This window comes from Achromobacter sp. UBA2119, from assembly GCF_002331005.1.
Taxonomy (GTDB): Bacteria; Pseudomonadota; Gammaproteobacteria; order Burkholderiales; family Burkholderiaceae_B; genus Achromobacter; species Achromobacter animicus.
In genome coordinates this window covers 1-225,141 of record NZ_DCYD01000008.1, presented here as the reverse complement: position 1 = coordinate 225,141, position 225,141 = coordinate 1, and the positions used below count along the sequence as shown (strand labels likewise).

Annotated in this window: 208 protein-coding genes and 1 riboswitch (1 of these 209 only partly in view); of the genes, 101 read left to right on the top strand and 107 right to left on the bottom strand. The window is 64.6% G+C overall.

Annotation, left to right across the window (positions count from 1 at the left end; all coding sequences use genetic code 11):
• The 3 genes from dprA to B3098_RS04770 form a co-directional block, all read left to right on the top strand.
• Positions 1–980, top strand: the 3' portion of a protein-coding gene (gene dprA / locus B3098_RS04780; protein WP_286892190.1) for a DNA-processing protein DprA. Its footprint begins 133 nt before the window's first position; only the last 980 of its 1,113 coding nucleotides appear in the window; the start codon falls outside the window, past its left edge; its stop codon occupies positions 978–980.
• Between the two features lie 93 nt (positions 981–1,073).
• On the top strand, positions 1,074–1,982 hold the full coding sequence (locus B3098_RS04775) for a hydroxymethylglutaryl-CoA lyase (RefSeq protein WP_286892087.1): 909 nt from the start codon (positions 1,074–1,076) through the stop codon (positions 1,980–1,982).
• A gap of 24 nt (positions 1,983–2,006) precedes the next feature.
• Positions 2,007–2,480, top strand: coding sequence for a hypothetical protein (locus B3098_RS04770; RefSeq protein ID WP_175122057.1), 474 nt, complete (start codon positions 2,007–2,009; stop codon positions 2,478–2,480).
• A 102-nt stretch (positions 2,481–2,582) separates the two neighbouring features.
• Here B3098_RS04770 and B3098_RS04765 read toward each other — a convergent pair whose 3' ends face one another.
• Positions 2,583–3,599, bottom strand: a complete 1,017-nt coding sequence (locus tag B3098_RS04765; protein WP_279973809.1) for an amino acid ABC transporter substrate-binding protein — start codon at positions 3,597–3,599, stop codon at positions 2,583–2,585.
• Positions 3,600–3,770: 171 nt separating this feature from the next.
• Positions 3,771–5,012 carry a PLP-dependent aminotransferase family protein gene (locus B3098_RS04760; protein ID WP_175122055.1) on the bottom strand — a complete coding sequence of 414 codons (1,242 nt, stop codon included), beginning with the start codon at positions 5,010–5,012 and terminating at the stop codon, positions 3,771–3,773.
• A gap of 211 nt (positions 5,013–5,223) precedes the next feature.
• Between B3098_RS04760 and B3098_RS04755 the strand changes: the two genes are divergently transcribed.
• Complete coding sequence (locus B3098_RS04755) at positions 5,224–5,943, top strand: YggS family pyridoxal phosphate-dependent enzyme (RefSeq protein WP_286892084.1); 720 nt, start codon at positions 5,224–5,226, stop codon at positions 5,941–5,943.
• Between the two features lie 188 nt (positions 5,944–6,131).
• Complete coding sequence (locus B3098_RS04750) at positions 6,132–7,100, top strand: Bug family tripartite tricarboxylate transporter substrate binding protein (RefSeq protein WP_286892082.1); 969 nt, start codon at positions 6,132–6,134, stop codon at positions 7,098–7,100.
• Between the two features lie 82 nt (positions 7,101–7,182).
• Here B3098_RS04750 and B3098_RS04745 read toward each other — a convergent pair whose 3' ends face one another.
• From B3098_RS04745 to B3098_RS04705, 9 genes are all read right to left on the bottom strand, one after another.
• Positions 7,183–9,087 carry a phospholipase effector Tle1 domain-containing protein gene (locus B3098_RS04745; RefSeq protein WP_286892081.1) on the bottom strand — a complete coding sequence of 635 codons (1,905 nt, stop codon included), beginning with the start codon at positions 9,085–9,087 and terminating at the stop codon, positions 7,183–7,185.
• A gap of 41 nt (positions 9,088–9,128) precedes the next feature.
• Positions 9,129–9,575, bottom strand: a complete 447-nt coding sequence (locus tag B3098_RS04740) for a DUF3304 domain-containing protein (protein ID WP_255595289.1) — start codon at positions 9,573–9,575, stop codon at positions 9,129–9,131.
• An 85-nt stretch (positions 9,576–9,660) separates the two neighbouring features.
• Positions 9,661–10,188 (bottom strand): DUF3304 domain-containing protein, encoded by a 528-nt coding sequence (locus B3098_RS04735; protein ID WP_286892079.1) that lies wholly within the window; start codon positions 10,186–10,188, stop codon positions 9,661–9,663.
• A gap of 1 nt (position 10,189) precedes the next feature.
• The gene (locus B3098_RS04730) at positions 10,190–11,014 is read right to left on the bottom strand and encodes a DUF4123 domain-containing protein (protein ID WP_286892077.1); all 825 of its coding nucleotides are present in this window, start codon (positions 11,012–11,014) and stop codon (positions 10,190–10,192) included.
• Entirely contained in the window at positions 11,011–13,134 is a 2,124-nt protein-coding gene (locus tag B3098_RS04725; protein WP_286892076.1) for a type VI secretion system Vgr family protein, read from the bottom strand. The genes B3098_RS04730 and B3098_RS04725 overlap by 4 nt, the downstream gene beginning before the upstream one ends.
• 586 nt (positions 13,135–13,720) lie before the next feature.
• Positions 13,721–14,116 carry an Hsp20/alpha crystallin family protein gene (locus B3098_RS04720; RefSeq protein ID WP_175186343.1) on the bottom strand — a complete coding sequence of 132 codons (396 nt, stop codon included), beginning with the start codon at positions 14,114–14,116 and terminating at the stop codon, positions 13,721–13,723.
• Positions 14,117–14,148: 32 nt separating this feature from the next.
• The gene (locus tag B3098_RS04715; RefSeq protein WP_175122051.1) at positions 14,149–14,592 is read right to left on the bottom strand and encodes an Hsp20/alpha crystallin family protein; all 444 of its coding nucleotides are present in this window, start codon (positions 14,590–14,592) and stop codon (positions 14,149–14,151) included.
• A 219-nt stretch (positions 14,593–14,811) separates the two neighbouring features.
• Positions 14,812–18,771, bottom strand: coding sequence for an FAD/FMN-binding oxidoreductase (locus B3098_RS04710; protein ID WP_286892074.1), 3,960 nt, complete (start codon positions 18,769–18,771; stop codon positions 14,812–14,814).
• 132 nt (positions 18,772–18,903) lie between these two features.
• Positions 18,904–19,440 carry a YqaA family protein gene (locus B3098_RS04705; RefSeq protein ID WP_175122049.1) on the bottom strand — a complete coding sequence of 179 codons (537 nt, stop codon included), beginning with the start codon at positions 19,438–19,440 and terminating at the stop codon, positions 18,904–18,906.
• Between the two features lie 95 nt (positions 19,441–19,535).
• Between B3098_RS04705 and ilvA the strand changes: the two genes are divergently transcribed.
• Positions 19,536–21,044: a threonine ammonia-lyase, biosynthetic gene (gene ilvA / locus B3098_RS04700; protein ID WP_175122048.1), complete on the top strand. Its 1,509-nt coding sequence runs from the start codon at positions 19,536–19,538 to the stop codon at positions 21,042–21,044.
• Positions 21,045–21,215: 171 nt separating this feature from the next.
• On the opposite strand, the gene B3098_RS04695 is transcribed toward ilvA, so the two are convergent.
• Positions 21,216–22,328, bottom strand: a complete 1,113-nt coding sequence (locus B3098_RS04695) for a porin (protein ID WP_175122047.1) — start codon at positions 22,326–22,328, stop codon at positions 21,216–21,218.
• A gap of 449 nt (positions 22,329–22,777) precedes the next feature.
• Positions 22,778–23,158, bottom strand: coding sequence for a DUF4148 domain-containing protein (locus tag B3098_RS04690; protein ID WP_105241081.1), 381 nt, complete (start codon positions 23,156–23,158; stop codon positions 22,778–22,780).
• 386 nt (positions 23,159–23,544) lie between these two features.
• On the opposite strand from B3098_RS04690, the gene B3098_RS04685 reads away from it, so the two are divergent.
• Positions 23,545–24,435, top strand: a complete 891-nt coding sequence (locus tag B3098_RS04685) for a LysR family transcriptional regulator (RefSeq protein ID WP_175138999.1) — start codon at positions 23,545–23,547, stop codon at positions 24,433–24,435.
• Positions 24,436–24,544: 109 nt separating this feature from the next.
• Here B3098_RS04685 and B3098_RS04680 read toward each other — a convergent pair whose 3' ends face one another.
• From B3098_RS04680 to purT, 8 genes are all read right to left on the bottom strand, one after another.
• The gene (locus B3098_RS04680; protein WP_056319625.1) at positions 24,545–25,099 is read right to left on the bottom strand and encodes an adenine phosphoribosyltransferase; all 555 of its coding nucleotides are present in this window, start codon (positions 25,097–25,099) and stop codon (positions 24,545–24,547) included.
• 53 nt (positions 25,100–25,152) lie between these two features.
• Positions 25,153–26,850 carry a thiol reductant ABC exporter subunit CydC gene (cydC, locus tag B3098_RS04675; protein ID WP_286892067.1) on the bottom strand — a complete coding sequence of 566 codons (1,698 nt, stop codon included), beginning with the start codon at positions 26,848–26,850 and terminating at the stop codon, positions 25,153–25,155.
• Complete coding sequence (gene cydD, locus B3098_RS04670) at positions 26,847–28,595, bottom strand: thiol reductant ABC exporter subunit CydD (RefSeq protein WP_376784615.1); 1,749 nt, start codon at positions 28,593–28,595, stop codon at positions 26,847–26,849. Before cydD ends, cydC begins: the two co-directional genes overlap by 4 nt.
• Complete coding sequence (cydX, locus tag B3098_RS04665; protein WP_175122043.1) at positions 28,592–28,717, bottom strand: cytochrome bd-I oxidase subunit CydX; 126 nt, start codon at positions 28,715–28,717, stop codon at positions 28,592–28,594. The genes cydD and cydX overlap by 4 nt, the downstream gene beginning before the upstream one ends.
• 16 nt (positions 28,718–28,733) lie before the next feature.
• A complete protein-coding gene (cydB, locus tag B3098_RS04660; protein ID WP_279973785.1) occupies positions 28,734–29,888 on the bottom strand; it encodes a cytochrome d ubiquinol oxidase subunit II in 1,155 nt (384 codons plus the stop codon).
• A gap of 13 nt (positions 29,889–29,901) precedes the next feature.
• A complete protein-coding gene (locus B3098_RS04655) occupies positions 29,902–31,476 on the bottom strand; it encodes a cytochrome ubiquinol oxidase subunit I (protein WP_279973783.1) in 1,575 nt (524 codons plus the stop codon).
• A 126-nt stretch (positions 31,477–31,602) separates the two neighbouring features.
• Entirely contained in the window at positions 31,603–32,148 is a 546-nt protein-coding gene (locus B3098_RS04650; RefSeq protein ID WP_175122040.1) for a GbsR/MarR family transcriptional regulator, read from the bottom strand.
• A 312-nt stretch (positions 32,149–32,460) separates the two neighbouring features.
• Positions 32,461–33,678: a formate-dependent phosphoribosylglycinamide formyltransferase gene (gene purT, locus B3098_RS04645; RefSeq protein ID WP_286892064.1), complete on the bottom strand. Its 1,218-nt coding sequence runs from the start codon at positions 33,676–33,678 to the stop codon at positions 32,461–32,463.
• Positions 33,679–33,781: 103 nt separating this feature from the next.
• On the opposite strand from purT, the gene B3098_RS04640 reads away from it, so the two are divergent.
• From B3098_RS04640 to B3098_RS04600, 9 genes are all read left to right on the top strand, one after another.
• Positions 33,782–34,771, top strand: a complete 990-nt coding sequence (locus B3098_RS04640) for a KpsF/GutQ family sugar-phosphate isomerase (protein WP_279973779.1) — start codon at positions 33,782–33,784, stop codon at positions 34,769–34,771.
• A complete protein-coding gene (locus B3098_RS04635) occupies positions 34,768–35,376 on the top strand; it encodes a KdsC family phosphatase (protein WP_191578447.1) in 609 nt (202 codons plus the stop codon). Before B3098_RS04640 ends, B3098_RS04635 begins: the two co-directional genes overlap by 4 nt.
• Before the next feature lie 37 nt (positions 35,377–35,413).
• A complete protein-coding gene (gene lptC / locus B3098_RS04630) occupies positions 35,414–36,046 on the top strand; it encodes an LPS export ABC transporter periplasmic protein LptC (protein ID WP_175138994.1) in 633 nt (210 codons plus the stop codon).
• Entirely contained in the window at positions 36,043–36,666 is a 624-nt protein-coding gene (gene lptA, locus B3098_RS04625) for a lipopolysaccharide transport periplasmic protein LptA (protein ID WP_175122035.1), read from the top strand. The genes lptC and lptA overlap by 4 nt, the downstream gene beginning before the upstream one ends.
• A 33-nt stretch (positions 36,667–36,699) precedes the next feature.
• Positions 36,700–37,494 carry an LPS export ABC transporter ATP-binding protein gene (gene lptB / locus B3098_RS04620; protein ID WP_169271627.1) on the top strand — a complete coding sequence of 265 codons (795 nt, stop codon included), beginning with the start codon at positions 36,700–36,702 and terminating at the stop codon, positions 37,492–37,494.
• A gap of 216 nt (positions 37,495–37,710) precedes the next feature.
• Positions 37,711–38,049, top strand: coding sequence for a ribosome hibernation-promoting factor, HPF/YfiA family (hpf, locus tag B3098_RS04615; RefSeq protein WP_056319592.1), 339 nt, complete (start codon positions 37,711–37,713; stop codon positions 38,047–38,049).
• 348 nt (positions 38,050–38,397) lie between these two features.
• Positions 38,398–38,853 (top strand): PTS sugar transporter subunit IIA, encoded by a 456-nt coding sequence (locus tag B3098_RS04610; RefSeq protein WP_175122034.1) that lies wholly within the window; start codon positions 38,398–38,400, stop codon positions 38,851–38,853.
• Between the two features lie 20 nt (positions 38,854–38,873).
• Positions 38,874–39,800 (top strand): HPr(Ser) kinase/phosphatase, encoded by a 927-nt coding sequence (gene hprK, locus B3098_RS04605; RefSeq protein ID WP_006216298.1) that lies wholly within the window; start codon positions 38,874–38,876, stop codon positions 39,798–39,800.
• A 25-nt stretch (positions 39,801–39,825) separates the two neighbouring features.
• Complete coding sequence (locus B3098_RS04600; protein WP_286892048.1) at positions 39,826–41,259, top strand: PLP-dependent aminotransferase family protein; 1,434 nt, start codon at positions 39,826–39,828, stop codon at positions 41,257–41,259.
• Between the two features lie 57 nt (positions 41,260–41,316).
• Here B3098_RS04600 and B3098_RS04595 read toward each other — a convergent pair whose 3' ends face one another.
• Positions 41,317–42,600 carry a c-type cytochrome gene (locus B3098_RS04595; RefSeq protein WP_286892046.1) on the bottom strand — a complete coding sequence of 428 codons (1,284 nt, stop codon included), beginning with the start codon at positions 42,598–42,600 and terminating at the stop codon, positions 41,317–41,319.
• 12 nt (positions 42,601–42,612) lie between these two features.
• A complete protein-coding gene (locus B3098_RS04590) occupies positions 42,613–43,371 on the bottom strand; it encodes a c-type cytochrome (RefSeq protein WP_286892044.1) in 759 nt (252 codons plus the stop codon).
• 195 nt (positions 43,372–43,566) lie between these two features.
• Between B3098_RS04590 and rapZ the strand changes: the two genes are divergently transcribed.
• Together rapZ and B3098_RS04580 are read left to right on the top strand one after the other, a co-directional pair.
• Positions 43,567–44,439, top strand: a complete 873-nt coding sequence (rapZ, locus tag B3098_RS04585) for an RNase adapter RapZ (RefSeq protein WP_056566400.1) — start codon at positions 43,567–43,569, stop codon at positions 44,437–44,439.
• The gene (locus B3098_RS04580; protein ID WP_286892043.1) at positions 44,436–45,395 is read left to right on the top strand and encodes a septal ring lytic transglycosylase RlpA family protein; all 960 of its coding nucleotides are present in this window, start codon (positions 44,436–44,438) and stop codon (positions 45,393–45,395) included. The genes rapZ and B3098_RS04580 overlap by 4 nt, the downstream gene beginning before the upstream one ends.
• Positions 45,396–45,407: 12 nt before the next feature.
• Here the strand turns inward: B3098_RS04580 and B3098_RS04575 are convergent, their stop codons facing one another.
• The gene (locus tag B3098_RS04575) at positions 45,408–45,992 is read right to left on the bottom strand and encodes a methylated-DNA--[protein]-cysteine S-methyltransferase (protein WP_286892041.1); all 585 of its coding nucleotides are present in this window, start codon (positions 45,990–45,992) and stop codon (positions 45,408–45,410) included.
• Positions 45,993–45,995: 3 nt separating this feature from the next.
• Positions 45,996–46,931: a 16S rRNA (cytidine(1402)-2'-O)-methyltransferase gene (rsmI, locus tag B3098_RS04570; protein WP_175122028.1), complete on the bottom strand. Its 936-nt coding sequence runs from the start codon at positions 46,929–46,931 to the stop codon at positions 45,996–45,998.
• Positions 46,932–46,996: 65 nt separating this feature from the next.
• On the opposite strand from rsmI, the gene B3098_RS04565 reads away from it, so the two are divergent.
• The 4 genes from B3098_RS04565 to B3098_RS04550 all read left to right on the top strand — a co-directional run bounded on the left by B3098_RS04565 (position 46,997) and on the right by B3098_RS04550 (position 49,389).
• Positions 46,997–47,476: a YraN family protein gene (locus B3098_RS04565; RefSeq protein WP_286892039.1), complete on the top strand. Its 480-nt coding sequence runs from the start codon at positions 46,997–46,999 to the stop codon at positions 47,474–47,476.
• 85 nt (positions 47,477–47,561) lie between these two features.
• Positions 47,562–48,155, top strand: a complete 594-nt coding sequence (locus B3098_RS04560; protein WP_175122026.1) for a phosphoheptose isomerase — start codon at positions 47,562–47,564, stop codon at positions 48,153–48,155.
• Positions 48,152–48,898 carry a BON domain-containing protein gene (locus B3098_RS04555; protein WP_191578456.1) on the top strand — a complete coding sequence of 249 codons (747 nt, stop codon included), beginning with the start codon at positions 48,152–48,154 and terminating at the stop codon, positions 48,896–48,898. The genes B3098_RS04560 and B3098_RS04555 overlap by 4 nt, the downstream gene beginning before the upstream one ends.
• Positions 48,895–49,389 (top strand): peroxiredoxin family protein, encoded by a 495-nt coding sequence (locus B3098_RS04550; RefSeq protein ID WP_056560300.1) that lies wholly within the window; start codon positions 48,895–48,897, stop codon positions 49,387–49,389. The genes B3098_RS04555 and B3098_RS04550 overlap by 4 nt, the downstream gene beginning before the upstream one ends.
• A gap of 242 nt (positions 49,390–49,631) precedes the next feature.
• Here the strand turns inward: B3098_RS04550 and B3098_RS04545 are convergent, their stop codons facing one another.
• Positions 49,632–50,420, bottom strand: coding sequence for a MetQ/NlpA family ABC transporter substrate-binding protein (locus B3098_RS04545; RefSeq protein ID WP_056560303.1), 789 nt, complete (start codon positions 50,418–50,420; stop codon positions 49,632–49,634).
• Between the two features lie 272 nt (positions 50,421–50,692).
• On the opposite strand from B3098_RS04545, the gene argB reads away from it, so the two are divergent.
• From argB to B3098_RS04520, 5 genes are all read left to right on the top strand, one after another.
• On the top strand, positions 50,693–51,595 hold the full coding sequence (gene argB, locus B3098_RS04540) for an acetylglutamate kinase (RefSeq protein ID WP_013396740.1): 903 nt from the start codon (positions 50,693–50,695) through the stop codon (positions 51,593–51,595).
• Positions 51,596–51,638: 43 nt separating this feature from the next.
• Positions 51,639–52,385: a pyrimidine 5'-nucleotidase gene (locus B3098_RS04535; RefSeq protein ID WP_286892183.1), complete on the top strand. Its 747-nt coding sequence runs from the start codon at positions 51,639–51,641 to the stop codon at positions 52,383–52,385.
• Positions 52,386–52,436: 51 nt separating this feature from the next.
• A complete protein-coding gene (gene slmA / locus B3098_RS04530) occupies positions 52,437–53,012 on the top strand; it encodes a nucleoid occlusion factor SlmA (protein ID WP_056560305.1) in 576 nt (191 codons plus the stop codon).
• Positions 53,013–53,314: 302 nt separating this feature from the next.
• On the top strand, positions 53,315–54,808 hold the full coding sequence (locus B3098_RS04525) for a DASS family sodium-coupled anion symporter (RefSeq protein WP_175122023.1): 1,494 nt from the start codon (positions 53,315–53,317) through the stop codon (positions 54,806–54,808).
• 9 nt (positions 54,809–54,817) lie between these two features.
• Positions 54,818–55,867 (top strand): Ldh family oxidoreductase, encoded by a 1,050-nt coding sequence (locus tag B3098_RS04520; protein ID WP_175138984.1) that lies wholly within the window; start codon positions 54,818–54,820, stop codon positions 55,865–55,867.
• 1,135 nt (positions 55,868–57,002) lie between these two features.
• On the opposite strand, the gene rodA is transcribed toward B3098_RS04520, so the two are convergent.
• The 5 genes from rodA to B3098_RS04495 form a co-directional block, all read right to left on the bottom strand.
• Entirely contained in the window at positions 57,003–58,139 is a 1,137-nt protein-coding gene (rodA, locus tag B3098_RS04515) for a rod shape-determining protein RodA (protein WP_056560313.1), read from the bottom strand.
• Positions 58,136–60,064: a penicillin-binding protein 2 gene (mrdA, locus tag B3098_RS04510; protein ID WP_279973754.1), complete on the bottom strand. Its 1,929-nt coding sequence runs from the start codon at positions 60,062–60,064 to the stop codon at positions 58,136–58,138. The genes rodA and mrdA overlap by 4 nt, the downstream gene beginning before the upstream one ends.
• A gap of 15 nt (positions 60,065–60,079) precedes the next feature.
• Positions 60,080–60,586: a rod shape-determining protein MreD gene (gene mreD, locus B3098_RS04505; protein WP_175125001.1), complete on the bottom strand. Its 507-nt coding sequence runs from the start codon at positions 60,584–60,586 to the stop codon at positions 60,080–60,082.
• Positions 60,587–60,635: 49 nt separating this feature from the next.
• A complete protein-coding gene (mreC, locus tag B3098_RS04500) occupies positions 60,636–61,520 on the bottom strand; it encodes a rod shape-determining protein MreC (RefSeq protein WP_056560320.1) in 885 nt (294 codons plus the stop codon).
• Between the two features lie 84 nt (positions 61,521–61,604).
• Positions 61,605–62,648, bottom strand: coding sequence for a rod shape-determining protein (locus tag B3098_RS04495; RefSeq protein WP_006216320.1), 1,044 nt, complete (start codon positions 62,646–62,648; stop codon positions 61,605–61,607).
• A 229-nt stretch (positions 62,649–62,877) separates the two neighbouring features.
• Here B3098_RS04495 and gatC point away from each other — a divergent pair, with 229 nt between their 5' ends.
• The 5 genes from gatC to B3098_RS04470 all read left to right on the top strand — a co-directional run bounded on the left by gatC (position 62,878) and on the right by B3098_RS04470 (position 67,027).
• Positions 62,878–63,186, top strand: a complete 309-nt coding sequence (gene gatC / locus B3098_RS04490) for an Asp-tRNA(Asn)/Glu-tRNA(Gln) amidotransferase subunit GatC (protein ID WP_175124992.1) — start codon at positions 62,878–62,880, stop codon at positions 63,184–63,186.
• Between the two features lie 3 nt (positions 63,187–63,189).
• A complete protein-coding gene (gene gatA, locus B3098_RS04485; protein WP_279973750.1) occupies positions 63,190–64,725 on the top strand; it encodes an Asp-tRNA(Asn)/Glu-tRNA(Gln) amidotransferase subunit GatA in 1,536 nt (511 codons plus the stop codon).
• 4 nt (positions 64,726–64,729) lie between these two features.
• Positions 64,730–66,187, top strand: a complete 1,458-nt coding sequence (gene gatB / locus B3098_RS04480) for an Asp-tRNA(Asn)/Glu-tRNA(Gln) amidotransferase subunit GatB (RefSeq protein ID WP_175124990.1) — start codon at positions 64,730–64,732, stop codon at positions 66,185–66,187.
• Positions 66,188–66,311: 124 nt separating this feature from the next.
• Positions 66,312–66,557 (top strand): hypothetical protein, encoded by a 246-nt coding sequence (locus B3098_RS04475; protein ID WP_191578461.1) that lies wholly within the window; start codon positions 66,312–66,314, stop codon positions 66,555–66,557.
• A complete protein-coding gene (locus B3098_RS04470) occupies positions 66,554–67,027 on the top strand; it encodes a type II toxin-antitoxin system VapC family toxin (RefSeq protein WP_175139639.1) in 474 nt (157 codons plus the stop codon). The genes B3098_RS04475 and B3098_RS04470 overlap by 4 nt, the downstream gene beginning before the upstream one ends.
• A gap of 79 nt (positions 67,028–67,106) precedes the next feature.
• On the opposite strand, the gene pyrE is transcribed toward B3098_RS04470, so the two are convergent.
• Positions 67,107–67,793, bottom strand: coding sequence for an orotate phosphoribosyltransferase (pyrE, locus tag B3098_RS04465; RefSeq protein WP_286892007.1), 687 nt, complete (start codon positions 67,791–67,793; stop codon positions 67,107–67,109).
• 131 nt (positions 67,794–67,924) lie between these two features.
• Here pyrE and B3098_RS04460 point away from each other — a divergent pair, with 131 nt between their 5' ends.
• Positions 67,925–68,719 (top strand): exodeoxyribonuclease III, encoded by a 795-nt coding sequence (locus tag B3098_RS04460; protein ID WP_218343266.1) that lies wholly within the window; start codon positions 67,925–67,927, stop codon positions 68,717–68,719.
• A 412-nt stretch (positions 68,720–69,131) separates the two neighbouring features.
• Complete coding sequence (gdhA, locus tag B3098_RS04455; protein WP_239213470.1) at positions 69,132–70,478, top strand: NADP-specific glutamate dehydrogenase; 1,347 nt, start codon at positions 69,132–69,134, stop codon at positions 70,476–70,478.
• A gap of 169 nt (positions 70,479–70,647) precedes the next feature.
• Here gdhA and B3098_RS04450 read toward each other — a convergent pair whose 3' ends face one another.
• Together B3098_RS04450 and B3098_RS04445 are read right to left on the bottom strand one after the other, a co-directional pair.
• The gene (locus B3098_RS04450) at positions 70,648–71,139 is read right to left on the bottom strand and encodes a copper chaperone PCu(A)C (RefSeq protein ID WP_175124985.1); all 492 of its coding nucleotides are present in this window, start codon (positions 71,137–71,139) and stop codon (positions 70,648–70,650) included.
• 18 nt (positions 71,140–71,157) lie between these two features.
• On the bottom strand, positions 71,158–72,057 hold the full coding sequence (locus tag B3098_RS04445) for a LysR family transcriptional regulator ArgP (RefSeq protein ID WP_056560345.1): 900 nt from the start codon (positions 72,055–72,057) through the stop codon (positions 71,158–71,160).
• Positions 72,058–72,205: 148 nt separating this feature from the next.
• Between B3098_RS04445 and B3098_RS04440 the strand changes: the two genes are divergently transcribed.
• From B3098_RS04440 to B3098_RS04415, 6 genes are all read left to right on the top strand, one after another.
• Positions 72,206–72,838 (top strand): LysE/ArgO family amino acid transporter, encoded by a 633-nt coding sequence (locus tag B3098_RS04440; RefSeq protein ID WP_218342585.1) that lies wholly within the window; start codon positions 72,206–72,208, stop codon positions 72,836–72,838.
• 92 nt (positions 72,839–72,930) lie between these two features.
• Positions 72,931–73,872: a LysR substrate-binding domain-containing protein gene (locus tag B3098_RS04435; protein ID WP_286892002.1), complete on the top strand. Its 942-nt coding sequence runs from the start codon at positions 72,931–72,933 to the stop codon at positions 73,870–73,872.
• Positions 73,873–74,242: 370 nt separating this feature from the next.
• Positions 74,243–75,406 (top strand): ABC transporter substrate-binding protein, encoded by a 1,164-nt coding sequence (locus B3098_RS04430; protein WP_175124981.1) that lies wholly within the window; start codon positions 74,243–74,245, stop codon positions 75,404–75,406.
• A gap of 141 nt (positions 75,407–75,547) precedes the next feature.
• Positions 75,548–76,420: a branched-chain amino acid ABC transporter permease gene (locus tag B3098_RS04425; RefSeq protein WP_006216335.1), complete on the top strand. Its 873-nt coding sequence runs from the start codon at positions 75,548–75,550 to the stop codon at positions 76,418–76,420.
• Positions 76,421–76,423: 3 nt separating this feature from the next.
• Positions 76,424–78,346 carry a branched-chain amino acid ABC transporter ATP-binding protein/permease gene (locus B3098_RS04420; RefSeq protein ID WP_286891993.1) on the top strand — a complete coding sequence of 641 codons (1,923 nt, stop codon included), beginning with the start codon at positions 76,424–76,426 and terminating at the stop codon, positions 78,344–78,346.
• Between the two features lie 18 nt (positions 78,347–78,364).
• Positions 78,365–79,087 (top strand): ABC transporter ATP-binding protein, encoded by a 723-nt coding sequence (locus B3098_RS04415; RefSeq protein ID WP_056560356.1) that lies wholly within the window; start codon positions 78,365–78,367, stop codon positions 79,085–79,087.
• Positions 79,088–79,971: 884 nt separating this feature from the next.
• Here B3098_RS04415 and B3098_RS04410 read toward each other — a convergent pair.
• The 3 genes from B3098_RS04410 to B3098_RS04400 form a co-directional block, all read right to left on the bottom strand.
• Positions 79,972–80,397: an organic hydroperoxide resistance protein gene (locus B3098_RS04410; protein WP_056560358.1), complete on the bottom strand. Its 426-nt coding sequence runs from the start codon at positions 80,395–80,397 to the stop codon at positions 79,972–79,974.
• 163 nt (positions 80,398–80,560) lie between these two features.
• A complete protein-coding gene (locus B3098_RS04405; protein WP_286891989.1) occupies positions 80,561–81,022 on the bottom strand; it encodes a MarR family winged helix-turn-helix transcriptional regulator in 462 nt (153 codons plus the stop codon).
• 59 nt (positions 81,023–81,081) lie between these two features.
• A complete protein-coding gene (locus B3098_RS04400; RefSeq protein WP_286891987.1) occupies positions 81,082–81,789 on the bottom strand; it encodes a Crp/Fnr family transcriptional regulator in 708 nt (235 codons plus the stop codon).
• A gap of 172 nt (positions 81,790–81,961) precedes the next feature.
• On the opposite strand from B3098_RS04400, the gene B3098_RS04395 reads away from it, so the two are divergent.
• From B3098_RS04395 to B3098_RS04365, 7 genes are all read left to right on the top strand, one after another.
• A complete protein-coding gene (locus B3098_RS04395) occupies positions 81,962–83,938 on the top strand; it encodes an AMP-dependent synthetase/ligase (RefSeq protein ID WP_175124977.1) in 1,977 nt (658 codons plus the stop codon).
• 5 nt (positions 83,939–83,943) lie between these two features.
• On the top strand, positions 83,944–84,741 hold the full coding sequence (locus tag B3098_RS04390; protein WP_175124976.1) for an ABC transporter ATP-binding protein: 798 nt from the start codon (positions 83,944–83,946) through the stop codon (positions 84,739–84,741).
• Positions 84,742–84,765: 24 nt separating this feature from the next.
• Entirely contained in the window at positions 84,766–85,695 is a 930-nt protein-coding gene (locus B3098_RS04385) for a branched-chain amino acid ABC transporter permease (RefSeq protein ID WP_063955103.1), read from the top strand.
• Between the two features lie 23 nt (positions 85,696–85,718).
• Positions 85,719–86,783, top strand: coding sequence for a branched-chain amino acid ABC transporter permease (locus tag B3098_RS04380; protein ID WP_218342582.1), 1,065 nt, complete (start codon positions 85,719–85,721; stop codon positions 86,781–86,783).
• Positions 86,784–86,917: 134 nt separating this feature from the next.
• Positions 86,918–88,255, top strand: coding sequence for an ABC transporter substrate-binding protein (locus B3098_RS04375; RefSeq protein WP_239213472.1), 1,338 nt, complete (start codon positions 86,918–86,920; stop codon positions 88,253–88,255).
• A 105-nt stretch (positions 88,256–88,360) separates the two neighbouring features.
• Positions 88,361–89,197: an ABC transporter ATP-binding protein gene (locus tag B3098_RS04370; RefSeq protein WP_175124974.1), complete on the top strand. Its 837-nt coding sequence runs from the start codon at positions 88,361–88,363 to the stop codon at positions 89,195–89,197.
• Between the two features lie 81 nt (positions 89,198–89,278).
• Complete coding sequence (locus tag B3098_RS04365; RefSeq protein ID WP_175136810.1) at positions 89,279–90,547, top strand: phenylacetate--CoA ligase family protein; 1,269 nt, start codon at positions 89,279–89,281, stop codon at positions 90,545–90,547.
• 51 nt (positions 90,548–90,598) lie between these two features.
• On the opposite strand, the gene B3098_RS04360 is transcribed toward B3098_RS04365, so the two are convergent.
• Genes B3098_RS04360 through B3098_RS04350 form a run of 3 tightly spaced genes read right to left on the bottom strand, consistent with a single transcriptional unit; the run spans position 90,599 to position 91,811 of the window.
• On the bottom strand, positions 90,599–91,045 hold the full coding sequence (locus B3098_RS04360; RefSeq protein WP_286891982.1) for a DUF6691 family protein: 447 nt from the start codon (positions 91,043–91,045) through the stop codon (positions 90,599–90,601).
• Positions 91,046–91,047: 2 nt separating this feature from the next.
• A complete protein-coding gene (locus tag B3098_RS04355) occupies positions 91,048–91,479 on the bottom strand; it encodes a YeeE/YedE family protein (protein ID WP_286891981.1) in 432 nt (143 codons plus the stop codon).
• Positions 91,476–91,811 (bottom strand): ArsR/SmtB family transcription factor, encoded by a 336-nt coding sequence (locus tag B3098_RS04350; RefSeq protein WP_175124970.1) that lies wholly within the window; start codon positions 91,809–91,811, stop codon positions 91,476–91,478. The genes B3098_RS04355 and B3098_RS04350 overlap by 4 nt, the downstream gene beginning before the upstream one ends.
• 126 nt (positions 91,812–91,937) lie before the next feature.
• Between B3098_RS04350 and B3098_RS04345 the strand changes: the two genes are divergently transcribed.
• From B3098_RS04345 to B3098_RS04330, 4 genes are all read left to right on the top strand, one after another.
• On the top strand, positions 91,938–92,801 hold the full coding sequence (locus B3098_RS04345; protein WP_286891979.1) for an MBL fold metallo-hydrolase: 864 nt from the start codon (positions 91,938–91,940) through the stop codon (positions 92,799–92,801).
• Positions 92,802–92,883: 82 nt separating this feature from the next.
• Complete coding sequence (gene pap / locus B3098_RS04340; RefSeq protein ID WP_286891977.1) at positions 92,884–94,350, top strand: polyphosphate:AMP phosphotransferase; 1,467 nt, start codon at positions 92,884–92,886, stop codon at positions 94,348–94,350.
• Between the two features lie 22 nt (positions 94,351–94,372).
• A complete protein-coding gene (locus B3098_RS04335; RefSeq protein WP_105241129.1) occupies positions 94,373–94,822 on the top strand; it encodes a GNAT family N-acetyltransferase in 450 nt (149 codons plus the stop codon).
• The gene (locus B3098_RS04330; protein ID WP_286891975.1) at positions 94,819–95,283 is read left to right on the top strand and encodes an HIT family protein; all 465 of its coding nucleotides are present in this window, start codon (positions 94,819–94,821) and stop codon (positions 95,281–95,283) included. The genes B3098_RS04335 and B3098_RS04330 overlap by 4 nt, the downstream gene beginning before the upstream one ends.
• A gap of 22 nt (positions 95,284–95,305) precedes the next feature.
• Here the strand turns inward: B3098_RS04330 and B3098_RS04325 are convergent, their stop codons facing one another.
• Positions 95,306–96,484, bottom strand: a complete 1,179-nt coding sequence (locus tag B3098_RS04325) for a glycosyltransferase (RefSeq protein ID WP_286892182.1) — start codon at positions 96,482–96,484, stop codon at positions 95,306–95,308.
• A 259-nt stretch (positions 96,485–96,743) separates the two neighbouring features.
• On the opposite strand from B3098_RS04325, the gene B3098_RS04320 reads away from it, so the two are divergent.
• The 5 genes from B3098_RS04320 (at position 96,744) to B3098_RS04300 (ending at position 102,089) form a co-directional block, all read left to right on the top strand.
• Positions 96,744–97,133: a DUF488 domain-containing protein gene (locus B3098_RS04320; RefSeq protein ID WP_175136814.1), complete on the top strand. Its 390-nt coding sequence runs from the start codon at positions 96,744–96,746 to the stop codon at positions 97,131–97,133.
• Between the two features lie 113 nt (positions 97,134–97,246).
• The gene (tenA, locus tag B3098_RS04315; protein WP_286891974.1) at positions 97,247–97,909 is read left to right on the top strand and encodes a thiaminase II; all 663 of its coding nucleotides are present in this window, start codon (positions 97,247–97,249) and stop codon (positions 97,907–97,909) included.
• A gap of 67 nt (positions 97,910–97,976) precedes the next feature.
• Complete coding sequence (locus B3098_RS04310) at positions 97,977–98,741, top strand: uracil-DNA glycosylase (protein ID WP_175136816.1); 765 nt, start codon at positions 97,977–97,979, stop codon at positions 98,739–98,741.
• Between the two features lie 276 nt (positions 98,742–99,017).
• Positions 99,018–100,814 (top strand): DEAD/DEAH box helicase, encoded by a 1,797-nt coding sequence (locus B3098_RS04305; RefSeq protein WP_286891972.1) that lies wholly within the window; start codon positions 99,018–99,020, stop codon positions 100,812–100,814.
• An 87-nt stretch (positions 100,815–100,901) separates the two neighbouring features.
• On the top strand, positions 100,902–102,089 hold the full coding sequence (locus tag B3098_RS04300; protein WP_286891970.1) for a class I SAM-dependent methyltransferase: 1,188 nt from the start codon (positions 100,902–100,904) through the stop codon (positions 102,087–102,089).
• 125 nt (positions 102,090–102,214) lie between these two features.
• Here the strand turns inward: B3098_RS04300 and B3098_RS04295 are convergent, their stop codons facing one another.
• The gene (locus tag B3098_RS04295) at positions 102,215–103,324 is read right to left on the bottom strand and encodes a CCA tRNA nucleotidyltransferase (protein WP_286891968.1); all 1,110 of its coding nucleotides are present in this window, start codon (positions 103,322–103,324) and stop codon (positions 102,215–102,217) included.
• On the bottom strand, positions 103,321–105,459 hold the full coding sequence (locus B3098_RS04290; protein ID WP_414631261.1) for a lytic transglycosylase domain-containing protein: 2,139 nt from the start codon (positions 105,457–105,459) through the stop codon (positions 103,321–103,323). The genes B3098_RS04295 and B3098_RS04290 overlap by 4 nt, the downstream gene beginning before the upstream one ends.
• Positions 105,460–105,528: 69 nt before the next feature.
• Here B3098_RS04290 and B3098_RS04285 point away from each other — a divergent pair, with 69 nt between their 5' ends.
• The 5 genes from B3098_RS04285 to B3098_RS04265 all read left to right on the top strand — a co-directional run bounded on the left by B3098_RS04285 (position 105,529) and on the right by B3098_RS04265 (position 110,680).
• Positions 105,529–106,203: a 5-formyltetrahydrofolate cyclo-ligase gene (locus B3098_RS04285; protein WP_286891967.1), complete on the top strand. Its 675-nt coding sequence runs from the start codon at positions 105,529–105,531 to the stop codon at positions 106,201–106,203.
• Positions 106,204–106,502: 299 nt separating this feature from the next.
• Positions 106,503–107,933: a circularly permuted type 2 ATP-grasp protein gene (locus tag B3098_RS04280; protein ID WP_286891965.1), complete on the top strand. Its 1,431-nt coding sequence runs from the start codon at positions 106,503–106,505 to the stop codon at positions 107,931–107,933.
• A 2-nt stretch (positions 107,934–107,935) separates the two neighbouring features.
• A complete protein-coding gene (locus B3098_RS04275; RefSeq protein ID WP_218342571.1) occupies positions 107,936–108,910 on the top strand; it encodes an alpha-E domain-containing protein in 975 nt (324 codons plus the stop codon).
• Between the two features lie 13 nt (positions 108,911–108,923).
• Entirely contained in the window at positions 108,924–109,727 is an 804-nt protein-coding gene (locus tag B3098_RS04270) for a transglutaminase family protein (protein ID WP_286891962.1), read from the top strand.
• 89 nt (positions 109,728–109,816) lie between these two features.
• Positions 109,817–110,680 (top strand): proteasome-type protease, encoded by an 864-nt coding sequence (locus tag B3098_RS04265; RefSeq protein ID WP_175136824.1) that lies wholly within the window; start codon positions 109,817–109,819, stop codon positions 110,678–110,680.
• A gap of 71 nt (positions 110,681–110,751) precedes the next feature.
• On the opposite strand, the gene B3098_RS04260 is transcribed toward B3098_RS04265, so the two are convergent.
• The 7 genes from B3098_RS04260 to B3098_RS04230 all read right to left on the bottom strand — a co-directional run bounded on the left by B3098_RS04260 (position 110,752) and on the right by B3098_RS04230 (position 117,999).
• Positions 110,752–111,522 (bottom strand): enoyl-CoA hydratase/isomerase family protein, encoded by a 771-nt coding sequence (locus B3098_RS04260; protein WP_286891960.1) that lies wholly within the window; start codon positions 111,520–111,522, stop codon positions 110,752–110,754.
• Positions 111,523–111,532: 10 nt separating this feature from the next.
• A complete protein-coding gene (locus B3098_RS04255) occupies positions 111,533–112,672 on the bottom strand; it encodes an extracellular solute-binding protein (RefSeq protein ID WP_286891959.1) in 1,140 nt (379 codons plus the stop codon).
• Complete coding sequence (locus B3098_RS04250; protein WP_175186179.1) at positions 112,669–113,862, bottom strand: CaiB/BaiF CoA transferase family protein; 1,194 nt, start codon at positions 113,860–113,862, stop codon at positions 112,669–112,671. Before B3098_RS04250 ends, B3098_RS04255 begins: the two co-directional genes overlap by 4 nt.
• A gap of 32 nt (positions 113,863–113,894) precedes the next feature.
• On the bottom strand, positions 113,895–114,656 hold the full coding sequence (locus B3098_RS04245; protein WP_286891957.1) for an SDR family NAD(P)-dependent oxidoreductase: 762 nt from the start codon (positions 114,654–114,656) through the stop codon (positions 113,895–113,897).
• Positions 114,653–115,831, bottom strand: coding sequence for an aldose 1-epimerase family protein (locus B3098_RS04240; RefSeq protein ID WP_286891956.1), 1,179 nt, complete (start codon positions 115,829–115,831; stop codon positions 114,653–114,655). The genes B3098_RS04245 and B3098_RS04240 overlap by 4 nt, the downstream gene beginning before the upstream one ends.
• A 130-nt stretch (positions 115,832–115,961) precedes the next feature.
• The gene (locus B3098_RS04235; RefSeq protein ID WP_175124945.1) at positions 115,962–116,876 is read right to left on the bottom strand and encodes a sugar phosphate isomerase/epimerase family protein; all 915 of its coding nucleotides are present in this window, start codon (positions 116,874–116,876) and stop codon (positions 115,962–115,964) included.
• A 31-nt stretch (positions 116,877–116,907) separates the two neighbouring features.
• Entirely contained in the window at positions 116,908–117,999 is a 1,092-nt protein-coding gene (locus B3098_RS04230) for a Gfo/Idh/MocA family protein (RefSeq protein WP_286891955.1), read from the bottom strand.
• Positions 118,000–118,224: 225 nt separating this feature from the next.
• Between B3098_RS04230 and B3098_RS04225 the strand changes: the two genes are divergently transcribed.
• The gene (locus B3098_RS04225) at positions 118,225–119,322 is read left to right on the top strand and encodes a LacI family DNA-binding transcriptional regulator (protein ID WP_286891953.1); all 1,098 of its coding nucleotides are present in this window, start codon (positions 118,225–118,227) and stop codon (positions 119,320–119,322) included.
• Positions 119,323–119,583: 261 nt separating this feature from the next.
• Complete coding sequence (locus B3098_RS04220; RefSeq protein WP_175136834.1) at positions 119,584–120,582, top strand: tripartite tricarboxylate transporter substrate-binding protein; 999 nt, start codon at positions 119,584–119,586, stop codon at positions 120,580–120,582.
• A 194-nt stretch (positions 120,583–120,776) separates the two neighbouring features.
• On the opposite strand, the gene B3098_RS04215 is transcribed toward B3098_RS04220, so the two are convergent.
• The 13 genes from B3098_RS04215 to B3098_RS04155 form a co-directional block, all read right to left on the bottom strand.
• Positions 120,777–121,505, bottom strand: coding sequence for a DUF6708 domain-containing protein (locus B3098_RS04215; RefSeq protein WP_286891950.1), 729 nt, complete (start codon positions 121,503–121,505; stop codon positions 120,777–120,779).
• Positions 121,506–121,898: 393 nt separating this feature from the next.
• Positions 121,899–122,822, bottom strand: coding sequence for a DUF6708 domain-containing protein (locus B3098_RS04210; protein WP_286891948.1), 924 nt, complete (start codon positions 122,820–122,822; stop codon positions 121,899–121,901).
• Positions 122,823–123,078: 256 nt separating this feature from the next.
• Complete coding sequence (locus B3098_RS04205) at positions 123,079–125,949, bottom strand: toxin VasX (protein WP_286891946.1); 2,871 nt, start codon at positions 125,947–125,949, stop codon at positions 123,079–123,081.
• Positions 125,950–125,966: 17 nt separating this feature from the next.
• Entirely contained in the window at positions 125,967–126,881 is a 915-nt protein-coding gene (locus B3098_RS04200; RefSeq protein ID WP_286891944.1) for a DUF4123 domain-containing protein, read from the bottom strand.
• A 324-nt stretch (positions 126,882–127,205) separates the two neighbouring features.
• Positions 127,206–128,048, bottom strand: coding sequence for a methylenetetrahydrofolate reductase [NAD(P)H] (metF, locus tag B3098_RS04195; protein WP_056571275.1), 843 nt, complete (start codon positions 128,046–128,048; stop codon positions 127,206–127,208).
• A 129-nt stretch (positions 128,049–128,177) separates the two neighbouring features.
• On the bottom strand, positions 128,178–128,513 hold the full coding sequence (locus B3098_RS04190; RefSeq protein ID WP_056327402.1) for a phage holin family protein: 336 nt from the start codon (positions 128,511–128,513) through the stop codon (positions 128,178–128,180).
• A 123-nt stretch (positions 128,514–128,636) separates the two neighbouring features.
• Positions 128,637–130,055 (bottom strand): adenosylhomocysteinase, encoded by a 1,419-nt coding sequence (gene ahcY / locus B3098_RS04185; RefSeq protein ID WP_175124937.1) that lies wholly within the window; start codon positions 130,053–130,055, stop codon positions 128,637–128,639.
• Between the two features lie 100 nt (positions 130,056–130,155).
• A riboswitch (S-adenosyl-L-homocysteine riboswitch) is annotated at positions 130,156–130,290 on the bottom strand.
• 61 nt (positions 130,291–130,351) lie between these two features.
• Positions 130,352–131,398, bottom strand: coding sequence for a glycosyltransferase family 4 protein (locus B3098_RS04180; RefSeq protein ID WP_175124936.1), 1,047 nt, complete (start codon positions 131,396–131,398; stop codon positions 130,352–130,354).
• 158 nt (positions 131,399–131,556) lie between these two features.
• On the bottom strand, positions 131,557–131,793 hold the full coding sequence (locus B3098_RS04175) for a DUF1289 domain-containing protein (protein ID WP_175124935.1): 237 nt from the start codon (positions 131,791–131,793) through the stop codon (positions 131,557–131,559).
• Between the two features lie 91 nt (positions 131,794–131,884).
• Positions 131,885–132,772: an alpha/beta fold hydrolase gene (locus tag B3098_RS04170; protein ID WP_286891943.1), complete on the bottom strand. Its 888-nt coding sequence runs from the start codon at positions 132,770–132,772 to the stop codon at positions 131,885–131,887.
• A 37-nt stretch (positions 132,773–132,809) separates the two neighbouring features.
• Positions 132,810–133,460: a 3-isopropylmalate dehydratase small subunit gene (gene leuD, locus B3098_RS04165; protein WP_286891942.1), complete on the bottom strand. Its 651-nt coding sequence runs from the start codon at positions 133,458–133,460 to the stop codon at positions 132,810–132,812.
• Positions 133,457–134,878, bottom strand: a complete 1,422-nt coding sequence (gene leuC, locus B3098_RS04160) for a 3-isopropylmalate dehydratase large subunit (protein WP_279975688.1) — start codon at positions 134,876–134,878, stop codon at positions 133,457–133,459. The genes leuD and leuC overlap by 4 nt, the downstream gene beginning before the upstream one ends.
• 100 nt (positions 134,879–134,978) lie before the next feature.
• On the bottom strand, positions 134,979–135,959 hold the full coding sequence (locus tag B3098_RS04155) for a tripartite tricarboxylate transporter substrate binding protein (RefSeq protein WP_286891939.1): 981 nt from the start codon (positions 135,957–135,959) through the stop codon (positions 134,979–134,981).
• Positions 135,960–136,083: 124 nt separating this feature from the next.
• Between B3098_RS04155 and B3098_RS04150 the strand changes: the two genes are divergently transcribed.
• On the top strand, positions 136,084–137,007 hold the full coding sequence (locus B3098_RS04150; RefSeq protein WP_286891938.1) for a LysR family transcriptional regulator: 924 nt from the start codon (positions 136,084–136,086) through the stop codon (positions 137,005–137,007).
• A gap of 4 nt (positions 137,008–137,011) precedes the next feature.
• On the opposite strand, the gene B3098_RS04145 is transcribed toward B3098_RS04150, so the two are convergent.
• From B3098_RS04145 to B3098_RS04135, 3 genes are read right to left on the bottom strand one after another with little or no spacing between them, the layout of a single operon-like run.
• Positions 137,012–137,644 carry a flavin reductase family protein gene (locus B3098_RS04145; protein WP_175124929.1) on the bottom strand — a complete coding sequence of 211 codons (633 nt, stop codon included), beginning with the start codon at positions 137,642–137,644 and terminating at the stop codon, positions 137,012–137,014.
• 1 nt (position 137,645) lies between these two features.
• Positions 137,646–138,398, bottom strand: a complete 753-nt coding sequence (locus tag B3098_RS04140) for a GntR family transcriptional regulator (protein WP_175136845.1) — start codon at positions 138,396–138,398, stop codon at positions 137,646–137,648.
• A gap of 8 nt (positions 138,399–138,406) precedes the next feature.
• The gene (locus tag B3098_RS04135; protein ID WP_286891932.1) at positions 138,407–139,363 is read right to left on the bottom strand and encodes a polysaccharide deacetylase family protein; all 957 of its coding nucleotides are present in this window, start codon (positions 139,361–139,363) and stop codon (positions 138,407–138,409) included.
• 230 nt (positions 139,364–139,593) lie between these two features.
• Here B3098_RS04135 and B3098_RS04130 point away from each other — a divergent pair, with 230 nt between their 5' ends.
• Genes B3098_RS04130 through B3098_RS04120 form a run of 3 tightly spaced genes read left to right on the top strand, consistent with a single transcriptional unit; the run spans position 139,594 to position 144,179 of the window.
• The gene (locus B3098_RS04130; RefSeq protein WP_286891930.1) at positions 139,594–140,784 is read left to right on the top strand and encodes an ABC transporter substrate-binding protein; all 1,191 of its coding nucleotides are present in this window, start codon (positions 139,594–139,596) and stop codon (positions 140,782–140,784) included.
• Between the two features lie 27 nt (positions 140,785–140,811).
• Positions 140,812–141,690, top strand: coding sequence for a branched-chain amino acid ABC transporter permease (locus tag B3098_RS04125; protein ID WP_175124925.1), 879 nt, complete (start codon positions 140,812–140,814; stop codon positions 141,688–141,690).
• The gene (locus B3098_RS04120; protein ID WP_286891926.1) at positions 141,690–144,179 is read left to right on the top strand and encodes a branched-chain amino acid ABC transporter ATP-binding protein/permease; all 2,490 of its coding nucleotides are present in this window, start codon (positions 141,690–141,692) and stop codon (positions 144,177–144,179) included. The genes B3098_RS04125 and B3098_RS04120 overlap by 1 nt, the downstream gene beginning before the upstream one ends.
• 100 nt (positions 144,180–144,279) lie before the next feature.
• On the opposite strand, the gene B3098_RS04115 is transcribed toward B3098_RS04120, so the two are convergent.
• Positions 144,280–145,284 carry an Lrp/AsnC family transcriptional regulator gene (locus B3098_RS04115; RefSeq protein WP_286891925.1) on the bottom strand — a complete coding sequence of 335 codons (1,005 nt, stop codon included), beginning with the start codon at positions 145,282–145,284 and terminating at the stop codon, positions 144,280–144,282.
• An 82-nt stretch (positions 145,285–145,366) separates the two neighbouring features.
• Here B3098_RS04115 and B3098_RS04110 point away from each other — a divergent pair, with 82 nt between their 5' ends.
• Both B3098_RS04110 and B3098_RS04105 read left to right on the top strand, forming a co-directional pair.
• The gene (locus tag B3098_RS04110) at positions 145,367–146,671 is read left to right on the top strand and encodes an MFS transporter (RefSeq protein ID WP_286891923.1); all 1,305 of its coding nucleotides are present in this window, start codon (positions 145,367–145,369) and stop codon (positions 146,669–146,671) included.
• Between the two features lie 96 nt (positions 146,672–146,767).
• Positions 146,768–148,195, top strand: coding sequence for an amidase (locus tag B3098_RS04105; protein ID WP_286891921.1), 1,428 nt, complete (start codon positions 146,768–146,770; stop codon positions 148,193–148,195).
• 164 nt (positions 148,196–148,359) lie between these two features.
• Here the strand turns inward: B3098_RS04105 and metK are convergent, their stop codons facing one another.
• Positions 148,360–149,523 carry a methionine adenosyltransferase gene (metK, locus tag B3098_RS04100; protein WP_286891919.1) on the bottom strand — a complete coding sequence of 388 codons (1,164 nt, stop codon included), beginning with the start codon at positions 149,521–149,523 and terminating at the stop codon, positions 148,360–148,362.
• Between the two features lie 276 nt (positions 149,524–149,799).
• Here metK and B3098_RS04095 point away from each other — a divergent pair, with 276 nt between their 5' ends.
• From B3098_RS04095 to xerC, 5 genes are read left to right on the top strand one after another with little or no spacing between them, the layout of a single operon-like run.
• Positions 149,800–150,666: a lysophospholipid acyltransferase family protein gene (locus tag B3098_RS04095; protein ID WP_175124920.1), complete on the top strand. Its 867-nt coding sequence runs from the start codon at positions 149,800–149,802 to the stop codon at positions 150,664–150,666.
• Positions 150,667–150,705: 39 nt separating this feature from the next.
• Complete coding sequence (locus B3098_RS04090) at positions 150,706–151,596, top strand: lysophospholipid acyltransferase family protein (RefSeq protein WP_286891917.1); 891 nt, start codon at positions 150,706–150,708, stop codon at positions 151,594–151,596.
• A gap of 30 nt (positions 151,597–151,626) precedes the next feature.
• Complete coding sequence (dapF, locus tag B3098_RS04085; protein WP_286891915.1) at positions 151,627–152,538, top strand: diaminopimelate epimerase; 912 nt, start codon at positions 151,627–151,629, stop codon at positions 152,536–152,538.
• Between the two features lie 4 nt (positions 152,539–152,542).
• Positions 152,543–153,220 carry a DUF484 family protein gene (locus B3098_RS04080; protein ID WP_175136852.1) on the top strand — a complete coding sequence of 226 codons (678 nt, stop codon included), beginning with the start codon at positions 152,543–152,545 and terminating at the stop codon, positions 153,218–153,220.
• 28 nt (positions 153,221–153,248) lie between these two features.
• Positions 153,249–154,256, top strand: a complete 1,008-nt coding sequence (xerC, locus tag B3098_RS04075) for a tyrosine recombinase XerC (protein WP_286891912.1) — start codon at positions 153,249–153,251, stop codon at positions 154,254–154,256.
• Positions 154,257–154,317: 61 nt separating this feature from the next.
• Here xerC and B3098_RS04070 read toward each other — a convergent pair whose 3' ends face one another.
• The 6 genes from B3098_RS04070 to B3098_RS04045 are packed head-to-tail and all read right to left on the bottom strand — an operon-like array spanning position 154,318 to position 158,906.
• Positions 154,318–155,418, bottom strand: a complete 1,101-nt coding sequence (locus B3098_RS04070) for a nickel/cobalt transporter (protein ID WP_286892172.1) — start codon at positions 155,416–155,418, stop codon at positions 154,318–154,320.
• A gap of 35 nt (positions 155,419–155,453) precedes the next feature.
• Positions 155,454–156,137 (bottom strand): DUF1007 family protein, encoded by a 684-nt coding sequence (locus B3098_RS04065; protein ID WP_286891910.1) that lies wholly within the window; start codon positions 156,135–156,137, stop codon positions 155,454–155,456.
• Entirely contained in the window at positions 156,098–157,132 is a 1,035-nt protein-coding gene (locus B3098_RS04060; RefSeq protein ID WP_286891908.1) for a metal ABC transporter substrate-binding protein, read from the bottom strand. The genes B3098_RS04065 and B3098_RS04060 overlap by 40 nt, the downstream gene beginning before the upstream one ends.
• A 21-nt stretch (positions 157,133–157,153) precedes the next feature.
• Positions 157,154–158,020: a metal ABC transporter permease gene (locus B3098_RS04055; protein ID WP_286891906.1), complete on the bottom strand. Its 867-nt coding sequence runs from the start codon at positions 158,018–158,020 to the stop codon at positions 157,154–157,156.
• Entirely contained in the window at positions 158,017–158,739 is a 723-nt protein-coding gene (locus B3098_RS04050; protein ID WP_286891904.1) for a metal ABC transporter ATP-binding protein, read from the bottom strand. The genes B3098_RS04055 and B3098_RS04050 overlap by 4 nt, the downstream gene beginning before the upstream one ends.
• Positions 158,736–158,906, bottom strand: a complete 171-nt coding sequence (locus tag B3098_RS04045) for a hypothetical protein (protein ID WP_175124911.1) — start codon at positions 158,904–158,906, stop codon at positions 158,736–158,738. The genes B3098_RS04050 and B3098_RS04045 overlap by 4 nt, the downstream gene beginning before the upstream one ends.
• 201 nt (positions 158,907–159,107) lie before the next feature.
• Here B3098_RS04045 and B3098_RS04040 point away from each other — a divergent pair, with 201 nt between their 5' ends.
• The 5 genes from B3098_RS04040 (at position 159,108) to hslU (ending at position 163,813) form a co-directional block, all read left to right on the top strand.
• A complete protein-coding gene (locus B3098_RS04040; RefSeq protein ID WP_056327248.1) occupies positions 159,108–159,611 on the top strand; it encodes a Fur family transcriptional regulator in 504 nt (167 codons plus the stop codon).
• 426 nt (positions 159,612–160,037) lie between these two features.
• Complete coding sequence (locus B3098_RS04035; RefSeq protein ID WP_279975711.1) at positions 160,038–161,165, top strand: CobW family GTP-binding protein; 1,128 nt, start codon at positions 160,038–160,040, stop codon at positions 161,163–161,165.
• A gap of 124 nt (positions 161,166–161,289) precedes the next feature.
• Complete coding sequence (dksA, locus tag B3098_RS04030; protein ID WP_056327244.1) at positions 161,290–161,754, top strand: RNA polymerase-binding protein DksA; 465 nt, start codon at positions 161,290–161,292, stop codon at positions 161,752–161,754.
• Between the two features lie 114 nt (positions 161,755–161,868).
• Positions 161,869–162,408 carry an ATP-dependent protease subunit HslV gene (gene hslV, locus B3098_RS04025; RefSeq protein WP_054430777.1) on the top strand — a complete coding sequence of 180 codons (540 nt, stop codon included), beginning with the start codon at positions 161,869–161,871 and terminating at the stop codon, positions 162,406–162,408.
• 70 nt (positions 162,409–162,478) lie between these two features.
• A complete protein-coding gene (gene hslU, locus B3098_RS04020; protein ID WP_175124909.1) occupies positions 162,479–163,813 on the top strand; it encodes an ATP-dependent protease ATPase subunit HslU in 1,335 nt (444 codons plus the stop codon).
• A gap of 97 nt (positions 163,814–163,910) precedes the next feature.
• Here the strand turns inward: hslU and B3098_RS04015 are convergent, their stop codons facing one another.
• Positions 163,911–164,216, bottom strand: a complete 306-nt coding sequence (locus tag B3098_RS04015) for a copper-binding protein (protein WP_175124908.1) — start codon at positions 164,214–164,216, stop codon at positions 163,911–163,913.
• 204 nt (positions 164,217–164,420) lie between these two features.
• Here B3098_RS04015 and B3098_RS04010 point away from each other — a divergent pair, with 204 nt between their 5' ends.
• The 11 genes from B3098_RS04010 to B3098_RS03960 all read left to right on the top strand — a co-directional run bounded on the left by B3098_RS04010 (position 164,421) and on the right by B3098_RS03960 (position 178,238).
• Positions 164,421–164,978 (top strand): cob(I)yrinic acid a,c-diamide adenosyltransferase, encoded by a 558-nt coding sequence (locus tag B3098_RS04010; protein WP_286891892.1) that lies wholly within the window; start codon positions 164,421–164,423, stop codon positions 164,976–164,978.
• Positions 164,979–165,169: 191 nt separating this feature from the next.
• Complete coding sequence (gene rfbB / locus B3098_RS04005; RefSeq protein WP_286891890.1) at positions 165,170–166,231, top strand: dTDP-glucose 4,6-dehydratase; 1,062 nt, start codon at positions 165,170–165,172, stop codon at positions 166,229–166,231.
• A 106-nt stretch (positions 166,232–166,337) separates the two neighbouring features.
• Positions 166,338–167,261, top strand: a complete 924-nt coding sequence (locus B3098_RS04000; RefSeq protein ID WP_286891889.1) for a glycosyltransferase family 2 protein — start codon at positions 166,338–166,340, stop codon at positions 167,259–167,261.
• A 7-nt stretch (positions 167,262–167,268) separates the two neighbouring features.
• The gene (gene rfbD / locus B3098_RS03995) at positions 167,269–168,165 is read left to right on the top strand and encodes a dTDP-4-dehydrorhamnose reductase (protein ID WP_286891888.1); all 897 of its coding nucleotides are present in this window, start codon (positions 167,269–167,271) and stop codon (positions 168,163–168,165) included.
• Positions 168,162–169,043: a glucose-1-phosphate thymidylyltransferase RfbA gene (gene rfbA / locus B3098_RS03990; RefSeq protein WP_286891887.1), complete on the top strand. Its 882-nt coding sequence runs from the start codon at positions 168,162–168,164 to the stop codon at positions 169,041–169,043. Before rfbD ends, rfbA begins: the two co-directional genes overlap by 4 nt.
• On the top strand, positions 169,043–169,591 hold the full coding sequence (gene rfbC, locus B3098_RS03985; RefSeq protein ID WP_286891886.1) for a dTDP-4-dehydrorhamnose 3,5-epimerase: 549 nt from the start codon (positions 169,043–169,045) through the stop codon (positions 169,589–169,591). The genes rfbA and rfbC overlap by 1 nt, the downstream gene beginning before the upstream one ends.
• Before the next feature lie 107 nt (positions 169,592–169,698).
• On the top strand, positions 169,699–170,448 hold the full coding sequence (locus tag B3098_RS03980) for an ABC transporter permease (protein ID WP_286891885.1): 750 nt from the start codon (positions 169,699–169,701) through the stop codon (positions 170,446–170,448).
• Complete coding sequence (locus tag B3098_RS03975) at positions 170,438–171,817, top strand: ABC transporter ATP-binding protein (protein WP_286891883.1); 1,380 nt, start codon at positions 170,438–170,440, stop codon at positions 171,815–171,817. Before B3098_RS03980 ends, B3098_RS03975 begins: the two co-directional genes overlap by 11 nt.
• Positions 171,818–171,836: 19 nt before the next feature.
• Positions 171,837–176,342, top strand: coding sequence for a glycoside hydrolase family 99-like domain-containing protein (locus tag B3098_RS03970; protein WP_286891882.1), 4,506 nt, complete (start codon positions 171,837–171,839; stop codon positions 176,340–176,342).
• Between the two features lie 257 nt (positions 176,343–176,599).
• Complete coding sequence (locus B3098_RS03965) at positions 176,600–177,451, top strand: GNAT family N-acetyltransferase (RefSeq protein WP_286891880.1); 852 nt, start codon at positions 176,600–176,602, stop codon at positions 177,449–177,451.
• Positions 177,441–178,238 (top strand): PIG-L deacetylase family protein, encoded by a 798-nt coding sequence (locus tag B3098_RS03960; RefSeq protein WP_286891879.1) that lies wholly within the window; start codon positions 177,441–177,443, stop codon positions 178,236–178,238. Before B3098_RS03965 ends, B3098_RS03960 begins: the two co-directional genes overlap by 11 nt.
• Positions 178,239–178,292: 54 nt before the next feature.
• On the opposite strand, the gene B3098_RS03955 is transcribed toward B3098_RS03960, so the two are convergent.
• The 6 genes from B3098_RS03955 to cysD all read right to left on the bottom strand — a co-directional run bounded on the left by B3098_RS03955 (position 178,293) and on the right by cysD (position 186,658).
• On the bottom strand, positions 178,293–180,116 hold the full coding sequence (locus B3098_RS03955) for an ArnT family glycosyltransferase (RefSeq protein ID WP_286891877.1): 1,824 nt from the start codon (positions 180,114–180,116) through the stop codon (positions 178,293–178,295).
• Positions 180,117–180,220: 104 nt separating this feature from the next.
• Positions 180,221–182,302: a DUF7657 domain-containing protein gene (locus B3098_RS03950; protein WP_286891875.1), complete on the bottom strand. Its 2,082-nt coding sequence runs from the start codon at positions 182,300–182,302 to the stop codon at positions 180,221–180,223.
• 54 nt (positions 182,303–182,356) lie between these two features.
• Positions 182,357–182,698, bottom strand: a complete 342-nt coding sequence (locus tag B3098_RS03945; protein ID WP_286891873.1) for an EamA family transporter — start codon at positions 182,696–182,698, stop codon at positions 182,357–182,359.
• Positions 182,699–182,711: 13 nt separating this feature from the next.
• A complete protein-coding gene (locus tag B3098_RS03940) occupies positions 182,712–183,686 on the bottom strand; it encodes a glycosyltransferase family 2 protein (RefSeq protein WP_286891872.1) in 975 nt (324 codons plus the stop codon).
• 111 nt (positions 183,687–183,797) lie between these two features.
• On the bottom strand, positions 183,798–185,720 hold the full coding sequence (cysN, locus tag B3098_RS03935) for a sulfate adenylyltransferase subunit CysN (RefSeq protein ID WP_286891871.1): 1,923 nt from the start codon (positions 185,718–185,720) through the stop codon (positions 183,798–183,800).
• Positions 185,720–186,658 carry a sulfate adenylyltransferase subunit CysD gene (gene cysD / locus B3098_RS03930; RefSeq protein ID WP_414631260.1) on the bottom strand — a complete coding sequence of 313 codons (939 nt, stop codon included), beginning with the start codon at positions 186,656–186,658 and terminating at the stop codon, positions 185,720–185,722. Before cysD ends, cysN begins: the two co-directional genes overlap by 1 nt.
• Before the next feature lie 591 nt (positions 186,659–187,249).
• Between cysD and cysQ the strand changes: the two genes are divergently transcribed.
• Together cysQ and B3098_RS03920 are read left to right on the top strand one after the other, a co-directional pair.
• Positions 187,250–188,095 carry a 3'(2'),5'-bisphosphate nucleotidase CysQ gene (gene cysQ, locus B3098_RS03925; protein WP_286891869.1) on the top strand — a complete coding sequence of 282 codons (846 nt, stop codon included), beginning with the start codon at positions 187,250–187,252 and terminating at the stop codon, positions 188,093–188,095.
• A complete protein-coding gene (locus B3098_RS03920; protein ID WP_286891867.1) occupies positions 188,092–189,498 on the top strand; it encodes an FAD/NAD(P)-binding protein in 1,407 nt (468 codons plus the stop codon). Before cysQ ends, B3098_RS03920 begins: the two co-directional genes overlap by 4 nt.
• Positions 189,499–189,582: 84 nt before the next feature.
• On the opposite strand, the gene lipA is transcribed toward B3098_RS03920, so the two are convergent.
• On the bottom strand, positions 189,583–190,587 hold the full coding sequence (gene lipA, locus B3098_RS03915) for a lipoyl synthase (RefSeq protein WP_175136877.1): 1,005 nt from the start codon (positions 190,585–190,587) through the stop codon (positions 189,583–189,585).
• 178 nt (positions 190,588–190,765) lie between these two features.
• Between lipA and B3098_RS03910 the strand changes: the two genes are divergently transcribed.
• Positions 190,766–191,578: a substrate-binding domain-containing protein gene (locus B3098_RS03910; protein WP_175185900.1), complete on the top strand. Its 813-nt coding sequence runs from the start codon at positions 190,766–190,768 to the stop codon at positions 191,576–191,578.
• Positions 191,579–191,594: 16 nt separating this feature from the next.
• Here the strand turns inward: B3098_RS03910 and B3098_RS03905 are convergent, their stop codons facing one another.
• The 10 genes from B3098_RS03905 to B3098_RS03860 all read right to left on the bottom strand — a co-directional run bounded on the left by B3098_RS03905 (position 191,595) and on the right by B3098_RS03860 (position 200,059).
• Positions 191,595–192,317 carry a tetratricopeptide repeat protein gene (locus B3098_RS03905; protein WP_286891865.1) on the bottom strand — a complete coding sequence of 241 codons (723 nt, stop codon included), beginning with the start codon at positions 192,315–192,317 and terminating at the stop codon, positions 191,595–191,597.
• A complete protein-coding gene (lipB, locus tag B3098_RS03900) occupies positions 192,314–192,952 on the bottom strand; it encodes a lipoyl(octanoyl) transferase LipB (RefSeq protein WP_279971587.1) in 639 nt (212 codons plus the stop codon). Before lipB ends, B3098_RS03905 begins: the two co-directional genes overlap by 4 nt.
• Before the next feature lie 12 nt (positions 192,953–192,964).
• Positions 192,965–193,240, bottom strand: coding sequence for a YbeD family protein (locus tag B3098_RS03895; protein WP_286892168.1), 276 nt, complete (start codon positions 193,238–193,240; stop codon positions 192,965–192,967).
• A gap of 129 nt (positions 193,241–193,369) precedes the next feature.
• A complete protein-coding gene (locus B3098_RS03890) occupies positions 193,370–194,236 on the bottom strand; it encodes a D-amino acid aminotransferase (RefSeq protein WP_286891861.1) in 867 nt (288 codons plus the stop codon).
• A gap of 133 nt (positions 194,237–194,369) precedes the next feature.
• Positions 194,370–195,632, bottom strand: coding sequence for a D-alanyl-D-alanine carboxypeptidase family protein (locus B3098_RS03885; RefSeq protein WP_175124881.1), 1,263 nt, complete (start codon positions 195,630–195,632; stop codon positions 194,370–194,372).
• A gap of 152 nt (positions 195,633–195,784) precedes the next feature.
• Entirely contained in the window at positions 195,785–196,438 is a 654-nt protein-coding gene (locus tag B3098_RS03880) for an alpha/beta hydrolase (RefSeq protein WP_286891859.1), read from the bottom strand.
• Positions 196,439–196,541: 103 nt separating this feature from the next.
• On the bottom strand, positions 196,542–197,150 hold the full coding sequence (locus B3098_RS03875; protein WP_286891857.1) for an ABC-type transport auxiliary lipoprotein family protein: 609 nt from the start codon (positions 197,148–197,150) through the stop codon (positions 196,542–196,544).
• Between the two features lie 5 nt (positions 197,151–197,155).
• Positions 197,156–198,103, bottom strand: a complete 948-nt coding sequence (locus B3098_RS03870) for an MlaD family protein (RefSeq protein WP_175124878.1) — start codon at positions 198,101–198,103, stop codon at positions 197,156–197,158.
• Complete coding sequence (locus tag B3098_RS03865; RefSeq protein WP_175124877.1) at positions 198,090–198,929, bottom strand: ABC transporter ATP-binding protein; 840 nt, start codon at positions 198,927–198,929, stop codon at positions 198,090–198,092. The genes B3098_RS03870 and B3098_RS03865 overlap by 14 nt, the downstream gene beginning before the upstream one ends.
• Positions 198,929–200,059, bottom strand: coding sequence for an MlaE family ABC transporter permease (locus tag B3098_RS03860; protein ID WP_175185921.1), 1,131 nt, complete (start codon positions 200,057–200,059; stop codon positions 198,929–198,931). The genes B3098_RS03865 and B3098_RS03860 overlap by 1 nt, the downstream gene beginning before the upstream one ends.
• A gap of 94 nt (positions 200,060–200,153) precedes the next feature.
• On the opposite strand from B3098_RS03860, the gene B3098_RS03855 reads away from it, so the two are divergent.
• From B3098_RS03855 to B3098_RS03845, 3 genes are read left to right on the top strand one after another with little or no spacing between them, the layout of a single operon-like run.
• Positions 200,154–201,005, top strand: a complete 852-nt coding sequence (locus B3098_RS03855; RefSeq protein WP_286891855.1) for a biotin--[acetyl-CoA-carboxylase] ligase — start codon at positions 200,154–200,156, stop codon at positions 201,003–201,005.
• Positions 201,002–201,808: a type III pantothenate kinase gene (locus B3098_RS03850; protein WP_286891854.1), complete on the top strand. Its 807-nt coding sequence runs from the start codon at positions 201,002–201,004 to the stop codon at positions 201,806–201,808. The genes B3098_RS03855 and B3098_RS03850 overlap by 4 nt, the downstream gene beginning before the upstream one ends.
• Positions 201,809–201,820: 12 nt before the next feature.
• Positions 201,821–201,985, top strand: a complete 165-nt coding sequence (locus B3098_RS03845; protein ID WP_175124874.1) for a hypothetical protein — start codon at positions 201,821–201,823, stop codon at positions 201,983–201,985.
• On the opposite strand, the gene B3098_RS03840 is transcribed toward B3098_RS03845, so the two are convergent.
• The 3 genes from B3098_RS03840 to B3098_RS03830 form a co-directional block, all read right to left on the bottom strand.
• Entirely contained in the window at positions 201,982–203,271 is a 1,290-nt protein-coding gene (locus B3098_RS03840) for a 3-deoxy-D-manno-octulosonic acid transferase (protein WP_286891852.1), read from the bottom strand. The two genes, B3098_RS03845 and B3098_RS03840, sit on opposite strands and share 4 nt — an antisense overlap.
• A 1-nt stretch (position 203,272) precedes the next feature.
• Positions 203,273–204,310, bottom strand: coding sequence for a lipopolysaccharide heptosyltransferase I (gene waaC, locus B3098_RS03835; protein WP_286891851.1), 1,038 nt, complete (start codon positions 204,308–204,310; stop codon positions 203,273–203,275).
• A 159-nt stretch (positions 204,311–204,469) separates the two neighbouring features.
• Positions 204,470–205,573: an MraY family glycosyltransferase gene (locus B3098_RS03830; RefSeq protein ID WP_286891849.1), complete on the bottom strand. Its 1,104-nt coding sequence runs from the start codon at positions 205,571–205,573 to the stop codon at positions 204,470–204,472.
• 236 nt (positions 205,574–205,809) lie between these two features.
• Between B3098_RS03830 and pgi the strand changes: the two genes are divergently transcribed.
• From pgi to B3098_RS03810, 4 genes are all read left to right on the top strand, one after another.
• A complete protein-coding gene (pgi, locus tag B3098_RS03825; RefSeq protein ID WP_286891848.1) occupies positions 205,810–207,402 on the top strand; it encodes a glucose-6-phosphate isomerase in 1,593 nt (530 codons plus the stop codon).
• A gap of 92 nt (positions 207,403–207,494) precedes the next feature.
• A complete protein-coding gene (locus B3098_RS03820; RefSeq protein WP_175124869.1) occupies positions 207,495–208,064 on the top strand; it encodes an SRPBCC family protein in 570 nt (189 codons plus the stop codon).
• 99 nt (positions 208,065–208,163) lie between these two features.
• On the top strand, positions 208,164–209,516 hold the full coding sequence (locus B3098_RS03815) for an MFS transporter (protein ID WP_279971572.1): 1,353 nt from the start codon (positions 208,164–208,166) through the stop codon (positions 209,514–209,516).
• Between the two features lie 21 nt (positions 209,517–209,537).
• Positions 209,538–210,407, top strand: a complete 870-nt coding sequence (locus B3098_RS03810; protein ID WP_218342522.1) for a DMT family transporter — start codon at positions 209,538–209,540, stop codon at positions 210,405–210,407.
• A 10-nt stretch (positions 210,408–210,417) separates the two neighbouring features.
• Here the strand turns inward: B3098_RS03810 and clsB are convergent, their stop codons facing one another.
• The 12 genes from clsB to B3098_RS03750 all read right to left on the bottom strand — a co-directional run bounded on the left by clsB (position 210,418) and on the right by B3098_RS03750 (position 223,708).
• Positions 210,418–211,629, bottom strand: a complete 1,212-nt coding sequence (gene clsB / locus B3098_RS03805; RefSeq protein ID WP_286891847.1) for a cardiolipin synthase ClsB — start codon at positions 211,627–211,629, stop codon at positions 210,418–210,420.
• Positions 211,626–212,492 (bottom strand): endonuclease/exonuclease/phosphatase family protein, encoded by an 867-nt coding sequence (locus B3098_RS03800; protein ID WP_175124739.1) that lies wholly within the window; start codon positions 212,490–212,492, stop codon positions 211,626–211,628. Before B3098_RS03800 ends, clsB begins: the two co-directional genes overlap by 4 nt.
• 306 nt (positions 212,493–212,798) lie before the next feature.
• Positions 212,799–214,586, bottom strand: a complete 1,788-nt coding sequence (gene aspS / locus B3098_RS03795) for an aspartate--tRNA ligase (RefSeq protein ID WP_175124740.1) — start codon at positions 214,584–214,586, stop codon at positions 212,799–212,801.
• A 36-nt stretch (positions 214,587–214,622) separates the two neighbouring features.
• Entirely contained in the window at positions 214,623–215,288 is a 666-nt protein-coding gene (locus B3098_RS03790; RefSeq protein ID WP_370632979.1) for a DUF502 domain-containing protein, read from the bottom strand.
• A 17-nt stretch (positions 215,289–215,305) separates the two neighbouring features.
• A complete protein-coding gene (locus B3098_RS03785; RefSeq protein WP_218342520.1) occupies positions 215,306–215,641 on the bottom strand; it encodes an FmdB family zinc ribbon protein in 336 nt (111 codons plus the stop codon).
• Positions 215,642–215,846: 205 nt separating this feature from the next.
• On the bottom strand, positions 215,847–217,130 hold the full coding sequence (locus B3098_RS03780) for a putative Na+/H+ antiporter (RefSeq protein WP_286891842.1): 1,284 nt from the start codon (positions 217,128–217,130) through the stop codon (positions 215,847–215,849).
• 124 nt (positions 217,131–217,254) lie between these two features.
• Positions 217,255–218,151, bottom strand: a complete 897-nt coding sequence (locus tag B3098_RS03775) for a DUF6999 family protein (protein WP_286891841.1) — start codon at positions 218,149–218,151, stop codon at positions 217,255–217,257.
• Positions 218,148–220,118 (bottom strand): iron-containing redox enzyme family protein, encoded by a 1,971-nt coding sequence (locus B3098_RS03770; protein WP_286891839.1) that lies wholly within the window; start codon positions 220,116–220,118, stop codon positions 218,148–218,150. Before B3098_RS03770 ends, B3098_RS03775 begins: the two co-directional genes overlap by 4 nt.
• Before the next feature lie 35 nt (positions 220,119–220,153).
• Positions 220,154–221,080 carry a fatty acid desaturase family protein gene (locus B3098_RS03765; protein ID WP_286891837.1) on the bottom strand — a complete coding sequence of 309 codons (927 nt, stop codon included), beginning with the start codon at positions 221,078–221,080 and terminating at the stop codon, positions 220,154–220,156.
• A complete protein-coding gene (locus B3098_RS03760) occupies positions 221,080–221,865 on the bottom strand; it encodes a sterol desaturase family protein (protein ID WP_175136899.1) in 786 nt (261 codons plus the stop codon). Before B3098_RS03760 ends, B3098_RS03765 begins: the two co-directional genes overlap by 1 nt.
• A gap of 101 nt (positions 221,866–221,966) precedes the next feature.
• Positions 221,967–222,881 carry a 4-hydroxy-tetrahydrodipicolinate synthase gene (gene dapA, locus B3098_RS03755; RefSeq protein WP_286891835.1) on the bottom strand — a complete coding sequence of 305 codons (915 nt, stop codon included), beginning with the start codon at positions 222,879–222,881 and terminating at the stop codon, positions 221,967–221,969.
• Between the two features lie 341 nt (positions 222,882–223,222).
• Positions 223,223–223,708 carry a GAF domain-containing protein gene (locus B3098_RS03750; RefSeq protein WP_279971555.1) on the bottom strand — a complete coding sequence of 162 codons (486 nt, stop codon included), beginning with the start codon at positions 223,706–223,708 and terminating at the stop codon, positions 223,223–223,225.
• A 144-nt stretch (positions 223,709–223,852) separates the two neighbouring features.
• Between B3098_RS03750 and B3098_RS03745 the strand changes: the two genes are divergently transcribed.
• Positions 223,853–225,049: a PLP-dependent aminotransferase family protein gene (locus B3098_RS03745; RefSeq protein ID WP_175124749.1), complete on the top strand. Its 1,197-nt coding sequence runs from the start codon at positions 223,853–223,855 to the stop codon at positions 225,047–225,049.
• Positions 225,050–225,141: the final 92 nt, after the last annotated feature.

Genomic DNA, 225,141 nt, shown 5'->3' with positions numbered 1-225,141 from the left:
CCACTGCGCTGTCGCGGCACGTGCCCGAAGCGCTGGCGCGCCAGCTGGCCGCGCCCATGCCGGCCGACATGGCGGAACAGGTCGAGCGCGCGCTGGAATGGGTGCAGGCGCCCGGCCGCCACATCCTCACGCTGGCCGATCCCACCTATCCGCAAAGCCTGCTGACCATCGCCGATCCGCCGATCCTGCTCTACGTCGCGGGCGACCCGGCCTATCTGCAGGGACCATCGCTGGCGGTCGTTGGCGCGCGCAACGCCACGCCCGGCGGCCAGGAAAACGCGCGTGCTTTTGCGCGGCACCTTGCCGGCGCGGGCTGGCGCGTCGTCAGCGGCCTGGCGCTGGGCATCGATGCCGCGGCGCATGAAGGCGCGCTGGACGCGGGTCCCAAGGGCGCAGGCACCGTGGCGGTCATGGGAACGGGTATCGACCGCATCTATCCGGCCAGCCACCGCGATCTGGCGCATCGCATTGCGGCGCACGGCGCGCTGGTGTCCGAGCTGCCGCTGGGCACGGGCGCGCGGCCGCAACACTTTCCCAAGCGCAATCGCATCGTGGCGGGCCTGGCGCGCGGCGTGCTGGTGGTAGAGGCCGCCAAGCAGAGCGGATCGCTGATCACAGCGCGGCTTGCCGGGGAATGCGGACGCGAGGTCTTCGCCATTCCGGGCTCCATCCATTCGCCGCTGTCGCGCGGCTGCCATGCCCTGATCCGCCAGGGCGCCAAGCTGGTCGAGACGGCCATGGACATCACGGATGAATTGGGCGGCGGACCCACGCCGCCGCAGCCCGCCCGCAAGGACGCGCCCGCCGCGCTCCCAGCGCATCCCGTGCTGGACGCATTGGGCTTTGACCCGCTGCACCTGGATGCCATCCAGGCGCGCTGCGGGCTGGAAACCGCCGCCCTGCAGACGCAACTGGTTGAACTGGAATTGCAGGGCCGCATCGCCCGCCTGGATGACGGCCGCTACCAGCGTTTGCACTAGCACCGCAACGGGGCCGGATGCGATGGCGCTAATATGTTCGGCAGCGCCGCAGCCTTGTAGCGCCGGTCACCCAATACCGATACAGGAAGAGACATGGCATTGCCCTCCCGCGTGAAGATCGTCGAGGTATCGCCCCGCGACGGTCTGCAGAACGAAAAGGAATTCGTCGCCACCGACATCAAGGTGGAACTGGTCAACCGCCTGACTGCCGCAGGCTTCCCCAATGTGGAAGCCGCGTCGTTCGTGTCGCCCAAATGGGTGCCGCAGATGGCCGACGGCGCCGACGTGATGGCGCGCATCGAACGCCGGCCCGGCACCATCTACTCCGTGCTGACGCCGAACATGAAGGGCTTTGAAGGGGCGCTGGCCGCCCGCGCGGACGAGATCGTGATCTTCGGCGCCGCCAGCGAGGCCTTTTCCCAGAAGAACATCAATTGCTCGATCGCCGAATCCATCGCGCGCTTCGAACCCGTGGTGCAGGCGGCGCGCGAAGCCGGCATTCGCGTGCGCGGCAGCATCAGCTGCGCGCTGGGCTGTCCCTACCAGGGCGAAGTCCCCGTCGAAGCGGTGGTCGACGTCGCGCAACGCTACCTGGCGATGCAGGTCGACGAGATCGACGTGGCCGACACCATCGGCGTGGGCACGCCCAAACGCGTGCGCGAAGTCATGGCCGCCGTCACGCGCGTCGTGGACCCGGCGCGCATCTCCGGCCATTTCCACGACACCTATGGTCAGGCGCTGGCCAACATCCTGGCGGCGCTGGAAACCGGCATCTCCATCTTCCACACCTCGGTGGCCGGCCTGGGGGGCTGCCCTTATGCCAAGGGCGCCACCGGCAATGTCGCGACAGAAGACGTGCTGTACATGCTGCGGGGTCTGGACATCGATACCGGCGTGGACTTCGACGCCGTGGTCGACATCGGTCAATGGATGTCGGCGCATCTGAACCGCAAGGGCTCCAGCCGCGCCGGCAACGCCATCGCCGCCAAGCGCGCGGCTTGATCTGCGCCGCGTGACCCGCACCGCATGACCACGCAGAATGCCCCCTCCGCGCCCGAAGACCTCGCGGCGCTGCTCCGCGCCATCGGCCCGTTGCCCCTGGCGGGCCAGGCCTGGCCGGACTGGGTGCGCATTCTGACGTGGGTGTTGCTTGCCGTGCTGGGCGTGCAGGTCGTCACCACCGCGATCCGCGCGCCCTCGCAGCCTTTCGACACGCTCTTGGCGGTGGCCGTGGTGCTGTGCTTCGTGGCGCTGCTGTTCGTGTCGTGGCACATGCAGACGTCCATCACCACGATCGACGACCGCGGCATCCGCCAGACCTGGTTCACCCGGCGCGAAGTCGCCTGGGAAGACGTGCGCTTTGCGCGGTTTGTCCCCATGGTGTTTTCAAAGCGGCTCGTCGTGTTCACGCACCGTGGAAAGCCGGTGATTTTTCAGGGCGGCACGCGGGAACTGCGCGTGGCGTTCGTGAAGATCGCCCAGGTGTATCGGCGCGGTTAACCAACGCGGTCAAGCAGAAAAAACGCCCCGAGTCCGGGGCGTTAGGTCATACAGGGCGATCAGGCTACGCGCCGCACTGGGCGGGTAGCCGATGCCGCCAAATCATCGAATCGGCAACGCGTACATCAACCCGCCCTGCGTCCACTGCGCATTCAGGCCACGCTTAATCTTCAGCGGGCTGCCCTCGCCCACATTCCGCTCAAAACTCTCGCCGTAGTTGCCCACCTGCTTGACGATGTTGTACGCCCACTTCTCGTCCAACCCCAGGTTGGCGCCGCCACCCGGCGTCACCCCCAGGATGCGCTTGATGTTGGGGTTGGCGCTCTTGGCCTGTTCGTCCACGTTCTTGGACGTCACGCCGTATTCCTCGGCTTCGATCATGGCTGACAGCGACCAGCGCACGATGTTCAGCCACGCGTCGTCGCCCTGGCGAACGAACGGGCCCAGCGGCTCTTTGGAGATGATCTCAGGCAGCACGACGTAGTCGTCGGGATTCTGCAGCTTGGAGATGCGGATCGACGCCAGACCCGACGCATCGGTCGAGAACACGTCGCAGCGGCCAGACGCGAACGCGTTGACGACCTCGTTGAAGGTCTCGATGACGACCGGCTTGTACGTCACGTTGTTGGCGCGCGCCCAGTCGGCCAGCGTGTTTTCGTTGGACGTGCCGGTCTGCAGGCAGATGGTAGCGCCGTTGATTTCCTTGGCGCTTTTCACGCCCAGCGACTTGTGCACCAGGAAGCCCTGGCCGTCGTAGAAGTTGATGCCGGCGTGGATGATGCCCAGCGCCGTGTCGCGCTGCTGCGTCACGGTGGTGTTGCGCGTCAGCACGTCGACTTCGCCGGATTGCAGCGCGGTGAAGCGTTGCTGCGAATTGAGCGGCACCACCTTGATCTTGTTCGCGTCGCCGAACACCGCAGCGGCGATGGCGCGGCACAGGTCCACGTCCAGGCCCTGCCATTTGCCTTGCGCGTCAGGGGCGGAAAAGCCTGCAAAGCCCGTGGTCGTGCCGCACGCCACGGCGCCGCGCTGTTTCACGACGTCCAGCGTCGCCGCCTGCGCGCCCTGCGCGGCCGCCATCAAGAGCGCCGCGCCCACCAACCCTTTTGCAATGTTCATGACCTGGATTCCTTTCTGCTACCGGGCGCGAAAGCGCGCCAAGGCAAGAAGCTTATAGACATGAAGCGCCCCCGCCAAATAACGAGCGCTTATTTAGGTATGCCGCCGGCGGATGCCGGCGGCCTGCGCAGAAAGGATAGCAATGCGGGGCGGGCGTGGCGCTGCGCGCCGTCAAGCCGCCAGCGAGATCGACACCGGTTCGTTGGCCTGGCACGCGTCCAGCGCGCGGCCGAGGCGGACCATGCCCTGCGCGATCTGGCTTTCGTTCATGGTGGCAAACGACATGCGCATGGCGAAAAGATCGGCCTTCGCCGGGTCGGCGTAAAACGCCTTGCCCGGCACGTAGACCACCTCGTGCTCGATCGCGTAGGGCAACAGGCGCGTGGCATCCACGTCGCCCGTCAGCCGCGCCCAGAAGAACATGCCGCCCTCGGGCTTGCTGAAGGTGATGCGCCCGTCCAGTTCCCGTGCCAGCGAGTCAGCCATGGCCGCGCAGCGCAGGCCATAGGCAGCGCGGATGCGCGGCACGTGTTCGTCGTAGCGGCCGTTTGCCAGGTACTGCGCAACGATTTCCTGGATCCAGGCCGAGGACGCCATGTCGTCGGCCGCCTTGGCGCCGACGCAGCGGCGGCGGATCTCAGGCGGCGCGACCAGCCAGCCGATACGCAGCGCGGGCGCCATCGTCTTGGACATGCTGGCCATGTACACCGCCCAGTGGCGGGCCTCGCCCTCTGCCAATGCCGCGATGGGCGGCACGGCTTCGCCGGCGAAGCGCAGTTCGCTGTAGGGATCGTCCTCGACGATCAGGAACCGGTGCTTGACCGCCAGTTCAAGCAAGCGCAGCCGGCGCTCACGCGTCAGGGTGGCGCCGCAGGGATTCGAGAACGAGGCGACGACGCAGACCATCTTCGGTTTCACGCGCGCGGCCAGTTCGTCCAGTGCGTCCACGTCGATGCCATCAGGGCCCGACGGCACGGTGTGCACCGTGGCGCCCGTGTAGCGCAGGGCCTGCACGGAATTCGGAAAGGCCGGCGACTCGATGATGGCGTGATCGCCCGGCTGCAGCATCACGCGGGTCAGAAGCGCCAGCGCCTGCTGCGAGCCGCCCGTCACGACAAGTTCGGTGTCGGCATTGCAGTGCAGGCCGCGCGCCGCGGACAGGCGCGCCAGCTCATGCCGCAGGCTGGCCTGGCCGTCGATGTTGGAATACTGCAGGCAGGCGCCCAGCCGGGCCGTGACCTGCGACGACGCGATCGACAGGCCGTCGACGTCGAACAATTCCTGGGCCGGATAGCCGCCGGCCAGCGAAATGGTTCCCGGACGCATGGCGTAGGGCATGAGCGATCGGATGGGCGAGGCGGGGGGATTCAGGAAAGGCGTGGCGAAGACGTATTCGGGCGCTGCACTGGACATGGCGTGGGGGCTGATTAAGAGGGAAACGTGTCGCCCGAATGGGCGGCGCCGGACGGCATAGAACTTTGAAATATAAACAAATCTCCGCAAATTCTAAGCCTGCCGATCAGACAGGGTCAACGGCGGGATTCGGGGCGGCGGATACCCGCGCGGCGGCGGGCCCGAAACCCGTCCTACACTATGGGACTTCCTGTTTTTGCCAGAGAGCTGCATGACCGCCGAAGACACCATGGCCGGGCGCCTCGCCCAGATCCAGCAACGCATCCACGAGGCCTGCGAGCGCGCGGGCCGCGCACCGGGCAGCGTGACTTTGCTGCCCGTCAGCAAGACGTTCGGCGAGGACGCCATCCGCGAGGCGATGGCGCTGGGCCTGACGCGCTTTGGCGAAAACAAGACGCAGGAGATCCGCCAGAAGGCCGCCGCGTTCGAAGGCGACGGGCTGCAATGGGTGCTGATCGGCCACCTGCAGACCAACAAGGCCAAGGATGCCGCGCGCGACGCCGCGGAAGTGCAATCCCTGGACCGCGTGGAGCTGGCCGATGCCCTGCACCGCCGTCTGCAAAATGAGGGCCGCACGCTGGACGTGCTGGTGCAGGTCAAGACCTCGTCCGAGCCCAGCAAGTTCGGCATGGAGCCCGAGGAGGTCGGCCCCTTCCTGCGCCGCATTGCCTCGGAATACCCGACGCTGCGTGTGCAGGGCCTCATGACCCTGGCGGTCCACTCGCCCGATGCCGACGAAGTCCGCGCGTGCTTTCGCGCGCTGCGCGAGCTGCGTGATGGTCTGGTGCAGGAGAACATTCCCGGCGTGGCGCTGGACCGTCTGTCGATGGGCATGAGCGGCGACTTCGAACTGGCCATCGAGGAAGGCTCGACGGAGGTGCGCATCGGTTCGGCCATCTTTGGCACGCGGCACTATCCGGATCCGCAATAACGCGGACCCACGCGCACTTGTCGCAGCGGCAATAGGCTGGCGCGCGACGATTTGAGGGGGCCCAGATCACGGGCCCCTTTTTGCGTAGGCGCAAGGCATAATAGCCACGCAAAAAATATGCGGCGCAAGTTGACGTCGATCAACACGCGGACGCCGCGCTCACGATACCCCGCACGAGGAGACACTCCATGCACAAGCACGCAAAGCGCCTGCTGGCGCTTGCCGCCCTATCGCTGGCCGCCACCGCGGCCGCCGCCCAGTCCTGGCCCACGCAACCGGTCCGCTGGATCGTTCCCTACCCCGCCGGCGGCGGCACCGACGTGGTCGCACGCACGGTGGCCAGCAGCCTGGAAAAGACGCTGGGCCAGACCATCGTGGTCGAGAACCGTCCGGGCGCCGGCACCATCATTGGCGCCACGGCCATCGCCCAGGCGGAACCGAACGGCTACCTGGTGGGCACCGCCGACTCGGGCACGCTGGCCTTCAATTCGTCGCTGTACGCCAAGCTCTCGTACGACCCCGCCAAGTTCACCTACATCGGCGGCATCGCCAAGTTCCCGCTGCTGCTGGCCGTGAACGTCAACTCGCCGTACAAGACGGTCGAAGACGTGCTCGCCGCGGCCAGGAAGGAACCCGGCAAGCTGACGTCGGCCTCCGCCGGCGCTGGCTCGCCGCATCACCTGGCGCTGGAACTGTTCAAGCAGCGCACCGGCGCCAACGTGCTGCACGTTCCGTACAAGGGCGCCGCGCCCGCCATCCAGGATCTGCTGGGCGGCCAGGTGGACATGATGTTCATCGATCTGGGTTCGGGCCTGCCCAACGTCAAGGCCGGCAAGCTGCGCGTGCTCGCCGCCGCCACGCCCGAACGCGTGACGGTGCTGCCGGATGTCCCGACGATGGCCGAACAGGGCGTGGCCGATTTCACGGCCTACGCTTGGCAAGGCCTGGTCGGCCCGGCCGGTCTGCCTGACGCGGTGGTGAAGAAGCTGTCCGCGGATCTGGACGCCACGCTCAAGTCGCCCGCAGTGTCGCAGAAGATGCTGGACATGGGCGTCATCCCCATGCCGATGTCGGCGCAGGACTTCAAGACGTATGCCGATCAGGAGCGCAGCGCCTGGGCGGACGTCATCAAGAAGGCGAACATCAAGCTGGAGTGATCGCCCTCGGCATCATCCGTCAAGGCAAAAAGCCGCGGTCGACTGACCGCGGCTTTTTTTCATGGCGTAGACGGGGTCCTTACTAGAATCCGTTGAACAGCTTGTTCATATCGACACTGTTTTGCATGCTGCGCAACTGGGCCTCCCGCTCGCGTTGAGCGGCTTCGTGTCGCTGCGCTTCAGTGGGCGGGGCCAGGGTCACCGGCTTGCCCGTGCCTCGATAGACACGACGATAGCGCAGGTATCCCTGCGGCTCCCAACTGCCGGGCACCGGATCCACGCAGCCAGCCCAGCCTTGGGGATGGTCAAAGGGCCGAAAGCCCGCATAGGAATCGTGCGTATAGTTGGCAAACAGGTACGCTTGCGGCGTCAGATGCTCAGGGTTTTCAGGCGTGCCCAACACCGGGTGTGCCTTCAGGTGCGCCAATACGTTTTTGGCTTCGCTGGCCAGGGTGGAGCGACGCAAGAGATTGCCAAGCGCCACGCTGGCGTATAGCGAAGGACTGATCATGGCAGCCCTTTCGTAGCGTTGGACTTGCTCTTCGGTCTGGCCATCCAGCGCGGCGATGTCGCCCAGCAGTGTCTGGTTGGCGCCTTCCAAGTCCTGGAAGTCCTTGGGAAAGTTCGCTTGGGTACGCGATACCCAGGATAGTGCGGACGCATAGACGTCGCGTACCTGATAGCGCCAAGCCAGGTAGGGCAACAGCGATTGGGCAGTCGTCGCTGCGGCTGGGGTTGCCTTCATAAAGGCGGTGTAAGCGTTGAGGACATTGGGGTGGATGGCGAAAGGGTCGTAGTCCGCACGCCGGGCTAGAGCCTTGTCCAGCGGGACTTGCGCCTGCCTCGCCGCTTCGTACATCAGCGCCAAGGGTATTTGCGACAACATATCGTCATGCTGCCCACTGGGACCACGCCCCTGGCTACCCGGCAGGTAGCCCCCTCCCACATCGGAATGCATGCCAGGCAACGCGTATTGCTTGTGCTTTTCCGCAAGAATGCCATCGGAGCCGCGCACGCTTTCCAATGGGAACGAAGCGCGATTCTCGTGCATTGCGGTGTAGTGCACACATTGCACATGGCTTGGTACGCGCAATGCCGTGGCGCTGGCCCAGGCAAAGTGTCCATCGCCGCCGGCGCTATTAGGCAGGCCCACGGAAGCGACTGTGTCGAACAGCCCTAGAAAGCGAATGCGCGTGGGCACGCCACATAAGCGGTCGCCGTCCATCATCGCCAGCAACCAGTTGCAGAACACGCGGGCTTGCGCGGCGCCACGCGAAAAGCCGAATACATCCAACGTGATGTCCACCAGCTTCGGTTTGCTGGTGTTGGCTATCTTGTCCGCCAACGCCTGAGTCTCGCGCTGAAAAAAAGCTTCCGCATGAGCACGGGCGCCATTGCTGTCGCACAGCAAGCCGCCTTCGGTGCGCATGCCTACTGCATCCAGCGCCTGAACGTCCTGTACGCCTCCTTTCAGCGGCGCGTACATGCTGTGTCGTCGGTGGTATCCGCGTTTGCCGTTGCGACACAGGGCGAGGATGACTCCGTCGACATATCGATTGCGGCCGCTGCTGATCGACGCATGGATCACGTTCAGCACGCCAAGCAGCGCATAGTTCATGCGCCCATCGCCGCCCCGCCCCATCGCTGGGCCGAAAGAGGCGTAGACGTCCTCACCAATGTCTGGAAAGGGCGTGCCCACACCCGGAACATAGAGCCGGTACTTACCCTCGTATTCACGTTCCGGGTAAGCCCGGAACAGCCTGGCCACGTTACTGTCCTTGCGCGCCATGCGTTGAGTCACTCCTGGCCCGAGTCCCGGCTCGCATCCATCCGCTTCATTCCAATCCTGATTGTTGCCTGTGCCGTCGAAAAAGATGCCAATTTGCAGGTCTATCTCGCAGTTCTCCGAAGCCGGAATGCATTGCGGAAACATCGGCTCGATCCTCGGGGTTTGCCAGATTGGATGTGTTCCAAAAACCTCGTTCATAAATCATTCCCGTTATTACTCGTGATTTTTCGAGGGCACTCTCACTCGTCCAAGGATTCGATCAATATGGGTTCCGCGCCCACAGGACAGCGCGGCGACCACGCTCCGTAGATCCTGGATGGTCTTATTCTGGATATAGGGTCATGAGGGCCGGGGTAATCTACATTCCCATAGCCCGGACTGATATTCGAAGAGATGGCACGAACGCTTCCATCGGACAGGAAGTGGATATACAGACGTCCCGCCTGCTCGTAACGCTCCACGGGCACGCGACGTTCACGGCTTTCCCAGGTGCAGTCGCGCCAGTTGGTCACACCCCAGCTCACTCGCACGGTCAGGTCAGGCCGCCATTTCCGGGGCAGCTTCGCGCAGCAAACGATGCTGCCTCCTGTACCAGCCTGGTGCCCACTGACACCATTGACCCAAAAGTCCTGAACGCTCAGGTGATCGGCCAAGTGGTCGATGCCCGATAGGGATGCGGGCACCATGGCTTCCTTAGGTTGAACAACGTCGCAACCGGCCAAACCCAGTAGCAACACCAATCTCATCGTCAACCGCGTGGCGCAGTTCATATCAATTTGCCTCCTCCATCACAACGGGACCGCCGCGGGAAGGACATCGTTCGCCATAGTCGCCGTAGGCATGCCAGGGATTCTTGTCGGGGATGGGGTCTTGCGGGCCAAGGTATTCCTCGTTCCCGTACCCGGGACTGATGTTCGAGGAAATGGCGCGGACGCTTCCGTCGGACAGGAAGTGGATATACAAACGTCCCACCTGCTCATACCGCTCCACCGGCACCCGGCGCTCACGGCGCTCGCCACCACAGTCCCTCCAATTGAGGACATCCCACCCCACCAGCACCGTCAAATCAGCGCGCCATCGTCGAGGCAGCTTCGCACAGCACACGATGCTGCCTCCGGAGCCCGCCTGATGGCCGCTGGCGCCATCGACCCAGAAATCGGGAACGCTCAGATGGTCGGGCAGATGGTCGATTCCCGTCAGAGATGCTGGCACCACGTCTTCCTTGGGTCGAACGCCGTCGCATCCAGTCAATCCAAGCAGAACAAGCAATGCCATCGTCAGTCGTGCAGCGGCGTTCATATCAACTGGCCCCTTGAGTCGAAGACGCAGGGCCAAATGCCAGGATGCCGCGGACATCTCCGCTTCGGCTTGCCTGCCTTAACGCCGCCTCGAATCGGTCATCGTGCAACACTTGCGCCGCCGTCTGCCATACCACCAATACCGCTGACATCTTTACGGCCACGTCGTGCACCTGCAGTCGCCGGAGCCGTTCATGGACTTGTGCAGCCCAGTCAAGGCGTTGTCCGCTCGTGCCTTGCGCGGCTATGCGGTGGTTGGCGCGCGATGCGGCTAGAAAAAGCTCGCCGACTCGAGTGGCCTTTAGCATCCGGTGCCATTGTTCGGGCTGCAGATGCAGCGGCAGCGAATCGCCAGAATGCGCTGCCCGTACTGGATCTTGTCGCGCGCAACATTCCCTGCCTGCCATATCGTGGTGATGCCACGCCTGCACCGGACCCAGTACGGCCCGGCGTTGTTCGGAAGATAGCGTCTGCCAGACATTGGAAAACGCGCGGCCGTCGGCGAAGCGGAAGTAGTAGCGCTTGCCGCTACTGGCATGGATGAACCGCAGTTGTCGCAAGTGCTGCAAGACTTGCTCCATCGGGACCGAGCCGCGCAACACGCCATAGCCAAACATCACTTCCGGATTGCCGGCCGAAAGCTGATTCATCATCTGAACCACGGACTGACACGCGGGCAATAGCAGCGGACCAACACGGGCAGCCTGGGGGCCTTCGTCCTCGTAAAGCAGACGGATATCCGGTGCTTCCAGGATGCGATCGCGAAGCGCAATGTCATGCAGCAACGCGCCATCGAAGAGCAAATAGCTGTGCGTGGAGATGCTCATACGGGCACCACCGGGCCACCCGTTCGCGCGGCGCGCAGGAAGCAATCCAGGCAGAAGTCACTTTCCTCGCCGGCATTCGGTTTCCCTTCGATGGCAAAGGGATTGCCGTGGCCTGTTGCCACGCATTGCAGCGGTCCTTTCATCTGGACTTGCACCCCATTCAGCGTGATGCCGTCGGCATGCAAAGTGATGGCTCCGCCGGGGCCCTTTAGGCTGAACACCTCGCCGGCTTGCAACTCGATCACACACGAACGCCGGCGGATCGCCTGGCCCGCTTGCAGGTCCGCGTGGCCCTCGACAGTGTGTTCCTGGTGTCCGCCGATGCGCACCCAATGATTCGCCGCGGTCTTATCGCGGCGGTTATTGCCCACTTCCTCGGTACGGTCCTTGGTGGTGTAGATCGTGCGATTGCGCCCCACGGTCAAAAAGTCATCCCGCCCGATATCGTGCCGCCGGTCCTGGCCGACGGTGACCTGTTCGTCGTTGCCCACCGTCTCCTTGCGGTCGTGGCCGATCGTGATGGTTTCATCGTTCTCGACCTGCTCGCTGCGGTCGTGACCCACAAACGTCGACTCGTCGTTGTTGACATGGATGTTCTGGTCCTTCTGCGCGTGGACGTAGATTTCTTCCTGGTCCTTCTCATCCTCAAAACGCAGTTCGTTGAACCCCTCGCCCTTGTGGGTCTTGCTCTTGATCGTCATCCTGGTCTTGTGGCGCGGCAGTTCGTAGGGCGGCAATTGCAGGCGGTTGTAGACGCGGCCGGTGATCACGGGCTGGTCGGGGTCGCCGTCGAAGTAAGAGACGATGACTTCCTGACCGATGCGCGGGATGGCCATGTGGCCCCAGGTGGCGCCGGCGATGTTCTGCGAGACGCGAATCCAGCAGGAGCTGTATTCGTCCTCCGTGCCTAGCCGGTCCCAGGGGAACTGGACCTTCACCCGGCCGTATTCGTCGGTATAGATCTCTTCATTGGGCGGGCCGACCACCACAGCGTTCTGTGGACCGTCGATGCTCGGCCTGGGTAGCGGTTCCGCGCGCCATTCGGCGTCGTCCGGGACCAGCTCCGCCTCGTAGCTGTAGTGCGTTCCCAACTGGGCTTGTGCACTTTCCTCGGCCTGACTTGTATGTTGGATGCCACGGTGGACGATGCGCACCGGGCGCCAGCCGCGGTTCAGGTCTTCGCGCGGATGCCCAGCAAGGGTGAACGAAATGCCCGGCTGCAGCCGCGGGTCATCGCCTTCAACAAAAGCGACGCGCGAATCGCGGCGATGGCCGCGCAGGCGGTTCTCGGCGAACGGTCTGCCGGCTTCGTCGAATTTTGCGCGGGCCGGGTAGTCATAGCGTTCGTAGCGGCGGCCCTGATGGTCCAGATCTCGTCCGTCACGGCTGTGCTGGTGGGTGTAGCGCGGATGGTGGAAGGTGTAGTCGCGCTGGGTCTGGCGCGCGGTGCGCACGTTCTCGGTGTAGGAGAATCGCCGCAGCGCTGGCTGCGGCTGGTCGCCGCCGGGTGTGGGGTTGTACTGCACCAGCTCGTCGCCGACGCGGCCTTGAATGAACAGGCGGTCACTGTGGATAAGTTGATGGCCTTCGGCACCATGACGGAAGGAATAGAAAAATCCTTCCTCGCGCATGATGCGTTCGACGAAGTGATAGTCAGTGTCGCCCGCTTGCACGCAGTATTCGCGCGCCTGATGTTCGGTGGTGCCGCGCAGCTCGTAATCCTGGGTAAGACCATGCGCCTTGAGCACCTCCTCGGTGATTTGCGGCACGCTCTGGCGTTGGAAGATGCGCCAGTCGGAACTGAGCTTTAGCCGCGCCAGGCGCGGCTCGACAATCGCCGAGTAGCGCGTACGCCGAAAACCCGTGTCGCCCTGAACAAAGGAGGACACCACACCGTGAACATGGCGCACGGGGGTGCCGCCCTGCCAGATCGTCAGACACGCGGGACGGTCAAGCACTTGGCCAAAATCCACGGCGGGGTTGGCGCTGGACAGATCGACCGTAAGCAGAAACGTCTCGGAAAGCGCTTCGTGCAGATCGAACCGAACCACCTCGAACGCATCTGTCGCCGTACTGCCGATGAGATCGAAGGTGAATCGCAAATCAGATTGGACGGGCATGGCAAGCTCGGGGATGACCAGGGCCGTTGCCCGGTGTCAAGGTTGAGGAAACTGACCGGCGATTCGGGGCCTGCAATAGCCTGGTGCAGCGGCAAGCGCTTTTGTGCCGTGACCCGCGTCTGAACATGCCGCTGCGTCATCGGTGAACACAGGGCAACTATGCAAACTTCATGCCAGAATTTTCCGATCCTCCCTTAGCTTTAATAATCAGTGGGTTACGCAAGGGACGCGCAGAATCGGGCTTGTCCGAAGTTGCAGAAGCCGCGAGAACTGTTTTTCTGAAAGGATTTTCGAGCCAAGCTAGACCCGATTTTTTTTAAGTCTTTGAGATTCAACGAAAAAATAACGGGCCAGGATTGGCCCGCCCGGGCCAATCCTGGCCCGGTCAATTGCGCGTTTGCCCAACCGTCCCCAGGGCGACCCTGCGTCAAGCATCAACGCAAGGCCGCAGTCGCAGGATCGCGGCTTTCCTGATCGGCATGCTCGGGCACGGTGTCAGACACCCGGCAGAAAGGGTCGTCAGCTTACGGCGGCACCTCAACAGGTGTCCGACACCTTGGTCGCGAATCGCGCCCGGAGGCGCAAATCACCCCGCCACGACAGGAATCTGCCGCGGCTGCGCCTCGCGCACGCGCGGAATGCGCAGCGTCAGAAGGCCCTGCTTCAGGCTCGCGCTGATCTGCGCGCGGTCGAACTCCTGTCCCAACCGGAACGACCGGCGAAAGAGCGGCGCGCGCATTTCGCCCAGCACCAGCCGCAGGTCGCTGGGGGTCTCGACGGCAGCTTCGCCTTCGATCTGCAGCACGTCGGCCTCGACGTTGATGCGCAAACGTTCCTTGGACACGCCCGGCAGATCCGCAAGCAGCGTGATGCCTTCCTTGTCCTCGTAGATGTCCACGGCCGGCACGGTCACGCCGCGCCCGTCGCGCTTGTCAGACACGGCCGCTTCGGCGGGCACGGTCAGGTCTTTGCGTTCATTCATGATCGATACTCCTATGCGGTTGCGTTGGCGGGTCACTGCACGGTCACGGTGCGCGGCTTGGCCGATTCCTTACGCTTGATGGAAATGGCGAGGCAGCCGTCCGTATATCGCGCCTGCACGTTATCGGGATCCGCGTCTGCAGGCAGCTCGATGATGCGCGTGTAGCGGCCCTGCGTGCGTTCGCGCGCGTAATAGCGGGCGCCTTCGGGAAGTTCTTGCGGCTTGCGTTCACCGCTGATGGTCAGCAGGCTCTTCTCGATCGACACGTTCAGGCCTTCGGGGTCCATGCCGGGCACGAAGGCGACGACTTCGATGGAATCGCCTGACACGCCGACGTTGACGGGTGGGAAGTACGCCTGCGGCGTCGCCCGCAAGGCCGCAGGTACGCCGGCATTGCGCAGCACGCGGCCCATGTGTTCCTGGATCGCGTCGAACGCGCTGGCAAAGCCGTTATCGTTGAAAGGAAAGTTGCTCATGAAGGTCTCCTCGAACGAAAAAAGGGACCGATGCAGACGCATCACAGCCGCGACTTGCGCGACCGCAGGTCTGATCGCTTCAGTCCGAGTATGGGATCGGTTTTTGGAGTTTCAAGAGGGCTTTTCAGTCCGGCAAAACACGCGCGGCCCCCAGTCCGGCAGCGCAAAAAAAACCGCAGCCATCGCTGGCCGCGGTTTCCGTTTGGCGCGTGCTGAGGCCTACACCAGGACGCGTTCGATCCCGCCTGCGTTCGCCCGGCGCACGTAGTCTTCCATCCAGCCTTCGCCCAGGATGTGGCGGGCCATCTCGACCACGATGTAGTCGGCTTCCATCTTGGTGTCGCCCTCGTAACGCGACAAGCCCTGCAGGCACGACGGGCACGAGGTCAGGACCTTCACGTCGCCCGTGAAGCCGTCGCTGCGCATCGCGGCATCGCCCTTGAGCAGTTCTTCCTGCTTGCGGAAGCGCACCTGCGTCGAGATGTCCGGACGGCTGACCGCCAACGTGCCCGACTCGCCACAGCAGCGGTCGCTCTTGACCGCGCCATCGCCCACCAGCGCCCGCACCGTCTTCATGGGTTCCTGCAGTTTCATCGGCGTGTGGCAGGGGTCGTGATACATGTAGCGCACGCCCTTGGCGCCTTCCAGCTTGATGCCTTTTTCCAGCAGGTATTCGTGGATGTCGATCAGCCGGCAGCCCGGGAAGATCTTTTCGAATTCATACCCGGCAAGCTGGTCGTAGCAGGTGCCGCAGCTGACCACCACGGTCTTGATGTCCAGGTAGTTCAGCGTGTTGGCCACGCGGTGGAACAGCACCCGGTTGTCGGTGATGATCTGCTCGGCCTTGTCCGTCATGCCGTTGCCGCGCTGGGGATAGCCGCAGCACAGGTAACCCGGCGGCAGCACGGTCTGCACGCCCGCATGCCACAGCATCGCCTGCGTGGCCAGGCCCACTTGCGAGAACAGGCGCTCGGAACCGCAGCCCGGGAAGTAGAACACCGCTTCCGTGTCGGCCGTGGTGGCCTTGGGATCGCGGATGATCGGCACGTAGTTGGCGTCTTCGATGTCGAGCAGCTTGCGCGCGGCCTGCTTGGGCAGTCCGCCGGGCATCTTCTTGTTCACGAAGTGCACCACCTGCTCGCGCAGCGGCGGCTTGCCCACCGTGGCCGGCGGCTTGGCGGTCTGCTTCTTGACCAGGCCCGAGAACAGGTCGTGCGCGGCGCGCTGGACCTTGTAGCCCACGCCCACCATCGCCTTGCGGGTGGCGTTGATGGTGGCCGGATCCTTGGCGTTCAGGAAGAACATGGCGCTGGCCGTGCCCGGATTGAACGACTTGCGGCCCATGCGGCGCAGCACGGCGCGCATGTTCATCGACACGTCGCCGAAGTCGATATCGACCGGACAGGGGTTGTAGCACTTGTGGCAGACGGTGCAGTGGTCGGCCACGTCCTCGAATTCTTCCCAGTGCTTGAGACTCACGCCGCGACGGGTCTGTTCTTCGTACAGGAAGGCCTCGACCAGCAGCGACGTCGCCAGGATCTTGTTGCGGGGCGAATACAACAGGTTCGCGCGCGGCACGTGCGTGGCGCACACCGGCTTGCACTTGCCGCAGCGCAGGCAGTCCTTGATGGATTCCGAGATGGCGCCGATGTCGCTCTGCTGCATGATCAGCGACTCGTGGCCCATCAGGTTGAAGCTGGGCGTCCAGGCGTGGCGCAGGTCCGCGCCGGGCATGAGCTTGCCGGCATTGAAGTGGCCGTTGGGGTCCACGCGCCGCTTGTAGTCCTGGAACGGGGCCAGTTCGGCTTCGGTCAGGAACTCGTACTTGGTCAGGCCGATGCCGTGCTCGCCCGAAATCACGCCATCCAGGTCGCGCGCGATCTGCATGATGCGCTCGACGGCCGCGTGGGCCTCGCGCAGCATTTCGTAGTCGTCCGAGTTGACCGGGATGTTGGTGTGCACGTTACCGTCGCCGGCGTGCATATGCAGCGCGACGAACACGCGGCTCTTGAGCACGCGGGCATGGATGGCAACGAGCTCGTCGACGATTTTCTTGTACGCGGCGCCCGAGAAGGCGCGCTGCAGGCCGGCCAGCACTTCGGTCTTCCAGGAGACGCGGATGGTGCGGTCCTGCACCACGTCGAAGACGCGGGCGCCGGGCTGAGCCGCAAGGCGGGCGGTCAGCGTGGCGTGAAGCTCGCCCAGGCCCAGGCCTTGGAGTTGCGGCAGCGCGTCGCCCAGCGGCAGGTCCAGGTTGTCCAGCAGCCACTGCCAGCGCTGGCGCGTGGCGGCGATCAGTTCGATGGCCTGTCGGGTACGTTCGGCCAGCACCTCGGCGCGCGTGGTCTCGATGTCGGCGTCGTCGATCTTGCCGACCGGCAGCGGCGTGCACAGGTACGCGTCAAGCTCGCCCAGCAGCTTGAGCTTGTTGCTGGTCGACAATTCGATGTTGATGCGCTCGATGTGATCCGTGTATTCGCCCATGCGGGGCAGCGGGATCACGACGTCTTCGTTGATCTTGAAGGCGTTGGTGTGACGTGCGATCGCGGCGGTGCGCGAGCGGTCCAGCCAGAATTTCTTGCGCGCCTCGGCGCTGACGGCGACAAAGCCCTCGCCGTGACGCGTGTTGGCCAGGCGTACGACTTCGCTGGCGGCCGCGGCCACTGCGTCGTCATCGTCGCCGACGATGTCGCCGATCAGGACCATCTTGGGCAGCACGCCGCGCTTGCTCTTGGTGGCGTAGCCGACCGCGCGCAGGTAGCGCTCGTCCAGATGCTCCAGGCCGGCCAGGATGGCGCCGCGCGCCTTGCCTTCGCCGTCCAGGTAGCCCTTGACCTCGACGATCGACGGGATGGCGTCGCGCGCCTGCCCGAAGAACTCCATACAGACGGTGCGCGTATGGCGCGGCATGCGGTGCAGCACCCAGCGCGCCGACGTGATGAGACCGTCGCAGCCTTCCTTCTGGATGCCGGGCAGCCCCGCCAGGAACTTGTCCGTCACGTCCTTGCCCAGGCCTTCCTTGCGGAACACGCGGCCCTGGATCTCGAGCGTTTCGGTTTTGAGCAGGCGCTCGCCGGGCTTGCCCTTGCCGTCGAACCACTTGAGCTCGAAGCGGGCCACTTCCACGTCATGGATCTTGCCCATGTTGTGGTCCAGGCGCGTGACTTCCAGCCAGTTACCGTCCGGATCGACCATGCGCCACCACGCCAGGTTATCCAGCGCGGTGCCCCACAGCACGGCCTTCTTGCCGCCGGCGTTCATGGCGATGTTGCCACCCACGCAGGAGGCTTCGGCGGACGTCGGGTCCACGGCGAACACGAAGCCGGCGGCCTCGGCCGCTTCGGAAACGCGCTTGGTGACCACGCCGGCGCCGGCATGGATGACCGCGACGGGCTCGGTGAGGCCGGGCAGGATACAGGACTCGACCTTGCCCAGCTTGTCGAATTTTTCGGTGTTGATGACCGCCGACTTCCAGGTCAGCGGAATGGCGCCGCCGGTGTAGCCGGTGCCGCCGCCGCGCGGCACGATGGTCAGGCCCAGTTCAATACAGGCGGTGACCAGCGCGGCGATCTCGTCCTCGGTGTCCGGCGTCAGCACCACGAAGGGGTACTCCACGCGCCAGTCGGTCGCGTCCGTGACGTGCGACACGCGCGACAGGCCGTCGAACTTGATGTTGTCGCGCGCCGTGATGCGGCCCAGCACCTTCTGCGCCTGCTTGCGCATCATGGCGGTCTGGTCGAATTCGCCCTCAAACGCCGCAATGGCGGAACGCGCCCGGGCCAGCAGACCGACGACCTTTTCGTCGCGATGCGGATCGTGGCCGGCTTCAGCGGGCGCGCTCGGGTCGCGGCGCTTGTCGATTTCGCCCAGGCGGTGATGCAGCGCTTCGATGAGCTGCTTGCGGCGCTTGGGATTGTCGAGCAGGTCGTCCTGCAGATAGGGATTGCGGCGCACGACCCAGATGTCGCCCAGCACTTCGTAGAGCATCCGGGCGGAACGGCCGGTGCGGCGCTCGCCGCGCAGGTCGCTCAGCAGGCTCCAGGCGTCTTCACCCAATAACCGGCCCACGATTTCGCGGTCGGAAAACGACGTGTAGTTATAGGGGATTTCGCGCAATCGCGCGGGTGCGGCGGGCGGCATCGCCCCGTTCAAGATGTGGCTGGCGAGTGGGGCGTTCATGGCGGCAAGAGGGGGCCCTTAAAAAAGTATTTTATGCCATTGTCCCGACTTGACCCCTAATAAGTCTGGCAAGGCGTCCAAAAGCGCGCCGGGGACGGCATGTACCGTCCCCGTTTAAGTCCGGCGTCAGGGCTAGATTTTCCCAGGAAAGAACCAGAGCAGCCCGGCGGTCATGAACAGATAGCGCATGAATTTGCCGATGGCCATGTAGAACACGCAGGGCCAGAACGACAGGCGCAGCCAGCCGGCAACCGCGCACAGGGGATCGCCCACCGCCGGCAACCAGGACAACAGCAGCGCGGGCGGTCCCATCCGGTGCAGCCAGTCATGGGCACGCTCGTTCCAGCGGCCACGCATGCGGCCACCCTCGGTCGCCTTGGGATGCGGATGCGGGTGCTTTTCCTTCCAGCGCTCGACCGCCTTTTCGGCGCCCAGGCCCATCGCGTAGCTGATGGCCCCACCCACGGTGTTGCCTGCGGTGGCCACCAGGATGGCGGGCCAGAACATGTCCGGCGAAAGCTTGATGTAGCCGAACACCGCCGGCTCGGAGCCCAGGGGCAGCAGGGTCGCGGACACGAGCGAAACGGTGAAGATGGCCGACAGGCCGACTGAGGGCAATGCCAGCACGCCCAGGAGCCAATGAACTGCGGATAAGAGACTTTCTTCCATGGTTGCGGCAGTGTAGCCGCGGGAATCCCGGAAGGCGACACGCATTTCCCTGCAATAATCTTGGCCAGTCCTCACTCTTGCCTGTTGCGCGGTCCATGTCCACTGATTATCTGAAACGCATCCTGACTTCCAAGGTTTACGACGTCGCGGTCGAATCCCCGCTCGAGGCGGCGCCGCTGCTGTCGCAGCGGATGTCGAACACGATGTTGCTCAAGCGCGAAGATACCCAGGCGGTGTTCAGCTTCAAGCTGCGCGGCGCGTACAACAAGATGGCTAATCTCACGCCGGCGGCGCGCAATCGCGGCGTGATCGCGGCCTCGGCCGGCAACCACGCCCAGGGCGTTGCGTTGGCGGCAAGCCGGCTTGGCTGCCGCGCCGTCATCGTCATGCCCACGACCAGTCCGCAGGTCAAGATCGACGCCGTGCGCCGCCTGGGCGGCGAGGTCGTGTTGGCCGGGGAGAGCTTTTCGGACGCCTACGCGCATGCGCAGGTGCTGGAAAAGAAAGAGAAGCTGACCTTTGTCCATCCGTTCGACGATCCCGACGTGATCGCCGGCCAGGGCACCGTGGGCATGGAAATCCTGCGCCAGCATCCCGGCCACATCGACGCGATCTTCGTGGCGATCGGCGGCGGCGGCCTCATCGCCGGGGTGGCGGCCTATATCAAGCAGCTGCGCCCCGAAATCAAGATCATCGGCGTGCAGACCGAGGACTCAGACGCCATGCTGCGCAGCGTGCGCGCGGGCCGGCGCGTTCAGTTGAACGACGTGGGCCTGTTCTCGGACGGCACGGCGGTCAAGATGGTGGGCGCCGAGACCTTCAAGCTGGCGCGCAAATATGTGGACGACTACGTGGTGGTCAACACCGATGCGATCTGCGCCGCCATCAAGGATGTCTTCCAGGACACGCGCAGCGTGCTGGAGCCGGCCGGCGCGATGGCCGTGGCCGGCGCCAAGCAGTACGCGGCCGAACACAATCTGAAAAACAAGACGCTGGTGGCGATTGCCTGCGGCGCCAACATGAACTTCGACCGGCTGCGCTTCGTGTCCGAACGCGCCGAGGTCGGCGAAATGCGCGAGGCCGTCTTCGCGGTCACCATGCCCGAGCAGCGCGGAAGCTTTCGCCGCTTCTGCGAACTGGTGGGCGAACGCAGCGTCACCGAATTCAACTACCGCATCTCGGACGCGGACCGCGCCCACGTGTTCGTCGGCATCCAGGTGTCTTCGGCCGCAGAACCCGACAAGATCGCGGCGAATTTCCGCCGCCACGGCTTCGACACGCTGGACCTGACCCACGACGAAATGGCCAAGACCCACTTGCGCCACATGGTGGGCGGCCGTTCGGCGCTGGCGCGCAACGAACTCTTGTACCGCTTTGAATTCCCCGAGCGGCCGGGCGCGCTGATGCGCTTTTTGAATGCGATGAATCCCGACTGGAACATCAGCCTGTTCCATTACCGCAACCAGGGTGCCGACTATGGCCGCATCCTGATCGGCATCCAGGTGCCGCCGGCGGACAAGAAGCAGTTCCGCAACTTCGTGGCGGAACTGGGCTATCCGCATTGGAACGAAACCGACAACCCGGCGTACAAGCTCTTCCTGTAGCCGCTGCGATTCAGGTGTCCTGAATGCGAGAGGGCCTCCTTGCGGAGGCCCTTCCCTTCTGTGCGCAAGGCGCGCCCGGCTGAACCCGATCTAGGGGGGGTTCGCTGTCACTCAGCGGTCCACGGAGAATGGCCCGCACATTCAGCAAGGTCCAGCCGGACGTGCTGACGCTTAGAAACGGTGGCGCAGGCCGACGGCGACAGCCGTGTCGGTCGCGTCGTGCTGGAACGCGTAGTTGTCGCCATACGAGGCATACGCGTACAGGTTCGTGCGCTTGGTGAAGTCGTACGTGTAGCCAAGGCTGTACACGTTGAACGTTGCGTCGTCGCCCGTCAGCTTGTCGTTGCTGGCGGTGGCGCGCTGCCACGAGCCGAACACGGCGTGGCGGCCCATCGGCACGGTGGCGCCGATCATGTACGAATTGGCGCGGAAGCCATCAGCCAGCTTGAACGAACCCAGCTTGTTCATGCCGTCGGGCGTCGTGCCCATGTTCTGGCCGACGAACCAGCCGTCACGCGTCTGGCCGAAAGCCGCCGCGATCTTCACGACTTCAAAGTCGTACGAACCGCCAACGATGTATTCCTGGATGCGCGCTGCGTCCTTGCCGCCGACGCGGTCGTTGGACGGATTGAAGCGGTCATAGGCGGCCGCCAGATTCAGCGGGCCGTTGACGTATTGCACACCGGCGGTGATCACACGGTTGTTGTTGCCCGTGGCGAAGCCCTTCTGCGTCGTGTCCGTGACGGTGTCGTCCGCGCTGAACGCGTAGCCGAGGCCGACCTTCAAACCGCCCAGGCTGGGGGTTTGATACAGGACCATGTTGTCCAGGCGCATCGTGTTGGCGCTGCCGAACGTCGTACCCATGTTGGCGTTGTTGTAGCTGATCGAGAACGGGTCGATCGAACCGAAGTACTTCGACGCCAGGTTCGTCTGACGGCCGAATTCCAGACGGCCCCACGAATCGCTGTCCAGGCCAACCGTCGCTTGGCGGCCGAACAAACGGTCGTTCTGCAGCGACTTGCCGTTCAGGGGACCGAAGCCGCCTTCCAACGTGAACACGGCGCGCAGGCCGTCGCCCAGGTCTTCCGTGCCGCGCAGGCCAAAGCGCGAACCACTGCTCACGCCCTGAACTGCACCGATGCGGCTTTGCGAGTTGCCCTTGAACTTCACTTTTTCGTAACCGAGGCCAGCATCGATCAAGCCGTACAGCGTCACGGAATCGGCGGCCTGCGCGGCGCCGGCAAAGCCGGTCAGCAACGCGACGGCCAGAAACGTCTTCTTCATTTGAATCCCCAAAATGGCGAGATGAAAGGCGCATTGCGGGGCGCCGCCGAACACCGCGGGCCCTCGCATGCCGCAACGTTGAATCGAGCGGCGATGCACTGGGCGTAGTGTCCGGCTTGTAGCAGTTCGTAGTAACCCGGATTTCGACGAACTACTTTCCATGGCTGGGATAATGACGCGAAACTGAAGGCTCGCCTTGTTCCAAAAAGCTCGGTAAGGCCTTGATCTCAAATATGAATCATTGCTCGCATCAGAATATCGCGAGATCAGATGCGGCTTTCCTTGCCCTTCCGGCCGGCAACATATGTAGTGCAGGCGGAATAGTTGTGCGGCGTAAACGCCACACTGTTTCCGCACAGATAAAAACGCGAGGCGCAAAAAAACCCCTCGGCGTCACAAGGGGTTCTTTCGGTGACCTGCGGGGCGGCGCGGCGCGCCAGCGCTGGAAATCAGCGGCCCTTGGGCGGGTAGTCCAGTTCGCCAAACGTGTATTCGCCGCGCGCCTTGGCGTCGGCCAATTCCTGGCGGACTTCTGCACGGCTCTTGCCGGCGGTCTGCGCCACTGTCTTGGGCGGGTAATCCAGTTCAGCGCTCGTCACCTGGCCTGCTGCCTTGGCGCTTTGCAATTCCTGCTGAACCTGTTCGCGCGACAGGCTGGTGGTCTGTGCGACGGCGGGCGGATAGTCCAGTTCACCAAAGGTGACGGTGCCTGCGGCCTTGGCGGCTTGCAGTTCCTGTTGAACCTGTTCACGCGTCTTGCCATCGGCGTGAGCGGCGGACATGCCGACCAGGGTAGCGGTAACCATGAGTGCGGTTGCTAGGGCTTTCATTGAGATGACTCCATCCTAAACGTTGCACATCGTCTTGCGCCGGGTTGGCGGCATTCGATATGACAATTTGATTGCTGGGACGAAGTATCTGGTTATTAAGCCCTAGTAAAAACCCTTAATTTGGTGAACATATTTGCACGGATGGGACAATTGCAAGTCGTATCCGTGCGGAGCACGGCATGTGAACCTGCTCGCCAGACTGATGCACCATGCGCGCAGGCGTTGAGTTCATTCAGTTTCGCGCAAGCTAGGTAACGCAATTTGAACGCGGCGCGCGATGGAACTGTTGTGCAATCCGGAGAAATAGACATTTCTACTGGCGGGACAATAATTCCATTTATCATACGAATCTGCCAGAAATGGAAATTTGAGTCTCGAGGGCATTCATGGACATTCAGCTTAACGACATCGCGCTATTCGTCGAGGTCGCCAAGCGCAAGAACTTCAGCCACGCCGCCGAAGCCCTGAATATCCCGACCTCCACGCTGTCGCGCCGGGTCAGCGAACTGGAACGCAGCGTCGGCATGCGGCTGCTCAATCGCAGCACCCGCAAGATCGACCTGACCGAAGCGGGCGCAATCTATTTCGAACGCTGCCGTCACATCGTCGAAGAGGCGCGCATCGCGCACGATCAGTTGCTGGACATGGCGGTGCAGCCCAAGGGCCGCCTGCGGATCTCGCTGCCCACCAGTCTTGCGCAGTTGTTCCTGCCCGCCGTGATCCGCGAGTTCCGCGAACAGCATCCGGATATCGAGTGCGACTTCGACTTGAGCATGCGCCCGATCGATCCCATCAGCAATCCGTTCGACCTGATCCTGCGCTTTGGGCAGCAGCCCGATTCCAGCCTCATCTCGCGCAAGATCGTGCTGATGGCGCACCAGCTCTATGCGTCGCCCGAATACCTGGCGCGCCATGGAGAACCACGCGTACCGGCGGACCTGACGCACCACGAATGCCTGCGCCCGACCATGCGCGAGGAGTCGTCCTTCTGGATGCTCCATTCGGGCGACAAGGTGGAACGCGTTCAGGTGTCTGGCCGCCTGTCGGCCAATAACGTGGGGATGTTGGGGCGATTGGCCGGCCAGGGGTTGGGCATCACGCCGCTGCTGGTGTTTGATGCGATGGAGCGCGCCATCAAGCAGACGGGCCTGGTGCGCGTGTTGCCGGAATGGAGCCTGACTCCCCTGCCCTTGTTTGCGCTGCTGCCTTCGCGCATGCTGCCCGCCAAGACGAAGGCGTTCCTGGACTTCATCCAGCCGCGCTTGTCGGAGGCGTGACAAGCAAATGGTGCTGAAGGATGGTGCTGAAGGATGGTGCTGAAGGACGGTGCCGAAGGAAAGCACCGAAGGGCGGCGCCGAGCTGCGGCGCCACCACGACAACACGGACTACGGCGTCGTGTCCGCGCCGTACTGACAGACCGTGTAAAGCGGCGTGCCGGTCGCGGCCACCTTGGCCGAGCCGCCGAGATCCGGCAGGTCGATGATGGCGGCGGCTTCCACCACGTTGGCGCCCAGGCGCTGCAGCAGCTTGATGGCCGCGAGCATGGTGCCCCCGGTGGCGATCAGATCGTCCACCAGCAGGACGCGCTGGCCCGTGCGGACCGAATCGGTATGCATCTCGACGGCGGCATTGCCGTATTCCAGCGAGTATTCCTCGGCCACCGTGCGATAGGGCAGCTTGCCCTTCTTGCGCACGGGCACGAACCCCAGATTCAGTTCATAAGCCAGCACGCTGCCCACGATGAAGCCGCGCGCGTCCACACCCGCCACCAGATCCAGGCGCTGGCGCATGTAGCGATAGACGAAGAGATCGATCAGGACACGGAACGCACGAGGGTCCTGCAGCACCGGCGTGATGTCGCGGAACGTGACACCGGGTTGGGGCCAGTCCGGAACGCTGCGGATGGTGCGCCGGATGAACTCGGCGTTGTCGGTCTGCATGGAATCGGCCCTGAAGAATTGAAGCAAGGCGAACTATAACCGCGCCGCTGCGCTTAAGCCAGGATTGCCGCGCGCGATGACATGTCATGCAGTTGCCCATCGCGCAACACATGGCAACGATGCACCGCCCCCTCGGGCAATGCCGCATGCGTGGCCAGCACCACGGTGCGCCCGCGTACCGCCTGCGCCAGATCCGCGAAGAACGCGGTTTCGGCCGCGGCGTCCAGTCCCGCGGTCGGTTCGTCCAGCACGATGACGGCGGCAGGCGCCAGCAAGGCTCTGGCCAGACACAGGCGCCGTGCCTGCCCGGCCGACAACTGCGAGCCCGTCTCGCCGGCCCACGTGTCCAGGCCATCGGGCAGGCCGCGCACGAAATCGCCAAGCCGTGCCGCATCCAGGGCGCGCCACAACGCGGCATCGTCGGCATCGGGATCGCCGATCAACAGATTGGTGCGAAGCGTACCCAGAAACACCGGCGCGTCCTGCGACAGCAGGACGATCCGCCGATGCCAGTCCGCCTGTGCACATTCGCGCGCATCGCGACCGCCGAACCGGACCTGCCCGCCCTGCGGATCCTCGAGCCTGAGGATCAGATGCAGCAGCGTGGACTTGCCCGCGCCGCTTGCGCCCACGATCGCCACGCGTTCGCCCGGCTCGATCCGCAGGTTGACGCCCTGCAGCACCGGCGCACTGTCGCCTGCTGCGCGGGCCGGGTACGCAAAGCGCACACCCGCCAGCTCCAACGCGCCGTGAGTGGGCAGCGGGCGCGGCATCGCCGGATCCTGCATGTCGGGTTCGCTTTGCGTGATCTCGCGGATGCGCGCCGCCGCCGACATCGCGGAACCCATCCGGGATGCGCCCCGCATGATCGGGCCGGCAACCTCGAAGATGCCGATGACGGCCAGCAGCAGACCGGCCAGGAGAGGGCCTTCGATCCGTCCCGACTCAAGCCCGGCCAGACCGAACCACAGCAGCGCCAACACCGCCACACCTGCGGCCACCTGCAGGAACCATTGTCCGCGCACCGCCACCCGTGCCTGGCTGCGTCGCGCCAGAGCGCTTGCCTCGCACAGACGCTCGAAGTGCGCCAGCGTCTGCTCCTGCGCATGCAGGGCAACCATGTCCGCGTGCCCCTCCACGGCGTCCAGCGTGGCCGCGCGCAATCCTGCCGCACTTTCCTGCGCCGACACGCCCGGTTTGCGCGCCGCGCGCAATAGCCACAATGGCACCACCACGCACGCGGTCAACAGGGCCAATGCAAAAATCAGCGCCGCGGCCGGCACCCATTGCCCCAGCACGGCGGTGAGCACCGCCCCGGCAAGTATTGCGGTGGCCAGTGGCGCCAGCACAAACAGAAATACCGTATCCAGCGCATCGACGTCGTTCGTCATGCGGGCGACCAGGTCGCCGCTGCGATAACGCGAAAGCTGGCGCGGCGTCAGCCGGGTCAGCGCCGCAAACACCATGGCGCGCAGATCCGCCAGCAGACGCAAGGTGGCGGCATGCCCGACCACGCGGTCGGCGTAGCGCGACACGATGCGCAGGAACGACAGCCCGCGCACCAGCGCGGAGGGCGCGAACAGGTTGAATACGCTGCCGGCGCCGGCCAGGAACGCGCCGGTCAGAAACCACCCCGATACGCCCAGCAACCCGACGCCGGCCGCGACGGTCGCCAGCGCGCAGAACAATGCGAGTAAAAGCCCGCCTTTGCGGCGCGCGTACAAGGGCAGGAGCAACAACAGATTCTTCATGCGTCTTTCACCGTGCCGTTGGCGACATGCGCCACCCGGCCAAATCGCGCGGCCACCGCCGGCGAATGCGTCGCCAGCACCAGGGTGCGGCCAGCGGAGAATTGCAGGATCTCGTCCAGCACCCGAGCCTGCGTCGCTTCATCCAGATGCGCGGTAGGTTCGTCCAGCAGGATCAGGCCAGGGTCCCGCAGAAACAGACGGGCCAGCGCCACGCGCTGCGCCTGTCCGCCGGACAAGCCATGGCCGCGGCTGCCCAGCGCGGTGTCCAGGCCGTGCGGCAGGTCTTGCGTAAATTCCAGCACGCAGGCGCGGCGCGCGGCGTCCTGCACCTGTGCATCCGTGGCGCCGGGCTGGCCCAGCCGGATGTTGTCGGCGATCGATCCGGCCAGCAACTGCGGCCGCTGGCCGATCAGCGCCACGCGCTGACGCAAGGCGGCTTCATCCCATTGCGCCAGCGGCAAGCCATCGATGCGGATTTCGCCGCTGGCCGGCCGCAGACGGGCGATGGCCTCGATGAGCGTGGATTTGCCGACGCCGCTCGGTCCCATCAGCGCCACGTGCTCACCCGGCGCCAAGACCAGGGCAGCATTTGCGAGCACCGGCTGGCCACGGCCCGGCGCCTCGGCGCGCAGACCTTCCACGGTGACCACCGCGCCCTTGCCCGCATGCGCGGGTTGACCGCGCAGTGCGGACGTGTCTTCGGCATCGGCTTGCGGCAGGCCATCGAACAGGACGGCGATCTGCGTCACGGCAGCCAGCGCCGTCGCGCGGTCGTGATAGTGGGCGGCAAACTGGCGCAGCGGCGCATAGACCTCGGGCGCCATCAACAGGCAGAACAGTCCGGCCTGCAGCGTCAGCGGGGACCAGCGCACGTCCAGAAATCCCAGGTACGTCAGGCCGATGTACACCGCCACACCCGCCACGCCCAGCGCGGCGAAGAATTCCAGTACGGCCGACGACAGGAACGCGATGCGCAGCACCGACATCGTCCGCTGGCGCAGCGCATCGCTAGCCGCCACGACGGACTGCGCCTCGGCCTGCGCGCGCCCATACAGTTTCAGGGTCGACAGCCCTCGCAGGCGGTCCGCGAAAAAGCCCGACAGGCGGGCGAAGGCACGCAGGTGACGGCGGCTGGCGCCTTGCGCCCCCCAACCCACCAGCGCCATGAACAGCGGAATCAGCGGCGCGGTAATCAATAGCACCAAACCGGCGATCACATCCACCGGCAACAGCACAACCGAGAAGGCCACCGGCAGCATTGCCGCCGCGGCCATCGCGGGCAGGTACTTGGCAAAGAAGCCATCCAGCGCCTCTACCTGGTCTACCACGGCGCTCGCCAGTTCACCCGACGCCTTGCCGCGGCTCCAGTAAGGGCCCTTCTGCACCACGCGTTGGAACAGGGACTGGCGCACGTGGCGCTTGATGCGTTCGGACGCATCCGCGCCGGCGCGCTCGCCCGCCCACGTGATGCATGCGCGCACCAGCATCAGCCCTGCGATGGCGGCGATGCCGCCAATCAGTTCATGCCGGGGCACATGTCCCACGATGGCCGAATCGAGCACCCTGGCCAGCAGCCAGGCCTGCACGACCAGCAAAGCGCCGCTCACCAGCGGCGCGGCGGCCGCCAGCATCAGCGGAAACCGTGCCGACCGGGCCAGCCCCATCAGCCACCGCGACTGCTCGCGCGGCGGCTTCTGCAAGGACGCCGACGGGTCGTGCTCGAGGCTGCTTGCGCCGTTACTCACTCGACGTCGCGGCTGGCTTTCGGGTCATGCGTCTGACCTTCGCGCAGCTCGAACCACATCGCATTGAGAATGGCGAATGCGCACGCCAGGCCGAGGCCGAGGATCCACGAGAAATACCACATGGTGGAGGCTCCTTTATCAGTACGAGTTGGGCGTGTCGCCCACCGATTCATGGGTGACCTTGCCGCGCATGACGCGATACACCCAGCCGGTGTAGAGGGTCACGATGGGCAGGAAGATAGCCACGGCGATCACCATGATCCACAGCGTCAGGTGGCTGGACGAACCGTCCCAGACCGTCAGCCCGGCCTTCGGATTCGACGACGACGGCATGATGAACGGGAAGAGCGAGAAGCCCACCGTCAGGATCACGCCGGCGATGGAGGTCGAGGACGCCAGGAACGCCAGCATGTTGGCGCGCACGGTAAGCAGCAGCGCCGCGAGCACGGCGCCGGCCACGCCCAGCGCGGGCGCGATCCACATCCACGGCCACTTCGCGTAGTTGGCCATCCAGGCCCCGGTCTGCACCGAGACAGACTTGAGCATCGGATCAGACGGCGCAGCCATGTCGACCGCGCTGGTGATCGTGTGCCCCGCCACGCCGCCCGCGACCCAGAAGCCACCGGCCACGAACAGCGCCGCCGTCAGCACCGCGCACAGGCGGCCCCAGTTGCGCGCCCGCGAGGACACGGGATCGTCCGTACGCCAGGCCAGCAGCACCGCGCCGTGCATGGCAAGCATCACCACGCTCAGCACGCCCGCCAGCAAGGCAAAAGGCATGAACAGCTGAAAGAAGTGCCCTTCGTACATCGGACGCAGCGTCATCGCGTCATACGTGAACGGAACGCCCAGGATGATGTTGCCCATGGCCACACCGAACACCAGCGACGCCAGCACACCGGAGAAGCACAGCACGGCGTCCCAACGGTTGCGCCAGCGCGTGCCTTCCATCTTGCTGCGGTACTTGAAGCCGACCGGCCGCAGGATCAGCGCCAGCAGCACCAGCATCATCGCCAGGTAAAAGCCCGAGAACGAGGCGGCATACAGCAACGGCCATGCGGCAAAGATGGCGCCGCCCGCCGTGATGAGCCAGACCTGGTTGCCTTCCCAGACCGGCCCCACCACGTTGATCACGATGCGGCGCTCAGTGTCGGTCTTGGCGACCACCGGCAACAGCGCGGCCACGCCCAGGTCGAAGCCGTCCATGACGGCAAAGCCGATGAGCAATGCGCCCAGCAGCACCCACCACACCACGCGCAGCGTGCCGTAGTCGAAAGGAATAAGGGTATCCATTTGCGTTCTCCCCTTAGGCGCGCACGGCGGCGTGGACGGGATCGGCGGCGGCATCACCCGGCGCCGGCCCATCGGATTTCGGTCCGGCCTTGATGGCATGCAGCATGACCTTCACGCCGATGATGAGCAGGATCGTGTACAGCACCAGGAAGATCGTCAAACTGATGACCAGGTCGGTGATCGTGAGGCCCGATGCCGCGTAGTACGTGGGCAGCACGCCTTCGATCACCCAGGGCTGGCGGCCGTACTCGGCGACGAACCAGCCGCTTTCGATGGCGATCCACGGCAGCGGCAGGCTCCACAGCGCCACCTTGAGCAGACGGGGACTGCTGTCCAGGCGGCCGCGAGACGCAAGCCAGAACGCCACGCCGAAGAACACGATCAGGTACATGCCCACCGCGACCATGATGCGGAACGCCCAGAACAGCGGCGCCACCGTCGGCACGGTATCGATGGCGGCCTGCTTGATGTCCGCCTCGGTGACCTTGCTGACGTCTGGTTGATAGCGCTTGACCAGCAGCGCATAGCCCAGGTCCGGCCAGGTCTTGTCGAACACCATGCGGGCATCGACGTCCTTGGGATTGGCGCGGATCTTCTGCAAGGCCTCATACGCCACGAGGCCGTCGCGGATGCGGTTCTCGGCGCGCAGGATCAGGTCGTTGATGCCCAGCAGCGGCGTGGTCAGCGACCGCGTGCCGATGATGCCCATGACATAGGGAATCTCGATCGCGAAATCGTTGCGGCGCTCGGCCTGATTCGGGATGGCGAACAGATTGAACGAAGCAGGCGCGGGCTCGGTGTGCCACATGGACTCCATGGCCGCGATCTTCATCTTCTGGTGTTCGGTGGTGAGGTAGCCGCTTTCGTCGCCCAGCACGACCACCGACAGGGCGCCGGCCAGACCGAAGCTTGCCGCCACCGCCATCGAGCGCTTGGCCAGATCGATATGGCGGCCGCGCAGCAGATACCAGGCGCTGATCGACATAACGAACATGGCGCCCGCCACATAACCGGCGCTAACGGTGTGCACGAACTTGGCTTGCGCGACCGGGTTGAAGATGACCGCGGCGAAGTCGGTCATTTCCATGCGCATCGTGTCGGGGTTGAAGATCGCGCCGACCGGATTCTGCATCCAGCCGTTGGCGATCAGGATCCACAACGCAGAGAAGTTGGTGCCGAAGGCCACCAGCCAGGTCACGGCCAGGTGGCTGACCTTGGACATGCGGTTCCAGCCGAAGAAGAACAGGCCGACGAAGGTGGCTTCCAGGAAGAACGCCATCAGCCCTTCGAGCGCCAGCGGCGCGCCGAAGATGTCACCTACGTAGTGACTGTAGTAGGACCAGTTCATGCCGAACTGGAACTCCATCACCACGCCGGTCGCCACGCCCAGCGCAAAGTTGATGCCGAACAGCGTGCCCCAGAACATCGTCATCTTTTTCCAGATGGGGCGGCCGGTCATGACGTACACGCTTTCCATGATGGCCAGGATGAACGACAGGCCAAGCGTGAGCGGAACAAAGATGAAATGGTAGAGCACGGTCGCGGCGAACTGGAACCGCGAGAGATTCACGACATCGAGATCAATCATGAGGCTGCTCCCAAGGCGTCGACGCGCTGCGGCAACCAGCATGGTTCCCAGGCCGTCTACCGCGCCATGTTAGGGGCGATGCATACAACTTCATAGAGGTTTCCTGAAAAATCGAGGCATGAAGGATCAGCCCTTGCCCCGCAATTTGCCGGCGAATCCCAGCACCTTCTGCACCTTGGAACCAAGTTTCATGAGGCTTTGGAGGGTTTCGGGCGGCAGCCGTTGAACCTCATCGAACCACCCCGTGGATAGTTCGATGAGCTCCAGCATTTCGGTCATTCGTTGTTGCGCGTAAGCCTCGTCCGCGCCGGACGGCGACTCCAGCAGCGTGTCGCGCAGGAGCGTGAGGGTGGGATCGACTTCGCGCTTGCGCTTTTCTTCCATGAGGATGCGGAAGATTTCCCAGACGTCCTTGGGAGTCTCGAAGTAGTCGCGGCGGTCGCCCACCTGATGGATCAGCTTGACCAGGCGCCAGGACTGCAGCTCTTTCAGGCCCAGGCTGACGTTCGAGCGCGAAAAGCCCAGGGCTTCGGCGATGTCGTCGGCATTGAGCGGCTGCGGCGCGAGAAAAAGCAGGGCGTAGATCTGGCCGACCGTGCGATTCACGCCCCAGCGGCTGCCCATTTCACCGAAGTGCAGGACAAAACGTTCAATCTGGGGGGAAAGCGCCATGAGGATCAGCCGGTAACACAACGACGCGCTGCACGACATATGCAGTTACGTTGATTTCAGAAATTTCTGAAATTATCGAACAAACGATGAGAAAGCGCAAACCACACTTGCCGCAGGGGCAAGGGCGCAAACCCACGTCATTCAGAGGACGCGCAGGGCAAATTAGCCGCCGAACGTGACAGCCATACAACACCTGGCGGGCGGCGGCGGACAACAAAAAAGCCACCGGCCGGGTGGCGGGTGGCTTTCTTCGGGGGAAAAAGCGGCGGGAACGGCGGGCGCTATTCCGTCAGCGACGCAGGTTCGGGGCGGTCAGCCGGCCTTGACGGTCACGGCGGCCGACACGCGCTTGGCCTTGGCGCGGGCGGCGGCAACGTCCTCGGCCACGGCCAACCCCACGCCCATGCGGCGCTTGACGAAGGATTCGGGCTTGCCGAAGAGACGGATGTCCGTGCCGGGCTCGGCCAACGCCTCGGCCACGCCGTGGAAAGTCACGGCCTTGGCTTCCACGCCGCCATAGATGACGCTGCTGGCGCCCGGCTGGCGCAGGCTGGGGTCGACGGGCAGCCCCAGAAGCGCGCGGGCGTGCAGTTCGAATTCGTTCTGCACCTGCGTAATCATGGTGACCATGCCGGTGTCGTGCGGACGCGGACTGACTTCCGAGAACCAAACCTGATCGCCCGCCACGAAGAGCTCAACGCCAAAGATACCCAGGCCGCCCAGTTCGGACGTAACGGCCAGTGCGATGTCGCGAGCGCGCTGCAGCGCTGCGGGCGACATGGGGTGCGGCTGCCAGCTTTCGACGTAGTCGCCGTCGACCTGCTTGTGGCCGATGGGCTCGCAGTACCGGGTCTCGACCTGGCCGTCGGCGCCGCGGGCGCGCACGGTCAGGAGCGTGATTTCGTAGTCGAAGCGGATGAACCCCTCGACGATGGCGCGGCCGCCCCCGACCCGGCCCCCTTCCTGGGCGTAGCGCCAGGCGGTAGCGACGTCGTCGGCGCTCTTGATGACCGACTGGCCCTTGCCCGAGGACGACATGACCGGCTTGATGACGCACGGATAGCCGATGCCGCCGTCGATGGCCTGGCGCAGTTCTTCCTCGGTGTCGACGAAGCTGTACGGCGAGGTCGGCAAACCCAGGGTCTCGGCCGCCAGGCGGCGGATACCCTCGCGATTCATGGTGAGCTGGGCCGCGCGGGCCGTTGGGGTGACCCGCGCCACGCCGGCCGCTTCCAGTTCCACCAGCAGGCTGGTGGCAATGGCCTCGATTTCGGGGACAATAACGTGCGGCAGCTCCTGCTCGATGATCTGCCGCAGGGCTTGCGGGTCTGTCATCGAGACCACATGCGCCCGGTGCGCCACCTGATGGCCCGGGGCGTCGGCATACCGATCCACCGCAATGACTTCGACGCCCAGGCGCTGCAGGGCGATGATGACCTCTTTGCCCAGCTCACCGGAACCCAGCAGCATGACGCGGGTGGCCAAGGGGGACAGTGGCGTGCCAAGGACGGGACTGGAAATGCTGGACATGGAGCGGGCCTGGAAGGAAAGTTTGAAAGCCGTTGAAAGACTCGCCAGCATGCCATACGCCCCTGCGCGGGGCAAACTAGCATACTGCGATTAAAATCCGCCCATGACCGACCATCCCACCTCATCGTCCGGCACCGCGCTGGCATCCGCGCGCAGAACGCTACAGATCGAAAGCCAGGGCCTGCTGGACCTGTCCGCCCGGCTGGATGACAGCTTCACGCGGGTCGTCGACCTGCTGCTCGCCTGCCGCGGCCGAGTGGTCGTCAGCGGCATCGGAAAAACGGGACACATTGCCCGCAAGATCGCCGCAACGCTGGCCTCGACCGGCACGCCTGCCTTCTTCGTGCATGCCGCCGAGGCCGTCCATGGCGACTTGGGCATGATCACCCGCGACGACGTCCTCATCGCCATCTCCTATTCGGGCTCGGGCGAGGAACTGCTGACCATCCTCCCCGTGGTGCGCCGCATGGGCGCCGGCCTGGTGGCGATCACCGGCAACCCGCAATCCGAACTGGCCCGCCAGGCCGACATCCACCTGGATGCCAGCGTGGCGCAAGAGGCCTGCCCGCTGAACCTGGCGCCCACCGCCAGCACCACGGCCGCGCTGGCACTGGGCGATGCCCTGGCCGTCGCCTGCCTGGAAGCGCGCGGATTCGGGCCGCAGGATTTTGCCCGCTCGCATCCGGGCGGCGCGCTGGGCCGCCGGCTGCTCACCCATGTGCGCGACGTCATGCGCGAGGGAACGGCCCTGCCCATCGTCACGGCGGGCACCTCGGTGTCGCAGGCCCTGGAGGTCATGTCGGCCAAGGGCATGGGCATGACGGTCGTGACCGACACGCAGCACCGCCCGCTGGGCATCTTTACCGACGGCGACTTGCGCCGTCTCATCGCGCGGCACGGCGACATCCGCAGCCTGACCGTCGAGGCCGGGATGACGCGATCGCCGCGCAGCATCAACCCCGAGGCGCTGGCCGTCGAGGCCGCCCGGCAGATGGACGAACTACGGCTCAATCACATGCTGGTGATGGACAATGACGGCGCGCTGGTCGGCGCATTGCACATGCACGATCTGATGGCCGCTAAAGTGGTATGACTATGAACCTCTCTGCTTCCCTGAATCACCCGGCCGAAGCGCTGGTGCTTGCCCGTATCCCCGCCATCGTGCGCGAACGCGCCGCGGCTGTGCGCCTGATGGTCTTTGACGTGGACGGCGTGCTGACCGACGGCAGCCTCTATTACGGCGAAGGCGGCGAACTGCAAAAGCGCTTCCACGCGCTGGACGGCCACGGGCTGCGGCTGCTGATGGAAGGCGGACTGAAAGTCGCGCTGATCACGGGCCGTTCCGGCCCCATCGTCGCGCGCCGCGCGGCCGAACTCGGTATCGCCGAAGTCATCCAGGGCGTACGCGACAAGGGCGCCGCCCTGACCGAACTTGCGCAGCGCTGCGGTGTCCAACTGAATCAAACCGGCTACATGGGCGATGACATCATCGACCTGCCGGCCTTGCAGCGCGCGGGCTTTGCCGCCAGCGTGCCCAACGCCCCCGGCTACGTCAGCCAGGCCGCGCATTGGGTTTCGACCCTGCCCGGCGGAAGCGGGGCCGTGCGCGAATGCTGCGATCTCCTGTTGGCCTCGCAAGGCCGCCTGGGCGCCTTCCTGGCTGCGCCGGGCCTGCTTGGCCCCGGGGCGATCCAGTGATTCCGCCCGTAACGAATACGCCTTCGCGGCGCACCCGATGAAAGAACGCTTTCCCTCACTGATCGCGCTGTTCCTGCTGCTGGTGCTGGTCACCAGTTCTTGGTGGGCGGCCGATTACGCGCAACGCGCCATCCAGGTGGACCCGCCGCGCCGCGTCACCCATGAAATGGATGCGTGGTCGCGCAATTTCGTGATGTTGCGCACAGATCCCACGGGCAAGCCCATCAACCGCCTGGAAGGCGAGTACATGGAACACTTCCCCGACGACGACTCGTATCACGTCACGGCGCCCCGCGCCGTGGGCCAGCGCGAATCCAATCCGATCACGGTGGCGGTGTCCAAGACGGCCGTGATGGAACAGGGCGGCAAGCGCATCGTCATGCAGGGCGATGCCCATGTGCTGCGGCAGCCGGACCCCGAGAACGACATGCTGGACGTGCGCAGCCAGCAGCTCATCATCCTGCCCGATGAAGACGTGGTCTTCACCGACCTGCCTGCCACCGTCCTCAAGGGCCGCTCGCGCATGCAGGGCACGGGCATGCACTACAACAACAAGACTCGCCAATTGCAGGTTTCGGCATCGACCGACGTGGAAATTGCCGGTTCGGAAGGCAGACAGCAACGCCGCACCGAAATTCCAGCCAACAACACTGACCAGAAAAAACCATGACCGACCTTCGGACCCTCCTCGCCCCGACGACCCGCCTGATGGGCGCCGTGCTGTTGACGGCCTGCGCGCTTGCGCCGGCCCACGCGGCGGAACCGAAAGCGGCCGCGCCGGCCGAAGAGCCCAGCACGCTGATCCTGTCGGACACGCTGCACTACGACGACGTGAAGAAACAAAGCGTGTTCACCGGCAACGTCAACATGACGCGCGGCTTGATGACGCTGACCTCCGACACCCTGCAGATGAACGAGGATGCCAAGGGCAACCAGTACGGCACGGCCACGGCCAATAAGGGCAAGGTCGTCACCATCCGCCAGGAGCGCCCCGAAAACTTCGAACTCATTGAAGGCAAGGGCCTGCGCGCCGAATACGACGGTACCAATAGCACGTTCGACCTGATCGGCCAGGCCATCGTGACCCGCTACGTCTGTGGGAAACCGTTCGATACCATTCGCGGCGAACGGGTACGCTACAACGAGAAGTCCGGCACTTACGAAGCGCAAGGCGGCCCGAACTCCGCCGCGGCCGGTGGACGCGTGCGTTCCTTGGCCGAACCGCGCGCCAAGCTGGACGCCGCCGTCGCCGAATGCCGCAAGCAGCAGGCAGCCAAGAAAGGGCGCTGAAGCGCTTCTCCCGCAACACCAATCGCAGCCACGATGAATCAACCTTCAGTGCCGACCCCCGTGACCTCCGCCCCTTCGGGCGTCAAGCAGGGCAGCCTGCGCGCAACCGGACTGCGCAAGACCTACAACGGCCGCACCGTCGTGCAGGACGTGTCCCTGTCCGTGGTCAGCGGCGAAGTCGTCGGCCTGCTGGGCCCCAACGGCGCAGGCAAGACCACCAGCTTCTACATGATCGTCGGCCTGGTGCCGGCGGACGCGGGCCGCATTGAAATCGACGGCTCCGTCATCACCGCGATGCCCATCCACAAGCGCGCGCGCATGGGCCTGTCGTACCTGCCGCAGGACGCCTCCGTGTTTCGCCGCCTGACGGTGGAGCAGAACATCCGCGCGGTGCTTGAACTGCAAGTGGGTGCGGATGGCCGTCCGCTGTCGACCCCCAAGATCAACGAACAGATGGAATCGCTGCTCGAAGAACTGCAGATCGGGCACATCCGCAGCAACGCCGCCATCTCGCTGTCGGGCGGTGAACGCCGCCGCGTGGAAATCGCGCGCGCGCTGGCCACCAGTCCGCGTTTCATCCTGCTGGACGAACCGTTCGCCGGCGTGGATCCCATTGCGGTCATCGAAATCCAGCGCATCGTGCGCTTCCTGAAGGGCCGGGGGATCGGGGTGCTGATCACCGACCACAACGTGCGCGAAACCCTGGGCATCTGCGACCGCGCCTACATCATCAGCGAAGGCAAGGTGCTGACCGACGGCCACCCCGACGAAATCGTGGGCGACCCCGCCGTTCGCCGGGTGTACCTGGGCGAACACTTCCGTATGTAACCACTGCCTGAAAGACCCCGTAACGCATAAAAATAGACCGCCATACGCCCTCGGGCTCAGCCATAAAAATGCCATGAAGTTGCGGTAGGTCAGCTTGTTTTATCGGCCCGAGTCTATACACTAGAGCTAAACGAACCCTGCTTATTGAAGGAGAACGCCTACGACCCCACCGCGCCTTTTGCGCAATTTTTTCCTCTTTTAGAAGGAGAGCACACTATGAACCTGAGCATCTGCGGTCGTCACCTCGACGTCACCCCGGCCATCCGGGAATATGTCATGAACAAACTGGCGCGAGTGCTGCGGCATTTCGATCACGTCATCGATACCCAGGTCATGCTCTCAGTAGAGCCCCTGCGGCATAGAGCCGAAATCACCATGCGTCTGAGCGGCAAGGACATTCATTGTGAAGCAACCGATGAAAACCTCTATGCAGCCATAGACCTTCTTGCTGACAAAGTCGACCGTCAGGTCATCAAGCACAAGGACAAGGTAAGGAGTCATTCAGCAGAGTCCGTGAAGCGGCAAGCGGCGACACTCTCGCCACCCCAGCAGTAACGCGCTTCATGACCGCTCACCTGAGCGACTAGCAGTACAGCGATCCCTGGATCCTGCCTAAGTCCCGGTGTCCCGCTAGACCTTGCGTCCAGCCGGGGCATCGGCAAACTCCCCTCCTGCACTACCCACTCCCGTTTGTTTCATCCGCTGCCGCCTGACGGCCTCTTCGCGTTTTCCCTGGCTTTGTCCGATACGTGCCTCTGCGGGAACCCTCGGAGGCCCAGGAATGTCCACAAGGTATCGCGATCAGACTATGCTGTCGCTCTTGTGGTCCCGCTGGCATCTCGGTCTTCCGAGGCCCGGGTCGGTTGATTGTTGCAGTGCGTCATATAACCCTATAATGCCCTGATGAATCATTTGTCGCGCATCCTCCCCGCCGGCAACGTCGTGCTCGATATGCTCGCCACGAGCAAGAAACGTGCGTTCGAACAGGCCGGTCTGCTTTTTGAAAACAACAACGGCTTGGCACGCGCCCTCGTGTTCGACAGCCTTTTTGCCCGCGAGCGCCTGGGGTCCACCGCCCTGGGTCAGGGCGTGGCCGTACCGCATGGCCGTGTGAAGGGTCTGGAGCAGGCACTGGCGGCGTTCATCCGCCTTGCCCAGCCCATCACCTTCGACGCGCCCGACGGACAGCCTGTGTCGATGCTGCTGTGCCTGCTGGTGCCTGAAAACGCCACGCAGCAGCACCTGGACATCCTGGCCGAACTTGCCCAGCTGATGTCCAACAAGGCATTGCGCGAGGCCCTGGCCACCGAGCCCGATCCGGCCATCGTCCACAAAATGCTCACGACCGGCCAACTCTGATCCCACGCGGAATCGCTGCCATGCTCACGGTGCAGGAACTCGTCGACGACAACGCCGACAAAATCCCCTTTAACTGGATCTCGGGCCAGGGCGCCGCAGACCGCGCGATTCCCGACGACGGCATGGCAGCCGCCGACCTCGTCGGCCACTTGAACCTGATCCACCCGTCGCGCATCCAGGTGTTCGGCCAGGAAGAGCTGGCGTACTACACGCGCTTCGACCTGCGCCGCCGCATGCACCACATGGACGAGCTGCTGATCGGCGGCGTGCCGGCGATTCTGCTGGCCGATGGCCTGACGCCGCCGCAAGATCTGGTCGACCAGTGCGACCAGCACCAGGTGCCGCTGCTGTCCACGCCGGTGGCCGCCGCGCAGCTCATCGACCTGTTGCGCATCTATCTCGGCAAGAAGCTCGCGCCCACCACCACGGTGCACGGCGTGTTCCTCGACGTGCTGGGACTGGGCGTGCTGATCACCGGCGAATCGGGTCTGGGCAAGAGCGAACTGGCCCTTGAACTGATTTCGCGCGGCCACGGGCTGGTGGCCGATGACGCGGTCGAGTTCTCGCGCACCGCACCCAACATGATCGAAGGCCACTGTCCGCAACTGCTGCAGAACCTGCTCGAAGTCCGCGGCCTGGGTCTGCTCGACATCCGCACGATCTTTGGCGAAACGTCGGTGCGCCGCAAGATGCGGCTCAAGCTCATCGTGCACCTGGTGCGCGCCACGGCGCAGGACAAGTTCGAACGCCTGCCGCTGCAGGACATCACGCAGGACATGCTGGGACTGCCCGTGCGCAAGGTGATGCTGCAGGTGGCCGCGGGTCGCAACCTGGCCGTGCTGGTCGAGGCTGCAGTGCGCAACACGATCCTCAAACTGCGCGGCATCGACACGCTGGGCGAGTTCATGGAGCGCCAGGCCATGGCGATCCTCCAAAGCAGCAAATGAGCCCGCAACGTCGCCCTGCGGCATCGTGAGCCTTTACGAAACCCTGGCCGACGAGATCGCCGCGTCGATCGCAAGCGGCGTCCTGCGGGCCGGCGACAAGCTGCCTTCGGTGCGCGACGCGTGCGCCGCGCGCGGCGTCAGCCCTTCCACCGTCTTTCAGGCGTATTACCTGCTAGAAGCGCGCGGCCTGATTCGTGCGCAGCCGCGCTCGGGTTACTACGTCAACGCCCCCGCCGAATCGCTGCCGCCCGAACCGGGCGCCTCGTGTCCCGACGGCGAATCCACCGAACTGGCGATCAGCGAGCGGATCTTCGACATCCTCGGCTCGGTGCGCAACCGTGACGTCACGCCGCTCGGTTCGGCCTTCCCCTCTCCGCTTCTGTTTCCGTTGCCGCGATTGGCGCAGGCCATGGCCGCGCATCTGAAGCGCCAGGATCCGCGCGACACCGTCGAAGACCTGGCGCCCGGCAATCCGCGCCTGCGCCGGCAGATCGCGCTGCGCTACCTGATCGGCGGCATCAACCTGCCCGCCACCGATATCGTCGTCACCAACGGCGCCCTGGAGGCGCTGAACCTCTGTCTGCAAGCGGTTACGCAGCCGGGCGACACCGTCATGGTCGAGGCGCCCACCTTCTACGGTGCGCTGCAGGCGCTGGAACGACTTGGCCTGAAAGCGCTGGAAGTCCCTACCCATCCGCGCACGGGCATCGACCTGGACGCGATGCAGGCTGCCATCCTGCGTCACGCACCGCGCGCCTGCTGGCTGATGACGCAATTCCAGAATCCGCTGGGCTGCCTGATGCCCGACGACCGAAAGCGGCAACTGGTCGAACTGCTTGCGCGGCACGACATTCCGCTGATCGAAGACGACGTCTATGGCGAGCTGTACTTCGGCACGACACGGCCCGTACCCGCAAAGGCGTACGACACGCGCGGACTGGTGCTGCATTGCTCGTCGTTTTCGAAATGCCTGGCGCCCGGCTATCGCATCGGATGGGCCAGCGCCGGACGCTACGCCCAACAGGTGCAACGCCTGAAATTGTCATCGACGCTGTCAGCGTCGAGCCCCGCGCAAGGCGCGATTGCCGAATACCTGGAACAGGGTGGTTACGACCGCCACCTGCGTCGCCTGCGCCAGACCTTGCAGGCGCAGCAGGAGCGCATGGCCGACGCCATCGCACAGGCCTTTCCCGCCGGCACGCGCGTGACGCGCCCACAGGGCGGATTCTTCCTGTGGCTGGAATTGCCCGCCGCCGTGGATGCATTGTCGCTGCACCGCCAGGCGCTTGCGCGCGGCATCAGCGTGGCGCCCGGCCCGATCTTCTCGGCCAGTGGCCAGTTTGGCAGCGCGCTGCGCCTGAACTACGGACATCCTTGGGAAGCCGGCATCGAGGCCGCGATCCGCACGCTGGGCGATCTGGCGCACGAAGCCTGCCGTGCGGCGACCGCAGCGCGCTAGCGCGCCTGCCCGGTTACCGGCCGCGCGCGGGGCATGCGCGCGCGGCCTTCATCAGCGCTAATTCAACGTCGACGACGCCCGCGCACGCTTGACCTCCAGCGCGCTGACCCCGCCCGCCTCGTTGCCCCAGCTATTGCGGATGTATGTCACGAGCATCGCAATGTCGTTGTCGTTCAGCACCTGGCCGAACGGCGGCATGCCGTGAGGACGCGGGTTTGCAGCCGTGGCGGGCGCGTACCCGCCGTCCAGCACCATGCGGATGGCGTTGACTGGCGACGGCGCAGCCACCGTCGGATTGCCGGCCAGCGCGGGCCACGCGGTGCCGCTGCCCTTGCCGTCGGCCTGGTGGCATTGCGCGCATTGCTGGCTGTACAGCTTGCCGCCCAACTCCATGGCCGCAGGCGCGGGCGCGGCGGCACGCGCATCGGTTGCGGGCGGCGTGGCGGGCAACGACTTCAGATACACGCCGATGGCCAGCGCGTCATCCTCTGTCAGGTGCTGCGTGCTGCCCAGGACGACTTCCGCCATCGGCCCGCTGACCGTCGAATGCGCCGCAATGCCGGTCTTGAGCAGCGTGGCGATGTCCTGCGCCGTCCAGCGCCCCATGCCGGTTTGCATGTCGTTCGTGAGCGGCGGCGCGTACCAGTCCAGCACGGGAATCACGCCACCGGCCAGCGCGTTGCCGCTGCGCGTGGCGCCAAGGCTGTTGCGCGGTGTGTGGCAGGCCGCGCAATGGCCCAGCCCTTCGACCAGATAGCGGCCGCGATTCCATTGGACCGATTGACCGGGATCGGCTTCTTGCACTCCCGGCTTGAAATACAGCGCGCGCCATGCCGCCAGCAGCATCCGCTGGTCGTACGGAAAGGCCATCTCGGGCGGTCGGTTGGCCTGCCTGATGGGCGAAATGCTGCGCAGATAGGCATACAGCGCATCCGAATCGCTGCGCGTAACGCGTGTGTATTCGGTGTAGGGGAACGCCGGATACAGCAGCGTGCCGTCCTTCGATTTGCCGTTGTGCAGCGCCTGCCAGAAGTCGTCGGCCGTCCACGCGCCGATGCCGGTCTCCGCGTCGGGCGTGATGTTCGGGCCGTACACCGTGCCGAACGGCGTGGGTACAGGCGTGCCGCCGGCAAACGCCTTGCCCCCTCGGCTGGTGTGGCAGGCCATGCAGTTGCCAGCCAGCGCCAGGTAGCGGCCACGCTCGATCTGCGCCGCGCCGTCGGCCGCCGCCACGGCGGGGCCGGTGCTGGCATCGTCACGCGTGCCGAGCCAATACAACGTGCCTGCGGCCACTACGACCACCAGCAGCAGAACAACCAGGATTCTTTTCATCAGCGTCATTCGCGGCCCCGTTCAGCGTTGCGCCTGGCTGCCGCATTCCGCGGGGAGCCGGACCGAATTCGCGGCGACGGGCACGTAGGGCTCGACGACGGGCTGCGACGACAGCCACGCCGCCAGGGCGCCGATGTCGTTAGGGGTGAGCTTGTTGGAGATGTCGGCCATGCAATCCGGCGCGGCGGCGCGGCGCAGGCCGTTCTTCCAGCCGCCGATCTGCGCGCCGATGTAGTCGCGCGGCAGACCCAGCAGGCCTGGGATCGCGGGCAACATGCCGGACAGGGCCGCGCCGTGACAGGACGCACAGGCCGGCAGGCCGCGCGCCGCATCGCCCTCCTTGGCAAGCCGGCGACCGGCCTCCAGCGTGGCGGCGGACACGTCCGCGCGAACAGGAGCCGGATACGGCACATGCTGCTCGGAAAAGTACGCGGCCATCTCGCGCAGGTAGTCGTCGGGCAAGCCGGCCAGCAGGTGCGTCATGGGCCGGTACTGCCGCCGCCCGTCGCGAAAGTTCAGAAGCTGGTGATAGAGGTAGTCCTGCGGCTTGCCGGCCAGCCGCGGATAGTAGCCGTCGGCGCCCGCCCTGCCCTGTGCGCCGTGACAGGCGGTACAGGCCGCGACCCGGGCCGCCATGGTGTCGGGCTGCAGCGTAGGCGGCGCCGTCTGCTGCGCCAGGGTCGGCGCGGACATAAACACAACAGCCGCAGCCGCCAAAGCGCTGCGGAAGGCCCAAAACCGCGGCAGTGAAACACTACAAGAGGAAATGAGGGCTAACATCTAGGTCAAATTCCAACCCCCCGAATCGTGATGGCGGGGCGCGTAAAAGTGGAACTGCGATGGAACTGCGGCGTCTGCGGCCCCTAGCTTACGTCAGGGCACGCAGCGGGGAACAGGCGCAGATCCTGAGTTTATGGCCATATCAGATGCTATCCCGCCGGCATCGTCCTGGAAAAGCGTGCCACAATCATGTCCATGTTGAAAGTCGTCCTCGTCACCGGCATTTCCGGTTCCGGCAAATCCGTCGCGCTGCGCATGCTCGAGGACGCGAGCTACACCTGTGTCGACAATCTTCCCGTCCGTTTCCTGACCGAGTTCATTGCGCAGGCGCGCGACGACGGCATGGAACGCGTCGCCGTCGCAATCGACGTGCGCTCACCGGGTGAACTGGCCGAACTGCCCGACGTGGTCACCGCGCTGCGCGCCATGGGCACCAGCCTGCGCGTGGTCTTCCTGGATGCCAACACGGCCACCCTGGTGCAGCGCTATTCCGAATCGCGCCGCCGCCATCCGCTGACCGACCGCCTGCAACGCGGCGGCACGGCGCCGTCGCTGACCGAATGCATCGCGCTGGAAAGAGAGCTGCTGGCGCCGCTGCGCGAGCAGGAGCACGTCATCGACACGTCAGAACTGACGCCCGGCCAGCTTCGTGCCTGGATTCGCGACCTGATCAAGGCGGACCGCGCGCCGCTGGTGCTGACGTTCGAATCCTTCGCCTACAAGCGCGGCGTACCGGGCGACGCGGACCTGGTGTTCGACGTGCGCTGCTTGCCCAATCCCCATTACGACCGCAACCTGCGTCCGCTGACCGGCCGCGACGAACCCGTGGCCACGTGGCTCGCGGGGTACGAGCAGGTGGGCCTGATGATCGACGACATCGCGGGCTTCCTGAAACGCTGGCTGCCGCTGTACACCCAGGACACCCGCAACTATCTGACCGTGGCCATCGGCTGCACCGGCGGCCAGCACCGCTCGGTGTATGTCGTGGAGCAACTGGCGCTGCGCTTTGCCGACCACGACCCGCTGCTGGTGCGCCATCGCACGCAACTGCCTGACGAAACCGCATGACGCTTTCCCGCCCGCTACATTTCCTTTTCATGCTGCTGCTGGCGATCGCCGTGGCAGGCTGCTCCACCAGCGGCGGACGCAAGAAGGGCGGCTACTACAAGGACGACGGGCCGGACGCCAATCCGCCGTCGAACCTGGACCAGATCCCCGACGCGGTGCCCAAGCTGGAACCTTACGCCAGCGGCGCGAACCGGCCTTACGTCGTATTCGGCCAGCGCTACGTACCCGACACCAGCGGCCAGGCCTACAAGAAGCGCGGCATCGCCTCGTGGTACGGCAAGAAATTCCATGGCAACTCCACGTCGATCGGCGAGACCTACGACATGTATGCCATGACCGCCGCGCACACGACGCTGCCGATCCCCAGCTACGCGCGGGTGACCAGCATGGTCAACGGCAAGACGATCATCGTGCGGGTGAACGACCGCGGCCCCTTCCATAGCGACCGCATCATGGACTTGTCCTACGTCGCGGCCTACAAGCTGGGCATCATCGGCCCGGGCAGCGGACAAGTGGTCGTGGAAGCCATCCAGGCCGAGGAGATCCGTCGTCTGGCCTCGCAAGGCGCGCCTGCAGCCCCCGCGCCGGAACCGGAATCGGCCACGGGCTCCACGCCGGTCATGGCGCCGGTGACGTCCACCCCCGTGGCGCTCGCGCCCGAGCCCCTGGCGCCTGCCGCGCCCAGCCCCGCCCCGATGCGTCCGGCTGTCGGCGCCGCCACGGGCAGCGTCTACCTGCAGGTGGGCGCGTTCAGCCAGCCCGGCAACGCGCAGTCGCTGGTCAGCCGCATCAATACGCAGCTCGGCGCCGAAGGCGCGCCGCCGGCGTCGGTGGAACAGGCCAATAATCTGTACCGCGTGCGGATCGGTCCGTATCCCGATCGCCAAAGCGCGCTCAATGCCGTGCCGCTGGTGTCCGACCGGATCGGCATCCTGCCGACGATCGCGTCGCAGTAAGCGGAACGACGGCTACCAGGGCAGCTCTGCCTGCCCGTCGCACACCCGGCGCGCGTGCGCGCTGCGGCTCACATAGCGGTTGCCTTCATGCGCCAGCAGCGCCTGCTTGCGCGGCAATCCACCGCCAAAGCCCGTCAGCGAGGTGTCCGCGCCGATCACGCGGTGACACGGAATGATGATGCTGATGGGATTGCGGCCGACCGCGCCGCCGACTGCCTGCGCGCCCTCGGGCCGGTTCACCGTGCGGGCCAGTTCGCCATAGCTGGTGAGCGTGCCGAATTCCAGCGCGCACAACGCATGCCAGACCTGGTGCTGAAAGGTCGTCCCCACCGGGTCGAGCGTCACGTCGAACAGGCGGCGCTCGCCGGCAAACCATTCGTCAAGCTCGCGCCGCGCCTGCTCCAGGAACGGATCGCTATCGGTCAGCGTCCATCCATCCGGCGGCGGCAGCAGCGCCTGATCGGTGAACCACGCGCCGCGCAATCCCTTCGGGCTGGCCACCAGGCGCAGATCACCGAGCGGCGTGGGCATGTCGCGATAGGTCAGCCGCTCTTGCGGGTCGGCAGGCTTGTTGGACACGATGGTCGAATACACCATGGCTTACTCCTGCCCCTTCTTGCGGGTCAGGGCCCGGTTGTAGAGCACGTCGCGCGGCTGGCCAGTGACCTTGGCCGCGACCCGCGCGGCGTCGCGCACGGACAGCGACTCCAGCAAGGCGTCCAGCAGAACGTCGTGGGCGGGATCGACGTCGTCGGATTCAGGCGCGTCCGCCTCGGCATGGACGATCAGCACGAACTCGCCCTGTTCGCGATGCGCATCGGCGGCCAGCCATGCCGCGGCCTCGCCCAGCTTGACGGTGCCGATCTCTTCGAAGCGTTTGGTCAGTTCGCGCGCGACGGTCAGTTCACGTTCCGGACCGCAGACCTCGAGCAGGTCCGCAACGGTGGCCGCCAGCCGATGCGGCGATTCGAACATCACGACGGGCGCGGGCAACGCGCACCATTGGCGCAGCCAGCGCTGCCGGGCCACCGCCTTGGACGGCGCAAAGCCCGCGAAGGCGTAGGCAGGGTTCTCGTCCGTGGTGACGCCGCTGCCCATCAGGGCGGCGATCACGGCGCTAGGGCCGGGTACAGGCACCACCGCATAGCCGGCGGCACGCACGGCGCGGACCACGCGGGCGCCGGGGTCGCTGACCGCGGGCGCGCCGGCATCGGACACCAAGGCCACGCGCTGGCCTTGCGCCAGTCGCTCGCAAATGGCTTGCGCCGCGGCGGCCTCGTTGTGGCGATGCGCCGCCATGAGCGGCGTGCTGACGCCCCAGGCGTCCAGCAGCGTGCGGCTGGCGCGCGTGTCCTCGGCAGCGATCACGTCAGCCCGTTGCAGGGCGTGCCAGGCGCGCAGGCCCAGATCGCCGAGATTGCCGATGGGCGTGGCCACGACATACAGCGTCGAGGCGGGCCAATGCTGGCCCGCCACGCGTTCCGACACGCGGGACCAGGCATCGCCGGCAATGGGAGGTGAGACGTTTTGATTCATTGCTGCCTGCTGACACGAAAAACCATGTCAGTGTAGCCGCCTATGCCCGCTGCTTTCGGAATCCCATGACGGACGACACCCTCCGCCTGGCCTGCGAACTTGCCCTGGCGGCACGCCGCCGCGCCGCAAAACGCCGGCGGTGCACCAGGCGCACGCCTGCCGACCGCCCGCCCCCGCGCCGCTCGCCCACCCAGCGGCGCGGCGACCATCATGAAGCGGCGGCGTTGCGCCTGCTGGCGGCCCAGGGTCTGACGCTGCTGGCGCGCAACCTGGCCTGCCGCGCCGGGGAAATCGACCTCGTCATGCGCGAGGGCGACACGCTGGTCTTCGTCGAGGTCCGGGCGCGCGCCGCCAGCCGCTTCGGCGGCGCCGCCGCCAGCATCGGCCCCGAAAAACAAACGCGCCTTGCCCGCGCGGCGGCGTATTGGCTGCCCGAACTGGCCCGCCGGCACTGGGGCGGCCTGGTCCCGCCCGCCCGCTTCGACGCCGTGGTTTTCGACAGCGGCGACCCCGCCTGGCTGCGCGGCGCATTCTGGCTGCCATGACCTGGCTGGTCTGGCGTGACATCCCCCCTCGCCCACGTTGCGCATGGACGGAACCGCGGCCCTGCCCCGTGAGATAATCGCGCCCATGGATATGACCTCTCGTATGACGTCGCACTTTCGCGACGCCATGGCCGCTCACGAACAAAGCATGAACGTCCTGGCCGAACCGCTGGCAGTGGCCGTGGACGTGCTGTTCGGCGCCCTGGCGAACAACGGCAAGATTCTGGCTTGCGGCAATGGCGGCTCGGCTGCCGACGCGCAGCATTTCATCGCGGAACTGGTGGGCCGCTTCGAACGCGAACGCCTGCCGCTCGCGGGCATTGCGCTCAACACCGACACCTCGATTCTCACGGCAGTCGGCAACGACTACGGCTTTGACGAAATCTACGAACGGCAGGTCAACGCCTTCGGACAGGCCGGCGACGTGCTCGTGGCCATCTCGACCAGCGGCAATTCGCCCAACGTGGTCCGCGCCATGGAAGCCGCCAGCGCGCGCGAGATGCACGTCCTGGCCCTGACCGGCAAGGGCGGCGGCGTCATGGGGGAACTCATTACCCCGATGGACGTCCATCTATGTGTTCCCAGCGATCGCACCATGCGCATCCAGGAAGTCCATATTCTGCTGCTGCACGCGCTGTGCGACGGCATCGACGCTCTTCTGCTTGGAGACACCGAATGATTCTTGACGTCAGACCCGCAGTCCGCCCGCTGATGCTTGCCGCCGCGCTATCGACCGCGGCGCTTTCGCTGACGGCCTGCGCGCCCTTGATCGTGGGCGGCGCCGCCGCCACCACGGCGGTCGTGGTCACCGACCGCCGCACGTCCGGCGTCCAGCTCGAAGACCAGAACATGGCGTTCAAGGCCCAGAGCCAGATCGCCCAGAAGCTGGGCGACACGGCCCGCGTCAACGCCATGGCCTACGGCGGCCACCTGCTGCTGACCGGCGACGTGCCCTCCGAAGAAGCCAAGAACCAGGCCACGGCCATCGCGCAAAGCGTGGAAAACGTGAAGCAGGTCATCAACCAGCTCAACGTCGGCCCCATCGCCTCGTTCGGCCAGCGCTCCAACGACACCTGGCTGACCTCCAAGGTCAAGACCGCGCTGCTCAACACCAAGTACGTGCCCTCGGGCACCATCGCGGTCACCACCGATCGCGGCGTCGTCTACCTGATGGGCAAAGTCACCCAGGCAGAAGGCGAATACGCCGCCAATGCCACCGCCGACGTCGGCGGCGTGACCAAAGTCGTCAAGCTCTTTGAAATCATCAGCCGCGAAGAAGCCATCCGTCTGTCTGGCAGCGGCTCCAAACCCGCCACCACCGAAAGCAAGGCGCCCATCGAAACCGGAACCGGTCCGGCCACCGACAACGCGGCTGGCACGGGCGGCACGAGCAGCGGCGTTGAAGCAATGCCCATCAAATGAAAAAAGCCATCGTAGCCCTCGCAGTTCTCGTGGCCGTCGGCATTGGCGCCTGGTTCGCCATGCGCCCGGCCCAGACCGCGCCCGACGTCACCTTCACCACGCTGGAAGGCAAGACCTTCTCCATGCAGGACCTGCGCGGCAAGGTCGTGCTGGTCAAATTCTGGGCAACCAGCTGTGTGACTTGCGTGAAGCAGATGCCCGACACCATCTCCGCCTACAACGAGTATGCGGACAAGGGATATGAAGCCATCGCGGTCGCCATGAACTACGACCCGCCCAACTTCGTGCTCAACTTCGCCGAAACCCGCAAGCTGCCGTTCCCGGTCGCGCTGGACACCAAGGGCGAGATCGCGCGCGCCTTCGGCGACATCCGCCTGACGCCCACGGCGTTCCTCATCGACAAAGAGGGACATATCATCAAGCGGTACCTGGGCGAATACGACAAGGCCGAGTTCCACGCCACCGTCGAAAAGGCCCTGGCCGCCGGCTGATCCGCCGCATCAGCGCAGCCCCAAGGAATCGCCCGCTGCAAGCGGGCGATTTTTTTTGGGCTTGAAGATGGCTGAAGGTGTCTGACACCCATCGGGCAAGATCGCCGAATGGATGAGCCGCCACAAGGGTGTCTGGCACCTTCCAATAAAAAGCCGCCCGTTGTTGAACGGGCGGCCAGTTTCTTACATGAAGCGCACGGATCGCAGGGTGCGGGCGGTTGCAGCCGCCCGCGCGCCGCGCATCAGAAGGCGGGAACCACTGCGCCCTTGTACTTTTCCTGGATGAAGGTCTTGACCTCCGGCGAGTGCAGCGCGTCGACCAGCTTCTTGATGCCGGGCGCGTCCTTGTTGTCGCTGCGGGTGACCAGCACGTTGGCGTACGGCGAATCGGCGCCTTCGATGAACAGGGCATCCTTGGTCGGCACCAGGCCGGCTTCCAGCGCGTAGTTGGTGTTGATCAGCGCCAGATCAACGTCGTCCAGCGCGCGCGGCAGCATGGCGGCTTCGAGTTCGCGGAACTTCAGCTTCTTGGGGTTCTCGACGACATCGGCGGCGGTCGCCAGGATGTTGGCCGGATCCTTGAGTTTGATGACGCCCTGCTTCTGCAGCAGCACCAGGGCGCGGCCGCCGTTGGACGGGTCATTGGGGATGGCGACCGTGGCGCCGTCCTTCAGGTCGGACAGGCTCTTGATCTTCTTGGAATAGCCGCCGAAGGGCTCGACGTGGACCAGCGCCACCGGCACGAGCGTCGCCTTGCGATCCTTGTTGAAGCTCTCCAGGTACGGCTTGTGCTGGAAGAAGTTGGCGTCCAGTTGCTTGTCCGCCAGTTGCAGGTTGGGCTGCACGTAGTCGCTGAACACCTTGATGTCGAGCTCCACGCCTTCCTTGGCCAGCTTGGGCTTGACCACTTCCAGGATCTCGGCGTGCGGCACCTGCGTGGCGCCCACGACCACCTTTTCGGCGTGAGCCGCGTTGGCGGCAACCAGGAGGACCGACGCCGCCAGGGCGGAACGGACAAAGTTCAAACGCATGTGTTGCCTCTTTTATGGTGAAAACCGGGATCGATGTCCCGCAGGTTCGGGCAGGCCCCCTTTTGCGGGGCGTGCCGTTGTGAAAACGCCCCCAATTTACCTGAATGCCGGTTATTTGTCGGGCATATGGACATGGGTTTGCAGCATAAGAAACCTGTGGGGACTACAATCCGTCGTATGCTTGCGCTAGGCGCGTTCCAACCGCGTTCTTGTGCAGGCATTTTTTTAACGCCCATCAACTTTTTTGTTATTTATCTGCCGACTTAGCTGCCATGACCGACACCCCCGACCCTGCTGCCGTTTCGTCTCCCGCCGTCAAAGCCGCCGTGCTGTCCGAGGCTCTGCCGTATATCCGACGATTTCACGGCAAGACCATCGTGGTCAAGTACGGCGGCAACGCCATGACGGAAGAGCGATTGCAGCGCAGCTTCGCGCACGATGTCGTGCTGCTCAAGCTGGTGGGTCTGAACCCGGTGGTGGTCCACGGTGGTGGTCCGCAGATCGATGACGCCCTGCGCCGCATCGGCAAGCAAGGCACCTTCATCCAGGGCATGCGCGTCACCGACGCCGAGACCATGGAAGTCGTGGAATGGGTGCTGGGCGGCCAGGTCCAGCAGGACATCGTCATGATGATCAACGAGGTCGGCGGCAAGGCCGTCGGCCTGACCGGCAAGGACGGTGGTCTGATCCAGGCCCAGAAGAAGCTGATGGCCAACAAGGACAACCCGTCCGAGCCCATCGACATCGGTTTCGTCGGCGACATCACGATGGTCGAGCCGGCCGTCGTGAAGGCCCTGCAGGACGACCAGTTCATTCCCGTCATCTCGCCCATCGGCTATGGCGAAGACGGCACTGCGTACAACATCAACGCGGACGTGGTCGCCGGCAAGATGGCCGAAGTGCTGGGCGCCGAAAAGCTCCTCATGCTGACCAATACCCCGGGCGTACTGGACAAGGGCGGCAAGCTGCTGCGCAGCCTGTCGGCCCAGACTATCGACGAGCTCTTTGCCGATGGCACGATCTCCGGCGGCATGCTGCCCAAGATCTCGTCCGCGCTGGACGCCGCCAAGAACGGCGTCAATTCGGTGCACATCGTCGACGGCCGCGTGCCGCACTGCCTGCTGCTCGAAATCCTGACCGACCAGGGCGTCGGCACGATGATCAGCTCGCACTGATGACGCACACCCCCGCAGCACGGCGCGCCGCGCGATCGTCATGATGCAAGTGCGACGCCAGTTGCTGCGGCCCGCGGTGCGGATGCGCCGCTCCCGCGGGATTGCCACAGGCGCGCCCGAGCGCCTGTGGCTGTTCGATCTGGACAATACGCTCCACGACACCTCGCACGCCATCTTCTCCAAGATCGACCACGGCATGACGATGGCGGTGGCCGAGGCGCTGAACGTGGACGTGGATGCCGCCAACCTCGTGCGCAAGCAGTACTGGAAACGCTACGGCGCGACCATGATCGGCATGGTGCGCCACCACGGCGTGGATGCCCACGAATTCCTGCATCGCAGCCACGACTTCGACGTCGCGCCGTTGATGCGCTCGGAAAAGGCGCTTGCCTACAAGCTGCGCCGCCTGCCCGGCCGCAAGGTCCTGCTGACCAACGCGCCGCTGCACTATGCGCGGTCCGTCCTGTCGCATCTGGGCATCCTGCGCCACTTCGACAGCCTGTGGGCCATCGAGCACATGCGGTTGCATGGCGAGTTCCGGCCCAAGCCCTCCGCGGCGCTGTTGCGCTACGTGCTGGCGCGCGAAGGCGTTCCCGCCCACCGCGCCGTGCTGGTCGAAGATACGTTGGCCAACCTGCGGGGCGCCCGTCTGGCTGGCCTGAAGACGGTCCACGTGTATCACCCCGGCACGCCCTTCGGCCGCGGACGCTCGCACCGCCCGGCCTACGTCGACTTGCGGGTAAACTGCGTCAGTGATTTATTGTTACGCCGACGCCCCCTGCGGGGCTGACGGCTCGCAGCATCCCCTCCACCCGTCATCCTGCGCGAAGCAGTCCCTCCCATGGCGAGCAAACCCGGCGAGCGCAAGACCCAGATTCTGCAGACTCTGGCCGAAATGCTGGAACAGCCGCACGCGTCCCGCATCACCACGGCCGCTCTGGCCGCGCGTCTGGAGGTCTCCGAAGCCGCCCTCTACCGGCACTTCGCAAGCAAGGCGCAGATGTTCGAAGGACTGATCGAGTTCATCGAAACCAGCATCTTCACGCTGGTGAACCAGATCGCCACCGCCGAGCCCTACGGATTGCCTCAAGCCCACAAGACGGTCTCCATGCTGCTGACGTTCTCGGAGCGCAACAAGGGCATGACCCGCGTGCTGACCGGCGATGCACTGGTCACGGAAGACAATCGGCTGCAGGAACGTATCAACCACATCAACGACCGCATCGAGGCGTCGTTGAAGCAATCGCTGCGCATCGCCATCACCGACGGCGGCCTGCCGCAGGAAGCCAACGTTGCCGCGCATGCCAGCCTGCTGACGCATCTGGTGCTGGGCCGCTGGCTGCGCTACGCGCAAAGTGGATGGCGCGTCACGCCCACGCTGCATCTGGACGAACAGCTGCGTCTGGCCTTGGGCTGATGCGCCCGAATTAGCGCCATTTCAGGTACCAATCCCGGTTCTTTTCGCGGGTCGGCCGCACGCATCGTGATCCGATTGGTTCGCGCCGATGCAACACTCGCATGCTTGCCCCGCGCGGGGGGCGACGAGCATAATGCCCAGGACGAGTTTTCCACAAGCGCTGTTCTCCACCTTCTTGACGTTCATCAATACGGGTTTTCCACAATGCCGTCACGATCATCCTGTAGCGTCGACACACCGATTTGATTGACCCCGTGCTCGCGGGCGGTGTTTCGTCAGTTTGACCTCAACCGGAGAAGGATATGGCCGCGGAAACCGCAGTCCCCGCCTCGCAAGCCCCCAAGAAAACCAAAATTCCAATCGGGCTCATCGCCGGCATCCTCGTGATGATCGGCGTTTTAATGATGCCCCTGCCCGCAGACCTGCCCGTTGCAGGCCACCGCATGCTGGCAATCCTGGCGTTCGCCGTGGTCGTGTGGATCACCGAAGCCGTGTCGTACGAAGCCAGCGCCATCATGATCACGACGCTGATGGCTTTCCTTCTGGGCACCGCGCCCACCATCAAAGACCCCAACGTTCTCTACGGCACATCCGCCGCCATCAGCATGGCGTTGACCGGCTTTGCGAACTCGGCGCTGGCGCTCGTCACCGGCGCCTTGTTCATTGCCGCCGCCATGACATTCACCGGACTGGACCGGCGCATCGCGCTGGTAACACTGTCCAAGGTGGGCACCAGCACGCGCCGCATCCTCATCGGATGTATCGCCGTGACGATCGTGCTAAGCCTGGTCGTGCCCAGCGCCACCGCGCGCAGCGCCGCCGTGGTGCCGATCATGATGGGCGTCATCGCGGCCTTTGGCGTGGACAAGCGCTCGAACATCGCGGCCGGCATCATGATCATCGTGGCCCAGGCCACCAGCATCTGGAACGTCGGCATCCAGACCGCCGCCGCGCAGAACCTGCTGACGGTCGGCTTCATGGAAAAGATGCTGGGCGAACGCGTGGCGTGGTCGGACTGGCTGATCGCCGGCGCCCCCTGGTCGTTGATCATGTCGGCCGTGCTGATCGTCATCGTGCTCAAGCTGCTGCCGCCTGAAAGCAACAGCATCGCCGGCGGCAAGGAAGCCGTCGAGAAATCGCTGCTCGACCTGGGTCCCATGACCGGTGCGCAAAAGCGCCTGATGGCCGTGTCGGTCATGCTGCTGCTGTTCTGGTCCACCGAAGGCAAGCTGCACAAGTTCGACACCACCTCGACCACCTACTTCGGCCTCGTGCTGCTGATGCTGCCGCGCTTTGGCGTGATGACGTGGAAAGACGTGCAATCGCGTATCCCATGGGGCACGGTGATCGTGTTCGGCGTCGGCATCAGCCTGGGCACGGCGCTGCTCACGACGCAGGCTGGCCAGTGGCTGGGCAACCAGGTGGTGCTGCACACCGGCCTGGACCATCTTGGCCCCCTCGCCATCTTCGCCATCCTGGCAGCCTTCCTGATCGTCATCCACCTGGGCTTTGCCAGCGCCACCGCGCTGACCTCGGCCATGCTGCCCATCCTGATCTCGGTGCTGGCAACGCTGCCGGGCGACTTCAGCCGCCTGGGCATGACGATGCTGCTGGGCTTCGTGGTCAGCTACGGCTTCATCCTGCCCATCAACGCACCGCAGAACATGGTGTGCCTGGGCACCGAGACCTTCAACGCCAAGCAGTTCGCCAAGGTCGGCATCATTGTGACCATCGTCGGCTACCTCTTGATGCTGCTGATGGGCATGACGTACTGGCGCTGGCTGGGCTGGCTGTAAGGAGTCGTCATGAAAATCACGCTAGCCCAAGCCAACGAATACGGCCGCCGGGTGCTGATGGCACAAGGCGTGCCGGAAGACATCGCCCGCGACGTGGCCGAACATCTGGTGGAGTCCGACCGTGTCGGCTACACGAGCCACGGCCTGTCGATCCTGACGAACTACCGCCGCGTGCTGTCCGAGGGCCTGGCTCAGCCCGACGGCCGCCCCGAACTCCTCAACGACCGCGGCGCCATGCTGGCCTACGATGGCCACCACGGACTGGGTCAATACGTGGGCAAGGTGGTCATCGAAAAGGCGATAGAGCGCACGCAGGAACACGGCCAGTGCATTCTGACCCTGCGCCACAGCCATCACCTTGGCCGCATGGGCCATTTCGGTGAAATGGTGGCGGCCAAGGGGCTGATCCTGCTGGCCTTCACCAACGTAATCAACCGCTCGCCCACCGTCGCCCCGTTCGGCGGTGCGCAAGCGTGCCTGACCACGAATCCGCTGTGCTTCGCGGGCCCGTTGCCTGGCGGCCGCCCGCCGTTCATTGTGGACATGGCGACCAGCTCGATCGCGGTGAACAAGGCGCGCGTGCTGGCTGCCAAGGGTGAACAGGCGCCGCCAGGGTCGCTGATCGATGCAGAGGGCAATCCGACGACTGACCCGGGTGCACTCTTTACCGATCCGCCTGGCGCCCTGCTGCCCTTCGGCGGCCACAAGGGCTATGCGCTGGGACTGGTGGCGGAACTGCTCGCGGGTGTGCTGTCCGGCGGCGGCACGATCCAGCCTGAACATCCGCGCATCGGCGTGGCGACCAACAACATGTTCGCGCTGCTGCTGGATCCGCAGGTGGACTTCAATACTGACTGGCGGTCGATGGAGGTCGGCGCGTTCATCGACTACCTGCATGCGTGCAAGCCGCAGCCGGGGGTTGAGTCGGTGCAGTATCCGGGTGAATACGAAGCTCGGAATCGGGCGGTCAATGCGGATTCGGTGGAATTTGATAGCCGGATCTGGGATGGGTTGACGAAGTTGGCTGTGGAGCTTGGGGTGCCTGAGGCGTTGCCGTGAGGGAGGGTTTGGGCTGGCATTGTGCGGGGTTCTTTAGACGCCCGCCGTAGCGGGGGCTTGGTCATAATCGCGCGCAAACTCCTGCGGATCGCGTACGGGGTATGGCGAACAGGTCAACCCTTTGATCCAGAGAAATTGCGACCTACGACTGCTTGACCGAGACCATAGAATCTCGTCCGCCTTCGGCTCCCTTCGGTTTCCGTCGGGCGCATCTACACGCCCCGCGCTCCCCAGCCCCCGCTACGACGTGCTCCGGTTGCTTCAGCTTTGCTGGCCGCGGGGCGAGTTGGGTTCTTTAGGTTCTTGCCCACGGTGGGGGGAGAGAGAAAGATCTTGCGGGGCCCGCCCCCGGCCGGCCGCGCGGGCGGCCTTTGGGGGCTTACGCGGCGTCTTGCGTCGTGGCGATGACGCTTCGCGTGTGGCTGCGATTGCTCCAGGTGTCTGACACCGGCAGAAGATCGAAACCCGTCGCTCATTCCGGTGCCTAGAACCAGCTGCAAATCGCGCTAGCCTGGCCATTGATCGTCACTTGAACTCAAGTATCCGATGGGCGGCGCGCGTACGGGTCGGGAAGCTGTGGCAGGCGGCCGACGCGCGCCGCCCATCACCGCCCCTCCCTCCTGATCGTGATGCCATCAGCACACCGATCTCCACCAGCGCGAAGCGAACATCGCGACGACGTCCCACCACCCCGATGCCGATTGCCGCCGCCCGGGCGGCAGCAATTCGGCGGCCCCGCAGATCTCCTACCCTGACCACAGGTCTTGCAGCGCCCCATACCAAAGACCCTGGCAGCACGGCGTCGCGGTCACCGTGGGTGCGAGCGCCGTCGATGCGCCCGACGGAATCCGTAGGAGTCGCCGCAGGCGAGGACGAGGATGAGGATGGGGCAGTCCGGAGCGAAGGCTCCGGACCGCAATCGTGGGCGATCGCACCCACGGTGACCGCGGCGTCGGGCGACCTACGAAGAACTTCGCGGCGCCAAGATCACCGACCCACGAAGAACTTCGTGGCGCCAAATTCACCGACCTTCGAAGCCCCCAGGCAACAAGAGTCAACGAATGTAGGAGATAAGAACTAAGCCACGTCCAGACAGCAAAAGCCGCGACAAACCATCAAGACCAGCAAACCGCCATCAAGTCTTCACAGACCGATGCCGACTAATACTCATCATGATCCCAAACGCAATCCCCATCGTGAACAACGCCGTCCCCCCATAACTCATGAACGGCAACGGCACCCCCACCACGGGCAAGATCCCCGTCACCATGCCTACGTTCACGAATACGTAGATGAACAGCATCATCGTCAGCGCGCCCGCCAGCAGCCGGCCGAATTGCGACGCGGCCCGCGACGCGATCGTCAGGCCGCGCGCCATCATCAGGCCGTACAACACCAGGATTGCAATGCCGCCGTACAAGCCGAATTCCTCGGCGTACACGGCAAAGATGAAGTCAGTCGTGCGTTCCGGGATGAAGTCCAGGTGCGTCTGCGTTCCCTTCATGTAGCCCTTGCCGTACACGCCGCCCGAGCCCACCGCGATCATTGACTGGATCGTGTGAAAGCCCTTGCCCAGCGGATCGGAGCTGGGATTGAGCAGTGTGCAAACCCGGTGCTTCTGGTATTCATGCAGCACCACCCAGTCCACGTCCGGCTCGCAGAGCTGATCTTCGTAATAGACCAGTGTGCCGATGGCAATGACGCCGGCCAGCATGACCGGCACCAGCAGTTTGAACGACAGTCCCGCGAAATAGATCACGAAAAAGCCCGCGCCGAAGACCAGCAGCGCGGTGCCCAGGTCGGGCTGCAGCACGATCAGGCCAAATGGTGCGGCCAGCATCGCGGCGGCGGCAAGGAAGTCGCGCACGCGGACCGCGCCTTCGTGGCGCTGGAAATACCAGGCCAGCATCATCGGCACCGCGATCTTCATCATCTCGGACGGCTGGATGCGGGTCACGCCCAGGTTCAGCCAGCGGGTTGCGCCCTTGCTGGTTTCGCCGAAGAACTCGACGCCCAGCAGCAGCACCACGCCCACTACATAGAACGGCAACGCCAGCTTCATCAGCAGCTTTGGCGGAATCAGCGCCATTGTCCACATCGCAAAGAACGCGATGATGAAGTTGCGCGACTGTTCCGCGAAGCGCCAATCCGTGCCACCGACGGCCGAGTGCATCACCGTCAGGCCCAGCGCCGCGAACATCATCAGGATCGCGAGCAGCGGCCAGTCGAAGGCCGTGAACACGCGCAGCAGAATCAGGCCAAGACGTTTCATTGTTGGCGCACCAGGTCGGAGGCGATGTCATCGACGGTCGCCATGGTGTCGGCGGGTTGGGGACGCGCGATCTTGTCCTGGCGCTCCTTGGCCAGCCAGTAATCGAAGACCTTGCGCGCGACCGGAGCCGCCACGCTGGCGCCCCAGCCGGCGTTTTCGACGATCAGCGCCACGGCGATGCGCGGTTGCTCGAGCGGCGCGAAGCCCATGAACAGCGCGTGATCGCGCAGGCGTTCGTCGATCGCGCTGGCCCGGTAGTGGCCGCCACGCAGACTGAACACCTGCGCCGTGCCAGTCTTGCCGGCCGCCTGGTACGGTGTGTTGGCGAACGCGCGCCGCGCCGTGCCGGCGCGCACCACGTCGGCCATGGCGTTCTTGATGACGTCCACGTTGGCCTGCTTGAGGGGTATGCGGTAGTCCGGCGGCGCCTCGGTGGGCTTGGCCACGCCCGAGCGCGAATCGCGTACCGCGTGCACCAGGTGCGGGCGGCGGTACAGGCCGTTGTTGGCCAGCGTGGACGTGCCCTGCGCCAATTGCAGCAGCGTAAAGGCGTTGTAGCCCTGACCCACCGCCACGGAAATCGTTTCGCCCGCGTACCAGCGCTGGCGCTCCTTGTCCTTGTAGGCCGAGCGCTTCCAGTCGGTGGACGGCAGCACGCCGCGCTTCTCGCCTTCCAGGTCGATGCCGGTGATCTGGCCGAACCCGAACTGCTTGGTGAAATCGTGCAGGGCGTTCACGCCGATTTCAGGGCCGAGCGAATAGAAATAAGTGTCGGACGACACGACGATGGCCTTGTGCATGTCCGTCATGCCGTAGGCCGCGCCGCCCGCGTTGCGGAACTTCTGCCCGCCGAATTCGTAATAGCCCGGGTCCGAAACCCGGTCGGTCGCGCGGCGTTTGCCCAGTTCCAGCGCGGCCAGGGCCACGAAAGGCTTGTAAGTGGAGCCGATGGGATACGTGCCGTACAGGGGACGGTTGATCAGCGGATGGTCCGGCGATTCGTTCAGCATGCGCCAGTTGTCGACGTCGATGCCATCCACGAACAGGTTCGGGTCGAACGACGGCTGCGACACGAACGCCAGGACCTCGCCCGTATCCGGGTCGATGGCGACGAGGGCGCCGCGCTGGCCCTCGAAGGCCTCTTCGGCCACCTTCTGCAGGCCCATGTCGATGGACAGCATGATGTCCGAGCCCGGCACCGGATCGATGCGGCGCAGCGTGCGCATGGGCCGGCCGCCGGCGGTGACCTCGACTTCTTCGAGGCCCGTGCGGCCGTGCAGCTGCTCTTCCCAGGTCTTTTCGATGCCCTTCTTGCCGATGACCTCGGTGCCGCGGTAGTTGCCGAGCTGCCCGGCCCGGTCCAGCTCTTCGATGTCGTTGTCGGCGATGCGGCCGATGTAGCCGACCACGTGCGCAGCCGACACGCCCTGCGGGTACTCGCGCACCCAACGGGCGCGCAGTTCGACACCGGGGAACTGGAAGGCGTGCGCGGCAAACCACGCGGCTTCGGTTTCGTTCAGGTTGTTGCGCAGTTGCAGGCTGGCGTAGCGGCTGGATTCGGCCGCGCGGCGCTTGAAGCGGCGCTGGTCGGACGGGCTGATGTAGACGACTTCGGTCAGGCGCTCGAAGAGTTCGTTCATGTTGCCCGCGTGGGCCGGTACGACTTCGAGCGTGTAGGTGCGGTAATTGCGGGCCAGGACTTCGCCGTTGCGGTCCAGGATCTCGCCGCGGCGCGGCGGAATCGGCACGACCGCGATGCGGTTGCGGTCGGCGCGTTCGGACAGGCCCTCGTAGCGGTCGACCTGCAGATACCAGAAACGGCCGACCAGCACGCCGAAGCAGACCAGGGCAAAGGCGCCGCCCACCCAGGCGCGCAGGCGAAAGCGCTGCTTCTGCTGCTGGCCGGTTTTCTTGAATTCAAACATGACGCAACGCCGCCGTCAGGCGGATGAGGATTCGGCGTCGTCGACACCGCGTTGCGGCAGGTGCAGCACCCAACCCGCCAGCGGCCACAACGCAGCCGTCAGCAGCACGCTGATGCCCCAGTCCCAGCCCGGCCATTTTCCGGCCAGCCACGCGTGGATGATCTGGGTGACGAAGCGCGCAATGAAGAACACAGGCAGCATGTGCATCGCCTGGCTCCAGAGGTCGAACCGTTGCAGCCGGCGATGCAGGACCACCGCGCCGTAGGCGACGAGCGTGTACGACAGCGCGTGCTCACCCAAGAGGCCGGCGTCGTGCACGTCCATCAGCACGCCGAAGAAGAAGGCCGTGAACAGACCCACGCGGCGCGGCTCGTGCACGCACCAGAAAGCGATGATGAGCAGTAGCACGTCGGGCGCGCCCTGCCACAGACGCCACGGCAGCAGCGACACCAGCCAGGCGAGCAGGACGGTGCCCCACACGAAAAAGGCATGCGCGGGACCCGACAGCCGGTCGGGATGCACGTTGCTGGGCGTGCCAAGGCGGCGCGGGGACTGCCCCGCAGCGTGTTGGTTAGTCCGATCCACCGGAATCGACCTCCTGACGGTTGGACTCGGCGCGATCCACATCCACCTGCAGAACCAGGAAATGGCGATAGCGTTCGGGATGGGCCAGCGGTTCACATACGGCGCGCGCGAAACCGGAGGCGGTATCGCGTTCCACCGAGGTCACCTTGGCCACGGGCAGGCCGGCGGGAAAGAGGCCGCCGACGCCGCTGGTGACAATAGTATCGCCTTCCTTGATGTCGGCATTGGCCGCCAGGTAACGCACTTCCATCTTGCCGGGCGAGTTGCCGCCGAACGCAATCAGACGAAGTCCGTTGCGCAGGAGTTGCACGGGGATGGAAACCTGCTCGTCGGTGACGAGCGCCGCTTCAGCGGTCATGGGCGTCACGCGAACGATCTGGCCAACCACACCGCCTTCGTCGATGACCGGCATGCCGGGCGCCAAGCCAGCCTTGCTGCCCTTGTTGAAGACCAGGCGCTGCGTGAACGCGTTGGTGGGTTCGTACATGACTTCAACGACCACGGCGGACTGCGCCACGGTGTCGGTCACGCCAAGCAGGCGGCGAAGCTGGGAGTTTTCGGCGGCAAGCTGCGCCGCGTGGGATGCGACCTGGGCGAGTTCGATGCGCTGACGCTGCAAGGCTTCGTTTTCGCTGCGGATGAGGTTGGCCGCGTTAACCCATTCGTTGACTTGCTGGACGAGATCGCGCGGCGCCATGACGGCACGCTGGAACGGATAAAGCCCTACGGCAATCGCGCGGCGCGCCGGTTCCAGCATGCGCCATTGGGAATCCATGACGATCAGGGCCAGGGCAAGGACGACCAGAACGACCAGCCGCACCTCTGCCGGTGGGCCGCGCCTGAATAGGGGGGGAGTCCCTTGTCGTTGCATGAATCTCAGCCCGGGCGCCCGCGTCCGAGGCCCCCGCAGCGGCCGGAGCCAGAAAAAAGCGGGGCTCCGGGCTGGCGGGCAATATTAGTCGTTGATGAAGATGGCGCCCAGTTTCTCAAGGTGTTCCAGCGCCTCGCCGCAACCGCGCACGACGCAGGTCAGGGGATCGTCGGCCACCACGACCGGCAGGCCGGTTTCTTCTTGCAGCAGGCGGTCCAGGTCACGCAGGAGCGCGCCGCCACCAGTCAGGGCGATGCCCTTGTCGGTGATGTCGGCGCCCAGTTCGGGCGGCGTCTGTTCGAGCGCGATCTTGACGGCGGAAACGATCTGGTTGAGCGGATCGGTCAGCGATTCGAGGATCTCGTTGGACGAGACCGTGAAGCTGCGCGGCACGCCTTCGGCCAGATTGCGGCCCTTGACTTCGATTTCGCGGACTTCGGAACCCGGGAACGCCGAGCCGATTTCCTTCTTGATCAGTTCGGCCGTGGGTTCGCCGATCAGCATGCCGTAGTTGCGGCGGATGTAGTTGACGATGGCTTCGTCGAACTTGTCGCCGCCGACGCGCACGGAACCCTTGTAGACCATGCCGCCCAGCGAGATGACGGCCACTTCAGTGGTGCCGCCGCCGATGTCGACGACCATCGAGCCGCTGGCGTCGGACACGGCCAGGCCGGCGCCGATGGCGGCGGCCATGGGTTCTTCGATCAGGAAGACGTGGGAAGCGCCGGCGCCGAGCGCCGATTCACGGATGGCGCGGCGTTCAACCTGGGTGGAGCCGCAGGGCACGCAGACGATGATCCGCGGGCTGGGCGCCAGCATGTTGCGAGGGTGCACCATGCGGATGAACTGCTTGAGCATCTGTTCGGTGACCGTGAAGTCGGCAATCACGCCGTCTTTCATGGGCCGAATGGCCTCGATGTTGCCGGGAACGCGACCGAGCATTTGCTTGGCTTCGTGCCCGACGGCCTGAATGATCTTCTTGCCGTGGGGGCCGCCTTCATGACGGATTGCGACCACGGAAGGCTCATCGAGAACGATGCCCTTGCCGCGGACGTAAATCAGCGTATTGGCGGTACCTAGGTCAATCGCCATATCGCTGGAAAAATAACTGCGCAGGAATCCGAACATGGGAGCTCAGCTAAATTCTGGGGGGAATTGGGGTCAAGCCGCGGGGCGTTTGGCCCGTGAAACAACGGGTCCGCCTGTCATCACGGCGATTAAACCGTGAATCATAACTTATAATTTCCCCGGAAATAGCGCATAAATGCAGGCTATTCAAGCTTTGTAACGGGTTTGGCGTATGCATACTGCCCACTCCCGCCCCGCGGCCTTCGCTTACCGATTTTTGCAATCCCCCATGGCGCTCAACGACAAAGATGTGGCCCGCATTGCCCGGCTGGCCAGAATCGAACTGACCCCCGACCAGCGCACTGTCGCGCAGGCCGAACTCAACGGCATCCTCCACCTGATCGAACGGCTTCAGTCCGTCGATACCCAAGGCGTCGAACCCCTGGCTCATCCCCTGTCCGCGCACGAGGACATCGTATTGCGCCTGCGTGAAGACGCCGTGACCGAAGCCGGATCGGAAGCCCGCCGCCAGGAACTGCTGGCCAACGCGCCCGATGCCCAGGACGGCCTGTTCCTGGTTCCCAAGGTCCTGGATTAAGTCATGACGAAACCTGCCCTGCATACCCAATTCGAGGGGATCGCCGCGTTGCGCGCGGCCCTCGCGCAACGCGAAGTCAGCGCGGTAGACCTGGCGCAAAGCGCCCTGTCGGCCGCCGAAGCGGCCAGCGGCCTGAATTCCTTTTTACATATTGACGCCGAATTGACGCTGGCCCAGGCCCGCGCGGCCGACGCTGCACTGGCAGCCGGCACCGCGGGTCCGCTGGCCGGCATCCCGATCGCCCACAAGGACGCGTTCGTGACGCGCGGCTGGCGCACTACCGCGGGCAGCAAGATGCTCGACGGTTACGTCAGCCCGTTCGACGCGACCGTCGTGGAACGCCTGGGCGCGGCCGGCGCGGTGTCGCTGGGCAAGCTGAACTGCGACGAATTCGCCATGGGCTCGGGCAACGAGAACTCGGCATACGGCGCCGTGAAGAACCCCTGGGATCACGCCGCCGTACCCGGCGGTTCGTCGGGCGGTTCGGCCGCCGCCGTGGCCGCCCGCCTGGTCGCCGCCGCCACCGGCACCGACACCGGCGGCTCGGTCCGCCAACCCGCCGCGCTGTGCGGTGTCAGCGGCATCAAGCCCACTTACGGCACCGTGTCGCGTTACGGCATGGTGGCCTTCGGCTCCAGCCTGGACCAGGCCGGCCCGCTGGCCCCCAGCAGCCGCGACCTGCTTGAAATCCTGGATGTCATCAGCGGCTTCGATCCGCGCGACGCCACCAGCCTCGAAAAATGCGATGGCGCGGTCAACGAACCCGGCCGCGTGCGCCGCGACTTCGACGCCGCGCAGGCCCGTTTCGACGCCGCCGGCAGCCAGCCGCTCAAAGGCCTGCGCATCGGTGTGCCCGAAGAGTATTTCGGCGCCGGTCTGGCCCCCGATGTGGCCGCCGCCGTGCAGGCCGCGCTTGAGCAGTTCGAAGCGCTGGGCGCCGTGCGCGTGCCGGTGTCGCTGCCGCGCACCGAGCTGGCCATTCCGGCTTACTACGTAATCGCCCCCGCCGAAGCGTCCAGCAACCTGGCCCGCTACGACGGCGTGCGCTACGGCCACCGCGCCAAGCAGTATGGCGACCTGAACGAGATGATCAGCCGCTCGCGCGCCGAAGGCTTCGGCGACGAGGTCAAGCGCCGCATCCTGATCGGCACCTACGTGCTGTCGCACGGCTATTACGATGCTTACTACTTGCAGGCGCAGCGCCTGCGCCGCCTGATCGCGCAGGACTTCCAGCGCGCCTATGCCGACCAGTGCGACGTCATCATGGGACCGGTGACGCCGTCGGTCGCCAAGAACATCGGCGACAACCGCGACGACCCGACCGCCGACTGGCTGGCCGACGTCTACACGCTGGGCGTCAGCCTGGCGGGCCTGCCCGCCATGTCGATCCCCTGCGGCTTCGGTGGCGAAAAACAGAATCGCCCCATCGGCCTGCAGATCATCGGCAACTACTTCGACGAAGGCCGCCTGCTGGCCATCGCCGACCGCTACCAACACGTGACGGACTGGCATCAGCGTGCCCCTGTCCAGCAAGGCTGAGAACATGAACTGGGAAATCGTCATCGGCCTGGAAACGCACACGCAGCTTTCCACGGACTCCAAGATCTTTTCGGGCAGCAGCACGCAATTCGGCGCCGCACCCAACACGCAGGCGAACGAGGTTGACCTGGCCCTGCCGGGCAGCCTGCCGGTCATGAACCGCGGCGCGGCCGAACGCGCCATCCGCTTCGGCCTGGCCGTGGGCGCCAAGATCGCCCCGCGCTCGGTTTTTGCGCGCAAGAACTACTTCTACCCTGACCTGCCCAAGGGCTACCAGATCAGCCAGTACGAGCTGCCGGTGGTGGTGGGCGGCTCGCTGTCGTTCTTCGTCGGCGAAGAAGAAAAGACCGTCAACCTGACGCGCGCCCACCTTGAAGAAGACGCCGGCAAGTCCCTGCACGACGACTTCAACCTGGGCAATGGCAGCCCGGCCAGCGGCATCGACCTGAACCGCGCCGGCACCCCGCTGCTGGAAATCGTGACCGAGCCCGAAATGCGCTCGGCTGCGGAGGCCGTGGCCTACGCGCGCGCGCTGCACAGCCTGGTCGTGTGGCTCGGCATTTGCGATGGCAACATGCAGGAAGGCTCCTTCCGCTGCGATGCCAACGTGTCGGTCCGCCCCGTGGGCCAGAAAGAATTCGGCACCCGCACCGAGATCAAGAACGTCAACTCGTTCCGCTTCCTGGAACGCGCCATCACCTATGAAGCGCGCCGCCAGATCGAGCTGATCGAGGACGGCGGCACCGTCGTCCAGGAAACGCGTCTGTACGACGCCGACCGCGACGAAACGCGCAGCATGCGCAGCAAGGAAGACGCGCACGACTACCGCTACTTCCCCGATCCCGATCTGCCCACGCTGGTGATCTCCAGCGCGTGGGTGGACGAGGTCCGCGCCGCCATGCCCGAACTGCCGGCCGCCCAGCGCGCCCGCTTCGAAACGGAATACGGCCTGCCCGCGTACGACGCCGCGCAACTGACCATCAGCCGCGATCTGGCCGCGTACTTCCAGGCGGTCGCCAACGCGCTGCCGGCCGGCCAGGCCAAGCTCGCGTCCAACTGGGTCATGGGCGAAGTCGCCGCCGTGCTCAACAAGGAAGAAAAGACCATCGCCGAATCGCCCGTCGCGGCGCCGGCGCTGGCGGCCCTGATCGGCCGCATCATCGACGGCACCATCTCCAACAAGATCGCCCGTGAAGTCTTCGGCGCCATGTGGGCTGGCGAAAACGGCGGCGATGCCGACGCCATCATCGAATCGCGCGGCCTGAAGCAGATCAGCGACACGGGCGCCATCGGCGCGATGATCGACGAAGTGCTGGCCGCCAACCCGGCCATCGTCGAGGAGTACCGCGCCGGCAAGCAGAAGGCGTTCAACTCCCTGGTCGGCCAGATCATGAAGGCCGCCCGCGGCAAGGCCAATCCGCAGCAGGTGAATGATCTGCTGAAGCAGAAGCTGGATAGTTGATGGACCGCCGGTTCTCCCCACGGAGAACCGGCGCAATATCAGACTGAATCAGGGGCCGCGGCATATTGCCGCGGCCTTTTGTTTGGCCAAGAATGATCTGGTCGATTTCGCCGGAGGCTTGGCCATGAACTACACCGAGGTCAGCAGCAACGACTTGCTGCACCGATTCACCGATTACCTGCAGGCCCTCAGCCAGGGGCAGCACTTCATCATCTCTGTCGACGGCGTGCGCCGTGCAAGGCTGACGCCCGTCCTGCCCGATACCTCACTGAACGCGCACGATGCCCTGGAGGCCATGAAGCGCCTGCATACCGCGGCTCCGGTCTCCCACGACATCATCCGCGCCTGGATCGAAGAAGGCCGGGAATGAACACCATCCGTCTGGTGCCGGACGCGTCGGTCGCCCTTGCCTGGCTGCTGTACCGCGTGGATGTCCACGAATCGCTGCTTGCCCAGCATCTGCTCGACGTCGCGCACGGCTCGCAAAACACCGTGCCTCACATCTGGCGCGTGGAAGTTGCCAATGGCGTTTTGCGTGCAGAGCGCAGCCAGCGCATTTCGCGGGCCCAGGTCGCTGCGTTCAATCAACTTCTCGACAACCTGCCCATCGCCGCCGACAACGACGATGCGGCTTCCAGCATCGCGCGCACCTGCCAGCTTGCCCGCGCCCATGGGTTGACTGCCTACGACGCCAGTTATCTCGAACTCTCGCTGCGGCAGCGCGCGTGCCTGGCCACCTTTGACCGCAAGCTGGCGGACGCGGCGCGGGCCAGCGGCGTCACCGTGTTCGGGCAACCGCACGGCGTCGCCGAACCCGTTGCGCCCTATCTATGGCAATGACGTTTTGGCAATTGCATCTTTGCAATGACAAAGGGCGGCCCATGGCCGCCCTTTGTCATTGCTTTCAGCAACGAGACGCTTACTTCACCCCGTACTTCGTCCGATACGCCAGCACGGCATCCCGGTTCTCCGCAAACGACGCATCATCCTGCAGCAGGGCCAGGATGTCGGTCAGCGAGGCAATCGCCACCACGGGGATGCCGTAGGTCTTGGCCACGTCCTGCACGGCCGAATGCGGCGACAGGTCGTCGTCCGGGCCGGCGCGCTCCATGCGGTCCATCGCGATCAGCACGGCGGCCGGTTCGGCGCCGGCGGCGCGGATGATTTCCACGGACTCGCGCACCGACGTGCCGGCCGTGATGACGTCGTCAATGATGACGACCTTGCCTTTGAGCGGAGCGCCAACCAGCGTGCCGCCTTCGCCGTGATCCTTGGCTTCCTTGCGGTTGTAGGCGAACGGCACGTCGCTGCGGCCCTGCATGTCCGGGTGGCCGGCCAGCGCCACGGCGGTGGCGGTGGACAGCGGGATGCCCTTGTACGCGGGGCCGAACAGCATGTCGAACTCGACGCCGGAATCCAGCAGCGCCTGTGCGTAGAACTGCGCCAGCTTGCCGACCGAGCGGCCATTGTTGAACAGGCCTGCGTTGAAGAAATAGGGGCTGATGCGGCCCGACTTGACCTTGAAGCTGCCAAAGCGCAGAACGCCCTCGTTCAAGGCGAAACGGACGAAATCCAGGGCGGTGACGGAGGACGGGGCGGCGGGCATGCAGGGTGATCCGGAAGGTGGCAGACCCCGCATTTTATCCGCTGTCGGGGCTGTTCCAGGTGGCCGCGGCGGAGTCGGTTAAATTCCTGGCATTGTCCGCCCCCCTGCGGCCGCATCACAGGAGTTTCGCTTTGCTGCGCATCACGTCGATCAACCTCAATGGCATCCGGTCCGCCTTCAAAAAGGGCCTGCAACCGTGGATGGAAAAGCACGCCGCCGACGTGCTGTGCCTGCAGGAAATCAAGGTATCCCACGAGGACCTGACCGACGAACTGCGCCATCCGCCCGGCTACACCGGCCACTTCCACCACGCCGTGAAGAAGGGCTACAGCGGCGTGGGCATCTACCTGCGAGATGCCGCGGAGCGCGTGAACAACGGCTTTGATTGTGAAGAGTTCGATAGCGAAGGCCGCATCATCCGCGCCGACTGGAAGGATCTGTCGGTCATCAGCGCCTACCTGCCATCTGGCTCCAGTGGCGACGAACGCCAGCAGGCGAAGTACCGCTTCCTGGACAGTTTCGGCCCGTGGATCGATGCCTTGATGCACGAGCACAAGACGACCGGCCGTGAATTCGTCATTTGCGGCGACTGGAACATCGCGCACAAGGAAATCGACCTGAAGAACTGGAAGGGCAACATGAAGAATTCGGGCTTTCTGCCCGAAGAGCGCGCGTGGCTGACGGACGTCTTCGACAAGCGCGGCTTTGTGGACGTGTTCCGCACCATCGACGACCGCCCCGACCAGTACACCTGGTGGAGCAATCGCGGCCAAGCCTGGGCCAAGAACGTCGGGTGGCGCATCGACTACCAGATCGCGACCCCCGGCATCGCGGCCAAGGCGCGCAGCGTCGCCATATACAAGGACGAACGCTTCTCGGATCACGCGCCGTTGACGATCGATTACGACTTCACTTTGCGCGCGTGATTTTTCTCAAAATAAATATAGGGACGCATTAAGGGCGCCGGGCGGGCGGCGGCGTCTTTGCGACGCTGCCGGATGCCCCGCAGCGGCGTATCAGAAGGCGCCCTGCCCTATGCCGCATCGGCGAAATTAAACGGGGGCACTTCAAAAATCCCTGAATTTTCAAGCGCCCCCGTTTGATCAGCCCGGTTTCCATCCACAGCCGATCAACACTCCGCTTTTATACGTCCCCGTTTATCGTCTGGAAAAATCTGTTTGTTATCAAGGTGATGGCGCGGTTTTTCGCTTTGCGCAGGGCAACATTTTGCCCCTACAATCCCCGCACCATACAGGTGCAGCCATGCACCAAAACAAACTGATCGCGCCCCAATTTGGCGCAATTTCCGCACCTATTCGAAGCACCCCCGAGGAGATCATGGTGAAAGTGCAGAGTCTGGACGACTTCCTGCGTGGCGTCGCCGCGCGCGACCCGCAGCAACCCGAATTCATGCAAGCCGTCCAGGAGGTGATGCTCAGCTTGTGGCCCTTCGTCGAGAAGCATCCCCACTACGCCGAGCACGCTCTGCTGGAACGCCTGGTCGAACCGGAACGCGTCATCCAGTTCCGCATCTGCTGGACCGACGATCAGGGCCGCGCCCAGGTCAACCGCGGCTTCCGCATCCAGCACAGCTCCGCAATCGGCCCCTTCAAGGGCGGCATGCGCTTTCACCCGTCGGTGAACCTGTCGATCCTGAAGTTCCTTGCCTTCGAACAGACCCTGAAGAACTCGCTGACCACGCTGCCCATGGGCGGCGGCAAGGGCGGTTCCGACTTCGATCCCAAGGGCAAGTCCGACGCCGAAGTCATGCGCTTCTGCCAGGCGCTGATGATCGAGTTGTATCGCCACCTGGGTCCGGACACCGACGTGCCCGCCGGCGATATCGGCGTGGGCGCGCGTGAAGTCGGCTTCATGGCCGGCATGATGAAAAAGCTGTCCAACTCCACCGCCAGCGTCTTCACCGGCAAGGGCCTGACCTTCGGCGGCAGCCTGATCCGCCCCGAAGCCACCGGCTACGGCACCGTCTACTTCGCCGAAGAAATGCTCAAGCGCGTCGGCAAGTCCTTCGACGGCATGCGCGTGTCCGTGTCGGGCTCGGGCAACGTGGCGCAGTACGCCATCGAGAAGGCCATGGCGCTGGGCGCGCGCGTCATCACCGTGTCGGATTCGAACGGCACCGTGGTCGACGAAGCCGGCTTCAACCACGAGAAGCTTGTGGCGCTGATGCACATCAAGAACGACCTGCGCGGCCGCCTGGACTCCTACGCCCGCCAGTTCGGCCTGCAGTACGAAGCCGGCAAGCGCCCGTGGCACGTGCCCGTCGACGTCGCCCTGCCCTGCGCCACGCAGAATGAGTTGGAGCTGTCGGACGCCCAGACGCTGATCAAGAACGGCGTGCTGGCGGTTGCCGAAGGCGCCAACATGCCCGCCACGCTGGACGCCGCCAAGGCCTTCATCGCCGCGCGCGTGCTGTACGCGCCGGGCAAGGCCAGCAACGCCGGCGGCGTCGCCGTGTCGGGCCTGGAAATGGCCCAGAACTCGGCCCGCCTGTCGTGGACCCGCGAGGAAGTGGACACCCGCCTGCATGCCATCATGCGCGACATCCACGAAAACTGCGTGCGCCACGGCCATTCGGAGCGCGAGTACGTGAACTACCTGGACGGCGCCAACATTGCCGGCTTCGTCAAGGTCGCGGACGCCATGCGTCAGCAAGGGCTGTATTGATCGCCGCCCGCTGAAGCGCGCGCGACAACGCGCGGGCCCGGCATGCAAAAGGCCGACTCGGATGAGTCGGCCTTTTGCATTGCGGCGATGGCGGGCCGCCGATGGGGCCGCGGATTGGCCCGCGCCTGCACCGCTAAAAAGCGCGCAGCCTGGCGGGGTGGCGCAAAGATCAGTGCTTCATCGCGCCGTGATCGTGGCTCATGCCGGGATTATGCGAAGCCGGCTTGACCTTGAATTCCACCGCCACTTCGCCTGCCTTTTCAAACTTGAGCGTGGCGGGCACGGTGGCGCCATCCTTGAACGGCGCCTTCAGCTTGATGAACATGACGTGATAGCCGCCCGGGCTGAGCTTGACCTCGGTGTCGGCGGGCAGCGCGATGCCGCCTTCGACCTGACGCATCTTGGAGACGCCGTTTTCGGTCTGCACGGTGTGCAGTTCGACGCGTTCGGCGGCATCCGACGAGACCGACAGCAGACGGTCCGGCGCCTTGGCGTCATTGTCGATATCCATGTACCCCGCACCGTTGGCCTGTCCGGGCGCCGAGGCGCGGACCCAGAGATCGTCGACTTCGACCTGGCCGACCTTGTAGTCCTTGGCCCACGCCGAACCGGCGGTGCACAGGCCGATCGCGGCAACAACGGCAAACTTGCGGATGTTCATGGGTGTCCTCCTGAGACGTTAGCGGCGCCTGACCAGGCTGCGGGCGGCTGAAAGCACCGAGTCGGTCAAGGCTTCCATGGCCTCGGAGTTTACCCGCCAATGCTGCCAGTAGAGCGGCACGTCCTCCCACGCCCGGCCGCGCAGCAGAACGAGTTGACCGGCATCAAGATGTTCCTGCACGAGCGGCAGCGGGTTCATGGTCCAGCCCAATCCGCCCAGCGTGGCCTGCACGAAGGCGCGCGTGGACGGCACCCACCAGACCGGCGGCTCCCACGGCGCGGGGTCGGCGATCTTGTGCGCAAAGCGCGCCTGCAGCGCGTCCTTGCGGTTGAAGACCAGAACGGGCGCCTGAGCCAGCGTCTGCGCGTTGACGCCCGAGGCGAAGTAGCGCTTGTGGAAGTCCGGCGTGCAGGTGGCCACGTAGCGCATGCTGCCCAACGCGTGGATGCGGCAGCCCTGCACCGGATCGGCCAGCGTGGTCACGGCGCCCAGCACGGAGCCGTTGCGCAGCAGCGCGGCCGTGTGATCCTGGTCTTCGGACAGCATATCCAGCGTGGCGCGGGTGCGCGCCGCGAATTGCAGGGCGGCGTCGACGAACCAGGTTTCCAGGCTGTCGTGGTTGACCGCGATGGGGATGCTGGCGTGGGGCACGTCGTCGTCGGCCACGCCCAGCCGGTTCAGCGCGTCGTGTTCCAGCAAGGCGGTCTGCTCGGCCAGTTGCACCAGCACCTGGCCGTCTGCCGTGGCGGCGGCCGGCACCGTGCGTTGGACCAGCAGCCGGCCCATCCGGTCTTCCAACGCCTTGATCCGTTGCGACACCGCCGACGGCGTAACGCTGAGCGACAGCGCCGCGCGCTCGAAACTCCCTTCGCGCACCACTGCGGCCAGGGCGCGCAGGTTACCGTGATCGATTTTCATGAGATTAGAAATACTTAATATAGTGAAGGAAAATTAGCTGTATTTCATATACATGGCAAGGGAAAATGGCGCATTGCCGATCGCTCTCAGCAATTCGGCCACCCATCAAAGCGCCGCTACAGGCGTTGCAGTCACAGGTACTTTTTCCATGTTTGCCACCTTGTCATCCCCCACCTTTCTTACCGCCTGGGCCAGCGGCACGGCCACGGGCCTGGGCCTCTTTGCCGTCGTGGGCGCGCAAAGCGCGTTCATCCTGCGCCAGGGCCTCATGCGCGCGCATCTCTTGAGCGTCGTCGCCATCTGCGCGCTGATCGACGCGGTCTTCATCTTTGCCAGCGTGTCCGGCCTGCAGGCGCTGACCGCGTGGTTCCCCTGGCTGACGACCGCCGTGCTGTGGTTCGGCGTGGCGTTCCTGACCTGGTACGCCGCGCAATCCGCGCGCCGCGCCTGGACCGCCACGGGGGGTCTGGCCGCCGCCCGCGACGTGGTGCCGTCGCGCCGCGCCGCCATGCTGGGCGCGCTGGGTTTCTCGCTGCTGAACCCGCACTTCTGGCTGGACATGGTGGTGGTCGGCTCACTGGCGCACGGCTTCGAAGACGCCCGCATGGCCTTCGCCGCCGGCGCTTTCACCGCCAGCCTGCTGTGGCTGGCGGTACTGGGCATCGGATCGCGGCTCTTCGCTCCCTTCTTTGCCAGCGCGTCGGCCTGGCGCGCGCTGGACGGCATCATCGCCGTGGTCATGGCTGGTTTGGCGATCAGCCTGGCGCTGAAGGGCGTCTGACACCGTTGCTGCACGGCGTGCCCGCGCCGGCACTTTTATAATCGGCGCCTCACCACTTTCTGTCGGGCGCCGGGCCGGCCCGCCAACGCGCCATGCGTGGACCTTCGCCTTCCAAAGACGTGCGCCTGCCGCCGCTTGCCGCCATCCAGGCGTTCGAAGCGGCCGCGCGGCTGGGTTCCTTCGAGCGTGCGAGCGAAGAGCTCTTCGTCACCGCCAGCGCCATCGGCAAGCGCATCGCCTCGCTGGAAACCTTGCTGGATGTCACGCTGTTCATTCGAAGCAGCCGCGGTGCGACGCTGAGCGCGGCCGGACGCGAGTACCTGGAACAGGTGCGCACGGCGCTCGATCTGCTGTCCGACGCCTCGCTGCACAAGCGCAACGAACCCAAGCTGGAAACGCTGCGCGTCGTGTCCACGCCGACATTCGCCCGGCAGGTGCTGATTCCGGCCCTGCCCGGTTTCACCGCGGCAAACCCCGGCGTCGAACTTGAAATCATGCTGTCCATTCCCTACCTGGACATCATGCCCCCCAACGCCGACGTCTGGATCCGCTTTGGCAGCGGCAAATATCCCGGCCTTCATGCGCATCCGCTCACGCAAGATCCGGTGTTCGCGGTGTGCGCACCGAGTTATCAAGCGGCGCGCGGCCCGTTCAAGCGGCCCGCCGATCTGGCGCGCGCCGACCTGTTGCGTTGCCCCATGGAACCCTGGCGTCCGTGGCTGGCAGCGGCTGGCCTGGACTGGCCCGAGCCGTCGCGCGGCGTGTGGCTGGTAGACCTGGGCATGATGCTCGCCGCGGCGCGCGCCGGCCAGGGCGTGGCGCTGACTCGCCGATCGCTGGCCGCCGAGTGGCTGGACGAAGGCAAGCTTGTTCGCGTGCTGGATGTGGAGATCCCCGGCGAGTCGCAGTACTACCTGTGTACCGAAGCCACACGCATACCGGGCGGCGCGGCCCAGGCGTTTTCCCTATGGCTCGCCGAGGTCTGCAAACGCGCAGCCCAATGGCCATGCGGGCCGCAGGCCGGTCAGGAATAAATTTCCAGTTATCTGCGGAATGAATTTCCGCACGACGCCGCACCCTGATCGCTAGGATGCGGCCAGCGTGACTGCGCCCGTCCCGGAGACACGCTGTGTGGACAAGCGGAAGCGGACGCATTGCGAACGCAACACCGACGCACGCCCATCTCACCGCCCATTCCACTCACAGCATTCAGCAAGCTGAAAGGAACCTTGCATCCGCACTAGGTATTTACGCGGAAAAGCACCGCCGGGTCAGATTCGCGTAAGCGATTAAGCAGACAGTCACGACACGCAACAAAGGAGCGCGCCAACAAAACACCATCCCGCCGATTGGCGCCGGCACACGGCTTTCCACGCAGTTCACCCAATTACAACGGAGACATCCATGGATTTTCGTTTGAAGCTGCTTGCAGGAACCCTTGCATTTGCCGTATCGGCCGCGTCCCACGCCGCCGACCCCATCAAGATCGGCGTGGCCGGCCCCTACACGGGCGGATCGTCCTCGATGGGCGTCAGCATGCGCGACGGCGTTCGCCTTGCCATTGAAGAGATCAACAAGAACGGCGGCGTGATGGGCCGCCAGCTCGTCGCGGTCGAACGCGATGACGAAGCCAAGAACGAGCGCGGCGTACAGATCGCGCAGGAACTGATCAACAAGGAACAGGTGACCGCCACCGTCGGCTACATCAACACCGGCGTCGCATTGGCCTCCCAACGTTTCTACCAGGACGCCAAGATCCCGGTTTTCAACAACGTGGCCACCGGCAGCGTGATCACGCATCAGTTCAAGGCGCCTGAATACCCCGACAACTACGTGTTCCGCAATGCGGCCCACGACAGCATCCAGGCCCCGATGATCGTGGAAGAAGCGATCACGCGCCGCGGCTTCAAGAAGGTCGCGATCCTGGCCGACTCCACCAACTACGGCCAGCTCGGCCGCGAGGACCTGGAAAAGGCCCTGGACGCCAAGGGCATCAAGCCGGTCGCCGTCGAGAAGTTCAACATCAAGGACGTCGACATGACGGCCCAGCTGCTCAAGGCCAAGGCCGCGGGCGCCGAAGCCGTGCTGACCTACGGTATCGGCCCGGAGCTGGCCCAGGTCGCCAACGGCATGACCAAGCTGGGCTGGAAGGTGCCGATCATCGGCAGCTGGACGCTGTCCATGGCCAACTACATCGACAACTCCGGCGCCAACGGTGAAGGCGCGCGCATGCCGCAGACCTTCATCCAGGACCCGGACACGCCCAAGCGCAAGGCGTTCATCGACGCCTACCTGGCCAAGTTCAAGCCCAAGAACAACCGCATCGATTCGCCGGTGTCGGCGGCGCAGGGCTATGACTCCATCTTCCTCTTGGCCGCGGCCATCAAGCAGGCGAACTCGACCGACGGTCCCAAGGTGCGCGAAGCACTGGAGAACCTGCAGACCCCGGTCGAGGGCGTGGTGATGACCTACAACAAGCCCTTCTCGCACGACAACCACGACGCGATCACCGCGAAGGAAGTGGTCATCGGCGAGGTCAAGGGCGGCCGGGTCATCAAGGCCAACTAAATCCCGACAAGCAGGAAGGCGGCGGCTGCCCGGCCGCCGCCGCCCGCGCCCCAAGCTTCGGGCGCGGGGCATGCAGCCGCCTGAAAACAGCGTTCTGCCCAAGGGGGTTGGGACGGAACACAGCGCCTCAAGACACACACCATGATTCTTCTACAGCTCATCTATAGCGGTATCGCGCTAGGCATGATCTATGCGGTCATTGCGTTCGGCTACCAGCTCACCTTCGCCACATCGGGCACCTTGAACTTCGGCCAGGGCGAAGCCCTGATGCTGGGTGCGCTCGTCGGCCTCACGCTCGTCGGACTGGGCGTGAACTACTGGGTCATGATTCCCATCGTCTGCATCTTCGGCTTCGCGCAGGGCGCGCTGGTCGAACGCGTGGGCGTGCGGCCCGCCATCAAGACGCGATCGGAATTCGGCTGGATCATGGCCACCATTGCGCTGGGCATCATCTTCAAGAACGTGGCCGAAAACATCTGGGGCCGCGACGACCTGCGCTTTCCCTCGCCGCTGCCCGAGGCGCCGATTCAGGTGCTGGGCGCCAACGTGCTGCCGATGGAGCTGCTGGTGGTGTTCGGCGCGCTGGGCATGATGATTCTGGTGGAAATCTTCAACCGCAAGTCCATTTACGGCAAAGCCTTCGTCGCCACGTCCAACGACCGCGACGCGGCCGGCCTGATGGGCATCAACACCGGCATGGTCATCACGTTCTCGTACGCACTGTCGTCGCTGACCGCGGCGTTTGCCGGCGTGCTGGTCGCGCCGCTGACGCTGACCGGCGCCACGATGGGCGCCGTGCTGGGCCTGAAGGCATTTGCCGTCGCGATCATTGGCGGCCTGTCCAGCGGGATGGGTGTCGTGGTGGGCGGGCTGATCCTGGGGATCGCCGAAACGACCACCGGTTTCTATCTATCAACGGGATACAAAGACGTGCCGGGATTGGTATTGCTGCTGCTCGTTCTGACCTTCAAGCCCGCCGGCCTGTTCGGCAAGACCGCGATCAAGAAGGTGTAAGCGATGAAACCCCTGCATCTTCTCCTATCCATCGTGGCCGTGGCCTGCCTGGCCGCCGTGCCGCTGGGCGTGACCAACACGTATTACCTGCACCTGATTGAAACCATCATGATCTATTCGATCCTGCTGTTCGGGCTCGATATCGTGGTGGGCTACACCGGCCAGGTGTCGCTGGGCCACGCCGGCTTGTTCGGCATCGGCTCGTACGTGGCCGGCGTGTTGGTCTTTCACCTGCAGATTCCCATCTGGCTGACACTGCCCGCCGCCATCGTCATCGCCGCCGCCTTTGGCGCAGTGCTGGCGCTGCCGGCGCTGCGCGTCACCGGCCCCTATCTGGCGATGGTGACGCTGGCCTTCGGCACGATCATCCAGATCCTGATCAACGAGATGACCTTCCTGACCGAAGGCCCGCTGGGCATCAAGGTCACCAAGCCGTCCATCGCCGGCCACGTGCTGACCAAGGCCGAGTACTTCTGGCTGGTCGCCGCGCTGCTGGTGATCTCACTGATCGTGGTGCACCGGATCTTGAAGTCGCACCTGGGCCGCTCGTTCGAAGCCTTGCGCGACAGCCCGATCGCATCCGATTGCATGGGCGTGTCGGTGTACCGGCACAAGGTGATCGCCTTCGTCATCAGCGCCGGCTTTGCCGGCCTGGCGGGCGCGCTGTACTCGTATTCGGAACAGTACATTTCGCCGAACACGTACAACTTCGAACTGACGATCCTGTTCCTGCTGGCCATCATCATGGGCGGCCGCAAGAGCCGCACCGGCGCGCTGCTGGGCGCCTCGATCATCGTGCTGCTGCCCAAGATGCTGGACGACATCGACACCTTCCGCCTGATCGCGCTGGCGGTGGCGATCCTGGTGACGGTGGGCAGCGTCGTGGCCATCTCCAAGGGCCGCACCGAGCCGCGCAAGGTCGCGGTGCCGGTGATCGGCACGATCGTGCTGGCCATCTTCTCGTACTGGCTGGACGCCGTCACCGACTGGCGCCTGACCATCTTCGGCGCGATGATCCTGTTCGTCGTGTACTACCTGCCAGACGGCATCGTGGGCTTCGTTCGCAACCTGTTCTTCTCCACGCGCCGCGCGGCGCTGGCCGTCAAGAAAGACCTGGTGAAGGAACAGGACGCCGTGCCGGACGCGGTGGCGGGCAAGGGCGAGACCCTGCTCGCAGCCAAGAACGTGCTGATGCAGTTCGGCGGCCTGAAAGCCCTGAACGAGGTGGACCTGACCGTCAAGCGCGGCACCATCCACGGGCTCATCGGACCCAACGGTTCCGGCAAGAGCACGATGATGAACGTGCTGACCGGCATCTACGTGCCCACGGCCGGCGCGGTGGAGTTCGGGGGCAAGTCGCTCGTCGGCCTTCCGCCCGCGGACATCGCCGAAGCCGGCATCGCGCGCACGTTCCAGAACGTGCAACTCTTCGGCGAAATGACCGCGCTGGAGAACGTGCTGGTGGGCCTGCATCACACCTTCACGACGGGTCTGGCCGGCATCGCGCTGCGCACACCCAAGTGGAAGACCGAGGAACAGGGCGCACGGGCACGGGCCATGGCGCTGTTGGAATTCGTCGGCCTGGAATCGCTGGCCAGCGAAGAGGCGCGCAACCTGCCCTACGGCAAGCAGCGCCTCCTGGAGATCGCCCGCGCACTGGCGCTGGATCCGCAACTGCTGCTGCTGGACGAACCGGCGGCAGGCCTGACGGCGCCTGACATCGTGGAACTGCTGGCGATCATCCGCAAGGTGCGCGACCACGGCATCACGCTGATCCTCATCGAGCACCACATGGACGTGGTGATGGGGGTGTGCGACACGGTGTCGGTGCTGGACTTCGGCCAGAAGATCGCCGAGGGCCTGCCTAATGAAGTGCAAAGCAACGCCAAGGTGATCGAGGCGTATCTGGGCGGCGCGCCCGCCTGACGCCAAGGGGACAAGAAGATGCTATCGATCAAGAATCTGGAAGCAGGCTACGGGAAGGTGAAGGTGCTGCACGGCATCAGCATGGAGGTGCCGAAAGCCAAAGTGGTGACGCTGATCGGCTCGAACGGGGCTGGGAAGACGACGACGATGCGGGCGCTGTCGGGGATGATCCGGCCGACGGCGGGGGAGATCACGCTGGGTAGCAAGCGGATTGATGGGATGGAGTCACATCGCATCGCGCGGCTGGGACTGGCGCATTCGCCGGAGGGGCGCCGGGTGTTTCCTACGCTGTCAGTGACCGACAATCTGCTGCTGGGTGCGTTTCCGCGTCTGACGGGTAGCCGGCCTAAGGGTGACGTTCAAGCTGATCTGGGACGGGCGATGGATCTGTTCCCGCGCTTGAAGGAACGGCGGGATCAGCTGGCTGGGACGCTGTCGGGCGGTGAACAGCAGATGCTGGCGATGGCGCGTGCGGTGATGTTGAATCCGGAACTGGTGCTGCTGGACGAGCCTTCGATGGGATTGGCGCCGATTCTGGTGGAAGAAGTGTTCCGGATCATTGCGCGGCTCAAGGAAGAAGGCGTGACGATGCTGCTGGTGGAGCAGTTCGCGGCGGCGGCGTTGAATGTGGCGGATTATGGGTATGTGCTGGAAAACGGGCGGATTTCTGTGCATGGGAGTGCGGAGAAGTTGAAGCATGATCCGGCTGTTGTGGCGGCTTATTTGGGTGGGGGGCATTGAGGGTGACGATTGGTCGGCTGGCGGTGAGGCGGGTTCTTGAGACGCCCGTCGCAGCGGGGGCCTGGGTGCGCGGGGCTACGATTGCGGTCCGGAGCCTTCGCTCCGGACTGCCCCGTCCTCATCCTCGTTGCCGCCTACGGCGGCTGCCTTCGGATTCCGTCGGGCGCATCTACACGCCCCGCGCACCCAGGCCCCCGCTGCGACGGGCTCTTGTGGTTTCAGCTTTACCGGTGGCGGGGCGAGTTGGGTTCTTTAGGTTCTTGCCTACGGTGGGGGGAGAGAGAAAGATCTTGCGGGGCCCGCCCGCGGCGGCCGCGCGGGCGGCCTTCGGGGGCTTACGCGGCGTCTTGCGTCGCGGCGATGACGCTTCGCGTGTGGCTGCAGTGTGGTTGAGTTCTTGCCTATGGCAACGTTGAGTGTCTGACACTGACGAGCACCATTCGCAAGCCGCTCTCCGCACGCGCGCAAGCGCTTACCGCACCGACGACCCACAGGTCCGATGCCGATTGCCGCCGCCCGGGCGGCAGCAATTCGGCGGCCCCGCAGCTCTCCTGCCCTGAACACAGGTCTTGAAGCGCCGCATACCAAAGACCCTCGTAGCACGGCGTCGCGGTCACCGTGAGCGCGAGCGCCGTCGATGCGCCCGACGGAATCCGTAGGAGTCGCCGCAGGCGAGGACGAGGATGAGGATGGGGCAGTCCGGAGCGAAGGCTCCGGACCGCAATCGTGGGCGATCGTGCCCACGGTGACCGCGGCGTCGGGCGACCTACGAAGAGCTTCGTGGCGCGCCAAAAGAAAATGGGCCTCCGCAGGCAACCGACCAAATCAGTCTTCACCTGCAAGGCCCACTCTCACGTCGCATCAAACTCGATGCGACGTCACCCTCAAACGATCGTCAGCGTCACATCAATGTTGCCGCGCGTGGCGTTCGAATACGGGCACACGATGTGTGCGGCCGCGACCAGCTTTTCAGCTTCTGCACGGTCCAGGCCCGGCAGCGAGATCTTCAGTTCGGCTTCGATGCCGAAACCCGTCGGGATGGCGCCGATGCCGACGATGCCGTTTACCGACACGTCCGCCGGGATCGCGATCTTGTCGCGGTTCGCGACGAACTTCATCGCGCCCAGGAAGCAAGCCGAGTAGCCGACGGCGAACAGTTGTTCCGGGTTCGTGCCTGCTGCGCCGGCGCCGCCCAGTTCGCGGGGGGTGGTCAGCTTGACGTCCAGGTTGCCGTCGTCGCTGACGCCACGGCCTTCACGGCCTCCGGTGGCGGTGGCGTTGGCGCGGTAGAGGACTTTTTCGATCGACATGGTGTGGTTCCTTTGAATGAAAGTTTGTACTGCTTGCCTTGCGGGACCCTTCCCGTGTTGGCGGTCAACGATGAACTTGCGACTTGCTCAAGACTTTAAATAGTGAACAACAATATCGTGCGCTATTTATAAAACCGGATGATGACAGTCATCACCCACAACCTCAAAGACTTCCGGCCAGCTTCTCCCGCAGCGCGTGCAGCATCTTCGTCATGCCCTGCGCTTCGTCCAGCGAACACTGCGCTGCCGCGCCAACCGCGTGCGGCACCGCTTCGGCCTTTTCGCGCAGATCGCGGCCCTGTTTCGTCAGGCCCACGATCACCTGGCGCTCGTCGCTCATGGCGCGCTTGCGCGTCACCAGTCCCGCGGCCTCCAGGCGCTTGAGCAGCGGCGTCAGCGTGGCCGAATCCAGAAACAGGCGGCTGCCGATATCCGTCACCGTAATTTCGTCGCCTTCCCACAGCACCAGCATCACCAGGTATTGCGGGTAGGTCAGGTCCAGCCCGCTCAGCAGCTTGCGGTACACCTTGTTCATCGCCAGCGAGGTCGAGTACAAGGCGAAGCACAACTGGCTGTCCAGCAGCAGCGGGTTGAATGCGGCTTTGGTCTTGTTTCTGGATTTCATGGTGCGATATTAAATAGCGCGCGATTTATCGTCAACACTTTTTTTGTGCGACACAACGATTACGCCGCCTGCTCCGCTTCCACTGCGCCGCGGTCCGAGCCGTATTGCTTCAGCCCGCCCAGATCCAGCACCCGCACTGCGCCGTATTCCACATTCAACAGACCCGCCTCCTCCAGCTTGCGCAGCGCCTGGTTCGCGCGCTGACGTGACACCCGGGCCAGATAGCCAACTTCTTCCTGCGTAATCGTCAGACGCATCCCCATGCCCGGATACAGCAAAGGATTGAACAACTCGGCCAGACAGCGGGCCACGCGCGCATCGGGATCGAGCAGACGGTCGTACTCCGCCTTGCCGATGAACTGCGCCACGCGCTCGTTCAATTGATGCAGCAGGTACCGGTTGAACGGAATACTGGTATCCAGCAACCAGTCGAACGTCGTGCCCGGCAGGCGCGCCACCACCGAATCGCGCAGCGCCACGATGTCGTACTTGCGGACTTCGCGTTTCAGCAGCGAGCCCTCGCCGATCCAGCCGCCGGCGGGCACGCCCGTCAGCGATGCGACCTTGCCTTCCGAATTGCCCACCGACACCTTCACCAGTCCCGCCAGCACGCCGATCCAAGCCTGGGCGAGTTCGCCTTTGCGCTCTATGATCGATCCGGCAACGACCTGCTGCACGGAAAGGTCCCGCTCCACGCGCGCTTGCTGTTCGGCGTTGAGCACGCGGAACCAGGCGGCGGCGAGTTGCAGGGAGTCGGATAGCTGCATCGGGAATACCCTAAAAGGTCCTTGAATGTCGCGATGGTGACAGTTGGTAGCAACCCAACCTTATACCTTAACTCCTGCCGTAAATCTAAAACCAACTGGTCAAGCACACCGCCGCAACCGCCGCTTCCATTGCAGGCACTGCGCGCGATACGCCCAAACCGGAGGAGACAACGTGGCACATTCATCGCCCGCATCTGCACAGGTGCCGGCGGCGCCGGACACCTTTCCGGCGCTGCTGCTCGCGCATGCCAACGTTCGTGGGTCGCGGCCCGCGATACGAGAGAAAGACCTGGGGATCTGGCAAACCCTGACCTGGTCCGAAGTGGCGGAGCATGTCCGTCACGTCGCGCAGGGTCTTGCATCGCTCGGCATTCAGCCCGGCATGCACGTCGCCGTCATCGGTGAAAACCGCCCGCGCCTCTACATGGCCATGATGGCCGCGCAATCGCTCGGCGCTATCCCTGTTCCGCTCTATCAGGACGCGGTCGCGCAGGAAATGGTTTACGTGCTGCAGGATGCGGAGATCAGCGTTGCGATCGTCGAGGACCAGGAGCAGGTCGACAAGATGATCGAAGTGCGCGAACAGTGCCCTGCGCTCAAGCATGTCGTGTTCGACGACCCGCGCGGCCTGCGCCATTACGCCGATCCCATGCTGCTGTCGTATGAGCAACTGGAAGCGCTGGGCAGCGAATATGCCGCCAAGCATCCCGACTTCTACGCGCGCGCCGTCGCTGCCGTGCAGCCGCATGACCCCGCGGCCATGTTCTATACGTCCGGCACGACGGGCAAACCGAAGGGCGTGGTGCTGACGCACCATGCGCTCATCGACCGCGCGCGCGCCGTGTCGGAAATGGAAAAGCTGACCGACCAGGAAGACGTGCTGGCGTACCTGCCGCCCGCCTGGATCGGCCAGAACATGTTCTCGTACACGCAGTTGCTGGTCACGGGCTTTACGGTGAATCATCCCGAGTCGCCCGACACCGTGTCGATCGATATGCGCGACATCGGCCCCACCTATTACTTCGCGCCGCCGCGCGTGCTGGAAGGTCTGCTGACCCATGTGATGATCCGCATGGAGGACGCGGGCTATCTCAAGCGCAAGCTGTTCGCGGCGTGCATGAAGCTGGCGCGCCGCGTTGGCACGAAGATCCTGGACGGTGAATCCGTCAACGCCTGGGACCGCATGCGCTACGCGGTGGGCAACGTGCTGATCTACGGTCCGCTGCGCAACGCGCTGGGCATGAGCCGCGTGCGCGTGGCGTACACGGCCGGCGAAGCCATCGGTCCGGACCTTTTTGTGTTCTACCGCTCCATCGGGATCAACTTGAAGCAGCTGTACGGCTCCACCGAAACCTCGGTGTTCGTCTGCGTGCAGCCCGATGGCCAGGTTCGCGACGACACCGTCGGACCGCCGGTGGCGGGCGTGGAGATTCGCGTGGCCGACAACGGCGAGATCCTGGTCAAGAGCCCGGGGCTCTTCAAGGAGTACTACCGCAATCCCGACGCCACGGCCGAGGCGCGCAGCGCCGACGGCTGGTTCCACACGGGCGACGCCGGCTATCTGGATACCGACGGGCAGCTCAAGATCATCGATCGTGCCAAGGACGTGGGCAAGCTGGCCAACGGCAGCCTGTTTGCGCCGAAGTACATCGAGAACAAGCTCAAGTTCTTCCAGCACATCAAGGAAGCGGTGGCGTTCGGCGCCAACCGAGAAGACGTGTGCGCGTTCATCAACATCGATCTGGAAGCCGTGGGCAACTGGGCCGAACGCCGCGGCCTGCCGTACGCCGGCTACACCGACCTAGCGGGCAAGGACGAGGTCTACCAGCTGATCGCCGAGTGCGTGGAGCAGGTCAACGCGGATCTCGCGACGGATCCCAAGCTGGCGGCGTCGCAGGTCAGCCGTTTCCTGATCCTGCACAAGGAACTGGACCCGGACGACGACGAGCTGACCCGCACGCGCAAGGTGCGCCGCGCCTTCATCGCGCAGAAGTACGGCGTGCTGATCGACGCGCTCTTTGGCGGCAAGCAGTCGCAGTTCATCGAGACCGAAGTGAAATTCGAAGACGGACGCACCGGCAAGATTTCGGCGGATCTGCGGATCCATCCGGTCAAGACGTTTCCCGCCATCACCGCCCGAGCCGCGTAAAGAACATGAGCACTAACGACCGCGACCAGCGTATCGGCGATGTCATGCTGGACATGCAGAACATCTCCCTGTCTTTCGGCGGCGTGAAAGCGCTGACCGATATTTCCTTCAACGTGCGCGAGCACGAGATCCGCGCCATCATCGGGCCCAACGGCGCGGGCAAGAGCTCGATGCTCAACGTCATCAATGGCGTGTACACGCCGCAGCAAGGCGGCATCGCGTTCCGCGGCGAGCGGTTTTCGCGCATGAACCCGCGCCGCGCAGCCGAAATGGGGATTGCGCGCACGTTCCAGAACCTGGCGCTGTTCAAGGGCATGAGCGTTCTGGACAACATCATGACCGGGCGCAACCTGCGCATGAAGAGCGGCCTGCTGGCGCAGGCGTTCCGCCTGGGGCCGGCCGAGCGCGAAGAGATGCAGCACCGCGAGTTTGTCGAGAACATCATCGACTTCCTGGAAATCCAGGCCTATCGCAAGACGCCGGTGGGCCGTCTGCCTTACGGCCTGCAAAAGCGCGTCGACCTGGGTCGCGCGCTGGCGATGGAGCCGCGCCTGTTGTTGCTGGACGAGCCGATGGCCGGCATGAACATCGAGGAAAAGCAGGACATGAGCCGCTTCATCCTGGATGTGAACGATGAGTTCGGCACGACCATCGTGCTGATCGAGCACGACATGGGCGTGGTCATGGACATCTCGGATCGCGTCGTGGTCCTGGACTACGGCAAGAAGATCGGCGACGGCAAGCCCGATGAGGTCCGCGCCAATGAAGACGTCATCCGCGCCTATCTCGGCGTGTCGCACTAAGCCGGACAACCAAGGCGGAAAGACATGGGATTTTTTCTAGAGACCTTATTCGGCGGCCTGATGAGCGGCATGTTGTACGCGCTGATCGGCCTGGGCTTTGTGCTGATCTTCAAGGCGTCGGGCGTCTTCAACTTCGCGCAGGGCGCGATGGTGCTGGTGGCGGCGCTGTCGATGGCGCGCTTCTCGGAATGGCTGCCGCGCTGGCTGGGCTTTGACAACATGATCCTGGCCAACGTGCTGGCGTTCATTGTCAGCGCGATCGTGATGTTCCTGCTGGCAGTGGCGATCGAACGCTTCGTGCTGCGCCACCTGGTCAACCAGGAAGCCACGACGCTGCTGATGGCCACGCTTGGCATCAGCTATTTCCTGGACGGCCTCGGCCAGATCACGTTCGGCAGCTCGGTCTACTCCATCAACGTCGGCATGCCCAAGGATCCGCTGATGATCCTGGACTCGGTGTTCGAAGGGGGGCTGCTCATCAACCTTGAAGACCTGACCGCGGCGGTCATTGCCGCGCTGCTGGTGGCGACGCTGGCGCTGTTCTTCCAGTACACCTCGACGGGCCGCGCGCTGCGTGCCGTGGCCGACGACCACCAGGCCGCGCAGTCGATCGGCATTCCGCTGAACCGCATCTGGGTCATCGTGTGGAGCGTGGCCGGGCTGGTGGCGCTGGTGGCGGGGATCATCTGGGGATCGAAGTTCGGTGTGCAGTTCACGCTATCAACCGCCGCGCTGCGCGCGCTGCCGGTGGTGATCCTGGGGGGTTTGACGTCGGTGCCTGGCGCCATTCTGGGCGGCCTCATCATCGGCGTGGGGGAAAAGCTGTCCGAGGTCTATCTGGGGTCGCTGGTGGGAGGCGGCATCGAAATCTGGTTCGCCTACGTGCTGGCGCTGGTGTTCCTGCTGTTCCGTCCGCAAGGACTGTTCGGCGAGAAGATCATCGACCGCGTCTAAGCCTGCGTCACCGAGGATAAAAAATGTTCTATCGCGAAAACGGCCAATTCAAGACCAGCTATCGCGCTGACCAGCAGATCTTCCCGATCCGCCAGGACCGCGTCTTCATCTGGCTGCTGATGGCGGTGGCGTTCATCGTCGTTCCGGCCATGGCCAGCGACTACCTGCTGCGCGCCATCCTGATTCCGTTCCTGATCCTGGCGCTGGCCGCCGTGGGCCTGAACATCCTGGTCGGGTACTGCGGACAGATCTCGCTGGGCACGGGCGCTTTCATGGCGGTGGGTGCGTATGCGGCCTGGAACTTCGGCGTGCGCTTTCCCGGCATGCCGCTCGTGGTGCAAATCTTGTTGGGCGGCTGCTTTGCCACCATCGTCGGCGTGATCTTCGGCATCCCCAGTTTGCGCATTCGCGGCCTGTATCTGGCGGTGGCGACGCTGGCGGCGCAGTTCTTCGTGGACTGGGCGTTCCTGCGCATCCCCTTCTTCACCAACTATTCGTCCTCGGGCAGCGTGTCGGTGCCGCCGCTTACGGCCTTTGGCCTGCCGGTGCAAAGCGCCATGGAGAAGTACCTGTTCGTGCTGATCCTGGTTGTCATCTTCAGCTTGCTGGCCAAGAACCTGGTGCGCGGCGCCATCGGCCGCCAGTGGATGGCGATCCGCGACATGGACGTGGCGGCATCGGTCATCGGCATCCGGCCCATGTACGCCAAGCTGACGGCGTTCGCGGTCAGTTCGTTCATCGTGGGCGTGGCCGGCGCGCTGTGGGGCTATATCCACCTGGGCTCCTGGGAGCCGCTGGCGTTCGACCTGGGCCGCTCGTTCCAGCTGCTGTTCATGGTCATCATCGGCGGGCTGGGCTCGATCATCGGCAGCTTCTTTGGCGCGGCGTTCATCGTGCTGGTGCCCGTGGCACTGGCGAACATCCCGCACATGCTGGGACTGCCGCTGTCGGTGGACACCGCCGCACACATCGAGCACATGGTGTTCGGCGCGCTGATCGTTTTCTTCCTGATCGCCGAGCCGCACGGCCTGGCGCGGCTGTGGAGCATCGGCAAGGAGAAGCTGCGGATCTGGCCGTTCCCCCACTGATCTTTTTTCGTTTTGATTTCCGCGGGTCCATCGCGGCACGACCGCGCTGGACCACCGCCCCGAATACCCGGCTCAAGACCGGGCCAATCCCGGTGTCCCAGGGTTAACCGACCCAAGCACCACGCAGGAGGTAAATGGAGATGAAGCGTCTTAACCTGAAGTTGGCGGCAGCCTTGATGGCCGCAGCCGGCGCCGCGGGCGCCGTGGCCACGCCGGCAATGGCGGCCGAAGAGCAGTTCGTTCCGTTGCTGGTGTATCGCACGGGATCGTTCGCGCCGCTGGGCATTCCCTGGGCCGACGGCAAGCTGGATTACCTGAAGCTCGTCAACGAGCGCGATGGCGGCGTGAACGGCGTCAAGATCACGTACGAAGAATGCGAGACCGCCTACGCCACGGACCGCGGCGTGGAATGCTACGAGCGCCTGAAGGGCAAGGGTACGGGCGCCTCGGGCTTCGATACCCAGTCCACCGGCATCACCTTCGCGGTCAGCGACAAAGCCATCATCGACAAGGTGCCCGTGGAAACCATGGGCTACGGCCTGTCGCAATCGGTGGACGGCAGTGTGTTCGAGTGGAACTTCCCGCTCCTGGGCACGTACTGGACTGCCGCCGACGTGATGATCCAGGACATCGCCAAGAAAGAAGGCGGCATGGACAAGCTCAAGGGCAAGAAGATCGCCCTGGTCTACCACGACTCGCCGTACGGCAAGGAGCCGATCCCGCTCTTGCAGAAGCGCGCGGCCAAGGAAGGCTTTGAGCTGCTGCTGTATCCGGTGACGGCGCCGGGCGTGGAGCAGAAGTCCACCTGGCTGCAGATCCGCCAGGCGCGTCCGAACTATGTGCTGCTGTGGAGCGCGGGCATCATGACGCCCACCGCCATCCGCGAAGCGCAGGCCAGCGGCTATCCGCGCGACAAGATGTACGCGATCTGGTGGGCAGGGTCGGAAGGCGACGTGAAGGACCTGGGCGATGTCGCCAAGGGCTACAACGCCATCACGATCCACAACAGCGGCGCCGACAGCGACAAGGTCTACGACGATCTGAAGAAGTACGTCTACGACAAGGGCCAGGGCGCGGACAAGACCGGCAAGACCACGCTGGGCACCATCGCCCACACGCGCGGCATGATGATCTCGATGCTGCAGGTGGAAGCGATCCGCGCCGCGCAGGAGAAGTACGGCAAGGGCAAGGCGCTGACGCCGGAGCAAGTGCGCTGGGGCTTCGAGAACCTGGATCTGACGCAGGAAAAGCTCGACAAGCTGGGCTTTGGCCAGATCATGCGTCCGGTCAAGACCTCGTGCGCCAACCACAAGGGCGACGACTGGGCCCGCATCGTGCAGTGGGACGGCTCCAAGTTCAAGGTCGTTTCCGACTGGTATCAGGCCGACAAGGCGATCCTGGACCCGATGGTCAAGGAATCGGCGGCCAAGTACGCCAAGGAAAAGAACATCACGCCGCGCAAGTGCGAGTGATGCTTCTGGAGCACCCGCGGCCCCGCGCCGCGGGTGCGCAACGCAAGTTGATATGAACCGGCGGCCGGCTTTCCGGCCGGCCGCCGCCACGCCGCAGGAAGGTTTATGAACGACGCCAATATTGCCGCCGCCGACGCCCCCCAGGTGCTGCTCGATGTGAACGGCATCGAGGTGATCTACAACCACGTGATCCTGGTGCTCAAGGGCGTGTCCCTGCAGGTGCCGGAAGGCAGGATCGTGGCGCTGCTGGGCGCGAACGGCGCCGGCAAGACCACGACGCTGCGCGCGATCTCGAACCTGCTCAAGGGCGAGCGCGGCGACGTCACGAAGGGCCACATCCAGTACCGCGGCCAGCGTATCGAACGCCTGACGCCCGCCGAACTGGTCAAGCGCGGCGTCGTGCAGGTGATGGAAGGCCGGCATTGCTTTGCCCACCTCACCATCGAGGAAAACCTGCTGACGGGCGCCTATACGCGCAGCATGAGCCGGGGCGACACCACCGCCGCGCTGGAGCGGGTCTACCAGTATTTCCCGCGCCTGAAACAGCGCCGCACCAGCCAGTCCGGCTACACCTCGGGCGGCGAGCAGCAGATGACCGCGATCGGCCGCGCGCTGATGGCCAACCCCAACATGATCCTGCTCGATGAGCCGTCGATGGGTCTGGCGCCGCAGATCGTCGAAGAGATCTTCGAGATCGTGCGCGACCTGAACCAGCGCGAGCGCGTGAGCTTCCTGCTTGCCGAGCAGAACACCAACATCGCGCTGCGCTACGCCGACTACGGCTACATCCTGGAAAACGGGCGCGTGATGATGGACGGCGCGGCCGCCGACCTGGCGCAGAACGAGGACGTAAAGGAGTTCTACCTGGGCATTTCTAGCGGCGAACGCAAGAGTTTCCGAGACAACAAGTTCTACCGCCGCCGCAAACGCTGGCTGGCCTGATTCCCGACGCGGGCAAGCCAGCGCTTGCCGCATGGCGCCGGCAACGGCGCCGCCAACCGGCACACGAGAAGGTGCGATTCCATGTCCGAGTTTTTCGATGACCGCGAAACCCGCGCGCCCGAGCAACGCGAGCGCGATCTGATGGCCGCCCTGCCTGGGGCGATTGCGCGGGCCATCGCGCGCGCGCCGGCCATTGCCGAGCAACTGCGCGGCGTGGACCCCGCCACGATCACCTCGCGCGAGGCGCTGGCCCGGCTGCCGGTCCTGCGCAAGCATGAACTGCTGGAACGCCAGCAACATAGCCGCGACGACGGCGCGCGGCCCGCCGGTCCCGAAAAGGCCTTCGGCGGGTTCTCGGCCATCGGCTGGGGCGAAGCGATGCGCGTGTTCGCCTCGCCCGGTCCGATCTATGAACCGGAGAGCGCACGGTCGGATTACTGGCGCTTCGCGCGCGCCCTGTACGCGGCGGGCTTTCGCGCCGGCGAACTGGCCTACAACTGCTTTTCGTACCACTTCACGCCGGCCGGCTCGATGATGGAAACGGCCGCCCACGCCGTGGGCTGCACCGTGTTTCCCGGCGGCACCGGGCAGACCGAGCAGCAGGTTCGCGCGATTCAGGACCTGGCGCCCAGCGGCTACACCGGCACGCCGAGCTTCCTGAAGATCATTCTTGAGAAATCAGACGAACTGGGCGTGAAGCTCGATTCGCTGCGGCGCGCACTGGTCTCCGGCGAAGCCTTTCCGCCGTCGCTGCGCGACTGGCTGGCGGCGCGCGGCATCGACGGCTACCAGGCCTACGGCAGCGCCGACCTGGGCATGATCGCGTTCGAGACGCCCGCCCGCGAAGGGCTGGTGGTGGGTGAGGACATCATTGTCGAGATCGTGCGTCCCGGCACCGGTGAACCCGTGCCGGCAGGCGAAGTCGGCGAGGTCGTGGTGACCACACTGAATCCCGACTACCCGCTGGTGCGATTTGGCACCGGCGATCTGTCGGCGGTGATGTCCGGCATCTCGCCGTGCGGACGCACCAACACGCGCATCAAGGGCTGGATGGGACGCGCCGACCAGACCACCAAGGTGCGCGGCATGTTCGTGCATCCGTCGCAGGTGGCGGACGTGGCGCGGCGGCATCCGGAGATCCTGCGCGCGCGGCTGGTCATCAGCGGCAGCACCGGGTCGGACCGCATGGTGCTGAAGGTGGAGTCGCGCGAGCAGAACGACGCGCTGGCCCGCCGGATCGCCGATTCGGCGCGAGACGTGACGAAGTTGCGGGCCGATGTCGAATGGGTGGCCGAGGGCGGTCTGCCGAACGACGGCAAGGTCATCGACGACATCCGGACGTACGAATAGGCGATTCGACGCGAGTGCGAGCGCGAGGGCAGGCGCGCGGGCAAGCGGCCGCTACGCGCGCGGTCCGGTTGCGTCGCCGTCGCGGCGCCCAGCCCGCGTGATGTACGCGTGGATGCCCATGCCAGCGAGCATCGCCCCCGCAAACACCGCTGCGTCGCCGATGCCGCCCGCGGCGGCGACGAGCGCCGGGCCGGGGCAGAAGCCCGCCAGCCCCCACCCCACGCCAAACGCCAGGCTGCCGGCGGCCAGACGCGCGTCGAGCCGGGTGGCTTGCGGCCAGCGCATGAGCTCGCCGGACAAGCTGGCCCGGCGATGCCGCAACAGCGCATAACCGACACTGGTCGCCAGCACGGCGCCGCCCATCACGAATGCCAGCGTCGGATTCCACAACCCGGCCAGATCCAGAAAGCCCAGCACACGCGCCGGGTCCGCCAGGCCCGATATGAGCAGGCCCAGTCCGAAGACGAGCCCGGCGGCGAAGGCGTAGAGCGCGGCCATGATCAGACGCCCGCCACGTGCCGCAGCACGTAGACCGTGGCAAAGCCCGCGGCCATGAAGATCAGCGTCGCCACGAGCGACCGGCGCGAGCCGCGCGACAGGCCGCATACGCCGTGTCCGCTGGTGCAGCCAGACGCATAGCGCGTGCCGATGCCGACCAGCAGGCCGGCGACGATAAGACGCGGCGTGCTGGCCTCCACCGTGATGGAAGGCAGGTCGGAAAACAGGCGGAACAGCCAGGGCGCGGCGCACAGCCCCAGCAGGAAAGCGAGGCGCCAGCCGCCGCCGCGCTCGGGCGCAAGCAGTCCGCCCACGATGCCGCTGATGCCCGCGATGCGCCCCGCGCCCAGCATCAGCAGCACCGCGCCGGCGCCGATCAGCAGGCCGCCCGCCGTGCCGGCGGCCGGGGTGAAGGCGGACCAGTCCACGTTCACTTGAGTGACTCCATGGCGCGTCCGCAGTACAAACTGGATAGCGTTTTCATCACCTGGCTGACCTCGAAGCTGGCCATCTGGTAATAGACGTATTTGCCCTCGCGGCGGGTCGCGACCAGGCCTTCGTCGCGCAGCACGCCAAGTTGTTGCGAGAGCGTCGGCTGGCGGATGCCGGTCAGCGACTCCAGTTCGCCGACGTTGCGTTCATTCTGGACCAGCTGGCACAAGAGCAGCAAGCGGTCTTCGTTGGCCAGCGCCTTGAGCAGTGCGCAGGCCTGGGTGGCGGACTCGCGCAGGACGGCGACTTCGCAATCGGTAAGGGGAGCGTTCATGACGAGGTGTGGGACACGTGGGGGATAGCGGCGTCATTATATTTATGAATAAACTATGCGCAAATATTATTTATTTTCGTAAATCGACCTGATCGGGCCGCCCGTGCGGCCTTCACGCGAGCCCTCATGACCCCGCACATCCAGGCCTTCTTCGACACCGTTACTGCGACCATCACCTACGTCGTCCACGAACCCGCGCCCGGCGGCGCGTGCGCCATCATCGACTCGGTGCTGGACTACGATCCCAAGTCCGGCCGCAGCAGCACCGCCAGCGCCGATCGCGTGGCCAATTACGTGCGCGAACGCAGCCTGCGGACCGTCTGGCTGCTGGAAACCCATGCCCATGCCGATCATCTGTCGGCGGCGCCCTACCTGCAACGGCAGCTCGGCGGCGTCATCGCCATCGGCCAGAGCATCCGCACCGTGCAGGGCGTCTTCAAGACCATCCTGAACCTGGAACCGGAGTTCCAGCTCGACGGCTCGCAGTTCGGCCATCTGTTCGCCGATGGCGAGACCTTTCAGATCGGTTCGCTGACCGCCACGGCCATCCACGTGCCCGGCCATACGCCGGCCGACATGGCGTACCTGATTGGCGATGCGGCATTCGTGGGCGACACGCTTTTCATGCCGGACGTGGGCACGGCGCGCTGCGATTTTCCCGGTGGCGACGCGCATCTGCTGTACCAGTCGATCCGGCGACTGCTGAGCCTGCCAGACGACACGCGGCTTTACATGTGCCACGACTATCCGCCCGCGGGACGCGAGGCCTCCTGGCAAACCACCGTGGCCGAACAGCGCCGCGGCAACATCCACGTGCGCGACGGCATTACCGAGGACGAATTCGTCGCCATGCGCACGCGGCGCGATGCCACGCTGTCGATGCCCACGCTGATCCTGCCGGCGATTCAGGTGAACATCCGCGCGGGCCACTTCCCGCCCCCCGAAGACAACGGCGTGCGCTATCTCAAGATTCCCGTCAACGCGCTCTGACCCCCGGCCGCGGCGCACTTGCGCCGCGCGGCCTTATCCCGCAAGATCGCCCGATCGCAGCCACCCGATCCGACGCGCATCCATGTTTGCCGAAGCCGAAGCCGACCCCATCCTGTCCAAAGACGAATTCAAGGCGCTCGAAACGCGGCTGCGCGTCGCGTTGCTCAATGCGCAGTACGAACGGCTGCGGCAGGCCGACAAGACGCTTCTGATCGTCGTGGCCGGCATCGATGGCGCCGGCAAGGGCGCCACGATCAACCTGCTGAACGAATGGATGGACCCGCGCCACATTCGCACCCTGGCCTACGGGCCGCGCGAAGGCGACGAGCTCGAACGCCCGCCGTTGTGGCGCTACTGGCGCGATCTGCCGCCCAAGGGCAGCACGGGCATCGTGTTCGGGTCCTGGTATACGCCGCTCTTGATTGAAGCTGTGCGCAAGAAGCCCAACGCGGACGCGATCGAGGCGCACTCTGCGGCGATCATGCGCTTTGAGACCATGCTGGCCGCCGAAGGCGTGCAGATCATCAAGCTGTGGTTCCACCTGTCCGCCAAGGCGCAGAAGACGCGCGCGCAGCGCCTGCTGGCCAACCCCGATACGGCCTGGCAGGTCAGTCCGGTCGACATGAAGGTCAACAAGCGGTTCGACCGCATCCGGGCCGGCGCCCAAGTCGTCCTCAATCACACGGACTGCGGCCATGCGCCGTGGGTGGTGATTCCCAGCGCCGACGAAAACATGCGCGCCGCCCGCACGGCCGAGGCGGTGCTCGGCGCGCTGCGCCGGCGCGGGGTGCCCCGCCTGCCGCCCGCTTTCGTGGCGCACTCCAGCACGACGCGCATCGCGGACCGGCTGGGCAAGCTGGACTACGACGCCAAGGTGGACAAGGAAGACTACGAGACCGAACTCGGCCTGCTGCAAGGCCGGCTGGCGCGCGCCGCCCGGTCCGACAAGTTCAGGAATCGCTCCCTGATCCTGGTGTTCGAGGGGCAGGACGCCGCCGGCAAGGGTGGCGCCATCCGCCGCGTCACACACGCGCTGGATATCCGGCAAGTCGACATCACGCCGATATCCGCGCCCACGACCGAAGAGTTGGCCCGGCCCTATCTATGGCGTTTCTGGCGCTGCATTCCCAGCCATGGCCGCATCGGCATCTTCGACCGCTCGTGGTACGGCCGCGTGCTGGTCGAGCGCGTCGAAAAGCTGATACCGCCCGCCCGGTGGCGCCGCGCGTATGCCGAGATCAACGACTTCGAGGAACAGCTTGCCGCCAGCGGCGCGCTGGTGCTGAAGTTCTGGCTGGCCGTCACGCCCGACGAGCAGCTCAAGCGTTTTCACGAGCGCGAGAAATCGCCGTTCAAGAATTTCAAGATCACGCCCGACGACTGGCGCAACCGCGACAAGTGGAAAGAATACGCGGCGGCAGCCAACGAGATGATGACGCGCACCGACGTGGCCCACGCGCCGTGGCATCTGGTGTCGGCCAACGACAAGCGTTACGCTCGCCTGCAGGTGCTGCGGCATATCGTCGACGCCATGGAAACCCAACTCTGAAGACCCCAGGAGGCCTTGCGCCATGAGTACCGCAGAAATCCGTCCCATCGTCGCCACCGACTTCGACGCCTGGCTGCCCCTGTGGAAGGGCTACCAGGACTTCTACCGCGTCAGCATCGACGACGCCGTCACGCGCAACACCTGGGCGCGCTTCCTGGACCCCGCCGAGCCCATGCACGCGGCGCTGGTCTATGAAAGCGGCCGCGCTGTCGGCATGGTGCACTGGATCTTCCATCGCTCCACCTGGACCGCCGGCGACTACTGCTACCTGCAGGACCTTTATGTGGACCAGGACGCGCGCGGCACGGGCGCGGGCCGCAAGCTGATCGAACACGTCTACGCCGAAGCCGCCGCGGCCAACTGCGCCCGCGTCTATTGGCTGACACACGAAACCAACGCGACCGCCATGCAGCTCTACGACCGGATTGCCGACCGTTCCGGCTTCATCCAGTACCGCAAGGTGATGGCTTGAGCGCGCGCGATCCCAACTGTCCGCTGTGCCAGGAAGACGGCGGCACGCTGCTGTGGCGCGGGCCGCACCTGCGCATCATCGAGGTCGACGACGCCGACTATCCGGGATTCACGCGCGTGATCTGGAACGGTCACCTGGCCGAGATGACCAGCCTGTCGACGCATGGCCGCGACCTGCTGATGCGGGCGGTGTATGTGGTGGAGGAAACGCAGCAGGCGATCCTGACGCCGGACAAGATCAACCTGGCGTCGCTGGGCAACATGGTGCCGCACCTGCATTGGCACGTGATCCCGCGCTGGCGCGGCGACCGGCATTTTCCGGATTCGATCTGGGCGGCGCCGCGCATCGCGCCGGGCGCTGAGCCGGATTCCTGGAAGGACCGGCAGGCGCAGGTGCAAGCGCTGCTGCCTCGCTACCGCGACCGGCTGGTGGAAGCCATGAATGCGTTGCTATGGCATTGAGCCTGCGTGGGCGTTGAGGCTGTCAGGGCAATGAGCCGCCAGGCGCCACGGCCGCAGTCCCGCGCCGCTCCCCCAGCCAGCGTGCGTACGCCGATTCGACCAATTGCGCGGTGCGATCCGCGCTGAACAGCCCCTGCCCGCGGATGAATTCGCGGCCCGCCTCGCCCATGCGGCGTCTGCGTTCGGGATCGGCCAGCAGGCTTTCCAGCGCCGCGGCCAGCGCAGCAGGGTCCCGCGGCGGCACCAGTAGCCCGGTCACGCCGGCCTGCATGGTTTCCGGCACGCCGCCCACGTCGGTGCCGATCACCGGCACCCCCATGGCGGCGGCCTCGACGAACGCCGTGCCAAAGGCTTCGCGGTGGGTCGGCAACGCAAACACGTCGAACGCCTGCAATACGTTGCCGATGTCATGACGCCGGCCCAGGAAATGCACGCGCGATGCGAGGCCCAGGGATTGCACCTGCGCCTTCAGGCGCTCGAACACCGGCATGCCATCTCCGGCCAGCACCAGGTGGGCATGCGGAAACGTGGCCAGAACCTGGTGGAAGGCGTCGATCAGGTCCGCGTGCCCCTTTTCCGCACGCATCACGGCCACGCAACCCACCACGAGCGCGTCGTCAGGCAGCCCGAGTTCTTGCCGGACAGAGCCCTGGCCATCGCTTTCGGGCAGGACGATCGGGGAATGGATAGTGGCGATGGACTGCGGCGCCGCGCCGCCATCCAGCAGCTGGCGGTGCACGTGCCGGCTCACCGCGATGACGCGGTGGGCCAGCCACGTGTAGGCGTATAGCGAGTTGATCGGCTTGGCCAGGTGGCGGGTGCGCACAATGAGCGGCGTGCGCGCCAGGCGCGCGCCCATCGCGGCCCGCACCGTGTCGCTGCGGCTGTGGGTGTTGACTACGTCGAACCGGCCACGAGCCGCCACGCGCCGCACGAATGCCACGCTGCGCATGAAATTCACAGGGCCGTCCATGTTGATGGTGTGCACGGTGAACCCGGCGTCGCGCAGGCGCTGCGTCAGTTCGGCGTGCGGCTGGCACACGGCTTCCAGGTGATGGCCGCGCTCGCGCATGGCGACCATCTCCTTATAGATGCAGAATTCCTGTCCGCCGAACGCCGTAGCCGCCTCCGTATGCAGAATGCGCAGGCGGCCGGTGGTAACGGGCGAGGGATGCAGGTCTGAAGGGTTGCGTGGCGGCATGACGGCGAAGGGCGCCAGGCGGCCTGGCGAAGCCACGACAGGATCGTGGGTTCAAAAAAGGCCGACGGTGTCGGCCTGTAATAGGGTTGTTACGTAGAGGTTAAGTGAATGTAATCGACAAACCGCTGGCGCGACAAGCCGGTCGGATTCGCGGTGCTTTGCGCTGCCGGTGCGCAGCGTCAAACTTCCGGTACGCCGTGATCCGGCGCGTCGCGGGCGTTGCAGTAGACTGGCCGCACCGTCAGTTGCAGGAGCCGGCATGAAATCGTCCAACATCATCGTGCAGCGTGTCTATGAAGGCACCGGTCCGGAAGGTCACTACCTTGCCCTGGTCGACCGCATGTGGCCACGCGGACTGCGCCGCGCAGACCTGGGCCTGGACGAATGGGCCCGCGACATCGCCCCCAGCGCCGAACTGTGCAAATGGTTCAGCCACATCGAGGACCGCTGGGATGACTTCCGCGCCAAGTATCTGGCTGAACTTGCCACCCCAGCGCAGCAATCGCGCATGGCGGCGTTGCTGGACGCGGCGGGGGATCGCCCCCTGACCTTGCTTTTCGGTGCGCGCAATACCGAGCACAACCAGGCGGTAGTGTTGCGCGACGCGCTTCTCGACTACGCCCGACATCACCGCAAACGCGCAGCCTGAACCAGCCGTCCCCGCGCCGCGATCCGCCTGCGCTTCCGCCTTTACCCCCTTTACCCTTATGCCCCACCGATGGCGCGCGCCCTGCGCGCCCGAGCCTATCCCAGAGGAATTCCATGTCTTTCAGTTCCGATGCCTGGACCCGCAACGCCGCGCTCTATGAGAAGACGCGCGACATGCCGTTCAACCGCGAGTTGGCCAGCGGCCAGCCCGCCGAGGACGCGTTCAAGCACTACATGATCCAGGACGCGCACTATCTGGTGGCATTCGGACGCGCGCTCGCCATCGCCGCCGCCAAGGCCGGCGATGCCGATGGCGTGGTGCAGTTTGCCGAGGCCGCCAAGGGCGCCGTCGTCGCCGAGCGCAGCCTGCACGCCGGGTTCATGCAGCAGTTTGGTATCGACGCCGCTACCTTCGAAGCCACGCCACTGACGCCGGCGAGCCATCACTACACCAGCTTCCTGATTGCCACCGCCTGGAGCGCGCCCTATCCGGTCGTCCTGGCCGCCCTGCTGCCCTGCTTCTGGATCTACGCCGAGATCGGGCGCGACATCCACGCACGCGCCGTGCGGCCCAATCCGTATGCGGCCTGGATCGACACCTACGCCGGCGACGATTTCCACGCGCTGGTCCGCGCCGTGATCGCCACCGTGGATCGTGCGGCGGATACGGCGTCGCCGCAGACCCTGGCCGCGATGCACCAGGCCTACACGCACGCCGCCCAGCTTGAATGGATGTTTTGGGATTCGGCGCACCGTCAGGCTGGCTGGCCAGTCTGATTGGGAGGGCGGTCTGATCGCACAAGCGGGCCAATCCGGCTGACCGGGCTGTGCCAAAATCGCGCCCATGCCGATCGACAACCGCCTCACATCCAACGCCCTGGCCGCCCAGGCCGCGCAACTGCCTGCCGCGTGGCAGGCCGCCCTGTCCGCCGACCCCGCCGTCGCCGCCGCGCTGGCTGCCGCCACCGCCCATGTGGAGGCGCGCCTCGCACAAGGCGCCGTGGTGTACCCCGCCACGCCCTTCCGCGCGCTGCATGGCCTGGCGCCGTCGGACGTGCGCGTCGTGATCCTGGGCCAGGATCCCTACCATGGCCCCGGCCAGGCGCAGGGCCTGGCGTTTTCGGTGCCGGACGATTGCAAGCGCCCGCCCAGCCTGCGCAATATCTTCAACGAGATTGCGCGCGACTATCCGGCGCTGAGCGTCCCGGCGGGCAACGATCTGAGCCCCTGGGCCGACCAAGGTGTGCTGCTGCTCAACACGGCACTCACGGTCGAAGACGGCCAGCCCGCCTCGCACGCGAAGCGCGGCTGGGAAACGGTGACGGATGCGCTGATCGCGCACGTGGCACGCGATCCCTCGCCCAAGGTCTTCATGCTGTGGGGCGCCCACGCGCAGGCCAAGCGGCTGTTGCTTCCGCCCGACAGTGGTCATCTCGTCCTGATGTCCAACCATCCGTCTCCGCTATCCGCCCGCCGGCCGCCCGTGCCCTTCCTCGGGTGCGGCCATTTCCGGGCCACCAACACCTGGCTGCAGGACCAAGGGAAAAACCCTATTGATTGGGGGCTGGACAAAAAAATAATTCCATTGCAGGGCGAATTCGGGTTATGATCGCCGCACTGCACAAAACGAGTTCGGCATTTACCGCCTTGATTTAGCGGAATTTTTTGCAGACTGCCGGGAAGCCTATCCCCGGCCTCATGCCGAACTATCATCGATTCCTGACCCCTTTCCTTTCGCCCTGCGTTCCATCAGTACAAGAGAACGCGCCACGCGCATGGTTGATCCGGTCGGCACGATGCTCCATCAACCGTCGCCTGGATCCGGCCGCCTAATCCCCTGGCCCGACCAAGCACTGCGTCGCATTGATTGCGGCAAGGGAAAGTAATGTCTTTCGATACCCTGGGTCTCGCGCCCGCCCTGTTGTCGGCCGTTCAAGAAGCTGGCTTCACCACCCCCACCTCCGTTCAAGCCGCCGCCATTCCCCAAGCACTGGCCGGCCATGACCTGATGGTGTCCTCGCAGACCGGCAGCGGCAAGACCGCCGCCTTCATGCTGCCCGCCCTGCACCGCATCGCCCAGATGCCCGCCAACAAGGGCGTCGGCGTGCAAGTGCTGGTGCTGACCCCGACCCGCGAACTGGCCCTGCAAGTCACGGAAGCCACCGCCACCTACGGCCGCAAGCTGGCCGACCTGCGCACCGCGACCGTCGTGGGCGGCATGCCCTACGGCGCGCAACTGAAGGCGCTGTCGCGCCGCGTTGACGTGCTGGTCGCCACCCCGGGCCGCCTGATCGACCACCTGCAATCGGGCCGCGTCAAGCTGAACACCGTGCACACGCTGGTGCTGGACGAAGCCGATCGCATGCTGGACATGGGCTTCATTGAAGATATCGAGACCATCGTCGAGCGCCTGCCCGAAGGCCGCCAGACGCTGCTGTTCTCGGCCACGCTGGACGGCACCGTCGCCAAGCTGGCCTCGCGCATGATGCGCGAGCCGCAGCGCATCGAGATCGCCGGCGCCAAGGAAAAGCACACCAACATCACGCAAAGCCTGCTGTACGCGGACGATGCCAGCCACAAGATGCAACTGCTGGATCACGTGCTGCGCGACGCCTCGCTGGATCAAGCCATCGTCTTCACGTCGACCAAGCGCGGCGCGGACGACCTGGCCGACCGCCTGGCCGACCAAGGCTTTGCCGCCGCTGCCCTGCACGGCGACATGAACCAGCGCCAACGCACCCGCACGTTGTCGCAACTGCAACGCGGCCAACTGCGCATCCTGGTCGCCACCGACGTGGCTGCCCGCGGCATCGACGTGCAAGGCATCAGCCACGCCGTCAACTTCGACCTGCCGATGCAGGCCGAAGACTACGTGCACCGCATCGGCCGCACGGGCCGCGCTGGCCGCAACGGTCTGGCCTTCACGCTGGCCACGCACTCCGAGCGCCACAAGGTCCGCCGCATCGAGCACTACATCGGCCAGTCCATCACCCCTGAAGTGATCGCCGGCCTGGAACCCAAGCGCACCCCGCGTCCGTCCACCGGTGGCGGCGGCGGCAAGCCGTATGGCAAGCCTTTCGGCAAGCGTCCCGGCGGTTTCGGCGGTTCGCGCCATGCGGGCGGCTTTGCAGGTAACCGCGACGGCGCGCCGCGCGATGGCGCACCGCGTGAAGGCCGTTCGTTCGGCGGCCCGCGTGGCGAGTTCAAGCCGCGCGACGGCGGCTACCAAGGCAACCGTTCGTTCGACGACCGCCCGTTTGGCGACCGCCCGCAGCGTTCCTTCGGTGACCGTCCCAGCTTCGGCGATCGTCCCCAGCGCGAAGGCGGCTACCAGGGCAATCGTCCCTTCGGCGACCGTCCTCAGCGTGAAGGCGGCTTCCGCGGCGGCGACCGCGATTCGCGTCCCAGCTTCGGCGACCGTCCCAGCTATGGCGACCGTCCGCAGCGCGATGCCCGCCCGTTCAGCGAGCGTGCCCCGCGTGAAGGCGGCTTCCGTGGTGGCGATCGCGACGCGCGCCCCAGCTTTGGCGACCGTCCCAGCTTCGGCGACCGTCCGCAGCGCGAAGGCGGCTTCCGCGGCGGTGATCGCCCCGAAGGCGGTTTCCGTGGCAAGCCCTCGTTCGACAAGCGTCCTGGCGCGCCCGCCAAGCGCTTCGGCAAGTCGAACGATCGCCGCGGCTGATCCCACGCCTGATTCAAAAAAGCCCCGCGGCCATGCCGTGGGGTTTTTTTTTGGGAAAATGCCGGTTTACCCACGTCTCTGCCGCCCATGCAACGCCCCGCCCCCGCCAATCTGCCCCCCCTTTCCCCCGTCGCGCGTGAGCACAGCGACGCTACCGCCGCCCACCTGCGCGCCGCGATCGCGTCCAACGGCGGCTGGCTGCCGTTCGATCACTGGATGGCGGAAGCCTTGTATGCCCCCGGGCTGGGTTATTACGCGGCAGGCAACGTCAAGCTGGCCGATGCTGACGACGGCGGCAAGACGCCAGCCGGCGACTTCGTGACCGCGCCGCAGCTCACGCCGCTGTTTGCGCGCACGCTCGCGCGCCAGGCGGCCGAGGTGCTGCGCCAGACCGGCACGCACGACGTGCTGGAGTTCGGCGCCGGCACCGGCGCGCTGGCCGAAGGCGTGCTGCATGAACTGGATGCGCTGGGCCTGGCCGACACGCGCTATTGGGTCCTGGAAGTGTCGGCGGACCTGCGCGCCCGCCAGGCCGAACGGCTGGCGCCTTTCGGCGACAGGGTGCAGTGGCTGGATGCGCTACCGAACGCGTTTTCGGGCTGCGTGCTGGCCAACGAGGTGCTGGACGCGATGCCCGTGTCGCTCTTTGCCTGGAGCGAAGCGGGTCAGGTGCAGGAACGCGGCGTGACGGTGGATGCGAACGGCGGGTTCACGTGGGAAGATCGGCCGGCCCCGGCGGCCCTGGCCACCGCCGTTGCGGCGCGCATGCCCGCGCTGCCCGGCTATGTGTCCGAAATCAATCTGCAGGGCGAGGCGTGGATCGCCGCGATGGGCAGTTGGCTCGAGCGCGGCGCGGCCTTGCTGGTGGACTATGGCTTTCCGCGCAGCGAGTACTACCATCCGCAGCGCGCGGGCGGCACGCTGATGTGCCACCTGCGCCACCATGCGCATGGCGACCCCTTCACCGCGCCGGGCCTGCAGGACATCACTGCGCACGTGGACTTCACCGCGATGGCGGAAGCCGCCCTTGAGGCGGGCATGCAGGTGCTGGGCTACACCTCGCAGGCCCGCTTTCTGATGAACGCCGGATTGATGGATCTGCTGGCCGGGCTGGACCCGTCCGATGCCCAGGCCTACGCGCAGGCGGTCGCGCCCGTGCAGAAGCTGCTGTCGGAGGCCGAGATGGGCGAGTTGTTCAAGGTGCTGGCCATCGGCCGCGGCATGACGGCGCCGCTGTCCGGGTTTTCACGCGGCGACCGGCTGGGCAAGCTGTAAGCGACGGGTAGTGGCCGACTGCGCTGAGCGGCTGCGGCGAGTAACTGCGGGGAGTAACTGCGACGAGTACTGCAGCAAGCGGCTGCGATGTGCAATTGCGGCAAGCGCCGCAGCCGCCGGCCGAATCAGCCCGCCTGCAGATCCACCAATCGTGCCAGTCGCGCCTGGCGCACGCTTTCCTTGATGCGCGCCGGCTCGCCCGCGCACGCCTTGGCGATGGCGCCCGCGTCCACGCCGCGCACCGCCGCCACCCGTTCCTGCCAGGCGGGCAGATCCACCGCGCGCAACACGGCCGCGGCATCCAGCAATTCAAAAAAGCGTTCCGGTTTGCGCAAGGCATCGGCGCGCTCCATCAGCGCAAGTTGCGCGTCGGCGCCGTCCGGCATGCCGTCCAATGCATCGAGCGCGTCCAGCACATCAGGCAGCAACCGCGCATAGTCGTTGCATTCCGTGGGCACGCGCATCCGGCGACCAAGCGCCTCGCGATCGGGCGTCAGGCGGCACATCAGCGCGTAGCGGCTTGCCAGCGGCAAGCCCTGCTGCGCGGCGCGGTCGACCTGCGGCCCCACTTCCTCCACGCTCTGCAGTTCGGGCATCACGCGCGCCAGCGCGCCGGATTCGGCTAGCACGCCCAGCATGCGCGAAGGCGTTTGCGCCATCAGGCCGCGCGACAGTTCCTTCCAGACGCGCTCGGCCACCAGCGCATCGGCCTCGCCAGCCGCCACCATGCGCCGGCACAGCGTCATCGTTTCCGGCGCCACGCTGAAATCGCCAAAGCGCGCCGCAAAGCGGGCGAGGCGCAGGATGCGCACGGGGTCTTCCTCGAACGCCTCGCCCACGTGCCGAAAGACGCGGGCGCGCAGGTCGTCGGCGCCGTTCAGCGGGTCGACGAGCTGTCCGTTCTCGTCCTGCGCAATCGCGTTGACCGTGAGGTCGCGGCGGCGCAGATCTTCCTCCAGCGTGACGTCCGTGCCCGTATAAAAAGTGAAGCCCTTGTAGCCCCGCCCCGACTTGCGTTCGGTGCGCGCCAGCGCGTATTCCTCTTTCGTGCGGGGATGCAGGAAGACGGGAAAATCGCCGCCGACCGGAATGAAGCCGCGGCGCGTCATGTCCTCGGGCGTGGCGCCCACCACGACCCAATCGTGATCGCCAGCCGGCAGGCCCAGCAGCGCGTCGCGCACGGCGCCGCCGACGATGTAGGCGCGCAGGCCCTCGGTGGCCGGGTCCCGCGTCATTGCGCCGCGGCGGTTTCAGTGCCGACCGGCACGATGTTGCCCAGGCGTTCCTTCAGCGATTGCGGCTGGCCGGTGAACATCGCCGCGTAGTACGTGGCGTTGGACATCACGTTCTTGACGTACGTGCGCGTTTCGGTGAATGGGATGGTCTCGGCAAAGATGGCGCCTTCAACCGGATGCGTGAACGTCGAGCGCCAGTTGCGCGGCCGGCCCGGACCGGCGTTGTAACCTGCGCTGGCCAGCATCTGCGAACCGTTCAGGTCGCGCAGCACGATGTTCAGGTAGTTGGTGCCCAATTCGGTATTGGTGTCGAAATCATTGACGCTGCCAGGGGTGAAGTCGCTCATGCCGATCTTGCCGGCGACCCACTTGGCCGTGGCGGGCATGAGCTGCATCAGGCCCGAGGCGCCCACATGCGAGCGCGCATCCATGATGAAGCGCGATTCCTGGCGGATCAGCCCGTACACCCACGCCGGATCGAGCGCGATGGCGTTGGCCTTGGCGGTGACGCGGCCCTCGAACGGCGCGATGAAGCGCTGGCTGAAGTCGAATTCCTTTTCCGTGCGGTCCGACGTGTTGACCACGCGGTCGTAGATGTTTTCGGCGCGGGCCAGTTCGGCGGCCGCCATGAGCTGACGATCGTTCATGCCGCGCAGCGTGAAATTCCATTCAGGCACGGCCTCGGCACGCCAGCCCAGACGGAACAGCAGCACGGCGCGCTGCAGGCCCGGATTGGCGCGCGCCTCGGCGATCTCGCGGTCGCTGATGGGCGCCGGACGCGGCGGCACGTTGATGCGCCGGCCCAGTTCTTCGGCCGCGAGCTGGCCATAGAAATCGAAGCGGTCGGAGATGCTGGCATAGGCGGCCTGGGCCTTTTCCTTGTGGCCCTGCGCGGCCTGGCCGCGGGCCTTCCAGTACACCCACGCGGTCTCGGCCTGCTGCGAGGCCGGCATCTCGTCGATGGATTCGATGACCCACTTCCAGTCGATCTTGGGCTGGCGCAGCGCCGCGCGCACCTTCCAGGCGGCGTTGTATTCCGTCATGCGGATATGGCCGGCCTCGCGGTACCAGTCGTTGGCGCGGCTGTCCAAGCCCAGCGCGGCGGCCAGCGCGTACTGCCCCCGCACCCAGGCCAGATTCTGCTTGGACATCGACCTGGCCCATTCGCGGCGCAGATAGGAATCGGCGACGCTGACGTCCGACCGCGCCAGGCGGGCCAGCGCGATCGTGACCAGTTCCTTTTCGTTGCGGCCCACCGGCATGCGGTCCTGGCGCGTGAGCCACTTCATGGGGTCCTTCATCAGGACGTCGTAGGTCTTCACGTCGCGCGGCTCGAACATGTACTGCACGAACTTGCGCGCGTCGGTGGTCTTGTTGGCCTCGATGGCGTCGCGCAGCTGCGGTTCAAGCTGCTCCCAGCCCAGGATGCCGTCGGCCACGAGCTGGTCGTACAGCGCCCAGCACGCGCTGCCGGGCGCGAAGACGGCCATCGCCTGCGCGGCGGTGGCGCGCTGGCCGGTCATGTGTTTGGCGTCAAGAATGGCGCATTCGATCTGCGCGTTGCTGTTCTTCACGGGCGCCAGCTTGCGCACGGTTTCGAAGTCGCCGCTGCGCGCGGCAGCCAGCAGCCAGTCGCCGCGCAGGCGGTCGGCCAGATAGGCGTCGCCATTGCTGTTGATGAACTGCTGCAGGGCCGCGACGGGACGGCCCGAGGCGGGCGGCGTCCAGAGCTGGTAGCGCAGCAGCCAGTACTCGGGGTACATACCCAGCGGATCGCCCTTGGCCTGCGGCACGAGCACGCCCAGAACGGACCACTGCTTGCGGCTCATGGCCTCGCGGGCGGCGACCACGGCGGCCAGCGCGGGAGTTTCGGCAGTAGGCGGCAGGCCTGCCAGCGCCACGGGCGGCACCGCGATCATCGGCTGGGCGGCCTGCACGGCGGGCTGGGGCTGAGGATTGACGGCGGCGCTGCGCTGCTGCGCATCAACGGGCGCACAGGCGGCGGTGAACAGCGCCACCAGCGGGAGAAAGCGGTGCAACCCGCGGTACAGCCCGGAGCGGGCGTCGGCGGCTTGGGACGAGGATTTCTGATACCGTGGTGGCTGCTGGGCGCCTGTCTCTCGACGCACCCGCATGCTGAGCCTACGCAAGTTCGTCTTCAGCATGTTTGCCTTCATCTTCAACCCCCCGGTTACAGCCACAGCATGACTACGCAAAATACTCAAGAGGATACCGCAGTCCAGGAGCGCACGCGATTGCGAAAATTGCGCGCCGACCTGCCGGAAGACCAGCGCAGCCGGGGCGCTTTGCTCATGCGCGCGCGCCTGTTCACATGGCTGAACGTCGCCCGCGACCAGGCCGTGCAGGCGGGCAATCCGGCCCCCACAACCGTCGCCGCGTTCTGGCCCATGGCCGACGAACCCGATCTGCGCCCCCTGTTGACGCAATGGAGCGAGGCCGGCATGACCGTCGCCCTGCCCGTGGTGCGCGAGCGCAACGCGCCGCTCGCGTTCCTGCCCTGGACCCCCGAGGCCGAGCTGCGCGCCGGCCCCTACGGCATCCAGGAGCCCGTGGCCGGTCCCGAACTGCTGCCTGATGTCGTTCTGGTGCCCACCCTCGGTTACACCGAACAGGGCGACCGCCTGGGCTACGGCGGCGGCTACTACGACCGCACGCTCGCCGCCCTGCGCGAACGTGGCCACGCGTTCACCGCCATCGGCATCGCCTGGAGCTGCGGCGAGCTGGATCCGGGATACGTCCCCGCTGCGCACGACGTCCGGCTGGACGCGGTGCTGACCCAGGACGGCTGGGTGCCGCACGCCCCGCTCGAGGAAGGCAAGACAGGCGGATCGGTCCTGCATTCGTATCGGATGAACTGACACGCCGATCTGCGGTGCAACCAACGCACCTGTCCGATGCACCCCTCTGACGCACCCGTCGACGCACCCGGCGACGCACCAGCCTGACGCATCAGCAGCTTCGCGGGGGCGCACCAGCGTGGTGCGCCTTCCAACGCCCCCGCGCCCGCCGTGGCGCGGCCTGTCCCCCGATCTCCGCGTCGTCCGCCGTGGGGATGGCAATTCCCCCGTCCGCAGCGCATATTGACTCCGTGGCGCCCGCCTGCCGCCAAACCTGGCATGCGGGTTGCTTGTAGATATGCATCTGCACCGGAGGAGCCATGATGGACAGACCCGCCCGCCCATCCGCCTATGACGAAATGCGCGACGGCGAAAACCGCATCCGCGCCCACTATCAGGCATTCGAGCGCTGGCACAACGAGCAGTCGGCCGAGGCCATGTCCGTGCGCCGGCTCGAGGCCGACCTGAGCTTTCGCCGGGTCGGCATCACGTTCTCGGTGGCGGGCGACGCCGCCGGCACCGAACGCCTCATCCCTTTCGACCTGATCCCCCGCATCATCCCCGCCGACGAATGGCGGCTCCTGGAGGCGGGCCTGAAGCAGCGCGTGCGTGCGCTGAACCTGTTCATCCGCGACATCTATCACGGCCACGACATCGTGCGCGCCGGCATCGTGCCAGCTGAGCAGGTCTTCCTGAACGCGCAATACCGCCCCGAGATGCAGGACGTCGACGTGGCCGAAGACATCTACTGCCACATCGCCGGCGTGGACATCGTGCGGGCGGGCGCCGGCGAGTTCTATGTGCTGGAGGACAACCTGCGCGTGCCGTCGGGCGTGTCCTACATGCTGGAGAACCGCAAGATGTCGATGCGACTGATGCCCGACGCCTTCGGCCGCATCAAGGTCGAGCCGGTTGCCCACTACCCCGACCTGCTGCTGGACAACCTGCGCGAGGTCGCGCCGCACGGCGGCGACGACCCCACCGTGGTGGTGCTGACGCCGGGCATGTACAACTCGGCGTACTTCGAGCACGCGTTCCTGGCGCAGCAGATGGGCGTGGAACTGGTCGAAGGCCAGGACCTGTTCGTCGAACAGAACACCGTCTACATGCGCACCACGCGCGGGCCGCGCAAGGTGGACGTGATCTACCGCCGGCTGGACGACGATTTTCTGGATCCGCTGGCGTTTCGCGCCGATTCCGCGCTGGGCGTGCCGGGCCTCTTGTCGGTGTATCGCGCCGGCCGCGTCACGCTGGCCAACGCCATCGGCACCGGCATCGCCGACGACAAATCCACGTACCTGTACGTGCCCGACATGATCCGCTTCTACCTGGGCGAAGAACCCATCCTGTCGAATGTGCCCACCTGGCGCTGCGGCCGGCCGGACGAGCTGTCGCACGTGCTGGCCAACATGCACGAACTGGTGGTCAAGGAAGTGCACGGCGCGGGCGGCTACGGCATGCTGGTCGGGCCGTCCGCCTCGCGCGCCCACGTGGACGCGTTCAGGGACCGCGTACGCGCCAACCCCGGCAACTACATCGCGCAGCCCACGCTGGCGCTGTCGACCACGCCGACCTACGTGGAATCAGGCGTCGCGCCGCGCCACGTGGACCTGCGTCCGTACGTGCTGTGCGGCAAGGAGATCCGCACCGTGCCGGGCGGCCTGTGCCGCGTGGCGCTGACCGAGGGCTCGCTGGTGGTCAACAGCAGCCAGGGCGGCGGCACGAAGGACACCTGGGTGCTGGAGGACTGACCATGCTGAGCCGAACCGCCGACAACCTGTTCTGGATGTGCCGCTACACCGAGCGCGCCGAAAACACCGCCCGCATGCTGGACGTGAACCTGCAGATGTCGCTGCTGCCGCAGGACACGCACACGCGCGAAGGCTCGTGGCTGGGCGTGCTGCGCATTTCCGAGCTGCAGGGCCTGTACCAAAGCAAATACGCCTCTATATCGCCGCACGACGTGCTGCAGTACATGGTGCGCGATCCGGAGAATCCGTCATCGATCTATGCCTGCATGCGCGCCGCTCGCGAAAACGCGCGCGCGGTGCGCGGCAGCCTGACGACCGAAGTCTGGGAAACCTACAACACCACCTGGCTTGAACTCCTCAAGCACCTGCACACCGGCCTGCTGGAGCGCAATCCGGGCGAGTTCTTCGAGTGGGTGAAGTTCCGCTCGCATCTGGCGCGCGGCGTCACGATCGCCACCATGCTGGAAGACGAGGCGCTGTACTTCATGCGCATCGGCATGCATCTGGAACGCGCCGACAACACCGCGCGCATGCTGGACGTGAAGTTCCATGAACGCGGCGGCGCGGGCGCGCAGGACAGCCGTGCGGAACCGGCCGGCGCGGCCGCCGTGCAAAGCGAGTTCTATCGCTGGTCGGCGCTGCTCAGCTCCGTGTCCGGCCTGGAGATCTACCGCAAGGTGTACCGTGATGTCATCACGCCCGACCGCGTGGCCGAACTGCTGATCCTGCATGGCGACATGCCGCGATCGCTGCTGGCCGCGATGCGGGCGGTGGCCGGCGACCTGGCGCGCGTCTCGAATCAGCGCTCCACGGAAACCGAGCGCCGCGCGGGCATGCTATGTGCGGAGCTGCAGTACGGGCGCGTCGAAGACATACTGGCGAGCGGACTGCACCGCTACCTGGATCGCTTCCTGGACCGCATCAACGACCTGGGCAACCGGATCAGCCAGGACTTCCTGGTGCCGCTGTCGGCCTAACACGGGAGAGGCAATGAAGCAGATCATCACGCACGTCACGCATTACCGCTACACGGCGCCGGTCAACTACAGCATCCAGACCCTGCGCCTGACGCCGCGCGACGACGAACACCAGCGCGTGCTGCGCTGGCACATCGAGGCCCCCGGCGAACTGGACAAGCAGGTCGACGCCTTCGGCAACATCACGCATACCCTGACCCTGAACCAGCCGCACAGCGACATCGAATTGCGCGTCTCCGGCCAGGTGCTGGTGGCGCCGCTGACGCGCGGCGTGCTGGGCAGCGAAGACAGCCGCCTGCCGGTGCACGCCTATTGCGTGCCGACGCGGCTGACGCAGGCGGACGAGACGATTCTGGCCTTTGCGCGGGCAGTGTTGCCGAATGGACTGTCGACGTCGGACGACATCCTGAAACTGGCGACGGCAATCCACGGACGCGTGGCCTACGTGCCCGGCACCACGGACGTCACCACCGCCGCCGATCAGGTGCTGGCCCTGGGCCTCGGCGTGTGCCAGGACCACGCCCACCTCTTCCTGGCCTGCGTGCGCGGCCTGGCGGTGCCGGCGCGGTACGTCAGCGGTTACCTGTACACCACCGCCGAGCATGCGGCCAGCCACGCGTGGGCGGACGTCTGGCTGCCCGACGTGGGGTGGACCAGCGTGGACATCACCAACAACCAGTTCGCCTCGGAGTGCCATTGCCGGCTGGCGGTGGGCCGGGACTACGACTCGGCCTCGCCCGTGCGCGGCGTGCGCACCGGCGGCGGCGAGGAATCGATGGAAATCAGCGTCCAGGTCCAGGTCGGCGCGCAGCAGTAGCCGGCAGCAATAAGCCGCCGCAGTATGCCGTTACATCCGCCCCGCCGCGCCGCAATACAATGCGTGGTGGCTTTTCCCTCTTTCCGATCATGACCTACTGCGTAGCCGCCCGCCTCGACGCCGGCCTGGTGTTTCTCTCCGACTCCCGCACCAATGCGGGCGTCGACCAGATCAGCGTCTTTCGCAAAATGACCGTTTTCGAACTGCCGGGCGAGCGCGTCATGGTCCTGATGACCTCCGGCAATCTGGCGGTCAGCCAGGCCGTGCTGAACGTGCTGACCCGTCAGCGCGAAGAAGGCGCCGACACCCTCTGGAACGCGCCCGACATGTTCGCGGCCACGCGGCTGGTGGGCGCGGCGGTGCGCGAGGTCTACCGCAGCGAGGCCGCCGCCCTGCACGAGCAGGGCGTGGATTTCAACGTCAGCATGATCTTCGGCGGCCAGATCGGCACCGAACAATGCCGCCTGTTCCAGGTGTATTCGGCGGGCAACTTCATCGAGGCCGGCCAGGAATGCCCCTATTTCCAGATCGGCGAGGCCAAGTACGGCAAGCCCATCCTGGATCGCGTGCTGCAGCCGGACACCTCGCTGGACGAGGCCGCCAAGTGCGCGCTGATCTCCATGGATTCCACGCTGCGCTCCAATATCTCGGTCGGCGTGCCACTGGACCTGCTCGTGTATAGCGCCAACTCGTTGCGCGTGACGCACTTTGCCAGCATCGACGAACACAACGAATACTTCCGCATGATCCGCGGCACCTGGGGTGAACGCCTGCGCCAGGTCTTCGCGGAAATCCCGGATCCGTCGTGGACCAATCCCGACGCCCCCGGCTCACTGGTGCCGCCGTCGCGCGTGCACCAGCCGCTGCGCATGGAGCCCGTCAACACCGCCCACGCCCCCTACGTGACGCCGCAGGTGCTGGCCGAAGAGCCGGGCAAGGACCAGCCCAACTGAGGCGGTTCGGGCGCAACATAGGGCGGGCGTCCATCCTTCAGCGGCCCTCACCCTTCAACGACTCCGACACATCAGCGCCGCTCGAACTTCGGCGCGCGCTTTTCTTCAAACGCCTTGCGGCCTTCCTTGGCGTCGGCGGTGGCAAAGCAGATCGCCTGCAGATCGCGCTCGTATTCCACGGCCTTCTCCAGCGGCATCGACAGCGCGGCGCGCAGATTGACGCGGGCCGTCTCGGCGGCGATGGGCGCGCGCGAGGCGATGGTGGCGGCGAGCGCCTGCGCGCGCTCGCGCAGTTGTTCTTGCGGCACCACCTCGCTCACCAGACCCCAGACCAGCGCCTGATCGGCGCGGATGGGGTCGCCGGTCAGCACCATGAGTGCGGCGTTGCTCGGGCCGATCGCATGGACAAGCTGCGCCGTCATGCCGCCGCCGCCGATCCAGCCCAGCTTGATCTCTGGCGCGCCCAGGCGCGCGTTGTCGGCGGCGATGCGGATATCGCAGGCCAATGCCATCTCCAGGCCGCCGCCGAAGGTGTAGCCGTTGATCGCGGCCACCGTGGGCTTTTTCAACATGCGCACGCAGTCGCAGTAGTCGAGCCGGTTGCGAAAATCCCAGGGCGTCGCGTAGCGGTCCAGCTCGGTGATGTCCGAGCCGGCGCAGAAGGCCTTGGGACCCGCACCGGTCAGGATCACCGCGCGCACCTGCGAGTCGGTATTGCATTGCTCCACCGCCGCGATCAGCAAATCGGCCATCTCGGGCGTCATCGCGTTCAGCTTCTCTGGGCGGTTGAGTTCGATGATGGCGACATGGCCATCGATACTGAGATTGACGAGTGCGCTCACGTCGACATCCTTATTGCGGAGTGCTTGGGGTGGCGGCCAGGCTGGCCTCGAAACGCTCGGCCAGGCCGCGCGCCAATGCTTGGGACGATGCGCCGGCGGCGACGCCATCGCGCAGGAACTGCGAGGCCTCGCTCTGAAAGGCGATGTAGCCGTCGTGCCGCGGCCGGATCCAGGCCGCTTCCAGCGTGCGGGCCGTATTGGCGTAGAAGTTGCCGCTCGCCGCATTCACGTTTGCATCGGCCCAGCTGCCCCGATGGCTGGGCTGTCCGTCATGCTGCGGGATGAAGCGGCTTTGGGTCTCGGCTGCCAGCAACCACAACAGATGCGCGCGCAGCTCTGGTCCCACGATGCAGCGCCGCGATATCGCAATGCCGGTGCCGCCGAGGATCGACCCGGGCCGGCCAGCGTCGGCCTGGGGCGCGTCACGGAACGTGAGCGGCTTGGCGACGGCGGCGGTGGCGTAATTCACGTAGCCATAGACCAGCGGGCAGAGCGTGATGTCATCACGCGAGCTCATGTGACCAAGCAAGGCGATCGGGTTGTATGCCAGGGCGTGCGCGGGCGTGCGCCGCGCCAGTTCAGTGAGCACATCGCACGCACCGGCGAGCGTCGCTTCGTCGTGCCAGGCGCCGTGCGGCCGCAGGTCGGTGTCGGGCGCGATGGCCGCGGCGATCGACAGCAGCGACAGAAACGGATGCGGACCACCCCAGCTGAGCGCGACCGAGCCGCTGCGTTGCGACAGCGTCATCACCGCATCCCATGTGCGCGGCACGGGGCCGTCGAGCCGATCCGCGCGCGTGGCCATCACCTGCGTCGCAGCGTCCAGCGGCAGCGCCCATTGACGGTCGGCCATGCGATAGCTGTCGTACGACAGTCCGATGCTGTCGCGTGCGATCCGCGCCAGCTCATCGGGCGCGAACACGGTGTCCAGCGGCTGCAGGCAATCGTGCGCCAGGGCTTCGCCCAGATGCGGATGATCCAGCACCACCAGGTCATAGCGGGCGCAGAGCTCGGCAATCGGCGCCGACTCGAACCCCTCGAGCGACTGCTTGTCCCAGTGCACCAGCGGCGTGTGGGCGGTCGCCGCGTGCAGCGCATTGAAGCCGCGCGGGTGATCCCAGGTCAGGCCACGATAGGGTAGCCCGCTCATTCCGAGGCTCCACGCAAAACCGCACCCGAGGCCGCATGTGCGGCGATTTCGTTGTCGCTGAAGCCAAAATCACGCAGCACTTCGTCGGTGTGCTGACCGGTGAGCGGCGCACCGCGCACCACCTGGCTCGGCGTCTTGGAAAAGCGGATCGGAAAGCCTGGCGTCTTGATCCGGCCTTCGGTCGGATGGTCGTATTCGACGAACGTGCCGTTGTGCGCGATCTGCGGATCGTCGACCAGATCGGCATAGCCATACACGGGGCTGCACCAGATGCCGGCGGCATCCAGTTTGGCGAACCAGTCGGCGGTCGAAGCCTTGGCCAGCGTATCGCGCACCAGCGCGTAGATCTCGTCGCGCTTTTCCCAACCGTCGCGTTCGGTGTACGCCGCCAGGCGTGGCTCTTCGGTCACGCGCGCCAGCACCTTCATGTCGGGCATGGCCAGCGCCAGATAGCCGTCCGTCGTCGCGAAGGTGCCATAGGGCGCGCGGATATACACGTGGGCATGCGGCTCGGCGCTGCGCACCTGCGGCTTGTGCCCCACGGTAAACACCGAGAGCTCCTGCATCTGGATCGTGGTGATCGCATCCAGCATGTTGACCTCGACCTTCTGGCCCTCGCCGGTGCGCTCGCGGTGCAGCAGCGCGGCCAGTACGCCTTCGAAGGCGCAGTACGCGGTGACGGCGTCGACCACATACTGGCCCGCCGCACGCGGCGCTTCGCCGGCCCGGCCCGACGACAGCATCGCACCCGACATCGCCTGCAACAGCAGATCCTGCCCGGGACGCGTGGCATAGGGGCCGTCTTCGCCGAAGCCCGACATCGATACATAGATCAGGCGCGGGTTCAGGGCGGACAGGGTCTCGTAGTCCACGCCCAGACGGCCGGCAACGCCCGGCCGATAGTTCTGGATGAACACATCGGCTTGCGCCGCGAGTTTCTGGATGATCTCCTTGCCGCCGGCGCTCTTCAGATCGATCGCCAGCGAGCGCTTGTTGCGGTTAAGCGAAAGAAACGACACGTTGATCTTGTTGCCCGTGATGCCGCCGGCGGGCGCGTGCCGCTGCCATTCGCCGGTGGGCGGCTCGATCTTGATCACGTCGGCGCCCAGGTCGCCCAGGCGCTGCGCCGCGAACGGCCCCGCCATGGCGATGGAGCAGTCCAGAACCTTGTAGCCAGAAAGAATGCTCATTGCTTCTACCCTTTGCGTGGCGCCGATGCGCCTCAGTGCATGACCCAGCCGCCGTCCACCGCCAGCGTCTGTCCGGAAACGAAACCCGCCTCGTCCGAGGCCAGGAACAAGATGGCCGCGGCGATGTCGCCGGCGTGCCCGCGGCGCTTGACCGACTGGCGTTCGAGCACCATGCGGTTGTAGCCCTCGGGATCGGGATGGATCTTCTCGGCGTCGGTCGGAAACGCGCCCGGCGAAATGGCGTTGACCGTGATGCCCCACTTGCCGAACTCGCGGGCGAAGGCGCGCGTGGCCCCTACCATCGCGCCCTTGGACTGCACGTAGGGCAGCAGGTTTTCCCAACCGCCCGATAGGGTGATCGACGAGATGTTGATCACGCGGCCCCACTGCTGTTCGCGCATGCCCGGCAGTGCCGCGCGCACGATCTGCACGGCGGCCTCCACGTTGACACGGTGTACGCGCGCCAGCTCGGCATCGCTGTATTCCTCGAACGGGCGCGACGGATAGATGGCCGCGTTGTTGATGACGACGTCGATCGTGCCCTCGGCCGTCAGCCGCTCAAGGTGCGATTGCAGCGCGCTGGCGTCGGCAAGGTCGGCCTGCAGGATCTGAAGCTGGCCGGCCAACTGCGCCGGCACGGTGCTGCGCAAGCGATCGATATGCCCGGCGTGGTTGTCCAGCGCAATCACACGTGCGCCCGCTTCCAGCAGCGCAATCGTGGTGTCCACGCCAAAGCCGCCCGCGGCGCCCGTGTACAGCACGCGGCGGCCTTGCAACGAGAAGCGCGCGCTCATGTGCGCCCCGCGATGGGCGCAAAGCGTCCCGACAACGGCGGATAGTCGGTCTCGGGCTGCACCGCGATTGCGCGGATACGAGCTTCGCAGGCCGCGATGTCGGCGGCCGAGCCCAGCACGCTGAACGTGGTGTCGTAGCGGCGCTCGTCGCCATGCTCGAGCCAGATGAGCTCGTTGCGCTCGCGCGCCGCGCCCTGGCCCAGCACATGGTTGGTGGAGGGCTCGATGCCCATTGCATACTGGCCGGATTGCAGGTTCTGCCATTGATACTGGCAGGGGAATTGATGCTTGTAGGTGCTGACCTGCATGCCCAGGCCCAACGCGTCGTTCACCAGGGCGACCGGCACGCTGCCGTCGGCCGCGGCGGCCATCTCGTGCTGCCACACCTGCTCATGAAAGCCCAGCTGCGGCGCCGGCATGCGGCGGTAGCCCACGCCCTGCTTGCGGTAGTCCTGCTCGTGCGCGGCCCACACCACCTCGCGGATCGGCGCCAGATAGCGCGAGTCTACATCCAGCACCGGATAGCCCAGGTTGATGTGATAGCAGAGCATATGGGGCGTGCGGTAGAAGCCACGATTCACGACACGATCCGACAGCTTGATGTCGTTGGTGCCCACCTCGATCTCGATGCGGCGGTGCAGCTCGAGATGCTCGCCGAACACCGTGCCCTGGCTCACCACGCCTTCGGCCCACAGCACGCAGCGATCGCCATCCCAGCGTTCGCCGTAACCGGTCAGCCGCGCGGGAATGGTGCCGACGCGGCCATGGATGGATTGCTTGGCCGTCTTGCGCGGGCCGTACACATAGTTGTCGGCCGGTGCGTCGTACATGAACAGGATGTGATCCAGCCCGCAGGTGATCATGAGCCCGGAAAACGAACGCATCCAGCCCAGTCCGCCCTCGCCTTCGTAGTCGTGCAGCCCGGGGTGGCGAAAGCCCGACGGCGATTGCCATCCCATGGCCATACCGCGATATTCGCAGTCGGCGATGTCCATCGCCCGATCCACCAGCACCGTAAAGCGCAGGCCCGTGCCGCTGCGGAACTCCAGCATGCGGATACCGCGCTCCAGCCCGTCGTCCAGCGTCATCAGGCGTACGCCGGCAAACTGCGCAAGCTGTCCGGTGCGCGCCTCTACGTCGCGGCGCGTCATCCAGGTTCCGTAAATGTCAGGCATGAGTTCTCCCTGGCGGATGCGCGGGCGCGCGTCCACCGGTGTCGGTGTTCGGAATCGTGTTCAAGAGGCGCGCCGCGGACGCTGTTCGTTGATGGCTTCGCGGCGCGCCGGTACTGCTTGGGGCGCCTGCCTACAGACCGTTCGCGCGCAGCCGCTCGTCGAGGAATTGCTTGGCGCGCGGCACGTCGTCTTCGGTCAGGTGTTCGATGATGATGGGAATGTTGGGGTGCTTCTTGGCCAGGCGCTGCAGGTACAGGTCGTAATTGAGCGCGCCCAGGCCCGGCGCCGGCAACTCGATCTCCCCTACCCCACGGAACGTATGGCTTTCCGCCGCGCTGTCGTCACCGATGTCGCTGTGCTTTTCCGACTTGTCATCGCCGGAACGCTTCACGTCCTTGGCATGCGCGATGCAGATCTTGTCGGAGAGCGCGTCAAACACCTGATTGAGCGTGCGGTCCATCTGGTCGATGTTGTGCGCTTCGAAGAAGTTCGTCGGGTCCATCAGAAGGCCCAGGCCCGGGTGGTCTACTTCGGCGAACATGCGCAGCGTTTCCTCGACCGACCCCACCACGTTGTTCACGTAGGTCTCCAGCAGGAACACCGCCCCATGGTCGTAGGCATGCTGCGACAGCTCGGCGATCACCGCGCGGCACTGGTCCCAGCCTTCCTCGGTCTTGTTCTTGGGGTGATGCACCCAGTCGCTTTCGGTGTCGAACGTGCCGGTTTCCGAGATCACGTAAGGCGAGCCCAACTGGCGTGCGTGCGTGAGGATCTCTTTCAGATAACCGTTGCGGCGTTGGCGCTCGGCGGGATCGGGATGCACGATGTTGGTGTAGGCCGAGATGCAGGACACCGGCAGGTTGTAGTTGCGGAAGGTGTCGCGGATCTGCGTGCATTTCTGCGCGGTCAGTTGCCCCGGGCCCAGCTCCATGTCCTTGAAATGCAGGTCCAGCTGCACGGTGTTGAAGCCGTGCGAGCGGATCACCTTGGCGGTGCGCTCCAGCTCATAGGGAAAGTAGCCCGAGAAGATTCCGGTCTGGATCATGATGGTTGTCTCCGTCTGTTTTTCTGTCTGGTTATTCAACAGCCGGCAGCCGTACCGTGCGGCCTTCGGCGATGGACGTGTACGCGGCCTCGACCAGCGCCATCGTGCGTACGTTGTCGGTCACGCTCAACGCAGGCTCGGTGCCGCTGGCCAGCGCGTACTGCAACTGCTCCATCACGCCGATGAAGGCATGCGGAAACCACATCGTGTCCCACGTCGGCGTCACCCAACGCCCGTCGGTATGGCCATTGGCCGCGCGCGAGGCGTAGCTCAGGGTCGACGGCTCGCCGGTGGGCCAGCCGATGGTGCCGCGCGCGACGCCCTCGGTGCCTTCCACGCGCCAGCGGATGTGCTGGTCGTCGGGATATCCCTCGGCCCGCGGACCCGACCACACGTCTTCGAGCGACAGCGCGAGCAGGCCGTTGCCAAAGCGCAGCGTGGTGCTCACCAGCCCATCCTGATGCGCGAACTCGGTGCGCGGATCGGGACGGGTGATGCTGGTGATCTCGGTGGGCTCGCCAAACAGATAGCGCAGGGCATCGAGGTGATGCACGCTCATGTTCGAGAGCGTCAGACGGTCGTAGCCGCGCAGGAAATCCTGCCAGTGCGGCATTGCGTGCATGTCGATCTGCGCAAACACCGGCGTGCCCAGCACGCCCTGGTCGAGCAGCTGCTTGAGCGTGCGCATCGACTGGTCGTAGCGCATGTTCTGGTTCACCGACAGGATCTTGCCGGCGGCCCGGGCCTCGGCGCGCAAGGCGCGGGCTTCATCCAGCGACAGCGCGAGGGGCTTTTGCGCCAGCACGCCGCGCACGTGCGGGGCGCGCAATGCGGCGCGGATCAGCGCGGGCTGCTGGTCGGGCGGATACGCGATGTCCACGATCTCGATCTGCGGATCCGCGATCAGGGCCAGGGGGTCGTCATGCACACACGGGATGCCATAGCGTTCTGCAACCGCGGCCGCTTTGCTGCGGGTGCGTGACGCGATCGCCGCCACGGTGAAGCCGGCCTGCTGATAAGCCGCCAGATGGCACTCGGCCATGATCATGCCGGCGCCGATGCAGCCGATGCGAAAGCGCCGTTCGCGGACGGGGGGGTCGGGCACCAAGGTAGGGTTCGACATGTGCTCCTCCTGCCGGCCTGGTATGCACTGTCGACTGCCTGGCATCGTGCCGTGCTGTGTTTGATGTATTGAGCCGCGATATTCACATCAAAACAATCAGGGGTAAAGACGGTGGGCGCTCATAGGGCCGCGGCGTTACCTTTTTGATCTCGAATGATTGCAAATGATGGCTTATGATGGCCGCGCTGCCATCGTCCTGATGGTGTATTGAGAGCCTGATCCCCCATGCGCCCCACCATTTCCCTCATTGCCCGTGAAGCCGGCATGTCCACCGCGACGGTGGACCGGGTCCTGAACGACCGGGACGGCGTGCGCGGCAAGACGCGCGACCGCGTGTTGGCGATTGCCAATCGCCTGGGCTACTTCGTTCCGGGCGTCGAGTCCGCCAGTCAGGACGTGCGGGTCGATTTCGTCTTGCCCGCCGGCACCAACAGCTTCATGACCGCGCTGGGCCGGCACTTGCTCGAAGAAGCCGCCGCCCGCCCCGACGTGCAGGCCCGCCTGCATCTGATCGAGGGATTCGACGCCAACAAGCTCGCGAAAAAGCTCTACGAACTGCGCGAGCAGACGCAGGCGGTTGGCCTGGTCGGGCTGGACCATCCTCAGGTGCGCGACGCCATCATGGCACTGCGCGACAGCGGCGTGCACGTGAGCACCCTGGTGTCGGACATTCCGATCTCGGCGCGCCTGGGGTACGTGGGCATCGACAACCGCGCCGCAGGCCGCCTGGCCGCGCTATTGCTGGGCCGATTTCTGCCGCATCACACCGAACGCAAGGTCGCGGTGTTCGTGGGGTCATTGGCCTATCGCGGCCACGAAGAGCGCGAGATGGGCTTTCGCTCGCTGCTGAGCGAAGAGTTTCCGCACCTGCGCATCGCCCACACGCTCGAGATCGGCGACGACCGCGACCGCGCCTTTGCCGTCACGCAGGATCTGCTGCGCACAGACCCGCCGCACGCGATCTACAACATCGGCGCGGGCAATCAGGGCATCGCGCGGGCGCTGAAGGAGGCGCGGCCGGCTGAGGCATGGGCGGCCGACGCGTGGCCGGACGCGGCCCGGCCGATCGCGGCCCGGCCGAACGCGGCCCGCCCGGACAATGCGTCCTCCGCCCCTCGCATCGTCTTCGTCGGCCACGACCTCACCGAAGCCACGCGCCGCCTGCTGCTCGATCGCACGATGGACGCCGTGATCGACCAGAACCCGCGCGTCGAGGCACGGGAGATCGTGAAGCTGCTGGTGGCGGCCGTGAAGGGCGCACCGGAACCCAGCTACCTGCCGCGGCTGCAGGTGATCTTCAGGGAAAACATTCCGGAGCCGTGATGGCCCGGCGCGGGCCCGGTCTGGAACCCGTGCGCGCCGTTCGCACCAGCCCGGGCCCAGGCAAAATCCAGCCCATCCGAGGCACTACACGCGCGCTTTTTAGCGCTTCTGCCGGCAAGTCCACGTAAACCCTCCTTTCCGCACGCCGAAGCCCGGCTTGCGAAACCGCGAATTCCCAACCTCGCCCTTGTCGCGCCACACTGCCGATGCCTGCCCGCCATGCGCGGCATCGCGGGCCAAAGACACTACAAGGAGCGAGACATGTCCCACCGATACGCGCGCGCGATCAAGCGCGCAGCCTGGCCCGTGCTGGCCCTGTCCTGCCTGGCTGTTGGCAACGCCGGCGCGCAAGGAGCCTACCCGAATCACCCGATTTCGCTGGTCGTGCCATTTGCCGCGGGCGGTCCCACCGACGTCGTGGCCCGCAGCCTGGGCGCCTCCATGGCCAAGACGCTGGGACAGAGCATCGTCATCGAAAACCGCACCGGCGCCGGCGGCACGCTGGCCTCGCAACACGTGGCGCGCGCCGCACCCGACGGCTACACCTTCCTTATCCACCACAACGGCATGGCGACGGCTCCGGCGCTGTACCGCAAGCTGTCGTTCAATCCGCTGACCGACTTCTCGTATGTCGGCCAGGTCGCCGACGTGCCGATGACCCTGCTTGGCCGAAAGGACCTGCCGGCCGACGGCATGGCCAACTTCATCAAGTACGCCAAGGAAAACGGCAACAAGATCAACCTGGCCAACGCCGGCTTGGGTGCCGTGTCGCAGCTGTGCGGCATGCTGCTGCAGGAGTCGCTGGGCGTGCAGTTCACGACGGTCCCCTACGCGGGCACCGCGCCGGCCATGACCGCGCTGCTGGGCGGACAGGTGGACGTGCTGTGCGACCAGACAACGCAGACCATCCCGCAGATCAAGGCCGAACGCGTCAAGCTGTACGGCGTCACCACGCTGGACCGCATCAAGGCACTCCCGGACGCGCCCACGCTGAAGGAAGGCGGCCTGAAGGACTTCGAGGTGAAGGTGTGGCACGGCGTCTATGCGCCGAAGGGCACCCCGCCCGAGGCGATCGACAAGTTCAACGCCGCGCTGCGCACCGCGCTGAAGGACCCGGCATTCACGCAAAAGATGGCCGAACTGGGCGCCGAAATCGTGCCCGAGGCCAAGCAGACGCCCGAGGGTCTGCAGACGTGGCTGAAGTCTGAAGTGGACAAGTGGGGCGGGGTGATTCGGAAGGCGGGTGTGTACGCGGATTGATGCGGGCTGCGACGTCCCCAGTGCGCCAACGTAAGCCATGACTAGCCCGATTTCTGCCGGCGAAAAAGTGCTGGCGGAAATCGGGCTTTGCTCAAATCAATGGGGAATCGGTTGGGGACACGCCCCGCTCCATCACTAGAGTTGGGACTGGCGCGGGAATCCACACTCATGACGCCCATCGCGTGCAAGTGGTTTTACGGCTGAATGCGGTCGCCGCTGCCAAGGGCCGGCCACCGAGCTTCTTCAAAGCCACACAACTCGTCGATGTCTTTTGGGAACTGCGCGTACGGCACGTTGTATTGAACAAAGGCCTCCACGCTGTCCGGAATAGCGTTGATCAATAGCCAGCCAAGCCAAAGCGGGATAGTGATCGGCGCTTTCAAGGTGCCGTAGGGCTTGGCGAGTCTGCGGCGCAATCCTGCATGCCAGTCTCGGTACGGTTGGAGGGCTTCCTGTCTGCGGCTTAGTCGAGGAGGCAACGGTGCCGGTTTGGGCAAACCGTCGAGACCGTGGGTCATAAAGGCCTGAAGACAGGCCCACAATGCCTTGGTCGATCGGTCGCCGACCGCTACTCCAAGGTTCCCACATGCCACACAGATCTCGGTGGGTGGGGTCATGGCTAAATCCACGCCGAACAGGTACAGCGGATGTCTGGACGTATTGATGGTGCCCGAAAATATCGGTATGTAGCCGGCCAGAGCCTCGACGTGAGCCCAATCGATAGCGTGAAGTCGTTTATCCCTGGGAAAAACGTAATACAGCTTCTGTGTACGCCGATTAATCCGAACATAAGCGCCACGGGTCCGATGCGCTCCGCTGGAAAAGTAAATCAGTGTCGTAACTGCAGGCAACGCCGGCGCGGCCAAGATAATCGAAAGGTAGTTTTCGAGATTCGAATTCTCCTCGTTCAGAATAGCCAGCATCAAGATGACCCCCGTTATCGCTACCACCACACCGAGTCCGATATGTCTGGCGGCTCCACTCTGCGTAAAGTTTGCGTACGTTTCGAGCTCGACACATTGTTCATTGACTCGCCTCACCCCGTCCGGCTGAGGATGCTCTCCCGTGGGCCGGTGGTGGTAAAGAGGCGTACCGCTGAAGCGGAGAGTTCTTGGCAGGCGTTTGGTGTCAGGCATTACTTTGGCGTCCGGACAGATTTGACTTTGACCAATTCGATCGCGTCAAAATGAGGATTTCCGGCAAGAATTTCAATGGCGTAGGCGCATGGGGTTGCCCCAACTCACCGCAAATCGAACCGGCGACCCACGTCATGCTTCGATATCTGGGTAACCCATCACGCCTCAGAGCGTCCACCTTTAACGCGAATGATCGAAGCTCACTTCATCAAACCCGCACAATTGATCGATTTCCTTGGGGAACTTCGTATAAGGAACGTTGTATTGGATGAAGGCTTCAACGCTATCCGGAAAGGCCCCGATTAACAGCCAACCCAGCCACAGTGGAATGGTGATAGGCGCTTTCAGCATGCCTTGGGGTGTGGACAGCCTACGGTGCAGCGCGTCATACCAGTCCCGGTATGGCCTAAGAGTCTCCTGTTTTCGGCTTAGCCGAGGAGGTAGAGGCGGAGGATCAGGTAAACCTTCAGGAGCGTAAGCCATAAAGGCCTGAAGGTAAGCCCAGAGCGACTTCGCAGATCGGTCACCGTCGAACAGGCCGAGGTTTCCGCATGCAACGCAGATCTCGGTCGGCGGGTCCATGGTGTGATCGACACCGATCAAGTAGAGCGGGTGCCGGCTGGCAAAACCATTTGCAGAGACGATGGGGATGTATCCGACCAGTGCCTCAAGTTCATCCCAATCGAGCACGTGTAAGCGCTTATACGTTGAGGAGACGAAGTAGAGCTTGCGGGTTCCCCGATGGATGCGGATAAATGCGCCACGGCTGCGATGACCACCGCCGGCAAAGTAAATAATTGAGATCACCGCCGGCGCCATCGGGACGTAGAGCGCCGTTTCGACAATATCGCGAATAGTGACGCTCTCAATTCCCATAGCAAAGAGCATAAGAGTGCAAATTACGATCGCACCGACGATCGACAGGCCTATAGCACCAGCAGCACCGCTTTGAGTGAAATTGGTAAATGTCTCCAACTCTATCGACTGAGCATTAGTCCTGCGCACACCGTCTGTTTGAGGATGTTCGCCGGTTTGTCGATCGTTTCGCAGCGTCGTGCCCCCGAGGCGAAGATTCTTCGGTAGGCGCTGAACTTTGTCCGTCATCCATGCGCTCCGAACTGCAACCGCTTCTGCAGATCATTCGGGCTACTTGGAAATCGTGTTAATTCGCTCATCTCAGGTTATTCGGTTGTGTGGTTGCCAAGTTGGGTAGCTCGCTTACGCACGTGCGCATTTTTTCTCTTTTGAAGACGGAGATAACCACGGAGAACCGGGCTAACAAAAATGGCAGTTCGCCGCGCTTGTGCCCATAAAAAGGAAAATTTGCTTCGGAAGTGACCGAAGGAGATAGTGGTGCGAATCACGCACGGTTATTTTTCTTGAGCGACGAGGTCTGAGTTTCGGCCTCGGGTGGCCCCCATACGGGATCCAGGTGAGCAGAATCGATTGGGTCAGTAAACCATCCGCCCGCTGAGAATACCAACGGGGTAGGCGCCTTCGGCTGCCGCAGGGCGAGGCTGGGTTCTGACTCAGGGTCAGGAAAGTACAAATACTCCAGCGCGACTTTGGTTTTTTCGTGCATCTGTATGGCCCAACCGCATTCTTCGCCGCTCGCACCCAGTCTGGTGACCAAACATTCTTGGCGATAATCGATAGGGTTTCTCCCGGCGGCATGAGCAATAGGCCCCCTTATCGGAGTTAACTTCTTCCCATGCAAGGTAAACGCGAGCCTCGCCTGGAAGTTTTCTTCTGGCATGTCGTGCATTCCAGGTAGCTGGCAGCTAATGCGGAGATTGCCTACGGAGTAGCCTGTCCGTTGAGCCCAATCGCAAGACATTCGGGGTCGATGGCATAGGCCGTGGAACGCATCCAACTCTTCTTGGTTGGAATAGCGCCGTCTGTCGACGCCCCACGCGCTGTGCTTGAGCCAGATTTCTACCGGCCCATGTTTAGACATATCTATGCCCAAGGAGAAGGCGACCATAGCGAAGCCTGCTACGGTGGCGATGACTATCCAGCCCAGAGGGGTGAGGCCGAGCACTGCGATAGTTCCTCCACCTCCTGCAATGGTGGCTGCAGTTGCCGTACCTCCTGCCCACATGGCGAAGCCCAACAGGCCATTGGCAACGGCTGAGCCGACAAGCATTGCCCCCTGTTCGGGGTTGCTGTTGCGGAACGCGCCAATTGCCCTGAAAGACTCAGCCAGGGCAATGAGGCCGGCGCTACCAGAGCCAAATATAGCGATACCTCTTTTAGCGGCGAATATTTTGGCATTCGTCGCCAGGGCAGTATTGCCTCCAATTCCGGCTCGTACCGCGACCACAGTTGCTCCGATCTCAATGCTGGAGCCAATCAATGCCATGCCTGCACCCAACGCGTTAGTCCGTGCTGCCACGCGGTTTTCACCAGAATGCAAATTCTTTAGCGAACTGCGCATCCCCGCAAGGGCGAGAAACCCACCCAGTCCAGTGAACAAATGTCCGCCTGGCGCGCGCAAGCGATTGAACACTTTGATGAATGGATTGCCTTCCATCTGAATCGACCTGGACGGCGGTAGGGCCGTCTTGTCCGTGGTCGTCTCGCCAAGTTCGCGGTACGTGGTTTCACCAACCTTCACCCAGTCATAGACTGATGTCCTCTTACCCGAAACTGCATGGTCGATCTTGGGCGTTGGCATCTTCCACCCACGCAACCTGTCTTCGCCGAGTGTTTGATACCCTTGGAGCTCATAAGCGGCTCGGTGCAAATCCCCCAGACCGATGTCATAGCGAACAATAGTGAAGCCAGCTCTGACCTCCATTACGTGCCGCAGACGTGGCATCAGTACATCTGCCACCTTGGGCTCCGGCATCGCCTGCAGCAGCCCGATCAGCGCATCGGACGCCGCAGTGAGTTTGTGGTCCTCCAGAAATTTGTCCATAACGCTGAAAAGATTCTTGGCAATCTCTCCAGAGCTCGACTTCAGACGGGCAAGGAGCAACTCACTGCCATATGCCAGCGCGAGCCAATAAGGACTTTTGTCGACGGGCAAACTGACCAGGTCGTTCAGACCCTGTATTCCATCTTTGGAATGCACCAGCCCGCCAATGCACTGAAGAACAGCGTTCTTATAGTCATGCGCGTTGTGAATCACGCTGCGGTCAAAGCAGTGCAGCGCCTTGCCCAATAACCGCGACGGATCGATAAGACGAACCCACGCAAGCGAGTCCATTACCGCTGCTGCAATAGTGCTGTCGAACGCTTTGATTTCCTTGGCGTAACCGTCCGGAAACAACATTGCGCCGGCGTAATTCACCAGGTTTTGCTGCTTCGCCATCGTTTGGCCCAAGGCCGGGTTTTTGCTCGTCTGCTTCTTCATTCCCTGGAAGTAATCGCAGATCAACGTTGCGCTTTGCAGCTTGTGCGCATTTCGACCCGCATATTCCGTCTTGAGCGCCACGGAACGGGTAATCAGGTAATGAAGCTCGCTGGCAATCCCAATCGGATCCTGCAATGCCACCACCAGAGGCGTGAAATCCTTCCGCGGCAGCAACGCGATGTACATGTTGCCCAACACGTTATGGTGGTTTGGCGCCTCTTCTGAGAATTGGATTTCGCTCCACGCGAAAGGCGTGGGCGCACCGTGTCCGTATGGCGAGGCGAGTTCCGGCGCAGCCTGACCCAGCAGCGTCGCGTCGAAGACGTGTTCCTGATAGGGATTGCCGGCAGGCCTGCATTGCGTGCTCAACGCATCGCGAAGCCCGCCCTCGTTGGTCTCGATGGCCCAGAGCTTGCGATGGGACAGCAGCGTGTCACTGACCAGGATGTGTACAGTTTCGGCAGTATTTGCATCTGGCGCGAAAAGATATGTTTGGGCGCCGACCGTATCGGGGCGGCTTAGCCGTCCCGGCGTCGCATCCTGGTCGTCGTCATAACTCCACCAGATGCGGGCGAACTTGACGTCATCAGTAACTTGGTAGTGTTGCGTCCACATGCGTCCATGCTCGAAGTAGCAGAGATAGACGTAGGTGCCCGGGCGCAATGTCCGCAAACCGTACGCTTTGCCCGCCGTGAGTGCGGGATAGCCATCGCTATTCAGGCGGGGAAACACTTCCTTGTCCCACGCGTAATCGGCAATGCCATACCGCAACGGATATAGAGGCACGCCGCGTTCGCAGGGCGGTGGAGAGATGGCTTTGCCAAGGCGTTTCTCGTTCGGGCGGATGGAGCCCAGTGCCTTTTTGAAGTTCACGTGACAGGCTTCCTTTACTAAGCCGCGAGCGCCGAGAGTCGTGCTTGGGCATCCATCAATCGATGCTTTCCGGGAATGTGCCGTTCGCTCAGGATGTCCCGGAGCACGCTATCCTTCGCGAAAAAATCTTGTGGATAGCGAAACCGCAGATCGACGTAGTGGCGAACATCCCGTTCCAGGGTGAGCGCAAGCTGATCAGCGGCCTCGCGAACGAACAGGTCGGTGCGCCGCCACAAGGCCGGTTCATGCTCGGGGTCGTCGTACGCTGGCGTTTGTCGACGAATGCTGCGCACGCAGTCGCGCACGAACCACGCGAGGCTGGCCTGATCGAGTGAGACCTCGTCGGCTTTTGTCAGGGCGATGGGCTCGTCCAGCGCAGGTGCGGCGTGTCCCTGTACGGGAGAGTCGGCACCCAACCATTCGCCCTGATGCTCGTCGCCCGCATACCAGATGAAGCGTTGGATGGGGCCGAACAGCCTGCACAGGGAATGCGCCGTCAAGCCTTCGCAGAACTCTTCGAGCACCCGCGTGCCATTAAGGCTGAACCTGATGGGGAATCCCTCAGTGCCCGTCAGTTGATGCAACTGTTGCAGATGGGCGACGAGGAGGTCGATATCGTCGGGGGCCACCAGGATGATTCCTGCTTGCTGGCGGAGCCAATGTTCAACGGCGTGGTTGAACAAGGCCTTGTCGAGCGGTACCAGCAGGGGTCCGTGTCGATAGCCTGGATTCCGGTATTCCCGAGGCGTGTCGCGCCAGACCCAGCGGTATTCGAAACCACTCTTGATTTGCAGAAGGTCGCTTTCGAGCGTGTCGCTGTGCGCACCGTCCAGAAGAAGCCAGGGGCGAGATCCGTGTTCAAGCGTGGCCCAATCCGGGCATGGCAATGCATTTACTACCCGACGTGTCCATCGGGACGCCTCGGCGATCAAGTCAGTCGCTGCACCCGCCATGTGCGTGTCACTCGTCAGTTGAACGATAAGTCGTTCAATCTAAGGCGGGACCGTCCCCTTGGACATATGAATAGTTCGAAAGCTCAGAAGAGCAGGTCTGATTTGACAGAGGGTTGGGACCGGTTAACAAATCGCCGCTCGTTGGCGAGCTTGCCAACGAACGGTTTCCCAAAAAAGAAAAACCCCCACTCAGCGTATAGCTTCGCGGGGGTTGGGCTAACCGTCTCATGAATTCCGACGGAACCGCCGGCCTATCGCAAGGGGCGGCGGGCGGCAAGCCTGGAGCCGCGCGCAGCTGACGGCTTACACCGTCAGTTCCTTCCAGATCGCCAGCGGCGCTTCAGAACTGTTCAGCGTGTAGAAGTGCACGCCGGGCGCGCCGTTGTCCAGCAGGGTCTGGCACAGCTCGGTCACCACATCCACGCCAAACGCGCGGATGGAGGCCTTGTCGTCGCCGAATTCGGCCAGGCGCAGGCGGATCCAGCGCGGCACTTCTGCGCCGCACATTTCCGAGAACCGCAGCAGCTGCGTGTGGTTCGTGATGGGCATGATGCCCGGCACGATCGGCACGTTCACGCCCTTGGCGCGGGCGCGGTCGACGAAGTCGAAATAGGCGTCGGCGTTGAAGAAATACTGCGTGATGGCGGCATCGGCGCCGGCCTTCACCTTGGTCACGAAATGGTCCAGGTCGGCCGAAGGATTGGCGGCCTGGGGGTGCATTTCGGGATAGGCGGCCACTTCGATATGGAACCAGTCGCCGGTTTCCTCGCGGATGAACGACACCAGTTCATTGGCGTAGCGCAGTTCGCCCGCGTCGCCGCCCATGCCCGAGGGCAGGTCGCCGCGCAGGGCCACCACGCGCCGCACGCCCTCGTTCTTGTAGGCCTGCAGGATGTCGCGCAGATCCTGGCGCGACGCGCCCACGCACGACAAGTGCGGCGCCGCATCGCAGCCCAGATTGCGCAGCGTGCGCACCGCGTCGGCCGTGCCGGCGCGCGTGGAACCGCCCGCGCCGAACGTCACGCTGACGTACTTGGGCTGGATGGCCAGCATCTGCTTGGCCGCACGCACCAGACGCTCCTGGCCGGCCAGATCACGCGGAGGAAAGAATTCCAGACTAAAAGCAGGAGAGTTCGATTCGGACATATCAATCTTTTTATGGCGCCAAGCGCCGCTTAGGGCAGGTGCGGCCCCCGCGGGGTGCCGCGGATCCGGGCTCCGCCGGTCCGCAGGCACGCCCCTGGGGGAAGCGCGCAGCGCTCGGGGGGGCTTTCCCTACGGGATCAGCTTGGTCAGGAGACCGGAAATGATGCTGTAGAGGATGGCGCCGCCCACGGCCCACCAGAACCCGTTGACCTGGAAGCCCTTGAGCACGGAGCCCACGAACCAGAACAGCAAGGCGTTGATGACGATGAGGAAGAGCCCAAGGGTAACGATCGTGATGGGCAGCGTCAGCAGCACCAGGACCGGCTTGACCAGCATGTTCACCAAGCCCAGCACCAGCGCGGCGATCAGCGCCGAACCGAAACTGGCCACCGTGATGCCGGGCAGCAGGTAGGCAACGGCCAGCAAGGCCACTGCGTTCAGGATCCAGACGAGTATCAGTGTCACCATGTTCGAACTCCTGTATTGACGCTCCGCGGACCCGTCGGCGCCGGGCGGCGACGGGCGTGACCCGCAGACCGGAAAACCCGCGCCGACATGGCGCGGAATTTTCCTATTGTGCTACATCCATCAATAGCGGTAGTGGTTGGGCTTGTAGGGGCCTTCGACCGGCACGCTGATGTAGTCGGCCTGGTCCTTGCGCAGGGTCGTCAGCTTGACACCCAGCTTCTTCAGATGCAGGCGGGCGACCTTCTCGTCCAGGTGCTTGGGCAGCACGTAGACTTCGCCGGACTTGTAGGCGTCGTTGCGCGTGAACAGTTCGATCTGGGCGATCGTCTGGTTGGCGAACGAGGACGACATCACGAACGAGGGGTGGCCGGTGGCGCAGCCCAGGTTCACGAGACGGCCCTGCGCCAGCAGGATGATGCGCTTGCCGTCCGGGAAGATGACGTGGTCGACCTGCGGCTTGATCTCTTCCCACTGGCAATCGGCCAGCGCGGCGACGTCGATTTCGTTGTCGAAGTGGCCGATGTTGCAGACGATGGCCTGGTCCTTCATGGCGTTCATGTGCTCACGCGTGATCACATGGTAGTTGCCGGTGGCGGTGACGAAGATGTCGCCGTGGGCGGCGGCTTCTTCCATCGTCACGACCTTGAAGCCTTCCATGGCGGCCTGCAGGGCGCAGATCGGGTCGATTTCGGTGACCCACACTTGCGCGCGCAGCGCGACCAGCGCCTGGGCGCAGCCCTTGCCCACGTCGCCGTAGCCAGCCACAACCGCGATCTTGCCGGCGACCATGACGTCGGTGGCGCGCTTGATGCCGTCGACCAGCGATTCGCGGCAGCCGTACAGGTTGTCGAACTTGGACTTGGTGACCGAGTCGTTGACGTTGATGGCGGCAAAGGCCAGCTCGCCCTTTTGCGACATCTGGTACAGGCGATGCACGCCGGTGGTGGTTTCTTCGGTCACGCCCTTGATCAGCGCCAGGCGGGTCGAATACCACTTGGGATCGCGCTTCAGGGTTTCCTTGATGGCGGCGAACAGGATGCGCTCTTCGTCGCTGCCGGGGTTGGCCAGCACCGAGATGTCCTTTTCAGCCTTGGTGCCCAGATGCAGCATCAACGTGGCGTCGCCGCCGTCGTCGAGGATCATGTTGGCGTTCTGGCCATTGGGCCATTCGAAGATCTTGTGGGTGTACTGCCAGTACTCTTCCAGCGTCTCGCCCTTGACGGCGAAGACCGGGGTGCCGGACGCGGCGATGGCGGCGGCGGCGTGGTCCTGCGTGGAGAAGATGTTGCACGAAGCCCAGCGCACTTCGGCGCCCAGCGCCACCAGCGTTTCGATCAGCACGCCGGTCTGGATGGTCATGTGCAGGCTGCCGGCGATGCGCGCGCCCTTGAGCGGCTGCGATGCGGCGAATTCCTCGCGGATGGCCATCAGGCCGGGCATTTCGGTTTCGGCGATGGCCAGTTCGCGGCGGCCCCAGCCGGCCAGCGACATGTCGGCGACGAGGTAGTCGGAAAAGGATTTATCAGTCACAGCGTTCATGGTGTGTAGGCTCCACGTGAAATACGAACGGCGCACGAGATGGCCGGACAACGCGAATACACCACGACAGTCGAGTGCTCGCCTTTCCCGCCATACGCGACAAAGGTGAGCGCCGTTGCTGTAGCGACGCGCGGGGCGCGGCGCTTGAACAAGGATTCCTGAGCCTGGCGAGCCGGGGTCCGCATGGGTAAGACACATGGGGGACCGCAGGGTCGTCGCAACGCTCCTCAGGATTGCCGGGCATTGTACAAGGTTGGCGCGCCGTGCGGCTAGCAAATCCGGGCGGCGCGTGTGTTTCAGGTGGTGGTCGCCCAGTCGCTGGCCGCGCCGCGCGAATCGCCCTGAGTCAGCGGCACCAGTGCGTCCAGCAGATCCGACGCGACTGAATCCCAGCTGCGGGTCAGCGCCTGCGCGCGCACCGCGTCCCGGTGCAGCGGCAGCGCGGCCAGGCAGGCCCGCTTCAGATCGTCGTCCAGCCGGCCCGTCACGCCCTCCTCGACCACGGCAAGCGGCGCCTCGCTGCGAAAGGCCGCCACCGGCGTGCCGCAGGCCATGGCCTCCAGCATCACCAGCCCGAAGGTGTCGGTCAGGCTGGGAAACACGAACACGTCGGCAGCCGCGTAAAAGCCGGGCAGCGCACCGTCCTGCTGCATGCCCAGGAAGACCGCGTCCGGAAAACGCTTCTTCAGGCGGGCCTCGTCAGGTCCTGCGCCCACCACCACCTTGCTGCCCGGCAGATCCAGGGACAGGAAGGCATCCAGGTTCTTTTCCTTGGCCACGCGGCCCACGCTCAGCCAGACTGGCCGGGGCAGGTCCTGGAACGCCTGGCTGGCCGAGGGCTGGAACTTGCGCGGATCGACCCCGCGCGACCAGACGCGCAGATTCGCCAGGCCACGCCGCACCAGGATGTCGCGCACCGTGGGGGTGGGCACCAGCACGCATTGCGACGGCCGGTGGAACCAGCGCAGGTAGCGCCACGGCAGCGCGGCAGGAATGCCCATGCGCGCCTGCAGGTAGTCCGGAAACATGGTGTGGAACGACGTGGTGAAGCGCCATCCCCGCCGCATCGCCATGCGCCGGGCGGCCAGACCCAGCGGGCCTTCCGTAGCGATGTGCAGCGCGTCGGGGATGGTGTCGCCCAGGATGCGGCGCAGTTGCCGGCCGGGTTGCAGGCACAGCCGCAGATCGGGTTCGGAGGGCGCGGGGATGGTTCGGCTGCCCTCGGGGCTGACCACGATCAACTCGTGGCCCCAGTCGCTGAGGATCTGCCGCATGGTCGACCAGGTGCGGACGACGCCGTTGACTTGCGGATGCCAGGCATCCGTGACGAGAACGATGCGCATGATGGAGCCGGAAGTGGGCAATGGCGCTATTCAGCCTGCGCCATGTGACAAGCCCAAGACGGGGACGCAAGCGCGCGGCTTCGCGACTTTAACGTGGCTTCAATGGGGATGGCGGCGTGGTCATGCCCAGGCGCGGCGGCGCCTCAGTGCGCAGCGCATCAGTTGTTGCGCCGCGGATACCCTTGCGACTTGATGCGGATCCAGACTTCGCGCTTTTCTTCTTCCGACATGAACACCCAGTTGGCGACTTCCATGGCGGTGCGCCCACATCCGCGGCAGATGTCGTCGAACAGCGTGGAGCACACCGCCACGCAGGGTGAATCCGACGCTTTGAAGGCGCGCTGGGCGTCCTCGGCGTCGGGCAATTCGGAAAGATCGGCGAAGTAACGATTCATGGGCCGAAGGTTAACACCAGGGGTGCGTCCCTTTTTGGATAGCCCTATCGCCTGCCGAGGCTTGATTGACAGGCGGTGCGCCCCCGTCCCTTCATCGCCAGCCGAAGAAATTTCCGGCTTCGGCCAGCACCGCGCCCGGCGTTTCCTCGGCCAGATAGTGCGCGCCGGGCAGCGGGCCGCCGGTCACGTCGTCGGCCACCGCGCGCCACAGGGCCAGCACATCGAAGTTCCGGCCCACGGCGCCGCGCTCGCCCCACATCGCGCGCACCGGCATGCGCAGGCGCTCGCCCGCGGCGCGGCCGGCCTTGTCGTGGTCCAGGTCGATCGTGGCGGACGCGCGGTAGTCTTCGCAAATGCCGGTTGCCCAGCCGGGTTGGCGCGCGGCGCGTTCGTATTCGGCCATGGCCTCAGCCGAAAAATGCGCCAGTCCGCCCGGCCGACCGCCCATCACGGACCGCAGATAGAAGACGGGATCGTGCTCGATCATCGTTTCCGGCGCCGGCGCCGGCTGGATCAGCCAGAACCAGTGGAAATAGGCCTGCGCAAAGGCGCGCGTCGTGCCTTCATACATATCCAGCGTGGGCGCGATGTCCAGCAGCATCATGCGCGAGACGGCCTCGGGGTGGTCCAGCGCCAGCCGGTGCGCGACGCGCGCGCCGCGGTCATGCGCCAGGATCTCGAAATGGTCATGGCCCAGACCGCGCATCAGCGCCACCATGTCTGCCGCCATGGTGCGCTTCGAATGCGCGGCGTGATCGGCACTGGCAGCGGGCTTCTCGCTGTCGCCATAGCCGCGCAGGTCGGCAGCCACGCAGGTCCGATGACGCGTCAGTTCGGGCCAGACGCGGTGCCAGATGGCGTGGGTCTGCGGATGGCCGTGCAATAGCAGCAGGGGCGGACCCGAGCCGTCGATGCGCGCGGCGATCTCCACGCCGTTGGCCCGAAAGCGCCGCACCGGCAGGTCGAAAAAGGCGGTCATCTGCGTCATCTCCTTTTGTTGTCGCGCACGTTACGCGCTAGGCGGCGTCCAGCCGGTCGCGCACCTGACGCGCCACGTCCTTCATCCACGGAAAGCGCGCCCAATGGCGGGCTTCAAAACGCTCGACGTCGGGCAGTTGCTGCAGCGTTGCACCCACCATGTCCTGCCCCTGCGCGAACATGTGCCGATGCCGCGCCGGCAGGTCAAAGTGTGCGGTCCAGCCGTCGGCCGCGCGCACCTGCCCGGCCATCACGTCAATGCTGACGCGGTTTGCGCCGGCCGCCGCCGTATTGGACACCTTCGAGAGCAAGGCGTCGACCTCGGCCGGTGGCAACGTCACCAGCAAGAGGCCGTTGTTGAGCGCGTTGAAGTAGAAGATTTCGCCGAAGCTCGACGCGATCACCGCCCGGATGCCGAACTGCTGCAAGCCCCAGACGGCGTGCTCGCGGCTGGAACCGCAGCCGAAGTTCGGGCCCGCCACCAGAATGGACGTGCCCGCGTACGCGGGCTGGTTCAGCACGCAGTCCGGCCGCGGCGCGCCCGCTTCGTCAAAGCGCAAGTCGTACAGCAGTCCCTTGTCCAGTCCCGCCTTGTCGATGATGCGCAGGAACTGCTTGGGCATGATCTGGTCGGTGTCCAGATTGGAGTACGGCAGCGGCGCGGCCACGCCTTCGGTCATGGCATTCATTTGGCGTCTCCCCAGGTGCGCACATCGACGATACGGCCCGCCAGCGCAGCCGCTGCGGCCATCGCGGGACTCATCAGGTGCGTGCGCCCTGCCCGCCCCTGGCGTCCCTCGAAATTGCGGTTCGTGGTGGACGCGCAGCGCTCGCCGGGGCGCAACACGTCGTCGTTCATGGCCAGGCACATCGAGCAGCCGGGCTGGCGCCATTCAAAGCCGGCCGCAATCAGGTCGGCGGCCAACCCTTCGACTTCGGCCTGCGCGCGCACTGCGCCCGAACCGGGCACCACCATCGCCCGCACCCCCGCCGCCACCTTTTTGCCGCGCGCCAGATCGGCCACGACACGCAGGTCTTCGATGCGGCCGTTGGTACAGGAACCGATGAAGACGCGGTCGATCGGCACGCCCGCGATGGGCGCGCCCGCGGCCAGGCCGATGTAGTCCATGGCTTTTTCCAGCGCCAGCCGGGCCAGCGCGTCGGGCTCGTCCCGCGGATCCGGCACGGCGCCATCGACCGGCATTGCCTGATCGGGGCTCGTGCCCCACGTCACAAACGGCGCGATGCGGCCCGCGTCGAACGCGTGTTCCACGTCGAAGCGCGCGTCGTCGTCCGAGCGCAGCGTGGCCCACCAGGCGCGCGCGTCGTCCAGCATGGCGCCGCCCAGCTGCGGCGCGTGCGCCGTGACGTAGGCGTCGGTGACGGCGTCCGGCGCGATCAGCGCGGCGCGCGCGCCGGCTTCGACCGTCATGTTGCACAGGGTCATGCGCGCTTCGGCCGACAGTGCGGCCACCGCCTCGCCGCAGAACTCCACGGCATGGCCGCGCGCGCCCTGCGCGCCGATGCGATGCACGATGTAGATCACCAGATCCTTGGCCGACACATGCGCCGGCAGCACGCCGTCGATGCGGATCCGCATGTTGCGCGCCACGCGGTAGACCAGCGTCTGCGTTGCCAGAATGTGCTCGACCTCGCTGGTGCCGATGCCAAAGCCCAGCGCGCCCAACGCGCCGTACGTGGTGGTGTGGCTGTCGCCGCACAGCACCACCATGCCGGGCAGGATCATGCCGTGTTCCGGCGCGATGACGTGCTCGATGCCTTGCAGCGGATCGGTCGTGTCAAAGAGCGCGATGCGCTGCGTATCGCAATTGCGCTTCAGGTTCAGCGCCTGGCGCGACGACGCATCGTCCGCAATCACGCGCAGCGCGGAAGGCACGGGATGCGTGGGGATGATGTGGTCCACCACCGCCATCTGCTGGCCCGGACGCAATACGTCGCGGCCCCGCGCGGCCAGGCCGCTGAAGGCCTGCGGACTGGTGTACTCGTTCATGATGTGCAGGTCGACGTAAAGCAGCACGTGCTCCGCATCGATCCGGGCCACTTCATGGCTGGCCACCAGTTTGTCGTAAAGCGTCATGCCGGGCATGTCTGTGCTTCCTTGCTTGAAAGAGGCGCCCGCGGTGCACGCGGGCGGGTATTGCGGCCGGCGGTATTGCCGCCGGCTATTGCGGGTGCATCCTGCGCGATCAGTTCGCCTCGATGCCGGCTTCCTTGACGATGCCCGACCAGCGCGTCATCTCGGCGGCCACCATCGCGTCGGTCTTGTCCGGCGTGGTGATCAGCGGTTCAAACCCCTCCCGCTGCATGCGTTGCGTCAGCGCGTCCGTTTTCAACGCCTGCCCCAGCTTCGCGTTCAGCGTGTCGATCACCGCCTGCGGCGTGCCGGCCGGCGCGCTGACGACGAACCAGGTGTTGAATTCATAGCCAGGCAGACCAGACTCGGCGATGGTCGGCACGTCGGGCAGCAGCGGCGAGCGCTTTGTGCCGGTCACCCCGAGCGCGCGCAGCTTCTTGCCGTCGACCTGCGGTTTGGCGGCGGACAGCACCGGAAAACTCATCTGCACCTGGCCGCTGATCGTGTCGAGCATGGCCGGGCCGCCGCCCTTGTACGGCACGTGCATGATCTGCGTCTTGGACACGGACTTGAAGAGCTCCGCGGCCATGTGGAACGTGCTGCCGGTACCGGCCGAGCCAAAGCTCAGTTCGTTCGCGGGACGCGCGCGCACGTACGTCAGCAGCTCGCTCACCGACGCGACGGGCAACGAATTGGTGACCGTCAGCACGTGCTGGGACGTGCCCACCGTTCCCACCGAGCGCAGATCCTTCGCGGTGTCGAATGGCATGTTCTTGAAGAGCGCCGGATTGATCGCCAGCGACATGGTGTTGATGCCCAGCGTGTAGCCGTTGGGTTCGGCGCGCGCCACGGCCGACATGCCGATGTTGCCGGACGCGCCAGCGCGGTTTTCCACGATCACGCTCTGCCCCAGTTCCTTCGCCCACGCGTCGGCGATCAGGCGGGACGCGATATCCACGCTGCCGCCCGGCGCGAACGGCACGATCAGCGTCACCGCGCGTTCAGGAAAGGCATTGTTGGCCGCAGCGCCATGGGCCCAACAGGATGCGGCAACGGCCGCGCACAATGCGCCGGCCAATCTGGCTATCTTCATTTCGGGTCTCCTCGTGTGGCCGCGTGGCGCGGCTCTGTATCGGTGAACCCAGTGTATAGGCCGGTTTCGTTCTTATAATTCGTGGAATTTATAAATCTTTATTAAATTCAATTTATAAATCTCCATGGACGCGCTCTCCGATCTCGCCTTCTTCTCGCTGGTGGTCAAGCACGGCAACCTCTCGGCCACGGCGCGGGAACTGGGGCTGACGCCGCCCGCGATCAGCACCCGGCTGGCCAAGCTGGAGCAGCGGCTGGGCGTGCGTCTGCTGAACCGCACCACGCGACGTGACAGCGTCACGCAGGAGGGCGAGCTGTACTTGGCCGAAGGCGCGCGCATCCTGGCCGATCTGCAGGCCCTGGAACGGTCGGTGTCCAGTGCCCGCGCCCAACCGCAGGGCCTGCTGCGCCTGAACGCGACGTTCGGCTTTGGACGCGCGCACATCGTGCCCGCCGTTTCGGATTTCTGCAGGCAGTTTCCCGACGTGGAAGTGCAGATGCGCCTGACCGACAGGCCGCTAAACCTGATCGAGGAAGGCTTTGACGTGGCGGTGCGCTTCGGCGACCTGCCGGACGCGCGGCTGACGGCGCGCAGGATTGCCTCAAACCGGCGCCTGCTGTGCGCATCGCCGCGCTACCTGGAGATTCATGGCGAGCCGCGCGCCCCCGGCGACCTGCAGCGCCACCGCTGCATCGTCGTGCGCGAGAACGACGTGGCCTACGGCACCTGGCGGCTGGAATCCGGCGCGCGCGCGGAAACAGTGAAGGTGCGCGGCCCGGTCAGTTCAAACGACGGCCAGAGCGCGCTGGAATGGGCGCTGGACGGCCACGGCATCGTCATGCGGTCCGAATGGGAAACGGCGGCGCACCTGCGCGCGGGCCGGTTGCAAGAAGTGCTGACCGACTGGCGCACGCCGCCCGCGGATATTCACGCGCTGTACCCGGACCGCCTGAACCTGCCGGCCAAGACGCTGGCGTTCGTGGACTTCCTGTCGCGACGCTTTGCGCGCCGCCTGCGGGCACCCGGCTCCGACGCCGCCGTGTGGTGAGGCCTCAGATCTCGTCGATGGCCGTGCTGGCCGGCGCGTTCTTTTCCGCGTCGATGGCGTAGCGGTCTCGCGTCCGCACGTAAAAGCTGGCGCCAAACCGGCCCACCGGAAAGTAATCCTGCAGGCGCACGCGCCACGTCTCCGTGTCGATCAGGCCATCGCGCGCATGCAGCCAGCGCACCTGGCCGATGAAGATCTGGCGGCTGGCGGTCTCCATGGTCTCGAACAACGTGCATTCGAAGGCGACGGGCGCCTGAACGATACGCGGCGGCGCGACGCGGTGGCTGGGCGCGGCGTCCAGGCCCGCGTGCGCCAGTTCGCTGACATCGGAGGGCAGGCGGTCGCCGCAGCGGTGCATCTTTTCGGCCATGGCTTCGTCGGTCAGGTGAACGACGAACTCGCGGTCGCGCGCGATGTTGACCGCGGTGTCCTTCAGCCCGCCGTCTTCCAGGCGGTTGATGCTGACCATCACGATGGGCGGGTCCTCGCCCAGCATGTTGAACATGCTGAACGGCGCGGCGTTGACCACGCCGGTCTCGGACAGCGTCGTGATCAGCGCGATCGGACGGGGCACGATCAGGCTGGCCATCAGCTTGTAGCGCTGATATTCGGTGATAGCGTCGAAGTCGATTTCCATGTCAGGCCAGTCCCAGCATCTGGGCAAGGGTTTGCGCGGGCTGCGGGCGCTCAAGGCTGATGCGCCGCTCCAGGTCCGCCAGGTGGTTGTCGTTGGTCCGCACGGCTTCGGCTACGTCGCCGCGCTCCATCATGTCCACGATCAGCACGTGCTCGCCGTGTTCGCAGGCGGCGTTGCCGGGCGGCTCGTACAGCGCCACGATGAGCGAGCAGCGCGAGACCAGCTCGGCCAGGTAGCCGTGCAGGATCGTGTTGCCGGACAGTTCGCCCAGCCGCACGTGAAACGCGCTGGCCTGCCGTGCCCAGGCCGGTTGCCCGGCGCGGTGCAGCAGCGCATGCTCGTCACGCAACTGCTTGCGCAGCGAGGCGTAGTCGGCGCGCGTGGCGCGGGCCGCGGCCAACGGCAGCAAGGCCGCCTCCAGCGCGCGGCGCGCCTGGAAGATCTGGCGGGTGTCCTCGGGCGTGGGTTCGGCCACCACCGCGCCGCGGTTGTGGTGCAGGTCCACGACGTGCTCGTGCGCCAGCCGCTGCAACGCCTTGCGCGCCACCGATCGCGATACGCCGAACAGCTCGCAGATCGCGGCCTCGGGCAGCTTGGTGCCAGGCGTCAGGCGCTGGCTCATCACGCTTTCGTAGACCGCTTCGCAGATGCGGCGTTCCATGTCGGCGTCGGGCAGGACGTCATCGTCCGCGGCGGGCTTGGGGGGCTTGGACCGCGCGGCGGCGGCGCGGCGGGATTGGGTTGGACTTGGCACTGCGGCTCCTAAACGATCACACCCGGCGGCAAGCCGTCCACATGCCGGCAGATCTCGCCTGGCGTGGTGAACCAGATCTCGCCGCGGTCACGGGCGGCGGCCAGTGGCGCCAGCGCGCGCCGCAGGTGACGCAACCGGTATGGCTGGCCGACGATGTAGGGATGCAGCGCAATGCCCATGACCAGCGGCTGGCGCACCGCCTGCGCGCGCATCTCCTCGAACTGGTCAAGGATCATATCGGCAAAATCGCGCGCGTCCATCTTGCGGCCCATGATCATCGGAATGTCGTTGAGCTCCTGCGGATACGGAATGGCCCACAGGTCGCCCGCGCGGGTGCGCATACGCATGGGCTGGTCGTCGTGGCACCAGTTCAGGGTGTAGCGGTAGCCCGCCTCGGCCAGCAGGTCGGGCGTGGCGTGGCTTTCCGAAATCCACGGCGACAGCCAACCCGCCGGCTCGCTGCCCGCGTGCCGCAGGATGCGATCGCGGCAGTGCGCGAGCAGCGCGCGTTCCTCGGCCTCGGGCATTCCGCCCTGCCGGTGCGCGTTGCTGTAGCCGTGTCCGATGAGCTCGTCGCCGCGCGCCAGGAAGGCATCCACCAGATCGGGGCAATGCTCGTACAGCGCGGTGTTGATCAGCACGCCGGCCGGCAGGCGCAGCTCGTCGAAGAGTTCCAGGCAGCGCCACGCGCCCACGCGGTTGCCGTATTCGCGCCAGGCGTAGTTCAAGACGTCCGGATGGGGCGACGCTGGGCCAAGTTCCGCGCCCAGTCCTTCTCCGAACGCAAAGTGCTCGATGTTGAAGCCCAGGTACACGGCCAGGCGCGCGCCGTTCGGCCACGAATAGTCGGCGCGGCCCGCGATGGCGCGGTACGGGAACCGGCCGTGGCAGGCCAGCGGTTGCGGCGTCCAGGCGGCGTTGCCGTCGCGCCCCGGTTTAGTGCTTGGAAGCGAGGATGGATTCATTTTGGTGCAAATCCTGAAGCATGATTGTGAACAAAATCGCTGCGGTTTTGGCGACAAAATCCTGACATCGGTGTGCACATATCCCGTCTGCACTGCCCGCGCCCAGCGGCGGCGGGGCGAAAGCGGCGAGCAGTGATGAACGCGGATCAGGTGGCATGGATCTTGCATAAGGGAACGAAGCAGCACTTAACCCCATGCAAGATTCATTCCACTTTTTCAGGAGTGTCCCGATGACCCCGACCCGTCGTTCCTTCATGCGCCACGCGGCCGCCGCCGCGCTTTTCGCCGCGGGCCTTGCCTCGCAGCCGGCGCGGGCAGCGGACCCGATCAAGATCGGTCTGATCACCGCGCTGTCCGGGGAGTCGGCGCGCGCCGGCGAAGCGCTGACGCGCGGCATCACCATCGCCATTGACGAGATCAACGCGCGCGGCGGCTTGTTGGACGGCCGCCAGGTCGTGCTGGTGCGCCGCGACGACGAAGGCAATCCTGCCAAGGGCATGGCCGCCGCGCGCGAGCTGATCTACAAGGAAAAGGTCGCCGTGCTGTTCGGCGGCCTGGACACGCCGGTCTCGATGGCCATCGTTCCCATCGTGAACCAGGAGAAGGTGCCGTTCATGGGACCGTGGGCCGCGGGCACCGCCATCACGCAGAACAAGGGCAATCCCAACTTCGTGTTCCGCGTGTCGGCGATGGACGAGATCGTCGACAGCGCGATGGTTCAGTACGCGCAGAAGACGTTCCAAAGCGCCAAGCCCGGCATGATCCTGGTGAACAACCCCTGGGGCGAATCCAACGAGAAAGGCCTGAACGCCGCGCTGGCGACCGCCAAGATCACGCCCGCCGGCGTCGAAAAATTCCAGCCCAACGATCTGGACATCGTGCCGCAACTGAGCCGCCTGAAGGCCGCCGGCGCCGACACGCTGTTCCTGGTCGGCAACGTGGGTCCGTCCGCGCAGGTGGTGAAGTCGCTGGACCGCATGGGTTGGAAGGTGCCGATTGTGTCGCACTGGGGCCCGGCCGGCGGCCGCTTCACGGAACTGGCCGGTCCCAACGCCAAGAACGTGCACTTCGTGCAGACCTACAGCTTCTTCGGCAAGCAGGGTCCGGTGGGCGACAAGGTGATGCAGGCGCTCAAGACCAAGTATTCCGACATCAAGGGTCCGCAGGACATCACGCCGGCCGTGGGCGTGGCCAACGCGTACGACGGTATGCAGCTTGCCGCGCTGGCCATCGCGCAGGCCGGCTCGACCGATGGCGACGCGGTGCGCCAGGGCTTCTACAAGATCGGCAAGTACGAAGGCCTGATCAAGACGTATGAGCAGCCCTTCACGCCGACCTCGCACGATGCGCTGCGTGAGGACGACTACGTGTGGACGCAGTTCATCGACAACCGCATCCTGCCCGTCAAGGGCGTGCAGTAAAGCGGCCAGACGCCGCGGGAGACGCGCATGTTGTTGATGTCCGCCATCGTCAGTGGCCTGGGACTGGGAAGCATGTATGGGCTGATGGCCCTGGGCTTTTACCTGACCTATGCCGTGTCCGGCACAGTGAACTTCGCCCAGGGCAGTTCCATGATGCTGGGCGCCGTGCTGACCTACACCTTCGCCCAGACGCTGGGCTGGCCGCTGGCCGTGGCGCTGCTGTTTGCGCTGGCGCTCTGCGCGCTGTACGGCCTGGTCGTGGAGCGGCTGGCGGTGCGGCCGTTTGCCAGCCGCGGCTCCAATGCGTGGCTCATGTCCACGGTGGCACTGGGCATCGTGCTGGACAACGTGGTCATGTTCACGTTCGGCAAGGAGCCGCGCAGCCTGCCCTCTCCGCTGGCGCAATCGCCGCTGGAGATCGGCGGGCTGGGCCTGGGCATCTATCCGCTGCAACTGCTGATCCCGGTGGTGGGTCTGGCGCTGGCGGCTGCACTGCACACCTTGTCGCGCCGCACGCGCTGGGGCGTGGCGCTGCTGGCCGTGGTGCAGAACCCGAACGCCGCGCGGCTGATGGGCATTCCCGTGCGCCACGCCATCATGGCCGCCTTCGCGGTGTCCACGCTGTTCGCGGGCGTGGCCGGCGCGCTGGTCGCGCCGCTCTTTAACGTGCAGGCGGACATGGGAACGCTGTTCGGTTTGAAGGCCTATGTGGTCGCCATCCTGGGCGGCATCACCAGCGCATGGGGCGTGATGATCGCGGGCTTGCTGTTTGGCGTGGTCGAAGCGCTGATCACCGTGGCGCTGGGCTCCGGGTATACGCAGATCATCAGCTTCACGCTGGTGATCGTCATGTTGGCCGTGCTGCCCAATGGCCTGTTCGGGCGCGCCGATGTGAGGAAGGTCTGATGAACAAGCAATCCGCAATGCGCTGGCTGTCGCCGGCGCTGTATGCCCTGCTGGCCGTGGCGGCGCTGATACTGGCCGCCACCGTCAACGGCTACTACGTTTTCGTGCTGGGCAATGTGGCGCTGCTGGCGCTGGCCGGCATCGGCCTGAACGTGCTGCTGGGTCTGACCGGCCAGATGTCGTTCGGCCACGCGGGCTTTTATGCCATCGGCGCGTACACCGTCGCGATCCTGACCGGCCAGGCCGAATGGAGCTTCTGGCTGGCGTGGCCGGCCGCCGCGCTTGTGTGTGGCGCGTTCGGCCTGCTGCTCGCCGTGCCCGCGCTGCGCGTGAAAGGCCCGTATCTGGCGATGATCACCATCGCCTTCGGCTTCATCGTGGAACACGCGCTGATCGAAGGCGGCTCGGTCACGGGCGGGCAGAACGGCCTGATGGGCATTGTGCAGCCGGCCCTCGGCAGCCTGGGCGGCGACCGCGGCGTGGCCATGCTTGCCATCGTGGCGGTGTTTGCCGCGCTGATCGGCTATGCGCTGCTGTCGCGCGGCGCGTGGGGCGCGGCCATGCGCGCGGTCAAGGACAGCGAGACAGCCAGCGAATCCATCGGCATCAATCCGCTGGTGGTCAAAGCGGTGGCCTTCATGGTGTCGGCCGCGGTGGTCGGCCTGGCGGGCGGGCTGTATGCGCCGCTCACGGGCATGATCACGCCGCACAATTTCAACTTCATGCAGTCCATCCTGTTCGTGCTAGCGGTGACCATCGGCGGAGCGGGCTCGCTGGCAGGCCCGCTGCTGGGCGCGGTGGTGGTGGGTCTGCTGCCCGAAGTGCTGTCCAGCCTGGAGGAATACCGCCTGCTGTTCTTCGGCGCCTTCCTGCTGGTGGTGTTGTGGGCCGCGCCCGAAGGCGCCGCTGGGCTGCTGGCGCGCTGGCGGCGGCGCGCGCAGACGCAAGGGCTTGCGCCGCGCCACGGCGCGTTGCCTGCGACCGCGCGCGCGCGCCGCACGCTGCAGGCCGACGCGCTCACGATGACCTTCGGCGGCGTACGCGCCGTGCAAGCCGTGTCGTTCACGGTGCCGCCCGGTGCGGTGACGGCGCTGATCGGCCCCAACGGCGCGGGCAAGTCCACCGTCATCAACATGCTGAGCGGCTATTACCAGCCGACCAGCGGCCGCGTGGCGCTGGGCGATGCGCCGCTGGCCGCGCTGCCCGCGCATCGCGTGGCGCGCAGCGGCATTGCACGCACCTACCAGACCTCGCAGCTCTTCGACACGCTGAGCGTCGAAGACAACGTCGCGCTGGGCATGCTGCGCGGACGGTTGGGCGGGCTGCTGGCGTCGCGCCGCTACCTGGCGCCCGACGTGCGCGAACGCGCACGCGCCCTGCTCGCGTTCTGCGGCTACGAAGGCGCGCTGGACATTCCCGCGGCGGACCTGCCGCACGTGGACCGGCGGCTGGTGGAGATTGCGCGCGCGCTGGCCACCGATGCCGACGTGCTGCTGATGGACGAGCCCGCAGCGGGCCTGTCGCGCGAGGACAAGACGCGGCTTGCCGGGCTGCTGCGACGCATTGCCGAGGCGGGCGCGGGCGTGCTGCTGGTCGAGCACGACATGACGCTGGTGATGGGCGTGTCCGACCACATCGTGGCGATCGACGCCGGACGCGAACTGGCGCAGGGCAGCGTCGCCGAGATCCAGCAATCGCCTGAAGTGCGGCAGGCCTACCTGGGCGACGAGGCCGCGCGCCGGGCGCCCGCCGCGCGGCGCAGGCCGGCGGGCGAGGCGCTGCCGCCCGAGGTGCTGGGCGTAGGCAATCTGACAACCGGCTACGGCGCCAATCCCGTGCTGCACGGCATCGACCTGCAGGTCCGGCAAGGCGAGATGGTGGCGCTGTTGGGCGCGAACGGCGCGGGCAAGTCCACGCTGATGCGCACGCTGGCCGGCCTGCACCGGCCCGCGCAAGGCGGCATGCACCTGCAGGGTCAGGAGCTGCACGGTCTGGCCGCTGATCGCATTGTGGCGCGCGGCCTGGTGCTGGTGCCGGAAGGACGTCAGGTGTTTCCGGGGCTGAGCGTACTCGACAACATCCGCCTGGGCGCCTTCCTGCATCCGCAGGATCGCGAGGCGCGTGTCGAGGAAATGCTGACCCGCTTTCCGCGGCTGCGCGAACGGCTGCACCAGCGCGCGGGGTTGCTGTCGGGTGGTGAACAACAGATGCTGGCGATCGCGCGCGGCCTGATGGCCAAGCCCGTGATCCTGCTGCTGGACGAGCCGTCGCTGGGCCTGGCTCCCAAGATCATCGACGAGTTGTTCGACGCGCTGGACCGGCTGCGCAAGGAGTCGATGACCATCCTGCTGGTGGACCAGATGGCGGCGCTGGCGCTGTCCCTGGCCGATCGCGCGTACGTGCTGGAATCCGGCCGGGTCGCCGCGCACGGCGCCGCGGAAGACATTGCCAAGGACGGCGCGCTGGCGCGCGCTTATCTCGGGGCATAGCGGACCCGGAGAACCTGGGCGGCCGCCTGGAAATGTGGCCGCCGAAAGGGTCTAAAGGGTCTGAAGGGCCGGAAGGGCCGAAGGCGGCCCCGCGTGAACATCACGCGGCGTCCGCCTCCAGCCGCGCACCCGCGCGCACAATGCCGCAACGCTTGTGTGCGCGCATCACCACGCCGACTTCGCTGTTCAGCACGCCGTCCAACTCGCCCAGACGCCGCGTCACCACGTCCCACAGATGCAGGCTGTCGCGGCACAGCACGTGCCAGAAAAGCTGCGAAGCGCCGCTGGTGCCGAACAGGCAGCGGGTATTGGGGTCCAGCGCCAGATGCGCGGCCAGCGCGTCCACCGTTTGCGGACGCACCTGCACCGAGATCACCGCTTCCACCGGAAAGCCGACCAGCGCCGGCTCGACTTCCACGCGAAAGCTCAGCGCGCGGCGCTCCACCAGGTTCTGCAGCAGGCGATGCGCGGTGGGCTCGCTGACGCCGGATCGTTCGGCCAGCTCCGCCAGGCTGGCGCGGCCATCGCGCATCAGGTGCGACACCATGCGCTGCTCGGGATCGGTCAGCGCGGCTGGCGGGGACAGCAGCGGCGCGTCCGCATCGCCTTCAGACGCCGGTTGAATGCGCCACTGACCCGCGCGCCGGAACGGCCGAAGCACCAGCCGCGCCTCCACGTGCTCCACCCCATCGATGGACGGCAGCACGTGGGTCACCACGTCCGGCATATCGGCCGCGTCGGCCAGCGTCAGCTCGGCCATCAGATCGGCGGAACCGGCCAGCGTCACCACGAGCTGGCTGATGTCCAGCTTCGCGAGTTGGTCGGCCACGTCCGGCACCCGGCCAGACCGGCAGCGCACCCAGGCGTGCAGCACCACGCCGCGGCCGGTGGCCAGCGGGTCCGGTTCCGCGATGACGCGCAGCGCGTCCGCGTCCATCAGGCGCTTGATGCGCCGCGCGACGGTTCGCTCGGCGATGCCGGTCGCCGCGCCCAGCTCGCGCCAGGACGCGCGAGGCTGCGCCTGCAGCGCGACGAGGCACGCGAGATCCGTGTCGTCCAACGCGGCGCTTAGGGAATTACCCTTACTTGACGTGACCATATCCATTAATCTAACGTTCGCGCATTGATAAAAACACAAAATTTACTGGTCTATTTGACCAAAAACCAAAACACAATTTGAGGACGTCATGAGCAGCACATCCGCAACCTTGCGCGCGGCGCAAGGCGCAAGCGCCCCGCCCGTTTCGCGCGGCCGCACGATTCTGGCCGGTAGTGTAGGCAATGCGGTGGAATGGTTCGATTGGACCATCTACGCGTCGTTCGCCATTTTCTTTTCCAGCCAGTTCTTCCCGCCCGGCAACGAAACCACTGCCCTGCTTGCGACGTTCGGCATCTTCGCGGTGGGCTTCTTCATGCGTCCGGTGGGCGGATGGGTGCTCGGCATCTTCTCCGACCGCTACGGCCGCAAGGCCGCGCTGGGCCTGACGATCCTGATGATGGCGGGCGGCTCGCTCATCATCGCCATCACGCCGACCTACGCCACCATCGGCATCGCTGCGCCGCTGCTGCTGACCGCCGCGCGCCTGCTGCAAGGCCTGTCGCTGGGCGGAGAGTATGCCTCGGCCACGACCTTCCTGGCGGAAATGGCGCCGCCGAACAAGCGCGGCTTCTATTCCAGCTTCGTCTTCTTCAGCGCCGCGGTCGGCATCCTGGCCGCCTCGGCCGTGGGCTGGATCCTGACCACCGTTCTCACCAAGGCCGACATGGCCGAGTGGGGCTGGCGCATCCCGTTCATGCTGGGCGCGCTGGGCGGCCTGGCCGGCATGTGGATCCGCCGCGCCATCCCGGAAACCGAAGCCTTCTCGCACGCCAAGAAGGCCGGCGTCGAAAAGCAGCCGCTGCGCACGCTGCTGCGCGACCATCCGCGCGAAGTGCTGCGCATCGTCGGCTTCTCGGTCCTGACCACGTTCGCGTTCTACATCTTCGTGGCCTACGTGCCCACCTACGCCATCCGGCAGGTTGGCGCCGACCCCAAGACCGCGTTTGCGGCCAACACCGTCGCGCTGATCGTATTCATGCTGGTGCAGCCGCTGTTCGGGATGCTGTCCGACCGCATCGGCCGCAAGCCCCAACTGATCTTCTTTGCCGCCGGTTACCTGATCTTCTTCTATCCGGTCATGACCACGCTCGGGCCGTCATTCGGTTCGATCCTGGCCGTCGAACTGTTCGGTTTGGTGCTCTACGCGATGTACACCGCGATCGCCCCGGCCATCATGTCCGAGCAGTTTCCCACCAGCGTGCGCGCCGTCGGCATCGGCACGCCGTACAACCTGGTCGTCGCGCTGCTGGGCGGCACCACGCCCTACCTGCTGACCTGGCTGCAAAGCAAGGGCATGGAGAGCTGGTTCTTCTATTACGTGCTGGCCGGCGCCGTGATCACGCTGATCACCTTCATCCGCATGCCTGAGACGAAAGGCCAGGTCCTGAAATAGACCAGCCCCGGTAGGCCATCCCACCCAGCCATCCCGATCAGATCGCTTTCCGGTCCCGCCGAGGACCGGAAGGCTTTTTCCATTTCGACGAGACACATGCCCGCCCAAGACACCACTCTGCATTTCCAGGACGCCCGCCAGCTTGCCCGCGCCATCCGCGAGCGCAAGCTCCGGTCGCGCGACCTTACCCTGCATTTCCTCGACCGCATCGAGCGCGGCGCCGCACTGGCCGCCTACAGCGTGGTCACGGCCGAGCGCGCGCTGGCGCAGGCTGAGGCGGCAGACCGTTTGCTGGACGCCGGCATCACGCTGGGCCCGCTGCATGGCGTGCCGGTCGCGGTGAAGGACAGCGTGCAGTGGGAAGGCACGCCGTGCACCGGCGGCTCGCAGGCTCGCGCCGGCGTCGTCAGCACAGAAACCGCCGCGGCAACGCGCGGGCTGGCGGCGCAAGGCATGGTGATCCTGGGCAAGACGCGCATGACGGAGTTCGCGTTCGGACTGTCGGGGAAGAACCCGACGCAGGGCACCGCCCGCAATCCGTGGGACGCAACGGTGGCGCGCGCGCCGGGCGGCTCGTCCAGCGGCGCGGGCGTCGCGGTCGCGGCCGGTCTGGCGCCGCTGGCGCTGGGCGGTGACACCGGCGGCTCGGTGCGCGCGCCGGCGGCGTTGAATGGCGTGGTCGGCTACAAGCCGTCCTCCGGCCTTATCAGCCGCGCGGGCTGCCTGCCGCTGTCGGACACGTTGGACGTGCTGGGCCCGATTGCGCGCAGCGTTGGCGACGCCCGTCTCCTGACCCAACTGCTGGCCGCCCCGGACGTCGATGACGGCGCCACGCTGGCGCTGCCGGCCGCCCGCTTCACCAGCCTGCGTCACACCGCCGCGCGCCAGCCGGGCGCCGTCGCCGTACTGGCGCCGCAGGCCTGGCCGGCCCCGCTGACCGACGAGGCGCTGCAAACCTGGCACGCGGCGCAGGGACGCCTGGCCGAGGCTGGCTTCACGCCCACCGCCTGGCACCCGCCCGCCTCGCTGTCGTTTGCGCGCATGGCGGAAGACAACTCGCTGGTGCTGGCGTACGAGGCCTTCCGCTATTTCGGCGCTTTGGCCGAAGACGCCTCGCAACCGTTGTGGGACGTGGTGCGCGCGCGCATCGCCGCTGGCGGCCGGATCACGCAGGCCAGCTACGAGGCCGCGCTGCTGCGCCGCCAGGCCGACATGGCGGCTTTCGACAGCGCCATGCAGGGCGTGGACGCACTGCTCATGCCCGCCATCGATCAGGCCGCCCAGGCGCTGGACCCGCAGGACACGCGCCACGCCGGCCTGGGCAAGCTGCTGCGCCCGGCCAACTTCCTCGGCGCGGCGGCGATTGCGCTGCCGGCGGGGCTTGATGCCGGCGGCATGCCCTGCGCCGTGCAACTGCTGGCGCCCGCTGGCGCTGACGCGGGGCTGCTGGACTGCGCGGCGGCACTGGAAACCGTGCTGTCTCCCACGCCCCTGCATCCGGATCTGTCGGCCTGGGGACTTTGACGCCGCGCGCAGCCACGGCAGAAATCCGGCCCGGCCGGCGCGCCCGTGAATCAAGAACGCCGTTCATCGGCGGCACAAAACAAGAACGCCGTCCAGCGGCGGCTCCAAAAAAAAGCGCCCGATCGGGCGCTTTTCGTTATCTGCAACGCAGATCTTCGATCGCGTCAGGCGGACTTCTTCAGTTCCTGGACCTTGTCCGTGGCTTCCCACGAGAACTCGGGCTCGGAGCGGCCGAAGTGGCCGTAGGCGGCGGTCTTGGTGTAGATCGGGCGCAGCAGGTCCAGCATGTTCACGATGCCCTTCGGACGCAGGTCGAAGTGCTCGCGCACCAGCTTGGCGATCTGGTCGTCGGGGATGACGCCGGTGCCTTCCGTGTAGACGGTGATGTTGATGGGTTCGGCCACGCCGATGGCGTAGCTGACCTGCACCTGGCACTGGCGCGCCAGACCGGCGGCCACGATGTTCTTGGCCACGTAACGGGCGGCGTAGGCGGCCGAACGGTCGACCTTGGACGGATCCTTGCCCGAGAACGCGCCGCCGCCGTGCGGGCAAGCGCCGCCGTAGGTGTCGACGATGATCTTGCGGCCGGTCAGGCCGCAATCGCCTTGCGGGCCGCCGATGACGAAGCGGCCGGTCGGGTTGACCAGGAACTTGGTCTTGGGCGTGATCAGGCCTTCAGGGAAGCTGGGCTTGATGATGTCTTCGATGACCGCTTCGCGGATGGTCTCTTGCGAGACATCCGGCGCGTGCTGGGTCGACAGCACCACGGTGTCGACTTCGGCGGGACGGCCGTCGACGTAGCGGAACGTGACCTGCGACTTGGCGTCCGGACGCAGCCAGCCCAGGCGGCCGTCCTTGCGCAATTCGCTCTGGCGCTGCACCAGGCGGTGCGCGTACCAGATCGGGGCAGGCATCAGGTCGGGGGTTTCGTCGCAGGCGTAGCCGAACATCAGGCCTTGGTCGCCGGCGCCCTGGTTCAGGTAGTCTTCCGAGCTGCGGTCCACGCCCTGCGCGATGTCGGGCGACTGCTTGTCGTAGGCGACGAGCACCGCGCAACCCTTGTAGTCGATGCCGTATTCGGTGTTGTCGTAGCCGATGCGGCGGATCGTGTCGCGCGCGACCTGGATGTAATCGACGTTGGCGGTGGTGGTGATTTCGCCAGCCAGCACGACGAGACCGGTGTTGCACAGCGTTTCGGCTGCGACACGCGCGTTCGGGTCTTGCGTGAAGATGGCGTCGAGGATCGAATCGGAGATCTGATCGGCGACCTTGTCGGGGTGCCCTTCGGAGACGGATTCGGAAGTGAAGAGAAAATCGTTGTTGGCCACAGATGCGTCCTTAGTGTCCGGTCTTGCCGGCGCATAGGTTCTCGAGGCGCGTTGCACCCCGGTCTGCAATGCAATGCCAACTGGGCGCGACGCTTTAGCGGATTTGGCGCAGGCTGCGCGAAGCGCGAGTACCCTTGCCGTCGCCCCGCAAGTTGTCGGTTAACTCGGCGACTGGGCGCATTTTAAGCGAAAATGCCGTTCTTATGCTTGTTGCCGGGGTGTATCCATATGCCTCGATCAGCAGTAATACCCTGCCCGATTTCAACCTTTTGACGCATGTTGCTGCCTCTGTTCCGACTTTTTGCCGCCCTGCCGCTCCCCGTCGCGCATGCGATCGGACGGTTCGCGGGACGCGCCATCTACGCCTTGCCGGGCAAGTACCGGCGGCGCCTGCAGGCCAATGCGGCGCAGGCGGGCTACCCCGGCGCGGCGTTCGCCCGGCGCGCGGCGGCTGAAGCCGGCGCGATGATTCTCGAGAATCCCCGCGTCTGGTTCCGCAACCAGGAGAGCCTGGCGCAGGTGGTCTCCGACGATGACGACGTGGTCGCCGCCGCCCGCGCCGAGAACCGCGGCATCCTGTTTCTGACGCCGCACCTGGGCTGCTTTGAGATCACCGCGCGCTACCTCGCCCGCCAGATGCCCATGACGGTGATGTTCCGCCCCCCGCGCAAGGAAGCGCTGGCGCCCTTGCTGGAAACGGCGCGCAACAGCTCGGCCGTCAATGCGGTGCCCGCCAACATGCAGGGTGTGCGGGAGTTCGTGCGCGCGCTGCGCCGCGGCGAATCCGTCGGCATGCTGCCCGACCAGGCGCCCAGCGTGGGCGACGGCGTGTGGGTGCCGTTCTTCGGGCGCCTGGCCTACACCATGACGCTGCCCGGCAAGCTTGCATCGCAGACCAACGTCCCCATCATCCTTACGGCCGGCGAACGCCTGCCCAAGGGCCGAGGCTGGCGCATCCACTACGTGCGCGTGCCCGAGCCGCTGCCCGCCGAGCCCGAGGCCCAGGCCGCCCTCATCAACGCCGCGATGGAAACGCTGATCCGCCGCTGCCCCGACCAGTACCTCTGGAGCTACAACCGCTACAAGACTCCGCGCGGCGCCACCCCGGCGCCCGACGCTGAACCGGCGCCCCCGACCGCTTGAACCCTGGCTCATCCCGCCGTCCGGTCTCCATCCACATCCATGAACGATAGAAAAACGCGCACGCTGGTTACCCTGCTGAAATGGTTCGGCCGCATCAAGCCGTCGACGCGCCTGCGCATCGGCGCGGTGTTGGGCTGGCTGGCGCCGCGGCTGGCCAAGTCGCGCGCGCGCATCGTCCGCCGCAACCTGGAACTGAGCTTTCCCGACCAGCCCGAGGCCGTGCGTGAACAGTGGGTGGCCGATCACTTCCGCGCGCTGGCGCAATCCATCGTCGACCGCGGCGTGCTGTGGTACGGCACGCCCGAGGCCATCAAAGAGATGGTCACGCAGACCGGCGCCGACCGCATCAACGCGCTGACGGCCGAGGGCCGCTCGGTCATCCTGCTTGCGCCCCATTTCATCGCGCTGGACGCCGCCGCCACCCGCCTGACCATGGAAGTGCCCAGCGCGGCCACCATGTACACGCCGCAAAGCGACCCGCATATCGACGCCGTCGTGGCCGCCGGGCGGGCGCGCTTCAACGAAGTCTTCCTGGTCAGCCGCAAGGATGGCGTGCGCGACCTGATCCGGCACCTGCGCGCCCCGCGCCCGGTTTACTACCTGCCCGACATGGACTTCGGCCGCCAGGGCTCGGTCTTCGTGCCGTTCTTCGGCGTGCCGGCCGCCACGCTGGTCGCGACAGCCCAGCTCGCCCAGAAATGGAACGCCGCCGTGCTGCCGATCGTGGGATTCTGGAATCCTGACACCGGCAAATACCACGTCGACGTGCTCCCGCCACTCGAAGACTTTCCGGGCGACGACACGCTGGAAGCGGCCACCGCCCGCCTGAACCGCGAACTCGAAACCTGGGTGCGCCGCTGCCCCAGCCAGTATTACTGGGTGCACCGCCGCTTCAAGACACGCCCCGAAGGCGAAGCCAAGCTGTACTGAACCGCGGCGCGCACTCGCCGCACCGCGAGAATGGGGGATAATCCGCAGATGAACTGGAACTTCACCAAAATGCACGGCGCGGGCAACGATTTCGTTGTGCTCGACGGGGTCCGCCAGACCATCGAGATGACGCCCGAACGCGCGCGCGCCCTCGGCGACCGCCACTTCGGCGTCGGCGCCGACCAGATCCTGCTGGTCGAACGCGCCACGCGGCCGGACGCCGACTTCCGCTACCGCATTTTCAATTCCGACGGATCCGAGGTCGAACACTGCGGCAATGGCGCCCGCTGCTTCGTGCGCTTCGTGCACGAGCAAGGCCTGTCCGACCGCAATCCGCTTCGCGCCGAGATCGCCACCGGCATCCTCGTCCTGGACGAAGGCGACGACGAGCAGGTCACAGTGGAAATGGGCAGCACCCGCTTTGATCCGGCCGCGCTGCCCTTCGACACTACCGGCCTGCCTTCCGTCACGCAGGGCCAGGACACCCTCTGGGAACTGGACCTCGACGCCCCCGCCGGATTTCCCCGCACGGTCACTCTGTCCGCCGTCGCCATCAGCAACCCGCACGCCGTGCAGGTCGTCGACAACGTCGACACCGCGCCCGTCGCCGTGCTGGGTCCGCTGATCGAAACCCATCCGCGCTTTGCGCGCCGCGTCAACGCCGGCTTCATGCAGGTTGTCGACCGCAACAACATCCGCCTGCGCGTCTTCGAGCGCGGTGTCGGCGAAACGCTGGCCTGCGGCACGGGCGCCTGCGCCGCCGTCGCGGCCGGCATCCGCCGCGGCCTGCTCGATTCGCCTGTGCGCGTACAAGCGCTCGGCGGCGTGCTGACCGTCGCCTGGAACGGCGAACAACTCCGCATGACCGGCCCGGCCGAATCCGTCTTCACGGGCCAGGTCGACATCGACAAGCTCGTCTTTTCCATGGCGCTGAACCGATAACTCTATGACCGATACCGCTTTCACCGCCCAGGACATCGCAACCTTCCTGCAAGAGAACCCCGGCTTCTTCGACGAACACGCCGAAGTCTTCGCCACCCTGCAGGTGCCGCATCCGCACGGTTCGCGCGCCATCTCGCTGGGCGAACGCCAGATCCTCACGCTGCGCGAGCGCACCCGCGAACTCGAATGGCGCCTGAACGAACTGGTCCGCAACGCCACCGCCAACGAGACCATCGGTTCGCACGTGGCCAAGTGGTGCTGCCGCCTGCTGTCCGAATGCGATCCTCAGCTGGTGCCCGGCGAAATCGCGCTGGGCCTGGCCGAACAATTCGAACTGAACCACGTGGCGCTGCGCCTGTGGAACCTGTCTGACCTGCCCGATCACGGCTACGGCGAGCCCGTATCCGATGACGTGCGCACCTTCACCGACAGCCTGAAAACGCCGTATGTCGGCGCCGACACCGCCTTCGAAGCGGTGGCGTGGCTGGACGCCAAGCCCAAGTCGCTGGCGCTGGTTCCCTTGCGCCTTGAAGCCGACGGCGCGGCCGTGGGCCTGCTGGTGCTCGGTTCAGACGACCCGGAACGCTTCACCCCTGAAATGGGCACGACGTTCCTGGAATCCGTCGGCCAGCTTGCATCGGCCGCGTTGCACCGGCTGAATCCGGCCTCGCCCAAGGCGTAAGGCTTCCGGGGCGGACAAGGACAACGCGATGCAGAACGCCGAGCAGAAAGCGGAGCAAAAAGCCGAGGCAGTCTCCAATCCGCCTGTCCTTCCGGATCCGATGTGCGCCTGGCTGCGCCATCTGGAGACCAATCGCCGGTACTCGCCCCATACGCTGGACGGCTACCGCCGCGAACTGCAATTCCTGCGCGAACTGGCCGACAAGGCCGGCCTGCCGCTCGACAAACTCAGCAACGGCCACATCCGCCAATTCGTGGCGCGCCTGCACGCGCAGGGCCGCGGCCCGCGCAGCCTGGCCCGCACGTTGGCGGCGTGGCGCGGTTTCTATCAATGGTGGGCGCCGGCCGCCGAACTGGCCGGCAATCCCGTCACAGGCGTGCGCGCCCCCAAGGCGCCGCGCGGCCTGCCCAAGGCCTTGTCTGTCGAGCAGACCCAGGCCCTGCTGGATAGCGCACCCGCCCAGGTGGCGACCGAACCCGCCGCACTGCGCGACCAGGCCATGTTCGAGCTGCTGTATTCCAGCGGGTTGCGGCTGTCGGAACTGGTGGGATTGGACCTGCGCTACGAGCGCGCGGCCGATTACGAGTCGCGCGGCTGGCTGAATCTGGATGATGCCGAGGTCGTGGTGCTGGGCAAGGGCGGCAAGCGCCGCTCGGTGCCGGTCGGCCAACAGGCCCTGACCGCGCTGCGCAAGTGGATCGAAGTGCGACCGCAACTTGCGCTGCCCGCGCCGCCCCCCGCAGATGCAGCTGCGCTCTTCCTGGGCGCGCGCGGACGCCGCATTTCGCCGCGCGTGGTGCAGTTGCAGCTTGCGCGCATCGCGCAGACGGCCGGGGTGCCCACGCATGTGCATCCCCACGTGCTGCGCCACAGTTTCGCCAGCCACGTTCTGCAATCCGCGCAAGACCTGCGCGCCGTGCAGGAGATGCTGGGCCACGCCAATATCTCGACCACGCAGATCTACACGCGGCTGGATTTCCAGCATCTGGCCAAGGCCTACGACCAGGCCCATCCGCGCGCCGGGCGCAAGTCCTGACCTTTTTTGGCGGGGCGCCCGTGCAGCCTGATCAAACGCCCGGCCCGCACGCGGGTATCCGCTACCCGCCCGCGGCCAACATGCCGCCCAGCAGCATCACGCCCAGCAACAACACCGCCATTGCGGCCAGCGCCTCGATCGCATAGCGCAGCCGCGCCGCGCCAGCGCCGGACAGGCGGCCGCCCAGACGCGTCGCGGCGCTCCCGGCCGCAACAGCCAGGCAAGCCAATGCCGCCACGGTCAGCCCCGTGCCCAAACCCATCGCCAGCGCCGATGCGACGCCGGCAAGAAAGAAATTCTGCGACAACGCGAACACCAGCACGATCAACGCGCCGCTGCAGGGCCGCAGGCCCACCGCGAAAATCGCCGACCACGCGCGGCGCCAGTTCATCGGACCGGCAACCTGTTCCGGCGCGGGTACGTGCGCGTGTCCGCAACCGCAGTCGTGGTCATGATGATGATTGTGATCGTGGTGATGCGCTTGGACCTGAACCTGCGGATTGCCGTGCGCATGCTTGTGCGCGTGTTCGTGATCATGCCGGTGCTCGTGTACGTGCTCGTACACGTGCTCATGCCCGTGCGCATGTTCGTGCGTGTGCTTGTGCGCGTGTTCGTGCGCCTGCACCGGCGTATCTGCATCGTCACGCGCCCCAGTCCGCCGCAGCAACGGCCTCACCGCCTTGACCCACACCAGCCACACGCCCAACAGCGTCACCAACGCATACGACGCCAGCTCCAGCCAGCGTGTCGCTTCGTTCATCGTCGCCGCCGTCGCGTTGAAGATCAACGCCAGCACCGCCACCATCACGATCGCCACCAGCGCCTGGATCAGTGAAGACGCCAAGGCCAGCAGCGCACCGTTGCGCGCCGTCTGGCGGTTGGCCAGGACGTACGACGAAATCACCGCTTTGCCGTGACCCGGTCCCAGCGCATGAAAGACGCCGTAGGCGAACGACAGGCCGACCAGGGCCCACGCTGCGCCGCCGTCCGCCTGCCAGGCACGGACAGCGCCCGTCAGTTGCCGGTAGAAATGCGACTGCCAGACAGACACGCTGCCAAAAAAACTGGACAGCCAGCCGGGACCGGCAAGGCCGCTCCCGCTTTCCGGCACGCCAAAGGGATGCGTGCCTTGCGCGGCCGCAATCGACAGCCCACCGAGCATCAGCAGGACGATCGCCAGCGCGCGCGCGCAGCGGCTCACGGGCACCGCACCTCGATGCGGTGCGTGAGTCCCTTGGTAATGGCGAACAGTTCGTCGGGCAAGGCGTCCGGGTCGGCCGGGATCGCGGCCAGTTCCTGCATGGTTTTCCAATCCAGTTCCTTGGGCTTGCGGTAGTCGGCCTTGCAGGCCGCGCCTTGCGGACCGCCGAGCGACACCGCCCCCTTCTCTTCAAATGCGTAGGCCACGAAATAGGTGGGGTCGTAGATGTCCACTTGCGCGCCGCCCGCGCCCGGCGCGACGGGCTCGGCCAGCGGCAGCGTGAAGGACAGCGTCAGCCGTGTGGTCTTGGGGTTCCAGTCGACGCGGGCGTCGCGAGGTGCGGCGAATGCAGCGGTCTTGCCGTCAACGGTGACGCGCGTGAAGTAATGCGAGATCGGCTCGCCCAGCGCCTTCATCCAATCTTGCGCCATGCCTTTCAGGGTGTCGGCGGGAAGCGTCCCGTCCTTGGCCTTTTTCAGCCCCTGCGTCGCGTAGGCGCCGAACATTTCGTCGAACAGCCACACCTGCCGCACGGCGGTGATGCGCTGTTCGGCATCGACGTCGATCTGCGCGCGCGCATCGATCCACATGTGCGGGTGCGCGCTGGCGGCGCCCGCCGCCAGCAGCGCCGCCACGGCGCTCAGGGTTGCAAGGCCGCGGCAAGCTGGCGTGCGTTCCATTCAAACATTTCCAGGTAGGTGGCGCCCGGCTGTCCAGGCTTGGACAGGGCATCGGAGTAGAGCGTACCACCCACCTTTGCGCCGGTCTCGCGCGCGATCTGCTGGACCAGCTTGGGACTGCTGATGTTCTCGACGAACACCGCGGGCACCTTGTCGCGCCGCACCTGTTCGATGATCGCGGCCACCTCGCGCGCCGACGGCTCGGCGTCGGTCGACACCCCCATTGCGGGGATGAACGTCACGCCATACGCGTCGCCGAAATAGCCGAACGCATCATGCGAGGTGACAACCTTGCGGCGATCGGCGCCGATGGCGCCAAAGGTCTTGCGCACGCTGGCGTCCAGCGCCTGCAGCTTGGCGACGTATGCGTCGGCGCGTTGGCGATACGCCTGCGCGTGCGCGGGATCTGCGGCGGCCAGGCCGTCGGCCACGTTGCGCGCGTAGATCACGCCGTTCGCCAGGCTCTGCCAGGCATGCGGGTCGGCGTCGCCATGGTTATGGTGATGGCCGGGCTTGTGGTCGTGGTCATGGTCATGGTCGTGATCGTGGTCATCGCCGTGCTTGTGGTCGTGACCGTCCTTGTGATCATGATCGTGATCAGCCCCGTGCGCGTGCCCATCGCCATGCCCCGCGAACTTGCGCGGCGTCACGCCCTTGGACGCCGTCACCGTCTGTCCGGCGAACCCGGACGCCTTCGTCAGCTTGGACAGCCAGGTCTCGAAGTCCAGGCCGTTCACCACCAGCACGCGCGCATCCGCAAGCTTTTTCGCATCGCCCGGCGTGGGTTCGTAACCGTGCGCATCACCGTCAGGCCCGACCAGCGTCGTCAGGCTGATGTCGGCGCCGCCAATTTCCCGCACGATGTCGCCCAGGATGGAAAAGCTGGCCACCACTTTCAGCGGCTCGGCCGCCTGCGCGGTTCCCAACATGGCCGACAGGCAGACGCCCGCCATGGCCAGCAGTGCGCGGCGGCGCGCCGGCAGAATCGAACGCATGGTCAATCTCCTTATGAAGTCTCAGGCAGGGCGCACGCGGCGCGTTGCCCGCAGCAGCCCGCCTTGCGGGCCGCCCACGATGGAAAACAGATAGCAGGCGCCGGCCGCCAGGATGATCGCGGGCGAAGCCGGCACGTCGAAGTGATAGGAGACCAGCAGCCCGGCCACCGAAGACGCCACGCCGATTGCCGCCGACAGGGGAATCTGACGGGCCGCGCTGCGCACCCAGAACCGCGCCGCGGCGGCCGGCAGCATCATGATGCCCACCACCATCAGCGTGCCCAGCACCTGAAAGCCCGCCACCAGATTCACCACGACCAGCACCAGAAAGCCCATGTGCACCACGCCGCCCATGCCGCCGCTGGCGCGCAGGAATCCCGGGTCCAGGCATTCGGCAACCAGCAGCCGGTAGATGGCCGCCAGCACAAGCAAGGTCACGCTGGCCGTGGCGGTCACAAGCAGCAACGCCGCGTCGTCCAGGCCCAGCACCGTGCCGAACAGCACGTGCAGCAGGTCCATGTTGGAGCCGCGCAGGGACACCAGCAGCACGCCCAGCCCCAGCGATATCAGGTAGAAGGCGGCAAAGCTCGCGTCCTCGCGCAGCGGCGTCAGCCGGGCCACCAGCCCCGCCAGCAATGCCACGGCCAGTCCAGTCGCAATGCCGCCCAGCGTCATCGCGCCGAGCGACAGGCCGGCCATCAGAAAGCCCACCGCCACACCCGGAAGGATGGCGTGCGACATCGCATCGCCCATCAGGCTCATGCGCCGCAACACCAGAAAGACACCCAAGGGCGCGGCGCCCAGCGACAGCGCGCAAGCACCCGCAAGCGCGCGCCGCATGAAGCCGTAGTCGAGGAACGGCGATACCACCCAATCCACGAGCGTCATGCCCAAGCACCCGCGTGGCGTTGGCGCGCCGTCTTCAGATGCGCCTCGCTCAACGTGGCGGTGGTGTCGCCCCAGGCCACCACTGAACCGGACAACAGCAGGCTTTCCGGAAAGTGATCGCGCACCAGGTCCAGGTCGTGCAGCACCGCGATCACGGTACGGCCCTGTCCATGCAGGCCGCACAACAGCGCCATCAGTTCCTCGGCGGTGTGGCTGTCCACGGCCGCAAAGGGTTCGTCCAGCAACAGCACCGGCGCATCCTGCACCAGCATCCGTGCAAACAGGGCGCGCTGCATCTGCCCGCCCGACAGCGTCTCCACGCCGCGGCCCGCGCAATCAGCCAGACCCACGGTTTCCAGTGCGTGCATGCACCGGTCCAACTCGTCGTTGCTGAACGCGCGCCAGGCGCCGACCCGGCGCCACGCCCCCATGGCCGCCAGGTCCAGCACTGTCGTCGGAAACGAGCGGTCCAGTTCCGCCGCCTGCGGCAGCCACGCCAACGCCGATCGTCCGGCGCCCTGGATGCGCACGCTGCCGGTCATGGGTCGCAGCACGCCCATGATGCCCTTGATGAGCGTCGACTTGCCCGCGCCGTTGGGTCCGACCACGGCCGTCATGCCGCCGGGCGCGAAGTTGCCCGAGACCGCGCGCAACGCCGCGCGCCCATGCCAGCCGAACGATGCGTCGACCAGCTCGACCGTGATGGGCGCCGCGTTCATCGCGGCCACCAGTCCAGCGCCCAGCCGGTCAACGCCCACAGCGCGATGCCGGCCATCAGGGCGTAAGCCATGCGGCGCCAGGCGGAAACGAGAAACGCGGAACGGGGCGGCGTGCCCCGGCCGGGCGCGGCGCCGGGCCGCGGGGGCAGGAGCGAGAAATGGGACATGGCAGGCAACAACGGAATTCGGCGACGACGGGAAAGCGGCAACCGCAGCAACAACATACGAAGCAGCGGCAGTTTTATTATGTTATATCATAACTAAACCATGACGGCTTCAGAGCCGGTTCCCGCACGCCGGGGTTTTCTGCTACCTTCCAGGCATCTCGCGCGCGCGTCGCGCGCGCTTCCCTTCAGATAAAGCCCGCCATGTCCGCTCCGTCCCGTCCACCCCGCAACGACAGCGTTGGCGCTCAGCTCAGCGTCGCCGAAACGCTGTGCGCGCAGCGCGGACGCCGCCTGACCCCCATCCGCCGCAAGGTCCTCGAACTGTTGCTGCGCCATGGCCGCAGCCTCAAGGCCTACGAGCTGCTGGACGCCATGCGCGCCGTCCACCCGGGCGCTGCGCCGCCCACGGTGTACCGTGCCCTGGACTTCCTGATGGACGAAGGCCTCATTCACCGCCTGGACGCCGTCAATGCCTGGAGCGCCTGCCACGACGCCGGCGGCGCACCGCATGACCTGCTCGTCGTCTGTACCGGTTGCGGCGCCGTCGCTGAAGTCTCCGACCCGGCCATGAGCCGTCAGTTGGCCGAACGCGTTGCCCAGACGGGCTATGCGCTGGCCACGCATGAAACCGAAATCCGCGCGCTGTGCCCGCAGTGTCAGAAGACCCAGCCGGCCGACGCGGGTCATCACCACCATCACCATTGATTGGGCGGGCGCCCCTGAGGCGTTTCATCCATTGGGTGCGCCTCATCCTTGGATTGGCCTCATCCCGGGCATCTCTCATCCTTGGATGAGCCCCATTTCGAGCCGCATCTCATCCTTAGGATGCGCCCCATCGGCTGCACCATTTCAAGCCCGCCCGCCCCCGTGCCGCCGGCTCGCCCTTGAATCTGGGCAAACCGCCCCAAAATAGAGGTATCGCCCGATACTTGACGGCGATCGGCTGCCATCTGGCGGCCACGGCCCCCCGGGTTGGCCCGGGGTTTGCCCCCTGCCCCCGACTGTGCTGTAATCCTGCGTCCGGCCGCTATCGGTGGCTCTCGCAGCCTGTGGCAGACATCAATCGGCAGGGACTGAAAACCCCGTCAGGCGCTGTGTTTCGCGCTCTGACATCACGCTAGCAGCTTCGCCATGAACACCCCGCGCAGTTTGGACAAAATGGTTCCCGTCACCATCCTCACCGGCTTCCTCGGTGCGGGCAAGACCACCCTGCTCAAACGCATCCTGACCGAATTCCATGGCCGCCGCGTCGCCGTCATCGAAAACGAGTTCGGACCCGAAAGCATCGACAACGACCTGCTCGTGCAGGACAGCGACGAAGAAATCATCGAGCTGTCCAACGGTTGCGTCTGCTGCACGGTGCGCGGCGACCTGATGCGTACCCTGTCCGAGCTGCGCGCCAAGCGCGAAGCCGGCGAACTCTCTTTTGAACGCGTCATCCTCGAAACCACCGGCATGGCCAACCCCGGCCCCGTGTGCCAGACGTTCTTCATGGATGACGACATCGCCGAGTACTACCGCCTGGACGCGGTGGTCACCGTGGTCGATGCCAAGCACGGCATGTCCACGCTCGACGAACAGCCCGAAGCCCAAAAGCAGGTCGGTTTCGCCGACCGCATCCTGATCTCGAAGAAAGACCTGGTCAACGAAGTCGACTACGAAGCGCTGCGCCACCGTCTGGTTCACATGAACCCGCGCGCACCGATCACCGCCGTCAACTTCGGCGACGTCGACCTGAAGTCCATCATCGACATCAGCGGCTTCAATCTGAATTCCATTCTGGACATCGACCCGGAGTTCCTGGCCGATGAGCATCCGGACGCCGCGCACAACCATGCCCACGGGCACGATCACGACCATGATCACGGCCACGGCCATGACCACGATCACGATCATGACCACGATGGCGAATGCGGCGCGCACTGCAATCATGCCCACCATCACCACCCCAAGCACGACGACGAAATCGGCGCGTTCGTGTTCCGTTCCAACAAGCCGTTCGATCCCGCGCGCCTTGAGGAATTCCTGGGCGGCGTCGTGCAGGTCTATGGTCCCGACCTGATGCGCTACAAGGGCATCCTGTACATGAAGGGCATCAACCGCCGCATGTTGTTCCAGGGTGTGCACATGATGATGGGCGCCGAACCCGGCAAGCCGTGGACCGCGGCCGAAAAACCGTCCACCAAGATGGTGTTCATCGGACGTAAGCTGCCCCAGGAGATTTTTACCCGGGGCTTGGAGCAGTGCCTGGCGGGGTAATCCCCATTCCTGCGTGACGCGATGCGACGAAGGCAGTACTGTGAGGTACGGATAGCGTAGGCAACAAGTAACACGGACCGGGACGGACGCCCGCGCCAGGATCGATTCATAGTGGAGTGTTTACATGGCTACCAAGGCAGCAACCAAAAAATCAAGTAAGTCGACGAGCGATACGGCGATTGATCTGCCCAGCGAAAAGGAATTGCTGGCCATGCCCGAGTCGGACTACATGAACGACCGCCAACTGGCGTTCTTCAAGGAACGGCTCAAACAACTCGAGCAGGACATTCTGGCCAACGCCGGCGAGACCACCGAGCACCTGCGTGAAACGCAATTCGTGCCGGATCCCGCCGACCGCGCCACCATCGAGGAAGAGCACGCCCTGGAACTGCGCACCCGCGACCGCGAGCGCAAGCTGCTCAAGAAGGTGCAGCAATCCATCGCCCGCATCGACAGCGGCGAATATGGCTGGTGTGAAGAAACGGGCGAGCCCATCGGCATCCCCCGTTTGCTCGCCCGCCCCACGGCCACCCTGTCGCTCGAAGCGCAGGAACGCCGTGAAATGCGTCAAAAGCTGTACGGCGACTGATCCGTCCCGCTTCCGCTCCGTCCCTGAAAGGCCATGCCGGTTAACCGCATGGCCTTTTTTCTACTTGATATCCCGGCGACCGCCCCCAGCTAAAACTTTCAACGGAAGGAACGCATGGAACAATTTCACGCCACCACCATCGTGTGTGTGCGCCGCGGCAACCGCGTCGCGCTGGGCGGCGATGGCCAGGTCACCCTGGGCAACATCGTCATCAAGGGCACTGCCCGCAAGATCCGCCGCCTGTACCACGACAAGATTCTCGCTGGCTTCGCCGGCGCCACCGCCGATGCGTTCACGCTGCAGGAACGCTTCGAAGCCAAGCTCGAAAAGCACCAGGGCAACCTGATGCGCGCCGCGGTCGAACTGACCCGCGACTGGCGTACCGACCGCGTCCTGCGACGCCTGGAAGCCATGCTGATCGTGGCCGACGCCGAACACACGCTGGTTCTCACCGGCAACGGCGACGTGCTGGAACCCGAGCACGGCCTGGCTGCCATCGGCTCCGGCGGCGCGTACGCGCAATCGGCCGCGTTGGCCCTGCTGCGCAACACCGACCTCCCGCCCGAGACGATCGTCAAGCAATCGCTCGAGATCGCCGGCGACCTGTGCATCTACACCAACCAGAACCACGTCATCGAAACGCTGGGCGACTGACGCCTGCCGCGCGGCGCAACCTGCGCCGCGGCGCCCTCCCAGCCCGCCCTAGCTTCAAGGATCCGCCCTCATGTCCGCATCCAACATGACGCCCGGAGAGATCGTCTCCGAACTCGACAAGTACATCGTCGGCCAGAACCGCGCCAAGCGCGCGGTCGCGGTGGCACTGCGCAACCGCTGGCGCCGCCAGCAGGTCGCCGAACCTCTGCGCCACGAAATCCATCCCAAGAACATTCTGATGATCGGCCCGACCGGCGTCGGCAAGACCGAGATCGCCCGCCGCCTGGCCAAGCTGGCCAACGCGCCGTTCATCAAGATCGAAGCCACCAAGTTCACCGAGGTCGGCTACGTGGGCCGCGACGTGGACACCATCATCCGCGACCTGACCGAATACTCCATCAAGCAGACCCGCGAACTGGAAATGCGCCGTGTGCGCACCCAGGCCGAGGACGCCGCCGAAGACCGCATCCTGGACGCGCTGGTTCCGCCGCCCCGCGGCGCCTCGGGTGAGCCCCAGCGCGGCGAGGACAACAGCGCCCGCCAGACGTTCCGCAAGCGCCTGCGCGAAGGCCTGATCGACGATCTGGAAATCGAGATCGAAGTCGCGCAGACCGTGCCGCAAATGGACGTCATGACGCCCCCCGGCATGGAAGAAATGGCCGAGCAGTTGCGCGGCATGTTCGCGGGCATGGCGCGCGACAAGAAAAAGCCCAAGAAAATGAAGGTGCGCGAAGCCTTCAAGCTCATCGTCGACGAAGAAGCCGCCAAGCGCGTCAACGAAGAAGACCTGCGCAGCGTTGCGATCAACAACGTCGAGCAGAACGGCATCGTCTTCCTGGACGAAATCGACAAAATCGCCGCCCGCCAGGAGTCCGGCGGCGCGGATGTCTCGCGCCAAGGCGTGCAGCGCGACCTGCTGCCGCTGGTTGAAGGCACCACCGTCAACACGCGTTACGGCATGGTCCGCACCGACCACATCCTGTTCATCGCGTCCGGCGCCTTCCACCTGTCGCGTCCGTCCGACCTGATCCCCGAGCTGCAGGGCCGCTTCCCGATCCGCGTCGAACTCGAATCCCTCACCGCCCAGGACTTCGTGCGCATTCTGTCCGACACGGATGCGTCGCTGACCAAGCAGTACACGGCGCTGATGGCGACCGAGGACGTCGAACTCGAATTCACCGACGAAGGCGTGCGCCGCCTGGCGGAACTGGCATTCGAGGTCAACGAAACCACCGAGAACATCGGCGCCCGCCGTCTGTACACGGTGATGGAAAAGCTGCTCGACGAGCTTTCCTTTGACGCTACGTCCAGCCAGGACAAGCACGTCAAGATCGATGCCGCCTACGTCAACTCGCAACTGGCCGAAGCTGCCAGCAGCCAGGACCTGGCCCGCTACGTGCTCTGACGCCCCGGGCGCCAGCGACCCGGGCGCCAGCGACCCGCCGCAGACGAAAAAAACCCCGCCGCAACGCTTTGCCGCGGGGTTTTTCTTTGGGACAGCGTCAGTTCGTGATCGCCGTCACCACGTACTTGCCGTCTTTGCGCGTAGCGGTAAACCGCACCTTGTCGCCCGCCTTGATATTGGCCAGCAACGCCGGATCGGCCTGGTAGACCAGCGACATTGCCGGCAGGTCCAGCGCCTTGATGGCATCGTGCTTGATCGTGACCTTGCCCGCCGCGGCGTCCACGCGCCGCACCTCGCCCGTGGCATCGGCCTGCTGCGCGAAAGCGACTGGCGTCGCCAGCGACACGACAGCCATTGCGGTGGCAACGGCCATGGGCGTTGCGTACTTGCGGTTAAAACCCATATGTAACCTCCCTATGCGATCCAAGCGGCCAGACGCGTAGTGCGCTCCTGCCGCTTTTTACAGTGCTAGGATACTGCGCGAATGCAACCATTCCGCCGCCAGTGCGCAACAATCCTGACGGTTGTTTGCGGGGCGGCTCTGCTTGCGGGCTGCGCTTACCGTCGGAAGCAAGCCTCCAACTCTTCTCACTGAATCAAAAAAGCCATGGCTAATCGCTTATCCGTCATTGCCACCCGCACCGGCGACGATGGCACCACCGGGCTTGGGGACGGATCCCGAATCCCCAAGGACGCCCCGCGCGTCGCCGCCCTGGGCGATGTGGACGAATTGAACAGCGTCATCGGCCTGCTGCTCACCGAAACCCTGCCCGAAGACGTGGCGGCCGACCTGCTCGCCATCCAGCACGACCTGTTCGACATGGGCGCGGAGCTTTGCATCCCCGGGCATGTCGCGGTGACACAGGAGCAAGTTGCTCAACTGGACGCGCGTCTGGCGCACTACAACGCCGCCCTGCCGCCGCTGCGTGAATTCATCCTGCCCGGCGGCTCGCGGCCGGCAGCGGTGGCGCATATGGCGCGCACGGTGGCGCGGCGTGCCGAGCGTGCGGTGGTGGCGCTGGCGGGTGCGGAGAGCGTGAACCCCCCGGTGCGGCAGTACCTAAACCGCGTTTCGGATCTGATGTTCGTGCTGGCGCGGCACATCAACAAAGCAGTCAGCCAGCCAGACACTTTCTGGACGAGTGGCCATTCGCGGTCCGGTTGATGCATCTCTTGCACTCGTATCCATACAAGACGCCTCGATACATACGGCTATGGCTTGCGTGCGCCTTTCGAGGAGGCATCCCCACACTTCGTAATTGTTCGTAAATTGGAGACGGAACGCTTTGCGGCATAATAGTGGGTTGATCTATGCACCCGCGTAGGCGCGCGTCCCTCCCGAGGCCTTTAAAGATAATGAGTATTATTGTTACTGGTGGCGCCGGTTTCATTGGCTCGAATTTCGTCCTGGATTGGCTGGCTCAAAGCGATGAGACAGTGATCACGCTGGACAAATTGACCTATGCCGGAAACATCGAAAACCTGGCCTCGTTGAAAGACAATTCAAATCACGTGTTCGTGCACGGAGATATCGGCGATTCAGCGCTGATGTCCAAGCTGCTGACGGTGCATCAACCCAGGGCTATTTTGAATTTCGCGGCGGAATCGCATGTCGACCGTTCAATTCTCGGGCCGGGCGAATTTATCCAGACGAATATCGTCGGCACGTTCAATCTGCTTGAGGCCGTCCGCGCATATTGGGGCCAACTCCCGGAAAATGCGAAGCAGGCGTTTCGTTTTCTGCACGTCTCAACGGACGAAGTATATGGTTCCCTCGACGCCGCCGCCCCCGCATTCACGGAGTTGAATCGGTATGAGCCCAACAGCCCGTACTCCGCGAGCAAGGCCGCAAGCGATCATCTTGTCCGGGCCTATCACCATACGTACGACCTGCCCGTCCTGACGACGAATTGTTCGAACAACTATGGGCCTTACCATTTCCCTGAGAAACTGATCCCGCTCGTCATCCATAATGCGCTTGCTGGCAAGCCATTGCCGATCTACGGCGACGGCCGGCAAATTCGAGACTGGCTGTATGTCAAGGATCACTGCAGTGCGATACGCCGGGTTCTGGCTGATGGCCAGTTAGGCGAAACCTACAATGTAGGGGGATGGAACGAGAAGACCAACCTGGAAGTTGTCCACACCCTCTGCTCGTTGCTCGACGAGCTCAGCCCACGAGCTGACGGACAAAACTACAGCACGCAGATCACTTTCGTTAAAGATCGCCCCGGCCACGACAAGCGATATGCCATCGACGCCTCTCGCCTGGAACGCGAACTGGGATGGAAGCCGTCCGAGACCTTTGAAACGGGCATACGCAAGACCGTTGTCTGGTATCTGCAGAATCAGACGTGGGTTTCCAATATTACCTCCGGCGCATACCGCGACTGGGTGAAGACCCAGTACAGCGAATAGCGGGCAACTATTCGGACTGTCCGCATATCATCAGATATGCAGGAAGCGCAGATTCTTCGGCACGCCCAGGATCGGTTCTGCCATAAATATCAGCATGAGTGGCCTGATGAGCCCTAACGTCGCGATTCTTCTCTGTACGTACCAGGGTGAGCAGTACCTGAACGAACAACTCGATTCCTTCCAGGCGCAGACCCATGCGCAATGGGAGGCGTGGGCGTCGGACGATGGCTCTCAGGACGGCACGCGCCGGCTGCTTGCAGCGTACCAAGAGAAATGGAGTGCAGAAAAGCTTAAGATTTGCGATGGCCCGCGCAAAGGTTTCGTCGCCAATTTCATGTCGCTGATCTGCCGCCCGGAAATTGGGGCCGATTACTACGCGCTCTCCGACCAGGACGACGTGTGGCACGCCGACAAACTCGCTCGGGCGGTGCAGTGGCTCTCCAACGTGCCCCCTGAAATTCCTGCTCTTTATTGCACCCGCACCGAGTTGATAGACGAACAAGGCGCCCTCATTGGGAGCTCCCGATGGTTTACCCGAAAACCCGCATTCGCCAACGCGCTCGTGCAGAATGTTGCCGGCGGCAACACCATGGTCTTCAACAATGCCGCCCGCCAGCTTCTGATGGCCGCCGGTCCGGAAGTTGAGGTGATCGCGCACGATTGGTGGGTGTATATCGTGGTCAGCGCCTGCGGCGGGCAAGTGCATTACGACACAAAGCCGTCATTGCGATATCGCCAGCACGCAGCCAATCTTATCGGCTCCAATGCCGGCTTGCGCGCGACGCTGCAGCGGATCAAGATGCTCTTCGAAGGTCGCCTGAAAAATTGGGTGGATGCGAACATCGCCGCCTTGAAGCCCATCGTGCCAAAGATGACGCCAGCCAACCGCGCCCTGTACGAACGCTTCAGGTCGGCCCGCCAACGCAGCCTAGTTCCGCGCACCATAGGAATTGTGCGCACCGGCATCTATCATCAGACTCGTCTTGGCGACCTCGGCCTCCTGGCTTCGGCGATATTCAATCGAATCTAATGCCCCTATGAAAATTCTTCTGCTCGGCAAGAACGGACAAGTCGGCCATGAACTGCAACGCACCCTGCTCCCACTAGGCGAGCTCGTGGCCCTCGACCGGCAAGGCGCTGACCTCTCGGATGTTCGTCAACTCAAGAACGTGCTCGAGGCGCAATCACCGGACGTCATTGTCAATGCGGCGGCCTATACGGCCGTGGACAAGGCCGAGTCCGACGAGGCTACTGCGCGCACCATCAATGCGGACGCCGTTGGAGTGTTGGCGCAGCATGCGCGTCGTCAGGACGCCCTGCTACTCCATTATTCGACCGATTACGTCTTTGACGGGACAAAATCCACCCCCTACGAAACTCAGGATGCGACGAACCCCCAAAGCGTCTACGGCGCCACGAAGCGCGACGGCGAACTCGCAATTCTTGAGAGCGGATGCCGCAACCTTATCCTGCGCACGAGTTGGGTTTTCTCGGCGCACGGAGGCAATTTCATCAAGACTATCCTGCGCTTGGCCAGGGAACGCGACACCTTGAACATCGTAGCGGACCAGCATGGCGCACCTACCTCCGCGGAACTGATCGCCGATGTCAGCGCTCACGCTATTGCCGGATGGCTGCGGGGCGCCCTGAACGACGGTGTCTATCACCTTACCGCGTCGGGCGAAACGACTTGGCACGGATTGGCGCAGCATGTGGTATCCCGCGCCCGGAACCAAGGCGCAACATTGCGCGCTACCGCCGACGCCATCCACGCCATCTCCACGCAGGACTACCCGTTGCCTGCCGCACGCCCCAGGAACTCCCGGCTCAACACGCAAGCGTTGACCAGCGCGCTCAAGCTGCAGTTGCCCGAATGGAGGGCGCACGTCGACCGGACGGTGGATCAACTTATGTCATTGGAACAATCCCCATGAAACGCAAAGGCATCATTCTTGCCGGTGGCTCCGGTACCCGGCTGCATCCGGCCACACTGGCGATCAGCAAGCAACTGCTGCCCGTCTACGACAAACCGATGATCTACTACCCGCTCAGCACGCTCATGCTGGCGGGAATACGCGACATCCTGATCATCTCAACGCCACAAGATACGCCGCGTTTTGATCAGCTGCTGGGTTCGGGCGAACAATGGGGCTTGAACCTCCAATATGCGGTGCAGCCGTCGCCAGACGGTCTGGCCCAGGCGTTCATCATTGGCTCATCCTTTATCGGCAATGATCCCAGCGCGCTAGTGTTGGGCGACAACATCTTCTATGGGCACGATTTCGCGCACCTGCTGGACAACGCAAACCAGCGTCAAAACGGCGCCAGCGTGTTCGCCTACCATGTCCACGATCCCGAGCGCTACGGCGTCGCCGAATTCGATTCGAACGGGAAAGTGCTGTCCCTGGAAGAAAAGCCTGCACAGCCTAAATCCAACTACGCGGTGACGGGCCTCTACTTCTACGACCAGCAGGTAGTGGACATTGCCAAACAGATCAAACCTTCGGCCCGGGGCGAACTTGAGATCACCGATGTGAATCGGATGTACCTTGAACAAGGTGAGCTGGCCGTCGAAATCATGGGTCGTGGCTACGCCTGGCTTGATACGGGCACTCACGAATCCTTGCTCGAAGCCAGCCAGTTCATTTCAACCCTCGAGAATCGGCAGGGACTGAAAGTCTCCTGCCCCGAGGAAATCGCGTATCGCCGGCAATGGATTTCCGCTGCGCAGCTGGAAGCGCTGGCGGCACCGTTATCGAAGAATAATTACGGCAAGTATCTGCAGCGCCTGCTCGTGGAAAAGGTTTACTGATGAACGCTACCCGCCTGACTATTCCCGAAGTCGTGCTGTTCGAACCGAAGGTCTTCGGCGATGACCGCGGATTCTTCATGGAGAGCTTCAACCAAGAGGTCTTCAACCAGCTCACTGGCCTGGACGTGGCTTTCGTTCAGGACAACCACAGCCGGAGTACGCAAGGCGTGCTCAGGGGCTTGCACTACCAGCTCGCCCCGAAGGCTCAGGGTAAGTTGGTGCGAGTTGTACGCGGCTCGGTATTCGATGTCGCCGTCGACATACGAAAAAGTTCGCCTACGTTTGGAAAATGGGTCGGGGTCGAGCTCAGCGAAAGCAATCATCGGCAACTCTGGGTTCCTCCCGGGTTCGCCCACGGTTTTCTCGTGCTGAGCGAAACCGCCGAATTTCTGTACAAAACCACGGATTATTACGCCCCCGCCCTCGAGCGCTCCATCATCTGGAATGATCCGCAACTTGCGATTCAATGGCCCGATGGCATAGAGCCCCGCCTCTCGCTCAAGGACGAACAGGGCAAGCCATTTTCCCGTGCGGAGTGTTTTGCATGACTGCTGGCGCGCCCATCCAACAGGCTGCGAACCCCCACGCTCCCAAGCCGGTCTCTCTAACATCGTTGGTTCGGAGCCTGCTGGGACATCGCCAACTCATCTTGCAGATGAGCAAGCGCGATGTCATTGGAAGATATCGAGGTTCCGCCCTGGGCCTGGCGTGGTCCTTTTTCAACCCGGTGGTGATGCTGACCGTCTACACGTTCGTTTTCGCCGTTGTGTTTAAGGCACGGTGGGGCACGGGCGGCGAAGAAAACAAGGGTCAATTTGCGCTTGTGCTATTCACGGGCATGCTCGTGCACGCGCTCTTCGCCGAAGTTGTCAACCGCGCGCCCACGCTCATACTTGGCAATACCAACTACGTTAAAAAAGTGGTGTTCCCCCTGGAAATCCTTCCTGTGATCACCATGGGGGCAGCACTGTTTCATACCTTGGTAAGCCTGACGGTGCTGGTCGGGGCGTTCCTGCTCCTGAATGGTTTCTTGCACTGGACAGTCATACTTGCGCCGGTGGTGCTGCTTCCGCTGATCGTATTGACGCTCGGCTTCGCATGGTTCCTCGCATCGCTCGGAGTGTTCCTGCGGGACGTCGGCCAGACCGTCGGCATCATCACAGCCGTGTTGCTGTTCATGTCGCCGGTGTTCTATCCCATCTCCGCGATCCCCGAACGCATACGTCCCTGGCTGATGGCGAATCCGCTCACCTTCATCATTGAACAGATGCGCGAAGTCGTGATCTGGGGCCGCCTGCCCAATTGGTTTGGTTTGGGCGTCTATCTGCTGGGCGCGATCGCGGTTGCTTGGGCAGGGTATGCCTGGTTTCAAAAGACCCGAAAAGGATTCGCTGATGTCCTTTGACGAAAATATTGCAATCCAGGTTGACGGTTTGAGCAAGTGCTATCAGATCTACGACAAGCCTGGCGATCGGCTGAAGCAATTCCTCTTCCCCCGCCTGAAACCTGCCTCCCGACGCGACGGTACGGCCTACTTTCGTGAATTCTGGGCGCTGCGCGACATATCGTTGACGGTCAAGCAAGGCGAGACCATTGGTATTGTGGGGCGAAATGGCAGCGGGAAATCCACGCTGCTGCAGATCATTTGCGGCACACTGACACCCACGCACGGCGATGTCCGGACCAACGGACGAATCGCCGCGTTGCTGGAACTAGGGTCCGGCTTCAACCCCGAATTCACCGGCCGCGAAAACGTCTTCCTGAATGCCGCGGTTCTGGGGCTGACCCAAGAGGAAACCGAAGCTCGCTTCGAGGAGATTGCGGCGTTTGCCGACATCAACGATTTCATCGACCAGCCGATCAAGACATACTCCAGCGGGATGGTGGTCAGGCTGGCCTTCGCGGTGGCAATCAATGCCGATCCGCAGATTCTTGTTGTTGATGAAGCGTTATCGGTGGGTGACGAGCTTTTCCAACGCAAGTGCTTTGCGCGTATCGAACAGATTCGTGCAAGGGGCGCAACGATTCTGTTCGTATCTCATTCCGGCGCCACAGTGGTCGAACTATGCGACCGGGCAATCCTGCTTGATAGTGGCGAACAGCTGGCCGTCGGTTCGCCCAAGCACATCGTGAGCTGCTACCAAAAGCTCCTATATGCACCGGCCGACAAGCGCACGGAACTGCGAAGCGCCATTAAAGAGCAGCGTGACATTTCATCCGTAGGCGCCAAGGAATCCCATTCCGCCGCATCCGTGTCCGAGCCCGTCCAGCACGGTTCTACCAGCGACGAAAGTTATGATCCCGCCCTTCATCCGATCAGCACGATAGCGTTCGAATCGCACGGCGCCGTCATTGACCAGCCAGGCATCTATAGCCTAGATGGCAGGCGCGTGAACAATATTGTCCGCGGCAATTCTTATCTGTACCGGTACCACGTCAAGTTTGACCGCGGCGCTAGCAACGTGCGTTTCGGCATGATGATAAAAACCACTAGTGGCATCGAACTCGGAGGCAGCGTGTCCGCAGACTCGCCCCGGACCAGCCTGCCCTATGTCGAAACAGGCTCGGAATACCAGATCGAGTTCAAGTTCGACTGCCGGCTTGCGCCAGGCGTGTATTTCCTCAACGCAGGAACCTCCGGTGAAGTTAACGGCGCTGAAACGTATTTGCATCGGCTGGTCGATGTCGCAATGTTCCGAGTGCAAGCAGACGGGGAGTCCACGATGACCGGCGTAGTGGACTTTTCTTGCCGCCCGGAAATAAAAAAACTCTGAATCAGGTAATGAACTGGCTATGAACGAGACCAATCCCAACCGCAAGCTTGTAGTTGTCCTCGGTATGCACCGCAGCGGCACGAGCGCCATCACCCGCGGACTTCAGGTCGTCGGCGTCGGGCTGGGTGACAAGCTCATGCCCCCATTGGCCGGCGTCAATGAAAAAGGGTTTTGGGAAGACCTTGAGGTCGTCGACTTGAATGTCGAGATGCTGGGGGCGCTGAAGAGTGACTGGCACTTTCTGTCCGCAATCACCAGCAACGATGTGGAGGCGCTGCGAACGAAGGGTTATGTAGATCGGGCAGCGGCACTGTTAAACGCCAAGCTCGACCAAAACCCTATTTATGGCTTCAAGGACCCCCGTACATCCAAGCTGCTGCCGTTCTGGGTCGAAGCGTTCAAGCAGATTGGGATTCGGCCGCAATACGTTCTAGCCATCCGCAACCCGCTGAGCATCGAAAAATCGCTCTCCAAACGCGATTCCTTCGATCCCAAGAAAAGTCATCTTTTGTGGATAGACCACGTTGTAACCAGCTTGGCACACGCGGAACACGAGCGCTTGCTTGTCGTCGATTACGACCGTTTGATGCATGATCCCGACAGCCAGATGAGCCGGCTGGCCCAGTTCCTGGGTACAAAAGTCGATGAACAAGACCTGATCTCGTACAAGACGAAGTTTCTCGACTCGAACCTTCGCCATACAGTCTTTGGGCTCGCGGATCTTCAAGCCGATACGAATTGGCCGCCCCTTCTGCAAGAGGTCTATAAGTCCCTCCTCGACGCGTCGGAAGATGACTCAATTAACGGTGGACGCCCTCCCGAAGCGCTGACGAAAAAATGGGCAGCTGAATTCGACCGCTTGCAGGTTCCCCTTCGTCTGGCGGATTTGCAGCATCGTGAACTGGTGGCCGCATACGCCGAGGCAGGCAATACCAAGGCGAAGTTGGAAGCGAAGGTGGCCAAAGCTGAAGCCATCGATCAACAACTGCGCGAACAATTGGCCAATCGAGAAGAAAGCCTGCGCCACCTCGAGAATCTGGCCGAACGTCAAAAGATCGAGAACGCCGCGCTCTTGGCAACTATCCAGGAAATCTACGCGAGCAAGAGTTGGCGGGCGACTTCGAGCCTGCGCTTTCTCACCCGCAATGTATCCCGCGCTCGGCGCGTCGCCGCACTGGCGCCGACGGTTATCCGCCAAAAGGGCGGCATCGTCTCGGCTGGCGGCAAGGCACTCAGTATTCTGCGCAAAGAGGGCCTGCACGGAGTTCGCCTACGGTTGCGCGTGCTCAAAACGGAAAACGACCGAGCCCTCGCCGCTAAGGCTTCACTGCGGTCGAGCGAAGAGGAAATGTTGTTCGTACCGCTGTACGTGGACCCGTTGCTGGAAAAGTCGGCAGGCGTGCGCGTCGAAGGTATTTCCGTTGCGATCCACCTGCACCTTTCGACCGGCGCGGCCGTTAATGCCTTCACGGACCGAATGGCCGCGTTCGACGGAGAATACGATCTGTTCGTATCGCTCGGTGAGCCGGACCTTGCCGCCAACGTGAAAAGCGAGCTTGTACGCTCTCTACCGCTCGCCCGCGACATCGTGGTCGAAAGCGGCCACGCTACTGACGACGCTATTGTGCCGTTCGTGGTTCAGTTTGGCGAACGCCTGTCCAAGTACGACGTCGTCGGACATTTCTTCCTTAAATCGCGTCCGACGGATAAGGACAGCTCATTGCTGGACCTGCTTATCGGTCCAATTGGCGCCAGCAGCGCTCGCCTCGCGCACATTCTGCAGAGCTTGCGGCAGGATGCCAAGCTGATCTATCCCGATGGCGTCGCGTACCCTGTGCAGGATGCGTCGTTCGGGACGACGCACAAGCACACGCTCCCCGCCCGGCTGTTGGCTAATCATCCGGAACTTTCTCCGGAATCCTTCCCTGTCATCCATAGCCCGAATGGCTCTATGTTCTGGGCCCGTGGGGACGGCCTTAAGGCATTCTTCAGCCTGCCTGTCGAGTATGCCGATGACGCTGCCACCTCGCTTCTACTCGAAGACCGCCTCGGGTACGCCCTTGAGCGGGTGCTGCCGATCCTCGCGAGCAAGGCTAATGGGCGAATTTATCGTATCTTCAAGCAAGACTCGATCGACGATTACAGCGAATATGAGGTGCAGCAGGACTACACCACGTCGCTTGTGCACAAGGACATCAAAGTACTGTCCTACTACCTACCGCAATTCCATCCGACACCGCTGAATGATGAATGGCATGGCGAAGGCTTTACCGAATGGACGAAGGTCGGCGCAACGCAACCTCTATTCAAAGGCCATTACCAACAGCACATTCCGCACGCCGATATCGGTTATTACATGCTCGACTCGGCGGATTCGCTGCGCAAGCAAGCTGATCTGATGAAGAAGGCCGGAGTATATGGACAGGTGTTCTATCACTACTGGTTCTCCGGCCAGATGATTCTCGAAAACCCCGCCAAGATGCTACTGGGCCATCCCGATGTGGAAATGCCCTTCTGCTTTTGCTGGGCGAACGAGAACTGGACGCGGCGCTGGGATGGCAACGAAAAAGAGATCCTGCTGGGCCAGACCTATTCCGCGCAGGACGCCCGCGATTTCATCAATTATCTGATACCGTTTTTCCAGGACACCCGCTACATCCGCATCGGCGATCGTCCGGTCCTGATGGTTTATCGGCCGTCATCCATACCTGATTGCAAGCTTTACCTCGACATGTGGGCCGAAGAGTGCGGCAAACATGGGCTGTCCGCACCTTACGTCGTCGCGGTGCTTACCCGCGGCGCCACAGATCCGCGGGACTTCGGAATGGATGCGGGCACGGAACGCGTGCTTCACGACTGGACGGGCGGCGCGGTCGAAAACATCAGGGCAGCGCTAACGCCTTACCGTCCGATCAATGGCAGCGTCCTGCCGTATGACGAGGTCGCCGACTTCTACACCCGCCAGACAGACGTCCCAGAGTTCACCTATTTCCGCAACTTGGTGCCCCAATGGGACAACGCTGCACGCTACGGGTCCGAAGCTCTGGTAGTCCATGGCAGCACGCCGCGCAAATTCCAGGAATGGCTCGAGAATCTGGTCGATTACTCTCAGCGCACCTTGCCTCAGGACCGCCGTTTCATCATCGTTAACGCGTGGAACGAATGGGCCGAAGGCGCTCACATGGAGCCGGACAGCCGTTATGGATATAGCTATCTCAACAGCGTGGGCCGGGCGCTGTCCGCTATCCCCTATGATTCGTCGTCCCGCGCGACCGACGACGCGGTGCGGGCCGCCATTCGAGTGCAGGTAGCATTGGCGCCGCAACTTTCCGATCAGCTGGATGCGTCTCCCGAGTTGGCCAAACGGTTCAATCACTGCCTAGAGCAGGCTATGCAAGGGACGCGCTGCGTGTTCCAGCACGGCGACGAAGCTCGCGACATGGACTTCACGCTTCGTATCAAAAGCGTGTCGCTATTTGACGCGACAACAATCTCTCAAATGCTTGACGTCGCTCAGGCTCACCCGGATTCTGCTGTCGTACCTAACACTTACGACCGCAATCAGCCGATATTCGCTGTCAACGCCAACGGCGCAGTCGATCCGTTAGCCGCCCACACCGCGCCGATGGTCCTTGAGCCGGCCGGCTACCCTCAAAGCGGATATAAAAACGTTCGGATGGCCCAGGGAGCACATTGTTTTGGGGCCTATCCCTCTGGCCAGGCCACCCATGGCCATCCGCAGGTGACGACCATTATCCGTGTTCATCCGGGGGCTGACTTCGAGGAGTTGCGCAACGCGCTATATTGCCTGGCGGCCATGCGCAATTGCGTCGTCACCCCCATGATTGCCGCACAAGATCTGGGCGAGGAATTGCAAGCGCGCCTGGCCACTTTGCTCGCCGAAGTGAGTCCGGTGCTTCTGGTCCCCGCCGTCGTCGTCCATTACAAATCCGAAACCGGCCACGGGGATCTGCGCTCGAAGATGCTCAACGAGTCACTGAAGAAAGTTGGGACGCGCTACGCGGCATTTTTGGATTATGACGATCTCCTGATGCCCCACGCATACGAGTGGCTCATCCGGCGGATGGCTACGACAGGTAAGGCGGTCTCGTTTGGACGTGTGTATTCGACCAGTTTCAACAGCAAGACCGGCGGGTTCATTAAGCGTGAACGTGCATTTGAATATGGCTATACGTATGCAGATTTCCTGAGCGTGAACCACGCGCCGCTGCACAGCTTCATGCTCGACGTGGTGCAGTTCGACTTCAGCAAGGTGATCTACCATGGCGACCAAAAGTACATGGAAGATTACTATCTGACGCTTCAACTATTCCGCGAACATAATGCGGATTGGGCGAGCCTAGCCGAAAACATGTATATCGGTGATTACATTCACAGCATTGACAGAAATCATACGCTGGCGTTTGCAGACGATGTGGAGCGCCAAGCTCTGCTGATGAATGGCGAATATCAAATAGCTGAAAGCCGCATTCATGAAATGCGCCGGGCTGTGACGAAGGCTTAGATACGGCGCAGCATCAGTGGGTAGGGCGGGGGGGGAATTCCCCGCCCTTTCCTTTCGTGATCGTCCTATTTTCGCGGCTGCCGGTCCAAGGCCAGGCGTGCTAAGCTTCCACCCAATCCAGGTGCTGCGATACACCTGTACTTGGCCTCGGATCTCACGGCATGCTGACCTGCAGCTTGCTAGCATAAAGGATGGGTTGTTGCGATCAACGGTTTCTGAGAATTCTCATTGCCGGCTGGGCGTGCTGCCCTCGATATATGGAAATAAGACCCATTCAATTCGATGAAGGCTCCCTAAAGAGCTACGAGGCGTTGTTCGCCAGGTGCTTTCCGCCGTCCCCCAAATTTGGCGTGCGGGCGCTTCAGTGGTTGTATACGGAAAACCCCGCAGGGAAGGCCGTGGGGTTCGACGCCTGGGAAGGGGGGACGCTTGCAGCACATTACGTGTGCGTTCCGGCTTTGATCAACTACGGGAACGAAGCGCGCCGCATGCTGCTTTCGTTGAACACGGCGACACATCCGGATTTCCAGGGCAAGGGACTTTTCACCAAACTTGCTCAGACAACCTATGAAACGGCGGCTACACAAGGCTATGCGGCTATTCATGGTGTCGCTAACGCTAACAGCACGCCGGGCTTCATCCGAAAGCTGGGCTTCCAATTGGTGCAGCCATTGGAGGCGCGGATCGGTGTGGGGCCATTGCGCATCGATCGGAAGATTTTGGCTGAGCGCACGCAATTCCAGCGAGCCTGGAAGGTTGATCATCTACAGTGGCGATGCGCGAACCCCGTAAATGCGATCCGCGCGCGCACCCGGAGCGGAATCAGTCAGTTTTTCGCGAGTGCGAAAGGAAACCTGCTTCCTGCCTACGCCCAGTTGGAAGATACGGCCCTTGCCGAAGGTGCAGCGCCGCAACGCTCCGCCTCGCCCTTAAGGCTGTTTTTGGGGTTATACCCTGAAGGCGGCTGCGATTATAGGCGGTACGTAGAAATACCTCGGAAATTGCGGCCATCGCCATTGAATTTTATCTTTCTCCCACTTCAAGCACATGTCCCACCGCTTAAGGCGGGCGCCGCATGTTTTTCGTTCTTAGATTTCGATGCGTACTAACATTGCTGACAAACAGCCGGTTGCGCTCTTTTTCTTCGCCCATCAGGATGATGAATACGGCGTCTATAAAACCATATCGGACGAATTGTCTCAGGGCCATCGCGTAATATCTGTTTATTATACCGATGGCGGTTTCAGTGGTGTCTCAAGTCAAAGGCGAAATCAGGAGTCCTTGAATGTGCTATCAAGGCTTGGAATTTCAGGTAACGACGTATTGTTCGTGGGAGAGTCACTTTCCATTCCCGATGGAAAGCTGATTCATAACATGGCGCTAGCTGGGCGGTGGTTGGACGACTGGCTCCCCACGTTTTCGTCCATCACATCAATCTACGTCCCCGCATGGGAAGGCGGCCATCATGATCACGACGCGCTGCACGCGCTCGTCATTTTGGCCGCGCAACGACACGATCTGCTCCCGAAGGTGAGGCAATTTTCGTTATACAACGCCTACAATCGTTTCCACCCTTTCTTCAGGGTGAAGTCTCCCCTGCGGGAAAATGGCCCCGTAGTGTCTTCGAAGATCGGCTGGAATGACCGATTTAAGTATCTACGGTTTTGCGCCAGCTACCCATCGCAGGCGATCACCTGGATAGGGCTATTTCCTTTTGTGCTCTGGCATTATCTGTTCAACGGGTCCCAAGCACTCCAGCCGGTGGACGTCGCGAGACTCGACGAACGGCCCCACTCGGGCTCCCTATATTATGAACGCCGACGATTCTGCACTTGGGAGATCATGCAGAGCAATATTGGGGAATATCGCCGGACCAGGTATCAAACCAGGGTTTGATCCACGCCAGACGCGGGCCTGCCAACATTTGGCAGGCTAGCTAGCGTCATCATTTCACTTTCGGTTTACTTTGTATTTGGTCACATCAATTGACCGAATCACGAATTCACTACCTCGAAATACCGCAGGGACAACTAGAAGCCCGGTAATATCCGAATCCATATACACGGTCTTGGTATTTTGCCATGGCGCGATAGGGAAGGAATATACAGCATCTTCGCCCATGACGGGGCGAGCGGGATCGGCCCAGTACACAGTAGAGTAATCATAGAGTCGCCCGCCTCTTATGTTCAGCGTCACCTTCGACACGATCTTCTCATTCTCCCCAGCTGTACCCTCGGGCATTACCGGCACCTTCATTTTTATCAGTGAAGGATCGACCCAATTATTTCTAAAGCGTGAGGTCGGTCCAGACAGAGCGACGCTGTTCTCGATGCTAATATCTTCAGGCCGGTATGATTTAGAGAATACAACTTCCGAACGCTCGACGTCAGATATAGTAACGCCCGCGTACTTGCCGAGACGGTAGGCAGAGACCTCTTCGGAGATCGACGTCCGGAATACAAACACGGCGTAAAAGAGCGCTAGCGAGAAAAGCACTGCTACCAGCAAAAAGAGCGAGCGCATCGCCTTGTCGGCAAACTTCTGCCAATTGCTCATCACTCCGCCGCTCATTCCAATCGAGAACTCAGAAGCGACTCCCTGAGTTTTGTTGACTGCAACGGTGATGAGCATACCCAAGGTCACGAAAACAAATGGCACGCTGGATTGCACGTAGCGAGGAAGGCCGTGATACAGCATATGCATCAAGGTGAACGCCAACGGAATGCAAGCCACCACCAGCCAATCCGCGCGACGTTTCCATATCAACAGCGGAACTGCGATCAACGTAGGCACTACGACAAACATCTGGACCAAAATCAGCGGTTGAATGCCCGGGCCCGGATGAACAAGGTGCTCGTCCCAAACGTCGCCCCACATATATTGGATAAAGCCAAATACCCGCCACTTGTAGAATACCGCGGGATCAGCGGCGATATTTACCTGCAGCAACTCAGAGAGCTTGAGCTTTCCGACAGCGGCCATATCGTGAAAATACGGCACCGCTCCCCAGACCATCGGACCAGAGCCGCTATCCGCCAGAATATTGCCCTTGCCAAAAGCCAACCAATTTCGCACCCACCACGGTGCCAGCGTGAGCAGCAACACAGATCCGAATGCCAACACCGGCGGCGAAAATATCTTTCTTGGCCCGGTCCGATAGACCACGAGCACGAACAAAGCCAATAGCGCGAAAGGGAGCGCTTGAGGCTTTACGTAGATGGCAAATCCCAGGAACAGGGCCGCCCACCCCGCCATCGCAGGCTGATCGCGTTGCGCCGACTTGATGAAAAAATAGACGAATAGCAAAAATACGGTCATGAAGACCTGTTCGGCTAGCACTCGATCCAAGTTGTAATAGAAGCCTGGATATATAGAGGCGCCAAGCAGGGCCATCAACCGTCCGAATGGGTGCAGGTTCAACAGTACCATTATTCGGTACATCAACCACAATGCTACAACGCTCAGTATTATCTGAGAAATGAATACTGGCTCATTAGCTTCGCCGAATATCTTGTAGATGCCCGCGAGATACAAAGAATATCCGGGCGGCGGCAGCATGTCCGACCGCGGGGGCTGCTCGCCGCGGTACACCTTTCCTTCCACATCTCGCGTAAGCGTGCCATATTTCAGCAAGATCTTCCCGGAGTTGCTCCAGGCAGTTTCGTCGCCCAATCTTAGTTGCCGAGACAGATCTGGCGTATCGACTCGCAAAAATATTCCGAGGCCGAAAATCAGGATCAATATACCAAAATATAAAATGTTATTTTTCTTCATGATATTTGCGGCCATAGAATGGTAGCCAGGCGCGTCGGAGTATTACTTTTTAGAGAACTTAACCAAAATACTGCCCCGGTGAACCCCTGACCACGGATCAGCACCTATTGAATTGACAACGCCTCGCCGCAGCGTTTGGCCTCTGAAGCATTCATTGCGACAACGCGAAGTACGCCCAATACGCCGCGCAACGCTACACCGTCCGATGCTGCAACCGTCGGTTCGGGAGTCGGAAACCTGGTTAGCCAAGTCTGGCGCACGTCGCAAGGCAATAACAACTTCATTTCGTGATCTATAGGCAGGGGGGTATTGAGGCGGCCTTTCCAGCGCACGTCGTAAGCATTGGTGCCCATCTCGCGGATGTGCACCGCTGGTTTCGTTTCCAGCAAGCCGCGACCAGGTGCCTGTCCCCGCTCCACCTGATGCCCGAAGGCTACTGCCTTCGGGATGAGTTCAAACGCAACCGTGGCTCCGCGAACCTCAGGCCGCGAGATGTTATCGAATGAAATTCCGACAAACCGATTAAAATATCTGTCGAGCTCCGCCTCATTCAAATGCGGGAAAATTTTCCTGTATATATCTTGGTTGACGTTTACCAGATGTATCGCCTCAAAGGCAGGAAGACCCTCCCCGCGCAGAAGGTGTCCATAGTTGCCCGGAATTGCAAAGGGCGTGCGACCGTTCTTTTCGTAGAGCGCTTTCCAATCCGTCACCAGTTGCGAGTTGACAGGCGACAGGATGTCGCTAGCTCGCATTATTGGATTGTACGATCCAAAGATTACGACATGTGCGAGGGCCATCCCGCCCAGAACGGTCCAGCCCGCCATATGGCCAAGGGAAGCCGTTCTACCCTTCAGCGTCCAGATAATAAATGCCAATAGTACAAAAATCAGCGGTAAGTAGGCATAGACACGAATGCCCCAAAACTCCTTTTCCGCCCCAGGCCGAATTCCGACATACGCCGAGATCAATGCGTATGCGCTCAAAACGGCAACAATGGGTATAAGCCTCCATTGCCGCCAATTGCGGGAGATTATCCATGCCGCATATATCAAGAGGATTAATGAAATGCCCGGGTGGGCGCGGCGCCCAGGCATAACAAAAAATCCCGTCCACTTCGCCACGGAAGAAGGGAAACCCACCGTCGCGTAAACAACCAGTATGAGAAGCGTGGCGCCCGCAACCGCGGTCACCCGGATAGCCTCAAGATCCCACTTCACGTAAGGCAAGATGGGTAAGAGCATGAGCGGAAAGAGCGTACCCACCATGCTCAATTCATACGTGGGATCGCCCTCAGTGACGGGATGAACCGGCAGAGTGGGAAAGATCGCAGCTGCTAAGGCCTGCAGGGACGACCCTCCGCCGGCGCTCAGCCTGCGACCCGGGTAGCTGGTGTTGGAAACCGCCTGGATGAAGTCTGCGTGGAACACCCAATAGAGCGCTAGGGCAGCAGCAGTGGCGATTCCCGCGCATACAAGCATCTTGGGCTTTAGCAGGTCGGGGCGAACCGCGAGCGTGAGCGGAACCAGGGAGACCCCTAACGCAAAATATGTTGGGGGATACATCTGCCCGAACAACATGTGTCCAATAGCCCAGAAAAGCAAAACATATCTAAAGCCGGGCTTAATATTGCTGGTCAGGATTGCGAACGGTAAAAAGCTGGCCGCAAGAGCGGGAAAATTACTGGTCCACCACACCTGATACAGGTGGCTGAATGCCAACATCACCGCAGCTGAAACTGCGATGCCCGCGTTCACCCTTAAGTTCCGCAGATACCAAGCGACCGAACCGATTAGGAGCGCATAGTAAAAGAATGCTTGAAACGAAAGAGCCTTCCCGCTCGGTACAAGCCAGTAAACCAGGAAATTGGGTAAGAAGAATAATGAAAAATCGGCCCTGGGGAGCGCGATGAACCAATTCAATTTCTCTTTATACGGTTCCAGAGCGCTATGGGCCGGAAAACCTTCCAGTGCCGCTTGCTTCAGCATGGGAAGATACGTGGACCACTCGTCTCCGCGCCCTTCCTTGGGCAAACCTCTGAGATTCTGAGTCGCCGCGTCGCCCAAGAGGCGAAGTCCGGACAAATAATGACTCGGGTATGGCTCCAGTACCAGCCACATCGCCAGAATGGCCAGACCGAAAAAAAGACAAGCCAAACGTACACTGCTGTTGTTATTTCGAATCATTCGGCACTCCGGCCACCGACCGCTTGGTCAAAACCCAAGCCCTAAAGGCGACAATCAAGCCCGAACGGCCACAAAGATGCCGACCATGATCACAGCGACGCCGACAAAATACTGTGGAGTAAAGCGTTCACCGAGGAAAAAATGGCTGCCAATAGGAACCATGACGAACGCCAACGCCATAAGAGGATAAGCTCGCCCCAGCTCGATTTTTTGCAGAACCCAGACCCAAGCAATCGTCGTAAGGCCGTAAAGTGCGAAGGCACAGCCCAGCATCGTCATCGTCGGAAGTGCGAAGAGACTGCCGGTCCGCGCAAGGGAAGCGGCGGAAAGCTTGAATAACACTTGGCCGATGGATATTCCGACGACACAGAGAAATGCAACGAGATAGCTAACCATAAAATATACGTCCCTATTTTGGACGCGGCCGGCTTTGCAGTTGAAATGGCCGTTTCGGCACCGACGCAATGTCATACCCCAGAAACGCCAGGACCAACTGGGTGCCGATAATTACAGGCAAAGCGGACAGCATCACTGTTCCCGAGGGTGTAGATACACCCGCGTTCATGGATTCGATCCATTGGGTTATGCCAAATATTCCACCTAGCGTGAGCAGAACAAGTCCGAGCGGCAGCTCGAACGACGCTAACGACATATCGCGGAGATAGTAATTATAGAAAATCCGCTTCGTGAAATTTCGGACATGCTTAAAGAAAAACTCGCCAACAATCTTCGAAATCTTCAAGTTACTCACCTCGTCCCCATACTGAGCGTCCATCGGAATATCGATAACGACGGCACGCAGGGTATTGAGCCGAAAAAGTATATCGGTCTCGAAGAAATAGCGACGACTGATTTTATTCAGCGGGAGATGACTTGCAACGTCTCGATGTATTGCTGTGTATCCATTTGTGGGGTCAAACAGATCCCAATATCCGGAGGACAGTTTGGTCATGAACGAGAGCGCTGCGTTGCCCAGTAGTCGGACTTTTGGCATCGCCCTGATAGCTTCGAGGTCAAAAAAGCGATTGCCCTTCGTGTAATCCGCTTGACCGGCGAGAATTGGGCCGATGAATTGGGGCACAAGGCGCGGGTCCATCTGGCCGTCGCCGTCAATCTTTACGATGACCTCCGCCCCCTCCTCGAGCGCCGCTTGATAGCCTGTCATTACGGCGCCACCGACACCTTGGTTCTCTTGGTGATACACCACCCGGACCCTGGGATCCTGCGCGTTCTGCTCAACGAACTGCCCCGAACCGTCCGGGCAGCAATCATCGACGACGTAGATCGCCGTAACTTCCGGCCCGATGAGGGCAATCACACCCAGGATGTGCGCCCGGACCTTATAACTTGGGATGACGACCGCTACGTTCGGGATGTGATTCATTGAAGAAAATTGCGTGATCACGCCAATAAGAGAGCCCCACCTGCGACGAAGAGGCGCGGCGGCGGCTTAGCAAACTGTAACCCGGCATGATAGCTCGCGTAGCCCGCCCTGTCACTCGCCGCCTTGCGCGCACTTCGGCGCATCGAGCTGCTGCATCAGTCCCTTTATTACGGCATCCAGATCGCTCTGTGCACCGTCCACCACCATATCGGGAGCCTCGGGAACCTCGTACGAGCTTCCGATTCCGGACAAGTTTGGCAATTCGCCCTTTCGGGCCTTTTTGTACAGGCCTTTGGAATCGCGAGCTTCACATACTTCCAATGGCGTATTCACATAAACCTCGGTGAAATTATCTTCGCCGATTAGGTCTCGCGCCATCTGGCGTTCGCGACGAAATGGGGATATGAACGCTGTGATGACAACCAGCCCCGCATCCATCATCAGCTTCGCGACCTCTGCCACGCGTCTGATGTTTTCAACCCGCTCGGCGTCAGTAAATCCCAAATCCTTATTCAACCCCTGGCGCACATTATCACCGTCAAGCACATAAGTCCGCCGCCCCGCGTGATGCAAAGCGACCTCCAGTGCATTCGCGATGGTCGACTTTCCAGCGCCCGACAAACCTGTCAGCCAGATCACGCGCCCGCTGTGGCCGTTCATCAATTCGCGGTCCGTGCGCGTAACGGTGAGCGACTGCCGATGCACGTTCTGAGCCCGGCGTAGAGTGTGCCTGATAAGCCCGGCACCGACAGTTGCATTGGTGAGGCGATCGACCAGAATGAAGCCCCCGAGCGCCTTGGATTGGTCATACGTGTCAAAAACAACCGGCCGACTCAGCGCAACGTTGGCAACCGCAATATCGTTCAGGCTCAACGTCTTCCCGGGCTCTTTCGCCATCGTATTGACGTTCACATGATATTTGATCGACGTGATCGTCGCAGTGGCCCATTGCGTTGACAGTTTGATTTCATAGCTGCGGCCGACGAGACCTGCATCTTCGTTCAGCCAGATTACCGTCGCTTCAAATTGATCCGTCATCTCCAACGGGTTGTACGCCAAGGAAATGACGTCGCCGCGCGACACATCGATTTCTTTGTCCAGCGTGAGGGTTACGGCCTTGCCTCTCTCCGCTCTATCCAAGTTTCCGCCCATTGTCACGATGGCTGCCACCCGAGCCTTCTGGCCCGAACGGGTTACCCGGATTTCATCGCCAACCGACACCTCGCCCTCTTCGATCGTGCCGCAGAAGCCGCGGAACGCATCATTCGGGCGATTGACGAGTTGTACGGGGAAAGTGAACTTCGAATTTCGCCGCGGAGCAATGCTGACAGTTTCAAGGTACCCCAGCAGCGTAGGCCCGCGGTACCAAGGCGTATGCGACGATCTGGTTGTGATGTTGTCACCTCGCAAGGCGGAGAGCGGGATGGCGGAAATCTCATCGAACTGCAATTCCGCGGCAAATTTTCCGAACGATTCAGAAATTTCCTTGTAGATTGCTTCGTTGAATCCCACCACATCCATTTTATTGATTGCGAGAACCACATTGCGAATTCCCGTCAACGAAGCGAGATATGCATGTCGGCGGGTCTGCGTCAAAATGCCATGGCGTGCGTCCACCAAAATTACCGCCACATCCGCCATCGATGCGCCCGTAACCATATTGCGGGTGTACTGCTCATGCCCAGGGGTGTCGGCAACAATGAACTTGCGCAGCGCCGTCGAGAAAAAGCGATATGCGACATCGATCGTGATTCCTTGCTCACGTTCCGCGGCAAGTCCGTCAACCAGCAGGGCGAAGTCAATTTCATCTCCCTGAGTGCCGTACTTGCGCGATTCGTTCTGCAGAGCAATCAGCTGATCATCAAACAGCTGCTGCGCGTCCCACAACAGACGGCCAATTAACGTGCTCTTGCCGTCGTCAACACTGCCGCACGTGATGAAGCGCAGCAGGTCCTGATTATGTTGAGATGCGAGAAAGGACTCGATGCTATTCGTATCGGGTGCCGTCCCTTGAAGAGATTTCTTTGTACCCATTAGAAGTATCCTTCCTGCTTCTTCTTCTCCATGCTGGCGGTCGCGTCGGAATCGATCGCCCGCCCCTGGCGCTCCGAGCTTCGCGTGCCCAGCAACTCCATCATGATCTCCGGTAAAGACGAGGCCGACGACTCAACGGCGCCTGTGAGTGGATAACACCCTAAGGTGCGGAACCTGATCTGCGCTCTTTCTATTTTCTCGCCTTCGAGTAAACGCATCCGGTCATCGTCAACCATAATGATCATGCCATTGCGACGAACGACTGGCCGTTCTTTGGCGAAGTAGAGGGGCACCACCGGAATTTGCTCGCTATAGATGTAGTGCCAAATATCCATCTCCGTCCAGTTGGACAGAGGAAACACGCGGATGCTCTCCCCCGCTCCTTTTCGAGCGTTGTAGAGATTCCATAGTTCCGGTCGCTGGCTTTTCGGATCCCATCGATGGGTGCGCGTGCGAAAGGAAAAGATTCGCTCCTTGGCTCGCGATTTTTCCTCGTCGCGCCTCGCTCCTCCAAAAACGACATCGAACTTAAATTTATCAAGCGCCTGCTTCAAGCCCTCGGTTTTGGTTATATCGGTGTGCAGTGCCGACCCGTGATCAAAGGGATTGATGTTTTTTGCGATTGCTTCCGGATTAACGTGGACAAGAAGTTCCATGCCGCTCTCACGTGCCATCTGGTCACGGAACATGTACATCTCTCGGAACTTCCATCGGGTGTCGACGTGTAAGAGAGGAAACGGGGGAGGCGCGGGATAAAACGCTTTGCGCGCGAGATGCAGCATGACCGAGCTGTCCTTTCCCACCGAGTACAGCATGGCAGGATTGTCGGCTTCAGCGACAGCCTCTCGAATGATATGAATGCTCTCTGCTTCGAGTCGCAGAAGGTGCGGGGTAATTGCCGTGGCCACTGCCGTGTTGCGCGACTGCGCGGGCGGGATGACCGGCGGATACCCCAGCAGGCAAACATCGACGCCCGGAACATCGGGAAGGGCGCGGCACAGTGACACCAGTTTGTCGTGCGGGAAAACGACGAATGGCTTGCCGAAATAGCTTACCAGCGCGAGCAGTGCGTGCGTGATCGGGCTAACGCCCGACTTCTCTTTTGCACTGACGTTCACCCAGTATCGAGCGCCGCGAGCGTCGTTGAGACTCACGGTCAGAACATCCCGCCTGAGATCGACCAACCGAGCGAAAAGGATTAATTTGCGCTTGCTCCGCGCGACCTGCATCTCGTGCTCAACCACCAACGGAACCGGAGTCTGCCCGTTCTCGTCACGCAGATCGGCGGCCTGCAACGGTGGAGGCGCAATGCCCATTTCGTGCAACCGGCGCTCGGCGGTTCGCTTGGACTCTGCCTGCCCCTGCGCACGGAGAAGCTGAAACGCCGACTCGGTATCCCAGACACCCGGCTGGTCCATCCCGAAATGTTGTTCGCTCATCGTGGCGCCTTGTCGTAAAATGCAAATTATATGCTCTTGATCAAAAACGTCCATAACCAGAGAGCGAATTTCGGTCGATAATTCATTTTTATGCAAATCGCGACAAATTACACCCTTGCTGCGCTCCTGTCTCTCACTCGCGCTGCGGGGAACGCCATCATGGACATCTATGAAGCCGCGGCCGCAGGCGACAACTGCGAACTCGACGAAAAAGCCAATGGCGCCGGCCCGCTTACTCAGGCGGATCTGGCCGCCCATGCAATTCTTTCCGAAGGCTTGCTCGCCCTCGATAGATCAATTCCGGTCGTTTCGGAAGAGGATCCCGCTTCACATCCTCTTCGGCGCCCCACTGGCCATTTCTGGCTTATCGACCCCTTGGACGGCACGAAGGAATTCCTCGCTCGCACGGGCGAGTTCACCGTGAACGTCGCGTTGATCGAGGATGGTGTGCCTACGATTGGCATTGTCTTCGCGCCCGCACTTAACGAAATGTTCTGGGGGCAGCAAGGCAATGGCGCTTTCAAGGATGACGGCGTACGAGTGGCCTCCATCCGGAGTTCCCGTCCTCCTCTGCCCGACACCTTGCGCGTTGTCGCCAGCCGCAGCCATCTCGACGACGCAACACGAGCGTTCGTCTCACGGCTGGGGCCCCACACGCTTGTACAAGCGGGCAGCTCGATCAAATTCTGCCGAGTAGCGGAAGGGGCAGCGGATTTGTACCCGCGCTTCGGTCCAACCTGCGAATGGGATGTCGCGGCCGCGCAAGCCATTCTGGAATCGGCTGGCGGCGACATCACCGTTGCCGACGGCTCGCGCCTGCTGTACGGCAAGCCAAACGTGCTCAACCCAGCGTTCGTAGCGTGGGGCGCTTCGGCACGAGCCTTGTCAGTTCAATTGAATAGTGAAAACACCGGCATACAGGAGCCGAACGCATGACCTCGATCACCATTATTGGCGCGGGCTTTAGCGGCACCATGACCGCGGTCCATCTGCTGCGCAACGCCGCCCAACCGATAGAAATCAGGCTGATCGACAAGACCTCGTCACATATCGGACGAGGCACCGCCTACAGCGCGACCGTGCCGTGCCAGCTTCTGAACGTTCCCGCTAGCAACATGAGCGCATTCCCAGATGCGCCCGAGGATTTTCTGACTTGGGCCCGCGCTAGTGATCGCTTGCAGAAATATGCGCCCTGGGTCGGCGAGCTCTCAGCTTCCACCTTTCTCCCTCGTGCGTTGTACGGAGAGTACCTTTCCCACCTGCTTCGGAAGGAAGTAGAACGTTGCGCGGCAAATCACCGTATAGAGGTGATTAACGACGAGATCGTCGATCTGGAAACTACAGATGCCGGCGTAAGGGTTCAATCATTGAACCGCGGGTCATGGTTGTCCGACGCCTGCGTCCTGGCCGTGGGCAACTTTCCTCCTCAGCCCCCCGCGGAGTACCACATCGAAGTCGGCGATAGTGTCCGTTACCACTTCAGCCCGTGGGCGCCTGAGGTGCTGCCGACGCTAGCCGCAAGCACGAGCTGTCTGTTCATTGGATCGGGGCTCACCATGCTCGACCAGGTTACGGCCTTGTATGACCAGGGGTACACGGGTCTGATCCACGTTGTTTCGAGACGGGGATTCATGCCGAAGGAACACATCCCTTCGAAGCCCGCGCGGCTCACACACATATTGCCCTCGCCAGCAGGTCTTCGCGATCTGGTCCGTTGGATTCGAGATCGTATCGAATTAGAACAGGAAGCAGGAGGCGACTGGCGCTCCGTGATCGACGGCCTTCGGCCGAACTCTGCCCAAATCTGGCAGGGGCTGACCCTCCGGGACAAGAAGCGATTCCTGCAGCACGTCCGGCCGTACTGGGAGAACCACAGGCATCGCACCGCCGCTCCCGTACTATCGGCGTTCAAGCAAATGCTGGCCTCGGGGCAATTGACGCAGCACCGCGCGAGAATCGAAAACACGGCAATCGATGCAGCTTCAGGGGTACGCGTCACATTACGGAAACGCAATGGCGCACCACATGATGTCGTTGTCGAACACGTTGTTAACTGCACGGGCGCGGAAAGCAATTTCAAGTCATTGAGAAATCCCCTGACGAGTCGGCTTCTGAGCAGAGGACTCGTGACCGTGGACGAACTTGGCTTGGGGCTGGTCACCACGGCGTCTGGACAACTTATCGATTCCGGCGGCAAGGCTTCGGACCGTCTTTTCACACTGGGCCCGCCCATGAAGGGCCGCCTATGGGAGACCACTGCCGTGCCTGAGTTACGCGTTCAGGCCATGCAACTGGCTTCTCGACTTCTGTCTGCATTAAAGACGTCGGCCGTGCGGTGAGGGCAACCCACCACCCTAACGCCGTCGCACGGGCCCATTGCTGCCATGCCTATAGCGGTCACTTGGCGGCAACGACCCTACTCGTCAATTCACCCCCGCCGCGTGCGCCTGTTCATCCGCATGGTAAGAAGACCGCACCATCGCTCCCACCGCCGCATGCGAGAACCCCATCGCATACGCCTCACGCTCGAACATCGCGAACGTGTCCGGATGCACATACCGCAGCACCGGTAGGTGGTGTTCCGACGGCTGCAGATACTGACCGATCGTCAGCATGTCGACGTTGTGATCGCGCATGTCGCGCATCACCTGCAGGATTTCCTCGTCGGTTTCGCCCAGGCCCAGCATCAGGCCGGACTTGGTGGGCACTTCCGGGTGCAGCTTCTTGAACTCGGCCAGCAGCTTCAGCGAGTGCATGTAGTCCGAACCCGGACGTGCCTGCTTGTACAGGCGCGGCACGGTTTCCAGGTTGTGGTTCATGACGTCCGGGGGACCCGCGTTCAGGATGGTCAGCGCGCGGTCCAGGCGGCCGCGGAAGTCGGGGACCAGCACCTCGATGCGGGTGGTGGGCGACAGTTCGCGGATATGCGTGATGCAGTCGACGAAGTGGCCTGCGCCGCCGTCGCGCAGGTCGTCGCGGTCGACCGAGGTGATCACCACATACGACAGCTTCATGGCGGCGATGGTGCGCGCCAGGTTTTCGGGCTCTTTGGTGTCCAGCGGGTCGGGCCGGCCGTGGCCCACGTCACAGAACGGGCAGCGGCGCGTGCACTTGTCGCCCATGATCATGAACGTGGCGGTGCCCTTGCCGAAGCACTCGCCGATGTTCGGGCACGAGGCCTCTTCACAGACCGTGTGCAGGTTGTGTTCGCGCAGGATGCGCTTGATGTCGTAGAAGCGTGAACCGGGCGCGGCGGCCTTCACGCGGATCCATTCAGGCTTCTTCAGGCGCTCGGCCGGAATGATCTTGATGGGAATGCGCGCCGTCTTGGCCTGCGATTTCTGCTTTTGCGTCGGGTCGTAGACCGCCTCCGCGGGCGCGGCGGTGGATTCGTTCGAGGGCACAGGAGACTCGGCGAGCGTGGACATGGGACACCTTCGTGACCGGCGCGCAGAACGGCCGGGTCTGTGAGAAAACAGGCATTTTACCCTTCGCGGCCCGATCCGATGCGGGAACGTCCGGCGGCCCGGGGAACCGCTGCAGTATGTCCGGCGCCCCCAACAGCCCTGGGTTATCGTCTGGCCTGACGTATTTCCAGCCTTTGCCATGCCTTCCCTGCCCTTGCCCGCCCCAATCGCCGTGATTGCCGCCCGTCTCGATGCCGGCCCGACCGCCCGCGCTTTGCAGGCCTGCAGTGAACGCGTCGCGTCAGCGGGTTACTACCTGTCCGTCGGCCCCTGGCACGAGCCCGCCGGCCTCGCCCTGCTGGACGGGCTGCGACCGGCGGCGGCCCTGGTGATTGGTCCCGTAGACACGCCCGCCCTGCGCACCGCGCTCAGCGCGCTGGAGGTCCCCATCGTCGAAACCTGGATCGCCTGCCCGCAGACGCTGGACAGCGCGGTCGCCATCGACAACGCCGAAGCCGGCCGCATGGCGGCCCGGCATCTGGCCGAAAAGCGCCATCCGCGTGTCGCCTGCATCAGCGCCGACACGCCGTGGGAGCGTGCCCGCCGAGAGGGCTTCATCAGCAGCGCCGCCGCGTTGGGACTGGAGCTGGTTGCGGACATCGTCCAACCGGAAGTCCAGCACATGAACGACGGCCGCATGGCGTTCCTGCGCCTGTTGGCCACCAATACGATCTTCGATGCGGTGTTCTGCACGTCCGACCTGCTGGCGGCCGCCGCCGTGTCGGAGGCGCACAACCGCGATCTGCAGGTACCGCAGGATCTGGCGGTGCTGGGGTTCTCCGACGACGGCAGCGCGGTGCAGTGGGTGCAGGGCCTGACCACGCTGGGCGTGGACGCCGCCGAGCTGGGCCGGCGGGCCGGTCAGCTGTTGCTGGACCGGCTGGACGGCGAACGAGGCGCCGGGCAGCACGACATGTTGGAAGTGGTGTTCGATGCGCGCCTGAGCACCTGAGGCGCGTGAGGCTGGTCTACGCTTCGTAAAGCGCCGGAAAGCCGCAGTCCTGCAGCATGCCGTTGGCTTCCTTCAAAAATGCGGGCGTCGCGGTTTCCGGGACGCGGACCAGCCATTGCACGGCTTCCTCTTTCTTGCCTTGCAACAGCAGCATCCGACCCAGGTGGAACATGCCGCGGAAGTCGCCGCCCTCGGCGCAGCGCTGGTAGCAGTCGAACGCGCGTTCCAGGTCTTGCGGGACCACGTCGCCGGCCTCGTGATAACGGCCCACGACGCCGATCGACTTCACGTGGCCGGCCTGCGCGGCCTGCTGATACAGGGCCAACGCCGCAGCCTGGTTCTGCGTCACGCCGCCCCGGCCCGTGCGCAGCATATGGGCGTAGTTGTACAGCCCCCAATCCAGACCCGTGTCGGCGGCTCGGCGGAACCAGTACGCCGCGACCGTATCGTCGGCCGCCACGCCCCAGCCGTTTTCATAGCAGCGTCCCACCATGTTGATGGCCATGGGGTGATCAGCGTGCGCGGCACGCTTGAACCAGCCCAGTCCCTCCGCGGGCTGGCGCTCGACGCCCACGCCGTCCAGCAGCATCTGTCCGTAGATGGTCTGCGCCTCGGTCAGCCCCAGGTCGGCGGCGGCGCGGATCCATGCGGCGTATTCCTCTGGCGGTCCGGATTCGCGCAGACGGGCAAGCTGTTCGGGCGTGGTGGCGGCGACCTCGGCCGCGGTGTAGGTCTTCAATTTGTGTTCCTTCGGCGTTGCCAGGCGTGCGCAAGATTCTGCGCCAGCGCATCGCCCGTCTCGGTGGGCGTGCGCCGCACCCCACAGGCCGCCATGTCGACGGTGCGCAAGCCTTCGTAGCCACAGGGATTGATGCCCAGGAACGGCGCCAGATCCATCTCGACGTTCAGCGACACGCCATGGTACGCACGGCCGTTGCGGATCTTGATGCCCAGCGCGGCGATCTTGGCCAGCTCGCCGCCTTCGGGATGCGGCACATAGACGCCCGGCGCGCCGGGCTTGCGACAGGCCCCGTCCACACCCAACTGCTCGAGCGTGTCGATGACGGCCGATTCCAGCAGCGCCACGTATTCTTTCACGTACATGTCGGCGCGGCGCAGGTCGAACAGCGCGTAGGCCATGACCTGGCCGGGGCCGTGATAAGTCACCTGGCCGCCGCGGTCGCAATGCACGATGGGAATGTTGCCGGGATTGAGCACGTGTTCCGGCAGGCCCGCCTGGCCCAGCGTGTAGATCGGCGGATGCTCGCACAGCCAGATTTCATCCGGCGTGTTGTCGTCGCGCTGGCTGGTGTACGCCTGCATGTCCTGCCAGACCGGCAGATAGTCCGCCGGTCGCGCGAGCCACTTGATCACAGCGGTCTTGCCTTACAGGACGATGGACACCATGGGGTGGCCGTGCAGCGCCCGGTACAGCGCATCCAGTTGCTCGCGCGAGGTGGCGCGCACCGTGAAGGTCAGGCCGAGGTAGTTGCCGCCCTTGCTGGCGCGCATTTCCACCGTCGCGGCGTCGAACCCGGGATCGAACTGCAGCACGACCTCGGTCAGCGTCTGCGCAAACTCGGGATGCTGCTTGCCCATGACCTTGATGGGAAAGTCGCTGGGATATTCGATTAAAGAATCTTCGGGCGGAATGTTCATGATGTGCCTAAAAAGAGTTGCCCCTGAATGTTCTTATATGGGGGCAAGCGGCGTGCCGGCAAGTGCCGGCGGGCGCCGTTGGGGCGGGCGGCCGGCCCGCATGCATTGCACGCAGGCCGCCCCGCGCCAGGACTACAGCGCGGCGATGCGGGCATCATAACCCGCACGCAATTGCTCAAAAACAGGGCCGGGCTTGCCCGTACCCACGGGTTTGCCGTCCAGCGACACGATGGCCAGCACTTCCTTGGTAGCGGACGACAGCATCAGCTCGTCGGCCTGCTCCACCTCTTCTTGCGAGATCCGGCGCGACTCGAACGGGATGCCGGCCTCGGCGGCCAGTTCGCCCATCAGGCCGTAGCGGATGCCTTCGAGGATCAGGTTGTTCTTGGGCGGGGCCAGCAGCTTGCCGCCGGAGACCACCCAGATATTGGTGGACGCGCCTTCCGTCAGGTAGCCGTCGCGGAACTGCAGGACCTCGTCGACGTGGGCGTCCACGGCCTGCTGCTTGGCCAGCACGTTGCCCAGCAAGGACACGGACTTGATCTCGCAGTGCAGCCAGCGCTCGTCGGGGATGCTGATGGCGGACAGGCCTTGTTCGCGCTGCGCGGCGGGCGGCGGGGACCAGGGCGCGATCATGCCGAACACTGTGGGCGTGACGGCCGGCATGGGGAACGGATGGTCGCGCTTGGCAACGCCGCGCGTCACCTGCAGGTAGACGATGCAGGTGTCGAGGTTCGAGCGGTCGAGCAGCTGCTGGATCAGGTCGATCCACCCGCTGCGGTCGAACGACGGCGCGATGCGCAAGGCAGCCAGGCTGCGATCAAGGCGGTCGAGGTGTTCGGCCATGCGAAACGCATTGCCTTGGTACACGGGGACGACTTCGTAGATGCCATCGCCGAAAATGAAGCCGCGGTCCAGGACGGAGACCTTGGCCTCGTCCACGCGCAGGAATTCACCGTTGAGATACACCTGGCTTTCGCCCGGCACGCCCGGAATCATGAGGCACTCCTGAATTTGAAATGGAACAGGGACGAGCCGCGCGGCTCGCCCCCGAAGAATGCAAAACGGGCGTTTCGCGCACGAAACGCCCGCTGCTAGCTTACACCCGCGGCTGCGGCCGCGGGGCGCCGATTTACTGGAACCAGCGCTTGACGGTGTCGACCATGCGGCCAAAGAAGCCGGCACGTTCGACAGCGTCCTGCACCACCAGCGGTTCGGTGCGCAGCACCTTGCCGTCCAGCGTGAATTGCAGCGTGCCGACCTGCTGGCCCTTGGCCAGCGGGGCGATGAGCGGATCGGTGCGCTGCGCGACCGGCTTCAATTCACCCGCCTTGCCGCGCGGCACGGCGATGGACACCGGGTTGGGCGGACCGAGCTTGACGTTTTCGGCGGTGCCTTCCCAGACGCGGGCGTCGATGCCGGGCTGGCTCTTGTCGAACAGCTTGACCGTGTCGAAGTTCTGGAAGCTCCAGTTCAGGAGCTTGAGGCTTTCTTCGGCGCGCGTCGCTTCGCTATCGGTGCCCACCACGACCACCAGGATGCGGCGATCCCCGCGCACGGCCGTCGACACCAGGCAGTAGCCGGCCGAATCCGTGTGACCGGTCTTCATGCCGTCCACCGACGGGTCGGCCCACAGCAGGCGGTTGCGGTTGGGCTGCGTGATCTTGTTGTAGGTGTAGCTCTTTTGCTTGTAGTAGTGGAAGAAGTCCGGGTGATCGGTGATCAGGTGCGCAGACAGCGTGGCCAGATCGCGCGTGGAGGTCATGTGCTGAGGATCGGGCAGACCCGTGGCATTCATGAAGTGCGTGTTCTTCATGCCCAGGCGATCGGCCTCCTGGTTCATCAGCGCGGCAAAGGCGGACTCGCTGCCGCCCACCGCTTCGGCCAGCGCCACCGAGGCGTCGTTGCCCGACTGCACGATCATGCCCTGGTTCAGTTCGTCCACCGTGACCGGCTTGCGCGGTTCGATGAACATGCGCGAGCCGCCCGTGCGCCAGGCGTGCTCGGACACCGGCACGGTCTGCTCGAGCGTCAGGCGCTTTTCTTCCAGTGCGTTGAACACGACGTAGGCCGTCATGATCTTGGTGAGCGAGGCCGGCTCGACCTTCATGTCGGGATTCGAAGCGGCCAGCGTCTGGCCGCTGTTCACATCGACGACGATCCAGGCCTTGGCCGCGATGGTGGGCGCCGGCACGGCCGAGACGTCGCCGACGGGCACCGCGCCGGTCGGCGACGGAGCCGGTGCCGTCGCGGCCGGCGCGGCGGCGGGTGCGGCTGGCGCCTGCTGCGCCCAAGCTGGCAGGGAGGCCGCCAGCATCGCTGACAACACCGCGCCTGAAATGATGCGACGGGTAAAGACAACGGGGGATTGAGCGGAGTGAGGCAATTTCTTCATCGGCAACGTGGGTCCAGGAATGACGCCCGCCGGCGCGGGGCAAGTGGCTGACAATTATAGGCAGTCGATCAGACCCATCCCGGCCGCGTGGGGTTCCCTGCGCGCCTAAAACATGCAACCTGATGCAACCTGCGAACTGCCGGGAGGCCGGATCAGTCCAGCGCAACCTTCAAACGGGCCTGCACCAGCTGGCGCAGCACGAGCAGCTTGCCGTGGAAGAAATGCGACGCGCCCGGCACCACCACCACCGGGATCGAGCGCGGCCGCGCCCAGTCCATGGCTTCAGATAGCGGCACCACTTCGTCTTCTTCGCCGTGCACCATCAGCGTGTCGTCCGGCACCTGCACCTCGTGCGACTGGAAGCGGTTGACGGCCGGCCCCATCAGCATCAGCGCTGACGGCAGCACGGCCTCGCCCGCATCGGCCAGCGCGGCGTAGGTTTGCGCGGCGACGGCGGTGCCGAACGAAAAGCCCGCCAGCACCCACGGCGCCTGCGCCAGTTCGGGATGCAGTTCGCGCATCTGCTTAACCACGGCCAGCATGTCCTGCGTTTCGCCGACGGATTTGTCGAACGTGCCTTCCGATTGGCCGACGCCGCGGAAGTTGGGGCGCACCGCCACCAGGCCGTGCTGCACGCAGGCGCGCGACAGGGTCGTGACCACCTTGTTCTCGCGCGCGCCGCCCTGCAGCGGATGCGGATGCAGCACCAGCGCCCAGCCGCGCGGCGTGTCGGCGGGCCAGTCGATGGCGCAATCGATGCGGCCGGCGGCGCCGGTGAAAGCGTGGGTTTCAGTGCGTGCGGACATGGCGGAACTCAACGTGCGGAAAAAAGAAACGATGTTAACCGCCCGGCCCGCCCGGCGAAATGCCGGTTGACCGCAACCGGCGCGCAGCGGCGCGAGCCGACGCTCACTTTCCGCGCGAGGCGGCTGCGGCGGGCGGCCGCAAGGTGGCGGCAAGCCATTGCGCGAGCTGGTCGCTCGCCTCGTCGGTGGCCTGGCGCAGCGCCGCGACGCCCCCTTCGGCATCCTGCGTGGGCGCGGGCGAGGCCACCAGAATGCGCTTCTGGTCCACGACGTTGCGCCCATCCAGCAGCACCGCCTGCAGCAGGACGCGCCCCTGGCTCGACTGGCCGTCTTCGGAGAAAACCTGCTCGAACTGCGCCAGCGAGACCTGCAACTGCGGCGTCTGCAACGTGACGCGGTCGCTCAGCACCGCGCCTTGACCCGACAGGCGATCGGTGATGCGCTGCCGGACGAGGTCCGCGGGCGACGCGGCCCAGCGGTACGTGGCATAGGAACGCGGCGCGGCGCTGTCGCCCACGCGCCAGATCATGCCGGTGTCGGTCAGACCGGGGGCCGACTGGAACGTCAGTGCGATCGGATCGCGGGCCGGCAAAGCGGGCACGGGCCGCGCATCCAGCCCCAGGTCGAACAGCGTGGGCGGCGCGTCCACGCGGCCGATGCCGCATCCGGCAAGGGCCAGGGTCAGAATCAGAATGGCGCTGCGCATCTTCATGAGGTCTATCTCCGGAATCCGGCAAAACCGGGTTCGCCGGGTCCCGGCGCGATGGGCGGGGGACCGAACAGGAACGATTGCGGCGTGTTGTCCACACGGCGCAGGGTGATGGCGGCGCCGCGCGCGGCCGTGCTGACGTCGTTCGCCATGGTGGTGAAGGCCGGCAGGGTCTCGCCATCCAGCCGCGCGGCGGCCAGGGCGATGTCGTTCAGGCTGCGCGTGGCCACCGCCAGCGGGCCGTCTGGCGCATTCAGGCGCGCCAGCGACTGGCGGGCCTGCTGGGCCAGATCGCCGATCTCACGCGCGGCGCGATCGGCCTGGCGCGAGGTGCTGTTCAGCGAATCCATCAGCGGACCCAGCTTGGCCAGCGTGGGCGCGAGGTCGCGGCTGGCTTCCTTCAGGGACAGCGAGATGTCGTTGGCATTCTGCAGGCTGGCCGTGAGCGCCTGCACGTTCTGTTCGCTCAGCACGCGCTTCAATTGTTCGGTCGCGACTTCGACGTTGGAGATCAACTGGTCGCCACGCTTCTCGATGCGGTCCAGAAAGCCCGGGCGCAGCGGAATGGCTGCCGGATGCTCGGCGGTGGAGGTCAGGCGCTTGAGCGACGAGCCGTCGTCGCGCAGGTCCACGTTGGCCATGCCGGTCACGCCCTGCACGCCAAGTTCCGCCCACGTCGATTCGGTGATCGGCGTGTTGGGCGCCACGCCGATGCGGATGCGCACCTGCCCGGGCTTGTTGGGATTGAGCGCCAAGGACTGCACGCGGCCCACGGGCACGCCCTGGTAGCGCACCGCCGACTGTGGATTCAGGCCCGTGACGGCCGTGGCCGAAATGATTTCGTATGGCTGCAGTTGCGTCCGGTCGCGGCCGATCCAGATGGCCGTCAGCGTCGCGGCAGCCAGCAGGACCAGCGTGAAGATACCGGCCATGAGCGCATGACTACGGTTTTCCATGGTGCATTCCCTTCGGTGCCAGGTCTCCCAGCGCGCGCAGACCGCGCTCGCCCAGGAAGAATGTATGTATGAACGGGTGATCGAACTTCAGGACTTCAGGCACCGTGTCGCAAATGATCACCCGCTTCTCGGCCAGCACGGCCACGCGCGTGGCCAGCGCCAGCAGCGTGTCCAGGTCGTGCGTCACCATGACGACGGTAAAGCCAAGCTGCCGGTGCAGGCTGCGCACCAGGTCCACGAATTCGTCGGACCGCAGCGGATCGAGCCCGGCCGTGGGCTCATCAAGGAACAGCAATTCCGGGTCCAGCGATAGCGCGCGCGCCAGCGCCACGCGTTTGACCATGCCGCCCGACAGGTCCGACGGGCGCTTGTCCGCATCGCGCGACGACAGGCCTACCATGGCCAACCGGCACATGACGACGTCGCGCACCAGGTCTTCCGGCACCGTGCGCAGTTCGCGCAGCGGCAGCGCCACATTGTCGAACACCGACAGCGCCGAGAACAGCGCCCCCGCCTGAAACAGCATGCCCCAGCGGTATGACAGGCGCCGGCGCTCTCCCGCGGTCAATTCCGACAGCGTGTGACCCAGCACCTTCACGGTGCCCGCCGCCGGCACGTCCAGTCCGATGATCTGTCGAAGCAGCACCGTCTTGCCCGTGCCCGAACCGCCGACCAGCACCAGGATTTCGCCCGGAAACACCGTCAGGTCCAGATTGTCGTGCACGACATGGTCGCCAAACGCGGTTCGCAGGCCGCGCACGGTAATGACCGGCTCGACGGTCACGCCCTCTTCGGTGAACAGCCGATTCTGCGTGGCGTTGTTCATCAGATGCCCACCGAACTGAAAATGACCGCGTACACCGCATCCAGCAGAATCACGCCCGTGATCGACGTAACCACCGACGTAGTGGTGCCGCGGCCGAGGCTTTCGGTGTTGGGCTGGATGCGCAGGCCGAAATGGCAGGCGATGAGCGCAATCAGGATGCCGAAAGTCACGCCCTTCAACATGCCGATCCAGTAATTGGTCAGTGTGATCGCATCGGGCAGCGACTGCAGGAACCACTGCGCGGACACGCCCAGTTGCGCCTGCGCCGCCAGCATGCCGCCCAGCAGCGCCATCGCGCTGGTCCACAGCACCAGCAGCGGCATCGTGATCGCCAGCGCCACCACGCGCGGCAGGATCAGCCGCTGGCCGTGCGAAATGCCCATGACCAGCATGGCGTCCAGTTCCTGTGTGACCCGCATCACGCCGATCTGCGCCGTGATCGCAGACCCCGAACGCCCGGCCACCAGAATGGCCGCCAGCACGGGGCCCAGCTCACGCACGATGGACACGCCCAGAAGACGCACGATGAAGCGGTCGGCGCCAAACATCTGAAGCTGCTGCGCCGACAGGTAGGACAGCACCACACCAATAAGAAAGCCCACCAGCGCCGTGATGCCCAGCGCCTGCGCGCCGGTCCGGTACACCTGCGCGGAAATCTCGCGCCACGGGCCCAGCCAGGGCCGGCGCAGCATGGCGCCCACGTCCAGCACCAGCTGGCCCAGCATGATGAGCAGCGCCTTGCCGTTCTCGGCGGCCCGCAGGATCGCACCGCCCGTGGCGCGCACCCATGTCCAGGTTTCGGGCTTGGCGGCGGGCGCGGGCGTCTCGCCCTTGTTCATTGCCAGCGCGTTGAAGACGTCCTGCTGCCCCGCGCCCCAGCGCACGCGCTCGGGCAGCTTTTCACCCCACGCCTGCCAGATGATCAGCGCGCCGATCGTGTCCAGCCGGTGAATCGCGTGCATGTCCCAGCGCGCGCCTTCCTTGGCCGCCCGCGCGAGCGCCGCGCGTCTGCGTTCCACTTCGCCCGACTCGGCCAGCGCCAGGACGCTCCAATCGCCGCCGACGTGGCAGACCCCGCCTTCATGGCGGAAAGGCGCGGCAGCGGTCGCAAGCAATGCGGAATGCGGCATGTCGTCGGGGTGCGGATGCAAAAATGTATCGCCAATCATAAACGCAGGGGGGCTACGGCCGCGAGCGCGGCCCGCGTGCCCTACAATCGCGGCCATGCCCGCCCCCGTTTGCCCCATCAACCTACCCGCCCCGGAAATACTTGCCCGGACGCTGGCGCAGCGCCTGCCCGCCTTCCAGGACGTCACCTGGACCGGCAGCACCGGATCGACCAATGCCGACCTGCTCGCGCGCGCGCGCACCGGTACCGGCGCGGGCAAGCCCTGGCTGCTGGGCACGCATCAGCAGGACGCCGGCCGCGGCCGCGCGGGCCGCCCGTGGCAGAACCGCTCGGGCTCCACACTGATGTTCTCGTGCGCCTTTGACGTGCACCTGCCCGCCATGCAGCTGGCGGCACTATCGCCGCTTGCCGGCGTGGCCGCCTGCGAAGCGCTGCGCACCGTCGCCGGGCCGGGTTCGCATGGCCTGTGCATGAAATGGCCCAACGACATTCAATGGCACGACGCCAAGCTGGCGGGCATCCTTGTCGAGACCACCCGCAATCCGGGCGGCCGCGACACCGGCTACACCGTGGTGATCGGCATGGGCGTCAATCTTGCCGATGCGGCCGAACTGTCGCTGGCGCTGGGCCGCGAGATTGCGGACTGGACGCAGGTGCAGGCCGGCGCAGAGCGCGCCGCCGTGGCCGCAGACCTGATCTGCGCCAGCGCCGCGGCGTGGCACGAGGCGGTCCGCACGCTGGAACGCGACGGCTTCGGCGCATTCCGGCCGCGTTTCGACCAGGTGGACGCGCTCGCGGGCCGCAAGGTGAACGTGCTGGACAAGGGCGCTATTCTTTTAAGCGGCACCGCCTGTGGCGTGGACGAGCATGGCCGCCTGCTGGTGCAAACGCCCGAGGGCGCCACACCGATCTCGGTCGGTGAAATTTCGATTCGACGCCAAGCATGATTATTCTCATCGACTCCGGCAACAGCCGCCTCAAAGTGGGTTGGCTGGACGCCACCAATCCGGACATGCCGCGCGAGCCCGCGGCCGTCGCCTTCGACGGCCTGGACCTGAACGCGCTGGATGACTGGCTTGCCGCCCTGCCCCGGCCGCCGCGGCGCGCGCTGGGCGTGAATGTCGCTGGCGCGGCCCGCGGCGACGCCATCGCGGCCATCCTGCAAAAGCACGGCTGCACCGTCAACTGGTCGCCTTCGCAGGCAACGACGCTCGGCTTGGTCAACAGCTATCGCACGCCCACGCAACTGGGCGCCGACCGCTGGGCCTCGCTGCTCGGCGTGCTGTCGCGCCTGCCCGGCACGCACCCGCCGTTCGTGCTGGCCAGCTTCGGCACCGCCACCACCATCGACACCGTCGGACCGGACAACGTCTTTGCGGGCGGCCTGATCCTGCCCGGCCCGGCCATGATGCGCACGTCGCTTGCCCACGGCACGGCCAACCTGCCCATCGCCAACGGCCAGGTCGTGCCCTATCCCACGGACACGCACGATGCCATCGCCTCCGGCATCGCCGCTGCGCAGGCCGGCGCGGTCGTGCGCCAATGGCTGGCTGGCCGCCAGCGCTACGGCCAGACCCCGCAGATCTACGCGGCCGGCGGCGGCTGGCCCGAAGTCCACCAGGAAATCGAACGGCTGCTGGCCGACGCGGGCGGGGCTTTCGGCGCCACGCCGGTTCCCGTTTACCTGGACCACCCGGTCCTGGACGGATTGGCCGCTGTAGCGCGCGCCACCTTGAACACCACTCCCTGACGAAGGTCCGGCATGCGCGTGCTCTTCATCCTGATCCTGTTGGCGAATCTGGGCGTCTATGCGCTGGGACAAGGCTGGCTGGGCGCCCGGCCCGAAGACGAAGGCCGCGATGGGCGGCGGTTCAGCCAGGAATTGAATCCGGGCGCGGTGACGTTGGCGCCGCGTAAAACGCCTTAACGGCCTGGCGCCGCTCCGTCCAGCCAGGGTCCCAACGCATCCATCGTCCGTCCGGTGGCGCCCGCATGCTGGTCGAACCAAGCCCGCGCGGCCTTGCTCGCCAGATGCCTGCGCGGCGTGTCCCGCAGCAGCGCGATTGCCGCGTCCACCGCCTGCGCCGGATCTTCAGCGCGCAGCGCGGCGCCGGCCTCGATGGCATCTTCCGCCGCCTGCTTGAAATTGAACGTGTGCGGCCCGACGATGACGGGCACGCCCGCCGCGCAGGCTTCGATCAGGTTCTGGCCACCCAGCGGCGCAAAGCTGCCCGCCACGATCGCCACATCCGAAGCTGCGTAATAAAACGCCATCTCGCCCAGCGAATCCCCAAGCAGCACGGCGGCGTCCGGTGGCGCAAGCGTGCCTTCCGAACGGCGCACAAAACCGACTTTCGCGTCCGACAGCAGGCGCGCAGCTTCGTCAAAGCGCTGGGGATGACGTGGGATCAACAAAAAAAGCGGCGCGCCCGGCGCTGCGGCCTGACGTTTGATCGCCTCGATGAACGGCGCGTCCTCGCCCTCGCGCGTGCTGGCGACCGCAACGACCTGGCGTCCGAGCTGTGCCCGCCACGCGCGTCCCGCCTCTACCTGAGCAGGCGGCAGCACCAGATCGAACTTGAGATTGCCGGTCACGACGGCCGCCGGCGCACCCGCCTCGGCGAGCCGCCCGGCATCTTCCGCCGTCTGCGCCAACACCATGTCCAGCCCGGCCAGGGCCTCGCGCATCACGCGGCCCATCCGGCGCGCCTGGCGCAGCGACGACGCGGAATAACGCGCGCTGACCAGCGCCATGGGCACCCGCGCCTGCCGCGCGGCGGCCAGCAGGTTCGGCCAGATCTCGCGTTCCATCAAGAGGCCGCAGCGCGGCCGGTGCGCCGCCAGGAAGCGGCGGGTCGCGCCCGGAAAATCGTAGGGCAGCCAGGCCTGCCGCAGTTGCCCCCGCGCGATGGCATCCTTGAACAGGCGCTCGCCCTCCGCGCGGCCGGTCGCCGTCGTGTGCGTGAGCAACACCGGCAGGCCGCGCGCCAGCAGTGCGTTCAAGAGCGGCAGCGCGGCTCGCGTCTCGCCCAGACTGACGGCATGCATCCAGACCGGGTTGTCCGGCAGCACGGTGGCCGGATCAGGGCGCCCAAAGCGTTCGGGAGAGAAGATTTCCCAGCGGCCCCCGGCGCGCTTGGCGCGGCGGGCCATCCATAGCCAGATCAACGGCGCGAGCGCCCGAAGCCCCAGCGTGTAGACGCCGCGGTTCATGTCACTGGGCGGCGAGCGCCTGCTCGACCGACGCCATGACAGCCTCGCGCGACGGCGAGGCGCCGCGGTCGCCCAGGCTGGCGGTGTAGTTGGACCCGACCAGGGGGGTGCGCACGGGCGTCGAGGCCCGGTAGATGCCGATCGTGGGACGGCCCAGCGCGGCTGAGAGGTGCGTCAGGCCGCTGTCCAGGCCCACCATCAGGCGGGCGCCGGCCAGCAGCTTGGCCACGGCGGACAGATCCATGCGGGGCATGACCTCGGCCCCCTCCATGCCGGCCACCAGCAGTTGGGCGCGCTCGGCTTCCTGTTCGTTGCCGGCCAGCAGCTTCAGCGTGCAGCCGGCCTCGCGCAGGCGGCGGAACACCACGCGCCAGTCTTCCTCGGGCCACAGTTTGTCGTCACGGCTGGCCGACGGCATGATCACCGCATAGCCGCGGTCAGTGTCCAGATGATGCAGCCGCGGCAGCTCGGCGGCGTTCAGACCGCCGCTGCCGACTTCGACGACCGGCTCGGGCGCCTGGGTCGCCTGGCGCGCGAACGCCTGCAAGCCAAAATCGGGCAAGCCGGCGTGCTGATAGCCGAACGTCAGCCCGGCCAGCTTGCGCTGGCGGATCACCGCGGGCTGCCAGAATTCGACGCGATGACGCACGTTGTAGAACAGCGAGGCCAGCGGCTCGCGCGCGGACCGCCAGTCCAGCCCATGCTTGACGCCCTGCGTCTGACGCACCAGCCACGCCGATTTCAGCAAGGCCTGCATGTCCAGAACCACGTCGTAGCGCACGGCGCGCAGGCGTTCGCGCAGCGCGCGCCGCTCGGCCCGCACCTGGGCGGACCACCACGACTTGCGCCAGCGCCGATGCGCGACCTTGATGATGTCATTGACGGCGGGATGCCACGACGGGATCTCGGCGAAGGCTTCCTCGACGACCCAGTCGATCTGCGCGTCCGGCACGTGCCGGGCGATATCCGTGATCGCAGGCAGCATGTGGACGAGGTCGCCCAGGGAGGACGTGCGAACGATGAGAATTCGTGTGGGCATGGACAAGGATTGGTGCAGGGAGCCGCGCTCGACCCGATGAGAGCAGACACCGATCAACGCAGCCGGAACTTTACATCAACAATGGCAATTGCTGCGCACGCCCAGCGCATCCTTTGTCGTGCCGTTCCGGGCAAGCTGGGGCAGAACACCAAATCGGGATTATGACCGCTTCTTTTTCTTCAAGATCATCCACTTTGGCATTCGGAACAAAACCAGGCGGCGGTACAACACGACATACGTCGTCGAGAAAATACCCGTAAACAGCATCAGCAGCCAGGGATTCTGCCAAAAAAGCACCGCGGGGATAACTGCCAGCGACGAGAGCAGCCACAGGTACGGCGACGTCATTGAATTACGTTGCGTCTGATGCCGCATTTCACGCGAACCGATGGCCCAGCGGACCAGGCGTTTGTAGATCAGCATATGCAAGTGCACGCCATCCGGCGCGCCTGGCGAGCGCCCTCGGAGGAATTTCTTGCGGTAGATGGAGAAGAGCGTCTCGAACACCGGATAGATGCACAACAGCAGGGGGAACCAGGCGGAGACGTAGGGATGCCGCGCGAGCATCAACACGGACAGTTCACCGATGATGAATCCGAGAAGATATGCGCCACCATCACCAAGGAAAATATGGCCGTGCGGAAAATTCCAGACCAGGAAGCCGATGACGGCGCCCAAGGTGCTCAGGGCAACAATCAGAAGGAAGCGGTCACCCAGGTAAAACGATACGTACGCAAAACCTGCCAATATCATTGCGGACACCACGGCGGCCAGGCCGTTATATCCGTCGATAATATTTATCGCATTGGCGGCGCCGCCGATGGCGACGGAAGTAAATACCAGCGAAATCACCCCGAACTGCAGCAGCCAGTCCAAGCCGATAATGTCGACACGCGTCACTTCAGCGCCCAGTAGATAAAACGCTGCAGCACCCGAGAGCATCGCAAGTCCCAGCCGGACAAGCACGCGCACCCGTTTCGTCAGGTCCTCGGCAAACCCGCCCAGAAAAGCAGGCATGCCTGCCGCGATCAACAGAACAAAACTCGGAAGCACATCGGGTTCGCGCACGGCGACCAATGCACAGGTCACACCGGAAGCAACGAGCAGGGACAAGCCACCGATGCGCGGCACTGGGGCCGCATGGTACTTCTGCACTCCTTCCAGGTCGTGATCGGCCGTCAGACCAAGGTGCCAGGAGCGGTAGCGAACGATCAGCAAGGTCGAAATGAGCGAAACCAGGAACGCTACGAGTACGTACAGCATGGAAGGGCGCCTAAAAAGTTAGGCGGATTGTAGCGTCAGACGCATTTGTGTAATGAACATAAGATCGGCAGGTTTACAAATGGACGGATCCGTTGTTCCAAAAATCAAATGGGGCACGCATCGACAACAGCCAAACGGCTAAACTGCGGACCTTTTCCGAACGGCAAGAAAAGTTCGGATGATGATTCCGGTCATCCGCTGCCTCGATTCCAGCATCAAGACGTATTCTCGAAAATATGCATCCTTTCAAGCCCGCTGAACACGCAAGCCTGCTGCAACTGCCCGAATGGAAGGCATTTTCCGAAGCCGTCCTGGAAGGCGCGTTTTGCACTGACGCGCTGCGCCTCGTGCAGGCTGCCGACCTGACCGTTGACTTGAGCGCGCATGTCGACTCGCCCGCCGCGCGGCAGGCCGGCGCCGCCCTGCTCCACGCACGCGGCTTCGACACCGCGCGCAAGGCCTTGCTGGCGGGCGAGCCTGTCAACATGACCGAGGATCGGGCTGCGTGGCACACGATGCTGCGCGCGCGTCAGCCTATCGCGGAAGTCGCCCACGAACACCAGCGCGTGCGCGACTTCGTGCAGGACGCCGATGCGCACGGCAAATGGAAGTCCATCATCCATATCGGCATCGGCGGCAGCGACTGGGGCGTGCGCCTGGCCACAGACGCGTGCGGTGGCTACGGCTGCCGCCGTGACCTCAAGTTCGTCGCCAATATCGATGGCCACGCCATCGAGGACGCAGTCCTGGGCATGGACCCCCATGAAACGCTCGTGGTGGTGACGTCCAAGTCGTTCACGACGGCCGAGACGCTGGCAAACCTGCGGCGCGCGGTGCAGTGGCTGGCCGATGCGGGCATAGAGAATCCTTACGAACAGGTGGTCGCCATCACTGCCAAGCCGGCGGCGGCGGCCAAGATCGGCATTCCCGAAAACCAGACCTTCCAATTCTGGGACTGGGTGGGCGGCCGCTACTCGCTTTGGTCGGCGGTCGGCCTGCCGGTTGCGCTGGCCGTGGGCCTGGACGTGATCGAGGGCATCCGCGCCGGCGCCGCCGCGATGGACGATCACTTCGCCCAGGCTGACATCGCCGACAACGCCCCGGTGCAGCTCGCGCTGGCCGGCATCGCCAACCGCAGCGTGCTCGGCTACGGCTCACTGAGCATTGCCGCCTACGACGCCCGCCTGCAATACCTGGCCCCCTATCTGCAGCAGCTCGACATGGAGTCGCTCGGCAAGTCCGTGGATATTGCCGGCCGGCCTGTGGGCGTGCCCACCGGTCCTTCGGTGTGGGGCATGCCGGGCACGGACGGGCAGCACACGTTCTTCCAGTGGCTGCACCAAGGCACGGACGGCGCGGCGGTCGATTTCATCATGTGCCGCGAAGCCGACCATCAATGGGTCGAGGAACACGCCATGCTGCTGGCCAATTGCCTCGCGCAGCGCCAGACGTTGCTGCGGGGCACATCGATCGACGCGGATGAGGCGGCGCTGAAGGCGCAAGGTATGCCGGAAGCCGATGCGCAATGGCTTGCCCGCCACCGCCACCATCAGGGCGGCCGGCCCTCGACGTTGATCGTGCTTCCACGCCTGACGCCCGAGGCGCTCGGCGCCTTGCTCGCGCTTTACGAGCACAAGGTCTTCGTGCAAGCGCTGGTCTGGGGCATCAACCCTTTCGACCAATGGGGTGTCGAAGCCGGCAAGAAGATGGCCAGCGGCATCCTGCGCGAACTCCATGGCGAACCGCAGGCGCCGTCGCACGACCAATCGACTCGGCACTGGATCTCGCTGCTGGCAGGCGACCGGCAGGACCGCGACAGCCACGAGTGACGGCTTGGCCCGGCAGGGTTTTGTCCCCGAGATAGCCAAACCCGCCTTTTGGGCACAGAATGCACATAAAGCGTTTCTACAAGGAGACAGCCATGCGCATTGCCGATGCCCAATGGATTCCTTCGACGCAGCACCAGACATGGGATGCGTTGACCGACCCGCGAGTGTTACAGAAATGCATTCCCGGGTGTGTCGAAGTCGCCATGCGCAGCCCGACCGAATATGCGGTCACGCTGCGCGCCAAGATCGCCGGCATCGACACCGACTACGAAGGCGAGATCCTGCTCTCCGACATGAACGCCCCCGACAGCTGCACGCTGGTGTTCGAAGGCAAGGGGCGCGCCGCCTGCTTGGCGATCGGCACGGCGCAGGTCAACCTGACCACCAAGGACCAGGGCACCCGCGTGGCCTACACGGTGGCTGGCATGGCGGGCGGCAAGCTGGGCGAATGCGGAGAAGGCGTTCTCTTGAAGGCCGGCGAGAAGATCATCGAGAAGTTCTTCGCTTCCTTCATCGACCACATGGCGGCACAGCCGCGGATCGCGCCCCCTCCCCCGCCTCCCGAACCAGAAGCGCGCGGCCTTTCGAATTCACGCTGGTCCTGGATGCTGGTCGTGCTGGTCATCGCGGTTTTCTGGGGATACCACACGTTTTACAAGTGATAACCCTAGGGTGCCGGTGATATCCTTGACGGCATGAATCCGCCGCCGACGCCCCCGCAGCCAGCCACTGATCCCACACGCTCACGACGGGACCTGCTGATGGCGATGGCAGGCGTGTCGGCCACCGTGGTGCTTGCCGCCCTGGATTCCACCATCATCAGCACCACCCTGCCGCGCGTGGCCGAGGCGCTGAACGGCATGGCGCTCTACGCCTGGGTCGGCACGGGCTATCTGCTGGCCACTGCGGCCTCCATCCTGATCTTCGGCCGGCTGGGCGACATGTTCGGCCGCAAGCCCTTGATGCTGGTGTCGGTGCTGATCATCGCGCTGGGCTCCATCGCCTGTGGCCTGGCGCAGTCCATGACCCAACTCATCGTGTTCCGCACCCTGCAGGGGGTGGGCGGCGGCATGATGATCGCCACGGCATTCGCCGCGCCGGCGGATCTGTTTCCCGACGCCAAGCAGCGGGTCAGATGGATGGCGCTGGTGTCCGCGGCCTTTGCCATGGCCAGCGGCATCGGCCCGGTGCTCGGCGGGGCGGCCACGCAGGCGTTGGGGTGGCGCGCTGCGTTCTTCATCACGCCGATCGCGGCCGCGGCCGCCTTCTTCCTGTTGGCCCGTTATTTCCCGCGCATCCGGCCCATTCACGATGGCAGCCGCAAGATCGACTGGGTGGGCGCCATTCTGCTCGTGCTGGCCGTGGGCGCGCCGCTGGCCGCGCTGGAGCTTGCTTTCGCCAGCGGCGAACACGCGCACCCGATCCTCGGCCTGACGCTGGCGCTGGTCGGCGCTGCCGCCATTGCCATCCTGATTCCGACCGAACGCCGCGTGAAGTCGCCGATCTTCCCGCTGCGCGTGCTGTCCGGCCGCGACCCGCGCCTCTTGAACGTGGCAGCAATGATGGTGGGCGCGGTGATGTTCATCCTGATCTTCTACAGCCCGCTGCTGTTGCAGCAGGTGCTGGGCTACACGCCAAGCCAGGCGGGCCTGCTGCTGACGCCGCTGGTGGCCGCGATCTCGGTCGGCAGCATCATCAACGGCCGCATGTTTCCCAAGCAGACCGAGCCGCAGCGGCTGATGGTGTTCGGCGGCGGCCTGCTGGCCGCGGGTTCGCTGATGGTGCTGCTGATTTCACCGGGCACGTCGGCGTGGTGGATCCTGTCCGCCTTTTTCGTCAACGGCTGCGCACTGGGCTTTCTGTTGCCCAACCTGACGCTCTTCATGCAGATGCTGAGCGAGCGGCGCGACGTGGGCGTGGCCTCGGCGCTGGTGCAGACCACGCGCGCCATCGGCAGCGCGCTGGGCACTGCCGTGGTCGGCATTCTGATTTCGCACAGCACGGTGCTTTCCGGCGTGCGGACCGGGCTGATCCTGTGTATCGTCCTGTCCCTGACCTGCGCGCTGCTGGCGCACCGGGTGAAGATGAAGAATCTGGTCACGAACCGGAAATAAGGCGTACGCCCGAGACAAATCATGCGTCAACGCAATCTGATGGATTTGCTGCTTCTGGCCGCCGTCTGGGGCGGCTCCTTTCTGTTCATGCGCGTGGCGGTCAAGGAGTTCGGACCCATCGCACTGATCGAGCTGCGCGTCGGACTTGCCGCCCTGTTCTTGCTGCCGGCCGCGATGTGGCGCGGCAAGCTGCCGATCATCGGACGCCACTGGAAGGCGTTGCTGGTGGTCGGCACCCTCAATGCCGCGGTGCCCTTTCTGCTTTACGCCTATGCCGCACAGTCCCTCGGCGCCGGCTTCCTGTCGGTGGCCAATGCGGTGACGCCCGTGTGGGGCGCCGTTGTGGGGTGGCTGTGGCTCAAGGACAGGCTCCCCTGGATGCGGTCGCTGGGGCTGTTCATCGGCTTGATCGGCATCGTCGTGCTGGTCTGGGACAAGCTGAATTTCCAGGATGGCGGCACAGGCCCCGCCGTCCTCGCTGCCGTGTCGGCGCCGGTCTTCTACGGCATCGCGGCCAACTGGACCAAGCGTTTCCTGACAGGCGTGGATGCGCTGGCAAGCGCCACGGGCAGCATGATCGCCGCGTCGCTCGTGCTGTTGCCGCTGGCCATTCCGGCTTGGCCGGAGACGCCGGCATCGGCGCCCGCGTGGATCTCCACCATACTGCTGGCGGTGGTCTGCACCGGTGCGGCTTACATCATCTTCTTCCGGCTGATCGCCAATGTGGGTCCCACTGCGGCCGTGAGCGTGACGTTCCTCGTGCCGATATTCGGCGTGGTCTGGGGCGCAACGCTGCTGGATGAAGCCGTGACGCCGTCCATCGCGATTGGCGCGGCCATCATCCTGGTGGGAACGGCGCTGGCGCTGGGGCTTCTCAAACCCCGCACATGAGCGCCCGCGTTCAGTACTTGTCCGACGTGCCCGTGAACGCCACGCCAATCCGCAGCAACGCATAAGACGCCGCATCGACCCACCGCCGCACGAAACCCCGGCGCTGGTAATCCAGCGGCCGGATGAAGCGTCCGCCCTCGCGGATGGCGGTTTCCAGGCGATCCTGCAGGTCCCAGGCGAACGGCTGGCTGTCGACGACGACATTGGCCTCGCGCGCCAGCAGCAGGCTGAAGGGGTCGAGGTTCGATGACCCCACCGTCGCCACGTTGTCGATCACCGCGACCTTCGCGTGCAGGTAGCTCGGCATGTACTCGTAGATCTCGATGCCGTCGCGCAGCAGCTTGTCATACAGCGAACGCGTGGCGTGATACTGCATCCGGTATTCGACCTTGCCCTGCAACAGCAGCCGCACGCGGACGCCGCGGGCGGCGGCCTTGGCCAGCGCGCGGCGAAAGCGCACGCCCGGAAAGAAGTAGGCATTGGCGATCAGGATGTCGCGCCGTGCGCGCGAGATGCCGAACAGATAGGCACGCTCGAATGTCCTGCGGAAACGCAGGTTGTCGCGCAGCACCAGCGCGGCGCGCAGCATGCCGCCAGGCGGCGCAGGAACATCGCGCGGCTTGAGCAACTGCAACCGATGCCAGTCGCGCGGATGGCGCCGCAGGCGCGCCCAGTTCAGGCGCACCCACAGGAGATCCTGCGCATGGGCCGCCTGCGTGACGAGTGGGCCCTCGACCTGCACGGCGAAGTCGAAACGCGGACCGGTCAGGCCGTCGGTGGGATCCAGGTCATCATAGTCGTCGATAACGTTGATGCCGCCGATGAAGGCCATGCGGCCATCGATGATGGTGACCTTGCGATGCAGGCGCCGCAGGCGGCTGCGCGATGGCACGAAACGCGCAAACCAGCGCGGCTCGGGCCGGAAGATGCGGCACTGCGCGCCCGCATTGGTCAGCGCAACGCGCACGCGCTCGCCGTGCAACGCGCTGCCAAAGCCATCCAGGACCACGCGTACCTTGACGCCGCGGCGCGCGGCCGCCGACAGGCACTCCAGCACCTTCGTGCCGGTGCGGTCGAGCATGAAGATGTAGGTTTCCAGATGCACGCTGACCGTGGCCGCGTCGATCGCCGCGCACAGCGCGGGAAAGAAGTCGGCGCCATTCTGGAGCAGACGGATATCGTTGCCCTGCACCCACTCCAGCCTGTCCTGCTCGTCCTTCACGGGAGTTCCAGCTCCGCGAGCAAGGGCGAATGATCGGACAGCTTGGCCCACTCGCGGCCGCGCAGCACCCGGGCGCTGCGCACGGCAAAGCCCCGCTGGTAGATGCGGTCCAGGCGGAACCACGGGAACACGGCGGGAAACGTGCGCGGCGGCGGCGCCAGCAGCCGGGAGCTGCCGTCCATGCCGAGCTGGTTGTTGCGCTCCATGACCGAGACGCCGCTGCTGGGCAAACCGCGCAGGGCGTTGGACAGCCGCTTGACCGAGTCGCGCAGGCGCGGCAGGTCGCCGCCATGGCTGCGCGGGGCGTGCGAAAACACTTCGTACAGCCCAAGCTGCTGCACGAACATGGGCGCCAGCCGGTCATTCCAGTCGTTGAAGTCGCCGGCGATCAGGATGGGCTCGCCGTCGGGCACCATGCGCTTGATGCGCTCGGTCAGCGCCAGGATCTGGCGGCTGCGGCTGCCGGCAAAGAGGCCCAGATGCACCACGAAGCAATGCACCGCGCGGTCGCCCACATCGATGCGCGCGTGCAGCAGCCCGCGTTGCTCGAGGCGATGGTCGGAGATGTCGAGATTTTCGTGGTCGAGGATGGGATAACGCGACAGCAGCGCATTGCCGTGGTCGGTGGCGTGGCGGATGGCGTTGCGGCCATAGGCCACATCCAGCCGCAATGCCGCGGCCAGGGATTCGTGCTGGGCGTCGAGCAGCGACTTCTGCTCGTTGCGGCCCTGGACCTCCTGCAGGAAGACCAGGTCGGGGCGCAGGCCATACAGGCCCAGGCGAAGTTCATTCAGGGAGTCGCGCCGGCCTAGTGCCGAACGGCCCTTGTGTATGTTGTAGCTGACGACTCGGATGAGCGACATGGAAGCAATGGCGCCTTTCAAATCTTGAGAACCACCGGCCGGGTCCCGGTAGGTCCTCTGGCCAGCCGCCGCCGTGGTTGGCGGCGTTAGCCAGATTACTCCATTTCAGCCGGGCATTCCCATCTTTGCGGCATGCGGTCACGCCAGACTGACTGATCAGACACTTGAAACCTGCTCATGATTCGGGCGTGGCGCCCAGTGCGGATCGTGCTTCAAGCAGACCGCCGCGGATCCGGCGCTGCCGGTCCGCCAGCGGCCCCCGTGAAGAAGGCCGCCGGGGGGGAGCGCCAACGGCGCTCCGGCGCTTTATGCCTTTTCGACGTTGCGCAGGCGGATGTGCAGCTCGCGCAGTTGCTTCTCGTCGACTTCCGACGGCGCTTGCGTCAGGAGGTCCTGGGCGCGCTGCGTCTTCGGGAAGGCGATCACGTCGCGGATCGATTCGGCGCCGGTCATCATCGTGACGATGCGGTCCAGGCCGAAGGCGATGCCGCCGTGCGGAGGCGCGCCGTACTGCAGCGCGTCCAGCAGGTAGCCGAACTTCTCGCGGGCTTCCTCGGCGCCGATCTTCAGCGCGCGGAACACCTTGCTCTGCACTTCCTCGCGGTGGATACGGACCGAGCCGCCGCCGATTTCCCAGCCGTTCAGGACCATGTCGTAGGCCTTGGCGAACGCCTTGCTGGGATCGGATTCCAGGAAGTCTTCGTGGCCGTCCTTGGGGCTGGTGAACGGGTGGTGGGCAGCGGTGTAGCGGCCGTCTTCCTCGTCGTATTCGAACATCGGGAAGTCGACCACCCACAGCGGCTTCCAGCCGGCCGTGAACAGACCCGTCTTCTTGCCGAACTCGCTGTGGCCGATCTTCACGCGCAGCGCGCCGATGGCGTCGTTGACGACCTTCTCGCGGTCCGCGCCAAAGAAGATGATGTCGCCGTCCTGGGCGCCGGTGCGCTTGACCAGTTCGGCCAGGGCAGCGTCGTGCAGGTTCTTGACGATGGGCGATTGCAGGCCGTCGCGGCCCTTGGCCACTTCGTTGACCTTGATGTAGGCCAGGCCCTTGGCGCCGTAGATGCCGACGAACTGGGTGTAGGCGTCGATCTCGCTGCGCGACATTTCGGCGCCACCGGGCACGCGCAGGGCGACCACGCGGCTGCCGGGCGCCGTGGCGGCGGCGGCAAACACCTTGAAGTCCACGTCGCGCATGACGTCGGTGATATCGGTGAACTCGAGCTGCACACGCAGATCGGGCTTGTCCGAGCCGTAGCGGCGCATCGCTTCGGTCCACGGCATGATCGGGAACGGCGACGGCAGGTCGACGCCCTGCACCACCTTGAACACGTGGCGGATCAGGTTTTCGAAGATTTCACGGATTTCGAATTCGTTCAGGAACGAGGTTTCGCAATCGATCTGGGTGAATTCCGGCTGACGGTCGGCGCGCAGGTCTTCGTCGCGGAAGCACTTGGTGATCTGGTAGTAGCGGTCAAAGCCCGAGACCATCAGCATCTGCTTGAAGAGCTGCGGCGATTGCGGCAGCGCGAAGAAGTGGCCGGCGTTGACACGCGAGGGCACCAGGTAGTCGCGCGCGCCTTCCGGCGTGCTCTTGGCCAGCATGGGCGTTTCGATGTCGATGAAGCCCAGCTCGTCCAGGAACTTGCGGGTTTCGATGGACACGCGGTAGCGCAGCATCAGGTTGCGCTGCATCTGCGGACGACGCAGGTCCAGCACGCGGTGCGTCAGGCGGGTGGTTTCCGACAGGTTGTCGTCATCCAGCTGGAACGGCGGCGTGACCGACGCGTTCAGGATCTCGACTTCCTTGCAGAGCACTTCGATTTCGCCGGAGGCCAGTTCAGCGTTGGCCGTGCCGGCCGGACGCTCGCGCACCAGGCCGGTGACGCGGACGCAGAATTCATTGCGCAGGCGCTCGGCGGTGGCGAAGGCGGCGTTGTCCGGATCGAACACGATCTGCGCCAGGCCCGCGCGGTCGCGCAGGTCGATGAAGATGACCCCGCCGTGGTCGCGGCGGCGGTTCACCCAGCCGTACAGGGTGACGGTCTGGCCGAGATGGTCACGGCAAACCTGGCCGGTGTAGCAGGTACGCATGCGGGATGACTCCGTTTTGTGCTTGGTGTGTAAGGGTTACGAATCGGCGCGGGGTGCGTCCTGCACGCCCGGCGCCGGAGAGAGCGCAGCCGGCCGGACCACGGGCGTTGCCCCCGGGACCGGGGCGACCACGCCCATGGAAACGATGTACTTCAAGGCCGCGTCCACGCTCATCTGAAGGTCGACGACCTCGGCGCGAGGCACCATCAGGAAAAAGCCGGATGTGGGGTTGGGGGTCGTCGGCACGTACAGGCTGATGTGGTCGCCAGGCAGGCTGGCGGCCACTTCACCGCTGGGCGTGCCGGTGACGAAAGCGATGGTCCAGGCGCCTGCCCGCGGATACTGCACCAGCACCGCGCGGCGAAACGCCTGGCCGTTGGGGGCAAGCACGGTATCGCTGACCTGCTTGACCGAGTTGTAGATGGAACGCACGAGCGGGATGCGGCCCAGCAGGCTTTCCCACTGGTCGACCATGGTGCGGCCGATCAGGTTGGCGGCGAAGACGCCCGTCAGAAGCACCACCACGATCACGAGGGCGAAGCGGAAACCGGGAATGTCCAGTCCGAACAGCGATTCGGACGACAGGAAGCCGGGCACGAACCCTTCAAGGGTGGCGACCAGCAGTCCCAGTACCCACACCGTGATGACCAGAGGAACCCAGATCAGCAGCCCGGTGATGAAGTACTTCTTGATGACGCGCATCCGCATCGCGATGCGCTCTAGGAAGCGGCGCTGCCGGCAGCAGGCGTCGCCGGGGCGGGGGCCGCGGCAGGCGCGGCAGCCGGCGCGGCGGCGGGCGTGGCGCTTTCAGCGGAGGCCGGGGCGGCGCCCGGGCTGCTGCTGTTGGCGCCGCTGCTGCTGTTGCCGCTGCCGTTGTTACGGAAGTCCGTGACATACCAGCCGGAGCCCTTGAGCTGGAATCCAGCCGCGGTCACCTGCTTGGAAAACGTGCTTTGGCCGCATTCGGGGCAAACCGAAAGCGGCGCGTCGGAAATCTTCTGCAAGACGTCTTTGGCATGGCCGCAGGCGCTGCACTTATAGGCGTAGATGGGCATCGAGGGCTCCCAGGCGCAAGCCCGGCATATCAAATTCCGCCTGCTGCCGCGCGCGGGCGCAAGGCTCGGCGGCTGGGCAAGGCCGGAAAAATACGGGAAAGTCTTGAATTTTAGCGGTTTTTCATAAAGCGTCGGTGTCCGCCCCACCCTGCCGGCCGCAAGCCGGCGCCCGGGGCACGGCCTCCCCGGTGCGGGCGGCCTTGCCCTACACGGGCAGCAGGAACATCACGGCGGCCACCAGGGTCGGTCCCAGGGCGCACAGGAACAGGCGCCCGGACGAAATGCTGCCATCCGGGAAATGGTTCTTCAGGATGGCGAAACCGGCCGGATTGGGCGCGTTGGCGATCACCGTCAACCCGCCGCCCGTGACCGCGCCGGCCACCAGCATGTAGCGCCAGGCCTCGCTGGTGCCTTCCACGAGCGACCCCAGATAGGTGAGCGCCGCGTTGTCGGTGATGGCAGTCAGCGCCGTCGCGCCCCAGAACAGGACGAAGGGCTCCAGCCCGCCAAGCAGTCCCTGCAGCCACCACTTCTGCAATCCGCCCAGCACCACGAGACCGGCCAGGAAGAAACCGACCATCAGTCCCTCCTTGATCATCAGGCGGTCCTGGTGCCGCTTGTAGGCCTCGGAAAAGCCGATGAACATCATCAAAAGGCCCAGGAAGATGGCCGGATGGTGCGCGGTCAGCACGATGGCGACCAGGAACACCAGATGCACCAGGATCACGATGGCGGGCACCGGCGCGCGCTTACCGGCGCCCTCCGGCGCATCGACGCCGCCGCGCGTGCCCACCGCGCCTTCGAGCAGCGCCTTGCGGCAGATGAACGTCAGCAGGCCCGCATTCAGGCACACCGCCAGCGCCGCGCGCCAGCCGAAGTGCTGCAGCATGAAGGCCGAATCCCAGCCGAACGTGCCCGCCACCATCAGGACGGGCGGCGCGGCGTAGGACGTGAGCACGCCGCCGATGGACACGTTCACGAACAGCACGCCCAGCGTCAGATACTTGAACCCGGCCCGGCCGCTGCTGCGAAAGTACGCGTCGCGCAGCAGGATGGCGGCCAGCGTCATCGCGGCGGGTTCGGTGATGAACGAGCCGCCCAGCGGCACCAGGGCCATCACCACGAAAAAGGTCGAGAGCTCGCGCGGCATGGGCAGCGCCCGCGCCACGATGCGGACCAGCAACCCCACCAGCTCAAGAATCGGCCGGCTGGCCGCCACCACCATGATGACAAAGACGAACAGCGGCTCCGTGAAGTTGCGCGTGTCCATGTAGTCGATGGCGGCCGACGGCCCGGCCAGCGCGGCCATGGTCACGATCAGCGCGAAGGCCCAGACGCCGAAGACGGCCTCGACCTCGGAAAACAGATGCCAGAAGCCCGCGTGCGGCCCGCCCCGATGCGCCAGGCGCGCAAAGAAGGGGACCGAAAAGGTGTGGAGGACCGCCACGGCAAACAGGATGGTGGCGATGACCTCTAGCGTCTGGGGCATTTGCGGCAATTCCTATGACGCCCGGCGGCGGGGTGTTCCGGCGGGCTTGTCGGACAAGCGTCGCAATATAGCCCAGCGGCTGGCCGGTGTAACGCAGGGTCAACACTGATCCCTGCCGCCTTTTCTACGCGATCGGGGCCGGCGGTTCGGCGCCCGCCTGGGCCGCCTTCATCTCCATCAACAGGCTGTGCAGCATCTCGGTGGACAGGCCGTGCAGCACCAGCCGGTAGCCTGCACGCAGCGTAGACATGGGCACCAGCGGATGGCTGTTGTTGACCAGTATCAGGTGCTGCGGCGCGCCCAGCAGCTTAGCCGCATAGATGCCCACGGTCTCATCGAGCTGCAGCGAATTGGCCGCGCGCCAGAAGTCGTTGTCGGTCAGCAGCAGTTGATACAGCGGCGTGAACAGCTCGATGGCACTTTGCAGGTCCAGGAAGTTCAGCTTGCCTTGCGGCATGTCCTCCAGCCGGATCGGCGGGTCGCGCAGCATGGAAAAGTCCACGGTCTGCGGCGCGTGCATCTCCACGTCCGCATCCCGCAGCGCCTGGTTCAGCCGGATGACGAAGTTGAAGAGATTCAGGTCGTGCTTGACGAACAGATCGTCCTTCAGGTCGTCGATCGTCATCGGCTCGAGCGGCGTCGTGGTGATCGGCACCGGTGAGTTCGCCGCGATGAACGCCAGCGCCTGCGCCCCCAGATGAAAATGCCGCAGGATCAGCCAGTTGGCCTCGGGCGACACGAACCGCTTCAGCCCCCACGCCAGAATGCGATGCAGCACCCGGGAATGCGACCAGCGGCGCGGCAGGAACGTTTTGACGATCTGGATCAGGATGATGAAGGCCCGCGCAAGCGGCCGCAGGAACGGCAGCAGGTACTGGCGCGACGCGCAGCTGGAATCCGTCAGCCAGGCCTTCTTGACCTTGTCGGGCAGCGGCGTGCTGCGGTCCAGGTACAGCGCGAGCCAGGGGCTGGGATCCGCCGGATCGTGTTCCCGGGCAAGGAATTCGGCCTCCTTGTTCATGCCGCGTCCGCCTCCATCACGTGATGAAACTGCATCAGGTAAAGCGCCGCCGTGCGGCGCGCGGTGTCGAGGATGCGCTGCTCGGCGCGGCCGTCCTCGTCGCAATCGAGCGCCAGCTCCACGGCCGACAGCCAGCGCGCCAGATGGTGTTCATCGTTGTGGCCGTGGTACTCCAGGAAGCGGAAGGCGTCGGGCGGCAGCTTCAGGCTGGCCTTGAGCAGCGGCAGCAGCGCCGGCACGATGCGCTGCCCCGTGCCTTCGATGATGTAGATGGCGCCCAAAAGGCCGATCGGATCGCGCGTGGCGGCCAGGCTGTGCAGGTAGGCATTGAGCGCCTCGCCGCCGGGATTGCGGCGCAGGGCATCAATGCTGTCCACCGTGCCGCCGGCGGTGCGGTAGTCGTCGAACAATATCTGGAAGTCGTTCTGCTCCTCGCCCGCGTGCATGTCGATCAGCGCGGCCAGCGGCGCGTACTGCTCGGTCAACGACGCGGCGCCCTCGCGCATCCACTTGCTGCCTTCGCGCACCTGCGGAATCCAGTTCTCCATCCACGTCAGGTAATCCGTGGTCTGGAATTGGCGGTTGCGCAGGCGGCGGACCACCGGCGTGCGCCACACGCGCGAGCGGTAGTCGTGCCAGATGGCCGCGAGTTCGGTCAGAAGCTGGCCCAGGCCTTGCGGCGCCATGTCGGGATCGTGCGGCGGCGCGATAGCGTCGGCGTCGGCGGACGCCGCGTCTTCGCGCGCAGCGGCGCCCGGCGTAGCGACGCCAGGAGTAACGCCGCCCGGCGAAGCGACGCCCGACACGCCTGCGGCCACCGCCGGCTGGGCGTGCACCGCTTCGGCTTCCAGCAGCATGTAGGCCGCCATGAAGCGCCCGGACTCGGGGATGTAGCAGAAGATCTGTTCGCCGGGCTTGACCTCCCGCGTCTCCAGGAACTCGGCCAGCATGATCATGATGGAGGCAGCGCCCGTGTTGCCGCGCCACGCCAGGTTGCTGAACCAGCGCTCGCGCGGGATCACCAGGCCGGCCTTCTCCATCAGGTCTTCCACGACCGGGATGAATTTTTCCGATGAGTAATGGCACAGGAAGTGATCGACCTGGTCCGGATCCACCCAGCCGTCGCGCACCAGCTTGGCGTACTCGTGGATGCCGATGTCGAACAGATGCGGCAACAGGCGGATGTCCTGGCGCAGCGACAACGCGCCATCGGCCTCGGCCTCGTTCCAGGACGGGTAGTCCAGATGCCCCTTGCTCCGGTCGGCCGACAGCCCCAACTGCATGCACACCGGATAGTCGCCGGAGAACGAGCGCTGATGCACCCACTTCAAGCGCAGGCGCACGCCCTGCGACGCGCCGGGCAGCGGCCGCTGGCCATTGCCCAGCAGCACCGCGCCGGCGCCGTCCGACAGCATCCAGCGCAGGAAGTGCGCGTCGAAGTCGGCGTCGTAGCCGCGCGCGGCAAAGCGCGAGCGCTTGAACAGGCGCGACGGCAGTTCGCTGGCCACGGCCAGCGCGCTGGCATGCGCGCCCAACTCGACGCCTTGCGCGGCCGCCTGGATCGCCGACACGCCCGCCGCGCAGATGCCATGCACTGACAGCGTCTCCATCGGCGGCGCGGCCAGCTCGCCCTGGATCATGTTGGAAAAGCCCGGCATCAGCGCATCGCCGCCGGACGAACCGCTGGCCAGCAACGATACGGCCGACAGGTCGGTGTCATGGCGCCGCAGGCAATCGCGAATCGCGTTGGCTGCAAGCTGCGCATTCGAGAACACGGTCGCGCCGTCCCGATCGATCGCGTAGTAGCGTTGCTTGATGCCGTTCTCGGCCAGAATGCGGCTCTTGATCCGGCTGGACATGCGGTTCAGCGGCGCGATGTAGTCGTCCATGGCTTCGTTGGACACGGGCTCGCCCGGCATGAAATAGCCGGCGCTCTCCAGGTAGACACGATGAAACGCAATGGGCATGACGGATCTCTGGTTGGGAAATGGGGTGTACGGCGCTAGCGGACGTGCTCGGGCGCCATGCAGGAACGGCTGCGAAAGCGCGGCACGAAAGCGCCCAGCACGAAGGTGCGGAACATATAGGGCACAAGGCCGCGCTCGTTCAAATCAGCACGCACGCGGCTGCGGTAGTAGTCACGATGCAGGCCGGTCAGCTCGGACCAGTGCGCGCGCGGATGCTCGTGGTGCGCGGTGTGCAGGCCGATGTTGAACAGCAGCGGATTGACCAGCCCCTCGAAATTGCGCGCGTAGTTCAGGCCCGCAACGTGCCGCGGTCCGCCGTCCGCATGCGCGTGCTGCAGATAATTGGTGGCCAGCAGCCAATGCAGGCCGTGCAGCTGGGGCACGATCACGAACACCAGCGCCTTGACCGGGTTCACCGCGATCAGCCCGGCCCACAGGCCCAGCCAAGCGCCGTACTGCGCCATGCAATAGCGAAAGGCGCCCGGCCAGTGCCTGCGCAGCCGGCCCAGCCACGCGAAAAACAGCGGATACAGCACCCAGGCCGCTTGCACGGGATGGATAACGTAGCCCCACAAATGGTTGGTGTCGCCGCCAAACCGGTACGTGCGCGCCACGTCGCGCTCGCCATGCTTGTAGCGGTGATGATTGGCCACATGGGCCGGATAGAACACGAACGTGGGATGGCCCTGCAGCAGCGTGATCCAGAAGTCGGTGATGCGGTTGGCCCAGCGGCCGCGCCACATCCGGATGTGCGTGTGGTTGTGATGGATGACGCCGATGCCCAGCGTCAGAAACAGCATCAGCGCATAGGCCGGCCACCAGAACCCGTTGAACCACTGCCAGGCCGCCAGCAGGGGCAGCGCAGCCAGATAGGTCAGGCTCTGCCAATCCCGCCGGTTGCGCAGCGTGGGCAGCGCACGCCGCGGGCCGCTCTGGCCATTCGGGCCGATCCTTGCCGCCACTATGCGGAGCCTCGCAGGCCGGCGCCGGACTCGCGCTGCCGGTAGGCTTCCAGCTGTCGCTCGGCGGCTTCCGCCCCCAGCCGCGTGCGGAACAGGCGATCCATGAAGGTGAACTGGAAGCCGTAGTTGCCGTTGTAGCAGGCGTGGTGCAGATGGTGCCGGCGGCTGGCGGCGAACCAGTGCGCGTACGAGACCTTGGGAAAGAAATCGTAGTTGGCGTGACCGATGCAATTGAAGAACAGGCTAAAGAGCGGCACCGACAACAACGACCAGAAGCTGAAATCGTGCACCACCATGGGCAGCAGGATCACGTTGCCCAACATCAGCGCCTCGATGGGATGAAAGCTGTACGTCGAGAACGGCGTCGTCACGACCGAGCGATGATGCGGCAGGTGAAAGCGGCGCAGAAGCCGCGTGTGCAGCAGCCGGTGGTTGATCCAGAAATGCACGTCGTTCCAGGCCACCAGCGCCAAAATTTCCAGCACGATCTGCTGCCAGCTCGCGTCCGGGTCCAGACGCGCCCACCCTAATTGCAGAAGGCCCCACGGAAAGATCATGCCGGTGCCGAACAACAGGATCGACAGCCCTGACTGTGCCAGCTCGCGGCGCAACTGGCCCGGCGCAAGCGGCCGTGGATCGAGCGGCCGGCCCAGCCCCAGGGCCGGCAGGATGTGCCGGGTCAGCAACCAGGTGGCCGCGCCAAAGACCAGGTAGATGCCGCCGAAGAAGAGCAGCCCCGCCAGCATGACCTGCCAGGCGGACAAGGCTTCAAAAGCTTGGCCCATGAAGGTTTTATGTCACCCCGAAGAATGGCCGCATCATAAGCAATCCGTCCGCTTCCCGGTAGGCGATTTATTACTAATTGAATCCGGACGCCACAAAGCGCTCATGCCGCGCGCAGGGTGACGCCTTGCGCCGGAAACTGGCGGTCCAGCGCGTCCACGGCGGCGCCCAATCGCGCCGCGAGGACTTCACTGGCCGGCAGCATGGGCAGGCGCAGTTCGTTCGACAGCAGCCCCTGCCGCGCAAGCTCCGCCTTCAGCGGACCGGGATTGGGCTCGCCGAACACCAGTTGGATCACCGGCGCCAGCGCATGGAACAGCGAACGGGCTTCGCCCAGCCGCTGCGCCCGCACCGCGCGGTGCATCGTCACGAAGAGATCGGGGCGCACGTGCGCGGCCGCGGCGATCATGCCGGTGGCGCCCAGGCACATCGCGGACAGCGATTGCAGGTCTTCGCCGGCCAGGACATTCATCTGCCCATCGCTGATCAGCGCCACCGTCTTGTCCAGCGAGCCGCCGCAATCCTTGATGGCGGAAATGTTGGGATGCGCGGCCAGCGCCAGCAGCGTGGGCGTCTCCAGCGTGGTGCCGGTCCGGTACGGAATGTCGTAGAGCACCAGCGGAAAGCGCGAGGCATCGGCCAGGCAGCGGAAGTACGCGGCGGCCCCTTCCTGGCCCGCCCGCACGTAGTACGGCGCGGGCGCCAGGATGCCGGCCAGGGGACGCGTGCCAAACGCCGTCAGCCGATGCAGCACGTGCCCCTGATGATTGCCCGCCAGCCCCATCACGATGGGCAGGTCGCCCGCCTCGGTCAGCACCGTATCCAGCACGGCAAGCTGTTCGGCATCGTCCAGCGCCGCGGCCTCGCCCGTGCTGCCGCACACGACCAGCCCGTCCACCCCTGCGGCCACGTAGTGGCGCACCAGGCGGCGCAGCGCCCCGCCGTCGACATGGCCGCCGGAAAACGGCGTGACCAGCGGCACCCAGACGCCCTGGAACAGAGATTGTTGAGATTGCATGAGAACACTCCTTCGTATGGACCGTTGGGGGACCGTACAGAAGTGCTCGGGAGGTCAGGGGGTGCGCGCGGAGGCGCCAAAGCGCCGCCAGGAGGCCGCTGTTCCGTCGCCCATCTGACGGAACAGCATGCTCCGGTCAGATGAGCGGCTGTTTTTTGGATTTCAGGCCGGCGGCAGCCAGCACCACGCCAAGGGCACGGAGGTAGCTAGCAGTCTGGTGGGCCTGATGAATCATGGATGAGCGGGACGCAATATGCGGCGGATGCAGAAATCTACCGGGCGGGCGCGGCGGTGTCAACGCGGCGGCGCGCCGTACTGCCGGCCGCGCCGCAGGCAGGCGTTCAGCTGAGCGTCGCCAGGAACACCGCGCACAACGCTTCCATGCCCTTGCGGTCGTCTTCGTCGAACCGGTCGGGCACGGGGCTGTCCACGTCCCACACGCCGATCAGTTCGCCCTTGTGCACCAACGGCACCACGATTTCCGAACGCGAGGCCGCGTCGCAGGCGATGTGGCCGGGAAAGGCATGGACGTCCGGCACGAGCTGCGTCTGACGCTGGCTGGCGGCCGCGCCGCACACGCCGCGATTGAGCGGAATGCGCACGCACGCGGGCTTGCCCTGGAACGGGCCCAGGACCAGTTCCGTGCCGTCGAAGAAATAAAAGCCCACCCAATTCAGGTCGGGCAGTGCCTGGAACGCCAGCGCGCTCAGGTTGGCGGCGTTGGCGATGCGGTCGGGTTCGCCTTCCAGCAGCGCGCGCGCCTGCACGGTCAGTTCGGCATACAGGGCGGCTTTGGAATCGGCGACGATGGGAGCGGCTTCGAACATGAAAATGTAACTGTACTGGCGGTTATCGATGCAGGTGATTTTAGGGGTTCCACCCGATAAAAGGGCCGGGCTGTTACCGTGTGGGACAATACTTTGTTGTCAAACGCATCAACCGACCCACCCTTCTTGATCAAGAAGCACTCCATGGACAAGCCCCTCGAACCTGCGTTTTCCTTTTCGGAACGCGCCCTGCAACTCACCAGCTCCGCCATCCGCGAGATTCTCAAGGTAACCGAGCGCCCCGAAGTCATTTCGTTCGCAGGCGGCCTGCCCGCGCCCGGCGGCTTCCCGGTAGAAGTGGTGCGTGCGGCATTCGACAAGGTCCTGTCCACCAACGGCCGCGCGGCCCTGCAATACGGTCCCACCGAAGGTTACGCGCCCCTGCGCAAATGGGTCGCCGATGACCTGACCGCCTCCGGCGCCGACATCGCCCCCGACCAGGTCCTGATCGTGTCCGGCTCGCAGCAGGCGCTGGATCTGCTGGGCAAGGTGCTGATCGACAAGGACAGCAAGGTGCTGGTCGAAGACCCCAGCTACCTGGGCGCGCTGCAATCGTTCAGCCTGTACCAGCCGAACTTCGTGCCCGTGCCCACCGACGAAGGCGGCCTGATCCCCGAAGCCATCACGCCCGAACTGGCTGATGGCGCCCGCTTCCTGTACGCCCTGCCCAACTTCCAGAACCCGACCGGCCGCACGCTCAACCTGGAGCGCCGCATCGCGCTGGTCAAGCGCGCCGCCGAACTGGGCCTGACCATCGTCGAGGACGATCCCTACGGCGAACTGCGCTACGCCGGCGAGCCGCAGCCCGGCCTGATCGCGCTGGCCAAGGAATACGGCGCGAACGTCGTGCGTCTGGGCACGTTCTCGAAGGTGCTGGCCCCGGGCTTGCGCCTGGGCTACATCGCTGGCGGCCGCGCGCTCATCAACAAGCTGGTGCAGGCCAAGCAGGCAACCGACCTGCACACGCCCACGCTGACCCAGATGGCCGTGTACGAGATCGTCAAGGACGGCTTCCTGGCCGAGCACCTGCCGAACGTGCGCGAGATCTACCGCGCCCAGGGCAGCTGCATGCTGGACGCCATCCAGAAGGAATTCCCGTCCACCGTCACCTGGACCAAGCCGGAAGGCGGCATGTTCATCTGGCTGACGCTGCCCGAGCACATCGACAGCACCAAGCTGCTCGAAAAGGCCATCGCGCAGAACGTGGCCTTCGTGCCCGGCGCGCCGTTCTACAGCGGCGAAGGCAAGCGCAACACGCTGCGCCTCAGTTTCGCCACCGTGCCGGAAGACAAGATCCGCACCGGCATCGCCATCCTGGGCAAGCTGCTGAAGGCGGAATGACAACGTCCGCCGTCGTCCCTTGAAAGGGCGGCGCGGATGCCTTGATGACCGATCGGCCGGGCGCGATGCCCGGCCGTAATGAGATGGTCAGC

What these genes read in the sequence shown, in the direction of transcription:
- B3098_RS04120 (WP_286891926.1), top strand. Translation starts at nt 141,690, where the DNA reads ATGAACAAGCAATCCGCAATGCGCTGGCTGTCGCCGGCGCTGTATGCC.
- B3098_RS04050 (WP_286891904.1), bottom strand. Translation starts at nt 158,739, where the DNA reads ATGAACGCGGCGCCCATCACGGTCGAGCTGGTCGACGCATCGTTCGGC.
- B3098_RS03920 (WP_286891867.1), top strand. Translation starts at nt 188,092, where the DNA reads ATGACCTCGATCACCATTATTGGCGCGGGCTTTAGCGGCACCATGACC.
- B3098_RS04290 (WP_414631261.1), bottom strand. Translation starts at nt 105,459, where the DNA reads ATGCGGGTGCGTCGAGAGACAGGCGCCCAGCAGCCACCACGGTATCAG.
- B3098_RS04110 (WP_286891923.1), top strand. Translation starts at nt 145,367, where the DNA reads ATGAGCAGCACATCCGCAACCTTGCGCGCGGCGCAAGGCGCAAGCGCC.
- B3098_RS04400 (WP_286891987.1), bottom strand. Translation starts at nt 81,789, where the DNA reads ATGCAGCTATCCGACTCCCTGCAACTCGCCGCCGCCTGGTTCCGCGTG.
- slmA (WP_056560305.1), top strand. Translation starts at nt 52,437, where the DNA reads ATGGCGAGCAAACCCGGCGAGCGCAAGACCCAGATTCTGCAGACTCTG.
- B3098_RS03745 (WP_175124749.1), top strand. Translation starts at nt 223,853, where the DNA reads ATGGACAAGCCCCTCGAACCTGCGTTTTCCTTTTCGGAACGCGCCCTG.
- hslU (WP_175124909.1), top strand. Translation starts at nt 162,479, where the DNA reads ATGTCCGCATCCAACATGACGCCCGGAGAGATCGTCTCCGAACTCGAC.
- rfbB (WP_286891890.1), top strand. Translation starts at nt 165,170, where the DNA reads ATGAGTATTATTGTTACTGGTGGCGCCGGTTTCATTGGCTCGAATTTC.
- pap (WP_286891977.1), top strand. Translation starts at nt 92,884, where the DNA reads ATGTTTGCCGAAGCCGAAGCCGACCCCATCCTGTCCAAAGACGAATTC.
- hpf (WP_056319592.1), top strand. Translation starts at nt 37,711, where the DNA reads ATGAACCTGAGCATCTGCGGTCGTCACCTCGACGTCACCCCGGCCATC.
- B3098_RS03965 (WP_286891880.1), top strand. Translation starts at nt 176,600, where the DNA reads ATGGAAATAAGACCCATTCAATTCGATGAAGGCTCCCTAAAGAGCTAC.
- B3098_RS04370 (WP_175124974.1), top strand. Translation starts at nt 88,361, where the DNA reads ATGAACGACGCCAATATTGCCGCCGCCGACGCCCCCCAGGTGCTGCTC.
- B3098_RS04145 (WP_175124929.1), bottom strand. Translation starts at nt 137,644, where the DNA reads ATGGAAATCGACTTCGACGCTATCACCGAATATCAGCGCTACAAGCTG.
- B3098_RS04575 (WP_286892041.1), bottom strand. Translation starts at nt 45,992, where the DNA reads ATGGTGTATTCGACCATCGTGTCCAACAAGCCTGCCGACCCGCAAGAG.
- B3098_RS03975 (WP_286891883.1), top strand. Translation starts at nt 170,438, where the DNA reads ATGTCCTTTGACGAAAATATTGCAATCCAGGTTGACGGTTTGAGCAAG.
- lipA (WP_175136877.1), bottom strand. Translation starts at nt 190,587, where the DNA reads ATGTCCACGCTCGCCGAGTCTCCTGTGCCCTCGAACGAATCCACCGCC.
- B3098_RS04425 (WP_006216335.1), top strand. Translation starts at nt 75,548, where the DNA reads ATGATTCTTCTACAGCTCATCTATAGCGGTATCGCGCTAGGCATGATC.
- B3098_RS04000 (WP_286891889.1), top strand. Translation starts at nt 166,338, where the DNA reads ATGAGCCCTAACGTCGCGATTCTTCTCTGTACGTACCAGGGTGAGCAG.
- B3098_RS03845 (WP_175124874.1), top strand. Translation starts at nt 201,821, where the DNA reads ATGCGCGTGCTCTTCATCCTGATCCTGTTGGCGAATCTGGGCGTCTAT.
- B3098_RS04520 (WP_175138984.1), top strand. Translation starts at nt 54,818, where the DNA reads ATGAAAATCACGCTAGCCCAAGCCAACGAATACGGCCGCCGGGTGCTG.
- B3098_RS04390 (WP_175124976.1), top strand. Translation starts at nt 83,944, where the DNA reads ATGAGCACTAACGACCGCGACCAGCGTATCGGCGATGTCATGCTGGAC.
- B3098_RS04375 (WP_239213472.1), top strand. Translation starts at nt 86,918, where the DNA reads ATGGAGATGAAGCGTCTTAACCTGAAGTTGGCGGCAGCCTTGATGGCC.
- B3098_RS04070 (WP_286892172.1), bottom strand. Translation starts at nt 155,418, where the DNA reads ATGCTCGGTGGGCTGTCGATTGCGGCCGCGCAAGGCACGCATCCCTTT.
- dapF (WP_286891915.1), top strand. Translation starts at nt 151,627, where the DNA reads ATGGGGGATAATCCGCAGATGAACTGGAACTTCACCAAAATGCACGGC.
- B3098_RS04715 (WP_175122051.1), bottom strand. Translation starts at nt 14,592, where the DNA reads ATGAGCAACTTTCCTTTCAACGATAACGGCTTTGCCAGCGCGTTCGAC.
- lptB (WP_169271627.1), top strand. Translation starts at nt 36,700, where the DNA reads ATGAATCAACCTTCAGTGCCGACCCCCGTGACCTCCGCCCCTTCGGGC.
- B3098_RS03800 (WP_175124739.1), bottom strand. Translation starts at nt 212,492, where the DNA reads ATGTCGCTCATCCGAGTCGTCAGCTACAACATACACAAGGGCCGTTCG.
- B3098_RS04065 (WP_286891910.1), bottom strand. Translation starts at nt 156,137, where the DNA reads ATGGAACGCACGCCAGCTTGCCGCGGCCTTGCAACCCTGAGCGCCGTG.
- B3098_RS04105 (WP_286891921.1), top strand. Translation starts at nt 146,768, where the DNA reads ATGCCCGCCCAAGACACCACTCTGCATTTCCAGGACGCCCGCCAGCTT.
- B3098_RS04595 (WP_286892046.1), bottom strand. Translation starts at nt 42,600, where the DNA reads ATGACGCTGATGAAAAGAATCCTGGTTGTTCTGCTGCTGGTGGTCGTA.
- B3098_RS03880 (WP_286891859.1), bottom strand. Translation starts at nt 196,438, where the DNA reads ATGTCCGCACGCACTGAAACCCACGCTTTCACCGGCGCCGCCGGCCGC.
- gatA (WP_279973750.1), top strand. Translation starts at nt 63,190, where the DNA reads ATGACGAAACCTGCCCTGCATACCCAATTCGAGGGGATCGCCGCGTTG.
- B3098_RS03750 (WP_279971555.1), bottom strand. Translation starts at nt 223,708, where the DNA reads ATGTTCGAAGCCGCTCCCATCGTCGCCGATTCCAAAGCCGCCCTGTAT.
- B3098_RS04545 (WP_056560303.1), bottom strand. Translation starts at nt 50,420, where the DNA reads ATGCGTTTGAACTTTGTCCGTTCCGCCCTGGCGGCGTCGGTCCTCCTG.
- B3098_RS04735 (WP_286892079.1), bottom strand. Translation starts at nt 10,188, where the DNA reads ATGAACGCCGCTGCACGACTGACGATGGCATTGCTTGTTCTGCTTGGA.
- B3098_RS04255 (WP_286891959.1), bottom strand. Translation starts at nt 112,672, where the DNA reads ATGAGCGGGCTACCCTATCGTGGCCTGACCTGGGATCACCCGCGCGGC.
- B3098_RS04450 (WP_175124985.1), bottom strand. Translation starts at nt 71,139, where the DNA reads ATGAACATCCGCAAGTTTGCCGTTGTTGCCGCGATCGGCCTGTGCACC.
- mrdA (WP_279973754.1), bottom strand. Translation starts at nt 60,064, where the DNA reads ATGTTTGAATTCAAGAAAACCGGCCAGCAGCAGAAGCAGCGCTTTCGC.
- B3098_RS03865 (WP_175124877.1), bottom strand. Translation starts at nt 198,929, where the DNA reads ATGAACAACGCCACGCAGAATCGGCTGTTCACCGAAGAGGGCGTGACC.
- B3098_RS04550 (WP_056560300.1), top strand. Translation starts at nt 48,895, where the DNA reads ATGAAAAAAGCCATCGTAGCCCTCGCAGTTCTCGTGGCCGTCGGCATT.
- B3098_RS04755 (WP_286892084.1), top strand. Translation starts at nt 5,224, where the DNA reads ATGACCGCCGAAGACACCATGGCCGGGCGCCTCGCCCAGATCCAGCAA.
- B3098_RS04210 (WP_286891948.1), bottom strand. Translation starts at nt 122,822, where the DNA reads ATGACGGACAAAGTTCAGCGCCTACCGAAGAATCTTCGCCTCGGGGGC.
- B3098_RS04420 (WP_286891993.1), top strand. Translation starts at nt 76,424, where the DNA reads ATGAAACCCCTGCATCTTCTCCTATCCATCGTGGCCGTGGCCTGCCTG.
- B3098_RS03840 (WP_286891852.1), bottom strand. Translation starts at nt 203,271, where the DNA reads ATGAACCGCGGCGTCTACACGCTGGGGCTTCGGGCGCTCGCGCCGTTG.
- cysQ (WP_286891869.1), top strand. Translation starts at nt 187,250, where the DNA reads ATGCAAATCGCGACAAATTACACCCTTGCTGCGCTCCTGTCTCTCACT.
- B3098_RS04775 (WP_286892087.1), top strand. Translation starts at nt 1,074, where the DNA reads ATGGCATTGCCCTCCCGCGTGAAGATCGTCGAGGTATCGCCCCGCGAC.
- B3098_RS04235 (WP_175124945.1), bottom strand. Translation starts at nt 116,876, where the DNA reads ATGATCCAGACCGGAATCTTCTCGGGCTACTTTCCCTATGAGCTGGAG.
- metF (WP_056571275.1), bottom strand. Translation starts at nt 128,048, where the DNA reads ATGTCCGAATCGAACTCTCCTGCTTTTAGTCTGGAATTCTTTCCTCCG.
- B3098_RS04090 (WP_286891917.1), top strand. Translation starts at nt 150,706, where the DNA reads ATGAACGATAGAAAAACGCGCACGCTGGTTACCCTGCTGAAATGGTTC.
- B3098_RS04010 (WP_286891892.1), top strand. Translation starts at nt 164,421, where the DNA reads ATGGCTAATCGCTTATCCGTCATTGCCACCCGCACCGGCGACGATGGC.
- rsmI (WP_175122028.1), bottom strand. Translation starts at nt 46,931, where the DNA reads ATGAATCAAAACGTCTCACCTCCCATTGCCGGCGATGCCTGGTCCCGC.
- B3098_RS04685 (WP_175138999.1), top strand. Translation starts at nt 23,545, where the DNA reads ATGGACATTCAGCTTAACGACATCGCGCTATTCGTCGAGGTCGCCAAG.
- pgi (WP_286891848.1), top strand. Translation starts at nt 205,810, where the DNA reads ATGCATCCTTTCAAGCCCGCTGAACACGCAAGCCTGCTGCAACTGCCC.
- B3098_RS03910 (WP_175185900.1), top strand. Translation starts at nt 190,766, where the DNA reads ATGCCTTCCCTGCCCTTGCCCGCCCCAATCGCCGTGATTGCCGCCCGT.
- B3098_RS04325 (WP_286892182.1), bottom strand. Translation starts at nt 96,484, where the DNA reads ATGCCGCCACGCAACCCTTCAGACCTGCATCCCTCGCCCGTTACCACC.
- B3098_RS04280 (WP_286891965.1), top strand. Translation starts at nt 106,503, where the DNA reads ATGATGGACAGACCCGCCCGCCCATCCGCCTATGACGAAATGCGCGAC.
- B3098_RS04360 (WP_286891982.1), bottom strand. Translation starts at nt 91,045, where the DNA reads ATGGCCGCGCTCTACGCCTTCGCCGCCGGGCTCGTCTTCGGACTGGGC.
- B3098_RS03790 (WP_370632979.1), bottom strand. Translation starts at nt 215,288, where the DNA reads ATGCGCGTCATCAAGAAGTACTTCATCACCGGGCTGCTGATCTGGGTT.
- B3098_RS03885 (WP_175124881.1), bottom strand. Translation starts at nt 195,632, where the DNA reads ATGAAGAAATTGCCTCACTCCGCTCAATCCCCCGTTGTCTTTACCCGT.
- B3098_RS04495 (WP_006216320.1), bottom strand. Translation starts at nt 62,648, where the DNA reads ATGTTCGGATTCCTGCGCAGTTATTTTTCCAGCGATATGGCGATTGAC.
- ilvA (WP_175122048.1), top strand. Translation starts at nt 19,536, where the DNA reads ATGTCCACTGATTATCTGAAACGCATCCTGACTTCCAAGGTTTACGAC.
- hslV (WP_054430777.1), top strand. Translation starts at nt 161,869, where the DNA reads ATGGAACAATTTCACGCCACCACCATCGTGTGTGTGCGCCGCGGCAAC.
- pyrE (WP_286892007.1), bottom strand. Translation starts at nt 67,793, where the DNA reads ATGCCCGCCGCCCCGTCCTCCGTCACCGCCCTGGATTTCGTCCGTTTC.
- B3098_RS04155 (WP_286891939.1), bottom strand. Translation starts at nt 135,959, where the DNA reads ATGAAGATAGCCAGATTGGCCGGCGCATTGTGCGCGGCCGTTGCCGCA.
- B3098_RS04475 (WP_191578461.1), top strand. Translation starts at nt 66,312, where the DNA reads ATGAACTACACCGAGGTCAGCAGCAACGACTTGCTGCACCGATTCACC.
- B3098_RS04725 (WP_286892076.1), bottom strand. Translation starts at nt 13,134, where the DNA reads ATGCCCGTCCAATCTGATTTGCGATTCACCTTCGATCTCATCGGCAGT.
- B3098_RS04430 (WP_175124981.1), top strand. Translation starts at nt 74,243, where the DNA reads ATGGATTTTCGTTTGAAGCTGCTTGCAGGAACCCTTGCATTTGCCGTA.
- B3098_RS04320 (WP_175136814.1), top strand. Translation starts at nt 96,744, where the DNA reads ATGAAATCGTCCAACATCATCGTGCAGCGTGTCTATGAAGGCACCGGT.
- B3098_RS04240 (WP_286891956.1), bottom strand. Translation starts at nt 115,831, where the DNA reads ATGCCTGACATTTACGGAACCTGGATGACGCGCCGCGACGTAGAGGCG.
- xerC (WP_286891912.1), top strand. Translation starts at nt 153,249, where the DNA reads ATGCAGAACGCCGAGCAGAAAGCGGAGCAAAAAGCCGAGGCAGTCTCC.
- lptA (WP_175122035.1), top strand. Translation starts at nt 36,043, where the DNA reads ATGACCGACCTTCGGACCCTCCTCGCCCCGACGACCCGCCTGATGGGC.
- B3098_RS04350 (WP_175124970.1), bottom strand. Translation starts at nt 91,811, where the DNA reads ATGAACGCTCCCCTTACCGATTGCGAAGTCGCCGTCCTGCGCGAGTCC.
- B3098_RS03775 (WP_286891841.1), bottom strand. Translation starts at nt 218,151, where the DNA reads ATGAACAAGGAGGCCGAATTCCTTGCCCGGGAACACGATCCGGCGGAT.
- B3098_RS04285 (WP_286891967.1), top strand. Translation starts at nt 105,529, where the DNA reads ATGACTACGCAAAATACTCAAGAGGATACCGCAGTCCAGGAGCGCACG.
- B3098_RS04135 (WP_286891932.1), bottom strand. Translation starts at nt 139,363, where the DNA reads ATGAATCCATCCTCGCTTCCAAGCACTAAACCGGGGCGCGACGGCAAC.
- B3098_RS03810 (WP_218342522.1), top strand. Translation starts at nt 209,538, where the DNA reads ATGCGTCAACGCAATCTGATGGATTTGCTGCTTCTGGCCGCCGTCTGG.
- B3098_RS04310 (WP_175136816.1), top strand. Translation starts at nt 97,977, where the DNA reads ATGCCGATCGACAACCGCCTCACATCCAACGCCCTGGCCGCCCAGGCC.
- B3098_RS04555 (WP_191578456.1), top strand. Translation starts at nt 48,152, where the DNA reads ATGATTCTTGACGTCAGACCCGCAGTCCGCCCGCTGATGCTTGCCGCC.
- rfbC (WP_286891886.1), top strand. Translation starts at nt 169,043, where the DNA reads ATGAACGCTACCCGCCTGACTATTCCCGAAGTCGTGCTGTTCGAACCG.
- leuC (WP_279975688.1), bottom strand. Translation starts at nt 134,878, where the DNA reads ATGCCCGGCATGACGCTTTACGACAAACTGGTGGCCAGCCATGAAGTG.
- rapZ (WP_056566400.1), top strand. Translation starts at nt 43,567, where the DNA reads ATGTTGAAAGTCGTCCTCGTCACCGGCATTTCCGGTTCCGGCAAATCC.
- cydB (WP_279973785.1), bottom strand. Translation starts at nt 29,888, where the DNA reads ATGGATACCCTTATTCCTTTCGACTACGGCACGCTGCGCGTGGTGTGG.
- B3098_RS04650 (WP_175122040.1), bottom strand. Translation starts at nt 32,148, where the DNA reads ATGGCGCTTTCCCCCCAGATTGAACGTTTTGTCCTGCACTTCGGTGAA.
- B3098_RS03785 (WP_218342520.1), bottom strand. Translation starts at nt 215,641, where the DNA reads ATGCCCATCTACGCCTATAAGTGCAGCGCCTGCGGCCATGCCAAAGAC.
- B3098_RS03940 (WP_286891872.1), bottom strand. Translation starts at nt 183,686, where the DNA reads ATGAATCACATCCCGAACGTAGCGGTCGTCATCCCAAGTTATAAGGTC.
- gatB (WP_175124990.1), top strand. Translation starts at nt 64,730, where the DNA reads ATGAACTGGGAAATCGTCATCGGCCTGGAAACGCACACGCAGCTTTCC.
- B3098_RS03820 (WP_175124869.1), top strand. Translation starts at nt 207,495, where the DNA reads ATGCGCATTGCCGATGCCCAATGGATTCCTTCGACGCAGCACCAGACA.
- purT (WP_286892064.1), bottom strand. Translation starts at nt 33,678, where the DNA reads ATGTCCAGCATTTCCAGTCCCGTCCTTGGCACGCCACTGTCCCCCTTG.
- B3098_RS04445 (WP_056560345.1), bottom strand. Translation starts at nt 72,057, where the DNA reads ATGAAAATCGATCACGGTAACCTGCGCGCCCTGGCCGCAGTGGTGCGC.
- B3098_RS04045 (WP_175124911.1), bottom strand. Translation starts at nt 158,906, where the DNA reads ATGTCCCATTTCTCGCTCCTGCCCCCGCGGCCCGGCGCCGCGCCCGGC.
- B3098_RS04335 (WP_105241129.1), top strand. Translation starts at nt 94,373, where the DNA reads ATGAGTACCGCAGAAATCCGTCCCATCGTCGCCACCGACTTCGACGCC.
- B3098_RS04095 (WP_175124920.1), top strand. Translation starts at nt 149,800, where the DNA reads ATGTTGCTGCCTCTGTTCCGACTTTTTGCCGCCCTGCCGCTCCCCGTC.
- B3098_RS04535 (WP_286892183.1), top strand. Translation starts at nt 51,639, where the DNA reads ATGCAAGTGCGACGCCAGTTGCTGCGGCCCGCGGTGCGGATGCGCCGC.
- B3098_RS03955 (WP_286891877.1), bottom strand. Translation starts at nt 180,116, where the DNA reads ATGAAGAAAAATAACATTTTATATTTTGGTATATTGATCCTGATTTTC.
- B3098_RS03760 (WP_175136899.1), bottom strand. Translation starts at nt 221,865, where the DNA reads ATGGGCCAAGCTTTTGAAGCCTTGTCCGCCTGGCAGGTCATGCTGGCG.
- B3098_RS03945 (WP_286891873.1), bottom strand. Translation starts at nt 182,698, where the DNA reads ATGGTTAGCTATCTCGTTGCATTTCTCTGTGTCGTCGGAATATCCATC.
- B3098_RS04250 (WP_175186179.1), bottom strand. Translation starts at nt 113,862, where the DNA reads ATGAGCATTCTTTCTGGCTACAAGGTTCTGGACTGCTCCATCGCCATG.
- rfbD (WP_286891888.1), top strand. Translation starts at nt 167,269, where the DNA reads ATGAAAATTCTTCTGCTCGGCAAGAACGGACAAGTCGGCCATGAACTG.
- lptC (WP_175138994.1), top strand. Translation starts at nt 35,414, where the DNA reads ATGAAAGAACGCTTTCCCTCACTGATCGCGCTGTTCCTGCTGCTGGTG.
- B3098_RS04215 (WP_286891950.1), bottom strand. Translation starts at nt 121,505, where the DNA reads ATGCTGGCTATTCTGAACGAGGAGAATTCGAATCTCGAAAACTACCTT.
- B3098_RS04580 (WP_286892043.1), top strand. Translation starts at nt 44,436, where the DNA reads ATGACGCTTTCCCGCCCGCTACATTTCCTTTTCATGCTGCTGCTGGCG.
- B3098_RS04740 (WP_255595289.1), bottom strand. Translation starts at nt 9,575, where the DNA reads ATGGTGCCCGCATCCCTATCGGGCATCGACCACTTGGCCGATCACCTG.
- argB (WP_013396740.1), top strand. Translation starts at nt 50,693, where the DNA reads ATGACCGACACCCCCGACCCTGCTGCCGTTTCGTCTCCCGCCGTCAAA.
- B3098_RS04470 (WP_175139639.1), top strand. Translation starts at nt 66,554, where the DNA reads ATGAACACCATCCGTCTGGTGCCGGACGCGTCGGTCGCCCTTGCCTGG.
- B3098_RS04385 (WP_063955103.1), top strand. Translation starts at nt 84,766, where the DNA reads ATGGGATTTTTTCTAGAGACCTTATTCGGCGGCCTGATGAGCGGCATG.
- B3098_RS04560 (WP_175122026.1), top strand. Translation starts at nt 47,562, where the DNA reads ATGGATATGACCTCTCGTATGACGTCGCACTTTCGCGACGCCATGGCC.
- B3098_RS04040 (WP_056327248.1), top strand. Translation starts at nt 159,108, where the DNA reads ATGTCCGCTCCGTCCCGTCCACCCCGCAACGACAGCGTTGGCGCTCAG.
- B3098_RS04125 (WP_175124925.1), top strand. Translation starts at nt 140,812, where the DNA reads ATGTTGTTGATGTCCGCCATCGTCAGTGGCCTGGGACTGGGAAGCATG.
- B3098_RS04180 (WP_175124936.1), bottom strand. Translation starts at nt 131,398, where the DNA reads ATGCGCATCGTTCTCGTCACGGATGCCTGGCATCCGCAAGTCAACGGC.
- B3098_RS03970 (WP_286891882.1), top strand. Translation starts at nt 171,837, where the DNA reads ATGAACGAGACCAATCCCAACCGCAAGCTTGTAGTTGTCCTCGGTATG.
- B3098_RS04415 (WP_056560356.1), top strand. Translation starts at nt 78,365, where the DNA reads ATGCTATCGATCAAGAATCTGGAAGCAGGCTACGGGAAGGTGAAGGTG.
- B3098_RS04410 (WP_056560358.1), bottom strand. Translation starts at nt 80,397, where the DNA reads ATGTCGATCGAAAAAGTCCTCTACCGCGCCAACGCCACCGCCACCGGA.
- B3098_RS04590 (WP_286892044.1), bottom strand. Translation starts at nt 43,371, where the DNA reads ATGTTAGCCCTCATTTCCTCTTGTAGTGTTTCACTGCCGCGGTTTTGG.
- B3098_RS04150 (WP_286891938.1), top strand. Translation starts at nt 136,084, where the DNA reads ATGGACGCGCTCTCCGATCTCGCCTTCTTCTCGCTGGTGGTCAAGCAC.
- cydX (WP_175122043.1), bottom strand. Translation starts at nt 28,717, where the DNA reads ATGTGGTATTTCTCGTGGATCCTCGGCCTCGGCCTGGCGTGCGCATTC.
- B3098_RS03870 (WP_175124878.1), bottom strand. Translation starts at nt 198,103, where the DNA reads ATGGAAAACCGTAGTCATGCGCTCATGGCCGGTATCTTCACGCTGGTC.
- B3098_RS04265 (WP_175136824.1), top strand. Translation starts at nt 109,817, where the DNA reads ATGACCTACTGCGTAGCCGCCCGCCTCGACGCCGGCCTGGTGTTTCTC.
- gdhA (WP_239213470.1), top strand. Translation starts at nt 69,132, where the DNA reads ATGGTGAAAGTGCAGAGTCTGGACGACTTCCTGCGTGGCGTCGCCGCG.
- B3098_RS04270 (WP_286891962.1), top strand. Translation starts at nt 108,924, where the DNA reads ATGAAGCAGATCATCACGCACGTCACGCATTACCGCTACACGGCGCCG.
- B3098_RS04245 (WP_286891957.1), bottom strand. Translation starts at nt 114,656, where the DNA reads ATGAGCGCGCGCTTCTCGTTGCAAGGCCGCCGCGTGCTGTACACGGGC.
- B3098_RS04380 (WP_218342582.1), top strand. Translation starts at nt 85,719, where the DNA reads ATGTTCTATCGCGAAAACGGCCAATTCAAGACCAGCTATCGCGCTGAC.
- gatC (WP_175124992.1), top strand. Translation starts at nt 62,878, where the DNA reads ATGGCGCTCAACGACAAAGATGTGGCCCGCATTGCCCGGCTGGCCAGA.
- aspS (WP_175124740.1), bottom strand. Translation starts at nt 214,586, where the DNA reads ATGCGTACCTGCTACACCGGCCAGGTTTGCCGTGACCATCTCGGCCAG.
- B3098_RS04230 (WP_286891955.1), bottom strand. Translation starts at nt 117,999, where the DNA reads ATGTCGAACCCTACCTTGGTGCCCGACCCCCCCGTCCGCGAACGGCGC.
- B3098_RS04690 (WP_105241081.1), bottom strand. Translation starts at nt 23,158, where the DNA reads ATGAAAGCCCTAGCAACCGCACTCATGGTTACCGCTACCCTGGTCGGC.
- B3098_RS04525 (WP_175122023.1), top strand. Translation starts at nt 53,315, where the DNA reads ATGGCCGCGGAAACCGCAGTCCCCGCCTCGCAAGCCCCCAAGAAAACC.
- B3098_RS04365 (WP_175136810.1), top strand. Translation starts at nt 89,279, where the DNA reads ATGTCCGAGTTTTTCGATGACCGCGAAACCCGCGCGCCCGAGCAACGC.
- mreC (WP_056560320.1), bottom strand. Translation starts at nt 61,520, where the DNA reads ATGCAACGACAAGGGACTCCCCCCCTATTCAGGCGCGGCCCACCGGCA.
- B3098_RS04635 (WP_191578447.1), top strand. Translation starts at nt 34,768, where the DNA reads ATGACTATGAACCTCTCTGCTTCCCTGAATCACCCGGCCGAAGCGCTG.
- B3098_RS04705 (WP_175122049.1), bottom strand. Translation starts at nt 19,440, where the DNA reads ATGGAAGAAAGTCTCTTATCCGCAGTTCATTGGCTCCTGGGCGTGCTG.
- B3098_RS04115 (WP_286891925.1), bottom strand. Translation starts at nt 145,284, where the DNA reads ATGGATATGGTCACGTCAAGTAAGGGTAATTCCCTAAGCGCCGCGTTG.
- B3098_RS04130 (WP_286891930.1), top strand. Translation starts at nt 139,594, where the DNA reads ATGACCCCGACCCGTCGTTCCTTCATGCGCCACGCGGCCGCCGCCGCG.
- B3098_RS04080 (WP_175136852.1), top strand. Translation starts at nt 152,543, where the DNA reads ATGACCGATACCGCTTTCACCGCCCAGGACATCGCAACCTTCCTGCAA.
- B3098_RS04015 (WP_175124908.1), bottom strand. Translation starts at nt 164,216, where the DNA reads ATGGGTTTTAACCGCAAGTACGCAACGCCCATGGCCGTTGCCACCGCA.
- ahcY (WP_175124937.1), bottom strand. Translation starts at nt 130,055, where the DNA reads ATGAACGCTGTGACTGATAAATCCTTTTCCGACTACCTCGTCGCCGAC.
- B3098_RS04565 (WP_286892039.1), top strand. Translation starts at nt 46,997, where the DNA reads ATGACGGACGACACCCTCCGCCTGGCCTGCGAACTTGCCCTGGCGGCA.
- dksA (WP_056327244.1), top strand. Translation starts at nt 161,290, where the DNA reads ATGGCTACCAAGGCAGCAACCAAAAAATCAAGTAAGTCGACGAGCGAT.
- B3098_RS03960 (WP_286891879.1), top strand. Translation starts at nt 177,441, where the DNA reads ATGCGTACTAACATTGCTGACAAACAGCCGGTTGCGCTCTTTTTCTTC.
- dapA (WP_286891835.1), bottom strand. Translation starts at nt 222,881, where the DNA reads ATGCAATCTCAACAATCTCTGTTCCAGGGCGTCTGGGTGCCGCTGGTC.
- B3098_RS04060 (WP_286891908.1), bottom strand. Translation starts at nt 157,132, where the DNA reads ATGCGTTCGATTCTGCCGGCGCGCCGCCGCGCACTGCTGGCCATGGCG.
- B3098_RS04170 (WP_286891943.1), bottom strand. Translation starts at nt 132,772, where the DNA reads ATGACCGCCTTTTTCGACCTGCCGGTGCGGCGCTTTCGGGCCAACGGC.
- B3098_RS04770 (WP_175122057.1), top strand. Translation starts at nt 2,007, where the DNA reads ATGACCACGCAGAATGCCCCCTCCGCGCCCGAAGACCTCGCGGCGCTG.
- B3098_RS04610 (WP_175122034.1), top strand. Translation starts at nt 38,398, where the DNA reads ATGAATCATTTGTCGCGCATCCTCCCCGCCGGCAACGTCGTGCTCGAT.
- B3098_RS04695 (WP_175122047.1), bottom strand. Translation starts at nt 22,328, where the DNA reads ATGAAGAAGACGTTTCTGGCCGTCGCGTTGCTGACCGGCTTTGCCGGC.
- waaC (WP_286891851.1), bottom strand. Translation starts at nt 204,310, where the DNA reads ATGCCCACACGAATTCTCATCGTTCGCACGTCCTCCCTGGGCGACCTC.
- B3098_RS04275 (WP_218342571.1), top strand. Translation starts at nt 107,936, where the DNA reads ATGCTGAGCCGAACCGCCGACAACCTGTTCTGGATGTGCCGCTACACC.
- B3098_RS03855 (WP_286891855.1), top strand. Translation starts at nt 200,154, where the DNA reads ATGCCCGCCCCCGTTTGCCCCATCAACCTACCCGCCCCGGAAATACTT.
- B3098_RS04655 (WP_279973783.1), bottom strand. Translation starts at nt 31,476, where the DNA reads ATGATTGATCTCGATGTCGTGAATCTCTCGCGGTTCCAGTTCGCCGCG.
- B3098_RS04680 (WP_056319625.1), bottom strand. Translation starts at nt 25,099, where the DNA reads ATGCAGACCGACAACGCCGAGTTCATCCGGCGCACCATCCGCAGCGTT.
- B3098_RS04710 (WP_286892074.1), bottom strand. Translation starts at nt 18,771, where the DNA reads ATGAACGCCCCACTCGCCAGCCACATCTTGAACGGGGCGATGCCGCCC.
- B3098_RS03890 (WP_286891861.1), bottom strand. Translation starts at nt 194,236, where the DNA reads ATGATTCCGGGCGTGCCGGGCGAAAGCCAGGTGTATCTCAACGGTGAA.
- B3098_RS03980 (WP_286891885.1), top strand. Translation starts at nt 169,699, where the DNA reads ATGAGCAAGCGCGATGTCATTGGAAGATATCGAGGTTCCGCCCTGGGC.
- B3098_RS03875 (WP_286891857.1), bottom strand. Translation starts at nt 197,150, where the DNA reads ATGAAGATGCGCAGCGCCATTCTGATTCTGACCCTGGCCCTTGCCGGA.
- B3098_RS03830 (WP_286891849.1), bottom strand. Translation starts at nt 205,573, where the DNA reads ATGCTGTACGTACTCGTAGCGTTCCTGGTTTCGCTCATTTCGACCTTG.
- cydC (WP_286892067.1), bottom strand. Translation starts at nt 26,850, where the DNA reads ATGAAGAATCTGTTGTTGCTCCTGCCCTTGTACGCGCGCCGCAAAGGC.
- B3098_RS03850 (WP_286891854.1), top strand. Translation starts at nt 201,002, where the DNA reads ATGATTATTCTCATCGACTCCGGCAACAGCCGCCTCAAAGTGGGTTGG.
- B3098_RS04720 (WP_175186343.1), bottom strand. Translation starts at nt 14,116, where the DNA reads ATGAATGAACGCAAAGACCTGACCGTGCCCGCCGAAGCGGCCGTGTCT.
- B3098_RS04295 (WP_286891968.1), bottom strand. Translation starts at nt 103,324, where the DNA reads ATGACGCGGGACCCGGCCACCGAGGGCCTGCGCGCCTACATCGTCGGC.
- B3098_RS04055 (WP_286891906.1), bottom strand. Translation starts at nt 158,020, where the DNA reads ATGACGCTCGTGGATTGGGTGGTATCGCCGTTCCTCGACTACGGCTTC.
- B3098_RS03770 (WP_286891839.1), bottom strand. Translation starts at nt 220,118, where the DNA reads ATGCCCATTGCGTTTCATCGTGTCTACCTGGAGAGCGCCGGCTATTTC.
- B3098_RS04300 (WP_286891970.1), top strand. Translation starts at nt 100,902, where the DNA reads ATGCAACGCCCCGCCCCCGCCAATCTGCCCCCCCTTTCCCCCGTCGCG.
- B3098_RS04730 (WP_286892077.1), bottom strand. Translation starts at nt 11,014, where the DNA reads ATGAGCATCTCCACGCACAGCTATTTGCTCTTCGATGGCGCGTTGCTG.
- B3098_RS03780 (WP_286891842.1), bottom strand. Translation starts at nt 217,130, where the DNA reads ATGCCCCAGACGCTAGAGGTCATCGCCACCATCCTGTTTGCCGTGGCG.
- B3098_RS03815 (WP_279971572.1), top strand. Translation starts at nt 208,164, where the DNA reads ATGGCGATGGCAGGCGTGTCGGCCACCGTGGTGCTTGCCGCCCTGGAT.
- rfbA (WP_286891887.1), top strand. Translation starts at nt 168,162, where the DNA reads ATGAAACGCAAAGGCATCATTCTTGCCGGTGGCTCCGGTACCCGGCTG.
- B3098_RS04765 (WP_279973809.1), bottom strand. Translation starts at nt 3,599, where the DNA reads ATGAACATTGCAAAAGGGTTGGTGGGCGCGGCGCTCTTGATGGCGGCC.
- B3098_RS04745 (WP_286892081.1), bottom strand. Translation starts at nt 9,087, where the DNA reads ATGAACGAGGTTTTTGGAACACATCCAATCTGGCAAACCCCGAGGATC.
- B3098_RS04440 (WP_218342585.1), top strand. Translation starts at nt 72,206, where the DNA reads ATGTTTGCCACCTTGTCATCCCCCACCTTTCTTACCGCCTGGGCCAGC.
- B3098_RS04760 (WP_175122055.1), bottom strand. Translation starts at nt 5,012, where the DNA reads ATGTCCAGTGCAGCGCCCGAATACGTCTTCGCCACGCCTTTCCTGAAT.
- hprK (WP_006216298.1), top strand. Translation starts at nt 38,874, where the DNA reads ATGCTCACGGTGCAGGAACTCGTCGACGACAACGCCGACAAAATCCCC.
- leuD (WP_286891942.1), bottom strand. Translation starts at nt 133,460, where the DNA reads ATGAATGCCATGACCGAAGGCGTGGCCGCGCCGCTGCCGTACTCCAAT.
- B3098_RS04345 (WP_286891979.1), top strand. Translation starts at nt 91,938, where the DNA reads ATGACCCCGCACATCCAGGCCTTCTTCGACACCGTTACTGCGACCATC.
- B3098_RS04405 (WP_286891989.1), bottom strand. Translation starts at nt 81,022, where the DNA reads ATGAAATCCAGAAACAAGACCAAAGCCGCATTCAACCCGCTGCTGCTG.
- B3098_RS04225 (WP_286891953.1), top strand. Translation starts at nt 118,225, where the DNA reads ATGCGCCCCACCATTTCCCTCATTGCCCGTGAAGCCGGCATGTCCACC.
- B3098_RS04305 (WP_286891972.1), top strand. Translation starts at nt 99,018, where the DNA reads ATGTCTTTCGATACCCTGGGTCTCGCGCCCGCCCTGTTGTCGGCCGTT.
- tenA (WP_286891974.1), top strand. Translation starts at nt 97,247, where the DNA reads ATGTCTTTCAGTTCCGATGCCTGGACCCGCAACGCCGCGCTCTATGAG.
- cysN (WP_286891871.1), bottom strand. Translation starts at nt 185,720, where the DNA reads ATGGGTACAAAGAAATCTCTTCAAGGGACGGCACCCGATACGAATAGC.
- B3098_RS04175 (WP_175124935.1), bottom strand. Translation starts at nt 131,793, where the DNA reads ATGAATCGTTACTTCGCCGATCTTTCCGAATTGCCCGACGCCGAGGAC.
- B3098_RS03950 (WP_286891875.1), bottom strand. Translation starts at nt 182,302, where the DNA reads ATGATTCGAAATAACAACAGCAGTGTACGTTTGGCTTGTCTTTTTTTC.
- B3098_RS04750 (WP_286892082.1), top strand. Translation starts at nt 6,132, where the DNA reads ATGCACAAGCACGCAAAGCGCCTGCTGGCGCTTGCCGCCCTATCGCTG.
- B3098_RS04435 (WP_286892002.1), top strand. Translation starts at nt 72,931, where the DNA reads ATGCGTGGACCTTCGCCTTCCAAAGACGTGCGCCTGCCGCCGCTTGCC.
- B3098_RS04640 (WP_279973779.1), top strand. Translation starts at nt 33,782, where the DNA reads ATGACCGACCATCCCACCTCATCGTCCGGCACCGCGCTGGCATCCGCG.
- B3098_RS04220 (WP_175136834.1), top strand. Translation starts at nt 119,584, where the DNA reads ATGTCCCACCGATACGCGCGCGCGATCAAGCGCGCAGCCTGGCCCGTG.
- rodA (WP_056560313.1), bottom strand. Translation starts at nt 58,139, where the DNA reads ATGAAACGTCTTGGCCTGATTCTGCTGCGCGTGTTCACGGCCTTCGAC.
- B3098_RS03860 (WP_175185921.1), bottom strand. Translation starts at nt 200,059, where the DNA reads ATGCCGCATTCCGCATTGCTTGCGACCGCTGCCGCGCCTTTCCGCCAT.
- B3098_RS04035 (WP_279975711.1), top strand. Translation starts at nt 160,038, where the DNA reads ATGAACACCCCGCGCAGTTTGGACAAAATGGTTCCCGTCACCATCCTC.